Source organism: Micromonospora sp. DT53 (assembly GCF_049841535.1).
GTDB lineage: Bacteria > Actinomycetota > Actinomycetes > Mycobacteriales > Micromonosporaceae > Micromonospora.
Genome location: NZ_JBNCKM010000001.1, coordinates 1 through 194292, shown reverse-complemented (window position 1 = coordinate 194292; position 194292 = coordinate 1). Strand labels below are relative to the sequence as shown.

Annotated in this window: 195 protein-coding genes, 2 tRNA genes, 1 pseudogene and 1 riboswitch; of the genes and pseudogenes, 70 read left to right on the top strand and 128 right to left on the bottom strand. The window is 71.1% G+C overall.

The window, feature by feature from the left end; all coding sequences use genetic code 11:
• Window positions 1-110: 110 nt before the first annotated feature.
• Together ACLQ3B_RS00990 and ACLQ3B_RS00985 are read right to left on the bottom strand one after the other, a co-directional pair.
• Window positions 111-1382 carry an FAD-binding protein gene (locus ACLQ3B_RS00990; RefSeq protein WP_425776513.1) on the bottom strand — a complete coding sequence of 424 codons (1272 nt, stop codon included), beginning with the start codon at window positions 1380-1382 and terminating at the stop codon, window positions 111-113.
• Window positions 1379-2131, bottom strand: a complete 753-nt coding sequence (locus ACLQ3B_RS00985; protein WP_425776511.1) for a hypothetical protein — start codon at window positions 2129-2131, stop codon at window positions 1379-1381. The genes ACLQ3B_RS00990 and ACLQ3B_RS00985 overlap by 4 nt, the downstream gene beginning before the upstream one ends.
• A gap of 120 nt (window positions 2132-2251) precedes the next feature.
• On the opposite strand from ACLQ3B_RS00985, the gene ACLQ3B_RS00980 reads away from it, so the two are divergent.
• Window positions 2252-2674, top strand: coding sequence for a hypothetical protein (locus ACLQ3B_RS00980; protein ID WP_425776509.1), 423 nt, complete (start codon window positions 2252-2254; stop codon window positions 2672-2674).
• Window positions 2675-2691: 17 nt separating this feature from the next.
• Here the strand turns inward: ACLQ3B_RS00980 and ACLQ3B_RS00975 are convergent, their stop codons facing one another.
• Window positions 2692-3621 carry an LLM class F420-dependent oxidoreductase gene (locus ACLQ3B_RS00975; protein ID WP_425776507.1) on the bottom strand — a complete coding sequence of 310 codons (930 nt, stop codon included), beginning with the start codon at window positions 3619-3621 and terminating at the stop codon, window positions 2692-2694.
• Between the two features lie 98 nt (window positions 3622-3719).
• Between ACLQ3B_RS00975 and ACLQ3B_RS00970 the strand changes: the two genes are divergently transcribed.
• A complete protein-coding gene (locus ACLQ3B_RS00970) occupies window positions 3720-4031 on the top strand; it encodes an ArsR/SmtB family transcription factor (protein WP_425776505.1) in 312 nt (103 codons plus the stop codon).
• A complete protein-coding gene (locus ACLQ3B_RS00965) occupies window positions 4032-4562 on the top strand; it encodes an SRPBCC family protein (RefSeq protein ID WP_425776504.1) in 531 nt (176 codons plus the stop codon).
• A gap of 47 nt (window positions 4563-4609) precedes the next feature.
• Here the strand turns inward: ACLQ3B_RS00965 and ACLQ3B_RS00960 are convergent, their stop codons facing one another.
• From ACLQ3B_RS00960 to ACLQ3B_RS00945, 4 genes are all read right to left on the bottom strand, one after another.
• A complete protein-coding gene (locus tag ACLQ3B_RS00960; protein WP_425776502.1) occupies window positions 4610-5647 on the bottom strand; it encodes a hypothetical protein in 1038 nt (345 codons plus the stop codon).
• Window positions 5647-5916, bottom strand: coding sequence for a hypothetical protein (locus ACLQ3B_RS00955; protein WP_425776500.1), 270 nt, complete (start codon window positions 5914-5916; stop codon window positions 5647-5649). Before ACLQ3B_RS00955 ends, ACLQ3B_RS00960 begins: the two co-directional genes overlap by 1 nt.
• A gap of 440 nt (window positions 5917-6356) precedes the next feature.
• Window positions 6357-7151, bottom strand: a complete 795-nt coding sequence (locus ACLQ3B_RS00950; protein ID WP_425776498.1) for a class I SAM-dependent methyltransferase — start codon at window positions 7149-7151, stop codon at window positions 6357-6359.
• A gap of 115 nt (window positions 7152-7266) precedes the next feature.
• Window positions 7267-8286: an aldo/keto reductase gene (locus ACLQ3B_RS00945; protein WP_425776496.1), complete on the bottom strand. Its 1020-nt coding sequence runs from the start codon at window positions 8284-8286 to the stop codon at window positions 7267-7269.
• A gap of 138 nt (window positions 8287-8424) precedes the next feature.
• Between ACLQ3B_RS00945 and ACLQ3B_RS00940 the strand changes: the two genes are divergently transcribed.
• The gene (locus tag ACLQ3B_RS00940) at window positions 8425-9027 is read left to right on the top strand and encodes a TetR/AcrR family transcriptional regulator (protein ID WP_425776494.1); all 603 of its coding nucleotides are present in this window, start codon (window positions 8425-8427) and stop codon (window positions 9025-9027) included.
• Window positions 9028-9037: 10 nt separating this feature from the next.
• A complete protein-coding gene (locus ACLQ3B_RS00935; protein ID WP_425776492.1) occupies window positions 9038-9511 on the top strand; it encodes a GNAT family N-acetyltransferase in 474 nt (157 codons plus the stop codon).
• Window positions 9512-9557: 46 nt separating this feature from the next.
• On the opposite strand, the gene ACLQ3B_RS00930 is transcribed toward ACLQ3B_RS00935, so the two are convergent.
• Complete coding sequence (locus ACLQ3B_RS00930; RefSeq protein ID WP_425776490.1) at window positions 9558-10169, bottom strand: HD domain-containing protein; 612 nt, start codon at window positions 10167-10169, stop codon at window positions 9558-9560.
• Between the two features lie 40 nt (window positions 10170-10209).
• Entirely contained in the window at window positions 10210-11361 is a 1152-nt protein-coding gene (locus ACLQ3B_RS00925; RefSeq protein WP_425776488.1) for an epoxide hydrolase family protein, read from the bottom strand.
• Window positions 11362-11529: 168 nt separating this feature from the next.
• On the opposite strand from ACLQ3B_RS00925, the gene ACLQ3B_RS00920 reads away from it, so the two are divergent.
• The 3 genes from ACLQ3B_RS00920 (at window position 11530) to ACLQ3B_RS00910 (ending at window position 14137) form a co-directional block, all read left to right on the top strand.
• A complete protein-coding gene (locus ACLQ3B_RS00920; protein WP_425776486.1) occupies window positions 11530-11895 on the top strand; it encodes a hypothetical protein in 366 nt (121 codons plus the stop codon).
• 26 nt (window positions 11896-11921) lie between these two features.
• Complete coding sequence (locus tag ACLQ3B_RS00915) at window positions 11922-12866, top strand: RNA polymerase sigma-70 factor (RefSeq protein ID WP_425776484.1); 945 nt, start codon at window positions 11922-11924, stop codon at window positions 12864-12866.
• Window positions 12867-12949: 83 nt separating this feature from the next.
• Window positions 12950-14137: an NAD(P)/FAD-dependent oxidoreductase gene (locus tag ACLQ3B_RS00910; RefSeq protein ID WP_425776482.1), complete on the top strand. Its 1188-nt coding sequence runs from the start codon at window positions 12950-12952 to the stop codon at window positions 14135-14137.
• A gap of 46 nt (window positions 14138-14183) precedes the next feature.
• Here ACLQ3B_RS00910 and ACLQ3B_RS00905 read toward each other — a convergent pair whose 3' ends face one another.
• From ACLQ3B_RS00905 to ACLQ3B_RS00875, 7 genes are all read right to left on the bottom strand, one after another.
• On the bottom strand, window positions 14184-14441 hold the full coding sequence (locus ACLQ3B_RS00905; RefSeq protein ID WP_425776480.1) for a Txe/YoeB family addiction module toxin: 258 nt from the start codon (window positions 14439-14441) through the stop codon (window positions 14184-14186).
• Window positions 14438-14713 (bottom strand): type II toxin-antitoxin system Phd/YefM family antitoxin, encoded by a 276-nt coding sequence (locus tag ACLQ3B_RS00900; RefSeq protein WP_396791590.1) that lies wholly within the window; start codon window positions 14711-14713, stop codon window positions 14438-14440. Before ACLQ3B_RS00900 ends, ACLQ3B_RS00905 begins: the two co-directional genes overlap by 4 nt.
• Before the next feature lie 494 nt (window positions 14714-15207).
• Window positions 15208-16542, bottom strand: coding sequence for an Imm21 family immunity protein (locus ACLQ3B_RS00895; protein WP_425776478.1), 1335 nt, complete (start codon window positions 16540-16542; stop codon window positions 15208-15210).
• Window positions 16543-16545: 3 nt separating this feature from the next.
• Window positions 16546-17556 (bottom strand): AraC family transcriptional regulator, encoded by a 1011-nt coding sequence (locus ACLQ3B_RS00890; protein WP_425776476.1) that lies wholly within the window; start codon window positions 17554-17556, stop codon window positions 16546-16548.
• 479 nt (window positions 17557-18035) lie between these two features.
• Window positions 18036-18434, bottom strand: coding sequence for a lasso peptide biosynthesis protein (locus ACLQ3B_RS00885; RefSeq protein ID WP_425776474.1), 399 nt, complete (start codon window positions 18432-18434; stop codon window positions 18036-18038).
• Entirely contained in the window at window positions 18434-19354 is a 921-nt protein-coding gene (locus ACLQ3B_RS00880) for a nucleotidyltransferase family protein (RefSeq protein ID WP_425776472.1), read from the bottom strand. The genes ACLQ3B_RS00885 and ACLQ3B_RS00880 overlap by 1 nt, the downstream gene beginning before the upstream one ends.
• The gene (locus tag ACLQ3B_RS00875) at window positions 19351-19503 is read right to left on the bottom strand and encodes a hypothetical protein (RefSeq protein ID WP_425776470.1); all 153 of its coding nucleotides are present in this window, start codon (window positions 19501-19503) and stop codon (window positions 19351-19353) included. Before ACLQ3B_RS00875 ends, ACLQ3B_RS00880 begins: the two co-directional genes overlap by 4 nt.
• 482 nt (window positions 19504-19985) lie before the next feature.
• Between ACLQ3B_RS00875 and ACLQ3B_RS00870 the strand changes: the two genes are divergently transcribed.
• Window positions 19986-20969, top strand: a complete 984-nt coding sequence (locus ACLQ3B_RS00870) for an AraC family transcriptional regulator (RefSeq protein WP_425776469.1) — start codon at window positions 19986-19988, stop codon at window positions 20967-20969.
• An 85-nt stretch (window positions 20970-21054) separates the two neighbouring features.
• Here the strand turns inward: ACLQ3B_RS00870 and ACLQ3B_RS00865 are convergent, their stop codons facing one another.
• From ACLQ3B_RS00865 to ACLQ3B_RS00850, 4 genes are all read right to left on the bottom strand, one after another.
• On the bottom strand, window positions 21055-22485 hold the full coding sequence (locus tag ACLQ3B_RS00865) for a hypothetical protein (RefSeq protein WP_425776467.1): 1431 nt from the start codon (window positions 22483-22485) through the stop codon (window positions 21055-21057).
• The gene (locus tag ACLQ3B_RS00860; protein ID WP_425776466.1) at window positions 22482-23012 is read right to left on the bottom strand and encodes a SigE family RNA polymerase sigma factor; all 531 of its coding nucleotides are present in this window, start codon (window positions 23010-23012) and stop codon (window positions 22482-22484) included. Before ACLQ3B_RS00860 ends, ACLQ3B_RS00865 begins: the two co-directional genes overlap by 4 nt.
• Before the next feature lie 113 nt (window positions 23013-23125).
• On the bottom strand, window positions 23126-23434 hold the full coding sequence (locus ACLQ3B_RS00855) for a hypothetical protein (protein WP_425776465.1): 309 nt from the start codon (window positions 23432-23434) through the stop codon (window positions 23126-23128).
• A 178-nt stretch (window positions 23435-23612) separates the two neighbouring features.
• Window positions 23613-24407, bottom strand: a complete 795-nt coding sequence (locus ACLQ3B_RS00850; protein WP_425776463.1) for a hypothetical protein — start codon at window positions 24405-24407, stop codon at window positions 23613-23615.
• Window positions 24408-24620: 213 nt separating this feature from the next.
• Between ACLQ3B_RS00850 and ACLQ3B_RS00845 the strand changes: the two genes are divergently transcribed.
• The 3 genes from ACLQ3B_RS00845 to ACLQ3B_RS00835 are packed head-to-tail and all read left to right on the top strand — an operon-like array spanning window position 24621 to window position 28814.
• On the top strand, window positions 24621-27680 hold the full coding sequence (locus ACLQ3B_RS00845; protein WP_425776461.1) for a BTAD domain-containing putative transcriptional regulator: 3060 nt from the start codon (window positions 24621-24623) through the stop codon (window positions 27678-27680).
• Between the two features lie 44 nt (window positions 27681-27724).
• Window positions 27725-28345 carry a dihydrofolate reductase family protein gene (locus ACLQ3B_RS00840; RefSeq protein WP_425776459.1) on the top strand — a complete coding sequence of 207 codons (621 nt, stop codon included), beginning with the start codon at window positions 27725-27727 and terminating at the stop codon, window positions 28343-28345.
• A 16-nt stretch (window positions 28346-28361) separates the two neighbouring features.
• A complete protein-coding gene (locus tag ACLQ3B_RS00835) occupies window positions 28362-28814 on the top strand; it encodes a hypothetical protein (protein ID WP_425776458.1) in 453 nt (150 codons plus the stop codon).
• 20 nt (window positions 28815-28834) lie between these two features.
• Here the strand turns inward: ACLQ3B_RS00835 and ACLQ3B_RS00830 are convergent, their stop codons facing one another.
• Window positions 28835-29383: a hypothetical protein gene (locus ACLQ3B_RS00830; protein WP_425776456.1), complete on the bottom strand. Its 549-nt coding sequence runs from the start codon at window positions 29381-29383 to the stop codon at window positions 28835-28837.
• A 215-nt stretch (window positions 29384-29598) separates the two neighbouring features.
• Between ACLQ3B_RS00830 and ACLQ3B_RS00825 the strand changes: the two genes are divergently transcribed.
• From ACLQ3B_RS00825 to ACLQ3B_RS00815, 3 genes are read left to right on the top strand one after another with little or no spacing between them, the layout of a single operon-like run.
• Entirely contained in the window at window positions 29599-30303 is a 705-nt protein-coding gene (locus ACLQ3B_RS00825; protein ID WP_425776454.1) for a TMEM175 family protein, read from the top strand.
• A 42-nt stretch (window positions 30304-30345) separates the two neighbouring features.
• A complete protein-coding gene (locus ACLQ3B_RS00820) occupies window positions 30346-30798 on the top strand; it encodes a hypothetical protein (protein ID WP_425776452.1) in 453 nt (150 codons plus the stop codon).
• Window positions 30799-30854: 56 nt separating this feature from the next.
• Window positions 30855-31271, top strand: coding sequence for a hypothetical protein (locus ACLQ3B_RS00815; RefSeq protein ID WP_425776451.1), 417 nt, complete (start codon window positions 30855-30857; stop codon window positions 31269-31271).
• A gap of 6 nt (window positions 31272-31277) precedes the next feature.
• Here ACLQ3B_RS00815 and ACLQ3B_RS00810 read toward each other — a convergent pair whose 3' ends face one another.
• Window positions 31278-31988 carry a uridylate kinase gene (locus ACLQ3B_RS00810; protein WP_425776449.1) on the bottom strand — a complete coding sequence of 237 codons (711 nt, stop codon included), beginning with the start codon at window positions 31986-31988 and terminating at the stop codon, window positions 31278-31280.
• Between the two features lie 30 nt (window positions 31989-32018).
• On the bottom strand, window positions 32019-32486 hold the full coding sequence (locus tag ACLQ3B_RS00805; RefSeq protein WP_425776447.1) for a MarR family winged helix-turn-helix transcriptional regulator: 468 nt from the start codon (window positions 32484-32486) through the stop codon (window positions 32019-32021).
• A 75-nt stretch (window positions 32487-32561) separates the two neighbouring features.
• On the opposite strand from ACLQ3B_RS00805, the gene ACLQ3B_RS00800 reads away from it, so the two are divergent.
• The 9 genes from ACLQ3B_RS00800 to ACLQ3B_RS00760 all read left to right on the top strand — a co-directional run bounded on the left by ACLQ3B_RS00800 (window position 32562) and on the right by ACLQ3B_RS00760 (window position 38561).
• On the top strand, window positions 32562-33503 hold the full coding sequence (locus tag ACLQ3B_RS00800; protein ID WP_425776445.1) for a quinone oxidoreductase family protein: 942 nt from the start codon (window positions 32562-32564) through the stop codon (window positions 33501-33503).
• Window positions 33504-33581: 78 nt separating this feature from the next.
• Window positions 33582-34223: a hypothetical protein gene (locus tag ACLQ3B_RS00795; RefSeq protein ID WP_425776443.1), complete on the top strand. Its 642-nt coding sequence runs from the start codon at window positions 33582-33584 to the stop codon at window positions 34221-34223.
• 42 nt (window positions 34224-34265) lie between these two features.
• Window positions 34266-34493: a hypothetical protein gene (locus tag ACLQ3B_RS00790; RefSeq protein WP_425776442.1), complete on the top strand. Its 228-nt coding sequence runs from the start codon at window positions 34266-34268 to the stop codon at window positions 34491-34493.
• Between the two features lie 390 nt (window positions 34494-34883).
• Window positions 34884-35204 carry a hypothetical protein gene (locus ACLQ3B_RS00785; RefSeq protein ID WP_425776440.1) on the top strand — a complete coding sequence of 107 codons (321 nt, stop codon included), beginning with the start codon at window positions 34884-34886 and terminating at the stop codon, window positions 35202-35204.
• Between the two features lie 90 nt (window positions 35205-35294).
• Window positions 35295-35585, top strand: coding sequence for a hypothetical protein (locus tag ACLQ3B_RS00780; protein WP_425776438.1), 291 nt, complete (start codon window positions 35295-35297; stop codon window positions 35583-35585).
• On the top strand, window positions 35582-35935 hold the full coding sequence (locus tag ACLQ3B_RS00775; protein ID WP_425776437.1) for a hypothetical protein: 354 nt from the start codon (window positions 35582-35584) through the stop codon (window positions 35933-35935). The genes ACLQ3B_RS00780 and ACLQ3B_RS00775 overlap by 4 nt, the downstream gene beginning before the upstream one ends.
• A gap of 79 nt (window positions 35936-36014) precedes the next feature.
• Window positions 36015-36614, top strand: a complete 600-nt coding sequence (locus tag ACLQ3B_RS00770) for a GrpB family protein (RefSeq protein ID WP_425776435.1) — start codon at window positions 36015-36017, stop codon at window positions 36612-36614.
• Window positions 36615-36706: 92 nt separating this feature from the next.
• A complete protein-coding gene (locus ACLQ3B_RS00765; protein ID WP_425776433.1) occupies window positions 36707-37567 on the top strand; it encodes an alpha/beta fold hydrolase in 861 nt (286 codons plus the stop codon).
• A 433-nt stretch (window positions 37568-38000) separates the two neighbouring features.
• On the top strand, window positions 38001-38561 hold the full coding sequence (locus tag ACLQ3B_RS00760; protein WP_425776431.1) for an ATP-binding protein: 561 nt from the start codon (window positions 38001-38003) through the stop codon (window positions 38559-38561).
• A gap of 461 nt (window positions 38562-39022) precedes the next feature.
• Here the strand turns inward: ACLQ3B_RS00760 and ACLQ3B_RS00755 are convergent, their stop codons facing one another.
• The 5 genes from ACLQ3B_RS00755 to ACLQ3B_RS00735 form a co-directional block, all read right to left on the bottom strand.
• Window positions 39023-39508, bottom strand: coding sequence for an HIT family protein (locus ACLQ3B_RS00755; protein WP_425776429.1), 486 nt, complete (start codon window positions 39506-39508; stop codon window positions 39023-39025).
• Between the two features lie 181 nt (window positions 39509-39689).
• Window positions 39690-39766 (bottom strand) — tRNA-Ile (locus ACLQ3B_RS00750).
• A gap of 121 nt (window positions 39767-39887) precedes the next feature.
• Window positions 39888-41126, bottom strand: coding sequence for an FAD-dependent oxidoreductase (locus tag ACLQ3B_RS00745; protein WP_425776427.1), 1239 nt, complete (start codon window positions 41124-41126; stop codon window positions 39888-39890).
• Window positions 41116-43233 carry an MMPL family transporter gene (locus tag ACLQ3B_RS00740; protein WP_425776425.1) on the bottom strand — a complete coding sequence of 706 codons (2118 nt, stop codon included), beginning with the start codon at window positions 43231-43233 and terminating at the stop codon, window positions 41116-41118. Before ACLQ3B_RS00740 ends, ACLQ3B_RS00745 begins: the two co-directional genes overlap by 11 nt.
• Before the next feature lie 109 nt (window positions 43234-43342).
• Window positions 43343-43415: transfer RNA gene (locus tag ACLQ3B_RS00735), tRNA-Asn, on the bottom strand.
• Window positions 43416-43676: 261 nt separating this feature from the next.
• Here ACLQ3B_RS00735 and ACLQ3B_RS00730 point away from each other — a divergent pair.
• Window positions 43677-44081, top strand: a complete 405-nt coding sequence (locus ACLQ3B_RS00730) for a hypothetical protein (RefSeq protein WP_425776423.1) — start codon at window positions 43677-43679, stop codon at window positions 44079-44081.
• A gap of 64 nt (window positions 44082-44145) precedes the next feature.
• Here the strand turns inward: ACLQ3B_RS00730 and ACLQ3B_RS00725 are convergent, their stop codons facing one another.
• From ACLQ3B_RS00725 to ACLQ3B_RS00620, 22 genes are all read right to left on the bottom strand, one after another.
• Window positions 44146-45153: a sugar phosphate isomerase/epimerase family protein gene (locus ACLQ3B_RS00725; protein WP_425776421.1), complete on the bottom strand. Its 1008-nt coding sequence runs from the start codon at window positions 45151-45153 to the stop codon at window positions 44146-44148.
• Window positions 45154-45368: 215 nt separating this feature from the next.
• On the bottom strand, window positions 45369-45869 hold the full coding sequence (locus ACLQ3B_RS00720; RefSeq protein ID WP_425776419.1) for a sensor histidine kinase: 501 nt from the start codon (window positions 45867-45869) through the stop codon (window positions 45369-45371).
• A 478-nt stretch (window positions 45870-46347) separates the two neighbouring features.
• Entirely contained in the window at window positions 46348-48450 is a 2103-nt protein-coding gene (locus tag ACLQ3B_RS00715; RefSeq protein WP_425776417.1) for a ThuA domain-containing protein, read from the bottom strand.
• A gap of 75 nt (window positions 48451-48525) precedes the next feature.
• The gene (locus tag ACLQ3B_RS00710) at window positions 48526-51381 is read right to left on the bottom strand and encodes a PQQ-dependent sugar dehydrogenase (protein WP_425776415.1); all 2856 of its coding nucleotides are present in this window, start codon (window positions 51379-51381) and stop codon (window positions 48526-48528) included.
• A 217-nt stretch (window positions 51382-51598) separates the two neighbouring features.
• Window positions 51599-52666 carry a polyprenyl synthetase family protein gene (locus tag ACLQ3B_RS00705; protein ID WP_425776413.1) on the bottom strand — a complete coding sequence of 356 codons (1068 nt, stop codon included), beginning with the start codon at window positions 52664-52666 and terminating at the stop codon, window positions 51599-51601.
• Entirely contained in the window at window positions 52663-54078 is a 1416-nt protein-coding gene (locus tag ACLQ3B_RS00700) for an alkaline phosphatase family protein (protein ID WP_425776411.1), read from the bottom strand. The genes ACLQ3B_RS00705 and ACLQ3B_RS00700 overlap by 4 nt, the downstream gene beginning before the upstream one ends.
• Window positions 54075-55274 carry a metabolite traffic protein EboE gene (gene eboE, locus ACLQ3B_RS00695; protein WP_425776409.1) on the bottom strand — a complete coding sequence of 400 codons (1200 nt, stop codon included), beginning with the start codon at window positions 55272-55274 and terminating at the stop codon, window positions 54075-54077. The genes ACLQ3B_RS00700 and eboE overlap by 4 nt, the downstream gene beginning before the upstream one ends.
• Complete coding sequence (locus ACLQ3B_RS00690; RefSeq protein WP_425776407.1) at window positions 55274-56131, bottom strand: TatD family hydrolase; 858 nt, start codon at window positions 56129-56131, stop codon at window positions 55274-55276. Before ACLQ3B_RS00690 ends, eboE begins: the two co-directional genes overlap by 1 nt.
• Window positions 56132-56740, bottom strand: coding sequence for an EboA domain-containing protein (locus ACLQ3B_RS00685; protein ID WP_425776405.1), 609 nt, complete (start codon window positions 56738-56740; stop codon window positions 56132-56134).
• A 72-nt stretch (window positions 56741-56812) separates the two neighbouring features.
• The gene (locus ACLQ3B_RS00680; RefSeq protein ID WP_425776403.1) at window positions 56813-57808 is read right to left on the bottom strand and encodes a sugar phosphate isomerase/epimerase family protein; all 996 of its coding nucleotides are present in this window, start codon (window positions 57806-57808) and stop codon (window positions 56813-56815) included.
• Entirely contained in the window at window positions 57805-58746 is a 942-nt protein-coding gene (locus ACLQ3B_RS00675; protein WP_425776401.1) for an SCO3242 family prenyltransferase, read from the bottom strand. The genes ACLQ3B_RS00680 and ACLQ3B_RS00675 overlap by 4 nt, the downstream gene beginning before the upstream one ends.
• A complete protein-coding gene (locus tag ACLQ3B_RS00670; RefSeq protein ID WP_425776399.1) occupies window positions 58730-59896 on the bottom strand; it encodes an inositol-3-phosphate synthase in 1167 nt (388 codons plus the stop codon). Before ACLQ3B_RS00670 ends, ACLQ3B_RS00675 begins: the two co-directional genes overlap by 17 nt.
• Before the next feature lie 544 nt (window positions 59897-60440).
• On the bottom strand, window positions 60441-61616 hold the full coding sequence (locus ACLQ3B_RS00665; protein ID WP_372432751.1) for a Gfo/Idh/MocA family protein: 1176 nt from the start codon (window positions 61614-61616) through the stop codon (window positions 60441-60443).
• 54 nt (window positions 61617-61670) lie between these two features.
• Entirely contained in the window at window positions 61671-62723 is a 1053-nt protein-coding gene (locus ACLQ3B_RS00660; RefSeq protein ID WP_425776397.1) for a substrate-binding domain-containing protein, read from the bottom strand.
• 98 nt (window positions 62724-62821) lie between these two features.
• Window positions 62822-63949 carry an ABC transporter permease gene (locus tag ACLQ3B_RS00655; protein WP_238661840.1) on the bottom strand — a complete coding sequence of 376 codons (1128 nt, stop codon included), beginning with the start codon at window positions 63947-63949 and terminating at the stop codon, window positions 62822-62824.
• Window positions 63946-65454, bottom strand: a complete 1509-nt coding sequence (locus ACLQ3B_RS00650; RefSeq protein ID WP_425777988.1) for a sugar ABC transporter ATP-binding protein — start codon at window positions 65452-65454, stop codon at window positions 63946-63948. Before ACLQ3B_RS00650 ends, ACLQ3B_RS00655 begins: the two co-directional genes overlap by 4 nt.
• A gap of 193 nt (window positions 65455-65647) precedes the next feature.
• A complete protein-coding gene (locus tag ACLQ3B_RS00645) occupies window positions 65648-66826 on the bottom strand; it encodes an ROK family protein (protein ID WP_425776394.1) in 1179 nt (392 codons plus the stop codon).
• Window positions 66827-67086: 260 nt separating this feature from the next.
• Window positions 67087-68106: a YihY/virulence factor BrkB family protein gene (locus ACLQ3B_RS00640; protein ID WP_425776392.1), complete on the bottom strand. Its 1020-nt coding sequence runs from the start codon at window positions 68104-68106 to the stop codon at window positions 67087-67089.
• A 64-nt stretch (window positions 68107-68170) separates the two neighbouring features.
• Window positions 68171-68980, bottom strand: coding sequence for an ABC transporter permease (locus ACLQ3B_RS00635; RefSeq protein ID WP_425776390.1), 810 nt, complete (start codon window positions 68978-68980; stop codon window positions 68171-68173).
• Between the two features lie 9 nt (window positions 68981-68989).
• Window positions 68990-69778: an ABC transporter permease gene (locus tag ACLQ3B_RS00630; RefSeq protein WP_425776388.1), complete on the bottom strand. Its 789-nt coding sequence runs from the start codon at window positions 69776-69778 to the stop codon at window positions 68990-68992.
• 240 nt (window positions 69779-70018) lie between these two features.
• Entirely contained in the window at window positions 70019-70210 is a 192-nt protein-coding gene (locus tag ACLQ3B_RS00625; RefSeq protein WP_425776386.1) for a DUF397 domain-containing protein, read from the bottom strand.
• A complete protein-coding gene (locus ACLQ3B_RS00620) occupies window positions 70201-71004 on the bottom strand; it encodes a helix-turn-helix domain-containing protein (RefSeq protein WP_425776384.1) in 804 nt (267 codons plus the stop codon). The genes ACLQ3B_RS00625 and ACLQ3B_RS00620 overlap by 10 nt, the downstream gene beginning before the upstream one ends.
• Window positions 71005-71278: 274 nt before the next feature.
• On the opposite strand from ACLQ3B_RS00620, the gene ACLQ3B_RS00615 reads away from it, so the two are divergent.
• A complete protein-coding gene (locus tag ACLQ3B_RS00615; RefSeq protein ID WP_425776383.1) occupies window positions 71279-71485 on the top strand; it encodes a flavin reductase in 207 nt (68 codons plus the stop codon).
• Between the two features lie 21 nt (window positions 71486-71506).
• On the opposite strand, the gene ACLQ3B_RS00610 is transcribed toward ACLQ3B_RS00615, so the two are convergent.
• From ACLQ3B_RS00610 to dnaG, 4 genes and pseudogenes are all read right to left on the bottom strand, one after another.
• Entirely contained in the window at window positions 71507-72046 is a 540-nt protein-coding gene (locus ACLQ3B_RS00610; RefSeq protein ID WP_425776381.1) for a hypothetical protein, read from the bottom strand.
• Window positions 72047-72316: 270 nt separating this feature from the next.
• On the bottom strand, window positions 72317-73249 hold the full coding sequence (locus ACLQ3B_RS00605; protein WP_425776379.1) for an ABC transporter ATP-binding protein: 933 nt from the start codon (window positions 73247-73249) through the stop codon (window positions 72317-72319).
• Window positions 73250-73375: 126 nt separating this feature from the next.
• Window positions 73376-73912 carry a hypothetical protein gene (locus ACLQ3B_RS00600; RefSeq protein WP_425776377.1) on the bottom strand — a complete coding sequence of 179 codons (537 nt, stop codon included), beginning with the start codon at window positions 73910-73912 and terminating at the stop codon, window positions 73376-73378.
• Window positions 73913-75824: pseudogene (gene dnaG / locus ACLQ3B_RS00595) on the bottom strand (DNA primase).
• Between the two features lie 113 nt (window positions 75825-75937).
• Between dnaG and ACLQ3B_RS00590 the strand changes: the two are divergent.
• Entirely contained in the window at window positions 75938-77143 is a 1206-nt protein-coding gene (locus ACLQ3B_RS00590) for a low temperature requirement protein A (RefSeq protein WP_425776375.1), read from the top strand.
• 7 nt (window positions 77144-77150) lie between these two features.
• On the opposite strand, the gene ACLQ3B_RS00585 is transcribed toward ACLQ3B_RS00590, so the two are convergent.
• Genes ACLQ3B_RS00585 through ACLQ3B_RS00575 form a run of 3 tightly spaced genes read right to left on the bottom strand, consistent with a single transcriptional unit; the run spans window position 77151 to window position 79670 of the window.
• Entirely contained in the window at window positions 77151-77987 is an 837-nt protein-coding gene (locus tag ACLQ3B_RS00585) for a siderophore-interacting protein (RefSeq protein ID WP_425776373.1), read from the bottom strand.
• 15 nt (window positions 77988-78002) lie between these two features.
• A complete protein-coding gene (locus tag ACLQ3B_RS00580) occupies window positions 78003-79274 on the bottom strand; it encodes a deoxyguanosinetriphosphate triphosphohydrolase (protein ID WP_425776371.1) in 1272 nt (423 codons plus the stop codon).
• A 42-nt stretch (window positions 79275-79316) separates the two neighbouring features.
• Window positions 79317-79670 carry a VOC family protein gene (locus ACLQ3B_RS00575; protein WP_425776369.1) on the bottom strand — a complete coding sequence of 118 codons (354 nt, stop codon included), beginning with the start codon at window positions 79668-79670 and terminating at the stop codon, window positions 79317-79319.
• Between the two features lie 249 nt (window positions 79671-79919).
• Between ACLQ3B_RS00575 and ACLQ3B_RS00570 the strand changes: the two genes are divergently transcribed.
• Window positions 79920-80420 (top strand): roadblock/LC7 domain-containing protein, encoded by a 501-nt coding sequence (locus ACLQ3B_RS00570; protein ID WP_425776367.1) that lies wholly within the window; start codon window positions 79920-79922, stop codon window positions 80418-80420.
• 42 nt (window positions 80421-80462) lie between these two features.
• Here the strand turns inward: ACLQ3B_RS00570 and ppdK are convergent, their stop codons facing one another.
• Window positions 80463-83171 (bottom strand): pyruvate, phosphate dikinase, encoded by a 2709-nt coding sequence (ppdK, locus tag ACLQ3B_RS00565; RefSeq protein WP_425776365.1) that lies wholly within the window; start codon window positions 83169-83171, stop codon window positions 80463-80465.
• Window positions 83172-83396: 225 nt separating this feature from the next.
• Between ppdK and ACLQ3B_RS00560 the strand changes: the two genes are divergently transcribed.
• Together ACLQ3B_RS00560 and ACLQ3B_RS00555 are read left to right on the top strand one after the other, a co-directional pair.
• Window positions 83397-85157, top strand: a complete 1761-nt coding sequence (locus tag ACLQ3B_RS00560) for a family 20 glycosylhydrolase (RefSeq protein WP_425777987.1) — start codon at window positions 83397-83399, stop codon at window positions 85155-85157.
• A gap of 923 nt (window positions 85158-86080) precedes the next feature.
• The gene (locus ACLQ3B_RS00555; RefSeq protein ID WP_425776363.1) at window positions 86081-86743 is read left to right on the top strand and encodes a C39 family peptidase; all 663 of its coding nucleotides are present in this window, start codon (window positions 86081-86083) and stop codon (window positions 86741-86743) included.
• 121 nt (window positions 86744-86864) lie between these two features.
• Here the strand turns inward: ACLQ3B_RS00555 and dusB are convergent, their stop codons facing one another.
• From dusB to ACLQ3B_RS00535, 4 genes are all read right to left on the bottom strand, one after another.
• Window positions 86865-88037, bottom strand: coding sequence for a tRNA dihydrouridine synthase DusB (gene dusB, locus ACLQ3B_RS00550; protein ID WP_425776361.1), 1173 nt, complete (start codon window positions 88035-88037; stop codon window positions 86865-86867).
• Between the two features lie 64 nt (window positions 88038-88101).
• On the bottom strand, window positions 88102-89481 hold the full coding sequence (locus ACLQ3B_RS00545) for a glycine--tRNA ligase (protein WP_196919249.1): 1380 nt from the start codon (window positions 89479-89481) through the stop codon (window positions 88102-88104).
• Window positions 89482-89596: 115 nt separating this feature from the next.
• Window positions 89597-90076 carry a hypothetical protein gene (locus ACLQ3B_RS00540; protein ID WP_425776358.1) on the bottom strand — a complete coding sequence of 160 codons (480 nt, stop codon included), beginning with the start codon at window positions 90074-90076 and terminating at the stop codon, window positions 89597-89599.
• Between the two features lie 24 nt (window positions 90077-90100).
• Entirely contained in the window at window positions 90101-90442 is a 342-nt protein-coding gene (locus ACLQ3B_RS00535) for an antibiotic biosynthesis monooxygenase family protein (RefSeq protein WP_196929963.1), read from the bottom strand.
• A gap of 29 nt (window positions 90443-90471) precedes the next feature.
• On the opposite strand from ACLQ3B_RS00535, the gene ACLQ3B_RS00530 reads away from it, so the two are divergent.
• The 9 genes from ACLQ3B_RS00530 to ACLQ3B_RS00490 all read left to right on the top strand — a co-directional run bounded on the left by ACLQ3B_RS00530 (window position 90472) and on the right by ACLQ3B_RS00490 (window position 96035).
• Window positions 90472-90729, top strand: a complete 258-nt coding sequence (locus tag ACLQ3B_RS00530) for a hypothetical protein (protein WP_425776356.1) — start codon at window positions 90472-90474, stop codon at window positions 90727-90729.
• A gap of 54 nt (window positions 90730-90783) precedes the next feature.
• Window positions 90784-91725, top strand: a complete 942-nt coding sequence (locus ACLQ3B_RS00525; protein ID WP_425776353.1) for a metal ABC transporter substrate-binding protein — start codon at window positions 90784-90786, stop codon at window positions 91723-91725.
• Window positions 91722-92483: a metal ABC transporter ATP-binding protein gene (locus ACLQ3B_RS00520; protein ID WP_425776351.1), complete on the top strand. Its 762-nt coding sequence runs from the start codon at window positions 91722-91724 to the stop codon at window positions 92481-92483. Before ACLQ3B_RS00525 ends, ACLQ3B_RS00520 begins: the two co-directional genes overlap by 4 nt.
• Window positions 92484-92486: 3 nt before the next feature.
• Window positions 92487-93353, top strand: coding sequence for a metal ABC transporter permease (locus tag ACLQ3B_RS00515; protein ID WP_425776349.1), 867 nt, complete (start codon window positions 92487-92489; stop codon window positions 93351-93353).
• Between the two features lie 43 nt (window positions 93354-93396).
• On the top strand, window positions 93397-93696 hold the full coding sequence (locus ACLQ3B_RS00510) for an ArsR/SmtB family transcription factor (RefSeq protein WP_030491812.1): 300 nt from the start codon (window positions 93397-93399) through the stop codon (window positions 93694-93696).
• Complete coding sequence (locus ACLQ3B_RS00505) at window positions 93693-94091, top strand: Fur family transcriptional regulator (protein ID WP_145792480.1); 399 nt, start codon at window positions 93693-93695, stop codon at window positions 94089-94091. The genes ACLQ3B_RS00510 and ACLQ3B_RS00505 overlap by 4 nt, the downstream gene beginning before the upstream one ends.
• 38 nt (window positions 94092-94129) lie before the next feature.
• Window positions 94130-94933 carry a class I SAM-dependent methyltransferase gene (locus ACLQ3B_RS00500; protein WP_425776346.1) on the top strand — a complete coding sequence of 268 codons (804 nt, stop codon included), beginning with the start codon at window positions 94130-94132 and terminating at the stop codon, window positions 94931-94933.
• A gap of 149 nt (window positions 94934-95082) precedes the next feature.
• A complete protein-coding gene (locus tag ACLQ3B_RS00495; protein ID WP_425776344.1) occupies window positions 95083-95691 on the top strand; it encodes a hypothetical protein in 609 nt (202 codons plus the stop codon).
• Window positions 95692-95867: 176 nt separating this feature from the next.
• A complete protein-coding gene (locus tag ACLQ3B_RS00490; RefSeq protein WP_167337361.1) occupies window positions 95868-96035 on the top strand; it encodes a hypothetical protein in 168 nt (55 codons plus the stop codon).
• An 8-nt stretch (window positions 96036-96043) separates the two neighbouring features.
• Here the strand turns inward: ACLQ3B_RS00490 and ACLQ3B_RS00485 are convergent, their stop codons facing one another.
• The 5 genes from ACLQ3B_RS00485 to ACLQ3B_RS00465 form a co-directional block, all read right to left on the bottom strand.
• Complete coding sequence (locus ACLQ3B_RS00485; protein ID WP_425776341.1) at window positions 96044-98041, bottom strand: acyl-CoA dehydrogenase family protein; 1998 nt, start codon at window positions 98039-98041, stop codon at window positions 96044-96046.
• Between the two features lie 104 nt (window positions 98042-98145).
• Entirely contained in the window at window positions 98146-98649 is a 504-nt protein-coding gene (locus ACLQ3B_RS00480) for a DUF6328 family protein (RefSeq protein ID WP_425776339.1), read from the bottom strand.
• A gap of 139 nt (window positions 98650-98788) precedes the next feature.
• Window positions 98789-99538: a sugar isomerase domain-containing protein gene (locus ACLQ3B_RS00475; protein ID WP_425776337.1), complete on the bottom strand. Its 750-nt coding sequence runs from the start codon at window positions 99536-99538 to the stop codon at window positions 98789-98791.
• Window positions 99535-100344, bottom strand: a complete 810-nt coding sequence (locus ACLQ3B_RS00470) for an aminoglycoside N(3)-acetyltransferase (RefSeq protein WP_425776334.1) — start codon at window positions 100342-100344, stop codon at window positions 99535-99537. The genes ACLQ3B_RS00475 and ACLQ3B_RS00470 overlap by 4 nt, the downstream gene beginning before the upstream one ends.
• A 26-nt stretch (window positions 100345-100370) precedes the next feature.
• A complete protein-coding gene (locus ACLQ3B_RS00465; RefSeq protein ID WP_425776332.1) occupies window positions 100371-101201 on the bottom strand; it encodes an alpha/beta fold hydrolase in 831 nt (276 codons plus the stop codon).
• A 107-nt stretch (window positions 101202-101308) separates the two neighbouring features.
• Window positions 101309-101413: riboswitch (TPP riboswitch) on the top strand.
• A 75-nt stretch (window positions 101414-101488) separates the two neighbouring features.
• Between ACLQ3B_RS00465 and ACLQ3B_RS00460 the strand changes: the two genes are divergently transcribed.
• The 3 genes from ACLQ3B_RS00460 (at window position 101489) to ACLQ3B_RS00450 (ending at window position 104412) form a co-directional block, all read left to right on the top strand.
• On the top strand, window positions 101489-102076 hold the full coding sequence (locus tag ACLQ3B_RS00460; RefSeq protein WP_425776330.1) for an ECF transporter S component: 588 nt from the start codon (window positions 101489-101491) through the stop codon (window positions 102074-102076).
• Between the two features lie 108 nt (window positions 102077-102184).
• Entirely contained in the window at window positions 102185-103615 is a 1431-nt protein-coding gene (locus ACLQ3B_RS00455; RefSeq protein ID WP_425776328.1) for an ABC transporter ATP-binding protein, read from the top strand.
• Window positions 103612-104412 (top strand): energy-coupling factor transporter transmembrane component T family protein, encoded by an 801-nt coding sequence (locus tag ACLQ3B_RS00450; RefSeq protein ID WP_425776326.1) that lies wholly within the window; start codon window positions 103612-103614, stop codon window positions 104410-104412. The genes ACLQ3B_RS00455 and ACLQ3B_RS00450 overlap by 4 nt, the downstream gene beginning before the upstream one ends.
• Before the next feature lie 617 nt (window positions 104413-105029).
• Here ACLQ3B_RS00450 and ACLQ3B_RS00445 read toward each other — a convergent pair.
• Window positions 105030-105506 (bottom strand): hypothetical protein, encoded by a 477-nt coding sequence (locus ACLQ3B_RS00445; RefSeq protein ID WP_425776324.1) that lies wholly within the window; start codon window positions 105504-105506, stop codon window positions 105030-105032.
• A 290-nt stretch (window positions 105507-105796) separates the two neighbouring features.
• Here ACLQ3B_RS00445 and ACLQ3B_RS00440 point away from each other — a divergent pair, with 290 nt between their 5' ends.
• Both ACLQ3B_RS00440 and gndA read left to right on the top strand, forming a co-directional pair.
• Complete coding sequence (locus tag ACLQ3B_RS00440; RefSeq protein WP_196929949.1) at window positions 105797-106093, top strand: thiamine-binding protein; 297 nt, start codon at window positions 105797-105799, stop codon at window positions 106091-106093.
• A 189-nt stretch (window positions 106094-106282) separates the two neighbouring features.
• Entirely contained in the window at window positions 106283-107725 is a 1443-nt protein-coding gene (gndA, locus tag ACLQ3B_RS00435; protein WP_354948593.1) for an NADP-dependent phosphogluconate dehydrogenase, read from the top strand.
• 123 nt (window positions 107726-107848) lie between these two features.
• Here the strand turns inward: gndA and ACLQ3B_RS00430 are convergent, their stop codons facing one another.
• The 5 genes from ACLQ3B_RS00430 to recO all read right to left on the bottom strand — a co-directional run bounded on the left by ACLQ3B_RS00430 (window position 107849) and on the right by recO (window position 111243).
• The gene (locus tag ACLQ3B_RS00430; RefSeq protein WP_425776321.1) at window positions 107849-108610 is read right to left on the bottom strand and encodes a pirin family protein; all 762 of its coding nucleotides are present in this window, start codon (window positions 108608-108610) and stop codon (window positions 107849-107851) included.
• Entirely contained in the window at window positions 108607-108834 is a 228-nt protein-coding gene (locus tag ACLQ3B_RS00425; protein WP_091409742.1) for a thioredoxin reductase, read from the bottom strand. Before ACLQ3B_RS00425 ends, ACLQ3B_RS00430 begins: the two co-directional genes overlap by 4 nt.
• A 468-nt stretch (window positions 108835-109302) precedes the next feature.
• Entirely contained in the window at window positions 109303-109488 is a 186-nt protein-coding gene (locus ACLQ3B_RS00420; RefSeq protein ID WP_124820420.1) for a hypothetical protein, read from the bottom strand.
• A gap of 71 nt (window positions 109489-109559) precedes the next feature.
• Window positions 109560-110372, bottom strand: coding sequence for an isoprenyl transferase (locus ACLQ3B_RS00415; protein WP_091409745.1), 813 nt, complete (start codon window positions 110370-110372; stop codon window positions 109560-109562).
• Between the two features lie 4 nt (window positions 110373-110376).
• Window positions 110377-111243, bottom strand: coding sequence for a DNA repair protein RecO (recO, locus tag ACLQ3B_RS00410; protein ID WP_425776318.1), 867 nt, complete (start codon window positions 111241-111243; stop codon window positions 110377-110379).
• Between the two features lie 102 nt (window positions 111244-111345).
• On the opposite strand from recO, the gene ACLQ3B_RS00405 reads away from it, so the two are divergent.
• On the top strand, window positions 111346-112155 hold the full coding sequence (locus ACLQ3B_RS00405) for a DUF4097 family beta strand repeat-containing protein (protein ID WP_425776316.1): 810 nt from the start codon (window positions 111346-111348) through the stop codon (window positions 112153-112155).
• A gap of 80 nt (window positions 112156-112235) precedes the next feature.
• On the opposite strand, the gene era is transcribed toward ACLQ3B_RS00405, so the two are convergent.
• The 7 genes from era to ACLQ3B_RS00370 form a co-directional block, all read right to left on the bottom strand.
• Window positions 112236-113132 (bottom strand): GTPase Era, encoded by an 897-nt coding sequence (era, locus tag ACLQ3B_RS00400; protein ID WP_372492821.1) that lies wholly within the window; start codon window positions 113130-113132, stop codon window positions 112236-112238.
• 5 nt (window positions 113133-113137) lie between these two features.
• Window positions 113138-113524: a cytidine deaminase gene (locus ACLQ3B_RS00395; protein ID WP_112619633.1), complete on the bottom strand. Its 387-nt coding sequence runs from the start codon at window positions 113522-113524 to the stop codon at window positions 113138-113140.
• Window positions 113517-114941, bottom strand: coding sequence for a hemolysin family protein (locus tag ACLQ3B_RS00390; protein WP_425777986.1), 1425 nt, complete (start codon window positions 114939-114941; stop codon window positions 113517-113519). Before ACLQ3B_RS00390 ends, ACLQ3B_RS00395 begins: the two co-directional genes overlap by 8 nt.
• Window positions 114917-115390 carry an rRNA maturation RNase YbeY gene (gene ybeY / locus ACLQ3B_RS00385; protein WP_030491788.1) on the bottom strand — a complete coding sequence of 158 codons (474 nt, stop codon included), beginning with the start codon at window positions 115388-115390 and terminating at the stop codon, window positions 114917-114919. Before ybeY ends, ACLQ3B_RS00390 begins: the two co-directional genes overlap by 25 nt.
• Window positions 115391-115405: 15 nt before the next feature.
• A complete protein-coding gene (locus ACLQ3B_RS00380) occupies window positions 115406-116464 on the bottom strand; it encodes a PhoH family protein (RefSeq protein WP_238670385.1) in 1059 nt (352 codons plus the stop codon).
• 131 nt (window positions 116465-116595) lie between these two features.
• Window positions 116596-117993 carry a serine hydrolase domain-containing protein gene (locus tag ACLQ3B_RS00375; RefSeq protein ID WP_425776314.1) on the bottom strand — a complete coding sequence of 466 codons (1398 nt, stop codon included), beginning with the start codon at window positions 117991-117993 and terminating at the stop codon, window positions 116596-116598.
• Window positions 117990-118349, bottom strand: a complete 360-nt coding sequence (locus ACLQ3B_RS00370; protein ID WP_425776312.1) for a histidine triad nucleotide-binding protein — start codon at window positions 118347-118349, stop codon at window positions 117990-117992. The genes ACLQ3B_RS00375 and ACLQ3B_RS00370 overlap by 4 nt, the downstream gene beginning before the upstream one ends.
• A 97-nt stretch (window positions 118350-118446) precedes the next feature.
• Here ACLQ3B_RS00370 and ACLQ3B_RS00365 point away from each other — a divergent pair, with 97 nt between their 5' ends.
• Complete coding sequence (locus ACLQ3B_RS00365; RefSeq protein ID WP_425776310.1) at window positions 118447-119208, top strand: SDR family NAD(P)-dependent oxidoreductase; 762 nt, start codon at window positions 118447-118449, stop codon at window positions 119206-119208.
• 239 nt (window positions 119209-119447) lie between these two features.
• On the opposite strand, the gene ACLQ3B_RS00360 is transcribed toward ACLQ3B_RS00365, so the two are convergent.
• The 3 genes from ACLQ3B_RS00360 to hrcA all read right to left on the bottom strand — a co-directional run bounded on the left by ACLQ3B_RS00360 (window position 119448) and on the right by hrcA (window position 122427).
• Window positions 119448-120182 carry a 16S rRNA (uracil(1498)-N(3))-methyltransferase gene (locus ACLQ3B_RS00360; protein WP_425776308.1) on the bottom strand — a complete coding sequence of 245 codons (735 nt, stop codon included), beginning with the start codon at window positions 120180-120182 and terminating at the stop codon, window positions 119448-119450.
• A gap of 1 nt (window position 120183) precedes the next feature.
• Window positions 120184-121329 carry a molecular chaperone DnaJ gene (gene dnaJ / locus ACLQ3B_RS00355; protein WP_425777985.1) on the bottom strand — a complete coding sequence of 382 codons (1146 nt, stop codon included), beginning with the start codon at window positions 121327-121329 and terminating at the stop codon, window positions 120184-120186.
• Window positions 121330-121404: 75 nt separating this feature from the next.
• Window positions 121405-122427, bottom strand: a complete 1023-nt coding sequence (gene hrcA, locus ACLQ3B_RS00350; protein ID WP_091409786.1) for a heat-inducible transcriptional repressor HrcA — start codon at window positions 122425-122427, stop codon at window positions 121405-121407.
• A gap of 224 nt (window positions 122428-122651) precedes the next feature.
• Here hrcA and ACLQ3B_RS00345 point away from each other — a divergent pair, with 224 nt between their 5' ends.
• Window positions 122652-123293, top strand: a complete 642-nt coding sequence (locus ACLQ3B_RS00345) for a DUF4870 domain-containing protein (RefSeq protein ID WP_425776307.1) — start codon at window positions 122652-122654, stop codon at window positions 123291-123293.
• A 66-nt stretch (window positions 123294-123359) separates the two neighbouring features.
• Here ACLQ3B_RS00345 and hemW read toward each other — a convergent pair whose 3' ends face one another.
• Window positions 123360-124583 (bottom strand): radical SAM family heme chaperone HemW, encoded by a 1224-nt coding sequence (hemW, locus tag ACLQ3B_RS00340; RefSeq protein ID WP_425777984.1) that lies wholly within the window; start codon window positions 124581-124583, stop codon window positions 123360-123362.
• 19 nt (window positions 124584-124602) lie between these two features.
• Between hemW and ACLQ3B_RS00335 the strand changes: the two genes are divergently transcribed.
• Window positions 124603-125391: an enoyl-CoA hydratase-related protein gene (locus ACLQ3B_RS00335; RefSeq protein ID WP_425776305.1), complete on the top strand. Its 789-nt coding sequence runs from the start codon at window positions 124603-124605 to the stop codon at window positions 125389-125391.
• Between the two features lie 196 nt (window positions 125392-125587).
• Here the strand turns inward: ACLQ3B_RS00335 and ACLQ3B_RS00330 are convergent, their stop codons facing one another.
• Entirely contained in the window at window positions 125588-126352 is a 765-nt protein-coding gene (locus tag ACLQ3B_RS00330; RefSeq protein ID WP_425776304.1) for an SDR family NAD(P)-dependent oxidoreductase, read from the bottom strand.
• A gap of 320 nt (window positions 126353-126672) precedes the next feature.
• Here ACLQ3B_RS00330 and ACLQ3B_RS00325 point away from each other — a divergent pair, with 320 nt between their 5' ends.
• The 3 genes from ACLQ3B_RS00325 (at window position 126673) to ACLQ3B_RS00315 (ending at window position 130024) form a co-directional block, all read left to right on the top strand.
• On the top strand, window positions 126673-127533 hold the full coding sequence (locus ACLQ3B_RS00325; protein ID WP_425776302.1) for a hypothetical protein: 861 nt from the start codon (window positions 126673-126675) through the stop codon (window positions 127531-127533).
• A gap of 221 nt (window positions 127534-127754) precedes the next feature.
• The gene (locus ACLQ3B_RS00320; RefSeq protein ID WP_091409805.1) at window positions 127755-128657 is read left to right on the top strand and encodes a phytanoyl-CoA dioxygenase family protein; all 903 of its coding nucleotides are present in this window, start codon (window positions 127755-127757) and stop codon (window positions 128655-128657) included.
• Between the two features lie 182 nt (window positions 128658-128839).
• A complete protein-coding gene (locus ACLQ3B_RS00315; RefSeq protein WP_425776300.1) occupies window positions 128840-130024 on the top strand; it encodes a low temperature requirement protein A in 1185 nt (394 codons plus the stop codon).
• Between the two features lie 2 nt (window positions 130025-130026).
• Here ACLQ3B_RS00315 and ACLQ3B_RS00310 read toward each other — a convergent pair whose 3' ends face one another.
• Window positions 130027-131220 (bottom strand): low temperature requirement protein A, encoded by a 1194-nt coding sequence (locus ACLQ3B_RS00310; RefSeq protein ID WP_425776298.1) that lies wholly within the window; start codon window positions 131218-131220, stop codon window positions 130027-130029.
• A 161-nt stretch (window positions 131221-131381) separates the two neighbouring features.
• Window positions 131382-132023 carry an MOSC domain-containing protein gene (locus ACLQ3B_RS00305; protein ID WP_425776296.1) on the bottom strand — a complete coding sequence of 214 codons (642 nt, stop codon included), beginning with the start codon at window positions 132021-132023 and terminating at the stop codon, window positions 131382-131384.
• 135 nt (window positions 132024-132158) lie between these two features.
• On the opposite strand from ACLQ3B_RS00305, the gene ACLQ3B_RS00300 reads away from it, so the two are divergent.
• The gene (locus tag ACLQ3B_RS00300; protein ID WP_425776294.1) at window positions 132159-132638 is read left to right on the top strand and encodes a hypothetical protein; all 480 of its coding nucleotides are present in this window, start codon (window positions 132159-132161) and stop codon (window positions 132636-132638) included.
• A complete protein-coding gene (locus ACLQ3B_RS00295; protein WP_328652539.1) occupies window positions 132635-132949 on the top strand; it encodes a transcriptional regulator in 315 nt (104 codons plus the stop codon). The genes ACLQ3B_RS00300 and ACLQ3B_RS00295 overlap by 4 nt, the downstream gene beginning before the upstream one ends.
• 24 nt (window positions 132950-132973) lie before the next feature.
• Here the strand turns inward: ACLQ3B_RS00295 and ACLQ3B_RS00290 are convergent, their stop codons facing one another.
• The 7 genes from ACLQ3B_RS00290 to ACLQ3B_RS00260 form a co-directional block, all read right to left on the bottom strand.
• A complete protein-coding gene (locus ACLQ3B_RS00290) occupies window positions 132974-133804 on the bottom strand; it encodes a carbohydrate ABC transporter permease (protein ID WP_124820447.1) in 831 nt (276 codons plus the stop codon).
• On the bottom strand, window positions 133801-134787 hold the full coding sequence (locus ACLQ3B_RS00285) for a carbohydrate ABC transporter permease (RefSeq protein ID WP_425776292.1): 987 nt from the start codon (window positions 134785-134787) through the stop codon (window positions 133801-133803). The genes ACLQ3B_RS00290 and ACLQ3B_RS00285 overlap by 4 nt, the downstream gene beginning before the upstream one ends.
• Window positions 134784-136070 carry a sugar ABC transporter substrate-binding protein gene (locus ACLQ3B_RS00280; protein WP_425776290.1) on the bottom strand — a complete coding sequence of 429 codons (1287 nt, stop codon included), beginning with the start codon at window positions 136068-136070 and terminating at the stop codon, window positions 134784-134786. The genes ACLQ3B_RS00285 and ACLQ3B_RS00280 overlap by 4 nt, the downstream gene beginning before the upstream one ends.
• Before the next feature lie 251 nt (window positions 136071-136321).
• On the bottom strand, window positions 136322-136606 hold the full coding sequence (locus ACLQ3B_RS00275) for a GlsB/YeaQ/YmgE family stress response membrane protein (protein ID WP_179780541.1): 285 nt from the start codon (window positions 136604-136606) through the stop codon (window positions 136322-136324).
• 665 nt (window positions 136607-137271) lie between these two features.
• On the bottom strand, window positions 137272-137556 hold the full coding sequence (locus ACLQ3B_RS00270) for a GlsB/YeaQ/YmgE family stress response membrane protein (protein ID WP_124820451.1): 285 nt from the start codon (window positions 137554-137556) through the stop codon (window positions 137272-137274).
• Window positions 137557-137942: 386 nt separating this feature from the next.
• Window positions 137943-139820 carry a translation elongation factor 4 gene (lepA, locus tag ACLQ3B_RS00265; protein WP_179780542.1) on the bottom strand — a complete coding sequence of 626 codons (1878 nt, stop codon included), beginning with the start codon at window positions 139818-139820 and terminating at the stop codon, window positions 137943-137945.
• 116 nt (window positions 139821-139936) lie between these two features.
• Window positions 139937-140473: a DUF4240 domain-containing protein gene (locus tag ACLQ3B_RS00260; RefSeq protein ID WP_112588292.1), complete on the bottom strand. Its 537-nt coding sequence runs from the start codon at window positions 140471-140473 to the stop codon at window positions 139937-139939.
• 61 nt (window positions 140474-140534) lie between these two features.
• Here ACLQ3B_RS00260 and ACLQ3B_RS00255 point away from each other — a divergent pair, with 61 nt between their 5' ends.
• Both ACLQ3B_RS00255 and rpsT read left to right on the top strand, forming a co-directional pair.
• Entirely contained in the window at window positions 140535-141521 is a 987-nt protein-coding gene (locus ACLQ3B_RS00255) for a phosphotransferase (RefSeq protein WP_425776287.1), read from the top strand.
• Window positions 141522-141816: 295 nt separating this feature from the next.
• Window positions 141817-142083 carry a 30S ribosomal protein S20 gene (rpsT, locus tag ACLQ3B_RS00250; protein WP_030491765.1) on the top strand — a complete coding sequence of 89 codons (267 nt, stop codon included), beginning with the start codon at window positions 141817-141819 and terminating at the stop codon, window positions 142081-142083.
• A 199-nt stretch (window positions 142084-142282) separates the two neighbouring features.
• Here the strand turns inward: rpsT and ACLQ3B_RS00245 are convergent, their stop codons facing one another.
• The 4 genes from ACLQ3B_RS00245 to ACLQ3B_RS00230 form a co-directional block, all read right to left on the bottom strand.
• Entirely contained in the window at window positions 142283-142705 is a 423-nt protein-coding gene (locus ACLQ3B_RS00245) for a hypothetical protein (RefSeq protein WP_425776285.1), read from the bottom strand.
• Window positions 142702-143682, bottom strand: a complete 981-nt coding sequence (holA, locus tag ACLQ3B_RS00240; protein ID WP_425776284.1) for a DNA polymerase III subunit delta — start codon at window positions 143680-143682, stop codon at window positions 142702-142704. The genes ACLQ3B_RS00245 and holA overlap by 4 nt, the downstream gene beginning before the upstream one ends.
• Window positions 143683-144217: 535 nt before the next feature.
• Window positions 144218-146632, bottom strand: coding sequence for a ComEC/Rec2 family competence protein (locus ACLQ3B_RS00235; protein WP_425776282.1), 2415 nt, complete (start codon window positions 146630-146632; stop codon window positions 144218-144220).
• 125 nt (window positions 146633-146757) lie between these two features.
• Window positions 146758-147594: a helix-hairpin-helix domain-containing protein gene (locus ACLQ3B_RS00230; RefSeq protein ID WP_425776280.1), complete on the bottom strand. Its 837-nt coding sequence runs from the start codon at window positions 147592-147594 to the stop codon at window positions 146758-146760.
• A 71-nt stretch (window positions 147595-147665) separates the two neighbouring features.
• Between ACLQ3B_RS00230 and ACLQ3B_RS00225 the strand changes: the two genes are divergently transcribed.
• A complete protein-coding gene (locus ACLQ3B_RS00225) occupies window positions 147666-148100 on the top strand; it encodes an integrase (RefSeq protein WP_425776278.1) in 435 nt (144 codons plus the stop codon).
• Window positions 148101-148141: 41 nt separating this feature from the next.
• On the opposite strand, the gene ACLQ3B_RS00220 is transcribed toward ACLQ3B_RS00225, so the two are convergent.
• Both ACLQ3B_RS00220 and ACLQ3B_RS00215 read right to left on the bottom strand, forming a co-directional pair.
• A complete protein-coding gene (locus ACLQ3B_RS00220; RefSeq protein ID WP_425776276.1) occupies window positions 148142-148516 on the bottom strand; it encodes a VOC family protein in 375 nt (124 codons plus the stop codon).
• Between the two features lie 229 nt (window positions 148517-148745).
• Window positions 148746-148949: a hypothetical protein gene (locus ACLQ3B_RS00215; protein ID WP_141710518.1), complete on the bottom strand. Its 204-nt coding sequence runs from the start codon at window positions 148947-148949 to the stop codon at window positions 148746-148748.
• Between the two features lie 250 nt (window positions 148950-149199).
• Between ACLQ3B_RS00215 and ACLQ3B_RS00210 the strand changes: the two genes are divergently transcribed.
• Complete coding sequence (locus ACLQ3B_RS00210) at window positions 149200-149421, top strand: GntR family transcriptional regulator (protein WP_425776274.1); 222 nt, start codon at window positions 149200-149202, stop codon at window positions 149419-149421.
• A 20-nt stretch (window positions 149422-149441) separates the two neighbouring features.
• Here ACLQ3B_RS00210 and ACLQ3B_RS00205 read toward each other — a convergent pair whose 3' ends face one another.
• The 5 genes from ACLQ3B_RS00205 to nadD form a co-directional block, all read right to left on the bottom strand.
• The gene (locus tag ACLQ3B_RS00205) at window positions 149442-150215 is read right to left on the bottom strand and encodes an SDR family NAD(P)-dependent oxidoreductase (RefSeq protein ID WP_425776272.1); all 774 of its coding nucleotides are present in this window, start codon (window positions 150213-150215) and stop codon (window positions 149442-149444) included.
• Window positions 150216-150218: 3 nt separating this feature from the next.
• Window positions 150219-151073, bottom strand: a complete 855-nt coding sequence (locus tag ACLQ3B_RS00200) for a DegV family protein (protein WP_425776271.1) — start codon at window positions 151071-151073, stop codon at window positions 150219-150221.
• A gap of 48 nt (window positions 151074-151121) precedes the next feature.
• On the bottom strand, window positions 151122-151781 hold the full coding sequence (locus ACLQ3B_RS00195) for a histidine phosphatase family protein (RefSeq protein ID WP_425776269.1): 660 nt from the start codon (window positions 151779-151781) through the stop codon (window positions 151122-151124).
• On the bottom strand, window positions 151778-152188 hold the full coding sequence (gene rsfS, locus ACLQ3B_RS00190) for a ribosome silencing factor (RefSeq protein WP_425776267.1): 411 nt from the start codon (window positions 152186-152188) through the stop codon (window positions 151778-151780). Before rsfS ends, ACLQ3B_RS00195 begins: the two co-directional genes overlap by 4 nt.
• 110 nt (window positions 152189-152298) lie before the next feature.
• Window positions 152299-152895: a nicotinate-nucleotide adenylyltransferase gene (gene nadD / locus ACLQ3B_RS00185; protein ID WP_425776265.1), complete on the bottom strand. Its 597-nt coding sequence runs from the start codon at window positions 152893-152895 to the stop codon at window positions 152299-152301.
• A 314-nt stretch (window positions 152896-153209) separates the two neighbouring features.
• Here nadD and ACLQ3B_RS00180 point away from each other — a divergent pair, with 314 nt between their 5' ends.
• Entirely contained in the window at window positions 153210-153932 is a 723-nt protein-coding gene (locus tag ACLQ3B_RS00180; RefSeq protein WP_425776264.1) for a PadR family transcriptional regulator, read from the top strand.
• Window positions 153933-154186: 254 nt separating this feature from the next.
• Complete coding sequence (locus ACLQ3B_RS00175; RefSeq protein ID WP_425776263.1) at window positions 154187-155392, top strand: FAD-dependent monooxygenase; 1206 nt, start codon at window positions 154187-154189, stop codon at window positions 155390-155392.
• A 130-nt stretch (window positions 155393-155522) separates the two neighbouring features.
• Here ACLQ3B_RS00175 and pepN read toward each other — a convergent pair whose 3' ends face one another.
• The gene (gene pepN / locus ACLQ3B_RS00170; protein WP_425776262.1) at window positions 155523-158039 is read right to left on the bottom strand and encodes an aminopeptidase N; all 2517 of its coding nucleotides are present in this window, start codon (window positions 158037-158039) and stop codon (window positions 155523-155525) included.
• A 69-nt stretch (window positions 158040-158108) separates the two neighbouring features.
• On the opposite strand from pepN, the gene ACLQ3B_RS00165 reads away from it, so the two are divergent.
• Window positions 158109-158327, top strand: coding sequence for a DUF397 domain-containing protein (locus ACLQ3B_RS00165; RefSeq protein ID WP_425776261.1), 219 nt, complete (start codon window positions 158109-158111; stop codon window positions 158325-158327).
• A 120-nt stretch (window positions 158328-158447) separates the two neighbouring features.
• On the opposite strand, the gene ACLQ3B_RS00160 is transcribed toward ACLQ3B_RS00165, so the two are convergent.
• A complete protein-coding gene (locus ACLQ3B_RS00160; protein WP_425776259.1) occupies window positions 158448-158849 on the bottom strand; it encodes a hypothetical protein in 402 nt (133 codons plus the stop codon).
• 144 nt (window positions 158850-158993) lie between these two features.
• Here ACLQ3B_RS00160 and ACLQ3B_RS00155 point away from each other — a divergent pair, with 144 nt between their 5' ends.
• Both ACLQ3B_RS00155 and ACLQ3B_RS00150 read left to right on the top strand, forming a co-directional pair.
• A complete protein-coding gene (locus ACLQ3B_RS00155; protein ID WP_425776257.1) occupies window positions 158994-160241 on the top strand; it encodes a cytochrome P450 in 1248 nt (415 codons plus the stop codon).
• A 74-nt stretch (window positions 160242-160315) separates the two neighbouring features.
• Window positions 160316-161311 carry a glycosyltransferase gene (locus ACLQ3B_RS00150; RefSeq protein WP_425776255.1) on the top strand — a complete coding sequence of 332 codons (996 nt, stop codon included), beginning with the start codon at window positions 160316-160318 and terminating at the stop codon, window positions 161309-161311.
• A gap of 85 nt (window positions 161312-161396) precedes the next feature.
• On the opposite strand, the gene ACLQ3B_RS00145 is transcribed toward ACLQ3B_RS00150, so the two are convergent.
• The 3 genes from ACLQ3B_RS00145 to ACLQ3B_RS00135 are packed head-to-tail and all read right to left on the bottom strand — an operon-like array spanning window position 161397 to window position 163379.
• Complete coding sequence (locus ACLQ3B_RS00145) at window positions 161397-162014, bottom strand: DUF3618 domain-containing protein (protein ID WP_425776254.1); 618 nt, start codon at window positions 162012-162014, stop codon at window positions 161397-161399.
• Window positions 162011-162478: a phage holin family protein gene (locus ACLQ3B_RS00140; protein ID WP_196919305.1), complete on the bottom strand. Its 468-nt coding sequence runs from the start codon at window positions 162476-162478 to the stop codon at window positions 162011-162013. The genes ACLQ3B_RS00145 and ACLQ3B_RS00140 overlap by 4 nt, the downstream gene beginning before the upstream one ends.
• 31 nt (window positions 162479-162509) lie before the next feature.
• On the bottom strand, window positions 162510-163379 hold the full coding sequence (locus ACLQ3B_RS00135; protein WP_425776252.1) for a hypothetical protein: 870 nt from the start codon (window positions 163377-163379) through the stop codon (window positions 162510-162512).
• A gap of 229 nt (window positions 163380-163608) precedes the next feature.
• Between ACLQ3B_RS00135 and ACLQ3B_RS00130 the strand changes: the two genes are divergently transcribed.
• Window positions 163609-164100 carry a DUF4383 domain-containing protein gene (locus ACLQ3B_RS00130; protein WP_425776250.1) on the top strand — a complete coding sequence of 164 codons (492 nt, stop codon included), beginning with the start codon at window positions 163609-163611 and terminating at the stop codon, window positions 164098-164100.
• A gap of 65 nt (window positions 164101-164165) precedes the next feature.
• Window positions 164166-164825: a DUF6766 family protein gene (locus tag ACLQ3B_RS00125; protein WP_425776248.1), complete on the top strand. Its 660-nt coding sequence runs from the start codon at window positions 164166-164168 to the stop codon at window positions 164823-164825.
• Between the two features lie 29 nt (window positions 164826-164854).
• Here the strand turns inward: ACLQ3B_RS00125 and ACLQ3B_RS00120 are convergent, their stop codons facing one another.
• The 11 genes from ACLQ3B_RS00120 to ACLQ3B_RS00070 form a co-directional block, all read right to left on the bottom strand.
• A complete protein-coding gene (locus ACLQ3B_RS00120) occupies window positions 164855-165304 on the bottom strand; it encodes a GNAT family N-acetyltransferase (protein WP_425776246.1) in 450 nt (149 codons plus the stop codon).
• A 70-nt stretch (window positions 165305-165374) separates the two neighbouring features.
• Window positions 165375-166850, bottom strand: coding sequence for a GTPase ObgE (obgE, locus tag ACLQ3B_RS00115; RefSeq protein WP_425776244.1), 1476 nt, complete (start codon window positions 166848-166850; stop codon window positions 165375-165377).
• Window positions 166851-166945: 95 nt separating this feature from the next.
• On the bottom strand, window positions 166946-167200 hold the full coding sequence (gene rpmA / locus ACLQ3B_RS00110) for a 50S ribosomal protein L27 (protein ID WP_007464062.1): 255 nt from the start codon (window positions 167198-167200) through the stop codon (window positions 166946-166948).
• 11 nt (window positions 167201-167211) lie between these two features.
• Window positions 167212-167526, bottom strand: coding sequence for a 50S ribosomal protein L21 (gene rplU / locus ACLQ3B_RS00105; RefSeq protein WP_007464063.1), 315 nt, complete (start codon window positions 167524-167526; stop codon window positions 167212-167214).
• Between the two features lie 166 nt (window positions 167527-167692).
• Complete coding sequence (locus tag ACLQ3B_RS00100; RefSeq protein WP_425776243.1) at window positions 167693-168178, bottom strand: hypothetical protein; 486 nt, start codon at window positions 168176-168178, stop codon at window positions 167693-167695.
• 116 nt (window positions 168179-168294) lie between these two features.
• Window positions 168295-171396, bottom strand: a complete 3102-nt coding sequence (locus ACLQ3B_RS00095; protein WP_425776242.1) for an Rne/Rng family ribonuclease — start codon at window positions 171394-171396, stop codon at window positions 168295-168297.
• Window positions 171397-171527: 131 nt separating this feature from the next.
• Window positions 171528-172340, bottom strand: a complete 813-nt coding sequence (locus ACLQ3B_RS00090; protein ID WP_425776240.1) for a TIGR03936 family radical SAM-associated protein — start codon at window positions 172338-172340, stop codon at window positions 171528-171530.
• A 149-nt stretch (window positions 172341-172489) separates the two neighbouring features.
• A complete protein-coding gene (mycP, locus tag ACLQ3B_RS00085; protein ID WP_425776238.1) occupies window positions 172490-173914 on the bottom strand; it encodes a type VII secretion-associated serine protease mycosin in 1425 nt (474 codons plus the stop codon).
• A gap of 10 nt (window positions 173915-173924) precedes the next feature.
• Window positions 173925-175415, bottom strand: a complete 1491-nt coding sequence (locus tag ACLQ3B_RS00080; protein WP_425776236.1) for a WXG100 family type VII secretion target — start codon at window positions 175413-175415, stop codon at window positions 173925-173927.
• A gap of 10 nt (window positions 175416-175425) precedes the next feature.
• Window positions 175426-175866, bottom strand: coding sequence for a hypothetical protein (locus ACLQ3B_RS00075; protein WP_327034337.1), 441 nt, complete (start codon window positions 175864-175866; stop codon window positions 175426-175428).
• A gap of 241 nt (window positions 175867-176107) precedes the next feature.
• Window positions 176108-178102, bottom strand: coding sequence for a TIGR03960 family B12-binding radical SAM protein (locus ACLQ3B_RS00070; RefSeq protein WP_425776234.1), 1995 nt, complete (start codon window positions 178100-178102; stop codon window positions 176108-176110).
• Between the two features lie 107 nt (window positions 178103-178209).
• Here ACLQ3B_RS00070 and ACLQ3B_RS00065 point away from each other — a divergent pair, with 107 nt between their 5' ends.
• Entirely contained in the window at window positions 178210-179421 is a 1212-nt protein-coding gene (locus ACLQ3B_RS00065; RefSeq protein ID WP_425776232.1) for a hypothetical protein, read from the top strand.
• 56 nt (window positions 179422-179477) lie between these two features.
• On the opposite strand, the gene ACLQ3B_RS00060 is transcribed toward ACLQ3B_RS00065, so the two are convergent.
• On the bottom strand, window positions 179478-180167 hold the full coding sequence (locus ACLQ3B_RS00060) for a lysophospholipid acyltransferase family protein (RefSeq protein ID WP_425776230.1): 690 nt from the start codon (window positions 180165-180167) through the stop codon (window positions 179478-179480).
• Window positions 180168-180272: 105 nt separating this feature from the next.
• Window positions 180273-183590, bottom strand: a complete 3318-nt coding sequence (gene ileS / locus ACLQ3B_RS00055) for an isoleucine--tRNA ligase (protein WP_425776228.1) — start codon at window positions 183588-183590, stop codon at window positions 180273-180275.
• A gap of 347 nt (window positions 183591-183937) precedes the next feature.
• On the opposite strand from ileS, the gene ACLQ3B_RS00050 reads away from it, so the two are divergent.
• Window positions 183938-185152: an acyltransferase family protein gene (locus ACLQ3B_RS00050; RefSeq protein WP_425776226.1), complete on the top strand. Its 1215-nt coding sequence runs from the start codon at window positions 183938-183940 to the stop codon at window positions 185150-185152.
• A gap of 44 nt (window positions 185153-185196) precedes the next feature.
• Here the strand turns inward: ACLQ3B_RS00050 and ACLQ3B_RS00045 are convergent, their stop codons facing one another.
• Window positions 185197-185334: a hypothetical protein gene (locus ACLQ3B_RS00045; RefSeq protein WP_425776224.1), complete on the bottom strand. Its 138-nt coding sequence runs from the start codon at window positions 185332-185334 to the stop codon at window positions 185197-185199.
• Window positions 185335-185533: 199 nt separating this feature from the next.
• Here ACLQ3B_RS00045 and ACLQ3B_RS00040 point away from each other — a divergent pair, with 199 nt between their 5' ends.
• Together ACLQ3B_RS00040 and sigJ are read left to right on the top strand one after the other, a co-directional pair.
• Window positions 185534-185977: a carboxymuconolactone decarboxylase family protein gene (locus tag ACLQ3B_RS00040; protein WP_425776222.1), complete on the top strand. Its 444-nt coding sequence runs from the start codon at window positions 185534-185536 to the stop codon at window positions 185975-185977.
• Window positions 185974-186852 carry an RNA polymerase sigma factor SigJ gene (gene sigJ, locus ACLQ3B_RS00035; RefSeq protein WP_425776220.1) on the top strand — a complete coding sequence of 293 codons (879 nt, stop codon included), beginning with the start codon at window positions 185974-185976 and terminating at the stop codon, window positions 186850-186852. Before ACLQ3B_RS00040 ends, sigJ begins: the two co-directional genes overlap by 4 nt.
• A 77-nt stretch (window positions 186853-186929) precedes the next feature.
• Here sigJ and ndk read toward each other — a convergent pair whose 3' ends face one another.
• The gene (gene ndk / locus ACLQ3B_RS00030; protein ID WP_088949743.1) at window positions 186930-187355 is read right to left on the bottom strand and encodes a nucleoside-diphosphate kinase; all 426 of its coding nucleotides are present in this window, start codon (window positions 187353-187355) and stop codon (window positions 186930-186932) included.
• A gap of 142 nt (window positions 187356-187497) precedes the next feature.
• Between ndk and ACLQ3B_RS00025 the strand changes: the two genes are divergently transcribed.
• Complete coding sequence (locus ACLQ3B_RS00025) at window positions 187498-188985, top strand: VOC family protein (RefSeq protein WP_425776218.1); 1488 nt, start codon at window positions 187498-187500, stop codon at window positions 188983-188985.
• 45 nt (window positions 188986-189030) lie between these two features.
• Here the strand turns inward: ACLQ3B_RS00025 and ACLQ3B_RS00020 are convergent, their stop codons facing one another.
• Genes ACLQ3B_RS00020 through ACLQ3B_RS00010 form a run of 3 tightly spaced genes read right to left on the bottom strand, consistent with a single transcriptional unit; the run spans window position 189031 to window position 193411 of the window.
• Window positions 189031-189465, bottom strand: a complete 435-nt coding sequence (locus tag ACLQ3B_RS00020) for a DUF4233 domain-containing protein (RefSeq protein ID WP_425776216.1) — start codon at window positions 189463-189465, stop codon at window positions 189031-189033.
• Window positions 189462-190796 (bottom strand): bifunctional folylpolyglutamate synthase/dihydrofolate synthase, encoded by a 1335-nt coding sequence (locus tag ACLQ3B_RS00015; protein ID WP_425776214.1) that lies wholly within the window; start codon window positions 190794-190796, stop codon window positions 189462-189464. Before ACLQ3B_RS00015 ends, ACLQ3B_RS00020 begins: the two co-directional genes overlap by 4 nt.
• Window positions 190793-193411 carry a valine--tRNA ligase gene (locus ACLQ3B_RS00010; protein WP_425776212.1) on the bottom strand — a complete coding sequence of 873 codons (2619 nt, stop codon included), beginning with the start codon at window positions 193409-193411 and terminating at the stop codon, window positions 190793-190795. The genes ACLQ3B_RS00015 and ACLQ3B_RS00010 overlap by 4 nt, the downstream gene beginning before the upstream one ends.
• A gap of 69 nt (window positions 193412-193480) precedes the next feature.
• Here ACLQ3B_RS00010 and ACLQ3B_RS00005 point away from each other — a divergent pair, with 69 nt between their 5' ends.
• The gene (locus ACLQ3B_RS00005) at window positions 193481-194167 is read left to right on the top strand and encodes a hypothetical protein (protein ID WP_425776210.1); all 687 of its coding nucleotides are present in this window, start codon (window positions 193481-193483) and stop codon (window positions 194165-194167) included.
• The last annotated feature ends 125 nt before the right edge of the window (window positions 194168-194292 follow it).

Sequence of the window (194292 nt, the reverse complement as noted above, 5' to 3'; positions counted from 1 at the left end):
CACCCCCCTCGTTTTTTATCTTTTTTTATCCCCCCCCCCCTTAGTTTTTTTTTATATAATTTATCCTTCCCCCCGGGGGGAGAGGGGGGGAGGGGTGGGAGAGGCGGGGGTCAGCGGGGGAAGTAGCGGTCTAGCAGGTCTGTGCGGAACGTGCCCTTGGGGTCCAGGTCCGTTAGGAGGGCGGCGAAGTCGGCGTGCCTCGGGTAGCGGGTGGACAGCTCGGCCGGGTCGGTGACGAAGACCTTGCCCCAGTGTGGGCGGGGCGCGAAGGGCGCCAGGCGCTCCTCCACCGCGGCCACCACGGGCAGCACCGCGGCGGTGTCGTCGACCCAGGTGAAGTGCAGCACGAAGCTGTCCCGCCGGTAGTTCGGGCTGAGCCACAGCTCGTCGGCCGCCACGGTGCGCAGCTCGGACACCAGCAGCACCGGGGCGATCAGGTCCGCCACGTCGTCCAGCGCGGCGAGCGCGTCGGCCGCCGACGTACGCGCGACGTGGTACTCGGACTGCAGTTCGTCGCCGCTGCTCGGGGTGAAGCCGAGCTTGAAGTGCGGCAGCCGCTCGTGCCACGGGCCCGGCTCGCCGAGCTGCGGGGTGCAGTTCTCTGCCGGCATCCCGAGCACCGGGTGCCGGGGCTGGTCGGCGGCGGTGGTGCCCAGCCAGTCCGCCGGGGGCGGCGGCTGATCCGCCAACTGTTTGCGCCACACCTCACGCAGTCGGGGCGTACGGAAGTCGGTGAAGACACTCACGCTGTACGCCGAGCCGAGCGCCTCGTCCAGCGCCGCCCGGTCAAGGTCGAGGCGGACGTACTGGCGCAGCGCGAAGGTCGGCACGACGTCCAGGGTGACGCGGGTGACCACGCCGAGCGCGCCGAGCCCCACCACCATGCCGGCGAACCCGTCGGTGTCGCGGTCGACGCGGAGCAGATCGCCGTCGGCGGTGACCAGCTCCAGGCCGGCGACCGCGCTGGCCAGGTTGCCGTGGGTCTGGCCGGAGCCGTGGGTGGCGGTGGCCACCGCGCCGGCCACCGAGATGTGCGGCAACGAGGCGAGGTTGGCCAGCGCGTACCCCTGGGTGTGCAGCTGTCGGGCCACGTCGCCGTAGCGCAGCGCGCCGCTCACGGTGACCTGCCCCCGCTCGGGGTCCACCTCGACGACCGGGGGCAGCCCGGCGAGGCTGACCAGGTCGCCGTCGGTGTCACCGAGACGGTTGAAGGAGTGCCCGCTGCCCACTGCCCGGATCCGGCTGCTGCCGGCGACGAGCCGGCGCAGCTCGTCGACGGAGGTGGGCCGGTGGAACGCCTTCGCGGCGTACCGCACGTTGCCGGCCCAGTTGCGGCGCGGGACGTCAGTGGTCGGCGCGGCGTGCGATCCCTGCGCGGTCATGTGGCGGTCTCCCGATCGGTGCTCTGGTGGTCGGCCAACGCGGTGACGAGGGCGTCCAGAACCGTATCCGTCTGGAACGTGCCGTAGCCACGTTGGGCGATCGGCAGACCGGCGGTGGTGGCGCGTTCGATCTCTCCGCGGGCCGCCTGTCGTGCCGACGCGTCCCCGGACATCAGCGCGTCCTGGCCGCGTCGGATCAGCCGGTCGACCCGGTCCATCTGGTAGCCGCGCAGGCCGACCGGGAGGTCCGGGGCGGCGAAGGCGGCGCGTCGCAACGTGAGCAGGTCGACGAACCGGTCTCCGGCGTGGCGGGCGAGCGCGGCGGACACCTGCTCGGGCTGCTCGCGGACCTGGTCGAGGACGAGCAGCTCGATGGCGGGGCGGCCGTCGAGCGGGTGGCGGCCGGTCGCCAGCTCACCCGGCACACCCTGCACCGGCACCAGCAACAGTCGCGGCGGTGTCGCGTGACCGTCGCGTCGTGGCGGCTCGTCGAGGACCAGCGTGGCGACCTCGGCCCACCGGATCTCCCGGCGCAGGCCAGGCCGCCGGATGCTGAGCCCGTCCGCGTGGATCCCGAACCGGAACGGCCGCATCGCGCTGACCAGCGCCAACGCGCCGAGCGCGATCGCCCCTACCGCGATGATCGTTCGTAGCAGGGCGCCGTCGCTGGGATAGACCAACAAGAGCACCCCACCGAGTACGCACACCAGGGCGAGCGCACGGGCCCCCCGATTCCGGCGCAGTTCCACGCTCGGACCCCCGTTTCATGACCGTGGCGTCGGTCCCGACATCTTCCGCCAGACCGGGCACCGAGGACACCGGTCGATCGGGCACGGTTGTTCTCGTCGTCGCCGGGGAACCCTACGCCCATGAGCAGCTACCGCGATCCGGCCGCACGAGGTGACGTCTTCCCCTCCGAGGAGGAGCTGGACCCCACCGGCACCGAGGTCGAGCAGGCCAGCGCGCCGCCGGCCGGTGGGTTTCCGAGCCACCCGTCGCCCACTCCCGGTCCTCGACCGACACCGGCGCCCGCGCCCGCCCCGACGCCGGTGCCGGCACCCGGCCCGCCACCGCGCGTTCCCGGCGCACAGTCGATCGTGACCCGCCACCTGGACGGCTCGGTGGAGGTGGTCACCGACCTCGACGGTGACGGCGTCGCCGACGTCGTCCAGATCGATGTGGACGGCGACGGCATCCCGGACATCACCTACGTGGACACTGATCATGACGGGCGTCTGGACACCGTGCTGGGCGACCCGACCGCGCTCGGGACGGGCGCCCACCGTGCCTGACCGGAGGCGCGGTCGACTCAGAGCTTCGTCATCACCTCGCTGGCGACCAGTTCCAGGTGCTCCAGGTCGCTGAGGTCCAGCACCTGGAGGTAGAGCCGCTCGCTGCCGATCTCGGCGTACCGGCCGATGGTGTCCAGCACCTCGGCGGGCGTCCCGGCCAGACCGTTGGCCCGCAGCTCGTCCGGCTCACGGCCGATGGCGGCGGCCCGGCGGGCCACCTCGGCGTCGTCGCGCCCGCAGCAGAGCACCAGGGCGTTGGACCACACCATCTCGGCCGGGTTCCGGCCGATCTCGGCGCAGGCCGCGCGGACCCGGTCGAACTGCGCCGCCGTGTCTGGCACCGAGGCGAACGGCAGGTTGAACTCGTCGGCGTAGCGGGCGGCCAGCCGCGGGGTGCGCTTCGGGCCCGTCCCGCCGAGCAGGATCGGTGGACGCGGCTGCTGCACGGGCTTGGGCAGGGCCGGCGAGTCACGGACCGGGTAGTACCTGCCGTCGTGGTCGAACCGCTCCCCCGCCGGCGTGGACCAGAGGCCGGTGATGACGGCGAGCTGCTCCTCCAGTCGGTCGAACCGCTCGGCCAGCGGCGGGAACGGGATGCCGTACGCGCTGTGCTCCTCGGCGTACCAGCCGGTGCCGATGCCCAGCTCCACCCGGCCGCCGCTCATCTGGTCGACCTGCGCGACGGTGATCGCCAGCGGGCCGGGCAGTCGGAAGGTGGCGGCGGTCATCAGGGTGCCGAGCCGGATCCGGCTGGTCTCCCGGGCCAGGCCGGCGAGTGTGGCCCACGCGTCGGTGGGGCCGGGTTCGCCGCTCACGTCACCCATCATGAGGTAGTGGTCGGACCGGAAGAACGCGCCGTAGCCCGCGTCCTCGGCGCAACGGGCGACGGCGAGCAACTGGTCGTAGCTGGCGCCCTGCTGGGGCTCGGTGAAGATCCGAAGTTCCATGATCCGAGCATAGGGAGCCGGTCGGCGGTGCCGCGCCGGGACGCCGCCGATAGTCGTATGCTTTGACAGTCATATGAACGAGGAGGCATATTGGGGAGGTGTCCACCGACGCCTTCACCGTCCTGGCCGAGCCCACCCGACGCAGGATTCTCGACCAGCTCCGCGACGCCGAACGCAGCGTCGGCGAACTGGTCGACGGGCTCGGGGTCAGCCAGCCAGCCGTCTCCAAACACCTGCGGGTGCTTCGCGACGCCGGCTTCGTCACCTGCCGGACGGCCGCCCGACAGCGGATCTACCGCCTCGACCCCGGCCCACTGCGGGAGATCGACGGCTGGCTCGACCCGTACCGGCGGCTCTGGACCCGACACCTGGACGCCCTGGAACGGCACCTCGACAGTCAGGAGCAGTGAATGGACCGCGAAGCGTTCCACCCGAGCCCACCCGCCGACGTGCGCGCCGAGCCCCACGACGGCGGCGCGACTCTCGTCTTCGTCCGCGACCTGCGGCATCCGCCAGCCACCGTCTGGGCGGCACTGACCGACCCGGCCCAGCTCGCGCAGTGGGCGCCGTTCCTCGCCGACCGCGATCTCGGCAGTGCCGGCGCCGCCGTGCTCACTCTCGTCGACGGCGAGACCACCCAGCAGGACCCGGCGACGGTACGCCGGGCCGAGCCGCCGCACCTGCTGGAGTACACCTGGGGCGACGACCTGCTGCGCTGGGAGCTGAGCCCGCAGGGCAGCGGCACCCGGCTCACCCTGCGGCACACCCTCGCCGACCGGGGCATGCTGCCGATGGTCGCGGCCGGCTGGCACCTCTGCCTCGACGTGGCCGACCGGTTGCTCGACGGCGACCCGGTCGGCCCGATCCGCGGCGCGGAGGCCAAGGACTTCGGCTGGCCCGAACTGCGCGACGCGTACGCCGAACGGCTCGGCGAGGGCTGACCGGCGCGGTCCCGGCGGCCCCGGAGACCGGAGCCGCCGGAAACCGGTCAGACGTACGGCCGCCTGGCGTACGCCTCGCGGAGCGCGGCCAACCCGGTCGCCTTCGGCGTCAGGGTGCCCCACCCGGAGTTGAAGTAGTTGGTGCGCACGATCCGTGGCCCACGCTCGGCGTTGAGCTGGGCGATCGCCGCGGGCACTGTGGCGATCCAGGCCGCCTGGTTCGGGATCTCGGCCGACCTGACCCCCCACTCTGCGATGATCACGGGCCGGGACAGCGCCACCGGGCCGAGATCCGCCACCGCCCAGTCCTTCGTGCGGCGGAAGCGGGCCAGCGCGGTGTGGCTGGCGTTGGTGGCGTACGCGTTCCACTGGAGATAGTCGAGGCGGGACATCAGCGACTCCGGGTGGGTGCGCTGGAAGCAGGCTCGGTCGAAGCCGCCCAGCCCCACCGAGAAGGTCGTCCCGGCGGGCAGCGTCCGCGTCTTGAACCAGGTCAGGATGTAGTTCACGGCCTGCACCGCCCGAGCGTCCGACTGGGCCCAGGTGTACGCCGTGCCGGCCTCGGTGGTGCCGAACTCGTGGTCGGTGTCCAGCTCGGAGGCGAGCTGGATGTTCACTCCGAAGCCGAGCGTCCGGTACTGCGACAGGGCGCGGGCGAACAACCCGTCGCACTGGCCGCTGGTCACCTGGTTGTAGCCGTATGCCCTCGGCCAGGTCGTGCCGGGTCGCTGTTGGATGGTCATCGACGGCGCCGGCACTGTGTAGGTGGTGCCGTCCACGGTGAAGGTCTGCGGCCCGGTGTTCGGGGCGCCGTAGTGCTTCAACTCCAGGACCATGTTCATCTGTATCCCCGCCTGGCCCAGCGTGATCAGCCAGGGTCGGTTGTAACCGGGGAAGATGTAGCCGTCGGCAAAGCTGCGGTACTGGGTGAGCGACCGGAAGTTGCCGCCGGCCATGTCGGCGGTCGGATCGGCGCCACCGGACAGGTAGTAGCCGCCGAGCACGGGTTGGACCAGGCTGTAGTCGGCGGTGGCCGTCGCGGTGTTGCCGGCGGCGTCGCGGACCTGGACGGTTACCCGGGGCATCACGCCACCGACCGATGGACGGCCACGGAGCCGTTGTCGGAAGCCCGGGTCCAGACACGCCCGGAGTTGTCGGTGACGGTCACGGTGAGCGGGTCGATGACCGCCGTGACCTTGACCGGCGCGCTGCTGTTGCCCTGCGCGTCGGTGACCACGATGGTGACGGTCAGCGGTTTGGTGTCGGCGTCGGAGTAGGTGACGGTCAGCAGCATCTGGTCACCCGGCGCGAAGACGGATGCGTTCAAGGCTGCGGTCACGGTGGGAGCGGCCATGTCGGGCCCTCTCTTGCTCGGTCGCCAGGGCTCCGGCGCGCGGTTGAGCGACGTCGGACCCGGCGGGGTCCACAGTGCGAAAGGCCGGTGGGGCACGGGAACGGATGGCACGACCGGTGGGCGGCGTCGCCTGACTGCCGGCGGTGCTGACGTCCTTGTCCCGGTGGGCGGAGGCACCGCTGCGGGCGCCCGCAGGGGTGTCGGTGACAGCCACGGCCTGTCGTACGCGCGATCGGTGGCAGCTGTGCCGCGACCGCCGCGGCTTCGAGGCCGGGCTGGGTGAGGGCGGCACCGGTGGGAACGATGTTGTCCCCGCCGGGCCGGAGGATCGGGATGTGGCCCGCCACCCGTCTACCTCCACCTGCCCCAAGGGTGCTCTACCAGGGGCTTTACCGTCTTGTCCGGTTTACGACAACGCCCGGCGGGGCGCGGCGCGACGGTTACTCGGGCGTCGCGCCCCGCACGGCCCAGGCCCGCGCGGTGAGCCGGATCGACAGGTCCGGCTCCACTGGCAGCCGGGTCGCCAGCAACTCCCGTAACGCGGCTCGTTCGGTCTCGGCCAACGTCGCGACGTACGCGGGCGCCGACCCTTGGCCGCCGAGGAACGGCGTCCAGTAGTCGGCGAAGTCGGTGAAGGTCGTCGGCACGTCGACCGGCCAGACCGACACGTTCCGCAACCCGGCCCGCTCCCACAGCGCGCGGAGCGCGTCGGGCTGGCACACGGTGGTGCGTCTGCCCTCGTCCCGCTCCACCGAGACCGGGTCGAGCTGTTCGGCGGCGGCCCAGAAGTGCCGCATCATGGCCATCCCCTCGGCGTAGTCCCAGACGTAGGCGGCCACCACCCCCGCCGGCCGGACCACCCGGGCCCACTCCGCCACCGCCCGCGCGGGCTCCGGCACGAAGTTGAGCGTCAATCCGCTGACCAGCACGTCCGCGACACGATCGGGCAGCGGCAGCGCCCGGGCGTCACCGACCTGGAAGGCCGCCCGGGGGTCGGTGACCCGGGTACGCGCGACCGCGACGAACCCCTCCGACGGGTCGATGCCGGTCACCCGGACGGGATCCGTGCGGGTAAGGATCGTCGAGGTCAGCGCCCCGGTGCCGCTGCCCACGTCGAGCCAGTGCCGCCCCGGCGGCACGGCCAACCCGCGCAGGAAGTCCACTGCGACCAGGCGGCTCCACCGACCCACGTACGCCTCGTACGCGTCACCGTTCGCCCACACCGGCTGCGCCATGCCGGAACGATACGACAGGTCAGGGCTGTCGATGCTGGCGTTCAGTCGAGGTGGTCGGTGGGGGCGGTCTGGAGCAGCCAGGCCAGCGGCGGCGCCGACCACCGCACCCGAAGGCTCAGCGACGCCGTCGCGCCGGGTCGAGGAGGGCGGGCGGGGTGTCGAACTTCTCGTGTGCGGCAAGGTCGACCCCCGGCGCGACGATGGCGTCGATCGCGTCGAGCACGTCGTCGGGGAGCACGGTGTCCGCGGCGGCGAGCTGGGCGTGCAGGTGGTCCATGGTGCGGGGGCCGATGATCGCGCTGGTCACGGCCGGATGGGCGGTAACGAACCCGAGGGCGAGCTGGATCATGCTGAGCCCCGCCTCGTCGGCGACGGTGGCCAGCCGCTCGACGGCGTCGAGCCGAGCCTGGTTGGCCGGGACGCTGAGGTCGAAGCGGGCGGGCAGGAGCACCGAGCGGCTGGTGGTGATCTCCCGGCCGGCACGGATCGCGCCGGACAGCCAGCCCGAGGCGAGCGGGCTCCAGGCGAGCACTCCGAGCCCGTACTGCTCGGTCACGGGCAGGACGTGCGCCTCGATCCCTCGTTGCAGGATCGAGTAGCTGGGCTGCTCCGTCACGTAGCGGCTCAGGTGGTGCTCCCGTGCGGCCCACTCGGCCTGCACGATGCGGTACGCGGGGAAGGTCGAGGAGCCGAAGTAGCGGATCTTTCCGGCCCGTTGCAGGTCGGTCAGCGCCGACAGGGTCTCCTCGTCGCTGGTGGTCGGATCCCACCTGTGGATCTGGTAGAGGTCGACGTGGTCGACGCCGAGACGGCGCAGGCTGTTGTCCAACTCGGTGACCAGCCAGCGGCGCGAGCTGCCCCGCTGATTGCGCTCGTCGCCCATCGGCATGCCGGCCTTCGTGGCCAGCACGATGTCGTCGCGGCGGCCGGCGATGGCCTTGCCGACCAGCTCCTCCGACTCGCCCTGGCTGTACATGTCTGCGGTGTCGATCAGGTTGATTCCGGCCTCCAGGGCGGCGTCGACGATCGCCGTCGCCTCGTCCTGGGTGGTTTGCCCGAGTTTGCCGAAGTTCATCGCGCCGAGCGCGAGGGTGCTGACCTGGACGCCGGTGCGCCCCAGTGTGCGGTACTGCATGGCTGTTCCTCCACGGAAGGGTGAGGTGGCACTGGGCCCACCCGCTCTGGCATCCTGAGCAAGTGGAACCTTGTTCCGCTAAGAACAATACGGAACACAGTTCCGTTTGCCAAGCCGAGTGATGGGGGTAACGGCACGGTGGCCGACATCGACAGCGGATCAGGACGGTCGACCCCGCGGAAGCGGGCCGACGCCCGGCGCAATGAGGCGACACTGCTGGAGGCCGCCGCCTCGACCTTCGTCACCTCGGGCGTGGACGCGCCGGTACGCGACATCGCCGCCCGGGCCGGCGTCGGTGTGGGCACGATCTACCGCCACTTCCCGACCCGGGCCGACCTCATCGTGGCCGTCTACCGGCACCAGGTCGAGGCCTGCGCGGAGGCCGGCCCGGCGCTGCTGGCCGCCAGCGGCACACCGCACGCCGCCCTCGCCCAATGGATCGACCTCTTCGTCGACTTCCTGGTCACGAAGCACGGCCTCGCGGAGGCGCTCCAGTCCGACAACGCCGCCTTCGAGACGCTGCACGCCTACTTTCTGGACCGCCTCGTGCCGGTGTGCGCCCAACTGCTCGACGCCGCCATCGCAGCCGGTGAGATCCGGCCCGACGTGACCGCCTTCGAGTTGCTGCGCGGTGTCGGCAATCTCTGCATCGGCGCCGGCGAACCCCGCTACGACGCGCGTCGCATGGTCGAACTCCTCGTCGCGGGGCTGCGCCAACGCCAGGGCGCCGGGCCGCGATAACTTATCGATCATGGTGGACTGGGAGCTTCGGCCGGCCTCGGTGGCGGACGTCGAGGCGGTGGCGGAGTTGCGGGCGGTCGTGCTGCGGGCCGATCTGGAACGGCTCGGGCGGTACGACGAACGGCGGGTGCGGCAGCGCCTGCGGGACGGTTTCGCACCGGCGTACACCTGGGTCGTCGAGGTGGACGGCGCGTTCGCCGGCTGTGTGGCGCTGCGGCCCGACGCGGACGCCCACTGGTTGGAGCACTTCTACCTGGCCCCGCGACTACAGGGCAGTGGTATCGGCACGGCCGTGCTGCGCGACCTGCTGGACCGCTGCGACCGCGCCGGCACCCTGGTCCGGCTGAACGTGCTGCGGGGCAGCCCGGCCCGGAGGCTGTACGAGCGGCACGGATTCACAGTCGACGCCGAGGACCCGGTGGACGTTTTCATGGTCCGCGCGCCGAGGACGATCACCGCCGAATCTCGGGCAGTGTCAATGTAGCGTTGACAGATGGCGTCGGAGCTGGCTCGGTTGGCGGAGGTCCGCGCTACCCGCGCTCGCCACGACACCCGCGTACCGGATGGGTTGCCTGGAAGGCCAGCCGGCGGTCCGCGTCGGCGGCGATGTGGTCGAGGATGTCGTCGAGGTCCAGGAACACCGACCACCGCTCGCGGCCGGTGGCGTCGGCCAGCCGGTCCACGAGCAGCTCTTCCAGGTCGGTGACCCGCTTTCCCTTCCACACCTTGTCGGCCACGCTGACCAGCAGGTCGTCAACGCCGATGCCGTCCTGCTGCCAGGACGCGTGGTCACGCGCGAACCGGGCGAGCGCCTCGGAGACACCATGCCCCAGCAGCAGCTCGTAGCCGGCGGGCTCGTGGGCGGATCCGGGCCCGGACAACTCCTCCGGGTGCCGGACCTTGCCGATGTCGTGGGTGGCGGCCCCGAAGAGCACCGCCTCACGGTCGAACGGAAGCTGCGGGAACCTTTCCGCCATCGCGTCGGTCAGCTGCGCGGCGACGTCGTGCACCGCCCGCAGGTGCGCGGCGAGACGCGGCGGCGCGTGCAGCGCCTCCAGCAGGGCCACGACCCGGTCGGGCAGGGGCCGGAGCGGCGGGTCCGCGGGTGTGGTGAGAGCGCGGAGCAGGGGGTCGGCGGTCACCGCGCCAAGGGTACGGCCACCGCCGGTGGTCCCCCTGGGCTCAGCGCACCAGTCGGAAGAAGGCGCGCAGGTCGGCGACCAGCAGTTCCGGCACCTCGAGCGCGGGAAAGTGCCCGCCACGGTCGTGCTCCTTCCAGTACCGAAGGTCCGGGTAGCGACGGGTCGTCCACCGTCGGGACGGTCGGGGCACTTCGGCGGGAAAGATCGAGGCACCGACGGGTACGCGAACCTGCGCGGCGTTCTCACAGCTGATCCAGCCGGACACCCGGTCGATGCTCTCCGTGTACAGGCGTGCCGACGATGCCGCAGACCGGGTCAACCAGTACAGCGTGACCTGGTCAAGGATCTGGTCACGGGTGAGGCCGTGGCCGTTGGGGTCGGTCCAGCTGAGCAACTTCTCGCCCATCCACGCGCACAGGCCGGCCGGAGAATCCAGCAGGGCGTACCCGACGGTCTGCGGCGCGGTGCGGTGGGCTTCGGAGTACGCCGACCTGGATCTGCCGCGTTCGTGCAGCTGAGCCAACGCTTCGCGTTCGGCATCGGTGAGGTCGTCGGGGGCGGTCGGATCCGGGCCGACCAGCGGTGGTACCAGATGGATGCCCGCCACGTGCTCGCCGTCCAGGGCACCGATGGTGCTGGAGATGCTGGTGCCCCAGTCGCTGCCAGCGGCTCCGTAACGGGTGTAGCCCAGTGCCGCCATGATCTCCGCCCACGTGGCGGCTATCCGTTCGATGCCCCACCCAGGGTGGACGGGTTTGGCGCTGAAGCCGTATCCGGGCAGCGACGGGATCACCACGTCGAAGGCGTCCTCGGCGGTGCCGCCACAGCTCAGCGGGTCGGTGAGCGGCATGATCAGGTCGACCAGTTCCAGCACCGAGCCGGGCCAGCCGTGGGTGAGTACCAGCGGCATCGCACCCGGATGCGGCGACCGGGCGTGCAGCACGTGGATCGTCAACCCGTTCACGGTGACGAGGTACTGCGGGACCGCGTTGAGCCGCGCCTCGACGGCTCGCCAGTCGTACGCCTCGGCCCAGTAGCCGCAGAGGCTCTGCACCTCGTGCAGGGGTATGCCGTGCGCCCAGCCGGGTGCGGTCGCCGCCTCCGGCCAACGGGTACGCGCCAACCGGTCGCGCAGATCAGCCAGCTCGGAATCCGGCACGTGCACCCGGTAGGGCTGAACCTCGACAGGCATGCGGCTCCTCAGCTGCCAGACGCCACCGCGGTGAGAGCGCGGCGCAGGGGGTCGGCGGTCACGGCGGCAAGGGTACGACCACCTGGCGCGCCCGGGACCGTTCGCGGGGCAGCCGGAACCGGTGCGGCTTGGCTACGCTCCCCCGCACCCAGGGAAGGGGTTCCATCGGTGAGACATCGGCTGCGGCAGGTCGCGTTGGTTCTGCTCGGCGCGGCGCTGTTCGGCACGGTCGGTCTGAGCCTCGGCTCGTGGTACGCCGGACGCGGCACCACGCCAGTCAGGTTCGACCAGGCACGGCGCATGGCGGCGGAACTGCTTCCCGGCAGCGAACCAGTCGCGACAGGGGAGGGCGTGGTCCCCACCTGGCAGGGCCTGCTGGCGCATGGATTGACGGAGCCGGCGTGGACGATCTGGCCGGCTCTCGCTCCCGTGCTGGTGCCGGTGGCGCTCGTGCTGTTGTGGGCCGGGGTGATCTTCTACCCGGGTCGACGGGAACCGAGCCGAGCTTCCACCCCGAGCGCGAGCCAGCCCTGAGCCGTCCGGCTGGATACTGTCTAGCCATGCCGCTCAGTCCGGACGAGGTCGAGGTGTTCGAGCACTCCAGGGCCCGCCTGGAGGCGATCGCCTATCGCCTGCTGGGCTCGGCCAGCGACGCCGAGGACGCCGTCCAGGACACCTTCCTGCGTTGGCAGGGCGCCGACCGGGAACACGTCGAGACGCCCGAGGCGTGGCTGACGAAGGTCCTCACCAACGTGTGCCTGAACCAGCTGACGTCGGCGCGGGCCCGGCGGGAGACCTATGTGGGCACCTGGCTGCCCGAGCCGGTCCTCCCCGGGGATCGGATGCTCGGTCCGCTCGACACCGCCGAGCAGCGCGAGTCGGTCTCGATGGCGGTGCTCACCCTGCTGGAGCGGCTGTCGCCCAACGAGCGCGCGGTGTACGTGCTGCGGGAGGCCTTCGGCTACTCGCACGGTGAGATCGCCGAGATCCTCGGCATCACCGAGTCGAACTGCCAGCAGACCTACCGGCGTGCCAAGCAGCACGTCACCGCCGAACGGGCCCGCGCCCAGGTCGACCAGGCCACCGCCCGGAAGATCGTCGCGGAGTTCCTCACGGCGGCCAACAACGGCGAGATCCAGCGGCTGGTGGAGTTGCTGACCGACGACGCGACGAGCACCGCCGACGGCGGCGGCAAGATCCCGGCCCGGGCCGCGCCGATCGTCGGCGCACTGGCGGTGGCGAAGTTCCTGCGTGGCCTGTTCAAGCCGGCCGACGTCAAACGGGACCTGGTCGGGGGCAGCCCCGCCCTGCACGTCACCACCGCCAACGGCGCCCCGGCTGTGGTGGTCGTGATCGACGACCGGGTCATCGGCGTGATGTCGCTGGAGGTGACGCCCGAGGGCGTCACGGCCATCCACAACCAGGTCAACCCCGACAAGCTCGCCCGCGCCACCCGGCAGTGGTCCGCCTCCGAGCACGAGGAACCCACCCTCCACGTCTGGTGACCCAGGTCATAGCCACAGCCTGTCAGGAATCGCGTCGGTGTCCGGTTCAGGAAGCGACCACCAACCGAGACAGGAGTGCCACCATGAAGCACCGCATCGTCGTCCTCGGAGCGGGGTACGCCGGAGCCATGGCCGCCGGGCGCCTCGCCAAGCGCCTGCACCCGAACGACACCGAGATCACCGTCGTCAACGCCGAGGCCGACTTTGTCGAGCGGGTCCGCATGCACCAACTCGCCGCCGGGCAGGACCTCACACCACGTCCGCTGAGCGAGATCTATGCCGGCACCGGCGTCACGCCTCGGCTGGCGCGGGTCACCGCCGTCGACGCCGACCGCAGGACCGTCGCGCTCGCCGACGACCACGGCACCGACGAGATCACCTACGACACGCTCGTCTACGCCCTCGGCAGCGCCACCGCCGACCACGGCGTCCCCGGGGTCGCCGAGCACGCGTACGACATCGCCGGCCGGCCCTCGGCGCTGCGGTTGCGCGACCGCCTCGCCCACCTCCCGGCCGGCGGGACGGTGCTCGTCGGCGGCGGCGGCCTCACCGGCCTCGAAGCGGTCACCGAGATCGCGGAGGCCCGGCCGGACCTCGATGTCGCGCTCGCCGCCCGCGGCGGTCTCGGCGACTGGCTCAGCGCCAAGGCGCAGCAGCACCTGCGCGGCGTCTGCGACCGGCTCGGCATCACCGTCCACGAGCACACCGACATCGCGCGGGTCGAGGCGGCCGGTGCGGTCACCCGCGACGGTCGGCAGATCCCGGCCCAGGTGACCGTGTGGACGACCGGCTTCGCCGTCCACCCCATCGCCGCGGCCACGACCCTGGCGGTCGCGGAGACCGGGCAGATCATCGTCGACGCGTCGATGCGGTCGGTCTCACACCCCGAGGTGTACGCGGTGGGCGACGCCGCGATCGCCGAAGGACCGGGCGGTGCGCCACTGCGGATGTCCTGCGCGTCGGGCATCCCGATGGCCTGGCAGGCCGCCGACGCCATCGCCGCCCGCCTGACCGGTCGGGCGAAGTTCGCCAAGGCCCCGCTGCGCTACTTCAACCAGTGCATCAGCCTCGGCCGGCGCGACGGCATCATCCAGTACGTGACCGCCGACGACCGGGCCAAGCCGTCCCTCCTCACCGGGAAGCTCGCGGCCCGCTACAAGGAGTTCGTCTGCACGGGCGCGGCCTGGAGCATCGCGCACCCGGTGCTCTACCCGGTCCGCCGCCACCGGATCGTCCCGACCCGAACGGAGGTCCGCACAGCCGCGTTCTGACCGTCCCTGCGCCAGCCCGTAGCTGTCGCAATGGCGGCGGAGCATGTCAGCTGTCACCGTAGTGGTATCGGCAGGCGATGATCTCGACGTCACCCTTGGTGATTCGATACACCAGCCGGTGTTCACGATCGATCCGGCGGGACCAGAATCCGGACAGCTCTCCCCGAAGGGGCTCCGGTTTTCCAATGCCTTCGTACCCGTTGCGGATTATGTCAGCAATGAGGTCATTGATGCGCTTTATCAGCTTCCGGTCGGTATGACTGAGGTACTGCCTCCACGCAGTCGTGGTGAAGACCAATCTCATGCGACGTCTCGCACAGTTGCCGGGTCGATCAGGTCGCGCTCGGCCACATCATCGCCCTCCAGCTCTGCCATCGATCGACGCAGGGCGGCAGCGTTGCTCGGGCTCCGCAGGAGGTATTCGGTTTCCTTCATCGACTCGTACTCGGCGAGCGGCACGATCACCACTGGCTCGTGACCTGACCGGGTCACCACCACTTCCTCCGCGTCGTTGATGACGCTGTCGAGTTCGGCGGCCAGGTTTTGCCGAAGCTGGGTGAAGTTCACGGTTCGCATGACCACCTCCGGGTGAGTACAGAAAACTGTACCTCAACCTGACGGTTCTCTGGTGGCTGCGGGCCGAACTCGATGTCGACGACCAGGCACAGTGCGGCGGTCGGGCGGGCCGGATTCCCGTTGGGAGCGGCCCGCCCGCACTCGCCCCGGAGCCGGCTATCCGGCGTGGCCCCAACCGGCCTGAGCCGGCGCGGCCATCCAGGTGGCGGCCAGGATGGCGCCGACGGTCGCTGCGTAGATGAAACGACGAATTCGCATGAGTCTCCCTCTCAAGGGTGCGTGCTGCCGTTTGAATAGGCGACAGCGTTGACGGATGGTTGGAGGCCCCCACATGTCGCAAAACTCGTCACCCAATGTCGTTCGCCGGCGTCCTGGATGATTGGACGTCAGCGTATTGACGCCAGTTGGGATTTCGCTACGGTCGATGCCTGTTCCGAACGGCCGCGCGCCCGTCCGGGCTGCTCACGGGCCTGTTCGAACCTGTTCGGGGGCACTCACGCCGACGACGTCTGCTCCACCAGTTGCACCAGCACCAGCGCCGTCCTCTTGTCGGGTTGCACGGAAGCGGTGCGAATCAGGTAGGTGCCAGCAGCCACGTCCACCGTGAGGTGGGTGGTGTGCTCCAGCCCGTCGCCGGTGTAGCCGGAGTCGAACAACTCGGCCGGCCCACTTGTCGTCCATGTGCCCGCGTCTTTCCAGTCGGCGATCTTGAGCGCCCGGGGAACGAGGCGGACGACCTCCGCCTCGGAGACAGCGTAGATCCACCGCACGAAGATCCGCCGGTCCGGGAGGTACGTGGTGGAAGCCGGTTCGTCGGCCAGCACAAGCGCCTGGGTGGCGCCGACATCCAGCACTCCGACGTAACCGTCGACCTGGCAGGCCCGGCCGTAGTCACCCCAGGAGTCATCGTCGTCCACCGACGCGCCCGCCCACTCGCCGAGCGCCGACGTCGGCACGACGATGAGCGGCCCGCCGCCCGAATCGACCCACGGCAGCTGACTGACCGGCCTGCGCGTACGAGCGAGGACGCCGGCCAGGTCGGTCATGTCGGTCACGATCGCGTCGGCACCGGCGGCGGCGAGGCGTTCGGCCTTGCCGGGCTTGTCGGCGTACCCGACACAGGCGACACCGGCTGCTCGGGCGGCGGCGACGTCGGTGGTTGAATCACCGACCAGAACAGCGGCATCGGGTGCGACCTTCAACGCCTGCAGGGCCTGCACAACCGGCACCGGGTTGGGCTTCAGCAGATCGGGATGCGCGCCTCGCCCGATGACGGCACCGAAGTAGCGGGCCCGGTCGCGGCGTCCGAGGTAGGTGCCGATGGCGGCGGCGGAGTTGTTGCTGACGATGGCGAGGGGCCGCCCGGTCGCCAGGCACGCCGCGACCACGTCGAAGGCTCCGATCGTCGTCTCCGCGGACGCCGCGGCCTCGACCTCCGCCGCCTCCAGGGCCGCACCGACGACGCCGACCAACTCGGGCGCGAGCACGGCGGTCGCGCGGAACAGCTCCAGCGGGTCGTCCCCGTCGCGCAGCTCATCGGGCAGGACGACACCCCGGCTGAGGATCAGCTGACGCAGGTCGGCGGCGATGCGCGGCGCGGCCCTGCTGCCGAACAGGCGGCAGATCGGACCGTCGAAGTCGACGAGTACGACTTCGGCCCGCTCGACGACGTCGGCGAGCGGATCGTGTCGCCGTTCTGCCTCGGTTGTCACCATGTGCTCCCGCAGGCCGTCTTCGCCGTCAAGGCTGCCGATCCTAGACACCGCCGGCGGTGCTCGCCGCTCGACCGCCGCACATCTCAATTCGACGAGCCATCCAGCTGACGTCATTCGTCAACGGCCCTGCTCCGCCGGTGCCGACACTCCCGACGACCGCAGGGTGTCATAGGGCTGACAGCCGTACGTCTCGCGGTACGCCTGGGCGAACCGCCCGGGATGGGTCCAACCCCAGCGTCGGGCCGTCTCCGCCACGGTCTGCCCCGGCTTGGCGTGTTGCAGATCCCAGTGGGCCTGGCGTAATCGGACGGCACGCAGGAACGCCATCGGACTCTGGCCGTGGTGACGCTGGAACGCGACCTGTAACGCGCGCTGGCTGACCTCGCAGGCTTCGGCTATCCGACCCACGGTCAACGGGACCGCGGCATGCGCCTCGATGAACTCGGCGGCCCGGCGCACGATCGCGCGGCCCACGCCAGCCTGTCCGGGCAGATAGTTGATGGTCATTGTGGTGTTCGGGAACACCGCGATGGCGGTGGTCGCCACCAGGTCCACCAGGCCGGCTCGGGCCAGCGGACTGGCAACCACCGCGTCGACTGCGAGTTGTCGCCGGACGAACGCCGTCATCGACTGCCAGAGCAGGGCCATCGGCGGGGAGAGCGGCGTCATCGTGGTGAAGTGGAAATTCGCGGCGGGCAGCCCGGTTCGAGCGGAGGCGGTCGCCGCGACCCGCTGCATCGGCAGCCGAACGAAGACGGATGCCAGGTCGTCGATGAGGTGAATTGCGCCCACATCCGGGTAGCGGCCGGTCGTGCCGGGGCCGAGGCGCAGTTCCTCGTCGTTGGTGCGCACCGCGTACCGGCCGTGCGTCACGGTCGTTACGGCCAGATCGGCATAGGGCAGCGATTCGCTGCGGCTGCGCATGGTGTAGCGAATATCACCGATCTCCAGCTCGTCGGCCCGCACGATGGCTTGCCGATAGCGGAATCGGGCAGGCGGCCCGGAGATCCGAACTCGGTGTTCTCCGAACCTTTCCGCGATCAGATGGTGCGCTCGTTCTGGGTCGTCGGTCTCGACGACATCCAGGGTCACAGGCTCCTGCCCGTCAGGGTTCCCCGTCCACGGCATGGGCCGTCACCTCCGTCGGGCCGCTAATCCGGGCCCGAACTGATTGAACGTGATACCCAGCGGTACGCAACGGCCTGTCGATGACTTCCGGAAGACGGCAGCAACGTCCGCTGTCGACACGACACGCCGATGTCGTGATCCGATCCGCTTCCCGTACAGGGCTGGCCGTTTCGCGAATGACGGGTCGCGCGATGGTTCTCTACCAGGCCACAATCGAGGCGGTTCACGTCGCGCGCCCAGGCTGCACCGCTGCGGCCTTCCGGGTGAGTGAAATGACTGTGGCTTTGTGGTTACACGTTTCCTGTGCCGAAATTGTCGGGTTCTTGACTCTTCAGCAGACGCAGCCTCTCCCGCTCACCAGCCCTAACCTCAGCGTGTCCGAGCCACTCACCCTGGCCCGGCCCATTCGGCCGGCCGATCGGGGTCCGCGACGTTGCGACCCCGGTCGGCCGGTCCCGCATCTGTCCCCGCCGGCCTGGTCAGCGCAGCCAGGCCGGCGGGACCGGGTGCCGCAGGATCTCGGCCAGCTCGTGCTTGTGCGGGTCCGGGTCGCCGTCGAGCCAGGCGTGGGCGTGGAAGCCGGCGGAAGGCGCGCTGACCCCGATCACCACGGTCCGCGGCACCCCCCGCTCGGCGAACCAACGCTGCCGTACCAGCGCGCTCTCCAAGCAGTTGCCGCCGCTGCGGCCCAGCGCCCGCCGGACCAGCAGGTCGGTGCCACCGGGTGGGGGCGCGGCGAGGCGGACCGCCCCCAGCCCGCCCCTGGCGAGTTGGCGGCGCACTCGCCGGCTGGCCAGCATCGTCCACGCCACCAAGGCCACCCCCAGCGGCCCGTGCCAGCGGATCAGCCGGGCCACGGCGCGCAGACGGGCAGCCATCACGACCGCCGCCGCGCTGTCCGCAGATCCCGCAGCGCCCCGGGCAGCCGCAGGACGTGCCAGCCGATCCGCCGGGCGTACGCCCACAGCAAGCCCCACCGGCCGCGACGCGCCCCCGCGTCGATCTGCAGCAGGTGGACAGGTGGCGGCAGCACCCCCCGGGCGAGTGACCGCAGGACATGCCGCGGCCCGGACAGCTCCGTCAGGCGTGCCAGGGCGACGGAGGTGGGGCTGGCCAGGCGTGCGGCGAGCCACGCCGACGACGGTACGGACGTGGACGACAGCCCGAGGCGAGCCGCGACCACCGTGCCGGCCGGCAACACCCGCAGCCCGACGGCGAACGCCAGCGTGGCGTCGCAATCGGCGGCGAGTCGACCGGCCGCCTCCCAGGTGGACGGGGGCAGGACGGCGAGCGCGCGGACCAGGTCCCGGGCGGGTTTGGCGAACCCGCCCGGGCTGGCGGCGTGCAGCGCGGCCAGCAGGGCGGTGCCGACGTCGTCGGGGATGAGGACGGTCCCGCCGGCCAGGTCGAGGGGTTCCGCCTGGGCGCGCAGCAGGTGCCACAACGCGTCGTGGTCGCCAACCCCGGCGAAACCTCGGTGCAGGTCGACGGTCAGCGGCAACGGGCCGGGGGCGGACCAGGGCTGCTCGTGCCAGTCGCCAGCGGCGTCGTACAGGTCGGCGGGCAGCTTCATCCGGTAGCCGGCGTCCTGCAGGATGTCGCGCACGGCGGAGATGGTGGCCGGTGCGACGAGCAGGTCCACGTCGGCGTAGGTCCGGTCGGCGTCGAGCCGGCGGGCCAGGCCGGCGCCCTTGAGCAGCACGCTGTCCACGCCGTTCTGGCACAGCACCTCGCTGGTGGACACGGCCAGGGCGTCGAGGGTGAGACAGCGCAGGGCGAGGCCGGAGGTGGTGTTCACGACAGCGCCCGGGCCGGGACGAGCATGGTGTCGAGGAGTCGGTGCGTGGCGTCGAGGGCCGCCCAGTCGCGGGTGCGTTTCAGGTCGTAGCCGGGCCGGCCGGCCAGCGTGAGCAGCGCGTGCAGCCCGTACGCGGATTTGATTGGCATGTCGTCTCTCCTGCGGACACAGAATGTGCGGCGGGGCGTGCGCGATCGGCGCCGGGTGGGTGGGGGCACGGCGCGAGGCGAATGGCGGCAGGCACGTGGACGCGCCGCAGTACCCGGGCCTTGAGTGAGGACGCATCCGAAGTGGAATTGTGCGTACAGGAATCTAGCATCTTGAGGTACCACGTTTTGCCTGTTCAGGACCGTTTCGCTGGTCCCGCTCGGCGGGTTGTGGCCGGTCCTGTGCGGAACGTGGCCGGGTCGCGCCTGGCTTCGGCGTTGCTCTCACCTCACCGAGGACCGCACGCATTACGACCGCGTACTGGCCACGCCGGCACGAGACGCAGAAGGCTGATCACGTCGGCCGAGGCTTCCCATCGTTGATATGAGGGGCAGCGTCTTCATTTTTATTCGCTCGGCGACCTGCGGTCGCCGAGCGGACGCATCCGGCGGGCGCCGCTCGGTTTGGCACTGAGGGAGACAGAATGCGACGGGACGTCGAAAGCGGGGCTCCGACAGTTCGGCACAGGTTCGTCACCCACGATGTCTCCCAGGCCCACGACCTGATCCGGCAGAGATGCGCAGGGCTGGAGCTTTCGCCGCAGGGCGTCGCCGACCAGTTCACGTACCGAGAGGACGGGGTCGACGTCGGTTCGATCCTGGCGACGCGGGTGCAGTGCAGCGTGGACGTCGAGATTCGTCTTGAGCCACTGGCGGACCTGCTGATCGTTGCGATGGTGAGCGGGCGGGCCGAGGTACGCGATGGCCGGGACGAGGTGCGGACCAGCCCCGGTCAGGTGCTTCTGCAACAGCCCGGCCGCCCTCTCGTCAACACTGGCCACAGTTTCGATCTCTACAGCATCAGCCTGAACCTGGCCATGGTGATCGAGGCGGCCACCGAGCGGACCGGAATCGACCCCGGCGACTTCCGGTTCGGTGCGATGACACCCGTGTCGGACGAGATGGGCCAGTTCTGGTACCACACCGCGGCTCATCTCTATCGCCTCTTCACCGGCCCTGCGGAGCCGCTGCAAAGCCCGCTGGTGATCCGTGCCGCCACCGACCTGGCCGCCACTGCCGCGCTCGCCGCCTTTCCGAACTCCGCGATGACAATGTCCTACCGGCTGGACGCCAGCCCGTTACCAACCGGCCCGGTACGCCGCGCGGTGTCGTTCATCGAGACACATGCCGGCGAAGCGGTCACCGCCACCCAGATCGCCGACGCCGCCCGCGTCACGCCTCGCACCCTGGGGACGGCGTTCCGCCGCCATCTGGGCACCACTCCGATGGCGTACCTTCGCCGGACCCGGCTGGACCGGTCCCACCAGGACCTGCTCGACGCCGATCCGACCACGGGGGACACGGTGGCCGCGATCGCGCACCGCTGGGGCTACGTGCACCCGGGCCGGTTCGCGGCCGACTATCGGGCGGTGTACGGCCGCTCTCCCACCGACACCCTGCACTCCTGACCCGGCCCGGGCCTGGCCCACCTGGCCACCACGTGCTCCGCGCGGCCGAGCCGTCCTCGGACGGCTCGGCCCGCCTCTCGGAGCGTCAGGGAGTCACCCGGGTAGCCGGGCCGTCGCCTGGCAGACCTCCCGCGTCGCTGTCCGATTCCACCGACGGCAGCGGGGTGGTCCCGAGGACGCCGCCGTCCCTGGAGTACGCGGTGAGAGTGGCCGGCTGGTCCGGCGGCACCCGGGTGGTGCCGGCGTTCGTCGCGTCGACGGCGACCGTGGCCGGGGGTGCGCCGCCGACCGTCACCGTGACGCGGGCCGCGTCCGGCGGGGCGATCACCCGCACCTCGCCCGTGGGGGGCCGGGCGCCATCCTCGGTCCGGACCCGCCAGCCGATCGGTCGCTGATCGGCGCCGTCGGCCGGCAACAGCAGCCGCAGGTCGGTCGACCAGCCGGTCCGGTCGTCGCCGTGCATGGCGTACGCGATCACTCCCCCGCCGGCCGGCTGCACGGTGAGCAGCGCGGCGGCCCGGCCGTGCTCGCTGCCCGACCACCGCACCCGTACCGTCGTGCCGGCCGCCGGGAGGTGGCTGTCCTGGAGTGCCGTATGGACGAAGTTGCGGAGGTTGGCGTCGTCGAGCGGCGTACCTCGGGCGGGTCGCCGAGCGGCGGTGACCAGGGCGTCCATCTCCGGCCCGGTCCGATCGAGCCCGGCGTACGGGCCGCCGCCCAGACCGCCCTGGAAGAACACCTGGTCGCCGCGGCTGACCCGGACAACAGGTTCGAGCGGAAGCGGTTCGGGAGGCAGGACGGCGAACCCGACCCCACTTCCGTCCGCCCTGGCGATGTCCTGGTACTCCACAGTCCCCCTCGACGTGTATCGAGGGTCGCCACTGATCGACACGGTGGATTCGGCCGGACCGACGACGACCGCGAATCCGGCCTGGCCGGGGAATGCCTGCATCAGCGTCATCACCGGGTCGTCGTCGCCCTCGCTGTGGCCGCCGTACCGCATCTGCTGGGCGTCGGCCCCGGCCGGACCCACGTACCAGACAAGTGCCTCCCTGGTGAGCAGGCCGAACCGCAGCGGCACCGCGACCAGCGCGACCCGGTGGCCCGGCTGGTCACTGCCGTAGATCAGACGGATCCGGCCGCGATCGCCGACCTTCCAGGCACCCAACGGGGCGTCGATTCGCACAGCCGAATCGGTGCTGATCCGCGCCCGGAGCGTGTCCAGCCAGGCCCGATCCCCGGCCAACGCGCCCCGTGGGGGCGCGTCGAGCAGCGCCGTCGGAGTGGCGGCGACCGCGATGCCCGGTGCCCATCCGGGAAGGGGAACCACGTTGGTCTGGACCCCGACGAGCGCGACCCCGACCGCGGCGGCCAAGGCCGTCCGGATCAGCCGCGTCAGCTGGTGGTGTCGCTCGCGGCGCGCGAACGCAGGCCATGGATCCTCGGGTACGCCGACCCCGTGCGCGGCCGCCCGTAGCGCGGGACTGAGCGTCGAACGAGCGAAGCTTCGGGTCATGCCAATTCCTCCTCGAGCCGTGCCGGGGACTGTGCGGTGGGTGAGGCGAAGTCGCTGCGCAGTCGGGCCAACCCGCGCGACGCCTGGCTTTTCACCGCGCCGACGGAGCAGCCGAGAACCTTTGCGGTGTCCGCCTCACTGAGGTCCTCGAAGTAGCGCAGCACCAGCACCGCCTGCGTCCTGGGCGGTAACCGCCGTAATGCGGCGAGGAGCAGTTGCCGCTGTTCCACCTGCACGTACGCGTCATGCGTCGGCTGACTGTCGGAGGTCAGCAGCGGCACCTCCAACGGTCGCCGTCGACGCCGCCAGGAGATCGCCGTGTTGACCATCGCCCGGCGTACGTAGACCTCGGGCGCGTCCCTGCGCAGCACCCGCCCCCAGCGCCGGTGGGTCTTCTCCAACGCCGACTGGGTCAGGTCCTCGGCTGTCCCCCGGTCGCCGGTCAGCAGGTAGGCCGTCCGGAGCAGCGATCCCCACTGTCGTTGGACGAACAGCCGGAACTCTTCGTCGTCCTCGTGCCGACTCACTCCACCTCCAGGTCGCGTCCACCTCGCGTCTGAGTGCGGACACAGAGTGAGACGCCACCTGCGGCGTCCGGGGTTGAGTGGAAGGTCGCACGCCCGGGGCTCACGCCGACGGCTCAGTCCTGTCGTTGTTGACCCCTGGACGGCCCATCGGATTCGGCCCGGCGCTCGGCAAGCCAGATGGCGTGTCCTTTGAGCAGGTATCCGATCCAGTAGATCGCGAAGAGGATCAGGAAGCACGCAAAGAACAGTCCCGAGATGATGCTCGCCAGAACGAGCGCTCCCTCGCCGTCGCTCAGCCCGTAGATCGTGAAGCCGAAGAGGCCCAGAAGGAAGAACAAGACCATGTAGAGCTGCAGTGTCGAACTATCCGCCGGGTGGGACGCGCGAGGCGGCCGAGGAACGCCAGGGTCGTTGCTGATCATGTTGTGAGTATCAGCGCAATGCATCGAGCAAGAAAGGCCGCGCCGATCTTGCAGTTTCGGATGTCGGGATGAGGTGGGATGCCCCATGTGTCGGGACAGAAAGTGCAAGATCGCGGAGCGGGGACAGTTCGGCCCCGCTCCGCGCGCTCGGCGATGTCGGCCACCGCCACCGACGCCGCTAGCCGGTGTACTTGCCGTTGCGGGTGTCCCCCGACGTGCCGTCGTAGGACACCTTGCGGTAGCGGTGCACCGAACCCTTCTTGACCGCCTGCCAGTGGTCCGCCGCCACCTCGTAGTCGTGGTGCTTGTAGTAGTCACCGGCCGACTTGTAGTAGATCCGGTGCCGGGCGTACCCGCCGCAGTTGGCGAGGTAGCTGTAGGAGTACATCTTCATCCCGCCGAAGTCGGACGAGTAGTACGTCTTCGGCTGGTGCCACAACGAGCCCGGGTTCGGGTAGCCGGGCAGCTCGGCCCAGTTGTACGAGTTCCAGTACAGGTCCCAGCAGGTCATCACCGCCGCCGTGGCCATGCCACCGGACGTCGGAGCGGCGAGATCGTCGGCGACGACAACTGACGCGGCGATGGTCCGGTAGGCCAGCTCCGGTGGGGTCGGCGTGCCGGCCGGCGGCTCCGACAGCAGCTCCCGCGGCACCGGCACGGACCGGGGCGTGATGGTCAGGTACGTCTTCAGAATGCCCTGCTTGTCGTCGTACGCGAGGGGGGCGTTGCGGCCCATCTCCCCGTCCTGACGAATGCCCCAGTCGCCGGACTCCGCGTCCCGGGAGAACACCACCCGCACACCGTTCTGGTAGCCCAACCGCGCCAGCTCGATCTCGCGGTCCACGTGCTCGTCGTCGTACACCGCTGAACCCGGCCCCCCGGCGGCGCTGGCCGGCGCGGCGTTCCACGCGGCCACCGTCGGCAGGACGACCAGCACCGCGAGCAGTGCCCGTCCCGACAGCATTCTTGCCATCACAACTCCTCATCCGTTCGATACCGAGACGCGGACCCGGACGGTTCGCGTCTCTGTGTGCCGTCGCCATCCTTCGAGGCGAGGTTCAGAGCGCCGTCAAGGTGGCATCAATTGCGCCCCGGTTTCGGTGTCGTAACGGCGACGTTCGAGTGCGCGGGCCCGCCGGGGCAGCGCCAAATGAGACGTGCAGCAGCTTCGACTGGAAGGCGGCCGATGAGCGCGACAGCGGATCACGTGTTGAGCCGGCGGTGCACGCTCGTGGTGGCCGCGGCCGGGTACGGCAAGACGTTCGCCGTACGAGGCTGGCTGGGCGACCGCCCGGCACACTGGTGCGATGCGGCCGACGTCGCAGCCCTGGCGACAGCCGGGCCGGAGCGCCTTGTCTCGCTGAGCGCCCGGTCCGCGCTGGACCTGCCCGTCGACGAGCCGAGCTGGCTCGTCCTCGACGACGTGCCGCGACTGCCCCGCCGCCGGCTACAGGCGCTGCTGGACAGCCTCGAACACCTTCCGCCGCAGCTCAGGGTGGTTCTGGTGACCCGTCACCCGCCAACACTCTCCCGCCGGCAGTCGGGGCTGCTCGCCGAGCACGGCCCGTCGGACCTCCGGCTCTCCCTCGACCAGGTGGCGTCCCTCCTCGCCGACCACGGTCTCACCGACCCGACACTCGCGGCCCGGATCCACGCCGCGACCAGCGGTTGGCCGGCCCTGGTCACCCTGGCCGCGCGGACGGCCGCCGCCGGCACGGACTGGGACGACCTGACCGAATCGGGTACGCCGCTGGAGTCCTTACTGGTACGCGACGTGCTCGCGGAGTTGGCGCCCGAGGTCCACCGGCTGCTGCGGGACGCGGCGCACCTCGACCCGTTCCACCCGGACCTGGCCCGCGTGCTCGGGCACCGACACGGAGCTCACTGGCTGGACCAGCTGACCCGCGCCGGCATCCTCCTCCCCGCGACGACCGACGGGCACGGGTACCGGATGGTGCCGGTCGTCGCCAGCGTCGCCCGCCGCCGATTCCCGCTGAACGCGGCGGGGAGGCAACGCCTGCACGCGGGAGTGGCGCCGTGGTACGCCGAGCACGGGTTCCTCATCGCGGCCCTGCGGTCGTACCAAGAATCGGGGGGCACCGAGGCGGCGGCGCGGATCCTCGCCGACCACGGCGCGGCGCTGCTCGCCGCGGGCGGCGCCGAGGCCGTCGTCGACGCCTTCCAGTCCCTGCCCGAGCACGTCCGGTCCGACGACCTGCGGCTGCTCTACGGGGAGGCGCAGCAGATGCGCGGCGACTTCGAGCCCGCGCTCGCCGCGTACGCCGTGCTGGCCGACCGCAAGGAATCCCTCGCTGCCGGGCTGGCCTGGCGGTACGGCCTCGTGCACTACCTGCGCGGCGAACCGCACTCCGCCCTGGAGGTCTTCCAACGCGGTGTGCTCGACAGGCACCCGTCCACCGACAACGCCCGACTACTCGCCTGGACGGCTGCGGCGCAGTGGACCAGCGGAAACGCGGCGGCGTGCCAGGACAACGCCGAACGGGCCCTCGCGGCGGCGACAGCGATCGGGGGCGACGCCGCGCTCGCCGCCGCGCACACCGCGCTCGCCCTGGACGCCAAGCTTCGTGGTGACCGACCGGCAGCCGACGAGCATCACGAGAAGGCGCTGCACGCTGCCGAGGCGGCACGCGACACCGTCCAGGTGACCCGCATCCGCGCCAACCGCGCGTCCGCCCTGGTCGGCGAGGGCCGATACCTCGAAGCGCTGGCGGAGGTGCGGCCCGCGGTGGAGTTGGCCCAGACCAACGGGTACGCCGCGATGCTCGCGCTGGCGCTCTGCAACGAGGGCTCGGCGCACTTCCACCTCGGTCAGCTCGCCGAGGCAACCGCGTGTTACGAACGTGCCGTACCGCTGCTGCAGCGGATGGGATCCCGCAAGGTGGCGTACCCGTTGGTGGGTATCGGCGACATCCACGCCCTGCGCGGCCGCACCAACCTGGCCCGCGCGGCGTACGAGGAGGCGTTGCGCGCCAGCGAACCCGTAAACGATCTCCAGATCCAGGTGCCGGCGCTCGCCGGGCTGGCCCGCGTGCTGGCCATCGAGGACGGCGTCGCGGCATTCGCCCTGGCCCAACGCGCCGTCGAACTGGAACGCGGCCCGGACTCGGCGACCGCCCGACTCGCGCTCGGCTGGGTGGCGCTGGAGATCGGTGACCGCACACGGGCCGCGGAGGTGGCGCTGACGGCGTCCGCCGCCGCCCGGCGCCATCGTGACCGTGCGGCGCTCGCCGAGGCGCTGGAGCTTCGCGGGGCCGCCGCCACCGACACCGACGACACCCGGCGCGCCTGGCGGGAGGCGGCGGCGACCCTGCGCGACATCACGTCGGTCGTGGCCGCGGACCGACTCACGGTGCTGCTCAGCCGGCTGCCCGGGGCGGATCCCCAGGAGCGCGTCGACGCCCGGTTGGCCACCGAGCGGCTGGCCTGCGTCGGGGTGCCGCCGCCGACGCTCAGCCGGCAGGGCCCGCGCCGCGCCGCGCAGGTCACCGTCCGCACCCTCGGACGCTTCGAGGTGTACGTGGACGGCACGCAGGTGGTGGCAGCGGCCTGGCAGTCACGTAAGGCGCGGGACCTCCTCCGCATCCTCGCCACCAGGCGTGGTCGCGCGGTACCCCGGGAGCAACTCGGCGAGATGCTGTGGCCCGCCCAGGATCCGGCCCGGGTCAGTCACCGGCTGTCCGTGGCGCTGTCCACCCTCCGTAGCGTGCTCGATCCGCAACGCCGCAGCCCGACGGACCACTTCGTCATCGCCGCGCACCCGAGCCTCGCCCTCGACGTCGGTCACCTCGAACTCGACGTCGAGGAGTTCCTCACCGAATCGACACACGGCCTCCGGCTGGCCGAGCAGGGCGAGACCGAAGACGCCCGCGCCGCGCTGCTCCTCGCCGAGCAGCGCTACCGGGGAGACTTCCTGGAGGACGAGCCGTACGACGACTGGTCCCGACCGACCCGCGAGGAGGCACGTCGGGTCTACCTGCGCGTGGTACGCAAGCTGGCCGCGCTCGCTTGCGGCGCCGGCGACATCGACGAGACCGTCCGCCACCTCGGCCGCGCCCTCGAACTGGAACCTCACGACGAGGGTGTGCACGGCGATTTCATCCGGACGTTGGCCGCTGCGGGCCGGCACGGCGAGGCCGCACAGGCGTACCGACGCTACGGGGAGGCGATGTCCGCCATCGGCGTACCGGCTCGGGCGCGAGGCAAGCTGTGCGGCGCACAGGGATAGCCGTAGGCTGATCCATCGTCCACAAGTCCTCAATGGGGAGCGCTGTGACCACACGTATCGGCACGGTGATCGTCGACCAGACCATCTCTGTCGACGGGTACTCGGCCGGGCTCAACCAGACCGAGGAACGCCCGTTCGGCGACGACGGCGGTGACGGCTGGGGCCGAGGGCTGCACGCCTGGATGTTCGACGCCGCCGACGAGAACCAGACCGAGCTCGACCTGACCAAAGCCGCCTCGGCGGTCATCATGGGTCGCAACATGTTCGGCCCCGTGCGTGGCCCGTGGGATCGGCAGTGGAACGGCTGGTGGGGTGAGGACCCACCGTTCCACAAGCCGGTGTTCGTGCTCACCCATCACGCACGCGAGCCGCAGCCGATGGAGGGCGGCACCACCTTCCACTTCGTCACCGACGGAATCGAGGCAGCGCTCGCACAGGCGCGCACGGCGGCCGGTGACGGCGACATCCTCATCCACGGCGGCGCAACCACCATCAACCAGTACCTCGCCGCCGGCCTGGTCGACGAGCTGCGGCTGCACATCGTGCCCCTCACCCTCGGCTCCGGCGTGCGGCTGTTCGACGGCGTCCCGCCGCAGAAACTCGAACAGGTGACGTCGCGGAGGGCAAGCTCGGTCCTGCACGTCACCTACCGCGTGCTCTCCTGAACCGACGGAGGATGCGTTGTCTGCGATCGCGTCACTGACCCTGGTCCCCAGGGACAGCATCACCGAACTGGCCCGCCTGGCCCGCACCTCACCGTCGTCGTTCCACGCGTACCTGGCGGAACACGGGGGCAGGGCGCGGCAGGAGTACGACTGGTCCGGCTACTGCATGCTGTACGTCCTGACCTACCTGGAGGAACGCGGCATCGACCTGGAGCAGCCGGAGTTCAATGCCGAGTCGGAGGCCATCAACAGCGCGTACGGCCTGACCACGCTCATCGCTCCCGCCCGGCGGTTGGTGGACCAGCTCGATCCCGGCGCGCACCGCGAAGAGGAGTTGGTCGCCCACTTCGAGGAGATGGGGATGGACGTCGAGGAGAGCGGCGCGGCCGGTCTGGACACGCTGCGGCTGTTACGTGACACCATCTCCGAACTCCGCGACGACCAGGTCCTGCTGATCAACATCGGCTGAGGCCGACTGGGCTCATGCCGTCAGTCGAGGCAGCGCACATGGACGACGATGTGCTGTGGCTGACCGCCCGTGTCACGGTGCAGGACCTCAAGCTCGACGCGGTGTCGGTCCGTTGAGACGGGATCGCCCTTCTCGCCGGCCAGGCAGGTCGGGTACGTACTGCCGTGATGCAGTGTCCCGCCCACGTCCTGCCAGCTCTCGGCGATAACCGAGTAGATCGTGTCGCCGTCGAGCGGGCGGCGAGCGGTCTCGTCTTCCTCGAAGGCGACCAACCTGGTCTGCTCGTTCGACCAGGTGACCACCCCGACGAGCAGTTCCGGCCTGGCGGTGTGCGGGTCGTCGGCAAGCTTGGCCGCTCCGAAGCCGCCGGCCAGCCCTACGGCGACAAGCGCCAGGGTGAAGGCGATCGTTGCGGGGCGACGACGCGGCGCGAGAACGCCCGTGCGTTCTAGCACATCAGCGGGTGCCACTGGCATGCCTGCAAGGTACGCGATCGGCGCCCACCGGGCTGGCCCGGACGGTCGATGGGTTGGCAGGTCGTGGCGATCGTCAGGCTCGAAGGCAGCCATCCGGGCTTGGTTCCGGTAGCGACCGCGCTGGACGGCTACCGTCGCGACATTCGACGCTCGGCCCAGCCCCATTACCTGATCGTCACAGGCAGGCTCCCTAACCGGTTTGGCTCATGCGTCGGCGGGAACCCGCGGCCTCGGAAGGCTCTTGGATGACCACCGTGGGCAGCCCTGCCTGCGGTGCGACAGGGTGCTCTCACCCTTGGGGGAGGCTCATGCGCTGGTTCCGCGCGGCTCGCGGCGCCTCCAGGAAGGGCGCAACCAGATCCAGCAGCCCGATCGGTGCGGAACGAGATCCGAAGCGGCTGATCACCTTCAGCGACGCGGTCATCGCCATCGCCGTTACCCTGCTCGTCCTGGAGATCCAGCCACCGGAGGACACCGAGCACCTGCTCCGTGGCCTCATCGACCTGTGGCCCTCGTATGTGGCGTACGCCATCACCTTCCTGCTGATCGGGCAGATGTGGGTGAATCACCACGTCATGTTCGACCACATCCGCTCCGCCGACCGCCTACTGATCCTGCTCAACACCCTGTTGCTGATGGTGATCGCGTTCCTGCCGTTCGCCTCGTCCCTCCTGGCGCACGCGTTCGAGTCCGGCCACGGCAAGCGCACCGCGCTGATCTTCTACGGGGCCACCTACGAGGTGGCCGCCATCCTTTTCAACGTGATCTGGGAGTACGCCAGGCACGGCCGCCGCCTGCTGACTTCCACCACCGACAACGACACCGCCCGGGCGATCAGCAGACGCTTCCGCCCCGCGCCGTTCTGGATCGTCGTCGGGACCGCACTGGGCGCCCTTCATCCGGTCGTGGGCCTCGTGGTGGTCATCGCGTTCATCCCCTTCTACTGGCTGCCGATCAAAGGCGAGGTCGGCAGCATCAAGCGCACCCGCGAGCAGAGCCACGGTGACCCATAGCCCGACCTTTTCTTGCCCGGCCGGCTCGGGCAGCGTATGGGCGTGAGTGAGTACACCGCAGCGAACATCACGGTCCTGGATTTCGACGAGTCGGTCCGCCGCCGGCCGGGCATGTACTTCGGGGCCGATGCGCACCTGGCAACCAGCGTCCTGACCGCGGTCGTCATAGCGTCCCTCCACCCGGGCCCGAAAGTCGCGCCCAGCGGCCCACCCGAGGTCACCGTGGAGATCCTCGACGACCTCGCGTTCTCGATAAGCGACAACTGGCCGACCGGCCCGAACGGCTCGACAGCCGGCTACTACGGCCGCCCCACCGGCTCAACCCACGGTCTCGACGCACCGGTCGGCACCGGCACCACGTTGACCTACCACCTCGACCCGTCCTACTTCACGCCGTCCACCCTCAAAGCCCCCACCCTCGACCTCCACGCCGAAGGCTGCTGCGACCTCCCGGGCCAGTTCCGTCTCCGCGACAGCCGCCCCACCACATCCTGAAGGGCGGCCAGCCACACATACGCATGCTGGGCATCGACCGTTGTAGGGTGCGCACCGTGGGATACACGGTGAGTCCTTCAGGCCGCCTGAACCTCCCGGAGTCGGAGGACGCCGCTGCGGTCGCCGCCATCCGAGCCGCCCTGGCTGGACGAGGTGAGTGGTACGAGCCGGATGCGTTTCCGTCGAACCGCACGCTTGCCGACCTGGCGGAGGCGGCCAGGGCCTCAATCGTCCGCGACGGAGACTGGATCGAGTTCGGGTACGACGATGAGGGTGACCCCAAGTGGTCAGATCGGGCGACGGCCTTCTACGTCGCGATCGCGCCGTTCGTTCGCTCCGGAACCGTCCAGATCGAGGGCGAGGACGGCGCCCACTGGGCATACACCTACGCGAACGGGCAGCTCACCCAACAGGGTTGGAACGGCTGGGATGGGTCCGTCGAGCCGTTCGGCGAGTATGTGGACCGCCCGTAAGCGCGGTCACTCATCGGCCGCCAGGGCCTCGGAGAGCGGATCTTCTCGCCGGGCAACCTCCCAGACCGGCCGCTGGGGCTCGTCGTTGTGCACGACGACATCGGCGTACCGGGTCGGGCGGGCCGTCGCGAAGTAGAGCCGCTGCGAGGGAATGTAACGCTGGCGCCAGCGTCGTTCGATGTCGGCCCGAGTGGACACCCGGCGCTCTCGGATCACGGCGCGATCCACTGTCCTCTCCAGTGCCGTCGACACGAAGATGCGTAGGTCCCACCCAGCAAGCAGTTCCGGGCGCAGGAGGAAGACGCCGTCGAACACCAGCACAGCGTTGGCCGGGGCGGTGGTGACCGGTGGGGACAGCACGGCATCCGCGGTGTGGTCGTAGACGGCGGGTTGGAAGCGTCGATCTCCACCCGGGCCGAGCGGATCGAGCAGCACCCGCTTCAGCGCGTCGTGGTCGTGGGTGTCGTAGTAGCAGCCTTCGGCCGAGTACTCGCCGCGCGGATAGCGCTGCGTCCGAGGAAAGAGGAAATCGTCGATCGTGGCGCGGACGACGTCGCGCCCCCGTTCGCGCAGGACGACGGCCAGTTCGTCGGCGAGGGTGGTCTTGCCGGCGGCGGGTGGCCCGTCGATGGCAACACGCGTCGGGTGGGCGACCGTGACGGACCCGACTGCGTCAGCCAAGTGCCCGAGCAGCTCGTCGCGCGTGCCTCGAACCATGTCACCGCCCTACGGGTCGGGTCGGCGTACTCATAATGCGTCTTCTGCGGTCGGGGGTCGTTTTGGCGCGACCATGCGCGCCAAGAGGGCGACGAGTTGTTCGCGCTCCGCCGGTGTGAGGGCCGCGGTCAGCTCGTCGTTTGCCTCATCGCCCAGTCGCTCGGTGCGGCGCAGGCGTCGCCGCCCGGCGGCGGACATGGAGATCGCGTTCTTACGCCGATCTTCTGGGTCCGGTGTACGGATGACCAGGTCTTCGACGAGTAGGTCGCGAACGAGCGCGGCCATGTCTTTGGGGTCGACGTTGAGAGTTCGGCCAAGATCCGCCTGGGACACCGGCCCCAGTTCGGCGACTGTCGACAGGACCGCGTGATGCATCATCCGCATGCCCTCCCGGGCCAGGGACTCTGCGACAAGCCGGTGTCCGCGAGCCGCGGCGCGGCCGAGAAGCCAACTCGGCAAGGCGCGGATCCGGGCGGGCGCGTACGGGACGTCGACCATCCGCGCAGCGTACCAAAGTCGTTGGGGTGTCCCCACGAATCTGCGTTATGGTGGGGATGTCCCAACGATACGGAGGTGCCCGTGCGCCGCATCCGCTATTACGAGTACGGCAGCCCGGCGGTGCTTCGCCTCGAAGAGGCCGCGACCCCAGAGCCCGGGCCAGGCGAGCTGCTGGTGCGCACCGAAGCGATCGGCGTGACCCTGCCGTCCGTGCGGAAGGTTCGGGGCGAGGGCGGCCGGCCACCGCTACCCGGAGTCCTCGGCGGGGAGATCGCCGGTGAGGTGGTCGCCACCGGTCCAGGAGTGTCCTCGTTCGCGGTAGGAGACCGCGTCACCTCCCTGACCTTCACCGGTTCGTACGCGGACCTGGTCCTCGCGCCCGACTTCATGGCTAGCCGGATACCCGACGGTGCCAGCTGCACACAGGCCGTCGTGCTGGTCCGCAGCGGGCATGTCGCTCTTGCCGCCCTCGCCACCGCCCGGCCGACCACACGGGAGTCCATGCTGATCACGGGCGCGGCGAGCGGCGTCGGACATCTCGCGGTCCAACTGGCGAAAATCCACGGCGTCGAACGGGTCGTGGCGGCCGTCAGCTCGTCCGACAAGGCGGACTTCCTGCGCGGGCTCGGGGCCGACGAGGTCGTCACCTACGACAGCCAACACTGGGGGGAACCGGTCGATGTGGTGCTCGACGGGGTCGGCGGCAACCTGCTGCCGCGCGCGATGGCAGCGCTGCGCCCGGGCGGACGGTTGATCTTTTTCAGCTCGGGCGGCGGCACGGTGCCCGCCTTCGACCTGCTGGCTGGCTCGAAGACCATCACCGGCCTCGCGATGGCCCGATTCGCCACCACCGAGCCGAAGCTCTACGAGCAGCATCACCAGGAACTGTGGCAACTCAGCCAGTCCGGCCGGTTGCGGCTCGCGGTACACGCCGAGATCCCGTTGACCGATGCCGCGTCGGCGCACGACATCATCGAAGCCCGGGCCAATCTCGGCAAGGTCGTCCTACGACCATGAGCACCCGGCCCGTCGACCTTGATGCCGTACGCGACCAGCAACCCCATCAAGGTCGGCCACATCACATAGGATCTGTCGATGGCCGCACGGTTGCTGGTGCACCTCCGAGCGGCGCTTGTCGTCTGCGGGCACCTGGTTGCCCTGGTGTTGCTCGTCCTGGACGCGCGCCGCGAATGGAGTGCGTCAGGGCTTGTCATGCTGCTCCTGTTGCTTGGTGCGCTTGCCGCGATACCAGCGGCGTTGGTCGACTCGCCAGGGTTCCGGCTGATCAGCCTGGTCGCACAGACCGTCGGAGCCGGCGTTGTCGCGTTGGCTCTCCATGACTCGGCCGACAAGCGGGCTCTCTGGGTGTACGCGCTGTCCGCCCTGGTAGCGGTGATCTCACCGACCAGCCGGCCAGGGCTTGGCCGGACGACCGTGATCGGCGTGGGGACGGCAGTAGTGCTCACCATCGGCGTGTCGGCTCCCGCACTCGCTTGGGATGGTGGTCAGCCCGAGGCTGTGGTTTGCGTGCGGCAGGGCGAGTCCGCTGAGGAGCTGGCGCGCGAGAGCCACCGCTTCGACACGAATCACGTGGTTGCCGGCTTCGGGTCAGAAGGGCCGCAAGCGCCATGCCTGGAGGTGCTGTTCGATCCCGGTGCCACCCCTGCTGACGCCGACGACGTCGTCCGCCGCTACTCCGCAGACCCGAGGGTCTCGTCGGTCAGCCGGACGCGCTGACACTCAGCGCACAGGTACGCCAGGTCGTGGGTGCCATGAACCGTGTCACCGATCCTGCCGGGTCAGCGGCGGCAGGTGTTCGTCTTGATCGTTTCGACGAACGCGCCCCAGGCGACGGGCGCGAAGCGCAGCACCTGGATCGTCGCGTTCGGCAGCCGACTCAGCGTCGTGGCCGTTGCCGGCGGATCGCGGTCAATCGGCCCGGGACGCGGCGTCTGGCACGGCTCTATCCTGAATCGCGCGCTGCCGTCGCCGCAGCAACACGGCTGACACCAGGTAGCCCACACCGCCGACCGCCCACAGTGCGGCAAATACCCAACGCAACGGCTTGGGATCGCCGACGGCCAGGGCCGCCCACCCGACGCCCACGAGAAGCCAGACACCTGCCCTGATGAAACCCTGCTTCGGCGTCTTTGCTGTCTGCCACCACGGGTTCTTGGCTGGCTTCATACAGGAGATCTTCGCATTCATCACGGGACCACGCTGCCCTGACCAGCCTCGGGTCAGAGGATCGTGGATGACTGGTCGGGTAGCTGTTTCCCTGGTCAGCCGGCCTGCCGGCGCCGGTTGGCATCGGCGTCAGCGGATGGTCTTGGCTGTGGGTCCAAGGCGAAGCCGACGAATATCGTTCCGGCTAAGAACGAGCCAGCGGAGGTGCGGATGCCCGTGCGCGTCCGCTCGTGGCTTGGGGTCGCGGCGGCCACCGTCATAGCGGCGGCTGCCACGGCGGGCTTCTGGTGGTTGGCCGTGCCGCGCTTTGACGTCTGCGCGGCCGTCCTGCCCGCGCCTGCCGGCTGCCGGATCGCCGCTCGGGTGTCCACCGCGACACTCTGGACGGCTGTCGTCGTGGTGTTGTGTGTGACGACCGTCGTCGTCGCCCTCGTCCGCCCGCATGGTCGCTGGTGGCCGTTGGCGGTGGGGTTCGCGGTGCTGATCGTCGCGGCGTTCCGGGGCTACCGGGCGGTCCTGTACCAAACCTGACCGGCGGGCGGGGGTGCCGCCGCGTGCCGCGCCCCCGCTGAGCAAGCAAAGGTCAGCATCAACTACCCCTGTGGTCCTCCGCACCAGGAGATGGCCGTCCTCGACCCAGATGGTTTCACCGGCATGAACGAGTACCGGTTGGTCCAGGACGAAGTGACGCCATCGGTCGACAAGTGTGAGGCGATCAGCTTGCTCACGGTGGACTGGCTGACGCTTCTTGACTGCACCCACGGCAACAGCATCGGCTCGATGCCGGCAAGCAACAAGCCCCGGCTCTCGAACCATCACTACCGGTCTGCGGCGCTTCGCTCCCGACAGGTGCTGAACAACGACAGCACGGCCAGCAGGAAGGAGATCCGCTCTGTAGCGTTCGGCAAGTGAAACGGCTGGTGGACCGGCACCGTGATCTCGCCGGGTGGTTGGTGACGCCGCTGTTCACCCTGGTAGCGGCTCCGGTGTTGGCCTGCTTCGTCGGGGTGTTGGGAAGCCTCGTCGACCACAACGGCCCGCCGGCGCTGTGCGAGGAGGCCATGGCGGACAACATGTGCGAGGAGACCAGCCTCCGGGTGGTCGGCGTACATGTGGTCATCTCAGGTGCCATGTGGATGCTGCTCTGGGCTATTCCGTGGTGGCGAGGTCTTCGCACGGTGCGCGTTCTGCTGGCCGTCGCCGCGACCGTCGTTCTCGTACTCCTGCCAGTGCGAATGTTCAACTGGTTCTCGCAGACCTGACAATCGTGCCCGCTGCCGGTCGAACCGGCCATCTGCGCGTGGTCCCGTGGTCCCAGACCGCTGCGTTACCTTGCTACACGTGGTCGTCCCAGATTCTTTCGCCTCCACGTTCATCGCCGCGTCCGATCCGGCTTGGCAGCAACAGGGAGCGGCGCTCGTCCACGAGTTGCAGACGGTATTGGCACCGGTGGCGCGGCGGGTGGATCACATCGGCAGCACCTCGATCCCCGGCATGGCAGCCAAGCCGGTGTTCGACCTGCAGGTCAGCGTCGCTGACCTCGACGCCGCCGTAGCCGCATTCGATGAACCACTGGCCGCCCTCGGATTCAGCCGACGACCATACGAGCGAGACCACGTACCGGCCGGTCGTGACGACCCACCACATAGGTGGGCCAAGCGGTACTGGAACAAGCGAAGCGCCGGTGAGCGGCATGTCAACCTGCATTGTCGGCTCGTAGGCTCACCGAACGAGCGGCTCGCTTTGCTGTTCCGGGACTGGTTCAGGGCGCACCCGCCGGCAGTGCCGGCGTACGCACGGTTCAAGGGCGCTCTGGCCGCCGCCGTCGGCGACCTGGACGTCTACACGGACGTCAAAGACCCGGTGGTCGACCTCGTCGTGACGGTCGCGGAGGAATGGGCTGCCGCCACCGGCTGGTCCCCGGGCGGCGTCGGCAGTTGAGGGCTGGCTGCCCGTTAGCCAACTGGCCCCGGGCCGTCCGGACGTGCCGGTGAGCGGCGGTTGCAGGCAGCACGTTGGGGTACTCCTCGCGCATGTTCGAAGGTTTCACAGACGAGCGGATCGACGTCGGAGAAGTGGAGCTGCGAGTCCGGTACGCCGGACAGGGTCCGCCGGTCCTGCTCGTCCACGGGCATCCGCGTACCGGATCGACGTGGCACCGGGTCGCGCCGCGACTTGTGGATCTCGGCTTCACGGTGGTCTGCCCGGACATGCGCGGCTACGGACAGTCCGGGAAGGCGCGGATCCTCCCCGACCACTCCCAGCAGTCCAAGCGGGCGGTGGCCGGGGACATGCTCCGGCTGATGAACGCGCTCGGCCATCCGACGTTCGCCGCGGTCGGGCACGACCGCGGTTGCTATGTGGCGTTACGCCTGGCGCTCGATCACCCCGACGCGGTCAGCCGGCTGGTGGTCATGGACGGCGTACCCATCAGCGAGGCCCTCGCCCGATGCGACGCGAGGTTCGCGCGAGACTGGTACCACTGGTTCTTCTTCGCCCAACCAGACAAGCCGGAGCGTGCCATCATGGCCGACCCCGACGCCTGGTACGACAGTGCGGACCCCGAGCGCATGGGGGCCGAGAACTATCGGGAGCTGCGGGAGGCGATCCACGATCAAGCGACCGTGCGGGCGATGGTGGAGGACTACCGCGCCGGCCTTGGTGTGGACCGGGAGCATGAGGAGGCCGACCGGCGTGCCGGCCGCACCGTCAGCTGTCCGACGTTGTTCCTGTGGTCGACCCATGACGACATGGAAGATCTTTACGGTAACCCACTCGCCGTCTGGCGGTCGTGGGTCGAGGACTTACGCGGCGAACCGATCCTGTCCGGACACCATGTCGCCGAGGAAAACCCCGACGACCTGACAAACGTTCTGCACCGCTTCCTCGCATGACCGATGCGGCCCGACCCGCATCCGGGTCTGCCGCCGGCCGCGCGGCCAGCAGGTGGGCGGATCTGCCGAGTTGAGGATGCGCGTCAGCCACAGCCAGGTCGCGTATCGCCTGCCTGTCGGACGGAGCCAGTTCGGCTCCGCGGGTCATGCGGCAGCGTCGCCGGTGTTTCGGGAACGGACGGGGACGAGGTGGCCGCTGGTGTGAAGCTGCCGAGCTACTTCGGTGATGGCCTGCTGGAACCCCTTGCGGGTTTTCGGTGCGAAGCCAATGAAGAATCGATTGGCCAGCGGCACGAACTGGCTTACAACATGCAACGTGGCCAGCGGCGACCTGCCGTGCGACGGACACGCGATGCAACCCCGACGGCGATCGTCCCGCCTCGGGATGCCGTCCATAACACCGCCCGGTTGATCACCCGCGTTAATGTGCCCTGTGATCGTATGCCTCAACGGCACCCACGGCGCGGGCAAGACGACGACCAGCGCGCTCGTGCAACAACTGATCCCGGATTCACGGGTATTCGACGCCGAGAAGGTCGGCGAGACACTCATGGACATCACGCCGGGGCTGCCCGAGACGGACAACTTCCAGCACTGGCCGCCGTGGCGGCCGCTCGTCGTCGAGACCGCCCGCCGTGTGCTCGACTACACCGGCGGCACTCTGGTAATGCCCATGACCGTCCTGGTGGAGCAGTACTGGCGCGAAATCAGCGGGGGCCTCGCCCAACACGCCATACCAGTAAGGCACTTCGTCCTCCACGCTGACCAAGACACCCTCCGCGGGCGTATCGAGGGGGAACACCCGGTCCCCTCCCCGTTCCGCCTCAAGTACCTTGAGCCCTACGCGGAGGCGGCCCGCACGTGGCTGCATGCCGAGGCCGAGGTCGTCGACACCACGCACCTCACGCCCGCCCAAGCAGCCCAGCAGGTCGTCCTCCGAGCTACCGGGGGTAGCTCAGGCACCGTCCTGGCGAGACCTGAACGCTGCTACTGACGGTCGTTGCTGCGGCCACAGCCCATCGACCTCGCATCACACGCATACGCAAGGCTGCCAGTCAGCGTGGCCGGCCGGCCCGGCCGATGCCGGCCGGAGGTCGCCAGCAGGCGCCGGATCACAGCGCCGCCACCGGTTCGTGTCAGAGCTTCGGCACATGGGACAGAGCTCACTGCTTGCGTACATGACGCCGTCTTCGAACAGGTGCCGCCAAAGGGTGCTACCAGTGTGGCGCAGGGCCATGACCTGGGGGTTTCCTTGGTGGGGCGGGCGGGACTCGAACCCGCGCCCGAGGGATTATGAGATCAAGTTACGCGCGCCGCCGACCTGGGCACCTGAGGGTCTACCAGCGGAAACGCCTCTCGACATCTCACACCACCCCCCTGCCGTCCGCCGACCTCTTGCGGACTAGATGCGGACCGCTCGCCTGGCTGCCCGCGCGTGACCGCTGAGCCTCGTGGCTACTGGCCCAGGGCTGACCCGGCCGCCACACGAGCGGCAGAGGTTATCCCCTCGCGAACGGCAGCTGCTGCCGCGTCCAGCTCAACGCGCTCCCTGCGCCGCCAGTCCGCGTCGATACGGAAGGTGTCACCGGCGAAGCGCGGGAACACGTGCAGGTGCACATGGAAGATCTCCTGGAACGCAGCTTCTCCGTCGGCGAGGAACATGTTGACCCCCTCGCACCGCAGCGTGGAACGGCGAAGCGCTCCGGCGAGCCGGTGAGCCTGCGTCCACATCCGTCCACCGACATCCTCGGGCAAGTCTTCCAAGCCAACGGCGTGCAGGCGTGGCACGACGAGCAGATGCCCCGGAGTCACCGGGTGCAAGTCCATGAATGCCACGATCTCGTCATCCTGATGGACCAGGCTTGCTTCCACTTCACCTCGCACGATGGCGCAGAAGATGCAGCCCTCTGCCGGGGCGAGCCCGTTTCCAGTCAAGGTCATGCACGAAACGTAGCCGTCGGCCTCTTTGTCGCAACTAGATTTCCGAGCGATGCTGATGCAGCCAGCCGCCGCTTGCCTGCCATCCCGTCCGCCGTCGACCCACACGCCGTGGAGCGGGCCAGCCCCAGGGTGCCAAGGTTCGCCCGGGTCGTCGGCAGCCTGGCTGACCAGGGAAAACGGCTGGTGGGGCGGGCGGGACTCGAACCCGCGACCGAGGGATTATGAGTCCCCTGCTCTAACCGGCTGAGCTACCGCCCCGAACACCGCGCCGGATCTTATCCCGCTCGGCGGTCAGCAGCCAGCACCGAGCCGGCCGGTGCCCACGCCTGCGCCAGCACGATGGGCTACAGGAATATAACAGCGTGCTCGGGTACGCCCGTCAGCCGGCGCGCAGCTCGTCCAGTACGGCGTCGGCGGCGCGCCAGCCGCTGGTGAGAGCGCCCTGGATCGATGGGCTGTCCCGGTGGTCGCCGGCCACGAACAGTCCCTCCCCCAACGACACCGGCTTGCGCAGCCGTCCCTGTGGCGGCGGTGCGGCGGGTAGCGCCTGCGGAACGGCCACGGTGGTGAGGTGGGTCCAGTCGGCGGTGGAGCGGCCGTACAGCCGGGTCAACTCGGCCCGGATGGTTGGCTCGGGTGGGGCCGTCGGGCCGACCACCGAGGTGGCGATCAGGTGCCGTCCGGTGGGCGCGTACGTCGGGGCGGCGTTGCTGAGCACCACCGTGTTGGCGACGAGTTCGCGGCGGTCGCCGTCGACGAGCAGGATCGGTTCGGTGAGCGGCGGCTCGGGCGCGCTGTGGTAGTAGGTGGTGTAGCTGTGCATGCGTACCGTCGCCAGGGCTGGCAGCAGCGCGGCCGCGGCGGGCGGGTCGACGGCGACCACGACGGCCCGGCAGCGGATGTCGCCGGCCTGGGTGCGGACCCGGCCCGGGGTGACCTCGGCGACCGGGGTGTTCAGGTCGAGCAGGTCGGCGGGCAGCGGCGCGGCGATGACCCGGGGTAGCGCGGCCATCCCTTCGGCGGGCAGGCCGATGCGGCCGCGGGCGAAGGAGCGCAGCACCATCGCCAGCACGTGACTGGAGGTGGAGAGTTCCCGTTCGATGAACACACCTGACAGGAACGGTCGCAGCAGCTCCTCGATGATCGCGTCGGAGAGGCCGGCGCGGCGCAACGCGGTCTCGGTGCTGGTTTCCGGCGCGGCGAGCAACCGGGACGCGGGGAGGGTGGCGCAGCCGGTGGCGAGGGCGGCGAAGCGGAGCCGGTCGAGCAGGGAGCCGACTCCGGCGAGCGCGGTGCCAGGCCCGCCTGTCGGTTCGCGCAGCGGGTTGACCAGCCGCAGCAGCTTGTCGCCCTTGCGGACCAGCACGCCTGAGGTGAAGTAGCCGAGGTTGAGCTGGTCGGTGTCGAGCAGTGTGCCGAGCCGGGGGTAGGCGGTGTTGAGCACCTGGAAGCCCCGGTCGATGAGGTGCCCGTCGACCACGTCGGTGGCGACCCGGCCGCCGAGCCGGCCGTCAGCCTCCACCAGCCGCCACGGCACGCCGGCGCGGTGCAGCCGGCGGGCGGCGGCGAGGCCGGCCAGGCCGCCGCCGACGATGACCACATCGGTTTCAGCCAGCACCGCGCGCCTCCCGCTCACCGTTCGCCCGGGACAACCGGCCCGGCCACCAGATCTTCGGCCCGATGTCGTACGCGAGTGCGGGCACCAGCAGCGACCGGACGATGATGGTGTCGATCAGTACCCCGATCGCGACAGCCGTACCCAACTCGACGAGCACCACGAGTGGCAGGACGGCGAGGGCGGAGAACGTCGCGGCGAGCACGATGCCGGCAGAGGTGATCACCCCGCCGGTGACGGCGAGGCCGGCGAGCACGCCGGCGCGGGTGCCGCGCTTGACCGATTCCTCGCGGACCCGGCTCATCAGGAAGATGTTGTAGTCGATGCCGAGCGCGACCAGGAAGACGAACGCGAACAGTGGGAACGCCGAGTCCACGCCGGGAAAGTCGAAGACGTGGCGGAACAGCAGCGCGCAGAGGCCGAGGGTCGCGGCGAAGCTGAGCAGCACGGTGGCGATCAGCAGCAGCGGGGCGAGCAGCGCACGCAGCAGCAGGGCCAGGATGACCGCGATGACCACAAGCACCACCGGGATGATGACGTTCTGGTCGCGCTTCGCGGCGTCCGAGGTGTCCACGTTGATCGCGGTGAAGCCACCGACGACGGCGTCCGCGCCGGGCACCTGGTGTACGGCCACCCGCAGCTCGCGGATGGTCCGCTCGGCGCCGTCACTGTCGGGTGGGTCGGTCAGGGTCGCCTCCAGCTGCACCCGCCCGTCGACGACCTTCGGGGCGGCGTTCGGATCGGGTGGGCCGGTCTGCGGGCCGGCCGTGAGGGGGCGGACGTCGGCGACGCCTGGCACGCCCTTCGCGACCTGGGCGACCTGCCGGGCGGTCTGTTCCGTGGTGAAGATGGTGGCCGGGCTGCCGGTGCCGGCCGGGTAGTGCCGGGAGATCACCTCCTGGCCGTCGACCGAGTCGGTGCGCTGGGTGAACAGGTCGGACTGCCCCAGGGTGGTCGCGCCGAGCTGGGTGAGGCCGAGCGTCAGGAGGGCCAGCACGACGGCGGTGCTCAGCCAGATCGGGCGGGCGTGCCGGGCGACGAAGCCGGCGACGCGGCTCCAGATGCCGTGTTCGGCCCGCGGGTCGGCCTGGTCGGCTCGGGGCCGTCGGGGCCAGAACGCCCACCGTCCGCCGAGCACCAGCAGCGCGGGTAGGAAGGTGAGCATCACCAGCAGGGTGGCGGCGATGCCGATGGCGGCGACCGGGCCGAGCGCCCGGTTGGAGTTGAGGCTGGACAGCAGCAGGCAGAGCAGGCTGACGATGACCGTGCCGCCGGACGCGATGATGGCCGGCGCGGCGCCCTTCCAGGCGGTCTTCATGGCGTCCCACGGGCGGTCGTGCCGGTGCAACTCCTCCCGGTAGCGGGCGATCATCAGCAGCGCGTAGTCGGTGCCGGCGCCGAAGACCAGCACGGTGAGGATGCCCTGGGCCTGGCCGTTGAGCTTGACCACGTCCGCGTCGGCGAGCAGGTAGACGAAGACCGAGGCGAGGGCGTACGACATCCCGGCGGCGAGCAGCGGGAAGATCCAGAGGACCGGGCTGCGGTAGACGATCAGCAGGATGACCAGCACCACGACCAGGGTGACCAGCAGCAGTGGCCCGTCGATGGCGGAGAAGACCTCGATCAGGTCGGCGAGCAGGCCGGCCGGGCCGGAGACGTCCACGGTGAGGCCGTCCCGGTCGCCGCCGGTGATGTCGCGGAGTTGCTCGACGACCGTGCCGATCTCCTCGCCCTCGGCGTCGTCCACAGGTACGACGACCTGGAGTGCCTGGCCGTCGTCGCTCGGGATGGGCGGGGGCAGCGGGGTGACCACGCCGGGGATCTGGGCGAAGCGGGCGGCGTCGGCGCGCACCCGTTGCCGGTCCGCGTCGGTGATTCCGGAGGGCCGCTCGTAGACGACCAGAGCCGGGATGGTCTGCCGGTCGACGAACTCGCCGGCGAGGTCCTGGGCGCGGGTCGCCTCGGCGTCGGTGGGCAGGAAGGCCGCGTTGTCGTTGGTGGCGACCTCGCTGAGGCGTCCCGCGTACGGGCCGGCCACCCCGCCGATCACCAACCAGGCCAGCACGACCGCCACCGCGATCAGCGTGGCCCTGCCGCCTCGTCCGGACATTCGCACTCACGCCATCCTGCCGGGCAAGCAGGTCGAGGGTGGGTGAAACCGGGTCACACGCACACGAAAACGCCCGCCAGCCGGTGGCTGACGGGCGTACGTGGGAAAGCTCCCCCGATTGGACTCGAACCAATAACCTGCCGGTTAACAGCCGGCTGCTCTGCCAATTGAGCTACAGGGGATCGTGCTCCGCTCGGCTTCGGATCTCCCCGACGCCGTGCGACGGGACAAGAGTACAGGACATCCCCCGGTGGTGGTCCAGTGGGTTCCCGCCCCGCCGTCGCATTGACAAAAGGGGTAAATCGCCATCCGGGCACAAGCATGCTTGAGCGGAGAGCAGGATGGGTAGTTAGCTGCGGACAGAGGACGCAGGCGCGAACAGGTCGCCTTCCGACGGGGCAACTCGCCGAGGTGACGGCGCGTCAGGTACGGAAGGAGCCGCCATGCGCGGAAAGATCATGTTTCTTGGCGGGCTGGCTGCGGGATTCGTCCTGGGCGCCCGTGCCGGCCGGGAAAAGTACGAAGAGCTCGTGGTCCGGGGCCGCAAGGTGCTCGACCACCCGACCGTCCAGGAGGCGGCCGGGGTCGCGCAGGCCCAGGCCAACAAGCTCTACAGCGAGGGCAAGGACAAGCTCGGCCAGACCAAACTGGGCGAGAAGCTGGGCACCGGCAACGGCAGCACCAGCACGCAGGAGCTGACCGCCGCCGACGACGCGTTCGCCGGCACGCCCGCCACCGTGGGCGCCAAGGCGGGCACCAGCACGGTCGGCACGACCTCCGGGTCGCCGTCGTCCACCAACCCCCGCACCAAGCCGTCCGGCTCGGGCACGAACGCCAGCACGCTCTGACCAACCGCACGTAGACGGGCCGGTCGCCGCAGGGCGACCGGCCCGTGGTCTGTCCGAGGTGCGGTCAGTCCTTGCTGCTGAACGCCGCGTCGAAGGCGGCGCTCGGTGCGTCGAAGGCGAGCCGGCGGACGAACTGCAACGCCTCCGGGGCGCCGAGCAGCCGGTCCATCCCGGCGTCCTCCCACTCGACCGAGATCGGGCCGGTGTAGCCGATCGCGTTCAACGCGCGGAAGCAGTCCTCCCAGGGCACGTCGCCGTGGCCGGTGGAGACGAAGTCCCACCCGCGTCGCAGGTCCGCCCAGGGCAGGTGCGAGGCGAGCCGGCCCCGCCGGCCATCCCCGGTACGCACCTTCGCGTCCTTGCAGTCCACGTGGTAGATCCGGTCGGCGAAGTCGAAGATGAAGTTCACCGGGTCCAGCTCCTGCCACACGAAGTGCGACGGGTCCCAGTTCAGCCCGAACGCGGGCCGGTTGTCGATCGCCTCCAGCGTCCGCTTCGTCGTCCAGTAGTCGTACGCGATCTCACTCGGGTGCACCTCGTGCGCGAACCGCACACCCACCTCGTCGAACACGTCGAGGATGGGGTTCCACCGGTCGGCGAAGTCCTGGTAGCCGCGCTCGATCATCGACGGCGGCACCGGCGGGAACATCGCGAGGGTGTGCCAGATCGACGAACCGGTGAAGCCGACGACGGTCTTCACCCCGAGCTTCGCCGCCGCCCGCGCGGTGTCCTTGATCTCCTCGGCGGCCCGCTGACGAACCCCCTCCGGCTCCCCGTCACCCCAGATGCGGCCGGGCAGGATGTCCTGGTGCCGCTCGTCGATCGGGTGGTCGCAGACCGCCTGACCAACGAGGTGGTTGGAGATCGTGAAGACCTCAAGGTTGTGCTTCGCGAGGGTCTCGCGCTTGCGCTCGACGTACGAGTCGTCGGCGAGCGCCTTGTCGACCTCGAAGTGGTCGCCCCAGCAGGCGATCTCCAGACCGTCGTAGCCCCACTCGGAGGCGAGCCGGCAGACCTCCTCGAACGGAAGGTCGGCCCACTGGCCGGTGAAGAGCGTGATGGGTCGCGCCATTGTCCTTCTCCCCTTTGTGATGGGGATTCCATGTGCGGACCGGGGCGAGGGTGACCGGACGTACGTGGCACCCGGGGCGGTCACCGGTGGGTGCGGAACACACCTGAGCCCGACGGGTTGCGCCTCCCACCGGGTCACCGGCCACCAGCACGGTCGCCGCCCCCCACCCTATTTCCGCGCCACCCCATCGGGGAAGCCCTGGGATCGGCCGATCATCAGACCATTTCCTCGGGCGCGGGCAGGACAGCCCGTACGGTGAAGCCGCCACCGGCGCGCGGGCCGGCCGAGAACGTGCCGCCGAGCCGCTCGGCGCGCCTGCGTACCCCGAGCAGGCCCCGACCGGCGGTCTGGGTGCCGCCGCCTGACGGAGCGGGACCGGCGCCCTCGTCGCGGACCTCGATGATGATGCCCGCGGTGTCGTAGCGCAGGCGGACCCCGACCGGAGCGCCCGGCGCGTGCCGGCAGGCGTTTGTCAGCGCTTCCTCGATGATCCGGTACGCCACCACGTCGACCGGGTCGGGCAGCGGCCGGGGTTGCCCGGCCACGGTCCACCGCACCGGTTGGCCGGCGGTGAAGCCCTCCACCAAGGCGTCCAGACGGTTCAGGCTGGGCGTCGGCTGGGACGGGTCCTCGGGCTCCTCAGCCCGGCCCAGCACGCCGAGTAGCTGATGACCTCGCGCCAGCACCGTCCCGCGCCACTGCGCGAACAACCCCATGCAGGTCAAGGTACGGCAGCCCGCTGTGAGCCGGTCGGCGGCGTCCACGCGCAGCGGCAGGCCACCGCCGCCGACGAGCGGGCGCGATGTGCCTGCACCCGAATGCCCTGGCAGCGGCGCGGGAGCCAGCCCTACGCTGAGGCCCCGCCTCCCCGACAACCCGCACTTCCGCACGCGGCGCCCGGCGGGACGGCGACCCGGCGAACGACGGCGACCCGGCGGACGACGGCGACCCGGCGGACGACGGCGACCCGGCGGACGAAGCGGTGCGAGCGTGATGCCTCTGAGTCATCAAGATGGCTCAGAGGCATCACGCTCGTTGGAGACACCGCTCGTCGCGCTTCGACGATGCGACCGGTCGGCGGGGGCACGTCGGCCGGGCACGTCGGCCGGGCACGTCGGCCGGGCACGTCGGCGGTCAGGCCGGCTGGGCCGGAGGGGCCGACGACGTGAGCGGCGGCCCCTCCGGGTCAGTCGGTCAGGGCAGGGTCCACTTCTGGTTGGCCGCGTTGAGGCAGGTCCAGAGGTGCACGACGGTGCTGTCGGCGGAGTTGTTGCCGGAGACGTCCAGGCACTTGCCCGACGACGGGTTGCGCAGGGTGCCGTCGGACGCCGCCGCCCAGCCCTGCGCGCCGCTGCTGTTGCACGTCCAGAGCTGGATCTTGGTGCCGTTGGCGGTGCCACCACCGGAGACGTCCAGGCACTTGCCCAGCGCCTTGATGGTCGAGCCGGACACGGTCCAGGTTTGCGCCGCGCCGCCGTTGCAGGTGTAGAGCTGGATCTGGGTGCCGTCGGCGGTGCCGCCGCCGCGCACGTCCAGGCACTTGCCCGCCAGACCCTTGATAGGGCCGACCCCGGACGTGCCGCCACCCTTGACCAGCGTGAAATCGTCCAGGTCGAAGAGCCCCGTGCCGCTACCGGTGAAGGTGAGGTAGATGTTCTGGGTGCTGGACGGGACGTTGGACAGCGCCGTGGTGACGTTGGCGTAGGTCGTCCAACTGCCGGTGTTGGGCACCGTGACCGAGCCGAGCACCGGGCCGGTGGCCGAGCCGGTGCGCACCTGGATGGTGCCACCCGCCCCGCCGGAGACGACCCGGGCCGTGAACGAGGTGACCCCGGTCAGGTTGACCCCGTTGTACGCGGCCCAGTCACCCGGGTCGATGTAGCCGAGGGTCTGCCCACCGTTGGCGCCGTCCTTGGTGAACGCGGAGACGCCGTTGGCCGAGCTGAAGGTCTCGGCCTGGATCGTGCCGGTGGGCGGCGGGGTGGTGCCCAGTTCCTTGATCCGGATGTTGCGGAAGAAGGTGTCGTCACCGGTGCCGTGGTTCTGGATGCCGATGTGGCCGGCGAGCGAGCGGACCGGGTCGGTGTTGGTGAAGTCGTTGATCTTCACTCCGTTGAGGAAGACCTGTAGCCGCTCGCCCTCGACCAGCAGCTCGTAGGTGTTCCACTCCCCCGGCGCGTTGAGCGCCGCGTCGCGGGCGGCGATGTCGGCGGCCTTGTAGGTGTAGATCGCGCCGGTGGTGCGGTCGACCGCGTCGGTGGCGTCGATCTGGACCTCGTAGCCGTTGTTGATCGCCGACTGCGGGTCGTTCGACGGCGGGAAGCCGATGAAGATGCCGGAGTTGTCGTCCCCGGCCAGCTTCCAGTCCAGCTTCAGCGAGTAGTTGGTGAACTGCTTGGCGTTGTACCAGAACAAACCCATGCCGCCGACCGAGGTCAGGGTGGCGTCGGAGTTGGTGAAGCTGCCCGGGCCGGCCTGCGACCAGCCGGTCGTCGAGCCGTTGTAGAGCGGGGTGTAGCCGGTCTCGGGCCGGCAGTCGGCCTTGCTGCGACCGGAGGCGTACCGGATGCCGCCGAGCAGGTGGTTCCGGAACGCCGAATCGGCGTACGACGCCTGGGTGTGCCCGGCCCCGGTGTAGAAGGACCGGCCGCCGCTGTAGCTCTTGCACCAGCTCAGCGGGTGGTCGGCGCCCATCCCGCCGCCGGAGTACGACGACTCGTCAAGCGTGGCCAGCACGTGGGCGGTCGAACGGGGGTTGGTGCGGTAGTTGTACCACTCGTCGGTGCGGGTCCAGGTCTGCGGCAGGTGCCCGGTGGCCGCGTGACCCCGGTCCTCCACCTTCATGTTGGCCTGCTGGATCGCTGGGTGCGAGGAGAACCACGCCCCCACGAGGTTGCCGTAGAACGGCCAGTCGTACTCGGTGTCGGCGGCGGCGTGCACACCCACGTACCCGCGGCCGGATCCGATGTACGACTCGAAGGCGGTCTGCTGGCTGGCGTTGAGCACGTCGCCCGTGGTGTTGAGGAAGACGACCGCCTCGTACTGGTTGAGGTTGCTCGTGGTGAACGCGGCGGCGTCCTCGGTCGCGGTGACCGTGAAGTTGTTCGCCGCGCCCAGGTCGCGGATGGTCTGGATGCCGACCGGGATCGCGTCGTGCCGGAAACCGGCGGTTTTGGAGAAGACCAGCACGTCGTACGGGGCGTCGGCGGCGCTGGCCGGGGTGGCCGGGGTGGTGCAGGCGATGACGGCTAGTGCGGCCATGGCCGCACCGAGGACGGGTCGCAGGCGTCTGCGCATATCGCTCTCCTAATTGTGGTTAGGAGGGGCCCCTCGCACCACACTAGGCGCTGTCGAAGGGCCCCTCCCGCCAGCTCAGGGCAGGGTCCACTTTTGGTTGGCGGCGGCGGTGCAGGTCCACAGGTGGACCGGCGTGCTGTCAGCGGAGGTGTTGCTGGAGACGTCGAGGCACTTGCCCGACGACGTGTTGCGGAGCGTGCCGTCGGCCTGGGCGGCCCAGTTCTGGGCGGCGGTGCCGTTGCAGGTCCAGAGCTGGATCTTGGTGCCGTCGGCGGTGGCGCCACCCGAGACGTCCAGGCACTTGCCCAACGACTTGATCGTCGAGTTCGGCGTCACGGCCCAGGTCTGCGCCGCACTGCCGTTGCAGGTGTAGACCTGGATCTGCGTGCCGTCGGCGGTGGCGGCGCCCCGCACGTCCAGGCACTTGCCACCGAGGCCCTTGATCGCCCCGGCCCCACCGGACGGGGGCGTCCCGGTGACGAGGGAGAAGGCGTCCAGGTCGTAGAGCGCGCCGGTGCCCGACCCGGCGAAGGTCAGGTAGAGCGTGGTCGTGCCGGTCGGCGGGTTGGTGATCGTCCCGGTGACCGTGGTGAAGGTTTCCCAGCCGCCGGTCACCGGGACCGTGGCCGAGCCGAGCACCGTGCCGGTGGCCGAGCCGGCCCGGACCTGGAGGGTGCCACCGGCGCCGGCCGAGGAGACCCGGGCGTTGAACGAGGTCACGTTGCCCAGCTGGTACGGCTGGAACGCGATCCAGTCGCCGTTGTTGATGTCACCGACGGTCTTGCCGCCCTCGGCCGGGGTCTTGCTGAACACGCTGATCCCCGACGAGGTGCCGTAGAACTCGGCCTGGCGGTGGCGCGGCGGCAGCGTGTGCTGGGTGTGCGTGGTCAGCCCACCGGCGTCGGTGTACTCGGCGTCGAAGATCGCGAAGATGTTCGCCGCGTCGTCGTGCTCACCGTCGACCGGGATGGTGATCGAGCCTGAGCAGCCGGTCTTCGAGGTGATCTGGTGGCCGTGCTGGTCGTGCCCGAGCACGTAGGTCATCTTGACCTTCGTGCAGTCGATGGTGCCGTCCTCCGGGTCGGTCACCGTGATGCTGTACGGCACGGTGTCGCCGAAGCTGAACAGCTGACCGTTGCCCGGGTTGTTGATCGTGACCGTGGGCGCGGTGTTGCCGACGCTGATCTGCACGCTGCTGCTGCCGGTGGCGCCCTGCGGGTCCCGCACCGTCAGCGTGGCGGTGTAGGTGCCGTTGGCGCTGTAGGTCTTCGTCGGGTTGGCGGCGGTCGAGGTGGTCCCGTCACCGAACGCCCACGAGTAGGTCAACGTGCCGCCCTCGGGGTCGGACGAGCCGGCCGAGGAGAAGGTCACCGCGAGCGGGGCCGCACCGGAGGTGCGGTTGGCGCTGGCCTTCGCGGTGGGTGCCCGGTTGCCGCCGCCGACGTAGTCGAAGCGGTAGAGCGCCGAGTTGACGTCACCGTTGAAGTACCCGGTGCCGTAGTCGAGCACGTAGTACGCGCCGTCCGGGCCGAACGCCGAGTCCATCACCTGCTTGCCGACCCAGGGGAAGGTGTCGATGGCGCCGCGGGAGCCGTCGGAGTTGACGTGGATCGGCTTGATCCAGCCGCGGCCGAACTCGGTGGCGAAGAACTGCCCGTCGAAGGACTGCGGGAACTTGGTGGTGGAGGTCGACGAGGCGTTGTACCGGTAGACCGGGCCGCCCATCGGCGACTCGGAGCCGCCGCCGAACTCGGTCGGGGTGCCGGCGTCGCCGGCGTACCGGATCCAGGCCGGCTGGGCGGGCGGCAGGGTGGTCAGGCCGGTGTTGCGGAACGAGTTGTTGGTCGGCCCGCCGGTGCAGTTGTACTTCGCGCCGCTGGCGCTTGTCGCGAAGTCGAACTCGTTGTACGTCTCGGTGCTGGTGTTGGTGCCGGTGCAGTACGGCCAGCCGTAGTTGCCAGGTGCGGCGACCCGGTTGAACTCCACCTGGCCGGACGGCCCGCGGGTGGAGCTGGTGGAGCCGGCGTCCGGCCCGTAGTCACCGACGTAGACCACGCCGGTGGCCTTGTCCACGCTGATCCGGAACGGGTTGCGGAACCCCATCGCGTAGATCTCCGGCCGGGTCTTGGCCGTGCCGGGGGCGAACAGGTTGCCCGACGGGACGGAGTACGTGCCGTTGGCGTTCACCTTGATCCGCAGGATCTTGCCGCGCAGGTCGTTGGTGTTGCCGGCGCTGCGCTGCGCGTCGTAGGCGGGGTTGCGGTTGGTCCGCTCGTCCAGCGGTGAGTAGCCGGCCGACTCGAACGGGTTGGTGTCGTCGCCGGTGGACAGGTAGAGGTTGCCGGCGGCGTCGAAGTCGATGTCCCCACCGACGTGGCAGCACACGCCCCGGCTGGCCGGGACGTCGAGCACGTCGACCTTGCTCGACTGGTTGAGCGTGAAGTCGGAGTTCAGGGTGAACCGGGAGAGGCGGTTGACCCCGTCAAAGGCCGAGAAGTCGGTGCCGGTGGCCGGCGCGTCGCCGCCGGGGGTGGAGAGCGGCGGGGCGTAGTAGAGGTAGATGTACCGGTTGGAGGCGAAGCCCGGGTCGACCCCGACGCCCTGCAACCCCTCCTCGTCGTGCTGGTAGACCGACAGGGTGCCGATCGCGGTGGTGGTGCCGTTGGCGTCGGTGCGGCGCAGGGTGCCGTTGCGGGCGGTGTGCAGGACCGAGCGGTCCGGCAGCACCGCCAGGGACATCGGCTCACCCATGTCGGTCACGCCGCGGGCCAGCTCGACCTGCTGGAAGTCGCTGGCGACGATCGTGTGCGCCTGTGCGGGGGCCGAGCCGGCGGCGAGGGTGACCGTGCCGGCGGCGACCGCCAGCAGCAGCGCTGATCCGGCGGAGAACCATCGTCGGGACCGTTGTTGCGGTGCGTCCTTCATGGACATCTGTGCTGTCCCTTCCTGACGTGTGACTGCCAGGCCGGGCGCGCGCCGTCGCGCCGGATGCCGTAGCGGTGAGGGGGGTCGATGGGTTACCGCGCCGCCGGTTCACCTCGACGAAACATTGTCGTGTTGGTCACGACACTAAGTCGCACGTGTCGATGTGTCCATACCTTCCGGCGGTTCAGCATCAACTTTTGTCGATTTGATCGAAAGTCGCCGGTCAGGCGCGTCGGTCGATCGCCTGCCCGGCCAGCGCGACCAGGGCCGCGCGGGCCTCGTCGGCCACCATGGCGCTCTGCAGGGCGGAGAGCGCGGCCTCGGTCCGGACCCGGATCATCTGCTCGATCCGCTTCCGGGCACCTGTCGCGTCGATGATGTCGCGCAGCTCCGCCGCGCCCTCGGCGTCCAACGCCGGGTTGCCGAACAGCTCCCGCAGCCGGATGGTCTGCGGCCGGTCGGCGGCGCTGCGGGCCAGCGCCATCATGACCGTGGGCTTGCCCTCACGCAGGTCGTCCAGGACCGATTTTCCGGTCACCGCCGGGTCGCCGAACACACCGAGGACGTCGTCGCGGAGCTGGAACGCGTCGCCGAGCGGGTCACCGAACTCGCCAAGCGCGGCGATCAGCTCCGGCTCCGCGCCGGCCAGGGCCGCGCCGATCTGCAACGGGCGGGTGACCGTGTACCGGGCGGCCTTCATCCGGATCACGGTGAGCGCGCTGGCCACCGAGCCGTCGCCCACGCCGGAGACCAGGTCCAGGTACTCCCCCGCGATCACCTCGGTCCGCATCAGCGCGAACACGCTGTACCCCCGGTGCACCTGCTCGGTGCTCAGCCCGCACTCGTGGAACATCTGATCCGACCAGGCCGCGCAGAGGTCCCCACAGAGCAGCGCGGTGTTGCGGCCGTACGCCTCGGGGTCACCGCGCCACGACGAGCGGGCGTGCAGGTCGGCGAAGAGCCTGTGCACCGACGGCTCACCCCGACGACGGTCGCTGCCGTCCAGGATGTCGTCGTGGATCAGCGCGAACGCGTGGAACAGCTCCAGGGCCGCCGCGGCCACCACGATCGGGGTGCTGTCGGCGGCCCCCGCGCCGCGCCAGCCCCAGTAGCAGAAGAGCGGTCGCAACCGCTTGCCACCGGCCAGCACGAACCGCTGGAGCGCGGTGAACACGCCACGCGGCGCCCCGTCCGGCCAGTCCGGGCCCTGTCGGCTGAGAAACCCGGCCAGCTCCGCGTCGAAGCGCGCCCGCAGCTCGCTGGCGTCGGTGGGCGCGACGGTGACCGTCATGCCCCCTCCCCCGACCCGCCCGCGACGCCGGGGCTCAGCCCGGCCAGCTCCAGCAGCAGTGCCTTGACCTCGGTGGCCGCGATCTTGTCCCGGGCGGCGGTCGGGTCGGAGCAGAGCAGCACCGGGGCGTCCGCCGGGTCGTCCGGCAGTCGCCCGTGCGAGCCCCGCACCGCCCGCGCCCCGGCGTCCAGGCCGACCGCGCTCATCAGGTAGCGCATGCCGAGCTTCTTGCGGGCCAGGGCCACCCCGGCGCGGGCTTTGGCGGCACCGGGGTTGGCCGGGTCGAAGAACAGCTCCGCCGGGTCGTACCCCGGCTTGCGGTGGATTTCCACCAGCCGGGCGAAGTCCGGCGCCTGGGCGTCGTCCAGCCAGTAGTAGTACGTGAACCAGGCGTCCGGTTCGGCCACCAGCACCAGCTCGCCGGCGCGCGGATGGTCCAGCCCGTGTGCGGCCTTGCCGTCGGCGTCGAGCACCTCGGCCACCCCGGGCAGGCCGGCGCAGAGCTTCGCCACCGCCGGCACGTCGGCCGGGTCCTTGACGTAGACGTGCGCGATCTGGTGGTCGGCGACCGCGAACGCCTTCGACGTCCACGGGTCGAGGTACTCCATGCCCGCCTGGGTGTGCACCCGCAACAGGCCCTCGGCGCGCAGCAGCCTGTTGACGTCCACCGGCCGGGACACGTCGGTGATGCCGTACTCCGACAGCACCACCACTGTGGCGTCCCGGGCCCGGGCGGCGTCCAGGAGAGGGCCGAGCACCGCGTCCAGCTCCGCCGCCGCCGCGGCGGCCTGGGCCGACGAGGGACCGAAACGTTGCAGGTCGTAGTCCAGGTGCGGAACATAGACAAGCGTCAGGTCGGGTGACACGTCGGCGAGGATCTGCTCGGCCGCCTGGCAGATCCACCGCGACGACGGCAGCCCGGCCGTCGGTCCCCAGTAGGTGAAGAGCGGGAACGTGCCCAACCGCCCGGTGAGCGCGTCGTGCAGCTCCGGCGGGTCGGTGTAGCAGTCCGGCTCCTTGCGCCCGTCGGCGTAGTAGACCGGGCGGGGCGTCACCGTCCAGTTGACGTCGGCGCCCATGGCGTACCACCAGCAGACGTTGGCGACTGTGTAGCCGGGCTCGGCCCGACGGGCGGCCTGCCACAGCTTGTCCCCGCCGACAAGCGCGTTGTGCTGCCGCCACAGCAACACCTCGCCCAGCTCCCGGAAATACCACCCGTTGCCGACGATGCCGTGCCCGCTGGGCGGCTCGCCGGTGAGGAATGTGGACTGCACCGAGCAGGTCACTGCGGGCAGCACTGTGCCCAGCTCGGCCCGGAAGCCGCCGTCGGCGACACCCCGCAGTCGAGGCATGTGCGCCAGTAGTCGGGGTGTCAACCCCACCACGTCGAGGACCACCAGTCGCCGGCTCATCGCGTCACCCCCATGCTCACGGTTCGCTCTGTGGTCAGGCCGAGGCCGACCAGTTCGTCTCGGGCGAAGGCCAGTTCCGCGGCGATGCCGGCGGCCAGCTCCGCGTCGGTGCCGGGCCGTCGTGCGGCCGGCAGCACCCCCCAGGTGTACGTCTCGACGTCGAGGTGGTCGCAGCCCGCGGTCGGCCCGTCGAAGAGCGCTCTCAGGGCCGCGCGGAGGACCGGCAGGGTCGAGCCGAGCGGTTCCTCGGGTGGGGCGTGCAACGGCACGTGGTAGTGCACCCGCCACGGGCCGGGTAGCGCCTTGTCCAGTGCCTCGTCCAGGTCGTCGGCCGCGTACGCCGGGTCGGCCGGGTCGGCCAGGCCGGCGCAACCGGCGCCCCGGGTCTGGTGCAGGAAGCGGGGCTCCACCCAGCGGCGCAACGCCTCGGCCCCACCCTCCGGGTCGGCGGCCTCGACGGCGGCGGAGACCTGCACCTTCACCACGGGCAGTCCGGCCGCCCGCAGTCGGTGCAGCGCCTCCGCGGGCTCTTCCCAGGCGCAGGCCAGGTGGGCCAGGTCGAGACAGACCCCCAGCCGTTCGGTGTCCATCCCGGACAGCAGCGCGGCCGCCTGACCGGTGCTCTCCATGACACAGCCGGGCTCCGGCTCGAAGGCGACGCGCACCTCGCGGCCGGTGTCCCGCTGCACCGCGGCCAGGCCGGCGGCCAGCTGGTCCAGCCGGTGTCGCGCCGCGTCGGCCCGACCGGTGTCCCACGGTTGACGCCAGGCCAGCGGCAGGGTGGAGATCGAACCCCGGGCGGCGTCGTCGGGCAGCAGGTCGGCGAGCACCCGGGCCAGATTCAGGGTGTACGTCAGACGCTGCTCGGTGGTCCAGTCCGGGTGGTACACGTCCTGCTTGACCACGGGCGCCTGGAAGGCCGCGTACGGGAAGCCGTTGAGGGTGACCACCTCCAGCCCGCGCGCGTCCAGCTCGGTGCGCAACCGGCGGCGGAGCGTCGGGTCGGCTGCCAGCTCGGCGGCGACCGGGGCGGCGAGCCACAGGCCGAGCCCGAGCAGGTCGCTGCCGAGCGCCGCACGGACCGGCACCGCGTACGTGTCCAGTTGACCGAGGATGCCGGCGAGGTCCTCGGCGGGGTGCACGTTCGTGCAGTAGCCGAGGTGCACGGTCTCGCCGCCGGCATGTCGCAGCCGCATCAGCTGCCGCCGCGCAGGATCGAGTTGCCGGTCTGCGGGTCCACGGCGGCGGCGGCGTCCAGGTCGCTGAGGTCGAGCCGCCCCGACTGCCCGTAGAACTCCACCGGGTTTCGCCACAACACCTTGTCGACGTCGTCGTCGCTGAAGCCGGCCAGCAGCATCGCCTCGCCGGTGGCCCGGGTCAGCAGCGGGTCGGAGCGTCCCCAGTCGGCTGCCGAGTTGACGAGCATCCGATCCGTGCCGTACTCCCGCAGCAGCTCGACCATCCGCTGCGGGGTCATCTTGGTGTCCGGGTAGATGGAGAAGCCCAGCCAGCAGCCGCTGTCGCGGACCAGCTTGACGGTCACCTCGTTGAGGTGGTCGACCACCACCCGGCCCGCGTCGATGCCCGATTCGGCGACCACGGCGAGGGTCCGTTCACAGCCGCGTGCCTTGTCCCGGTGCGGGGTGTGCACAAGCGCCGGCAGGTCGTAGGCCACCGCCAGGGCGAGCTGCGCCGCGAACGCCTCGTCCTCCTCGGGCGTCATCGAGTCGTACCCGATCTCGCCGACCGCCACCACCGCGTCCTTGTCCAGGTAGCGGGGCAGCAGGTCGAGGACCGGACGGCAGCGCGGGTCGTTCGCCTCCTTGGGGTTCAGCGCGATGGTGGCGAAGTGGCGCACCCCGAACTGCCCCGCCCGGAACGGCTCCCAGCCGATCAGCGAGTCGAAGTAGTCGGTGAACGAGGCGGCGCTGGTACGTGGCTGACCCAGCCAGAACGCCGGCTCCACCACCGCGCGTACTCCGGCGGCGGCCATCCGTTCGTAGTCGTCGGTGGTGCGCGAGGTCATGTGGATGTGGGGGTCGAAGATGCGCATTCACGCCTCCCGGGGCAGTGCGGCGGTGAGCCGGTCGAGCAGGTCGGTGGCGTCGGCGGGCAACTCCCGGCCGGCGGCGTGCCGTTCGGCGGCCAGCGCGGCCAGCATCGCGGCCAGTTCCCCGTCGGCCCGGGTGTCCAGGTCGGCCACGGCGGCCAGGGGGACGCCGCTGAACACGCACTTGAGCACCGCCTGACGCCAGGCGGCCGGGTCGAGGTGGCGCGCGTACGGGCCGAGCGCGGCACCGACCAGCCGGGTGTCGTTGGTCCGGATCGCGTCGTGCAGCAACGGAACCCCGGCGGCGCCGATCGGCAGCAGCGGCAGGGCCCGCAGCACTGCTCGTCGCTCGGCCGCGTCACCGTGCTCGTAGAGGCGCTCGGCGTACGCCGCGTGGTCGCCGGGCAGGCTGGTGAGCAGCAGCACCCGGGCCGCGTCGTCGGCGGTCCAGCCGGGGGCGTCGGGCAGCGCGGCCCGACCGCAGCGGCGGCCGACGGTGGGGAAGAGCCGGGTGATCGCGGTGGGCTCGCTTGCGACCCGGCGCAGGGCCGTGTCCAGCCAGTCGGGATCGGGTACGCCTCCCAGCGCGGCCCGTAGTGAATCCGGTGTCATCCCGTCTCCTCCCTCGTGCTGCTGTGCTGCTGTGCGGCTCCGCAGGTGCCTAGGCGCGTCCTTTGCTCTGCTTCACTCCACGCGACGGTCGGTGTCCGGATACCGGACGGCCGCCGTTGCGTCCGTTGAAGCAGAGCAAAGGGCGTCGGCGGGTACCTCGGGTCGGCGGCGACCATCGGCCGTCGAGGTGGCCGCCGCGGCGCGCAGGAACTCGATCGACCGGGCGGCCACGGCGGGCGCGGCGTGCGAGTCCCTGGGCAGTTCGACGGCGACCAGGCCGCGATAGCCGGCGTCGCGCAGCGCGGCCAGCACCGGCGGGAAGTCGATCTCGCCGACACCGAACTCCAGGTGCTCGTGCACGCCCCGGCGCATGTCGTCGATCTGCACGTTGACCAGGTGGTCGGCCACCTCGGCGACGCACTGCGGCACCGGCCAGGGCTCCAGGCACCGGCAGTGACCGATGTCGAGGGTGATGCCGAAGCGGGCCGGGTTGTCGAGCGCGGCGTGCAGCCGACGCCAGTCGGCGATGTCCTGCACCAACATGCCCGGCTCCGGTTCGAAGCCAAGGGTGACGCCTGCGGTGTCGGCCGCGTCGACCACTGTGGCGCAGCCGGCCACCAGCCGGTCCCACGCGCACTGCGGTGACACCGCCTCGGGTCGGACACCGGCCCAGAACGACACCGCCTCCGCGCCCAGGTCGGCGCCGATCCGCACGGCCCGGCGCAGGAACTCGATCCGCCGGGTCGGGTCGTCGTGCAGCAACGTCGGGGCGTGCTTCTGCCACGGGTCGAGCAGGTACCGGGCCCCGGTCTCGATGACCACCGCCAGGCCCAGCGCCTCCAACCGTTGACCGACCGCGGCGACCCGGCGGGTGAGCCCGGGCGCGAACGGGTCCAGGTGGTCGTGGTCCAGGGTGAGCGCCACTCCGTCGTAGCCGAGATCGGCGATGACGGCGAGCGCGTCGTTGAGCCGGTGGTTGGCGAAGCCGTTCGTGCCGTAGCCGAGGCGCAGCGTCGTGGCGTCGGCGTCGACGGCAGGCGCTCCGGACCGGGGCTCGGGGACGCTCATGTCGGGGAGACCTTCCGGGCCAGCCGTCGACCCAGCGGCGCGGCCGCCGCGACGGCCACCCCGAGCAGACCTGCTCCACCCCGCGCGGTCAGGGCCCCCTGGAGGGCCGGCAACCCGGTGATCCCGGCGCCGACTGCCGCGCGGACCCGTCCGGCCGACGGGTCGCGGACCACCTCGGCCTGGGCGGCGCCGTACCGGGCGGCGTACCAGCCGGCCAGCACGGCGGGCAGCGCCGCCGCGATTCCGGCCGACCGGGTGCGACCCGTGCGCACATCCACCTCGTCGACGGTCCCGGCCCGGTCCGCCGTTCGGGCGGCTGCGCGTCGGGTGCCCGGCACGGCGACGGCTGCGCTGGCGGCGACCAACGCGGTGCCCGCGAGGGTACGCATCGGCAGGGTGGCGTCGGCGCCGGTGACCTCCCGGCGGGACAGCGCGGTGACCGTCCAGGTGTGCGCGGCGACTGTCGCCGCCGCCGGCAACGCCCGGGTCATCCGGCCGCCGGACGCGCCGAGCAGCACGTCCAGCCCCCGGCAGGCGGCCATCACGGCCGGGCCGGCAGCGGTGTTCTTGGCCAGCAGGTCGTACCCCCAGATGGTGGCGGCCAGCGGCACGGCGAGCGCGGCGGCGCGGCGACCGCCCACGGCGGCGGCCAGGCCCACGCCGGCGGCCGTGAGGCCCGCCGCGAGACCGACCGCCGCGGCCGGGGAGACCCGACCACTCGGGATCGGCCGCTCGGGCCGTTCCTCGGCGTCCAGGCCCCGGTCGGCCCAGTCGTTGGCGGCCATGCCGGCCCAGTAGAGCAGCACCGACGCGCCGGCCAGGGCAGGGGTACGCGGGCTCAACGCGCCGGCCGCCGCGGCTCCGGCGATCACGTCACCGGGCACCGAGAGCGCGGCCGGCGCCCGGACCAGCTCGGCAAGATCAGCCAACGTTGTCATGGACACCGTCCCCGCCGTCGTGCAACTGCCGGGTGAAGGCGGTCAGCCGGGCCCACTGCTCGCCCAGCGAGTGGGTGGGTGAGCCCAGCGGGTCCTTGAAGAAGAAGCCCAGGTCGGCCAGCGGCCCCACCTGCCCGGCGGCGTGCGCGGCGGCGGTGAGTCGGGCCAGGTCCAGCACCAGCGGCGCGGCCAGCGCGGAGTCGCAGCCGTGCCAGGTGAACTCCATCCGCATGCCGGTGCCGAGGAAACCGCTGAAGGTGATCAGATCCCAGGCGGTCTTGAAGTCCCCCAGGTCCTCGACGTACTCGATGCGGGTGCCGCCCTGCGGGACGTAACCCAACGTCTCGCCGAGCACCCGCTGCTTGCTCTGCACCTTCGCCGCGTTCGCGGCCGGGTCGGCGAGGGTGGCGCCGTCGCCACCGCCGAGCAGGTTGACCCCGGACCAGGAGCGCACGTCCAGGTTGCGCATCGCGAACATCGGCGCGAGCACCGACTTGACCAGGGTCTCCCCGGTCTTGCCGTCGTGCCCGGCGTACGGCAGTCGGGCCTCCTCGGCCAGCGCGGCCAGCGCGGGCAGCCGCAGCCCGGTGGACGGGGTGAAGTCGACGTACGGGCAGCCGGCCAGCACCGCCGCGTACGCGTAGAGGGAGCTGACCGGAAGCACCTCGTCCGGCCCTTCGAGGGCGGCGCGCAGCGCGGCCGGGTCGGCGTGCCCGGGGTGCGGTAGGGGGGCCGGCTCGGTGGCGGAGACATTGACCACCACCACCCGGTCCAGCTCGTGCCGCTCGCGGAAGCTGGTCAGGTCGCGGACCACGGCGGCGGCCCGATCCGCCTGGGTCTCGCCGACCGGCGCGGGGCGCAGCTCCTGCTCGACCACGCCCAGCTCGTCGCGGAGCGCGGCGACCAGCCGCCAGGGGATGACACCGGCGTCGGCCAGCGCCTCGGCGCGCTTGCACAGCGGGGTGGTGGCCAGGTCGTGCCCGCCGAAGACCAGATCGGCGAAGGCCGGCAGGGCCGGGCCGCGCAGCTCGGGAAGCTCGGTGACGCAGCCGGTGGGCCCGGCCAGGCCGGCCCGCAGCGCGAGCCCCCCGACGATGCTGGTGGTCGCGACGGACCCGCGCGCTCCTACCAGCCAGACACCTGTTCGCATGGTGCTCCTTCCCCAATTCACGAGGAACCGTCGGTACCGCTAAATATAGGAATATCAGAATATGTTTCGGAAAGATACGGCCCGGTTTCGGGAAAGTTTCGGGCCGGGTGGATGGGCCCCGCCCGCCCGCCCCCACCGGGACAGCACCGGCTTCCGACGTCGGCGTCGGCGGCGACGACACCGGACCGGATCCCGGCAGGTGCGAGCAGACGGGGCTGGTAGGCAGGGTCGGGTCGGCGTCTCGACCCTGCCTCCCCCGCATCCGACCGGTCGGGGCGTTGGCACGTCCCGGCCGGGCGTCTCAGACCGCCGGATCACCGGCGGCGGCGGTCCTCCGGTGCGGCCGGGGAATCCCGGTCCGGTCGCACCGGACGACCGTCCTGCTCGTGCGCCACCGGGCCGTACGGCCCGGCTGCACGCTCTCCGATTCCGACCTCTGTCCCGGCCACGGGGCGCAATCCGTGGCCGGTCCCTCGCCGGTCGGCTTCGGAAAGCCGGTCGGGCGATGGCGGCGCGAACACCGCCATCGCGGATGGTCAGATGGTCAGACAGCCGCCGCGGTCAGCGTCGGTTCCACCTCGGCCCACGAGGAGCCGAGCTCCGCCGAGCGGGCCACCGCGTCCAGCACAAGCTGGACCTGCAACGCGTCGGCGAAGGAGGGGGTCGGGTCCACGCCGGTGGCGACCGCCTCGATGAAGTCGCGCATCTCGTGCGTGAACGAGTGCTCGTAGCCGATGATGTGGCCCGGGGGCCACCACGCCGACATGTACGGGTGCTCGCCCTCGGTCACCAGGATGCGGGTGAAGCCCTGCTCCACGGCCGGGCGGGTCGCGTCGTAGAACTCCAGCTCGTTGAGGCGTTCCAGGTCGAAGACCACACTGCCCAACGAGCCGTTGATCTCGACACGCAGCGCGTTCTTACGGCCGGTCGCGAACCGGCTCGCCTCGTACGTGGCCAGGGCGCCGCCATCGAGCCGGGCCACGAAGACCGCGGCGTCGTCGACGGTGACCGGTCCGGTGGGCGCCGTGTGGCCGTCCACCGAGGCCGCCAGGCCGCTCGACTCGGCCGGCAACGGCCGCTCCTTGACGAAGGTCTCGGTGACCGCGCTGACGCCGCTGATCCGCTGACCCGTGACGAACTGGGTCAGGTCGATGATGTGCGCACCGATGTCACCGAGCGCGCCGGAGCCCGCCCTGTCCTTCTGCAACCGCCAGACCAGCGGGAACTGCGGGTCCACGATCCAGTCCTGCAGGTACGTCGCACGGACGTGTCGAATCACCCCGAGCCGTCCGTCGGCGACCAACTGGCGCATCATCGTGACCGCGGGGACCCGGCGGTAGTTGAACCCGCACATCGACCGCACTCCGGCGGCCCGGGCGACATCCGCCGCGGCGGTCATCGCCCGTGCCTCCTCCACCGAGTTGGCCAACGGCTTCTCGCACAGAACGTGCTTGCCCGCTGCCAACGCGGCGAGAGCGATCTCGGCGTGACTGTCGCCCGGTGTGCAGATGTCGACGACGTCGATGTCGTCCCGGTTGATCAGGTCACGCCAGTCGGTGGTGTATGCGTCCCAGCCGAGTGTGTCGGCGGCGTCTGCCACCTTCGCTGTGTCTCGGCCGCAGATCAACGCCATCCGGGCCCGCGCCGGCAGGTCGAAGACGCGGTTCACGGTGCGCCACGCCTGTGAGTGCGCGGCGCCCATGAACGCGTAGCCGACCATGCCGACCCGCAGTTCTTTGTCTGTCGTGGACAAGGTGGGTCTCCCCCCGGTATGTCAGAACCCGAGCTTGTCGTAGCTGCTCGCGTTCTCCTTGGTGATCGTCTCCGAGGCCAGGGTCACTTCCTTGGGCACCTGCAGCTCCGTCAGGTCGCCCAGGCCCCGCCCCTGCGCGACGAGCCGCGCGAGCGAGATCGCCGAGGAGGCCATCGACGGGTTGTAGGTGACCGTGGCCTTCAGCACGGTGTTGTCGGCCTTGATCGCGTCGATCGCGAGCTTGGAGCCCGCGCCGCCGACCATGAAGAACTCCGACCGGTTGGCCTGCTTGACGGCCGCGAGCACACCGATGCCCTGGTCGTCGTCGTGGTTCCAGATGGCGTCGATCTTCGGCAGCGCCTGGAGCAGCTGGGACGCCTCGCGCTGGCCGCTGTCCGAGGTGAACTCCGCCGAGCGGCGGTTCTTCACCGTGAACCCGTACGTCGCCAGGGCGGCCTTGAAGCCGTTGCTGCGCTCGACGGTCAGCGGGATCTCCAGACCGGCGATCTCACCGATGACCGGGTTGGCGACGCCCTTGTCCTTGAGCATCTTGCCGATGAAGTGCCCGGCCGAGACGCCCATGCCGTAGTTGTCGCCCTTGATGACCAGCCGCGAGGCCAGCGCGTCGGGGAACGCCCGGTCGAGGTTCACGATCGGGATGCCCGCCTGCATGGCCTGGAGGGCAACGGCGTTGACCTCCTTGCCGTCGTGCGGCAGCACGACGATGATGTCCGGCTTCTGAGCGATCAGCGTGCCGAGCGTGGAGCGCTGGGCCTCGGAGTTCGAGCCACCGTCGACCTCCTTGAACTCCACGTCCGAGTAGGCCGCGGCCTGGGCCTTGGCGTTCGCGTGGATCGCGCCCATCCAGCCGTGGTCGGCGGCCGGGGCGGAGAAGCCGATGACGACCTTCTTGCCCGGGGCGTTGTTGCCTTCGCTGTTTCCGGCGGCCTTGGTCTGGGTGCTGGCGGCCGGAGTGTCGTTGCTGGTGCAGGCGGTGAGGAGGGTGGCGGCGCCTACCGCGGCTCCACCGAAGAGCAACCGGCGGCGCGACAGGTCGCGACTGTGCTGGGTCATTAATGACCTCCTGGGAGCGGGATTTGACTTATTGAGGGTGTGCGAGGCCCGGCCAGCGTCGAAACGTCTCGACGTCGCCAGGACAACGGTGCGGTGCGTCAGGTTGCGGTGGTGACCCTGTTCCGCGCGAGGAGCCGAGTGACTGACTTGAACTGGAACTGCTGGACCAGGACGGCGGCGACGATGATGCCGCCCTTGACCATGTTCTGCGCCTCGATGGAGAGGCCGTTGATGGCGAAGAGGTTCGTGATGGTGGCGAAGATGATGACGCCGAGCAGCGAGCCGACGATCGTGCCCCGCCCACCGCTGAGCAACGTCCCACCGATGATCGCCGCGGCGATCGCGTCCAACTCGTACAGGTTGGCCATCGCCGCCTGCGCCGAGGTGGCCTGCGAGGTGAGCATGATGGCGGCGATGCCGCAGCACAGACCGGAGAGCGCGTAGAGCAGCATGGTGTGCCGCCGGACGTTGATGCCGGCCAGCCGGGCCGCCTCCGGGTTACCACCGACGGCGATGGTGCGCCGGCCAAAGGTCGTGCGGTTGAGCACGACCCAACCGGCCAGCACGACCGCGCCGAGGATGTAGACCAGGATCGGAATCCCGATCACCTTGCGCGCCGCGATGTCGTTGATGAACGTGCTGCTCGACACCTGGGTCTGCTTGTTGGAGATCGACGCCGCGAGCCCACGCGCGGCCACCAGCATCGCGAGCGTCGCGATGAAGGGGACCAGCCGCCCGTACGAGATGAGCACACCGTTGACGAGGCCGACGCAGATGCCGACCGCGAGGGCGGTGAAGATCATGCCGCCGGCGCCGTAGCTCTGGGTGGCCACCGTGGTGCACCAGACCCCGGCCAGCGCGACGATCGCGCCGACCGACAGGTCGATGCCACCACCGATGATCACGAAGGTCATCCCGACCGTGACCACGCCGACGACCGAGGCCAACTGGAGGATGGCCAGGACGTTGTTCCAGACCCAGTTCGGGTCGCCGTACAGGTCGGGCTTGGTGACCGCGCCGACCACGATGAGCGCGGCCAGCACCCCGATCAGGCCGAGGTTGCGCTTGGCACCGTCGCCACCGTCACCCCGCCACCAGGAGAGCTTGCCCCCGGAACCTGCCTTGTTGCTGGCCACCGCCGTCTCCGCCGGGTCCACCGGCGGCGACTGCGCCGGAAGCTGCGGGCGCTCCGGTGTCGCGGTGGGAGTGGGAGTCGCGTCGCTCATGCCGGTGCGCCTTCCATCAAGGACCCCGCCATAACGAGGTCAAGCACAGTGTTCTCGTCGAGTTCGCCGGCCGCGGCTTCGCGGACGACACGTCCTTCCCGCATGACCAGCACCCGGTCGGCCAGACCCAGCACCTCGGGCACCTCGCTGGAGACCAGCAGCACCCCCACGCCCTGAGCGGCCAATGCCCGGATGACCTGGTAGAGCTCAGCCCGGGCGCCCACGTCCACGCCCCGGGTCGGCTCGTCGAGAAGCAGCAACTTGGTGCCGCCGAGCAGCCAACGCCCGACCACCACCTTCTGCTGGTTGCCGCCGGACAGCGTGCGTACCGGCCGGTCGACGTCCCGGGGCCGCAGCTCCAGGGTCTCCGCGATCCGGTCCGCCTCGGCGCGTTCCTTGGCGGCGTTGGTGAAGCCGAGTCGCGCGTACCGGCCGAAGGTGGCCAGCGTGACGTTGCGGTAGATCGGCTCGCCGAGCAGCAGCGCCTGGCTCTTGCGTTCCTCCGGGGCCATCCCCATGCCGGCCCGAACGGCCGCGCCGACGCCCGGCCGCAGGACCTTTCCGTCCATCCGCACCGTGCCGGCCTCCGGGAGGCGGGCGCCGTAGATCGTCTCCAGCAGTTCGGAACGACCGGAGCCGACCAGCCCCGCGATGCCCACGATCTCTCCGGCGCGCACGCTCAGCGAGACGTCGGCGAACTCGCCGGTGCGGGTCAACCCCTCCACCTGGAGCAGGTCGGCGCCGGCGGGGTCGTCGGTCGGCCGGTCCGGGAAGACATACTCGATGGTGCGGCCGGTCATCCGGCTCACCAGGTCGCGGGTCGGGGTGTCGCGCGCCGGCAGGTTCGCCGCCGTGGTCCGGCCGTCCTTGAGTACGGTGACCCGGTCGCCGATCTCGCGGATCTCCTCCAACCGGTGGGAGATGTAGATGACGGCGATGCCCTGCGCGGTCAGCTCACGGATGATCCGGAACAGGTTGCCGACCTCGTCGTGGGCCAGCACCGCGCTCGGCTCGTCCATGATGATCAGTCGGGCCTCGTGCGACAGCGCCCGCGCCATGCTGACGATCTGCTTGCCCGCCGCCGGCAGTGACCGGACCATCCGCCCCGGCGGAATCTCACCGTGGCCGAGCCGGCCGAGGATCTGCCGGGTGTGCCGGGCCATCCGGCCGCGCCTGACGAACCCGAAGTTGCGGTACTCGTGCCCGAGGAACGCGTTCTCCGCCACCGACAGATCCTCGACGAGGTCGAGCTCCTGGTAGATCGTGGCGATGCCGGCCTTCATGGCGGCCTGCGGGTTCGTGAACGTGGCCGGCTCACCGCGCCACTCCACCTGCCCGGAATCCGGTTGGTGCACTCCGGCGAGCACCTTGATGAGGGTGGACTTGCCGGCGCCGTTCTGCCCGAGCAGGCAGTGCACCTCGCCGGCACGCACCTCCAGCTGCACGCCGTCGAGCGCGCGTACGCCGGGGAAGGTCTTCACCACATCGGTGAGGCGCAGGACCACCTCGCCCGCGACGGTGTCGGCGGGAGCCTCGACCAGCGGCGCCTCGGCGACGGCCTCGGCCGACGCGGTGGCGGGGTCATCCTCGGGCAGAGCCACAGTCTCCTCCTCGCTCACGACGGAATCTCGAACAGCTTCACGGTGCCGGCCTTTGTTCGCGACTGCGGGGCTCGCGAACCCGGCTCACTCCTCGCGCTCACGATGCTTCCCCGAAGGCGACGTCGCTCGCGAGCACCGCCGCGCCTGTGACACCGGCACGGCCGCCCAGCTCGGACAGGACGACGGGAAGGTTGCCGGTGGCCAGTGGCAGCGACCGGCGGTAGACCACACTGCGGATCTCGGCGAGCAGGATGTGGCCCAGTTGGGCCAACCCGCCGCCGATCACGATCATGGACGGGTTGGTGAAGCTGACCAGGCCGGCGAGCACTCCGCCGACCCGTCGTCCGCCGTCCCGGATCAACTGGATGCAGGTCACGTCGCCCTCGACGGCGCCCTCGGCGACGTCCAGCGCGGTCACCACACCGCGCAGGGCCAACCGCTCGGCCAGCGCCGGCGACGTCCCACTGCGGGCGGCGGCGGCCGCGTCCTTGGCCAGTGCGGCACCGCTGAACAGCGCCTCCAGGCAGCCGACGTTTCCGCAGGAGCACATCGGACCGTGCGAGTCGACCTGGATGTGGCCGATGTCGCCGGCGCAGCCGTCGGTGCCCCGGTAGACCTCGCCGGTGAGGTAGATGCCGCACCCGATGCCGGTGCCGATCTTCACGAAGAGGAAGTCGTCCACCGAGTGGGCGACCCCGCCGTGCCGCTCACCGATGGCCATGATGTTGACGTCGTTGTCGACCACCGCGGGGCAGCCGTGCTCCCGGCTGAGCAGCTCACGCACCGGGAACCGGTCCCAGCCCGGCATGATCGGTGGTGAGACCGGCACGCCGTCGCGGAAGCTGACCGGGCCGGGTACGCCGATGCCGACCGCGTCCAGGCGCTCGTACGCGCCGTCGACCCGGGCCTTGTGCAGCAGCTCGTTGACCCGTTGCAGGGTCACCTTCGGGCCGTTGCGGATGTCGGCCGCCTCGGCGTAGTGGGCCACCGGTTCGAGGCGGCCGTTTACCACCTCGACGTCCATCGAACTGGCGCCGAGGTCGACGGCGGCGAGGCGCAGCTTCGGGTTCAACTCGACGAGTGTCGAGCGACGCCCGCCTCGGGATGCGGCGAGGCCGGCCTCGGCGACGTAACCCAGTGCCACCAGGCGATCCAGCTCGGCCAGCATGCGTGGGCGCGGCATCTGGAGGCGGTCGCCCAGCTCGGCGCGGGACACTGCGCCCTCGTCGCGGAGCAACCGCAACAGGCGCACGTGTAGGGGGTCGACGGTCCGCACCGGGAGCCCCCTCTTCATTGGCAGCGTTCACATCGACGCAATGCCGATGTGTTGTGTCCGACACAGTAAGAGCGTTCCACGCCGCCTGTAAAGAGCTTCAACCGTTTCGCGAGCAACTTTTGTCCGAAAGAACAAAAGCTACTAGTCGATCATGGAAAGAGTCACGGACAGCCCGTGGACCCTCGCCCGCAGTTCCATCGACGGACACGCAGACGCCCCGCCAGCCGATCCTCGGTGGCGGGGCGTTTCGAGCGGGACCGTCAGCGGCGACCCGCGGCGTTGCGCTTCTTGCGGAGCTTGCGATCGTCGCGCAACTCGACGTACGGCTCGTCGTCCACCGCGTGCCCGGCCGCGATCGCGCGGCCACGCTCCAACTCCGCGTCGAACTCAGCCCCGAGCAGGATCGCGATGTTGCTCAGCCACAGCCAGACCAGGAAGATGATCACCCCGGCCAGCGTCCCGTACGTCTTGTCGTACGAACCGAAGTTGCTCACGTAGAAGGCGAACAGGCCGGAGATCACCAGCCAGATCACCACGGCCAGCACGCCGCCCGGGCTGACCCAGCGGAAGCCGCCGTGCCGCGCGTTCGGCGAGGCCCAGTAGAGGATCGCGAACATCAGGCTGACCAGGATCAGCAGCACCGGCCACTTCGCCACGTCCCACACCGCGACCGCCGTCGAGCCGACCCCGATCACGTCACCCACCGACTCGGCGAGACGGCCGGTGAAGACCACGATCACCGCGCACACCAGCAGCAGCACGCCGATCACCGCGGTCACCCCGGCCCGGATCGGCAGTGTCTTCCAGATCGGCCGGCCTTCCGGCACGTCGTAGATGGTGTTGGACGCGCGCATGAACGCACCGACGTAGCCGGACGCGGACCAGAACGCGGCCAACAGACCGATGATCGCCGCGATGCTGGCCAGGCCGCCGTTCTGCTGGGCGGTGTTGATAGCGCCCTCGATGATCTTCTGGATGCTGTCGTTCGGCACCGCCTGGTTGACGGTGTCCTTGACGCCCTCGGTGGCGCTCTCGCCGAGCAGGCCGAGCAGGGAGATCAGCACCAGCAGGCCGGGGAAGATGGACAGCACCCCGTAGTAGGTCAGCGCGGCGGCCCAGTCGGTCAGGCTGTCGTCCTGGAATTCGGTGATCGTCCGGCGCATCGCCGCCTTCCAGCCACTGCCGGGCAGGTCGGTGGGGCTGTCCGGCCCCGCGTCGGGCCCGACCGGCGCGGTGGCCGGATCACGCTCACGCTGGGCGGAAGACTCGTCCGAGGTCATCGCCCCTCCTCCTGGTCGGCAGTGTCACCTCCGGACATGCCCCGTGGACGGGCGCGGATAACCCCTACTTGTAGAGCAACCTCGCCATTCGGCGAGAAGCCACCAGCAGACCGAGGGCCATCATCGCCAGCAGGTAGAGCACGTCGAGCAACCAGAGCCAGCCACCATCGCCCAGCGCGAGCCCGCGGACCAGGTGCACCGACCGGTACAGCGGGGTGATCTCGACGAGCCAGTGCAGCACTGTCGGGTAGGCCTGCGCCGGCACGAAGGTGCCGGAGAAGAGGAAGAGCGTGAACTGCGCGGAGGCGATCAGGTCGAAATCCTGCCAACTGCGCATGAGGGTGGAGATCGCCATGCCGAGCGCCCCGAACGCGAACCCGACAAGCACCGCGGCCGGGAGGGTGGTCAGCGCGCGGGAGACGCTTGTCAACTCCAGCGCGACCATCACAGCGAGAAACGCCGCCGAGTAGGCGCTCCCCCGCAGCATCGCCCAACCCAACTCGCCGAGGGCGATCTCGAACGGCCGTACCGGGGTGGCGATCACCCCGTCGTACAGCTTCATGTACTTCATCTTGCCGAAGAAGTTGAAAGTGGTTTCCGAGAGCGCCCCGGTCATCGCCGAGGAGGCGAGCATCGCCGGGGCCACGAACTCGGCGTACGAGACCAGCCGCCCGCCCGGCAACGGCAGGTCACCGACCAGCGCGCCGACGCCCACCCCGATGGACAGCAGGTAGAGCAACGGCTCCACGAAGCCGGAGAGCAGCAGCAGCCAGTAGACCGGCCTCAGCGCCGCGACGTTGCGTTCGAGCACCGACGCCGACCGCCGGGACGCGGCGGAGACGTCGACCAGCCGGGGCAGGATCAGCGTGACCACGAACTCTCCCTAGACGACGAGCTTGCGACGGAACGCGCGCACCGCCAGCAACCAGCCGGCGACCGCCCAGGCGGCCAGGTAGAGCAGGTGCCCGACGACCGACCACTGTGGGGCGGTGCCCAGCGTGACCGCGCGGCACAGGTCCACGGCGTGCCACAACGGCGTCACGTACGCCAGCCACCGCAGCGCGTCGGGCAACGACTCGACCGGAAAGAACACCCCGGCGAAGAGCGTCATCGGAATGACCGCGAACCGGAACAGCATCGCGAGCCAACTGTCGCTCGACACCGACGCGGCGTACGCGAAGGTCGGCGCGGCGACGGCCAGCCCGAGCAACGCCACCACCGGCAGGGTGACCACCGCCCATGGCGACCGCAACGCCCCGAACAACCCGGTGACCAGCAGGAACGCCGCGATCGTGGTGAGCACCCGAAACAGCACGAAGGCCAGGTGCCCGGCCACGATGTCAGCGACCCGCAGCGGCGACGCGCCCTGCGCGAAGTAGGTCTTGACCCACCGGAAGTTGCTGAACACCGGCCAGGTCGAGTCGCCGACTGTCACCTGGAGCGCGGTCGAGGCGATCAGCCCGGGGACCAGCCAGTCGAGGTAACGCACCCCGCCGACGCCCTGGTCGATGTAGGCGCCGACGCCGAACCCGAAGCCGAGGACCGTCAGCACCGGCAGCAGGAACGAGGAGAACACCCCGGCCCGCCAGGTGCGCCGCAGACCCACCAGGTAGTGCTCGAACACCGCGTACGCCGGCACCCGTGGGAACCGCACCGACCCCGCCGCACTCACCCGATCACCCCGCCCACCGCGCCGACCACCAGGACCTGTCTACCCCCGGGGTACGACAGACCGCCGGTCACCCTACGACGCCCCCGCCCGACGTGTCGCCGGGGTTTCACGTCGTCGCCCGGTCGCCCGGTCGCCCCGTTGCTCTTGATCGACTCGGCTTCCTGAAAGTCGGGGTGTCAGAGCGACCCCGATGCCCCGACTTCCTGAAAGCCGAGTGGATCTAGACGGCGGGGCCGCCAGTTATCGGCGGACCGGGTCGGAGTCGACGAACGCGCGCCACGCGTCGGGCGGGAAGACGAGCACCGGGCCGGTCGGGTCCTTGGAGTCGCGCACGGCCACCAGCCCGGGCAGGTTGGCGGCAACCTCCACACAGGCACCGCCGCTGCCGTTGCTGCGGGTGCTCTTGCGCCACCGGGCGCCGGTCAGCTCCATGTCTCCGCCACTTCCGCGATCAGGTCGAGGGACTGCTGCTGCGATAGTGCCTCACCCCGGATCGACTCCCACACCTCGACCATCTGCCGTACATACTCGACACGGTCGATCACCTGCCCGTGGCGCTGCCCGTCCAGGTAGACGACATCCTCACCGGTGGCGGCGGTGGCGATCACGAAGGGACCATCGAGCCCAGCGTACGCACCGGCGGACAGCGGCACGACCTGGATTCGCACCCGGGGCAGGGCCGAGCCGAGCTTCACCAGGTGACGCAACTGCTCGCGCATCACCTCCGGCCCGCCGATGCGTCGGCGCAGCGCGTACTCGTCGACGACCACGCTGAGCAACGGTGGCCGGTCCCGGGTGAGCACGCCCTGCCGGTCGAGCCGGGCGGTCACCTGCTGCTCGACCTCGTCCGCCGCGAAGAGCCCGGCCCCCGCCAGGATGGCGCGGGCGTAATCCTCGGTCTGCACCAGGCCCGGCACGTAGAGCGGCTCGAACCACCGCAGCGCGGTGGTCTCCTGCTCGACCCCGGCCCAGTCGCGGAACCACGGCACCACGGCCTCCCGGCTGATCCGCCGCTGGATGCGCTCGAAGCGACCGTCGGCCCCGAACACGGCGTCACACCGGCGGGCGAAGTCCAGGCTCGGCCGGCGCTCGGATGTCTCCACCTTGGCGACCAAAGCCCCGGAATAGCTCAACGCCTCGGCCAGCGCCGTCTGCGACATCCCACCGACGGCCCGAGCCAGCCGTAGCTCCTCCGCGAAGTGCTCCAGCATGGACGAACTCTCCACGGACAACCTCCGTACATTCCCGTACCGTGCCGAGCCGTTCGCCGTACGCGCTGGTCGTCGGCGTGCGGAACCTCCCACCGTAGTCGGATCCTCACCAGACTGTCACGCAGCGGAACCGCTCACGGGATCGGACGGCGGGCGGAACCAGGCCGGGAGCGCCCCGTGACCCCCCGGTCCGGGGCGCTCCCCACCCACCCGATGGAGGTTCCTTCGTGCGGCTCACCCGGTCGGCTCATGATGGTGGCGGGCGCTGATGCCCCGGTACCGTCCACACGTGGCGGCACGCCCGTCCTGGCGCTGCCGGGTCTGCGGCGCGGCATGGCCCTGCTCACCGGCCCGCTTGGCGCTGCTCGGCGAGTACCGCGAGGACCGGATCGGCCTGCTCGTCTACCTCGCCACGTTGCTCTATGAGGCGGCCGGGGACCTCGCCGGCCACGACCGACTGACCGACCGCTTCCTCACCTGGGCCAGAGCCCGTTGAACGGTGATCGTTGGCCGCTGGTCAGGCCGGTCGGTACGCGCGGACCAGCGCCTGCACGGCGTAACCGAGCAGCAGCACTCCCGCGCCGACGCCGACCACCAGACCGGCGGAGACCGCCGAGGCGAGGCCGGTGACGAGGCCCGCCGCCGCCACCAGGCACAGCGCGCCACCGAGCGGACGAAGCAGCGGGTCCCGCAGGAGTGGGGCGAGCGGGAAGAAGTGCAGACCTACCACCAGGCAGACCAGCACCGGAACGTACTCGGACCAGTCGGCGGCGACCAGCACGGCGGCACCCAGCCCGGCGGCGGCGAACTCGGCGACGACGATGAGCAGGTACGGGCGGTCGGCCGCCCGGTCCCGAGGGCTGCCGACCCGCCGCAGTCGGGCGGACAGCACGCCACCCAGCACGGCGGTGAGCAGCGCGACGATGCTGCCCACCACGAGCAGGGCGCGCAGCGGTTGCTCCGCCGCCGGCACACTGAACCAGACCATCGCGAAAATGCCCAGGTAGAGGGCGGTGAGCCCGGCCTGACGTCGGTTGGCGGTCACCAGATCAGACATGAAACTCCCCCGGGGTACGACAAGCCGCCGGTCACCCTACGGCGACCCAGTCGATCTTGTCGCCTGGGTTTCGCCGCGCCCTCGTCTTCGCCGCCAGTCCAGGCCCCGCCGAACGTCCGGTCCCCTTGATCCACTCGGATTTCAGGAAGTCGGGGTGTCCGCCTCGCCGTAACACCCCGACTTCCTGAAAACGGAGTGGATCTTCGGCGGGTCCGGGGCGATATGACGGAAATGTCGCGGGGCTGAGCCGCCAACTGTCCGCTTGGCCCGTCAGTCGACCAGGGTGCGGCCGGTCAGGTGCAGGAAGACGTCCTCCAGGCCGCTGCGCCGCACCAGCACGTTCGCCGGTTGGAGCCCCGACGCGGTGACCTCGGCAACCGCCGCGTCGCCGTCGGGCACGTAGAGCAGGACCCGGTCAGGCAACACCTCGACCCGCTCCCCCAGCCCGTCGAGCTTGCGGGCGTTCGGCTCCTGCGACTCGGCGGCGAAGCGCAGCTCGACAACCTCGCGGGTCGAGTGCTGCTCGATCAACGCCCGGGGCGAGCCCTCCGCGACGATCCGGCCGCCGTCCATCACCACCAGGCGGTCACAGAGCTGCTCGGCCTCGTCCATGTAGTGCGTGGTGAGCACCAGCGTGACGCCCTGCTGCTTGAGCCGGAACAGCCGCTCCCACACCAGGTGCCGGGCCTGCGGGTCGAGCCCGGTGGTCGGCTCGTCGAGCAACACGATCTCCGGATCGTTGACAAGCGCGCGGGCGATGGTCAGCCGACGCTTCATCCCACCCGACAACGGCTCGACCCTACTGTCGGCCCGCTCGGTGAGCTGGACGAAGTCGAGCAACTCGTCGGCCCGCTCCCGGGCCGCCCGGCGGGAGATGCCGAAGTAGCGGGCGTAGACGGTCAGGTTTTCCCGGACGGTCAGCTCCGGATCGAGATTGTCCAGCTGCGGGCAGACACCGAGGCGCGCCCGGATCGCCGGCCCGTCAGCCACCGGATCCAGGTCGAGGATGCGCAGCTCACCCCCGCTGGGCGGGGAGGTGCAGCCGACCATCCGCATGGTGGACGACTTGCCCGCGCCGTTGGGCCCGAGGAAGCCGAACGCCTCACCCGGGCGCACCTCGACATCGATGCCGTCCACGGCGGTGAAGTCGCCGAACCGCTTCACCAGCCCGCGAGCCTGAATCAGTGGTCGCCCCGAAGTCACCGACCGACCCTAGCGGCCACGTCCGACACCCCACCACATCGATCTTGCAGTTCCGGTCGCTGAAATGCGGGGAAACGCTCCCAATGTCGGGGCAGAAAGTGCAAGATCGCCGCAGCGGGGCACGGGTCAGACGTCGGCCGGTGCGGTGGCGGCGCGGGCCACGCCGACCAGCCGATCGGTTTCGGCGAGCAGGGCCTCGTCGTCCGCCGGAGTGCCGGGGTCGAGTCGGACCGTCCAGGTCAGACCGTCGACCCCGGCCACGCGCCGGGCCGCGACCCGCGCGGCGCCGCCGGGCACCGGCTGGTGCTCGGTGTACGCGACCGAGTGCGTCACCCGGGCCCGTACCTGGTGGGGCAGTTCACCCGGGTCGAGCAGCAGGTACGTCTCGGCCGGACCGTCGACGACCACCGTGTAGCCGTCCCGCTCGGCGACGGGCTCGGCGAGTGTGACGGTCAGCTCCCGTCCGGACCAGACCGCCTTGAGGATGGTGTGCCAGCCGAGCCGCTGCCCTCGACCGGGCAGCCACAACCCGAGGTTGGTGGCGACCACCACCCCGTCGCCCTCGCCGTTGCCGGCGGCGGCCCACGCCAGCACCCGCTCGTCGGCGGTCAGCGGCGGCCGGTCGGCCGGCGGAAGCTTCGGCTTGCGGCTGAACAGTCCCATCTAGAGGCCTCCCGCAGCCTGCTCGCGCAACGCCCGGGCGTGCTGCTCCAGGGACAGCAGCTCACCGAAGGCGGCGAAGTACTCGTCCTTGTTGTTCACCGGGTTGATCCGCTGGATGCGTGACTTGAGGTCCCGGACCCGGGCGGTCACCGACCCGAACTGCACCCGAGCCATGGTGATCGACACGTAGCGCGGGTCCGGTTCGCCGTCGATCCGCAGTGGTTCGACGGCCAACTCACCGACAAGCGCCGCGGACGCCAGGTCGTCGCAGGCGTCCCGGACCGACTCGATCCAGACCGCGCCGCCGGTCGCCGACGCGGCGCCACCGGCCGCCGCGATGGCCGTACGCACCGCGACGTGCACCGGGTGGCGGTATTCGGTGGCCTCGACCGCGTCGAACATCGGCCCGGCCAGGACCGGCTGCTGGAGGGCGAGTTTGAGCGCCTCCCGTTCGACCATCGACTGCGGGCTGTCCAGTGCCGGCTCGGGGCGGGCCGAGGCCGGCCGGGCGGCGGGGGCCGTGTCGCGGGCGTCGCGGGTGCCGGGCGGCGGGGTGTTGCCGGCGGCGAGCACCGCCCGCTGCACCGGCTCGATCTCCATGCCGAGGTCCATGGCGAGCTTGCGGACGTACTCTGGGCGCTTCTCCCGGTCTTTCAGTCGCGCGACCAGCGGCGCGGCGTGGCGCATGGCCTCGACCCGGCCGTCGACGGTGTCCAGGTCGAAGCGGCTGATCACGTGTCGCAGCGCGAAGTCGACAAGCGGCTCACGGCGGGCGACCAGATCACGCACCGCCAGGTCGCCCTTGGCCAGCCGCAGGTCACACGGGTCCATGTTGTCCGGGCTGACCGCGATGAACGTGCGCCCGACGAAGCGCTGATCGTCTTCGAAGGCGCGCAACGCGGCCTTCTGCCCGGCGGCGTCGCCGTCAAAGGTGAAGATGATCTCGCCGGCCACCTCGTCGCTGTCGAACAGGAGCCGACGCAGGACCGAGATGTGGTCCGCGGCGAAGGCCGTGCCGCAGGTCGCCACCGCCGTGGTCACCCCGGCGAGGTGGCAGGCCATCACGTCGGTGTAACCCTCGACGATCACCGCTCGGCCCTGCTTGGCGATCTCCCGTTTGGCCTGGTCGATGCCGTAGAGCACGTGCGACTTCTTGTAGATCGGCGTCTCGGGGGTGTTCAGGTACTTCGGGCCGTCGTCGTCATCGAAGAGCTTGCGCGCGCCGAAGCCGATCACGTCACCGGCGAGGTCGCGGATCGGCCAGAGCAGCCGTCGGCGGAACCTGTCGATCAGGGTGCCGGAGCGGGACTCCCGGGACAGCCCGGCGGTGACCAGCTCCTGGTGGGTGAAGCCCTGCTGGCGCAGGTGCTTGGTGAGCAGGTCCCAACCGTCCGGCGCGAAGCCACAGCCGTAACGCTCGGCGGCGGCCCGGTCGAAGCCCCGTCGCGCCAGGAACTCCCGTGCCGGCCGCGCGCCGGCGGTACTCAGTTGCGCGCGGTAGAACTCGACGGCGGCGGCGTGCGCGGCGACCAGGCGCTGCCGCTGACCCTGCTGCGGGCGGGGACGCGGGGTGCCCTTGTCGTCCTCGATGTAGCGCAGCTGGATGCCGACGCGGCCGGCCAGCCGCTCGACGGACTCCACGAAGCTGAGGTGGTCGGCGTCCATCAGGAACTTGATCGCGTCGCCGCCGGCCCCGCAGCCGAAGCAGTACCAGACGTTGCGGGCCGGAGACACGTTGAACGACGGACTCTTCTCGTCGTGGAACGGGCACAGGCCCTTGAGGTTGCCGCCGCCGGCGGACTTCAGGGTGACCGTCTCGGAGATCACATCCCCGATCGAGGTGCGTTCCCGGACCAGTGCGATGTCCTCGTCCCGGATCCGCCCAGCCATGCGCCACCCCCTCGCCGTACATCCTGCCCTGCCGGACCGACGACACGCCGGCCGGGGGACGCCGGTGTGGCGGCGACCGCTGCCGGCTGCGCGATTCCGGCCCGGGGGCCGGGCCCGCGCGGGGACCATGACCAGATGCGCAGGGTACGGACCGCCGGCCCCCACGTGCCGCGATGGTTCGGCGCGTGGTTGGGGCTACGCGGCCAGGCCCCGCAGACGGACGAGGCCGGCCACCGGCACGCCACCTGGCTGGAGCTCTTCCTCGACCTCATCTTCGTGTACGCGCTGGCGGCGGTGGTCGCCCGGCTGGGCAGCGACCCGACCCCGTCGCCGACGGCCGTGCTGGCGGTGATCGGGCTCTTCGTGGTGGTCCAGTGGGCCTGGGTGGGGCAGGTCTTCTACGACACCCGGTTCGACCCGGACGACGCGCTGCACCGGCTGCTGGTGCTGATCGCGTTGGTCGGCGCGGGCGCGATGACGCTCGGCGTGGACGAGGTGCCGGAGAGCGTGCTCCTGCCGGTCGGGTACCTGATCGTGCGGGGCGTGCTGCTCCTGCTGTACCTGCGCGCCCGGCCGACCAGCCCGATGGCCCGCCTGGTGACGACCATCTACCTGATCGGCTTCGGTTCGGGCTGGCTGATCTGGCTGGTGTCGCTGACCCTCCCCGCCGGCCGGCGCCCGACGCTGTGGGTGATCGCGATGGTCATCGAACTGGCCACGCCCTGGGTCGGCGCGCGCTGGCTCAACCGCTGGCCGGTGGACAACCGGCACCTGCCGGAACGGATCGGGCAGTTCACCATCATCGTGCTGGGTAGCGCGCTGGCCAGCCTGCTCTTCGCCGTGCCGGACCACCCCCCGCCACACATGATCCTCACCGCCGCGATGGCGTTCCTGATCCCGGCCGCCGTCTGGTGGGTCTACACCACATTCGTCACCACCCGACTCCTCCAGAGCCGCCTGCGGGGCGGGCAGGCATACAGCTATCTGCACATCCCGCTCGGCGGCGCACTGCTGCTGCTCGGCTGGGCGCTCGGGCAGGTGGTCCGGCTGGTCGACGACAACGCGAACCGACTGCCGCTGGAGTTGCGGCTGCTGCTGGGCGCCTCGATGGTGGTCTGGACGGCCTGCGGGCTCGCCCTGTACTGGCTGTGGACCCGACCGAGCGCCGCCCGGTTGGCGATCGCCGCCTACGGGGTGGTCTCGGTCAGCCTGATCACCGGGACGGTGCACCAGCCGAAGCTGATGCTGTCGCTGCTCGCCCTGGCGGTCGTCGGGTACGCCGTCCTGCTCAGCCGACGGCTGTCCCGGGCCGGCAAGGAGACGAGCACGCCCGAGGGATGACCGGCGCTCAGGCCGCCGCGACAGCTACCTCCTCGGCCGCCACCTGCTGGTTCCAGTCGGCCTTGGTGGAGCGCCAACCCTCGTCGTCCATGCCGCGCCGCCAGTAGCCGGAGATGGAGAGCCGGTCGAGGGGTATGCCCCGCTCGCCGCGCAGCAGCCGGCGCAGCTCCCGGACGAAGGCGGCCTCGCCGTGCACGAACGCGTGCACCTGGCCAGCCGGGAACTCCAACGCCCGCACCGCCGCGACCAGCGCCTCGCCCACCGGACGGTCGCCGCGATGCAGCCAGGTCAGCTCGACCGCACCGGGGCTGAGCAGCTTCTGCTCGTCCGCCGGGTCGGCGATCTCCACGAAGACGTGGGCTCGGGCGCCCAGCGGCAGGCGCTCCAACGCGGCGGCGATCGCCGGCAGGGCACTCTCGTCACCGACCAGCAGATGCCAGTCCGCGTCCGGGCTCGGGGCGTACGCGCCGCCAGGGCCGACGAAGTGCACCGGATCACCGGGGCGCAGCGCGGCGGCCCACGGGCCGGCCAACCCCTCGTCGCCGTGGTACACCACGTCGACGGTCAGCTCCCCGGCCAGCGGATCCCAGCGCCGCACGGTGTACGCGCGCAGCCGGGGCCACTGCTCCCTGGGCAGGTCGCGGCGGATCGCGGCGAGGTCCAGCGGCTGCGGGTACGCGACACCCGGCTGCGGGAACACCACCTTGATGTAGTGGTCGGTGAACTCGCCCACCGGCAGGCCGACCAGGTCGTCCCCACCGAGGACGAGCCGGATCAGGTGCGGGGTGGGCCGCTCGGTGCGCAGCACCCGGGCCGAGGTGACGTTCCTGGGGCGTTCCGTCATGTCGCTTAGGTTAGCCTAAGCTGGCTCGTGATCAGTCAGGGGTGTCCGCTTGCCGACCAGTCGGGTGTGCCAGGTCACCGCCGCCGGGTCGGTGAGCGAGGCCACCTGGTCGATCACCACCCGCAGTCGGGCCTTGTCGTCCGGTGCGGCCCGCCACAGCGGGGCGAAGATCGGATCGAGCCCCTCCGGGGCGCTCCGGACCAGCGCGGCGACCACCTCGGCCAGCATCGTGCGCTGCCGCTCGTAGCGACCCCGGAAACCACTGCGACGCATCACGTATCGCAACGCGATGCCCTTGAGCAGGGCGCACTGCGCCCGGACCAGTCGGGGCACCACCAGGTCGGCGCCGTAGCGCCGGTGCGGGCCCGGACCGAAGCGCTCCTCCGTGGCAGCCACCGCCGCCGACACGAACAACCCGGTCACCCCACTGGTGGTGGCCTTCAGCGCGACCTGAGCGCGATGACTGCCGTCGTACCCGGCGAACGGGGCGAGCAGCGGACCCGTCAGCAGATCGACGAGCACCTCGGCCAGGTCCGACGCGGACTCCCCGGAGTAGGCGGCGGCCACGTCGGCGCACAGCGCGGCCCGCTCGTCGGCGTCGGTGAGCAGCGGACGCAACGTGACGTAGCCACCGTGGATGCCGTCCTCCACGTCGTGCACCGAGTACGCGACGTCGTCCGCCCAGTCCATCACCTGGGCCTCCAGGCAGCGCCGGTCGCCGGGCGCACCGGCCCGGATCCAGTCGAAGACGGCCGCGTCGTCGGCGTACACCCCGAACTTGCGCTCCCCGGGCCGCCGCCGCCAGGGGTACTTGCCGATCGCGTCGAGCGACGCCCGGGTCAGGTTCAACCCCGCGGACGAGCCGTCCGGGGCCAGCACCTTCGCCTCCAGGCGGGTCAACACCCGCAGGGTCTGCGCGTTGCCCTCGAAACCACCGCACGGCGTGGCGAGCAGGTCCAGGGCAGCCTCACCGTTGTGCCCGAACGGCGGGTGCCCCAGGTCGTGCGCGAGCCCCGCGACGTCCACCACATCCGGGTCGCAGCCCAGCCGGGCACCCATCTCCCGCGCGATCTGAGCCACCTCCAGCGAATGGGTCAGCCGCGTACGCAGGAAGTCGTCAGTGCCGGCGGTGTGCACCTGGGTCTTGGTGGCCAGCCGGCGAAACGCCGCCGAGTGCAGCACCCGGGCCCGGTCGCGCTCGTACGGCGACCGGCGATGCCCGGTGTCCTTGGGCGGCTCCTCGACCAACCGCGCGTCCGCCGCCCACGGCTCACTCCTCGCGCTCACGCAGCCACCGCTGTTCGCGACTGCGGGGCTCGCAAGACCGGCTCACTCCTCGCGCTCACGCAACACGCAGAACTCGTTGCCTTCGGGATCACTCAGCACCGTCCAGTCGACCTCACCCTGACCGATGTCGACGTGCCGCGCGCCCATGTCGACCAGGCGCTCGACCTCGGCCTCCTGGTTGGCGGGGCGCAGGTCGAGGTGCAGTCGGTTCTTGCGCTCCTTGCCGTCGGCCACCGGGCCGAAGAACAATGCGGGCGACTGGTCCGGGGACTGGCGGATCTCCACGCCGCTCGGAGTCTCGGTGACGACCTGATAGCCGAGCGCCTCGGCCCACCAACGGGCCAGTCGGGCCGGATCGCGGGCGTCGACAGTCAGGCTCTCCCAGACACTTGTCATGCAGTCACCTCTTCCCGTTCGACGCGGCGCCCAATCGGCCGTGTACGAGCGAGCCAAGATTACGCCCGCCCCCGACGCCCGACGCGCTCACGACGCATCGACGAATGGCACAACCACCGATTGGCCCGCAGTTGCCAACCGATTGCCGAGGGTTACGGGCTCGCGGTCGGAAGTGGCCAGCGGTAGCGTTCCCAGCGCGGAACGTGACCAGCCGACTGACACGCCGAGCAGACCGGAGGGGCAACGCTCGTGGACGCAGACACGGTGATGGGAACGGAGCTACGCGGGCTGCGCCAACGCCGACCCGACATCGCCGGGACGGTGCTGGCGGGCACCGACGGGCTGCTCATCTCCAGCGACCTGCCCAACACCGACGCCACCCACCTCGCCGCGCTCGCCGCCGCGAGTTTCGGGCTCGGTCACCGGGTGGCCGACACCGTCCGGCAGGGTGAGTTCCGGGAGTCCGTCGTGTGCACCACCGCCGGCTGCGTGGTGACCTACCCGGCCGGGCGCAGCGCTCTGCTGACCCTCGTCACCGTGTCGGCGGCGGGGGATCTGGAGGCGCTGCACGAGGAGGCGCGGGCGGTGGCCCGCCGAGCGGGCTCGTTGCTGGACGTTCGCGGCGGGGGCATCGGCGCGACAGCCGTGCCGGACGCGCACGCCCCGCTGGCCACGCGTACCCCGATGGCGACCCTGCCGGCGCAGTTGCGCCGCTCGTCCCGACCCACCTGGCGTCGTCCGCCGATCTGAGCGTCGGCGGCGGCCGGGTGACCGGGCCGCCGCCGACGTGCGTCAGCGACTGTCCGACCCGCCGCTCTCCGCGACCGCCCGACCGGCCTCCAGCCGCGCCACCGGCACCCGGAACGGCGAACAGGACACGTAGTCCAGGCCGACCTCGTGGAAGAAGTGCACCGAGTCCGGGTCGCCACCGTGCTCACCGCAGATGCCGAGCTTCAGCCCGGGCCGGGCGGCCCGGCCCTCCTCGGCGGCGATCCGCACGAGCCGACCGACGCCGTCGCGGTCGATCGACTCGAACGGCGAGATGCCAAAGATGCCCAGCTCCAGGTAACGCCAGAAGAACGCGCCCTCGACGTCGTCGCGGGAGAAGCCCCAACCCATCTGGGTCAGGTCGTTCGTGCCGAAGGAGAAGAACTCGGCGGCCTCGGCGATCTGCCCGGCGGTCAGCGCCGCCCGGGGCACCTCGATCATGGTGCCGATCAGCACCTCGACACCGCTGTCCCCGACCACCTCGGCGATGATCTTCTCGGCCTCGGCGCGTACCGTCTCCAGCTCCTGCACCGCCCCGACCAGCGGCACCATGATCTCCGGCTTGGCCACGCCACCGTTACGGGCGCAACTGACCGCCGCCTCGGCGATGGCCCGGACCTGCATGGCGAACAGGCCGGGGATGACCAGGCCGAGGCGGACGCCCCGCAGCCCGAGCATCGGGTTCTCCTCGTGCATCCGCCGAACGGCGGCGAGCAGCGCCTCCTCCTTGGCCACGTCCTCGCCGCGTTCCTGGGCGACCGCCACGTTGACGGCGAGCTGCTCCAGCGGCGGCAGGAACTCGTGCAACGGCGGGTCGATCAGCCGGACGGTGACCGGCAGCCCGTCCATCTCGCGGAAGATCTCCTCGAAGTCGGCCCGCTGCAACGGCAGCAGTGCCTCCAGCGCCGCCTCCCGCTCGTCCGCGGCGCGCGCCAGGATCAGCCGCTCGACCAGCTCCCGCCGGTCGCCGAGGAACATGTGCTCGGTGCGGCACAGCCCGATGCCCTCGGCACCGAAGCGCCGGGCACGGGCGGCGTCCGCGCCGGTGTCGGCGTTCGTCCGGACCGCCAGCCGCCGCTTCCCGTCGGCGTGCGTCATGATCCGGTGTACGGCCCGGACCAGCGCGTTGTCGATGTGCTCGGGGTCGAGGCTGCCCTCGAAGTACTGCACGACCTCGGAGGGCATCACCGGCACCTCGCCCAGGTAGACCTTGCCGGTGGTGCCGTCGATGGAGACGACATCGCCCTCGTTGACGGTCTGCCCGGCCACGGTGAACCGTTTCGCCGGCACGTTCACCTCGATCGCGTCGGCGCCGGAGACGCAGGTCTTGCCCATGCCCCGGGCCACCACCGCGGCGTGGCTGGTCTTGCCGCCGCGCGAGGTGAGGATGCCCTTCGCGGCGATCATGCCGTTCAGGTCGTCCGGGTTGGTCTCCCGGCGCACCAGGATCACCGACTTCCCCTCGGCGGCCAGCTCGACGGCCCGGGCGGAGGTGAAGACCACGGTGCCGGACGCCGCGCCGGGCGATGCGCCGATGCCCTTGGCGACCGGCTGGAACTCGTGGTCGAGTTGGAAGCGCGGGAACATCAGCTGGGCCAGTTGCGCGCCGTTGACCCGGTGCAGCGCCTCGTCCAGGTCGATAAGGCCCTCGTCGACGAGTTGCCCGGCGATGACGAACGCGGCGGCGGCGGTGCGCTTGCCGACCCGGGTCTGCAACATCCACAGCTTGCCGCGTTCGATGGTGAACTCGATGTCGCACAGGTCTTTGTAGTGCTCCTCCAGCCGGGCCATGATGCCGAGCAGCTCGTCGTAGGAGGACTTGTCGAGCTGCTCCAACTCCTGCAACGGCACGGTGTTGCGGATGCCGGCGACAACGTCCTCACCCTGGGCGTTGGCCAGGTAGTCGCCGTAGATGCCCTGCGCGCCGCTGGCCGGGTCGCGGGTGAACGCGACGCCGGTGCCGGAGTCGGGCCCCAGGTTGCCGAAGACCATCGTCACCACGTTTACCGCGGTGCCGAGGTCGGCCGGGATGCGCTCCTGGCGGCGGTAGAGCACCGCGCGCTCGGCGTTCCACGACTCGAAGACCGCCCGGATGGCCAGGTCGAGCTGTTCGCGTGGCTGCTGCGGGAACTCCCGACCGGTGTGCTTCAAGAAGATCTTCTTGTACGCGTCGACAAGCCCACGCAGGTCGTCGGCGTCCAGATCCAGGTCGTTGTGGGTGCCCTTGGCGTTCTTGGCCTCGTCCAGCGCGTGCTCGAACTCCTCGCCCGGCACCTCGCAGACGGTCTTGCCGAACATCTGGATGAGCCGCCGGTAGGAGTCCCAGGCGAACCTGTCGTTCCCTCCGGCCTGTGCGGAGAGCCCGACCACGCTCTGGTCGTTGAGACCGACGTTGAGGACGGTCTCCATCATGCCGGGCATGGAGAACTTGGCACCGGAGCGGACGGAGACCAGCAGTGGGTCCCGCGGGTCGCCGAGGCGCTTGCCCATCTCGCGCTCCAGCGCTTCCAGGTGCGCCTCGATCTGGCCGGCGAGCCCATCCGGCTCCCGTCCCGTCGCGAGGTACGCCTGGCACGCCTCGGTGGTGATGGTGAAGCCGGGCGGGACGGGCAGGCCCAGGTTGGTCATCTCGGCGAGGTTCGCTCCCTTGCCGCCGAGCAACTCCTTGAGTTCCTTGTTGCCTTCGGAGAAGTCGTAGACGTACTTGTGATCGACGGTCTCTTGCGCTGCCACCAGAGCCTCCACACAACACACGCGCCGGATTGACACTTAACGAAGGTTCAGTTTTCTTCTTCCCCGGGACGGACCGCCGGTAATCCCGGGGTCGACGTCGATCGGTGCGCGAAGGTTAAGCGAACATCGAGTGACCTGGGACCGTTCGGTGACAATTGGCACAGCCGTCACGACTATCCGTGTTCGTACCGGTTTTTGGGAACGCTTCCATGCGCACCATCACGCATCCCGGCCGAGCGTCGTACGCTTGACCGCACGCCAGCCGGTGAACCTCACTTTTGCCATAACCGACGCGAATACACCCCCGGAGTCGCCGCCGTGTCGACCATCCCCTCCCCCGGCCCCACCGCCGTCCCCACGCCGCTGTCGGTGGGGGAACCGGACGCGGCCACACTGGCCCAGGCGGCCGAACGGGCGGCGGGCGAGTTGCTCGCCCCGTCGGCCCCGCACCGGCTGGCCGACGTCGTCCCCGCCCCGCAGCAGGTCCAACCGGACCCGACCGCCGACTGGGTGCTGCCGGCCGAAGCGATCATCGTGGCCACCGCCGACCCCGGCGCGCTGGCGGTCGCCGAGCAGCTCGCCCAGCTCCTGCGCCCGGCCACCGGCTACCCGCTGCCGGTCACCGACACCAGCACGCCGGAGCCCGACGGTGGCATCGCGCTGGTGCTCGACGACAGCACAGACCTCGGCGCGGAGGGCTACCGGCTCGACATCACCACCGACGGGGTACGCGTCACCGCCGCCACCGCCGCCGGCCTCTTCCACGGCGCACAGACGCTGCGCCAGCTACTGCCAGCGGCGATCGAGAGCCCCACCCCGGTCACCGGCCGCTGGGCGCTGCCCGGCGGGACGATCACCGACGCACCCCGGTTCCCCTACCGGGGCGCGATGCTCGACGTCGCGCGGCACTTCTTCGCCGTCGAGGACGTACTGCGGGTGGTCGACCACCTGGCCCGCTACAAGCTCAACCACCTGCACCTGCACCTCACCGACGACCAGGGTTGGCGGATCGCCGTCGACTCCTGGCCGAAGCTGACCACCGTCGGCGCAACGACCGAGGTCGGCGGCGGCCCCGGCGGGCACTACACGAAGGCCGACTACACCCGGATCGTCTCCTACGCGGCCGCCCGCCACATCACCGTCGTCCCGGAGATCGACCTCCCGGGGCACACCAACTCGGCGCTTGTCGCGTACCCGGAGCTGGCACCCGACAAGATCGCACCACCGCCGTACACCGGCACCGAGGTCGGCTTCAGCTACGTCGACCCGGCCGACGAGCGGACGTACGACTTCGTCGCCGACGTGTTGGGCGAGGTGGCCGCGCTCACCCCCGGCCCCTGGCTGCACATCGGCGGCGACGAGGCGTTCAAGGTCAAGGGCGAGGTCTACACCGGTTTCGTCGAGCGGGTCCAGCGCATCGTGGCCGACCTCGGCAAGACCGTCGTCGGCTGGCACCAACTCGCGCCCGCCGCCCACCTCGACGGGCGGGTCCTGCAGTGGTGGGGCACGAACGACGAAGACCCCACCACCGTCGACGCCGTACGCCGCGGGGCCCGGCTGATCGTCTCCCCCGGCAACCACGCCTACCTGGACATGAAGTACGCCCCGGACACCCCGATCGGGCACGACTGGGCCGGCCTCATCGACGTACGCAAGGCGTACGACTGGGATCCGGGCACGCACGTCTCCGGCGTACCCGCCGAGGCCGTGCTCGGTGTGGAGGCCCCGCTCTGGACCGAATCGGTCACCTCGCTGGCCGACATCGAACTCCTGCTCCTGCCCCGCCTGCCGGCCATCGCCGAACTGGGCTGGTCACCCCGGGCAAGCCACGACTGGGCCACCTTCCGCGACCGCCTGGCCGGTCAGGGCCCCCGCTGGACGACGGCCGGAATCACCTTCCACCGCGCGCCCGAGATCCCCTGGTCGATCACACCGACAGTCCCGGCCCAGCGCAACCTGCCCCAAACCGACATCGCCACGCCCTGATCCCCCTCGGCTCGGCCCGTGATGGTGACGAGTGCGGCGGCCGGGCCGGACGGTGACCGGGCCGCTGGTCCACCCCGGCGCGCGCTCCCTACCGGGCGGTCGCGCCCATGATCGTGCTCGATCGTGGATGTAGTGGCCTCGTGGCGCTGGGGAGGGGCCTGTTTCCTGGATCAAGCACGATCGTGCGGGCCGCGAGGTTCCGTTACCGCGGGCTCCCGCCTGGCCAGCCCACCCCCGCACGTGTGCCCCGCCCCGAACGGGCCCACTCCGCCACCGAAACGGCACAGACCGGAATGATCCACTCGGCTTTCATGAAGTCGGGGTATCCCCGACCGCGGGACACCACGACTTTCAGGAACCCGAGTGGATCAGGCTGCCGTGGCCGCCGTGTCGGGTTCGGCAGGCCGGCGGGCTGGGCGGGTTGTCCGGTTTGCAGGGTGGTGTCGGGTGGCCGGGGCCACCCCGGCGGCGGAATCGGCGGCCGGGCGGGGTCGTTATACCTGGCAGGCCACCGCAGTCGTCGAAATGGCAAGCCACCGCGACCCGTCGAGTCGCCGGGCGCGGCAGCCGCCGGGAACACTCGCCAGGCCGCCCCGGTTACATCCCCCGCACGGCCGCAACCTGGCCGCCCAGGGAACACCCGGCAGGCCACCCCGGTTACATCCCCCGCACGGCCCAGCATCACAACCCGGCCGCCCAGGGAACACCCGGCAGGCCACCCCGGTTACATCCCCCGCACGGCCGAGCACCATAACCGGCCGCTCACGGGTAGGCGGAATGACCCGCCACCGCGAACACCCTGCTCCCGACGCCGACCCCCTTCGCGGGTCACCGGGCAGAACCCCCTCGAACTTTCCCCGGCACCACCACCACACCCCCGAGGTGGTGCGGGCACACCCCCGAATGCAGAGGAGCACGCCATCATGCGTACCGATCTGATCCGTAAGACCGCCCTGACCGCCGCTGGCCTCGCCTTCACCGGCGGCGCGATCGCCGGCCCCGTCACCACCGCCTTCGCCGCACCGAGCACCGGCAAGCCGACCACGCAAACCCAGACCGACCGCAAGGGCCACGGCGAGCGCGAACTGGGTGTGCGCTACGAAGCCCAGCCGAACTTCTACTACTGCGGCCCCGCCGCCACCCGCAACGCCCTGTCCGTGCAGGGCAAGAACATCAACGTCGACGACATGGCCAAGGAAATGGGCACCACCGAAGCCGGCACCAACTCCATCAACGACATCACCCCCGTCCTCAACAAGGAAACCGGCAAGGCCAACGCCTACCGGTCGGTCGAGATCAGCAACCCCGACGCCGACGCCACGCAGACCGACACCCTGCGCACCGACATCGTCAAGACCGTCGACGACGGCCGCGCCGTCGTCGCGAACATCGCCGGGACCAGCACCGACACCGACGGCGTCACCCACTCCTACGAAGGCGGGCACTACATCAGCGTCGTCGGCTACCACGACAACGGCAACACCGTCACCATCGCCGACTCCGCCGACCCCAACACCGCCGCCTACCAGATCACCGTCGAGCACCTCGCCGACTGGATCGCCACCCGCGGCTACGCCACCAGCTGACACCCACACCGCACGAAGCGAAGGGCCGGACCCCCACCACGGGGCCCGGCCCTTCGGCATGACCGGGTCACTGGCCACGCGCCCTGTACCGAGCGCCCACCGAAGGCCCACCACCGAGGGCTCAGCCGCCGGAGTCGTCCATCTCGGCACCCTCGGGGACCGTGTCGTCGTCTCGGCTGGCCAGCCAGCCCTCCGGCAGGAAGACCTTGCCCGGTGAGTTGGTACGCCCGCGCGGCTGCCCGAGGGCGGCCAGCGGGAACGGCTCCGCCGGGTCGAGCTTGCCGAGCAGGTCGTCGAGCTGGGCGAGGCTTTCGATCATCGCCAGCGAGCGACGCAGCTCGCCGCCGACCGGGAAGCCCTTGAGGTACCAGGCGACGTGCTTGCGGAAGTCGGTGCAGCCGTCCCGTTCGCCTCGGGCCGGGTTGCGGGCGCCGGCCGTGAACTGGTCGACCAGCAGCTCGGCGTGCCGGCGCATGGTCACCGCCACCTCGCCGAGGGTGGGCAGCCGCCGCTCCGGCCGGCCGTTGAAGGCGGCCTCCAGGTCGGCGAAGAGCCACGGTCGGCCCAGGCAACCTCGCCCGACGACCACGCCGTCGACGCCGGTGTGCGCGACCATCCGCAACGCGTCGTCGGCCTCCCAGATGTCGCCGTTGCCGAGCACCGGCACGTCCAGGGCCTGCTTCAGCGTGGCGATCGCGTCCCAGTCGGCGGTGCCCGAGTAGCGCTGCGACGCCGTCCGCCCGTGCAGGGCCACCGCGGCCACGCCGGCGTCCTGGGCGGCGAGCCCAGCTTCGACGTACGTCAGGTGGTCTTCGTCGATGCCCTTGCGCATCTTGACCGTGACCGGCACGCCGGACGGTGCCGCGGCGGCCACCGCGGCCCGCACCAGTCGCGCGAAGAGCCGGCGCCGCCACGGCAGCGCCGCGCCGCCACCACGCCGGGTGACCTTGGGTACGGGGCAGCCGAAGTTGAGGTCGATGTGGTCGGCCAGGTTGCGCTCGACGACGATCCGCACGGCGGCGGCGGTGATCTCCGGATCGGTGCCGTAGAGCTGGAGGCTGCGGGGCTTCTCGTCGTCGCCGAACGCGATCATGCGCAGCGTCTTCGGGTTGCGCTCGACAAGCGCCCGGGTGGTGATCATCTCGCAGACGTAGATGCCGCCGCCCTGCTCGCGACAGAGCCGACGGAACCCGATGTTGGTGATCCCGGCCATCGGCGCGAGCACGACCGGCGGCCACACCTGGTGCGGCCCGAGGGTCAGTGGGCGCAGCGCGGGCACGGTCGAGGCAGTCACCGGACAAGTGTACGGGGCCCCGACCGGCGCTTTTCGCGTCGGCCGAGGCCCCGTGCACGGAGTCTCAGCAGCCGGGGAGACGCTCGATCAGATAGCGCTCGACCTGGTCCAGGGAGACGCGCTCCTGGGCCATGGTGTCCCGGTTGCGCACCGTCACCGCGTTGTCGTCCAGGGTGTCGAAGTCGACGGTCACGCAGAACGGGGTGCCGATCTCGTCCTGCCGGCGGTAGCGGCGCCCGATCGCCTGCGAGTCGTCGAACTCCACCACCCAGCGCTTGCGCAGCAGCGTCGCGAGGTCCTTGGCCTTGGGCGACAGCGCCTCGTTGCGGGACAGCGGCAGCACCGCCACCTTGACCGGGGCGAGCCGCGGGTCGAACCGCATCACGGTGCGCTTGTCCACGCCGCCCTTGGTGTTCGGCGCCTCGTCCTCGTCGTACGCCTCCAGCAGGAAGGCGAGCACCGCGCGGGTCAGACCCGCGGCCGGCTCGATGACGTACGGCATCCAGCGCTCACTCTTGCTCTGGTCGAAGTACGACAGGTCGACGCCGGAGTGCTTGCTGTGCGTGGAGAGGTCGAAGTCGGTGCGGTTGGCGACACCCTCCAGCTCGGCGAACTCGGTGCCACCGAACTGGAAGCGGTACTCGATGTCCACAGTCCGCTTCGAGTAGTGCGACAGCTTCTCCTTGGGGTGCTCGAACAGACGCAGATTGTCCGCCGAGAGGCCGAGGTCGAGGTACCAGTTCCAGCGCTCCTGGAGCCAGTACTCGTGCCACTGCTCGTCGGTGCCCGGCTCGACGAAGAACTCCATCTCCATCTGCTCGAACTCGCGGGTCCGGAAGATGAAGTTGCCCGGGGTGATCTCGTTGCGGAACGACTTGCCGGTCTGCGCGATGCCGAACGGCGGCTTCTTGCGGGCGACCGTCTCGACGTTCTTGTAGTTGACGAAGATGCCCTGGGCGGTCTCCGGGCGCAGGTAGTGCAGCCCCTCGTCGCTCTCCACCGGGCCCAGGTAGGTCTTCATCAGGCCGTTGAACATCTTCGGCTCGGTGAAGGTGCCCTTGTTGCCGCAGTTGGGGCAGTTCAGCTCGGCCAGTGAGGTCAGCGGCTTGCCGTGCTTCTCGGCGTACGCCTCTTCCAGGTGGTCGGCGCGGAACCGCTTGTGGCAGAACTGGCACTCGGTGAGCGGGTCGACGAACTCGGCGATGTGGCCGGACGCCTCCCACACCTTGCGGGCCAAGATCACCGCGGAGTCCAGGCCGACGACGTCGTCGCGCTGCTGGACCATGTTCTTCCACCACTGCCGGCGGACGTTCTCCTTGAGTTCCACGCCGAGCGGGCCGTAGTCCCACGCCGATCGGGTGCCTCCATAGATCTCACTGGAGGGGAAGACGAAGCCTCGGCGCTTGGCGAGGCTGACGACGGCGTCGATACGGTCGGCTGGCATGTTTCCTCCTACGCCGGCTGGCGGTCGGCGGGGGCGAGATGTGGATGGAACGGTCGGTTCGGGGACAACGGTACGACGACCGTCCCCCCGAGCCCAGCAGAATACCGGGGGCGGGTCAGCTGACCTCGCAGACCTCCACGCCGCCGCCCTGCCCGTCCTGGCCGAGGCTGACCTGTTGGCGCTCCCGGTCGCCGCCGTCGAGGGTCACGTCGACCGGCACGGTCAGGTATGTGGTGTCCACCTCACCCACCCGGAACGCGGTCACCTGCGGTTCGGCGGCGGCGCGCCGCTCGAACTCCGGCCGGGACTCACGCCGCTGCGCGTCGTCGCAGAGCTGGTCGTACGCCCGCCCGTAGTTCCGCTCGACAAGCGCCTGGTAGTAGTCGCCGGTCACGGTGCGGGCCTGTTCCCGGATCGCCTGGACTCCACTGACGGCCAGGCCGACGACGGCGGTGCCACCCCCGCCGCAGCAGAGCACCACGGCGAGCGCGCCGACGCCGAGGCCGATCCAGAGCCGGGTCCGGCGGCCCTCGGTGGGCGGCGCGGCGAACGGCGGAGCCACGCCGGGACCGGGTGGCGGGGCGGGTGCGGTCATAGGAGCAGCGTAGTGTCCGGCGGCTCAGCGGTAAGGACCCGCAGCCCGATCACTCTCGGCGACGACCACGGCCCCGCCGGGTGCGGCGGTGGCGAGCGCCTCGTAGGCGGAGGGCTCGTCGACGGACTCGGCGAGCAGCGGCACGGCGCTGACCTTGACCTCGAAGGCGCCGAGCGCCCGTCGGTACGTGCCGACCGACTCCCATTCGGTGACCAGTGACCAGTGCCGGGGGTCGTCCAGCGCCCGGACCAGTTGGCCACGCAGGTAGCCGGGCCGGCCGGCCAGCGCGGTGAGGGCGGCGTGCGCCCGTTCGGTGAAGCCGTCGGCGGTATCGACGTCGACCACGAACCGGTTGGTCACCAGCACCGGGGGTTCCTCCTCGTAGAGTCTGTGGGATGCAGCGTACGCAGCGCCCTCTGCTCGCCCGGTTGGCCGGGGCGAACCCGACGTCGGTGTTCCTGCTCACCCTGGTGGTGGTGCTGGTGGCGTTCTTCACGCCCGGGGTGGTCGGCGGGCTGCTGACGCTCGCGCTCGCCGGGGTCCTGATCGCCCTGTTGGCGACGACCTGGGCGATTCAGGCGCCGCAGACCCGGCTGATCCGGCTGGTGATGCTGACCCTGCTGGTGGCGGTGGGCCTCGCGAAGCTCCTCTGACATGCAATCATGCGTTTTTGACAATCATTATCGTTGCCACGGACAGTTGACGACATGAGCAACCGCACCACCTTCCGTGTCCTGGCCGCCACGGCCGCCCTGCTCGCCCTGGGCGCCGGGGCCGGCTGCTCCACGAGCGCCGGCGGCGCCGACCCCAAACGGGTCGACGTGGTGGCCGCGTTCTACCCCCTCCAGTTCCTGGCCGAGCGGATCGGCGGCGACGCGGTCCGGGTGACCAACCTGGCCAAGCCCGGCGCCGAGCCGCACGACCTGGAGCTCAACCCGAGCCAGGTCGGCGAGGTCAGCGACGCCGAGCTGATCGTCTACCTCAAGGGGTTCCAGCCGGCGGTGGACGACGCCGTCGCCCAGAACGGCGGCGACCGGGCGTTCGACGTGACAAGCGTGCAGCCGTTGTTGGACGCGTCCGCTGGCGGGCACGACCACGAGGGCGAGGAGGGGCACACCGAGGAGAGCGGCGGGAAGGACCCGCACGTCTGGCTCGACCCGACCCGGCTGGCCGGCATCGGCGACCAACTCGCCCAGCGGCTCGGCAAAGCCGACCCGGGCCACGCCGCCGACTACACCGCCCGCGCCGCAGCCCTACGTGCCGACCTGACGACCCTGGACGGTGAGTTCAAGCACGGTCTGGCGACCTGCCAGCGGCGGGAGATCGTGACCAGCCACGCCGCGTTCGGCTACCTCGCCGACCGGTACCAGCTCGACCAGGTCGGCATCACCGGGCTGAGCCCGGACGTCGAGCCCTCGCCGCAGCGCCTCGCGCACGTGATCGAGGAGGCGAAGGAGCACCAGGCCACCACGATCTTCTTCGAGACCCTGGTCAGCCCGAAGGTGGCCGAGACCATCGCCGGTCAGGTCGGCGCGAAGACCGCCGTGCTGGACCCGATCGAAGGGCTCGCCGCAGACAGCAACGGGGACTACCTTTCGGTGATGCGTACCAACCTGCAGACCCTGCAGACGGCCTTGAGCTGCTCGTGACCTCACCTGTCATCACCGTCGAGCACGGGGTGGTCGGCTACGACGGCCGCCCCGTGCTCCGGGACATCTCGCTCACCGTGACCGCCGGCGAGGTGGTCGCGATCCTCGGCGCCAACGGCTCCGGCAAGTCCACCCTGATCCGCGCCGTGCTCGGGCTGGTGCCGATCAGCGCCGGCTCGGTCACCCTCTTCGACAGGCCGTTGCGCCGGTTCCGGCAGTGGGCGCGCATCGGGTACGTCCCGCAGCGCCTGGGCGCCGGCGGCGGCGTGCCGGCCACCGTCCGCGAGGTGGTGGCCTCCGGCCGGCTGGCCCGCCGGGGGATCCTCCGCCCGCCGGGTCGCGCCGACCGGGCCGCCGTCGACGCCGCACTGCTCGCCGTCGGGCTCGCCGACCGGGCCGGTGACCCGGTGTCCACGCTCTCCGGCGGCCAGCAGCAACGCACCCTGATCGCCCGTGCCCTGGCCGGCCAGCCAGAGCTGCTGGTTCTCGACGAGCCCACCGCCGGGGTGGACGCGGCCAGCCAGGAGGCGTTCGCCGGCGCGCTGCGCGACTTCGTCGCCGACGGCGGGACGGTGCTGCTCGTCGCCCACGAGTTGGGCCCGCTGCGACCGGTGATCAGCCGGGCTGTCGTCGTCCACGAGGGTCGCATCGCCCACGACGGCGCGGTGCCGGACCCGGCCGGCCATCACGCGGAGCCCGACCACGACCACGTGCACCCGCACTGCTACGACGAGCCCGCCGGGCTGTGGAGCAACTGACCCATGGAACTCTTCCAGTACCCCTACATGCAGCGTGCCCTGATCGCCGCGCTGGTGATCGGCCTGGCCGCGCCGGCGCTCGGCATCTACCTGGTGCAGCGCCGGCTGACGTTGATCGGCGACGGCATCGGGCACGTGGCGTTGACCGGCGTCGGGGCGGGGCTGCTGCTCAACCGCTCACCGGTGCTGGTCGCGGTGATCGCCGCCACCATCGGCGCGGTCGCCATCGAGATCGTCCGGGCTCGCGGGCGTACCTCGGGTGACCTGGCCCTGGCCCTGCTCTTCTACGGCGGCATCGCGGGCGGCGTGCTGCTGGTTGGTCTCTCCGACGCGACAAGCGCCAACCTCAACGAGTACCTGTTCGGGTCGCTGCTCACCACCTCCCTCGCCGACGTGATCACCGTCGTGGTGCTCGGCGCGGCGATCCTGGTCACGATGATCGCGTTGCGGCCGGCGCTCTTCGCGGTCAGCCACGACGAGGAGTACGCCCGGGTCTCCGGCCTGCCGGTCCGCACGCTGAACCTGCTGATCGCGGTCGCCACGGCGGTCACCGTCACCATCGCCATGCGGGCCGTCGGAGTGCTGCTGATCAGCGCGTTGATGGTGGTGCCGGTCGCCACCGCCCAGCAGGTCACCCGGGGCTTCCGCAGCACGATGGCCGCCGCGATGGCGCTCGGGTTGTTCGCCGCCGGCTCGGGTGTCTGGGTGGCGGCGACGGCCGACACCGCGCCGGGCGCCTCGGTGGTGCTGGTGGCGATCGCCTCGTTCCTGGTGGTGGCCGTGGCCGGCGCCGTCTGGCGGGTGGTGCGCCGCCGGACGACACCGACCGCCGTGTCGGCGCCGGAACCCCACGAGGTCGTGCTGAGCTGAGCCTGATCAGCGAGACGTCGTTGGTATTGGTTACCGTTGCAGGATGACCAGCGCGACGGGCTACGACGGGTTCGACGGGGCCAGCGAGTTGCTCCGCGCCCTGTCCGCGCCCATTCGGCTGGCCATCGTCAGTGAGCTGGCCGGCGGCGAGCGGTGTGTGCACGAGCTGGTGGAGAAGCTCGGCGCGGCGCAACCACTGGTCTCCCAGCACCTGCGGGTGTTACGCGGCGCGGGCGTGGTGCGCGGCTCGCGCCGGGGCCGGGAGATCGCCTACAGCCTGGTCGACGAGCACGTCGCGCACATCGTGTCGGACGCGGTCAGCCACGCCGGGGAGGGATCATGAGCGAGAGCAGCGCCGCGGTGCGTAACACCCGGCAGCGTTCGGCGGTGAGCGCGCTGCTGGGCGAGATGGAGGGCTTCCACAGCGCTCAGGACCTGCACGCGATGCTGCGGCAGCGCGGCGAGCGGGTCGGCCTGACCACCGTCTACCGCACCCTCCAGGGGCTCGCCGACGCCGGTGAGATCGACGTGATGCGTCCCCCGGGCGGCGAGCACCTCTACCGCCGGTGCAGCGAGGGGCACCACCACCACCTGGTCTGCCGGGTGTGCGGGCGTACGGTCGAGGTGGCCGGCCCCGCCGTGGAGAGCTGGGCCGACCGGGTCGCCGCCCAACACGGCTACGCCGACGTCAGCCACACCCTGGAGATCTTCGGCACCTGCCCGACCTGCGTCCGCTGAGTGCCTGCCGTAGGAGTGGCCACTCGTACTCTCTCTGGGTGAGCGAGAGCAACGACTACGTGAGGCTACGAGAAACCTTCAACGAGGACGCTGAACGGTATGACCGTGCGCGGCCCCGGTACCCGGCACAGATGTTCGATGATCTCGCCGCGGCCGGCGTAGCGCCCGATGCAAGGGTGTTGGAGATCGGCTGCGGCACCGGGCAGGCGACCGTGCCGCTGGCGGAACGGGGCTACCGGATCGTGGCCGTCGAGTTGGGCGCAGACATGGCTGCCGTGGCTCGGCGAAACCTTGCCGGCTCCGACTCGGTGGAGGTGGTGACGGCAGCGTTCGAGGAGTGGCCCTTGCCTGCGGAACCGTTCGACGTGGTCCTCTCCGCGACGGCGTTTCACTGGATCGATCCGGCCGTGCGGGTGTCGAAGTCCGCTGACGCCTTGCGTCTCGGTGGTCTGCTGGCCACCGTGGGAACCCACCACATCGCCGGTGGCACCTGGACCGAGGGGTTCTTCGTCGAGATTCAGAAGCTTTACGAGCGCTTCGATCCGTCGACCCCACCGGGCCTGCGTCTTGAAGGTGCTCCAGACATTCCGGAGGACGATCGGGAGCTGACCTCGTCGGACCGGTTCGGGCCTGCGAGCTTCTACCGATACGAGTGGGAATTGCCGTACTCGACAGCGGACTACCTGGATCTGCTGCTGACCTACTCCGGCCACCGTGCCTTGCCGGCCGCGCAGCAGAGCGCATTACTGAACTCCATCGCGCGGCTCATCGACGTCAACTACGGGGGTCAAGTCGTCAAGCGCTACCTGACTGAGCTGAGGCTCGCCGAACGTGTCCGGTGAATCGGTTGAACGGCCTGAGCATCTCCCGGACTGTGGCTGAGGAGGCTTTCGGCGACGAGGTGCCAGAGCAGGTGGTGAAGGTGGTGGACCAATCTGTCGGCTGATCCGACGGGTGCCCCACCGCGTCCGTTCGTGGCACGCTGGCCGACGTGAAAATCTATGCTGATCGGTTCCCGACCGCCGCCCGTCAGTTGCTCACCGATCTACTCGTCGTCGCCTGGGTGTACGTGGCGATCCGCGGCGCGCTGTGGCTGCACGACCTGGTGCAGAAGCTCGCCGTACCGGGGCAGAAGTTGGAGGGCGCCGGCACCGGGCTCGCCGACAACCTGGCCGACGCCGGCGGCAAGGTCGGCCGGGTGCCGCTGGTCGGTGACGAGCTGACCGCACCGTTCCAGCGGGCTGCCGATGCCGCCCGATCACTCGCCGACGCCGGCCGCGACCAGCAGCACCTGGTCGACCAGTTGGCCCTCGCCCTCGCCATCGCGGTGCTGATCTTCCCGCTCGGCATCGTGCTGTTCGGCTGGCTGCCGCTGCGGGTCCGCTGGATGCGCCGGGCCGGATCGGCGACGAAGCTGGCTGCCGGGCCAGCCGGCCGGGACCTCCTCGCCCTGCGCGCGCTGGCCACCCAGCCACTGGGCAAACTGACCCGGATCGGTCCGGACGTCGCCGAGGCGTGGCGGCGCGGGGACGACGCGACAGTTGACGCCCTGGCCGCCTTGGAGCTGCGCCAACTCGGCCTACGCGGCCGGGGTCGCTAAGGTCGTTCGCCGGCACGCACCCCGTCGATCAAGGAGTTGTGGTGCCTGGTTTGGATGTTTTCCGGGTGCTTTGTAACCCACCACAACTCCATGATCGACCAGGCAGGGTGGGTTGACGAACTGTCGTTCCGCCGGGCGCAGGCCCAGCCCGACGAGGGTGTCGTTAAAGTCGTCGGGTGTTCTACTTCCTCGTCGTCATCGCCGTCCTGCTGCTCGGCTACGCCGCCGTCCTGGTCTCCTTCGTACGCCGGGGCAAGAAGATCCCACCCGCGGCGTACCTGGCGCTGGCCGGGCTCAACGGCCTGATCCTGGCGGGAGTCCTGGCCTGGGCGGTCTCCCGCTGACCGCCGGTCTACGGCTTCGGGGGGATGCGACGGCGGACGTCCTCCGCGGTGGACGGGCCGGCCGACCAGCGGGCCACCCAGGGCAGCTCGTCGGACGGGGTGAGCACGCCCGCCTCCAGACCCGCGTAGCGGCCGGCGAGGATGCGCTTCGCGGCGGCGGTGTCGACCGAGTCGGTGTTGTCCCAGAGTGCGGCGAACAGGGCGTCCACCCGCACCCGCGCCTGCCGGCAGAACAGGTCGGCCAGCTCGACGTTCTCCGGGCGGCTGTCCCGTTCGGCGGTGGCCCGGACGCAGACCGCGGACATCGCGAACAACTCCGCGCCGATGTCCACGATCCGGCCGAGGAACGCCTGCTTACGCTCCATCTTTCCCTGCCAGCGGGACATCGCGTAGAACGTCGACCGGGCCAGCTTGCGGGACGAACGTTCCACCTGCCGCAGGTGCGCGGCGAGCGGGCCGAACTCGGCGTACGCCGATGGGCTCTGCCCCCGGCCCACGGCCAGGGTCGGCAGCCACTTCGCGTAGAAGGCGCCCGCTCGCGCGCCGGCTCGGGCCTTGCGGCCCAGCCCCGCGTCCGGGTCGATGATGTCGCCGGCCACCGACAGGTGGGCGTCGACCGCCTCCCGCGCGATCAGCAGATGCATGATCTCGGTGGCGCCCTCGAAGATCCGGTTGATCCGCAGGTCGCGCAGCATCTGCTCGACGGCGGCCGGGCGTTCGCCGCGGGCGGCCAGTGAGTCGGCCGTCTCGTAGCCTCGTCCGCCCCGGATCTGGATCAACTCGTCGGCGATCTTCCAGGCCATCTCGCTGGCGTACAGCTTGACCAGCGCCGCCTCGATCCGGATGTCGTTGCGGTCGTCGTCGGCGAGCAGGCAGCAGAGGTCGAGCATGGTTTCCATGCCGTACGTGGTGGCGGCGATGAAGGAGAGCTTCTGCGCGACCGCCTCGTGCTCGCCCACCGGCCGTCCCCACTGGACCCGGTCGGCGGCCCACCCCCGGGCCACGTTCAACGCCCACTTGCCGGCGCCCACGCACATGGCGGGCAGCGAGAGCCGGCCGGTGTTCAGAGTGGTCAGGGCGATCTTCAGCCCCTTGCCCTCGCCGCCGATGACGTTCTCGGCGGGGACGATCACGTCGTGGAACCGGGTCAGGCTGTTCTCCAGCCCGCGCAGGCCGATGAACTCGTTGCGCCGTTCGACGGTGATGCCGGGGCTGTCGCCGTCCACCACGAACGCGGTGATCCCGCCGCGACGTCCCTCGGTGGCCGGCACCCGGGCCATCACCACCAGCAGGGTGGCCACGGTGCCGTTGGTGGCCCAGAGCTTCACCCCGTTGAGCCGGTAACCTGTGCCGTCCTCGGTCGGCTCGGCGATGGTGGCCAGCCGGGCCGGGTCGGAGCCGACGTCGGGCTCGGTGAGCAGGAACGCGGACACCTCGCCGGCGGCGAGCCGGGGCAGGAAGCGTTGCTTCTGCTCGGCGGTGCCGAACATCTTCAGTGGCTGCGGCACACCTATCGACTGGTGCGCCGAGAGCAGCGCGCCGATGGCCGGGCTCACCGAACCGGCCAGCATGAGCGCCCGGCAATAGTGCAGGTTGCTCAGCCCGAGCCCGCCGTACTTCCGGTCGATCTTCATGCCGAACGCGCCGAGGTCGGCCAGGCCGTGGAACACCGAGTCGGGTATGGAGGCGTCCCGTTCGATGGCCGCGCCGTCCACCTCGGAGGTCAGGAAGGCGCGGAACCGACCGAGGAACTCCTCCGCCCGAGCCACGTCGTCCGGGTCGGATCGAGGCCAGGGGTCGATCAGGTCGAGCCGGAACCGGCCGAGGAACAGCTCCTTGCCGAAGCTGGGCCGGTCCCAGGTGGACTCGCGGGCGGCCTCGGCGACCTGCCGGGCCTCCTTCTCGGAGACCTGCCCGGCTTCCGCGGGCAGTGGCGCCGCGGCATTGGCTGTGGTTTCGGAGTCGGGGCCGTCCGGTGCCGGTCGGCCGTTCTGCGTCGTGGTCACGGCTGCCCCCTCGAAGCTCGGTGCGGCTGCGTCGACGTGCGCGACTACTGCCACGCTACCCCCGGTTGTTACCCAGCGGTAGCGCTGCGTGGAGATCGGCGCGGTCAGCGGCCGCTGGTCAGGTCCGGGTCGTCGTCATCGTCGTCGATGTCGTCCTCCCCCCAGTTGCGGCGGGCGAACGGCAGGGCCACCCAGAACGTGAGGAACCAGATGCCGGCCAAGGCGCTGAGCAGGAAGGCGATCGGCCGGTCCAGCACGAAGTCGGTGATCAGCAGCACCGCGCTGACCATCGCGATCAGCATGAAGGCGAGGCCGCCGGTGGCCATCCGGTGCGCGAAGCGGACCAGCTCCGGTTTGCGGCCCTGCCGGAACAGCGCCCGGTGGAACGCCACCGGCGAGATGATCAGTGCGGTGGCGGCGGCCGCCGCGAGCAACGCCACGATGTAGACGTCGCGCTGGAACTCCGTCGTCTCGGTGAACCCGTTACTGAACGGCAGGGTGAGCAGGAAGGCGAAGAGGATCTGCACGCCGGTCTGCGCGACCCGCAACTCCTGCAGCAGGTCGGCGAAGTTGCGCTGCCAGCGCTGCTTCTCGGTCTCCTTGGACACGCGCTACCTCCGGTGAGACGCTACTGCCGGCGGTCCCGGCCGCCGGCAGCAACGCCAATGCCCCACCCGGCCGAGCGCGAAACAGGTTCACGACATCTGCCGTTCATCTCAAGGACGCAAGTCGACCACCAGCACCGGGTCAGGACCCGCGTCGGATGCGGCCCGCGTACCGCGCTTCCAACTCGTTGTTGTGCGCGTCCCCGTCCGGGATGTTCGCCGACAGGTAGACCGGAGGCCGCTCCCCCGCCGCCAGCAACCGCGCCACCACCTCCACGGTCACCTGCTGGGCCAGCAGCGCCGCGGTGATCGAGGAGACCGCGCCGACCGCGCCGCCGCCGGGCAGGGGCAGCGTCGCGTCGCCGTACGGCGCACCGTTGTCGAGCACCACGTCGGCGAGGTCGCCCAGCTTGCGCCCGGACGGGTGGCGGGAGGTCATCCGGCCGGAGTGTTGCGCCGAGGTGATCGCCACCAGCCCGTGACCGCGTTCCTTCACGAGCGTGGCGAACTCCACCATCGCGCCGTTGACCCCGGAGTTCGACGCGAGCACGAACACGTCGGTGGGGCGCACCGGGGCCAGCTCGTACAGGCGGTGCGCGACGGCCGGGTCGCGTTCCAGCAGCGGACCGAGCCGGTCGGCCGGTTCGCCGCCGAGCAGCACCAGGTCGCGTAGCGCGATCCGGTTGGTCGGCACCAGACCGCCCGCCCGTCCGGCGATCTCCATCGCGAGGGCCTCCGAGTGCCCGGTGCCGAACGCGTGCACCACGCCGTCGGCGCGAACGGCCTCGGCGATCAGGTCGGCCGCTCGCCCCACCGCCTCCCGCTGACTGGCGGCCACCCGGCCGATCGTCTCGGTCACCACGGCCAGGTAGTCCTCGGCACTCACCGTCATACGTCCTCCGTCGTTCGATTGCGGGCCAGCCAGCGAACCGCGAAGTCGACAGCCGCCCGCTGGCGCATCAACCTGCCGGTCCCGGTGCCGACCGGTCCGGTGCGTACCGCCCCGGTGGCCTCCAGGTCTTCGCCCAACGCGGCGAAGTCGTCCGCGTCGAGCCGTACGTCCTGCCACCACGCCCACTCCCGGCCACCGTCGCCGGTACGCACGGCGGCACCGAGCCGCTCCCGGGGCGAGCCGGGGCAGCGATACTCGGCCAGGTGCAGCGAGGTGCTCACCGAGTGGTCCACGCCGAGCAGCAACACGTCGGCGTCCAGGTCGTAGAGCCGGGCCAGCGGGGAGCCCTCGCCGAGCATGTCCGCCAGGGTGTGCCCGGCGACCACCTGCTCGGCGGCCGGGCCGAGCGCGGCGAACGACACGTGCGGGTGGGAGCTGCGCAGCGCACCGGGCCAGCCGCGGACCGTCTCGGCGAGCGCACCCATGAACCGGCTCGGTGTGACCGCCGGGTCGAAGCCCGGCATCTCCGAGCGGATCAGCGGCCACCAGTCCGCCGGCACCGGCGGCCGGCGCCACTGCGCGGGGTCGCTGTTGTCGGGCGTGTGGGTGGGCACGACGATCGTGCCGTCCGGGCCGAGGGCGTCGCGCAGGGCGAGGACCACCGCGTGCGGGCCGCCACTGACGAAGCCCAGCGGGCGCAGCGCGGCGTGTACCAGCAGCGTCGCGCCGGGGCGTACGCCCAGCACGCGCAGCTGCGCGGCAATCGAGCGACGGCTGCCCGGCCCGCTGACGTCGGTCGTCACCACGGCTTCCCCTCGTTGACCCGCACGGCTCAGGCCGTCCCGCCGACTCGGGCCAGGATCGCCTCGGCGAGCGGGGCCGGCGCGGCGTCCGGGATCCAGTGACTCACCCCGGGCAGCCGCACGAAGCGGTAGTCCCCTGTGACGTTCGCCGCGCACGCCTCGGCGGCGGTCCGGCCGATGGCGATGTCCCGGTCACTCCAGACGTATGTGGTGGGCACCGCGACCGGGCCGACGCCGGCCAGGTCGGCGCGGGACATCGCGCGGTACCAGTTCAGCGCGGCCGTGAGCGCCGCCGGCTCGCGCATCGGGTCGGCGTACCTGTTCACCCGGGACGTGTCGCCCGCCCCGCCGAGCAGCATCCGTAGCGCGGTGGCGTGCCACGCCAGCAGCACCTTCTCCGCCTTGCCCGGCTTGCGGAACAGCGCAATGTACGACGAGCGGAGCTTCTGTCGGCCGTCGTTGGCCAGGGCGTGCGCCATTGCCGACGGATGCGGCACGGACACCGCGGTCAGCGTGCGGACCCGCTCGGGGTGCCGGGCGGCGACCGCCCAGGCCACTATCGCGCCCCAGTCGTGCCCGACCAGGTGGACGGCGTCCAGCCCGAGCGCGTCGAGCACGGCCACCACGTCGCTGACGAGTTCGGGGACCCGGTAGTCGGCCACCGCAGTGGGCCGGGCGCCGGGCGAGTAACCGCGCTGGTCCAGCGCGTACGTGCGTAGCCCACCCGTGTGCAGCATCGACGCCACGTCGTCCCACTCGCCGCTGTGCTGGGGGAAACCGTGCAGCAGCAGGACGGGTGCGCCGCCCGGTGGACCGCCGACGGTCACCTCGAACGTGAGGCCTCGCGCGTCAACCCGCATGATCGGAAGCGTACCCAGAGGGCGGCGGCCCGGTCGCTCCCGCAGGTCAGGAGGATGCCCTGCTGGGCCCGCGACAGTGGTCGGTGTTAGCGTCAGCGAGACAACTTCATATCCGACAGGGGAGCGCACAGCGCTGAGAGTGCGGGCACGCCCGCAGACCCTCGAACCTGATCTGGGTAATGCCAGCGCAGGGAGTTCGGTCGACCTCCAGCCGCGCCGCAGTCCGGTGCCACCGGACGCGGCGTGCGTCTTCTCCTGGTTCTCTTCACTTGAACTGGGAGCAAACCATGGACAACACCACCAACCGTTGGCGCACCATCGACATCGTGGTCGCCTCGGTGATCGCGGTCGCCTTCGGCGTCATCTTCTGGGCCTGGGGCCTGGTGTGGAGCGCCACCGAGGGTGCGTTCGCCTTCTTCCCGCCGGCGCAGACGCTGCTCTACGGCGTCTGGCTGATGCCGGCGGTGATCGGTGGGCTGGTCATCCGCAAGCCCGGCGCCGCGCTCTACTGCGAGACCGTGGCCGCAGTCCTGTCAGCGCTGCTGGGCAGCCAGTGGGCCGGCACGGTGATCCCGCAGGGCATCGTGCAGGGCATCGGCGCCGAGTTGGCCTTCGCCGCCTTCCAGTACCGGTCGTTCCGGCTGCCGACCGCGGTGTTCGCCGGCGCGCTGACCGGCCTCAGCGCCGCGCTGTTCGACTTCTTCGTCTGGAACGTCGACTACGAGCTGACCGACTACCGCATCCCGTACGCGCTGCTCACCATCGTCAGCGCCACCGTGATCGCCGGCCTGGGCGGCTGGTTGCTGACGAAGGCCCTGGCCAACACCGGCGTCCTGGATCGCTTCCCCGCAGGCCGAAACCGAGCCCTGATCTGACCCCTCCTCGATCACGTTGATCAAGAGGTTTGCGTCAACGGAAGCCGATTTTCTGACGCAAACCTCTTGATCAACAAGGTGGAGCGGGAGCCTGGGAGGGGTGGGTTGGTGGGCGGGGTACTGCTGCGGGGATTTGGGTGGCGGCATGCTGGGCGGCGCGCCTGGGCCGTGCGCGGGGTTGATCTGCGGGTTGAGGCTGGGGAGCGGGTTTTGCTTCTCGGGCCCTCGGGGGCTGGGAAGAGCACCCTGCTCAGCGCGCTGGCCGGGCTGCTCCCCGAGGACTCCGGCGAGCAGGAGGGCACCGTCGAGATCGACGGGCTCGACCCGCGCAAGGGGCGGGAACGGGTCGGCATCGTCTTCCAGGACCCGGAGACCCAACTGGTGATGGCGCGCTGCGGCGACGACGTCGCGTTCGGGCTGGAGAACCGGGGAGTACCGGCCGACGAGATCTGGCCCCGAGTGGACGAGGCGCTGCACCGGGTCGGCTTCCCGTACCCCCGGGACCGCCACACCGCGGCGCTCTCCGGCGGTGAACAGCAACGCCTCGCCCTGGCCGGCGCGCTGGCCCTGCGCCCCGCCCTGCTGCTGCTCGACGAGCCGACCGCCAACCTCGACCCGGCCGGGGCCGACCTGGTCCGGCACGCGGTGGCCGGCGCGCTGGACGCCGACACCACCCTGATCCTGGTCGAACACCGGGTCGCCGAAGCACTGCCGCTGGTCGACCGGGTGGTAGTCCTGGAACCGGGTGGCGGCGTCCGCGCGGACGGCACACCCGAGGCGGTCTTCGCCGCCCACGGTGCCGCCCTGGCCGCCGAGGGGGTCTGGGTGCCCGGTCACCCCATCGCGCCCCGGGCGGCCACCGCCGGGCCCGGGCAGCTGTTGCTCACCGCCGACCGGCTCGGCCTGCCGCCCCGCCTGGGCTCCACCGACCTGGCGGTACGCGCCGGTGAAGCACTCGCCGTACGCGGACCGAACGGCGCCGGCAAGTCCACCCTGGCGTTGCTGCTCGGCGGTCTGCTCCGGCCGGGCAGCGGACGGGTCACCGCGTCCACCGAGTTGGCCGGCGCGGACAGGCGCACTCCCCCGCACCGGTGGCGGGCGCCCGCGCTGGCCCGACGGATCGGATCGGTCTTCCAGGACCCGGAGCACCAGTTCGTCACCAGCACCGTCTTCGACGAGCTGGCGCTCGGCCCGCGCCGCACCGGTCAACCCGAGGCGGCCGTCAAGGAGACAGTGGCCGGGCTACTGGACCGGCTGCGGCTGACCCGGCTCGCCGCCGCCAACCCGTACACCCTCTCCGGTGGTGAGGCGCGGCGACTGAGCGTCGCGACCGCCCTGGCCACCGCGCCACGTCTGCTGATCTGCGACGAACCCACCTTCGGCCAGGACCGGCGGACCTGGCGGGAGCTGGTCGACCTCTTCGCCGACCTGCGCGACGCCGGGCACGGCGTGGTCACGGTCACCCACGACGCGGACTTCGTCGCCGCGCTCGCCGACCGCACCGTGACCCTCCGACGCGCCTCGGACGACGACCGATGATCAGCATCGAGCCGGTCGCCGCGCCGGACGCGCCGTTGGCCCGCCGCAACCCGGTGGCGAAGGTCGCCGCCGCACTGGTCTTCTCGTTCACCCTGCTGGCGACCCTGGACCCGGTGGCCCCGGCGATCGCCATCGCCCTCGAACTGGCCGTCCTGCCGCTGTTCGGCATCCGCTACCGGGTGCTGGCCCGAAGGGCCTGGCCACTGCTGCTCAGTGCCGCCGGCATCCTGGTCACCCTCGTGCTGTTCGCCGCCGACCGGTCCGGCCGGGTCCTGCTGGACGCCGGGCCGGTGCTGGTGAGCACCGGCGTACTGCTCACCGCGCTCGGCCTGGTGCTGCGGGTGTTCGCGGTGGCGCTGCCCGGTGTGATCGTCTTCGCGACCACCGACCCCACCGACCTGGCTGACGCGTTGATCCAGAACGCGAAGGCGCCGGCCCGGTTCGCCATCGGAGCGCTGGCCGCGTTCCGGCTGGTGCCACTCCTCGGTCAGGAATGGCAGATGATCAGCATGGCTCGACGCGCGCGGGGCGTCGACGCGGGACGCAACCCGGTGGCGAAGCTGCGGCTGTTCGCCTCCACCGCGTTCGCGCTGCTGGTGGGGGCGATCCGTCGAGGCACCCGACTGGCGGTGGCGATGGACGCGCGGGGCTTCGACGCCGGCACACCCCGTACCATCGCCCGCCGGCAGCACTTCACCCACGCCGACGCCCTCCTCATCGCCGGGGCGCTCGTGCTGGCCGGAGCCGCCCTGACCACGAGCATCCTCCTGGGCGCCTTCCGCCCCCTGATCAGCTAACCCGCCGCGCGCCGCCCGCCCGCCGCGCGCCGCCCGCCCGCCGCGCGCCGCCCGCCCGCCGCTCGCCGCCCGACCGCCGACCGCCGCCCGCCGCCCGACCGCCGCCCGCCGCCCGACCGCCGCCCGCCGCTCGCCCGCCCGACCGCCGACCGCCGCCCGCCGCCCGACCGCCGCCCGCCGCCCGACCGCCGCCCGCCGCTCGCCCGCCGGCCGCCGCCCGACCGCCGCCCGCCCGCAAGATCCGCACAACATCAGGGATGTAGTGGCCTCCACGTCCAGTGAGGCCACTACATCCCTGATATTGCTGGCACACCCAGCACCTCGCCCCCGCCGGCCCTCCGCCTCGTCCGTGCCCCCGCCTCGTCCGTCCCCCCGCCTCGTCCGTGCCCCCGCCTCGTCCGTGCCCCCGCCTCGTCCGTGCCCCCGCCCGCGCCCGCGCCCGCGCCCGCGCCGATCTTGCGGTTTCTGTCGTTGATTCGTCTTATATGTCGGCGATGCGGGGACAGAAAGTGCAAGATCGCGGGGCGGGGCGGGGCGGGGGGCGGGGCGGGGCTGGGCGGCCCGGGGCGGGGTGGGTGGGGCGCGGTGGAGCCGGGCGGGGTTGGGCGACGGCTTGATCAGCTGCGGCGGAAGGCGTAGCGGCGGGCCTGTCCGGTCTGCTGGCTGCGCCCGCCGCCGGAACGGACACCACCCTGCGGTGGGCCGGCCGTTGGCGCCTTCGGTCGACCGGCCGTCTTCGGCAGATCTCCCATCGCCGGCGCGTCGACAACCGCCGGCACTTCGACAACCGCTGGCACGTCGACCGCTGCCGGCACAACGACCGGCGGCGCCACCTCATCCAGGACAGCTGCCGGCAGCACCGGCTCTACCAGCGCCGCCGGCAGGGCCGGTTCGGCCAACGCCGCCGGCAGCACCGGCTCGACCAGCGCCGCCGGCAGCACCGGCTCGACCAGCGCCGCCGGCAGCACCGGCTCGACCGCGAGGTCGAGGTCGGGGCGGGTGGGTGAGAGCGGGCCGGGGCCGGCCGCCGGGTCCACGCCGAGGGGCGTCACTCTCGGGGTACGGGTCTTCTTCGGGTTACGCCTGGCAGGCATCCGGGCCTCCTTCAGTGCCGACCGGCACGGCCGGTCCCGCGCTGCGGCGGTCGGTCGGATCGGCTGGTGACCGCCGTTGCGCGGCGGCCGAGTGGGGAAGGGACTGCTCACCGGTGTCGGGCAGGGCCATCGCCGCCGAACGGCGGGGAGGGGATGCGGGACGCCCGGGAGCGCACGGACCGCGGCGCGGGACGGCGGGCCGGCTCGGAAGTGGGGCGTCAGTTACGCATGTCCGTACGGTAGCCACCGCCCCACCCACGCGCATCCGTTTTTCCTGGCACGATCGGCACATGCTGATCGCGTTCTCGATCACCCCGCTCGGCGGTGACGACTCCGTGGGTGACCTGGTCGCCGAGGCGGTGCGGGTGGTCCGTGCGTCCGGCCTGCCCAACCGGACCGATGCCATGTTCACCACGGTCGAGGGCGAGTGGGACGAGGTGATGGCGGTGGTGAAGCGGGCTGTCGACGTGGTCGCCGCGCAGGCGCCCCGGGTGAGTGTGGTGCTCAAGGCCGATGTCCGGCCCGGAGTCACCGACGCGCTGACCGGGAAGATCGCCCGAATCGAAGCCCGTCTCGCCGAAGGCTGACGCGCACGGCGCGGGATGACGACATGTTTCCCTGCGCGGGGTTCCCTGACCACTGTTGAGAGCCCGGTCCGCCATCGGCAAGGCGCACATCACGTGCAGTAACGGGACGACGGTCACTGGTCCGTATCGGCCCACATCACGGTAAGTTTCCAAACGCTGATAGTGGTGTGACGAGAGGTGGCGGCACGAATGGCTGATCAGGCGAGGGCACAAATCGGTGTGACCGGGCTGGCGGTGATGGGTCGAAATGTGGCCCGCAACCTGGCCCGCAACGGCTTCACGGTGGCAGTGCACAACCGCTCGCCGGAGCGCACCCGCAGCCTGGTCGCCGAGCACGGCGACGAGGGCACGTTCGTGCCGGGCGAGACGATGGCCGATTTCGTGGCGTCACTGGAACGACCCCGCGCGGTCATCGTGATGGTGAAGGCCGGCGCGCCCACCGACGCGGTGATCGACGAGTTGGTGCCGCTGCTCGACGAGGGCGACATCATCGTCGACTGCGGCAACGCACACTTCGCCGACACCCGCCGCCGCGAGGAGGCGCTGCGGGCTCAGGGGCTGCACTTCAGCGGCACCGGTGTCTCCGGCGGCGAGGAGGGCGCGCTGCGCGGGCCGAGCATCATGCCGGGTGGTTCCGCCGAGTCGTACGCGAAGCTCGGGCCGATGTTCGAGAAGATCGCCGCCCAGGTGGACGGCGTGCCGTGCTGCACGCACGTCGGGCCGGACGGCGCCGGGCACTTTGTCAAGATGGTGCACAACGGCATCGAGTACGCCGACATGCAGCTCATCGCCGAGGCGTACGACCTGCTCCGGGCCGGCCTGGACGCGACGCCGGCCGAGATCGCGGAGATCTTCCGCGAGTGGAACAACGGCGAGCTGGAGTCGTTCCTCATCGAGATCACCGCCGACGTGCTCGCGCACACCGACGCGGCGACCGGCAGGTCCTTCGTGGACATCGTGCAGGACCGGGCCGAGCAGAAGGGCACCGGCCGGTGGACCGTGCAGAGCGCCCTGGACCTGGGCATCCCGATCACCGGGATCGCCGAGGCGACCTTCGCCCGCTCGCTCTCCGGGCACGTCGACCAGCGTGAGGCGGCCCGCCGGGCGTTCCCCGACGCGGGCGAGAAGTGGCAGGTCACCGACCGGGAGACCTTCGTCGAGGACGTCCGCCGGGCGCTGCTCGCTTCCAAGATCGTCGCGTACGCGCAGGGCTTCGACCACATCCGCGCGGGCAGCCAGGAATACAACTGGGACATCGACCTCGGCGGCACCGCGACGATCTGGCGGGGCGGCTGCATCATCCGGGCCCGCTTCCTCAACCGGATCCGCGAGGCGTACGACGAGCAGCCTGACCTGCCGACGCTGCTGGTGGCGCCGTACTTCGCCGAGGCGGTCAGCGCTGGCGTGCCGAGCTGGCGGCGGGTGGTGGCCGACGCGACCCGGGCCGGTGTGCCGACGCCCGCGTTCTCGTCGTCGCTGGCGTACTTCGACGCGCTGCGCGCGGAGCGGTTGCCCGCCGCGCTGATCCAGGGTCTGCGGGACAACTTCGGCGCGCACACCTACCAGCGGGTGGACCGCGAAGGTTCGTTCCACACCACCTGGGCGGCCGACCGCACCGAGTCCCCGGCGTAGCCGGGGCGGCGCCCCGCGCCGCCGTGATCGTGCCCGATGCTGGATGTAGTGGTCTCCCCCGGCGGGGAGGCCACTACATCCGTGTTCGGGGCAGGGCGCCGGCGCCTCCCGGGCGGGTGCCGGTCAGGCGACCGTGGCGTGCATCTCCCAGACGAGGATCTCGGCAGGCTCGTCGGCGGTGACCCGCCGGCCACCGGTCAAGGTGAGCCGGGCGGCGTCGCCACTGCCGAGCGGGCCGCTGCCCTCCAGGTTCACCGTGCCGTTGGGCACGTAGACGTGCACGTAGGGCGCGTCGGGGATGGTGACCTCGTCGCCGGGGGTGAGACGGGCGGCATGCAGGGTCGCGTACCGGTTGCGGATCCGGATCGCGGACGCGCCGTCGTAGCGGTCCATCCCGGAGGCGATCGGCACCAGGCCCCCGCGGAGCAGCTCGTCCTCGATCTCCAGCTGCTCGTAGCCGGGGTCGACGCCCTCCTCGTCGGGGAGCACCCACATCTGTACGAAGTGCACGGGGTCGCTGTGCGGCTCCTGGTTGTCGAGCCGCCAGGCGTCGTTCTTCTCCGAGTGCAGGATGCCCGTGCCGGCGCTCATCCGCTGGGCCAGACCCGGGTAGATCACCCCGGAGTGCCCGGTGGAGTCCTGGTGCACCAGCGAACCGCGCAACACCCAGGTCACGATCTCCATGTCCTCGTGCGGGTGGGTCTCGAAGCCGGCCCCCGGTCGGACCACGTCGTCGTTGTTGACCAGCAGCAGCCCGTGGTGCGTGTTGGCCGGGTCGTAGTGCCGGGAGAACGAGAAGGAGTGCTTGGAGTCCAGCCACGAGATCCGGGTGGCGAAGCGATCATCGGCACGACGGATGTCTACCGCGGGTGCGGGTGCGGTCACCAGGCACGCTGCCCGGCGTCGGGGGTCGATGGCGCCCAGGTCAGGGCCGGTTCCCCGGTGGCCAGTTCGGCGATCTCACCGGTCCGCAGCTGCGGCGTGTGGCCGAACTCCGCGCAGTGCTGCTCGGCGATCTCGGCACAGATCTCGGCCACCTGCTCGCAGATCGGGTCGCCCAGATCGGCGGCATTCAACGCCATGATCATCTTGAATCGGAGATCTCGCATTTCCACCCCAACCGCCGTCGTGCCACCATCTCCGGACCCTACCCGCCACCCTTCCGCAGGACCCCGAAACGACCGCACCCACCCCCACCTCGGCACCACCCGCGCCAACCCAACCCCACCCACGCGCCCCTACCCCGGCCCTGCACTCCCCCAGCCCCGGCCGCGCTCCCCACCCGGCCACGCTCCCCACCCGGCCGCGCTCCCCACCCGCTCACGCTCCCCACCCGCTCACGCTCCCGACCTCCGACCCGCCCACCACCCCGGCCGCATCGATCATGGAGTTGTGGTGGTGAACAAAAGTCGCAAAGGCGCCTGATTCGGCCACCATAACTCCATGATCGACCGGGGCGGGCAGGGGCGGGAGCCGGACGGGGCGGGGCGGGAGCCGGACGGGGTGGGGGAGGGGGCGGGGATGCGACGGCGCCGCCTGCACGGGGTGCGGGCGGCGCCGGGGACGGGTGGGTTCGGTCAGAAGAAGCGGCGGCGCTTGGCCTTCTGCGGACGCATCAGGTCCGCGCCCTTGGTCAGCAACCGGGTCGCCCCGGAGGGACCACGCCGGGCCTCCAGGGTGTGGCTGAGCCGGCGGGCGCCGGCTGCGGCCAGTGGCACCGCGACAGCCATCACCGCCCACTGGGCAATGCGCTTCTGGATCATGTGGGTTCACCTCCGTCAGTGGCTTCTGACGTCTCTGATACCCAGAGTGACGTGCGGGTAAGCGCGTCGGCTCAGATAACCGGCGCGACCGGGTTGGGCAGCGCGCCGCCGAAGCGTCGGTCCCGTTGTGCGTACAGCTCGCACGCGTACCAGAGGTGGCGGCGGTCGAAGTCGGGCCAGAGCGTGTCCAGGAAGACCAACTCGGCGTACGCGGTCTGCCAGAGCAGGAAGTTGGAGATCCGTTCCTCGCCGGAGGGCCGCAGGAACAGGTCCACCTCCGGGATCTCCGGGTGGTAGAGGTACTTCGCCACGGTCTTCTCGGTGACCTTCGCCGGGTCCAGTCGGCCGGCCGCCACGTCCCGTGCGATCGCGGCGGCGGCGTCACCGATCTCGGCCTGCCCGCCGTAGTTGACGCAGAACTGCAGGGTCAACGTCGAGTTGTCCCGGGACATCTCCTCGGCGGTCTGCAACTCGGAGATGACGCTCTTCCACAGCCGGCCGGGCCGACCCGACCACACGACCCGTACGCCGAGGTCGACAAGCTGGTCACGGCGGCGACGGATCACGTCCCGGTTGAACCCCATCAGGAACCGGACCTCGTCGGGTGAGCGCCGCCAGTTCTCGGTGGAGAAGGCGTACGCCGACAGGTACGGGATGCCCATCTCGATGGCGCCCTCGATGGTGTCGAAGAGGCTGTGCTCCCCCGCCTCGTGCCCCTTGGTGCGGGGCAGCCCGCGGTCCTTGGCCCAGCGGCCGTTGCCGTCCATCACCACCGCCACGTGCTTCGGCACGGCCTCGGTGGGCAGCGCAGGGGGGCGGGCCCCGGACGGGTGTGGCACCGGCGGCGTCGGCTCGCGCCGGCCGGCCTTCTTCGATCGGATCACTCGGTCACTCCCTGTTCGCGCCGTCCGCCCCGGCCTCGACGTCGCCACGTGGCCGGAGCACCACGGCCCCGGCGCCTTGCGGCGGCGGGGCCGCGCCGGCCGCCGAGGGACCCCGGTCGACCAGCGGCAGCGAGCGTAGCGCGCGCTCCAGGTGCCACTGCAGGTGAGCCGCGACCAGCCCACTGCACTCCCGACGTACGGCGGCGTCGGTGGCGTCGGCGATCACCCAGTCGCCATTGGTCAGCGCGGACATCAGATCGATGGTGGCCGGCGCGGGATGAGCCGCCCCGGGTGGCCGACAATCCAGGCAGACCGCACCGCCGGCCGGCACGGAGAACGCCCGGTGCCGCCCGGGCGTGCCGCAGACCGCGCAGGCGACCAGCGCCGGCGCCCAGCCGGCCAGGGACATCCCCCGCAGCAGGTACGCGTCGAGCACAAGGGTGGTGGCGTGCTCGCCTCGGGACAGCGCCTTCAGCGCGCCGATGGTGAGCTGGAACAGCCGCAGCGACGGCTCCCGCTCCACCGGGGTCAGCCGCTCGGCGGTCTCGGCGATCGCGCTGGCCGCCGTGTAGCGCGGATAGTCGCCCAGGAACCGTTTGCCGTACAGGTCGATGCCCTCGACCTGGCTGACGGTGTGGAGTGAGCTGCCGTGGTTGCCCTTCGGGTCACCGGCGAGTTGGAGGTCGACGTGGCCGAACGGCTCCAGCCGGGCGCCGAACTTGCTGGTGGTGCGGCGGATCCCGCGCGCCACCGCGCGCAGCCGGCCGTGGCGGCGGGTGAGCAGGGTGATGATCCGGTCGGACTCGCCGAGTTTCTGCACACGCAACACCACCGCGTCGTCGCGGTAGAGCTGTCGGCGATACCCGGCCATCGGGCCATTCTCCCTCGGGGTGTGAAATCAGGGTTGGATCGGGGTGGAAGCGCGGTTCAACCCCGATGCGGCTGACTCGTGCTCGGCCGTAGCGTGCTGGTCATGGCACTGCACCTGACCACCACCCCGCGCCGCCGTCGCGTCGTCGCTCCCGTCGCGCTAGGGCTCACCACCACCCTCATCGTGCTCGCCGGGTGCGACAACCTGTCGTTCCGTCGGCTCGACTACGACAACACCGAGGCGGTCCGGATCACCACGGTCCGGGTTTCCGGGGGCTCCGGCGACCTGGTCGTCCGTGGCACCGGCCCGGCGTCCGAGGTACGGATCAAGCGGGTGGTGCGCTACCAGGGCGGCGAACCGGACAACACCCGCTACGAGATCAAGGGCAGCGAGCTGGTGCTGGACACCGACTGTGGCTCGCGGTGCAGCATCTCCTACGAGGTGACGGTGCCGGAGGGTGTGGCGGTGCAGGGCGAGACCAGCTCCGGCAACGTCGAGCTGAGCCGGGTCGGCACGGTGGAGCTGCAGGTGAGTTCGGGTGACGTGCGGATCTCTGGTGCGTCGGGCGCGGTCGGGGTGGAGGCTCGCTCCGGCAACATCGAGGTGAGCGAGGCCGCCGCGGCGGTACGGCTGCGCGCCTCGTCCGGAGACATCTCCGCACGCCGGCTGGGCGGCACGGTCGACGCCGAGGCCAGTTCGGGCAATGTCAACGTGGAGTTGGACAAGCCCGCCTCGGCCCGGGTCCACGCCTCCAGCGGCGACGTGACGCTTGTGGTGCCGGCGGGCAGCTACCGGGTCCGGTCCAGCGCCGACTCGGGTGACAAGACCGTCAGCGTCGCCGACAACCCGGCGGCGTCCCTGGTGCTCGATGGTTCGGCCGACAGCGGCAACCTCACGATCAGCGAGCGTTGATCTCGACGCTTGCTGGTCATCCACCGCTGCCTGACCGAGGGCGATCGTGCCGCCGGTCGGGCAGCGGTGGATGAGGTGGGTCAGAAGCCCAGCTTGCGCAGTTGCCTCGGGTCGCGCTGCCAATCCTTCGCGACCCGAACGTGCAGGTCGAGGTAGACCCGGCCGCCGAGCAGTTCCTCGATCTGCTTGCGGGCCTGGGTGCCGACCTCCTTGAGCCGACTTGCCTTGTGCCCGAGCACGATCGCTTTCTGGCTGGGCCGCTCCACGTACAGGTCGGCGTAGATCTTCATGACCTGACCCTCGGGGATCATCTCCTCGACCACCACGGCGATGGAGTGCGGCAGCTCGTCGCGAACCCCCTCCAGGGCGGCCTCCCGGATCAGCTCGGCGACCAGCACCTGCTCGGGGTCGTCGGTGAGCATGTCGTCCGGGTAGAGCTGCGGCGACGGCGGCAGGTACTTGGTCATCACGTCGACGAGCGTGTCCACCTGGTGCCCGGACACGGCGCTCACCGGCACGATCTCGGCGAACTCCCCCATCTTGCTGACCGCGAGCAGTTGCTCCGCCAGGCGGCGCTTGTCGACCAGGTCGGTCTTGGTGACCACCGCCAGCACTGTCGCCTTCAACTCGGCCAGCTCGCCGGTGATGAACCGGTCACCGCGCCCCACCGGCTCGTCGGCCGGGATGCACAACCCGATCACGTCGACCTCGGTCCAGGTGGACCGGACCAGGTCGTTGAGACGTTCGCCGAGCAGCGTACGGGGGCGGTGCAGGCCCGGCGTGTCGACGAGGACCAGCTGCGACTCCGGTCGGTGCAGCACCGCCCGGATGACGTGCCGGGTGGTCTGCGGCTTGTTCGAGGTGATCGCGATCTTGGTGCCGACGATGGCGTTGGTAAGCGTCGACTTGCCGGCGTTGGGACGACCGACGAAGCAGCCGAACCCGGCCCGGTACGGTCGTGCCTCCGGATCCTGCACCGGGCTCACTGGGTCACCGTGCCGAGGACCGTGCCGTCGGGGGCGGCCACGTGGACCGGCGCGTCCGCCGCGAGGTCCCGTACCGCCGCGTGCCCGGCACCGTCCAGCGTCGACGCCTCGGTCACCACCACCGCGGCCTCCAGCCGACTCGCGCCGGCCGCCACGGCCGAAGCGACCGCCAACTGCAACGCGGTGAGCGTCAGCGACGGCAGCGCGACACTGGCCGCCGCGTACGTCCGGCCGTCCTGGTCACGGACCGCGGCGCCCTCCACGGCGCCGACCCGCGCGCGGGCTCCCCGGGCCAGGACGACGAGCTTGCCGTCCTCGGCGCTCAGCGCGCCCGACGCGGTGGGGGTGGGCCGGGCGGCAGGCGCGGCGGGTGTGTCAGGCATCGGCGGGTTGCCTCTCGTCGTCTCGATAGTTGTCCGTGTCGTCCCCGGGGCCGGCGTGGTCGCCGCGCCCCGCGGTGTCCTGCTCACGGCCCGGCTCCACCCGGCTGACCAGGACGGTGTCGATCCGGTTGCGCCGGCCGGTGGTGCCCTCGGCGACCAGGCGGAGACCGGCGACCTCGGCCTCGGCGCCCGGGATCGGCACCCGCCCCAGCGACTGGGCGAGCAGGCCGCCGACCGTCTCCACCTCGTCGGCGGGCAGGTCGGTGTCGAACATCTCGCCCAGATTCTCCACCGGCAGGCGAGCGGTCACCCGCACCGAGGAGTCCGCCAGACGTTCGACCGGCGGGCGCTCGACATCGTACTCGTCGGTGATCTCGCCGACGATCTCCTCCAGGATGTCCTCGATGGTGACCAGACCGCCGGTGCCGCCGTACTCGTCGACCACGATGACCAGGTGGTTGCGGGCCGCCTGCATCTCGGACAGCAGGTCGTCGACCGGCTTGGACTCCGGTACGAAGGTCGCCGGGCGCATCAGCTCGGCCACCGGCAACTGCTCGGCCCTCGGGTCCCCGCCACGGGAGCGCCGGATCAGGTCCTTGAGGTAGAGCACCCCCAGCACGTCGTCGACGCTCTCGCCGATCACCGGGATGCGGGAGAAACCGGACCGGAGGAAGAGCGCCAACGCCTGCGCGAGCGTCTTGCCCTCCTCGATCCACACCATCTCCGTACGCGGCACCATCACCTCACGGGCGATGGTGTCGCCCAGCGCGAAGACAGAGTGGATCATCTGGCGTTCGCCGTGCTCGACCACGCCGCGCTGCTCGGCCAGGTCGACCAGCTCCCGTAGCTCGACCTGGGTGGCGAACGGGCCTTCCCGGAAGCCGCGCCCCGGGGTGACCGCGTTGCCGATCAAGATCAGCAACGACGCGAGCGGGTTGAGCGCCCGGCCCAGCCAGCGGACCAGCGGCGCCACCGCACGACCCACGGCGTAGGCGTGCTGCCGGCCGATGGTGCGCGGGGCGACGCCCACCACCACGAAGCTGACCACTGTCATCGCGCCGGCGGTCACCAGCGCGGCCCGCCAGCCGGCGCCGAAGCTGTCCACCGCCACGAGCGCCACAAGCGTGGTGGCGGTCAGCTCGGCGAGCAGCCGCAACAGCAGGAGGAGGTTGAGGTGCCGGACGACGTCACCGGCGACGACCTGGAGGGTGCGGGCGCCGCGCACGCCGTCGCGGGCGAGCTCGGCGGCCCGGGCCGGTGAGACCGCGGCGAGGGCCGCCTCGGTCATCGCGATCAGGCCGGCCAGCACCACCAGACCGGCCGCGAAGACGATCAGCTGGAAGTCGGGAAGGCCGGCGGTGGCGCCGGCCGCGAGTAACGGAGGTGTGGACATCACTGGGTGCGGGTCGACCGCCAGCTCGCCAGGAGACGGGCCTGGAGTGCGAACATCTCCCGCTCCTCCTCCGGCTCGGCGTGGTCGTAACCGAGCAGGTGCAACACCCCGTGCACGGTGAGCAGGTGCAGCTCGTCGGCCGGCGCGTGCCCGGCGGTCGCCGCCTGCTTGGCCGCCACCTCCGGGCAGAGCACGATGTCGCCGAGCAGGGCGGGCTCGCCGCCGGCCGGTGCGGACTCACCCGGGCCGTGGTCGACGCTGCCCTCGTCCATGGGGAAGGCGAGCACGTCGGTCGGGCCGTCGCCACCCATCCAGCGGTGGTTCAGCTCGGTCATGTAGTCGATGTCGACCAGCAACACGGACAGCTCGGCGAGGGGGTTGACCCCCATCTCGTCGAGGGCGTGCCGGGCGACGGCGAGCACGGCGTCGGTGTCGACGTCGACACCGGACTCGTTGGCGATCTCGATGGACAACTGCTTTCCTCTGCTTTAGCGGCGGCGGCCGGCCCGGCCGCCCTGGGCGGGTCGCCCAGGCACGGCGTGAACGCCCTGCGCCTGCTGGTTCTCCCGCTCGGCGTCCCAGCGGGCGTACGCGTCGACGATCTCCCCGACCAGCTGGTGGCGGACCACGTCGGAGCTGGACAACTGGGAGAAGTGCACGTCGTCGACGTTTTCCAGGATCTCCCGAACCACCCGCAGGCCGCTGCTCGTCCCGCCGGGAAGGTCCACCTGGGTGATGTCACCGGTCACGACGATCTTGGAGTTGAAGCCGAGTCGGGTGAGGAACATCTTCATCTGCTCGGGCGTCGTGTTCTGCGCCTCGTCCAGGATGATGAACGCGTCGTTGAGCGTCCGACCCCGCATGTAGGCGAGGGGGGCGACCTCGATAGTGCCGGCGGCCATCAGCTTCGGGATGGTCTCCGGGTCGAGCATGTCGTGCAGCGCGTCGTAGAGCGGGCGCAGGTACGGGTCGATCTTCTCGTTGAGCGTGCCGGGCAGGAAGCCCAGGCGCTCGCCCGCCTCGACCGCCGGCCGGGTGAGGATGATCCGGTTGACCTGCTTGGCCTGCAACGCCTGGACGGCCTTCGCCATGGCCAGGTAGGTCTTTCCGGTGCCGGCCGGGCCGATGCCGAAGACGATGGTGTGGGTGTCGATCGCGTCGACGTACTTCTTCTGCCCGAGCGTCTTGGGGCGGATGGTGCGCCCACGCCGGGAGAGGATGTTGAGTGTCAGGACCTCGGCGGGCCGCTCGGCGCTGCCCTGCTCGAGCATGCCGACGGTACGCCGGACGGCGTCAGTGGTCAGGGTCTCGCCTTTCTCGATGAGTTCGAGGAGTTCGCTGAAGACCCGCTCGGCGAGGGCGTTGTCCGCGGGGTCACCGGTGATGGTGATCTCATTGCCGCGAACGTGCACGTCACTGGTGACCGAGCGTTCGACGAGTCGGAGTATCTCGTCGCCTGCGCCGAGCAGATTGACCATGATCTTCGGGTCGGGCACGGTGATCCTGGTCTGCACCCGGGGCGGGCCGGGAGGTGGGGTGCCGGTCATAGGTTGGGCCGAAGGGCCCTGCGCCACCTACTCTCGATCTCGGCGCCGGCCTGGTGGCCTGGCGTGCGGACGTTACACCCATCGTATCGGTTCAACGCCTGCCGCATCGCGCCCATTTCCGCTGGCCGCGATCAACTCCCGGCCCTGAAGTCGTACCTGTCGAAGGTCTCCTGGTGGCGGGTGAACCGGTACGTCGCCCAGTGCATCCGGACCACCACGCCGGCCTCGTCCCGGGTCAGCCGCAGCAGCTCACCGACCTCCCGACCGGAGACCACCCGGAACACGTCCGGCCGGTCCGGCAGCGGGGTGAAGATCGCCGGCGGACGTCCGGCCGGGTCACCGACCCCGCGCGCCCGCAGGGCGCCGTCGTGCCAGGAGAAGACGTACTCGGAGCCCTCGCCCCACCAGCGGCCGAGCGCACCCCGCAGGGCCGCCGGCGCGGGTGCGCCGGGTCGCCAGGGCTCGATCTCGGCCGGATCGTGCTCGACCGCCGCGGCGAGCAGCCGGTGCGGTAGATCGAACAGTTCGGTCGCCGTGCCGGACGAGCCGAGAACCGCCGCGCCCATCGCGCCGGCCGTGCCGTCACCGCCGCGGCGGCCGTACACCCCGGCGAGGAACCCGGGCATCGCGCCGTCGTGCCCCACGTGCATCACCCGCTCCCCCTGCGGGACGAGGATCAGCCCGAGCCCGAAGCCCGCGCCCCAGAGCGTCTCGTCGGTGGTGGTCAGCGGCCAGCGCATCTCGTCCAGGGTGGCCGGGGCGAGGACCGCGCCGGCCGGGTCCAGCGCCGCCGGGTCGGCCAGGAACGCCGCCCAGCGGGCCATGTCGGTCGCGGTGCTCCAGAGCTGGGCGGCCGGCCCGACCGCGCCGAAGTCGGTCGGCGGTTCCGGGTGCGCCTCGTCGGAGTACGCGTCGACCAGGAAGCCGGTGGCCGCCGTCGGCCGTGGGGTCACTGTCGTGTCGGTCAGGCCCAGCGGCGTCAGGATCCGCTCGGTGAGCGCCTGCGCCCAGCTCCCGCCCCGGAGCCGGGCGACGAGTTGGCCGAGCACGGCCAGGCCCAGGTTGGAGTAGTGGAACCGACGGCCGGTCGGCAGCACCCGCTCGGCCCGGTCCAGCTCGGCGATCAGTTGGTCGTCGTCCGGCGCGCGCAGGCTGTCCCAGACGTCGCCGAACGGCTCGCGTTGCAGGCCACCGGTGTGCGACAACAACCGGCGTACGGTCAGCTCGCCGTGCGCCGGGAGGTCCAGGTGCCGGCCCACCGGGTCGTCCAGGTCCAGCAGCCCGTCGTCGCGGCACTGCAGGGCCAGCACCGCGGTGAACGTCTTGGTGACCGAACCGATCCGGAACTGGGTGCCGGCCCCCAGTGGGCTGTCGGTGCCGGTCGCACCGACGACGCAGCTCCAGAGCGGTCGGTCGGCCCGGTGCAGCGCCACCGACACCGCCGGCACCCGGGCTTCGGCCTGCACCCGCCGGACCAACCGGCCCAGCTGCTCATCCGCCCGAGCGCCGGGCGCCGCGCCTGGGGTCACGCGAGGTTCCGGGCGAGCATCGGGCCGAGCGGCGCACCACCGAGCAGGTGCGCGTGCACGTGGAAGACCTCCTGCCCGCCGTACACGCCGGTGTTGAACATCAGCCGGAAACCGTCGCCGAGCAGGCCCTCGTCCTCGGCCGCGGCGGCGGACGTCGCCAGCACGTCGGCGGCCAGCGCCGGGTCACCCTGGGCGAGCGTCGCGACGTCGGCGTAGTGCTCCTTCGGAATGACCAGGACGTGCACCGGCGCCTTCGGGTCGATGTCGCGGAAGGCGAGCGTGGTGTCGGTCTCCCGGACCACGGTGGCCGGGATCTCCCCGGCGACGATGCGGCAGAACAGGCAGTCGGATCCCATCGGGGCAGTGTAAGGACTAACGGCCCGGGGGCGCTTCGGCGCCGCATGCGCCACCGGCCCGTTCGCAGCGAAGGTGGGCTGAGGCAGGATGGCCGGCATGACGGATCGGGCGGTACTCGTGACCGGGGCCTCGCGGGGAATCGGCCGCGCGGTGGTGAAGGCGTTCGCGGCCGGCGGTGACCGGGTGGCGATCCACCACCGCGACTCCGCCGACGCGGCCGAGGAACTGCGCGCGCAGCTGCCCGGCGCCGGACACGTGGTGGTCCGCGCCGACCTCACCGATCCGGACGCGGTCCGGGTGATGGTCGACCGGGCGGCCGAGCTGCTCGGCGGGCTGGACGTGCTTGTCAACAACGCCGGGACGTACGGCGACCGCGACGACCCGCACCCGATCTTCGGCACCTCCTACGAGCAGTGGCAGCAACGCTGGCGGCAGGTGCTGGAGACCAACCTGACCGGCGCCGGCAACGTCACCTGGTGCGCCGCCCAACACATGCGTGAGCGCGGCGGGCGGATCGTCAACGTCTCGTCCCGTGGCGCGTTCCGCGGTGAGCCGGACCAGCCGGCGTACGGCGCCAGCAAGGCGGGGCTGAACGCGCTGGGCCAGTCCCTCGCCGTGGCGCTCGCGCCGTACGGCATCACGGTCGCCACCGTCGCGCCGGGCTTCGTGGCGACCGACATGACCACCGAGCACCTGCGCGGGGAGCGGGGCGCGGCCATCCGGGCGCAGAGCCCGTTCGACCGGGTGGGCCGACCGGAGGAGATCGCCGCCGCCGTGCACTGGCTGGCCTCACCACAGGCCGAGTGGGCCTCCGGCACGATCGTCGACCTGAACGGCGCCTCCTACCTGCGCAGCTGACCACCCACCCGGCCGCCACCGGGCCCACCAAGCCACGCTTCACGTCCTTTGCTCTGCTTCAACGCACGCAACACCTACGGCCTACAAGCGTTGCGCCGGTTGAAGCAGAGCAAAGGACGCGCACAAGGCGCTCGGGCCGGGCACGGCCGTGGCGTAAGGCGGTCGGAGGACCGGGCACGGCCGTCGCGCACGGCCCTCGACGGGCCGGGCACGGCCGTCGACGGCAAGCGCTCAGCGGGCTACCAGCGGCCGAGGCGGGTGGCGAGCACACTGAGGGCCGCCACCCCGGCGGTGGAGGTGCGCAGCACGGCCGGCCCGAGGCGTACGGGTCGCCCGCCGGCCTCGGCGAAGGCGGTCAGTTCGGCCGGGGCGATGCCACCCTCCGGGCCGACCACCAGGACGATCTCACCTGTGGAGGGCAGCTCGGCGGTGGTGAGCCGTTCCTCGGCCTCCTCGTGCAGCACGAAGCTGGCGGCGGCACCGGCGATCCGGCGGGCCACCGTGGCGGTTGACTCGTCCGGCGCACCGGCCACCACCGGCAGCCACGGCCGGCGGGCCTGCTTGGCCGCCTCCCGGGCGGTGGCCACCCACTTCTCCCGGGCGCGTACGCCCCGGTCGCCGCGCCACTGGGCCACCGAGCGCGAGGCCGCCCAGGGCACGATCTCGTCCACCCCGACCTCGGTCATGGCCTGCACGGCCAGCTCACCCCGGTCGCCCTTGGCGATGCCCTGCACCACCGCGATCCGGGGGACCGGCGCGTCCGCGTACCCCCGGGAGGTGATGGTGACCTCCAGGCTGCCTCGGCCGACGGCAGTGACCACGGCGGCGGCCGTGCCGCCCCGCCCGTCGGCGAGCAGCAGCTCCTCGCCGACGCGCAGCCGCTGGACGGTGGCGGCGTGGTGCCCCTCCGGGCCGTCCAGGGTCAGCGTGTCGCCGGTGGGCAGCGCCTCGACCAGGAACAGCGGTGCGGACACCTCAGGGGTGCCCGTTGAACGCGTCGCGCATCCGGGAGAAGAAGCCGCCCTGCTTGGACAACTCGGCGACCTCCTCACCACGGGTCTTGGCGAAGTCGCGCAGCATCTTTTCCTGGTCCGGGTCGAGCTTGGTCGGCGTCCGCACGTCCAGGTGCACGTAGAGGTCGCCTCGGCCGGTGCCGCGCAGGTGCGGCACGCCCCGGGCGCGCAGTCGCAGCGTGCTGGCCGGCTGGGTGCCGGCCTTGACGTCGACGGTCTCCTCGCTGTCCAGCGTCTTGATGGTCAGCCGGGTGCCCAGCGCCGCCGCCGTCATCGGCACGGTGACCCGGCAGTGCAGGTCGTCGCCCTTGCGGGAGTACACATCGTGCGGGCGCTCGTGGATCTCCACGTAGAGGTCACCGGCGGTGCCGCCACCGGGGCCCACCTCGCCCTGCTGGGCAAGCCGGATCCGCATGCCGTCCTCGACGCCGGCCGGGATCTTGACGGTCAGCGAGCGGCGGGTACGCACGCGACCGTCGCCGGCGCAGGTGGGGCAGGGGTGCGGGATGGTGGTGCCGTAGCCCTGGCACACGGTGCACGGCCGGGCGGAGACCACCTGGCCGAGGAAGGTGCGCTGCACCGACTGCACCTCGCCCCGACCGCCGCACGCCTCGCAGGTCGCCAGGTGCGTGCCGGCAGCCGTGCCGGCGCCCGAGCAGGTGGTGCAGAGCACCGCGGTGTCCACGGTGATCGGGGCCTCGACGCCGAACGCAGTTTCGTGCAGGTCGAGTTCGAGTCGCAGGATCGCGTCGGCGCCCGGGCGGGTACGCGGCCGTGGGCCACGGGCGCCACCTCCCGCGCCGCCGAAGAACGCGTCCATGATGTCCTGGAAACCGACGAACGGGCCGGCGCCTCCGGGACCGCCCGGACCTCCGGCGCCGCCGCCACCGGGGGCTAGCGGGTCGCCACCCAGGTCGACGATCTGCCGCTTCCGGTCGTCCGAGAGGACCTCGTACGCGGCGTTGATGTCCTTGAACTTCTCCTGAGCCTCCGGGTCCGGATTGACGTCCGGGTGGAACTGGCGCGCCAGCTTGCGGTAGGCGCGCTTGATCTCGTCATCGGAGGCTTCCCGGCTCACACCGAGAATGCCGTAGTAGTCCCTGGCCACTGCGTTCCGTGTCCTCATGTTCGTCTCGCGTTGCGCCGGTCGGCGGCCGCAGCCGGCCGCATCGGCCCTGACCAATCAGTTCTGGGCCAGCAACTCGCCCACGTAGCGTGCCACGGCGCGCACCGTGGCGATGTTGCCGGGGTAGTCCATCCGGGTGGGCCCCAGCACCCCCAGGCCGCCAACGATCGTGGTGCCCGGGCCGTACCCGGTGCTGACCACCGAGGCGGCGCGCAGGTTGTCGAACTCGTTCTCGTCGCCGATCAACACCCGGGTCGTGCTCGGCTCGGTCTCACCGATGAGCTTGAGCAGCACGACCTCCTCCTCCAGGGCCTCCAGGATCGGCCGCAGGGAACCCTGGAAGTCGAGCAGGCCACCCCGGGTGAGGTTGGCGGTGCCGGCGAGCGCGATCCGTTCCTCGTGCCGCTCGACAAGTGTCTCCAGCAGGACGGTGGCGAGCGTGGTCATGGTCGGGCGCAGCCCGGTCGGGGCTTCCTCGACAAGCGCCTGCACCAGGGGTGGCGTCTCGGACAGCCGGGCGTTGGCGAGCTTCTCGTTGATCAGTCGGCGCAGGTCGGTGACGTCGTCCGCGGGCACCGGCCCGGGCAGCTCCACGAGCCGCTGTTCCACCCGCCCGGTGTCCGCGATCATGACGAGCATCAGCCGGGTGGTGGAGATCGGCACCAGCTCCAGGTGACGCACCGAGGAGCGGGCCAGGCTCGGGTACTGCACGACGGCGACCTGCCGGGTCAGCTGGGCGAGCAGCCGCACCGTGCGGTGCACCACGTCGTCGAGGTCGACCGCGCCGACCAGGAAGCGTTCGATGGCCCGGCGCTCGGCCGGGCTGAGCGGCTTGACCCGGGACAACCTGTCGACGAAGAGGCGGTAGCCGCGGTCGGTGGGCACCCGGCCGGCACTTGTGTGCGGCTGCCGGATGTAGCCCTCCTCCTCCAGCACGGCCATGTCGTTGCGGACCGTGGCCGGGGAGACCCCGAGCTGGTGCCGCTCGACAAGCGCCTTGCTGCCGACCGGCTCCTGGGTGGAGACGTAGTCTTCGACGATGGCGCGGAGCACGGCGAGTTTCCGGTCGTCGAGACCCATCCTCCGCACCTCCTGTCGCACGTCTGCCGCCAGCGTTGTGGGCCGCCGGGCTGCCCTGGCACTCGACTGTAACGAGTGCCAGTCTACGTCGGCAGGCCCGCCGACGCGATGATCAACGGCCACCCGTCGGTGCGGCCCACGCCACCCCGTCGGGCCGATCGGCCGGTACGGCGGGGCGGTGTCGCTCTGGTGCGGCGTTGCCATCGGCCCTTACCGTGACATCCATGACTGAACCTCCTCGCCCTCCCGGGTCGGGCGACCCCGGCAACTACCCGCCGGAGCCAACCTCCCCAGGCCCGTCCCCGTCGGCCGAGCCGCCCACCGCACCACTGTCCGGGGCACCCGGTCCGGCCGGCTATCCCCCGGCCGGTGGCTATCCGCCGCCCCCCGGTGACCAACCGCCGTCAGGCGGCTACCCTCCGGCAGGCGGCTACCCCCCGGCCGGCGGCTACCCTCCGCCCGGCGGCTACCCCCCAGGCGGCTACCCGGCCGGTGGGGCCTACGGCGGCCCCGGTGGTGGCTACGCCAACAACGAGGACAAGACCTGGGCGCTTGTCGCGCACTTCGGCGGCGCCCTCGGCGCGCTTGTCAGCTTTGGTCCGCTGGGCTTCGTCGCCCCGCTCATCGCCTACCTGGCCCGCGGCCAGCAGTCGCCGACCGTCCGGGCGCACGCCCTCGCCGCCCTGAACTTCCAGATCCTCTGGTCGATCATCGCGTTCGTGCTGCTCTTCGTGAGCTGGTGCCTGCTCTTCCTGCCCAGCATCGCCGTCCTGGTGATCCAGATCCTGTTCGGGATCATCGCCGGCATCAAGGCCAACGAGGGCACCCCGTACCGCTACCCGATGACTGCCAACTTCATCAAGTGAACCGGGCCGGCCGCTCCCCCGGCCGGTCTGGAACACCGCTGCCCCGCTCCCGAAGCGGCGGGCCACTCAGGGCAGCAGGTCGCGGACGACCGCGTCGGCGAGCAACCGCCCACGCAGGGTGAGCACCGCCCGACCGGCGGCGTACTCGTCGGCGGCCAGCAGCCCGCCGGCCAACGCCCGTTCGGCGCCGGCCCGGCCGGTGGCGTCGAGCACCGCCAGTGGGAGGCCACTGGCCAGCCGCAGCCGGAGCATCACGTCCTCCATGTGCGCCTCGTCGACCGTGAGCACCTCCCGGGCCAGGCCGGGAGACGCGCCGGCGGCCAACCGCTGGGCGTACGCCGAGGGGTGTTTCACGTTCCACCAGCGCACCCCGCCGACGTGGCTGTGCGCCCCCGGCCCCAGCCCCCACCAGTCCGCGCCGGTCCAGTAGAGCAGGTTGTGCCGGCAGCGGGCCTCCTCGGTACTGGCCCAGTTGGAGACCTCGTACCAGGAGAGCCCGGCCGCGTCGAGCGCGGCCTCCGCGGCCAGGTAGCGGTCCGCGGCCACGTCGTCACTGGGGTACGCCAGCTCGCCGCGCCGCATCCGGGCCGCGAGCCGGGTGCCGTCCTCGACGATCAGGGCGTACGCGCTGACGTGGTCCACCCCGGCGGCGACGACCTGCTCCAGCGAGGCGGCGAAGTCCTCGGCCCGCTCCCCCGGCGTGCCGTAGATCAGGTCCAGGTTGACGTGCTCGAACCCGGCGTCGCGTGCCTCCAGGGCGGCGGCGGTGGCCCGGCCGGCGCTGTGTTTGCGATCCAGGATCGCCAGCACCCCCGGGGAGGCGGACTGCATGCCCAGCGAGATCCGGGTGTAGCCGGCGGCCCGCAGCAGCTTCAACGATTCCGGGGTGACCGACTCGGGGTTGGCCTCGGTGGTCACCTCGGCGTCGGCGGCCAGCCCCCAGGTGCGGTCGATGCCGTCGAGGATGCGGGCCAGGTCGTCGGCGGGGAGCAGGGTGGGCGTGCCGCCGCCGACGAAGACGGTGTCGACCCGGGGTGGCGGGTTGTCGCCGAGCACCCGGGCGGCGAGCGCCAGCTCGGCCAGGACGCTGTCGGCGTACGCCTCGCGGCTCGCGCCGCCGCCCAGCTCGGCGGCAGTGTAGGTGTTGAAGTCGCAGTAGCCGCAGCGGCTGGCGCAGAACGGAACGTGCACGTACACGCCGAAGCCGCGCGCGCCGACCGCCGAGGTGGCGGTGGCGGGCAACGATCCGTCGACGGGGACGGTCTCACCATCTGGAAGGACGCCGGGCATGGCCACTAGTGTGCCCGGCATGACCTCTCCCGACGTCCTCGTGCGGGTCGCCACGGCCCGTGGGGTGACCACCCTCACCCTGGACAGCCCGCACAACCGCAACGCGCTCTCCACCGGCCTGATGACCCAGCTGCTGGCCGGGCTGGCGGACGCGGTCGCCGACGAGGCGGTCCGCGTGATCGTGCTCGACCACACCGGCCCGGTCTTCTGCTCGGGCGCGGACCTGAAGGAGACCGCGGCGGCGTACGCCACCGGGAGGGTGCCGGCCGGCGTGCTGGGCGACGTGCTCGCGGCGCTCTGGGAGTGCCCGAAGCCGGTGCTGGCCCGGGTCGGCGGGCCGGCGCGGGCCGGTGGGCTGGGCCTGATCGCGGCCGCTGACCTGGCGGTCTGTGCCGACGAGGCGACGTTCGCGTTCACCGAGGTACGCATCGGGGTGATCCCGGCGGTGATCTCGGCGACCGTGCTTCCCCGGTTGCACCCCCGCGCCGCCGCCGAGCTGTATCTGACCGGGGACACCTTCGACGGCCGCCGGGCCGCGGAGATCGGCCTGGTCACGGCCTCGGTCCCGGCGGACGGGCTGGACGAGGCGGTACGGGGCTACTGCGACTCGTTGGTGCGCGGCGCGCCCGGGGCGCTGGCCGGCGCGAAGGAGCTGCTGCGCCGACCGGGCGCCGCCGAGCTGCGCGGTGATCTGGTCCGGCTGTCCGCCGTCTCGACCGGTTACTTCCTGTCCGACGAGGGGCGCGAGGGGGTCAGCGCGTTCCGGGAGAAGCGACTGACTCGATGGGTGGCCGCTCTCGACGTCTGAGCATCCGGGTGGGGCCTACCCTTCGCCGGTCCTTTGCTCTGCTTCAACCGGCGCAACGACCACTGTCCGGATATCGGACACCCGCTGTTGCGTCCGGTGAAGCAGAGCAAAGGACGCAGACGAGGGGGTCGCCCCCGGCCAGTCCGGGCGGGCTGGGCGCCGCCGTCGTTCGGCGGCGCCCCGGTGTCCTGCCGGGTCACCAGGCGGTCGCGCCACCGTCGACCGGGTAGTTCGCCCCGGTGATGTACGACGCCCGGTCGGACGCGAGGAAGACCACCAGCTCGACGACCTCCTCGGGGCGCGCGAAGCGCTTGAGGAGCGTCTTGGCGGTGATGGCGTCCCGCGCCTCCTGGTTGTCACCGAGGTCGCGTTCGCTGGCCGGGGTGAGGGTGGGCCCGGGGCTGACCGCCACCGCGCGGATCCCGTGGGGCGCGCCTTCGAGCGCGAGCTGTCGCGTCATGCCGATGATGCCGGCGTTCGCGGCGGTGTGACCGACCATCGGCGGGACGTGGCCGCCGATCATCCCGGCCATGGAGGCGGCGCTGATGATGACACCGCCACCGCGCCGGACCAGGTGCGGCCAGGCGAACTTCGACACGAAGTACGGAATGTCGAGTTCGCCGGTGATGGTGTAGCGCCAGTCCTGCACGGAGAAGTCGGGCATCGGGCCGAAGCGGAGCGCGGCCGCGTTGTTGTAGACCACGTCGAGCCCGTCGTAGGCGGCGGCAGCGTCGTCGACGAGCTTGTGCACCTGCTCGGGGTCGGTGAGGTCGACCGGCGCGATGCCGGTCATCTCCCCGCCGGCGCGGCGGACGAGTTCGACGGTCTCGTCGTTACCGGCGACCTGGAGGTCGGCCCCGACGACCTTCGCGCCCTCGCGTGCGAAGGTCAGCGCCGCGACGCGGCCCAGGCCACCGCCGGTGCCGGTGATCAGCACGACCTTGCCTTCGAGCGTTCCCATGGAACTCCTCCTTGTTCGGTGACCAACCCGCCCGACTGTGGGTGGCAGGTCGGATTGACATGTCAACAGGGTTAAGTCCTTGACCGGTCAATCGCTTCCCGTTGCCGGTTACCCGGTGACGCTCACGACAGGCCTGCCCCGGCCGGGAGACAGGAAGCGGCGGCAGGTGAGATCACGACCGGAGCGGGAACGTCGCCAACCGGTACGCGGCAGCGGAGCCGACCCGAACCGGTCGGAGTCGGCCAGGGTGGTCCCGAACCGCTCGGACGACCCGGAGACGCCCTGCGGGGACGTACGCTTGGCAGACTGTCGATCTGGGGGTGTGGGTGCGAACTCGGGCAACCGTGGCGGGTGGAGTGGTGCTCATCCTCGTCGCCGTGATCGCTATCTGGCTCGTCGTACGGCAGGTCGGCGACAACCTCACGTTGCCGCTTGTGGCACGGAAGTGCACCGTGCAGGCCGACGGGCGGGTCGCGCTGGACGCCGACCAGATGGCCAACGCGGCGACCATCGCGGCGATCGGCGCGAAGCGCGGCATGCCCGAGCGGGCCGTCGTGGTCGCGCTCTCCACCGCGTACCAGGAGTCCGGGCTGCGCAATCTCGCCGACGGCGACCGCGACTCGGTCGGCCTGTTCCAGCAGCGACCGAGCCAGGGCTGGGGCACCCCGGCGCAGATCCGCGACCCGCGCTACGCGGCCAACCGGTTCTACGCGGCCCTCAAGAAGGTGCGCGGCTGGGAGAAGATGCGCGTCACCGATGCCGCCCAGCGCGTGCAGCGCTCGGCGTTCCCCGAGGCGTACCAGAAGTGGGCCGACGACTCCGAGGTGCTCAGCCGGGCCCTGCTGGGCGACGCCAGCGGCGCGGTCGCCTGCACGGTGGGGCGTACCCCGGCGATGCACGGCGCGGCGGCGGCCGCGCAGCTGACCCGCAACCTGGTGCTGGACTGGGGGTTGAAGGGCACCGACCCGACCGACCAGACCGGGTTGGCGGTGACTCCGGGCGACCAACGCGACGGCTGGCGCTACGCGCACTGGCTGGTGTCGCACGCCCAGGACCACGGCGTGAAGCGGGTCCGCTTCGGGGACCTGGAGTGGACCGCCCGCGACGGCTCATGGGGGCGGGTGGATGGCCAGCAGAGCCCCGCCGGCCAGGTCGTGGCCGAGGTGTTCAACGAGGGTTGACCGACCCGGATCTCTTTACCGGCAGTCACCGCACAATCGGTCAACGCACCCCAAAGCGCGCTATTGATCGCCCGGATCTCACTCTGTGCGTTTCTCTCGCTGCACGGGGTCCCACTGCGGCCAAATCCCGCACCGCACCCTCCCCGAGGCATGGACGACCGCGTTACGATCGGCGGCCTGTGCCAGAAAAGGTTTCACCTCATGGGGAGGGGTACGACGCGGTGTTCGATTACGGCGACCGGACCGGTTACGAACCGATCAGCGACACTGACCGCAAGGAGTTCCACGAGCAGGGCTTCCTCCTGCTGCGCAACGTCCTGACGGAGGACCACCGGGCGGCGCTGGAGGCGGCGGTCGACCGCGTCTACGCGGAGGAGCAGGCCAAGGGCACCACCAAGAAGGACGGCACCCTGCACCTGCTGGGCTTCCTGGAGCGCGACGAGCTCTTCGGTGAGCTGCTGACCCACCCGATCGCCTTCCCGTACATGTGGGGACTGGCCGGCTGGAACATCTACACCCACCACAACCACCTGGACGTCACCCCGCCGGCCGCCGAGCCGGAGAAGCCGTACTGGGGTTGGCACCAGGACGGGTACCGGCAGAACTCCGACCCGGAGACGATGGACCCGAACCTGCCCCGGCCGATGTTCTCGCTGAAGGTCGCCTACGTGCTGTCGGACCTCTCCGAGACGGGGCGCGGCGCCACCAAGGTCATCCCGGGCAGCCACCTGAAGAACTCGCTGCCCCGGCCGGCGGACCTCACCGTGCAGAACCCCGACCCGGAGGGCACGGTGGAGATCACCGCGAACCCGGGCGACGCCTTCATCTTCGACCGTCGGCAGTGGCACTCCCGGTCGACGAACCTGTCGACCATCACCCGCAAGATGCTCTTCGTCGGCTACACCTACCGGTGGATCCGTCCGCTGGACGAGCTGCACCCCGACGTGAACGGCGAGTGGTACCGCAACCGCACCCCCGTCCAGCGCCAGCTGATCGGTGAGGGCACCCACACCGCCAACTACTGGGGCATCAACTGGGACGGGTACGTCGACGACGAGATCCCGCTGCGCAAGGAGCTCAAGGAGCGCGGTCTGCTCGACCGCAACATCCCCTGGCTCCGCTGATCCCCTGCTCGTAGAACGGCCCCCTGCCACCGCTGGGCGATGGCAGGGGGCCGTTTCACGTCCGCTCCCTGGCGAGCGCGTTCCGGGCCACCGGCCGCCGCACGGTCGGTAGCGTGGCGGGTGTGCGGGGTCGGGGCGCAGCGCCCCAGCCAGGGCGCGGGGTGGCACAGGAGGCAGCCGCAGTGACGTCCGCTCCGCTTCCCCGGATCCTCCGCCGCCGCGGCGAACCGGAGTACCCGACCTTCCTGGAACTCTTCTTCGACCTGGTCTACATCTTCATGTTCTCCCGGCTCGCTGCCAGCCTGGCCGAGAACCTCACCGTCCGGGGCGCCGCGCAGACCGCCGTCCTGCTGCTGGCCGCCTGGTGGGTCTGGGTGCTGACCGCGTGGCTCACCGACCTGTTCAACCCCCGACTGCCGATCATCCAGGCGACCGTCCTGCTGGTCATGCTCGGCACCCTGCTGATGGCGATCGCGACGCCGTACGCCTTCGGCCGTTACGGCTGGCTCTTCGTCGCGGCGTACTTCGGCATCCACCTGGCCCGGGACGCCGTCCTGATCCCCGGCACGCGAGTGAACCGGCCGATCCAGGCCAGGAGCATCCGGGTGTTCTTCTGGTTCGGCGTCACCGTGACACCCTGGGTGGCCGGTGTGTTCGTGGACGAGACCGCTCGACTGGTGCTCTGGTCGCTCGCGGTGGCGGTCGACCTCGGCTCGGCCCGGATCGGCTGGCCGACGCCGGGGTTGGGGCGTACCGAGCTCACCAGCCAGATCTTCACCGGGGTGCACCTCTCCGAGCGGCACCGGGCGATCTTCATCGTCGCGCTCGGCGAGTTGATCCTGAGCACCGGCACGGGGCTGGCCGGCAGCGGATTCACCGCCGGCGCGGTGGCCACCGGCGCGGTCGCGTTCGTCAGCGCGGTCCTGCTGTTCCAGCTCTACTTCCAGCGGGTCCAGCGGATCCTGGCGCCACCGACCGTCGCAACTGTGGAACGGGTCCGCTCCGGCACCTCCACCTCGTACAGCCATCTGGTCATGGTCGCCGGGGTGGTGTTGGTTTCGGCCAGCACCTCGACGGTCATCGACCGGCCATCCGGCCACGCCCCGGTCGGGCTGATGGTCGCCACCCTCGGCGGACCGATCCTCTTCCTGCTCGGCAGCATCCTGTTCGATGCCGTGGTGACCGGTCGGATCCTCTGGTCCCGGGTGCTGGCGATCGTGGTGTTGTGTGCCCTGATGGCACCCGCCACACTCCTGCTCTCGCCCCTGACCGCACTGGTGTTGGCGAACCTGGTCCTGCTGATCACCCTGGTCGGGGAAGGGCTGGCCGCGCGCAGCCGCCGGGTCGGGGCCGCCGCGCCAGCATGATGTCAGCGCAGCATCGGCGGTGCCGGTGTACGCGCGTGCTGCCGGGTGCTCACCAGGTTCGCCGCGGCGATCAGCGCCAGCACGGTCATGGCGAGCAGCGCGACCAGCACCGGCGGCAGCAGGGGCGTGGCCGGCGCCACGCACGCCAACAGCACCAGCCCGGCCGACCGGGACCGCGAGATCCGCCCGAACACCGTGAAGTCGAGTACGCCCCGTCCGACCAGGTACAACGCGGGGCCACCGAGGATGACCGCGGCCCACGACGGCGGGGTCTCGCCCGACGGGCGACCCACCACCAGGTGACTGGTGACCGCCGCGCCGACGATTCCGGCCACCATGATCAGATGGGTGACCGCCGCGGACTGGGTGAGCAGCGCCGGGTTGGACGACCTGGCGATCGCCTCGGTCAGCAGCTCACCGGCCCGGTAGATGTAGATCCGCCACATCAGCACCACCGTGCCGAACACCACCGCCAGCGCCCAGGCCCGTTCCATCGTGTACTCGCTCATGCTGAAGGTCGTTCCGGTCACGAAGAGCGAGACACCGAGCGCGACGATGACGAACTGCCGGTAACGCTCGGCCACCCGCCCGCCGGCCAGCCGCCAGTCGCGTGGCCGTGAGCGGCCGATCCCGGGCACCGGCCAGCCCAACGCCGCTGCGACATACTCGACGGCGACAGCGAGCGCCCAGATCGCCAACTGCCCCGAACCGCCGACGAGCGCGCCACCGATCCAGCCGATGCCGGCGACGGCCTCCCAGGTCAGGATCCGGAGGCTGCGACGCGGCGGCCTCCTGAGCGAGACGACCAGGACGGAGTAGAACGCGGTAACGAGGTGGATGACCACGTACGTGGCGGCGAAGAACAGCCGGCGATCGCCGTACGCATCGGCCGCTAGCGCGGCCAACAGCAGGCTGGCCGCCGCCACCCAGATGAACTGCACCTGCCCGGCCGGGCGGGTCAGGTCGACGCTGTCCGCCGCCCACACGGTCAAGGCCCAGATCATCGTGAACGCGAGCAGCAGCACCAGGGTCCCGGCGGCGCCGGTCCAGCTCAGCTCGTCGGCCAGCACCGTCGCCAAGGTAACCAGCGCGAAGACGTAGACGAGGTCGAAGAAGAGTTCCAGGAACGCCGGACGCTTGAAGTCCGGATCGGTGGGTGCAGTCGGCGCGGCACCACCGTCCGTTGCCATCGACATCGCGCTCCACCCGGTCCCCGCCGCACGCCCTCCGTGGGACAATACGGGCAAGTCGGCCGTCGGGCTCGTCATCGGGGTTCTTCCGGGCCGAATCCCCCAGTGTGCCGGTCGGTGCTCCCCGGACGCCGTGGCGGGATCGCGGCGGACGCCGTCGCGGCCGGTCAGCCCCGGGAGGCGAGGCGTCGGCGGACCTTCTCCCGGATCTGCTCCGGCAGGCCCTCCGCGTCGAGCAGCCGAGGCAACAACTCCGGCTCCAGGCTGGTCGCCCGGAACACCTCGCCGATGGTCACACCGTGCGCGGGCCGGTCCACCACCTCGACCGGGTCGCCCGCGCCGATCTCCCCCTCGCGCAGCACCCGCAGGTAGGCCCCGGGCGACGCCCGGACGGTGAACCGCTTGATCAGATCCGGTACGCCCCAGAACCCGGCGAAGGTTGTGCAGGGGGTGCGCGGCTTGGTGACCTGGAGCAGGGCGGACCCGACCTGCCACTGCTCGCCGATCACCGCGCCCGTCACGTCGACCGCGTAGGTGGTCAGGTTCTCGCCGAAGCTGCCGGGCGGGATGGCGCGGCCCATTTCGGCCGCCCACCAGGCGGCGTCCTCCTCGGCGTAGGCGTAGACCGCCTGGTCAGGACCACCGTGATGGGCCCGCTCGCCGATGAAATCGCCAGCCAGACCGCCGGTGAGCAGCGACACCGGGCCGTCGACCGACCGCTTGTCGATGCCGCTGCGGCCGCTCGCGTCGCCCGCCCACCCAGCCTCGGTCACGATGCCGAGGTTCACCGCTGCCACCCTGCCCGTCATGACCGTCAGCTTAACGGCGCTTCGCTGTCCGGAGGGGCCACCGCGCACCCGAAGAGGAAAGTACTTTCCAACTAGGAAACTACATGCTCTACTTGCCTAGCAGGAAAGCACTCGCCTAACCCTCAAGGAGCAGCCATGACCGAGCCTGGCATCACTCCCGCGTCAGCCGCCGACGCGCTCGCCGAAATCCACGCCCGCCGCGACCAGGTCGTCACCGCCACGCTCATTCCCCACTGGTATTGGCCTGCGCTGGGAGGGCTCATCGTCGCCTTCACCGCCGCCGTGGAGACCCACCGGCCGTGGCTGGTCGCGGTCGGTTCGGTGGCGTACGCGATCGGTCTGGCCGCCGTCGTGGGTCGAGTCGTGGTGCGGCACCGGGCCCAGGTCCGCACCAGCCTCATCGGCGTACACGGCGCGATCACCATCGCCGGTTACGTGCTAGTCCTGGTCGCACTCAGCCTCGGCACCGGCTTCGCCGCCGAGGCCGCCGGCCTGGCCTGGCCCGCGACGATCGGCGCGATCACCACCGCCGGCGCGATGACCGCCACCGGGCTGCCGCTGATGCGCTACCTTCGCCGGGTGATGATCACTCGACCGCTGGGCGGCGGCAGGTGAGCACTTCCCGATTCGACGAGCTGATCCACGCGCCGACCCGACTGTCCCTGGTGAGCCTGCTCGCGGCCACCGAGTGGGCGGAGTTCCGCTACCTGCGCGAGCAGCTCGGGCTCTCCGACTCGGCGCTGTCCAAGCAGCTCACCACATTGGAGCAGGTCGGGTACGTGGAGATTCGCAAGAGCTTCGTGGGCAAGCGCCCGCGTACCTCGGTGACCCTGAGCAGCGCCGGTCGGGCGGCGTTCGACGGGCACGTGGCGGCGTTGCAGGAGATCGTCGCCCGGTCGGGGTTCACCGTCCTGCCCGGCGGTTGACCACCGGCCCCGGTGATCGGCGGGTCAGCCCTTGACTGCGCCGGCCACCAGACCGGAGACCATTCGACGCTGCACCAGCAGGAAGAAGATGATGACCGGCAGGGTGAACAGAGTGGACGCGGCCATCACCGGCCCCCAGTTGGTGTCGTCCCGACCGAAGAAGAAGGTCATCGCCACCGGCAGGGTGTAGCTGCCCTGATCGTTGATGAACGTCAACGCGAAGATCAGCTCGTTCCACGCCGTGATGAAGGAGAAGATGCTGGTGGCCACCAGGCCGGGCGCGACCAGCGGGAAGAGCACCCGGCGGAAGGTCTGGGCCCGGCTGGCTCCGTCGATCGCCGCAGCCTCCTCCAGTTCCTTCGGCACCGCGGCGACGAAGCCGCGCAGCATCCAGACCGCGAACGGCAGCGAGAACCCGAGGTACGTGAGGATCAGGCTGGGCAGGGTGTTGTAGAGCCCCAGCCGCTGGATCATCAGGAACAGCGGGATGACCAACGCCTCCAGCGGGATCATCTGCACGACCAGCAGCATGATCAGGAAGCTGGTCCGCAGCCGGAACCGGAATCGGGCCACCGCTGTCGCGGCGAGCAACGCCACCAGACCGCTGAGCACCACAGTGGAGACGGCGACCAGCGCGCTGTTGAGGAAGAAGTCGAGGAAGCTGACGCCGGGGATGAGGTTGCCGGTCAGGATCTCCCGGTAGTGCGCCAACGTCGGATGGGTGGGCACCGGCTGCGGGGTGGCCGAGAAGATCTCGTTGCTCGGCTTCAGCGAGGTGGAGATCATCCAGTAGACCGGAAACGCCGCGAAGAGCGCGACCAACAGCCCGGCGCCGTTGAGGGCGACCTTCTTCACGACTCGTCCTCCTGCCTAAGCACCATCCGTACGTAGAAGCCGGTGACCACGAGCAGGATCAGCGTGAGGATCACCGCGATGGCCGCGCCGAGCCCGTACTTCGGCGGCGGAGAGAAGGCTTCGGCGTACGAGTAGATGGCGAGCATGAACGTCGGCCGGTCCTGGGTGCCGCCGGCAAGTACGAACTGCTGGGTGAAGACCTTGAAGTCCCAGATCGTGGAGAGCACGATCAGGATCCCGAAGACCGGGCGCAGCAACGGGAAGGTGATCTTCCAGAAGACCCGCCACGGACTGGCGCCATCTACCCGGGCCGCCTCGTGCAGCTCACTCGGCACGCTCTTGAGGCCGGCCAGCACACTCACCGCGATGAACGGGAACGAGTGCCAGACCACCACCAGGGTGAGGATGGCGAAGAAGAGCAGAGGCGAGTTGAACCAGCCGTAGCCGGTCCAGTCGCTGCGCCCGAACAGGCCGTTCGAGAGCCCGTCCGGCAACGCGTTGAACAGCCACGTGACCAGGCCGCTCGTGTCGTCGAAGATCCACTTCCAGACGATCGTGCCGGTCAGCGCGGGCGTGGCCCAGGCGAGCATCACGCAGCTGGCCACGAACGTCGCCATCTTGCGACCGAGCCGGTTGAGCAGTAGCCCCACCAGGGTGCCGAGCACCATCGTGAGCAGCACGTTCGCCGCGGCGAACAGCACCGTGTTGCGCAACACGGTCAGGAAGAACGGGTCGGAGAGGATGTCGGTGTAGTTGCCGAGCCCCACCCACGGCCACTCGCGATCGCCGCGCAGTTGCCGGACGCTGTTCAGCCGGTAGAAGGACATCACCACTACCTGGCCGAGCGGCCAGAGCAGCAGCACCCCGATGATCAGCAGGGCGGGCAGGAGCAGCAGGTAGGGCAGGCGGTCCACCCGGCGACGCCGCCGCGCGGGGGTCTCCCGCGCGGCGGCCGCCTCCGGCACCTCGGTCAGCGTGGTCACTTGGCGTTGAGGATGCTTTCCATCTCACCGGCCGCGTCGGCGGTAGCCTTCTCGACCGTCTTCTGACCCTTCATGACCGAGCTGTTCATCGCCTGGGTCACCGTCTTCGTCCGGCTGACCTCCACCCACTTCGGGGTGAGCGGCGTGAGCTTGGTGTTCTGCATGGTGGTGGCGAACGCCGCCATCACCTTGTCCTTCGCGTACGCGTCACCGGAGACCAGATCCTGGTAGACGGGGAAGAAGCCGAGGCTGCTCGCGAAGCTCTGCGCGTTCTTCTTGTTCAGCAGCACGGTCAGGTAGTCCCAGGCCAGGTCCTGCCGCTCGCTGTCCTTCCAGATCGCCACGTCCGAGCCGCCCGCGAAACCGGGCGCCGCCTTGCCGTCCGGGCCGGGGATCGGGAACGTACCCCAGACCTTCTCGATCTCGGGGTTGTCCTTCTTGATGGCGCCCTGCTGCCAGCTACCGGCGAAGGCCATCGCCGCCTTGCCGGTGGCGAACTGGGTACGCGCGTCGATCTCGTTCCAACCCGCCGCCGCCGGCGGTGCGACCTTGTGCACGGTCACCAGGTCGGTCCAGAACTTGACGGCCCGCTGCGCCTCTGGCGTGGTGTAGCCGGACTTCCAGGTGCCGCCCTGGTTGCTGGCGATCTCGCCGCCCGCGCCCCAGAGGAAGGAGTAGAAGGGCAGCTCGGAGTTGCCGGGCAGTGCGATGCCGTAGGTGCCCTTCTTCTTCGCCTGCACGGCCTTGGCCACCGTGACCAGGTCGTCCCAGGTCTTCGGGGGCTGCACGCCGGCCTCGGCGAACCAGTCGGTGCGGTAGTAGATCGCGCGCACACCCGCGTACCAGGGCACGCCGTACTGCTTGCCGTCGAGCTGCGCGTTACGCACCAGGTCGGGCAGCAGATCCTTACCGTCGGCCCAGCCGCCCATCCGTCCACTCACGTCGGCGAGCGCCTCCTGGGCGGCCCAACCCTGGGTCTCGGTGTTGCCCAGCTCGGTGATGTCCGGACCCTCACCGCCGGCGAGCGCGGCCTGGAACTTCTTGGGCGCCTCCAGCCAGGGGATGTACTGCACGACCACGTCGGTGTCGGGGTGCTTCTGGCGGAACTCGGCCTCGACTCCGTCGAGGAAGGAGTTCTGCGCGTCCCCGCCCTCGCCCATCATCCACACCGTGAGCTTGCTGTCGTCGGCCGCGTCGTCGCCGGAGCCTCCACAACCGGTCAGCACCATCGCGGCCGAGGCCACCATGGCGGTGACCGGGGCCAGCCGCTTCCACCTGTTCACGCCACTTCTCCCCTCGCGCCGCCTGGTACTAACCTTCTCCGCCGCACCCTAGTACGGAGAATTCTTTTACGACAGTGGGCGGGACTGGCCGAAGCGTGGCGACCGTACCGCAGGGCCCCGACGATCGACGCGCCGACATCGGGCCAAAGCCGGGCACTTCAGCACGAAAGAGCGCCCGGCTCTTGGCCGGGCGCTCTTTCCAGTCGTGCTGTCCTAGCAGTGGTGCGGTGTCGCCAGATGATGCCGGGTCGTTATCGGGTGACGCGGCGGCGGCCACCCACACCGGCCACCAGCGCGACCGCGATCGCGGCAACCACGACCTGCACCAGCAGCTCGCCCCAGTCGACACCGTTCGTCTCGGTGGCGATGCCGATGGCCCGCGCCAGGACGGTGCCCAGCAGCGCGGCGCCGACACCGATCAGCAGGTGCAGCCAGATCGGCATGTTCTGCCGGCCCGGGACGACCAAGCGGCCGAGCGCGCCGACGATGAGACCAACAACGATCGCAGTGATGATGCCCCACACGGTGAGCTCCACGGCCACCCTCCTTCAAGAATGTCTGACACACGGTGCGTGTGCTTCCTGTCGTGACCGTTAATTGCCCGACCCACCCAAAATTCAAACCGACTTCGCTCACCAAACGATCACGACTTGGCCGACAAGAACACGTTCCACCGCAGGCCACCAGCGCACCAACCACCGGGCCGGCGAGACCGCGAGCCGCGAGCCGCGCGAGCCGCGAGCCGCGCGAGCCGCGAGCCGCGCGAGCCGCGAGCCGCGAGCCGCGCGAGCCGCGAGCCGCGAGCCGCGCGAGCCGCGAGCCGCGCGAGCCGCGCGAGCCGCGCGGCATGATCAACACGGGTTCATTGAAACCGCGGCATCCGACCCAACGGGACCCCCCGACTTCACCAAAACCGAGTCGATCAAAGCGATCCAGCCCGCCGGAGACGCCAGCCAGGGCGCCGAGGCGCTCGGCGGACGCCGACAAGACGCTCGGCGGACGCCGAGACGCCGGGAAGACGCCGAGACGCCGAGACGCCGGGCGGACGCCGGGAAGACGCCGGGAAGACGCCGAGACGCCGGGAAGACGCCGAGCGGGACCGCGGCGATGGCCGTCGTGGCGGGCGGAACGCCGATGGGCGCCCGACCTGTCGGTCGGGCGCCCATCGGAGGTGTTGCGGTGGTACGAGTTGATGCTGGTGTTATCGGGTGACTCGGCGGCGGCCACCCACACCGGCCACCAGCGCGACCGCGATCGCGGCCACCACGACCTGCACCAGCAGCTCGCCCCAGTCGACGCCGTTCGTCTCGGTGGCGATGCCGATGGCGCGCGCCAGGACGGTGCCCAGCAGGGCCGCGCCAATACCGATCAGCATGTGCAGCCAGATCGGCATGTTCTGCCGGCCCGGGACGACCAGGCGGCCGAGCGCGCCGACGATGAGACCAACAACGATCGCAGTGATGATGCCCCACACGGTGAACTCCACGGTCGCCCTCCTTCAAAAGAATGTCTGACACACGATGTGTGCTTCCTGTCGTGACCGTTAATTGCCCGACCCACCGATAGCCCAAACCGACTCACGGCAGAAGACAACGTCAGTAGTCGATGTTTTCGGGGTGCGTCGGTTCGTGCGTGGGTGCGTCCACACAGGTAGGAGCCCCTGCCGTCGGCCGACCGCCCCCACGACGGCCGCAGAAAAAACTTCCGCACCCGGCGGTCACACTCGCCGCGCCCCAGCGCCCGGCCGGCAATCACGGCGGGCTCGACCGATCCGACGGGGGCAGGGTGAACGAGCACGAGAGACAGGCGAGCACCCGGAAACGCGACGCGCCCGGGTGCGTGTGGCACCCGGGCGCGTACGGCGTCGCGGACCTACTTCTTGCCGGCGGCCTTGCCGTCGCCGGAGTCGGAGGAGAGGGCGGCGATGAAGGCCTCCTGCGGCACCTCGACCCGGCCGACCATCTTCATCCGCTTCTTGCCTTCCTTCTGCTTCTCCAGCAGCTTGCGCTTACGGCTGATGTCGCCGCCGTAGCACTTGGCGAGAACGTCCTTGCGGATCGCCCGGATGGTTTCCCGGGCGATGACCCGGCTGCCGATGGCCGCCTGGATCGGCACCTCGAACTGCTGGCGCGGGATCAGGGTGCGCAGCTTGGCGGCGATGGTGACGCCGTAGTTGTACGCCTTGTCCTTGTGCACGATGGCGCTGAACGCGTCGACCGGCTCGCCGTGCAGGAGGATGTCCACCTTCACCAGGTCGGACGCCTGCTCGCCGGAGGGCTCGTAGTCGAGCGAGGCGTAGCCCTTGGTGCGGCTCTTCAGCTGGTCGAAGAAGTCGTAGATGATCTCGGCGAGAGGCAGTGTGTAGCGCAACTCCACCCGGTCGGCAGAGAGGTAGTCCATGCCGAGCAGGGTGCCGCGCCGGCCCTGGCAGAGCTCCATCACCGCGCCCACGTAGTCGTTGGGCGTCAACACGGTGGCCCGGACCACCGGCTCGTACACCTCGGCGATCTTGCCGGTCGGGTACTCGCTCGGGTTGGTCACGACGATCTCCTCGCCGTCGTCCGTGATCGCCCGGTAGACGACGTTGGGCGCGGTGGAGATCAGGTCGAGGTTGTACTCACGCTCCAGCCGCTCCCGGATGATCTCCAGGTGGAGCAGGCCGAGGAAGCCGCAGCGGAAGCCGAAGCCGAGCGCGCCGGAGGTCTCCGGCTCGTAGTCCAGGGCGGCGTCGTTGAGCTTGAGCTTGTCCAACGCCTCGCGCAGGTTCGGGTAGTCGGACCCGTCGATCGGGTAGAGGCCGGAGTAGACCATCGGCTTCGGGTCCTTGTAGCCGCCCAACGCCTCGGCGGCCGGCCGGCTGTTGATGGTGACCGTGTCACCGACCCGGGACTGCCGGACGTCCTTCACACCGGTGATCAGGTAACCGACCTCGCCGACGCCGAGGGCCTCGGCCTTGACCATCTCGGGCGAGATGACGCCGATCTCCAGCAGCTCGTGCACCGCCCCGGTGGACATCATCTTGATCCGGTCACGGGCGCTGATCCGGCCGTCGATGACCCGGACGTACGTGACGACACCACGGTAGACGTCGTACACCGAATCGAAGATCATCGCCCGGGCGGGCGCCGCCGCGTCGCCGACCGGCGGGATGAACTGCCGGACGATCTCGTCGAGCAGGTACGGCACGCCCTCGCCGGTCTTGCCGGAGACGCGGATGCAGTCGGCGGGGTCGCCGCCGATGAGGTGGGCCAGCTCCTCGGCGTACTTCTCCGGCTGGGCGGCCGGCAGGTCGATCTTGTTGAGCACCGGGATGATGCGCAGGTCGTTTTCCAGGGCCAGGTAGAGGTTGGCCAGGGTCTGCGCCTCGATGCCCTGCGCGGCGTCGACCAGCAGCACGGCGCCCTCGCAGGCGGCCAGCGACCGGGACACCTCGTAGGTGAAGTCCACGTGCCCCGGGGTGTCGATCATGTTGAGCACCGCGTGCTCACCGGCCCGCTCACCCTCGCGGATGGTCCACGGCATGCGAACGGCCTGGCTCTTGATGGTGATGCCGCGCTCGCGCTCGATGTCCATCCGGTCCAGGTACTGCGCGCGCATCTGCCGGGGGTCGACCACGCCGGTGAGCTGCAACATCCGGTCGGCCAGGGTCGACTTCCCGTGGTCGATGTGGGCGATGATGCCGAAGTTCCGGATGCGACCGGGGTCGGTGGCACCAGGGGCGTTCGCGCCGGGATCGAGCTTCGGTGGCACAGCGGTCCGTTCTGGTCGGCTGACGTGAACAGGCCGGCGCGCCGCCGACCCCCTCTATGTTCCCACGCCGCCGGGGTGCGCCCGCTGCGCGGGCGATGGATCGGCGTGAGGACCCCTCACTCCATCGGTGGTTCGACGAAGAGCGCGGCCAGCCGGGGCAGCCGCCGACGCGCCTCGTCCTCGTCGTCGAAGTCCCAGAAGTCGTTGAGGTCCGGCGTCCGCACCGGGTCGCGGTCCGCCGGGAGTTCGGTCGCGGTGGCCTTGCGGTACGCGTCCCAGGGCACCGAGAGCATCTGCTCGGCGGAGAACTCCTCGCCGCTGAGCGAGGCCGCGCGCACCTGGGGCAGTTCGGCCAGCGAGTCCGGTTCGGCGACCGCGCGGGCGAAGACGGCACGACCCTGGGTCATCAGCCAGCCCCGGAAGTGTTCGAAGCCGTCGGCCGAGGCACCACCGTTGATCAGGTACGCCGCACCCCACAGATCCGCCTTGTGCGAGGCGGCCAGCACCCGCGTCTGGTGCCGCGCGTACCCGATGATGTCCTCCGGGTCGCGCTCGGCGAGCAGCGCGACGGCCCGCGCGGCGACCGGGCCGGGCTCACCGCCGCCGCCGGCCCGCGCCTCGTCGATCAACTGCCAGAAGTCCTCGGTCCTCATGGCTTGGCAGTCTGGCAGTGTCGCCGTGCGTCACGCACGTACCCCGGGGCAGCATGGTGGGATGTCGCCTCCCCTGCTGCCGTCGGTGCCGTACCACGCGAGCGCCCTGCGCCCGTCGTGGCCGGCGTTACCGGCGGCGCTGCGGGCCGCGGTCGCGGACCGGCTCGGCGCGCCGGTGGTCACCGCCCGGGTCGCGGCCGCAGGCTTCACCCGGGGGTTCGCCGCCGTACTCGACACCGCCGACGGTGGTCGGGCCTTCGTCAAGGCCGCACCCGCCGCCGAGCAACCACATCTGGTCGACTGGTACGCCCGAGAGGCCGCGATCCTCGACCGGCTGCCGGCGGACCTGCCGGCGCCCCGCCCCCGGTGGACCCTCTCCGCGGCCGGCTGGTTCGTGCTGTGCACCGACGCCGTCGACGGGCACACCCCGCGTCTGCCCTGGGCGCCCGCCGAGTTGGACGCCACCCTCGCCGGGTACGCGCAGGTCGCCGCCGCCCTGGCCGACCCGCCGGCCGAGCTGGCCGCGCTCGGCCTGCCGCACCTGGCCGACCTGGCCCGGTCGGACATCCTCTGGTGGGAGGAGGTCGCCGCCGGTCGCGAGCCGACCCCAGCACTGCCCGCGCCGCTCCTGGGCCGGCTACCCGAGCTGGTGGAGTTGGAGTCCCTCCTCCCCCGGTACGCCGACGGGGCGACCGGCGTGATCCACGGCGACCTGCGTGTCGACAACGTGCTGATCGGCGCGGACGGCCGAGCCTGGTTCTGCGACTGGACCTGGGTCTGCTCCGGGCCAGCCTGGTTCGACCTGGCCGGCCTGCTGCTCACCGCGTACGCCAGTGGGCTGGACGCGGACCGCCTCTTCGCCACGCACCCGGCCACCGCCGGGGCGCCCCCGGACGCCCTGGACGCGACCCTGGCCGCGCTGGCCGGCTACTACCTCACCGGCGCCGCGGCGGCACCGCCGACGGCCTCGCCGCACCTGCCTGCCCACCAGCGATGGAGCGGCGAGCAGTCACTCGACTGGCTGGCCCGTCGCCAGGGCTGGCGGTGACGCGGGCTGGCCTGGCGGGGCGGCGGGCTGGGCTGGCGGGGCCGCGGACTGCCAGCCGCCCGGGCTGGACTGGCGGGACGCGGACTGGACTGCCGCCTGGGCTGGCGGGTGCGCCGCCGCCCTGGACGAGGGCGTAACCTGGTCCCCGACGGGCCGGGTCCGTCCGCGCGAAGGCCGAGCCGTTTTGGCTCGCCCCGGGCGACCTGGTAACCTGGCTCTTCGCGCAGCGATGACGCATGTTCGTCATCACGCGCAATAAGCTGACCAACCCGAGCTATCAAGACGAGGCTGTCGCGTGGCGAACATCAAGTCCCAGATCAAGCGCAACCGGCAGAACGAGAAGGCCCGGCTGCGCAACAAGTCGGTCAAGTCGTCGCTGAAGACCGCCGTCCGGAAGTTCCACGAGGCTGCCGAGGCCGGTGACGTCGAGAAGGCGACCGCGCTCATGCTGGACGCCTCGCGCAAGCTGGACAAGGCCGTCAGCAAGGGCGTGATCCACTCCAACCAGGCCGCGAACCGCAAGTCCGCGATCGCAAAGCGCGTGGTGTCGCTCTCCGCCTGACGACTTCACCGTCAGACTGATTCGGAAAGCCCCGGGCCCAGGCCCGGGGCTTCCGTGTGCCCAGAGGCCGGCCGTCTTTACTTCGGCCGGCCGTTCTGCGCGTTACGCCGGCCGTGTTTCTCCGGGCCAGCCGGCCGGCCGGCTCCGGCGCGGCGACCGGGTGGAACTCTCGTGTGCCCTGCGCCGACGCGGTCGGCGCTCAGTCCGACGGGTTGGCCCGCCGGGGTGGCGGCACCGGGTCGGCGGTGATCACCACGCCGGGAACGCTGTGCGACACCCACTCGACCCGGGCTCGGCCGACCACCGGTTCCATCTGCCGGCGAAACCGGTCCCGTTCCTGCTCGGGCACGAGCGCGGCGGAGCGGACCACGACCGCGGCCACCATGTCGTTGAGCTTGACCATGGCCGCCACCACGACCGGCAGCACCAGCACCGCCCACCAGCTGACCAACTCGGCGAGGGCGAGCAGCACCGCCAGGGCGATGGCGCCCTCGAAGAAGAGGAAGCACAGCACCCCGCCGGGGTTGACGAACCGCAGGCCGAGAAGCCGGGCGTAGAGCGGCCGGTACCGCTCCTCGTCCACTCCGATGGTTGCCCACGCTGGGCGGTTCGTCCCCGTCACCTGGTGCTGCCCTGCCGGGCCGCCGCGACGGAGAAGACCGCACGTTCCAGGGCGTACGCCCGGTCGTCGGAGCCGCCCTTGACGGCCGCGTTGCACTCGGCGGCGACCTGCATGGCCCGGACCAGGCCCTCCGGCGTCCAGCCCCGCCCCTGCCGTTGTGCCCGTTCGATCTTCCAGGCGGGCATTCCGAGACTGCTCGCGAGCTGGTACGCGTTGCCCCGCCCGGCCGACGCCACCCGGGCCACCGTGCGGACCCCGTCGGCCAGGGCGTCGGCGATGGGCACCGGGTCGACCCCGACGTGCAGGGCCCAGCGAAGCGCCTCAAGCGCTGCCGGCACGTCGCCGACCATTGTGGCGTCGGCCACCGTGAAGCCGGTCACCTCGACCCGGCCCCGGTAGTAACGGGCGACCGTCTCGGCGCTGATCCGCCCATCGGTGTCGGCGACCAGTTGGGAGCAGGCGGCGGCCAGCTCGCGCAGGTCGTTGCCGACCGCAGCGATGAGCGCCTCGGCGGCGTCGTCGGTGCACTTTCCGCCGGCCCGGCGGATCTCGTCGCGGACGAAGGCCACCCGGTCGCGGTGCCCCTTGAGCTTCGCGGCCGGGACCACCGTGGCGCCGGCCGCCCGCAGACCGTCGGCGAACGCCTTGCCCTTCGCGCCGCCCAGGTGCAGCACCAGCAGTTGGACCTCCGGGTCGGGATTCTTCGCGTACGCCAACAGCGCGGCGACCAGATCCTTGCGGGCGTCCTGGCCGGAACGCAGGATCAGCAACCGCCGCCCGCCGAACAGCGAGGGGCTGAGCATCTCGGCGATCTCGCCGACGGTGAGCGCGCTGGCCTGGTATTCGCGGACGTCCACCTCGGGATCGACGCCGCGAACCTTCGCGACAGCTTCGGTGACCGCGCGCGTGGCGAGCAGTTCCTCGTCACCGAGGACGAGCAGAATGGGGGCGAGGCTGGCGGGGGTCACGTCGCCCATATTCGCACGGCCTGCGGCGGGATCGTGCCTGCTCATTCGCTGCTTGATCGGCGCAGCCCGCACACAGCGCAAATCCAGACATCCAGCGCAATTCCCCATTTAATCCGCAAGTCACCCCCTCCCCTCGATCCACGCCGCGCCGTCCGCGATCTCCCCGATCTTGCACTTTCGGTCGCCCATACACCGGAACGCCCCCCATGCCGGGACAGCAACTGCAAGATCGCGAGCGAGTGTGGGGGTTGCCCCGTCGATCATGGAGTTGTGGTGCCTGTTTCGCGACTTAAGGGGAGTTTGTCACCCACCACAAGTCCATGATCGACGGGGCAGTCGACATTGACGAACAGCAGTCCGTCTTACGCAAACGTGTGCCTACTTGCTACATCAGCCATCAGGAGACCGCAGTGTCGGACCACGGTGATACGCCGGGTTCAGCGGAACCGAGTCGATCAGTGACCGAGAACAGCCAGCGCGGCTCCGGGGTCGTCCGCTTGCGGGTCAAGTCCCTCCGCACAGGTCAGGGCCGTCCGCCCGCCGGTCAGGGCTGTCGGCCTGCGGGCACACCTCGCCGGGCCACCGCCAGACCGTCGCCCGTTCGGATCGCCGCCACATCGCCGTCCGTGTCGGTACGCAGCACCCGCACGCCGCCTCTGCTCAGTCGGGCGAGCAGCACCGGACTCGGGTGCCCGTAGGTGTTGCCCGTGCCCACCGGCACGAGCGCCACTGCCGGCCGCACCGCGTCGAGGAAGTCCGGGTCCTGGTACGCCGACCCGTGGTGCGCGATTTTCAACACGTCCGCCCGCAGTTGGCCGGGTGCCGCCCGCGTCACCATCGCGTGCTGCTCCTCGGTCTCCGCGTCGCCGGCCAGCAGGATCCGCACCCCGGCCACCGTGGCGCGCAACACCAGCGAGTTGTTGTTGGGGTCGGACCTGGTCCCGCCCAGCGGGTACGGCGGGCCGAGCACCAGCAGGTCCACCCCACCCACGGGATGGTGAGCGCCGGCCACCGTGGTCAGCAGCGCGGCCCGCCCACCGGTGGCCGCCGCCCGGACCAGGTCCCGTCCGCTCTCCGGGTCGGTCGACGACGGCGTCAGCACGGCACCCACCCGCCGCCCCCGGAACACCCCGGCCACCCCGCCCACGTGGTCCGCGTGGAAGTGGCTGATCACCAGCAGGGGCACCTCCCGTATGCCGAGCCGACGCAGGCAGCCGTCCACCGCACCCGGTTCTGGCCCGGCGTCCACCACCACGGCCCGGCCGGGGTCGACCGGGAGCACCAGCGCGTCGCCTTGGCCCACCGCGCAGGCCACCACCACCCAGCCGGCGGGCGGCCAACCGGCGGCCACCAGCCGGACCGGCAGGGCACCGAGCACGGCGGCGACCCCGACCACCGCCACCAGCCGGCGTACGAGTGGCCGGCGCACCGCGATCAGCAACCCAACGGTCAGCCCGGTCAGCAGCAGGGCACCGGGCACCCCGCCCGGCCACGGCAGGGTGCCGCCCGGCAGTCGCGCGCCCTGTCGGGCGATGACCACCAACCACCAGGCCGGCCAGCTCGCCAGCCAGGCGACGAACTCGGCGCCGGCCGGCCAGATCGACGACATCATGGCCGCCAGCACGCCCAGCACGGTCGCCGGGGCGATGGCCGGCACCGCCAGCAGGTTGGCCGGCACCGCCACCAGGCTCACCGTGCCGGAGATCCCGGCGACGACCGGGCCGCAGGCAAGTTGGGCGGCCGCCGGCACGGCCAACGCCTCGGCCAGCCCCGGCGGAACGCCTCGCCGTCGCAACCCGTCCCGCCAGCGCGGCGCCAGCAGCAGCAGGCCACCGGTGGCCAGTACGGAGAGCGCGAACCCGGGGTCCCCGGCCAACTCCGGGTCGACGAGCACCAGCACGGTCACGGCGGCGGCCAACGCGGGCAACGCGGCGCGAGGACGACCGGCGGCGAGCGCGGCCAGCCCGATCGCTCCCATCGTGGCGGCCCGCACGACGCTCGGCGACGGGCGGACCAGGATGACGAAACCCACCAGCGCCACCCCGCACAGCCCGGCGGCGAGCCACGGACCGGCACGCGACCAACGGGCGAGCAACAACACCGCACCCACCACGATCGCCACGTTGGAGCCGGAGACCGCGTTGAGATGGGTCATACCGGTGGCCTGGAAGTCCGCCTCGACGGCGGGTGGCAGTCGGCTGGTGTCGCCCACCACCAGACCGGGCAGCAGCCCACCGGGGTCGTCGGGCAGCGGCGCGCAGGCGTGTTGCAGGCCGGCACGTAGCGTCCCGGCGGCGCGCTGCGCCCAGGACGGCGCGCCGTGCCGCTGCGGTGGGCCGTTGGTGCTGAGCACCGCCGCGGTGAGGTCACCACCGCGTGGAACGCCGAGCCGGCCGTCGGCGGTGAGGCGCTGGCCGGGCAACAGGCCCCGCCACGCCGGGTCGGTCGCCAGGACGAGCAGCCGCACCGACGCGTGGATCCGGCGACCATCCGGGCCGGTGAGCCGAACCAGCTCGCTCGACACCAGCACCATGCCCGGTCGCCCGGCGCTCCGGATCGGGCGCGGATCGTCCCGGACAACCAGGTCGGCGGTGACCGGAGCACGCTGCTCGGCCAGGGCACGGATCGGCGGCGCGTCGCGAACGGCGAGCCGGGCGGCGGTCGCCGCACCACCGCAGACCACGCCGAGGCCGACCGCCACGGCGACCCACCCGTAGCGCCGCAGCACGGCCCGGGGACGGCCGAGGCGGCCAAGCAGGTGCACAGCGCCTATCGCCGTCAGCCCGGCCGCCGCGCCGGCCACCAGCAGGAGGGTGCGGCTGCCGAGGTGCAGGCCGGCGAGCGCGGTGAGCCAGGCCGCCACGGCGAGACCAGCCAGTCGCAGATCCGGCGGCTCAGCCCGGGCCTGGCCGGCCGGTGGCGCGGCCTGAGCCGGCCCGGACCGGGGCCGGTCAGTCATTGGGGCGGGCTGAGCCCGCCCGGACCGAGGCCGGTCAGTCAACGGCGCTGGCTGGGCCGGCCGGGACGGCGACTCGGGCTGAGCCACGCCGACCGCCGGTGGGTCAGCGGCTCCGGCGAACCCGCTCACACCGTCACCAGGTCCTTGAGCTGCTCGTAGCGGGCATCGCCGATCCCGTCGACCTGGCGTAGGTCGCCAACGGACTTGAACCCGCCGTGCTGGTCTCGATGGGTGAGGATTCGTTGGGCGAGCACCGGGCCGACCCCGGGCAGCGCGTCGAGCTGCGCCAGTGTCGCGGTGTTGAGGTTCAGCGGCCCGGCGGCGGGAGCCGCACCGCCCGCCGCTGGCCCGGCCGCACCGCCCGGCACCGGCGGCGGCGTCACCCCGACCACGATCAGCTCGCCGTCGGTGACCTTGCGGGCGGGATTGAGCAGCGCCACGTCGACCCCCGGGAGCGCGCCGCCGGCCGCCTGCACCGCGTCGGCGAGACGGGACCCGGCCGGCAGGCGTACCAAACCGGGTTTTCGGACCTTGCCGGCGACCGCCACCACCAACTCGCCGGAGCCGGACGCGCTGGGGTCACCCGCCGGTGCGGCCGACGCGGCGTCGCTGACCAGCGGGGCGACCGGCTCCGACTGCGGCCGGGCCTGCCAGGCCCAACCTGCCGCACCCACGACCACCACCACGGCGACCACCGCCAACGCCCGCACACCGCGCCGCCCAGGGTCGAACGGCCCCGGGCCGGGCAACCGCGACTCGGGCCGGGCCGCGAGGCCGGCCGACGCCAGTTCCGCGACAGGCGCGGTGGGCCGGAAGGACGGCACGTCCGCAGGCGGCGCGCCGGCCAGGGACGACGGGGGTACGCCCGCGAGCGGCGCCTCCGGCCGGGGCGGCGGCGCGATGGCCGTCTCCGTCAGCCGGCGCAGGCGCTGACGTACCTCTGTCTCCTCGTCGTGCGACACAGCGCGACGCTATGGCGGTGGCGGGGGGGCGAAGGGTCACCCGCGTGGTCCTGTGGACAACCACCGCCACTGTGGACAACGCCCTGATCATGCCCAGATCTGCTACGGAGGTGGCTCAGATGCGGGCTCGACTACGGCGGATACACACCGACGGGCAGACCTTCACGTGGCGCGCGGCGCTGCACAGCGTGCGGATAAACGGTTTCCACCGCCGGGCCGTCTACGTTCGTGCCTGGGGATCCGGCGGCAAGAACGGCCAGAGACTCGAAGCGGATCTGTTGTCGGCCCCTGGGCCGTACGTTGTCGACAACGGCTATCCCACACCCGCCGACGTGCGGGCGGTGATCACCTGCGGCCTGAAGAGTGGCTGGCAGCCAGAGCAGCGGGGCGGCACGTTCGTGCTGTCCGATCGCGAGCATGGGGCCAACTTCGCGGCGACGGGGTTCCAGTTGACCGATCCCGTGCGCCCAAGCGAGAGCGCGGACCCCGCTCAGCAGCGAGGCTGACGGCCGGTGGGCCAACCGCGCCCGACCGGCCGACGGGCCTGCTACAGGTACGGCCGGGTGATGATCTCGATGGCGTGGCCGGCCGGGTCGAAGAAGTAGAAGCCCCGGCCACCGTGCTCGGTGTTGGTCTCCCCCTCCCGCTTCAGCTGCGGGTCGGCCCAGTAGGTGATGCCACGCCCCTGGACGAACGCGAGGCAGCGCACGAACAACTCGTCGTCGACGAGGAACGCGTAGTGCTGCATCTGGATGTCCACAGGCGGCTCGGCGAACTGGAGCAGCACACCCTCGTCCAACTGGACGTTGGCGAACGGCCCCCACGATGGCGCCTCCGGCAGCTCGAACAGCTCCCGGTAGAACGCGGCCGAGGCGCTCTTGTCCTTGCTGGCGATGATCGTGTGGTTGAACGTGACTGTCATCCGTACCGTCTTCTTTCCGGTCGATCCGAAGACCCGGACCGGAGGCCCACAGCGTTCAGCCAGCCACGCAGATGACGAAGCCCCGAGGGCACCGACGCCCCGGATCCCGCACGAGAGACGCGTACATCGCGTCGATCTCGGCGTGGTGGCTGAAGTAGCCAAAACCTCCGGGGGGTAGGCCCATCTGGGGCGCGCACCGAGGCTAACACAGCGACGCGGGCAGGATCATTCACCGTTTTTGGAGCATGACCGAGGCGACTTCTGCCATGACCGCCAACGCCCAGTCGAGTTGTCGGCACTCGCTGCGTCCTCGGCACTCCAGGCACCCGCCTGCCCGCCACGGCCGGTCGAGCGCCCGGGTCCAGTGAGCATCCAGCACCCGCTTGGCCATGAACAGTTCGGTCGCGGTGGACACCGGTTCATCGATTGGCATGTTCGGCGCCTCCGCGCGATCCGAAGTAGCCCGCCCTGGGGGCCGAAGCCTTGCGATGAACTCCCTCAGGGCGGGCAGACCGGATACCTCAGGAGTGCTGAAGTCCAGGAGCACCCGGTCACTGTCTCGCTGTATCTACTGTCTCAGTGTAGTCAAGTTCTCACTATCTCCACTTTGCTGCGTTGCCGCCTTGTCTCGATCACGCCCGAGCTGGAAACATGATCTCCGCTGAAGTCCGGGAGAGCCGCTCATGCCGACGAGACCACCGCACTACCTCCGCGTAGCGGATGACATCGAGCAAAAGATCCGCTCGGGCGAATACTCGCCTGGCCAACAACTGCCCTCGGTGTCCGAGATCGGCGAGCTGTACAACGTGGCACGCTCCACGGCCTATCGAGCCGTCAAGGAGCTGCACGACCGGAACCTGATCTACGGCCAGCAGGGCCAGGGCGTCTTCGTCGCCGACAGCTAGAAGCCGAGCGGTCTAGGCGGTCAGCGGGCCTCTGGGTCGAGGCCGAGCACGGCCCGTCCGCCGTCCACCGGCAGCGTCACCCCGTTGACGAAGCTCGCCGCGGGCGACAGCAGGTACGCGACCGCCTCGGCCACCTCCTCGGCCCGCCCGATGCGGCCCACCGGGTGCAGCCGGGTCAGCTCCGCGTCGATCCACTCGGCCTGGGTGGGCTCCTGGGTGGCCAGGAATTCGACGTGCCGTTCGGTGGCGATCGAGCCGAGCGCGACCGCGTTGGCGCGGATGCCGTGCCGCCCGTACTCGACGGCCAGCGCCCGGGTCAGCCCCTCCACGGCGGCCTTCGCCGTCGCGTACGGCAGGGCACCGGACACCGGTCGACGGGCCTGGTGGGACGACACGTTGACGATCGCGCCACCGGCGGCGCGGGCCAGGAAGCGGCGGACGGCGACCGCGGCGCCCACCACGGCCGGGCGCAGGTTCACGTTGATCAGGTCCAGCACCGTGTCGGCCGACGCGGAGTGCAGCGTGGCATCGCGGAACACCGCCGCGTTGTTCACCCAGCCGGTCAGCGGTGCGGCGCGGTCCGCCAGTTCAGCGGCGCGCTCCGCCACCTGCTCGTCGGCGGCGTCGCCGACCACCGCGACGAGCCGATCGGCAGCCGGATGGCCGGCCAACCAGTCGACCGCGTCAGCGTCGCGTTCCAGGACGACGATCGTGGCGCCGGTCGCCACCAGCCGTTCCACCACGGCCCGGCCGACACCGCGACCGCCTCCGGTCACCACGCACGACGTGGACACGGCTCAGCCCTCCGGCCGGCGGTGGACGACCACGCAGGCCAGGCCCGGCCCGGCGTGCGCGGCGACGACGGCACCCGCCTCGGAGACGTACGTGTCGTGCAGCCGGTCACCGAACCGCTCGGTCAGCGCGGTGCGCAACGCCTCGGCCCGTTGCGGCGCGGCCAGGTGGTGCACTCCGAGATCCACATCGTCACCGTCGGCCGCCTCGACGGCCAGGTCCACGAGACGGGCTACTCCCCGGCTGGCGGTGCGGACCTTCTCGCGCAACACGATCGCCCCGTCCGGCATGTGCATGATCGGCTTGACGGACAGCGCGGTGCCGACCAACGCCTCGGCCGCGTTGATCCGGCCGCCCCGGCGGAGGAACTCCAGCGTGTCGACGTAGAACCAGACGGTGGTGCGGGCGATGGCGGTGAGCGCGGCGTCGCGTACACCGGCAAGGTCGGCGCCGGTCTCGGCGGCGGTGGCGGCGGCGATGGCCGGAAAGCCCAACCCCATGCCCGCCGACCGGCTGTCCACGACCTCGACCCGTCCGTCCAGGTCGGCGGCGGCCAGCCGGGCGGCCTCCACCGTGCCGGACAGCGCGGCGGAGAGGTGCACCGAGACGATCCCGTCAGCGCCGGCGTCGAGCAGTCGGCGGTACGTGCGGGCGAACTGCTCGGGTGCCGGGCGGGAGGTGGTCGCCGTGACCCGGCGGGCGCTCAGTGCCAGGGTCGCGTCGGCCGGTTGGGTCTCCACCCCCTCCAGCCCTTCCGCGCCGTTGAGTACGACGGTCAACGGGACGACGGTCAGCCGGTGCGCCTGCACCAGCTCGGGCGGAAGGTAGGCGGTGGAGTCGATGACAACCGCGACGGGCATGCCCGGCACGCTAGCCGATCGAGGCCGCGAACGCCGAGGCGCGAGTGCTCAGATCGCGTCGACCGCGACCGGGGCGGTGATCAGGCCGACGTTGTGCGCCCGCAACTGCCAGCCACTGACGTCCTGCGGACGCCCGATGGCCGGCGCGCGGTCGTCGTGCCGCAGCTCACTCCAGTGGCAGTTGGCCAACGAGCCGACGGAGCGCAGCACGCCGGTGTCCCAGCCGAGCAGATGACCCATCCCCTGCCGGGAACCGCCACCGTGGGTGGCGATCACCACCGTGCCGCCGGGTGCCGCCTCGGCCGCCTCCCGCAGCGCGAGGCCGACCCGCTCGCCGAGGTCGTGCAGAGGCTCCACGTCCGCGCCCGGGTCCGGGTCGCCGGCCCGCCAGCGCGCGTACTCCTCGGGGAAGCGCTCGGCGACCTCGGTGAGGTGCAGACCCTGCCACTGGCCGAAGTGCCGCTCGCGCAGCCGGGCGTCGGTGCGTACCGGAAGCCCGGTCAGCGCGGCGAGCGCCGCGGCGGTCTCCGCGGCGCGGCTCAGGTCGCTGGACACGATGGCGTCGGGTCGCAGCGCCGCGAGCAGCGGCGCGGCGGCGCGGGCCTGGTCGCGACCCAGCTCGTTGAGGGGTACGTCGGTCTGCCCCTGGACGCGGTTGGCGGCGTTCCAGTCGGTGTTGCCGTGCCGCCAGACGATCAGTCGGGTCATTCGGCGGCGGCGGACGACCCGCTGGCGTCGGCCTCGACCAGGTCGCGGTCGACGAACGGGATGGTGGGGCAGTCCTTCCAGAGGCGGTCGAGCCCGTAGAACTCGCGCTCCTCGGTGTGCTGGACGTGCACCACGATGTCGACGTAGTCGAGCAGCACCCAGCGGCCACCACGCTCGCCCTCGCGCCGCACCGGCTTGGCCTTGTCTGGCAGCTCCAGCAGGCTCTCCTCGATGGCGTCGACGATGGCCAGCACCTGACGCTCGTTGGGGGCAGCGGCGAGCACGAACGCGTCGGTGATGGCGAGCTGGTCGCCGACGTCAATGATCGTGATGTCCTGCGCCTTCTTGTCGGCGGCGGCCTGGGCGGCCGCGATAGCCAGCTCGTGAGCGCGTTCGGAAATCGTCACCGTTCTCCTTCGATCAAGCGTGCGATCCTCCAAGCGTCTCATACCCGCCGGCACACCGATCGTCCAGTTCTGGTCGGTTAGCGCCACGAACCTGGGCATAACGGGTGCGCTCAGCGCTGATAGAGGCTCCGCTTGGCGATGTACTGCACCACACCGTCGGGGACCAGGTACCAAACCGGCTCACCTCGGGCGACCCGAGCGCGACAGTCGGTCGACGAGATGGACATCGCGGGCACCTGGATCAGGCTGACGGTGTCCGCCGGAAGGTGCTTGTCGGTCAGCGGGAAACCGGGCCGGGTCACGCCGACGAAGTGGGCCAGCTCGAAGATCTCGTCCAGGTCCTTCCAGGACAGGATGCGTTGCAGGGCGTCCGCGCCGGTGATGAAGAACAACTGCACCTTCGGGCCGTACTCGGTCTGAAGGTCACGCAGCGTGTCGACCGTGTAGGTGGGCCCACTGCGGTCGATGTCGACCCGGCTGACCTGGAAGCGAGGGTTGGAGGCGGTAGCGATCACGGTCATCAGGTACCGGTCCTCGGCCGGGCTGACCGGCTCGTCGGCCTTCTGCCACGGCTGCCCGGTCGGGACGAAGACCACCTCGTCCAGGCCGAACCGATCCGCCACCTCACTGGCCGCGACGAGGTGCCCGTGGTGGATCGGGTCGAAGGTGCCACCCATGATCCCGATCCGCCGGATATCTTCCTCCACCCAGTGATCGTAGGCCGACCGTCGTGGGCGACAGTCCCGGCCCGGCACCGCCGTCCGTCACCCCCTCCGGGCCGACCCGCGCAGCGATCACCCCGATGCCCCGCGATGATCCACTCGGCTTCCTGAAAACCGGCCCTTCGCGGAGACCCGGACACCGCGAGTTCATGAAACCCGAGTCGATCACGCAAGCGAAGCGCGCCGCACGGGGGTCGCGGTCGATCACGCAAGCGGGCACGCCGCACGGGGTCGCGCCAACTCCGGCCGTCGGCGTATATTCGTGTACGAGTAATCGTCTACGAGCGAAGGGAACCGTCGTGCCGAAGCGGCGCAAGGTCGGCAACCTGCTGGCGCTGGCTGTGCTGTCCGCCCTGGTCCAGCGGCCGATGCACCCGTACGAGATCGCCACCGCACTGCGCGCCTGGGGCAAGGACCAGGACATGGAGTTCAAGTGGGGGTCCTTCTACACGGTGATCGGCAACCTGGACAAACACCACCTGATCGAGGCGGTGGAGAGTGTGCGCGAGGGCCGACGCCCGGAACGCACCGTCTACCGGATCACCGACGCGGGGCGGGCGGAGCTTGTCGACTGGGCTCGCGAGCTGGTCTCCACCCCGATGGCGGAGCATCCCCGTTTCCGGGCCGGGTTGTCCGTGCTCGCCGCGCTGCATCCCGACGAGGCCACCGACCTGCTGCGGCGACGGCTCGACCTGCTGGAGGGCGCGATCCGCGAGGACCGCGACGCTCTCGACGCGCACCTGCGGGAGATCCCGCGACTGTTCCTGGTCGAATCGGAGTACGACCTCGCCATGCGGAACGCGGAGGCGGCCTGGCTGCGGGCGCTGCTCGCGGAGCTGACCTCGGGGAGCTACCCCGGGTTGGACACCTGGCGGGTCTTCCACGAGACCGGCGAGATGCCTGCCGAACTGACCGAGTTGGCCGAGAGAGCCAGCACCCCGAAGGCCAGCCCCGACACCTCAACCACCGACACCCCGGAGGCCAGCCCCGAAAGCGCCGACAGCACCGACACCACCGGCTGAAGAACGAACGGCCCCGGCGAGGTGCGCCAACACCTCACCGGGGCCCTGACCCCGAACCGACGCCTGGGAAGGCACCCGGCCCGAAGCGGCAACCACGAGGATAACCGGGCTCCCTCCCAGGTCCGCGCGCCCGCGCACCGACCACACGAGGTCCGTGCGCCCGCGCCAACGACCACACCAGGTCGCGCGCCCGCGCCAACGACCACACCAGGTCCGTGCGCCGGCGCGCCAACGACCACACCCAGGGAGAGAACATGACCACGGTACGAACCGCGATCGTCGTCGGCGGTGGCATCGCCGGGCCGGTGACAGCGCTCGCGCTGCGCCGCGCCGGCATCACCGCAACCGTCTACGAGGCGTACCCGACCACGGCCAGCGGCATCGGCGGCACCCTCGCCCTCGCGCCCAACGGCGTGGCGGCTCTGCGTACGGTCGGCGTCCGCGAGGCGGTGACGGCGATCGCCACACCGATCGCACGCAGCGCTCTGGCCATCGGCCGCCGCCGCATCGACATGCCCACGCTGACCGGGGTACCGCCGCTGCACGTGGTGCATCGGGCCGAGCTGTACCAGATGCTGCACGACCAGGCGACCGCCGAGGGCGTGCCGTTCGCGTACGGCAAGCGGCTGGTCGACGCCGAGCAGACCGGTGACGGTGTGCTCGCACGATTCGAGGACGGCACCACCGCGACCGCCGACATCCTCGTGGGCGCGGACGGGATCCGTTCCACGGTCCGGGAGCTCATCGACCCGGCCGCGCCCGGCCCCCGGTTCACCGGACTGCTCGGCTTCGAGGCGGTCGCCCGACACGAGGTGGACGCCGAGCCGGGCACGATGACGTTCGCGTTCGGGCGACGCGGCTACTACCTGTACTGGCCGGAGCCCGGCGGTGGCACCCGGTGGGGCGCCAACCTGCCGCAGCAGCGGCCGATGAGCCTCGTCGAAGCTCGGGCGGTGCCGCCGGAGCAGTGGCTGGACACGCTGCGCGCCACCTACGGCGACGACGACCCGGGCCGGGAGTTGATCGCGACCAGCAACGCCGACGACCTCCAGGTGGTCGGGTCGTTGCAGATCATGCCGCCCGTGCCGCACTGGCACCGGGGCCGGATGGTGCTGGTCGGCGACGCGGCGCACGCGCCGTCGAACAGTTCGGGGCAGGGCGCGTCGTTGGCCATCGAGAGCGCGGTGCAGCTCGCCCGCTGCCTGCGCGACCTACCGGACGTCCAGGCGGCGTTCGCCGCGTACGTGCGGCTGCGTCGTACCCGGGTGGAGAAGGTCGCCGCCCGCGCGGCCCGGATCAACCATGCGAAGGCTCCCGGTGCGGTCGCGCGGACGCTGATGCCGTTGCTGATGCCGCTGATGGTGCGCACGGTGCTGGACCCGGAGAAGACCGTCGCCGACGAGCAGCGCTACGTGATCGACTGGGACGCGCCGGTCACGGCAGAGCCCGCCCTGCGCTGAGCTGTGGCCGCGCGGGGTGGCCGGCCAGCCACCCCGCGCCGGCCACCCGGCCCGTCCCGCACCGGCCACCGCACGGCGGCCCGTCCCGCGGCGATCAGGCCACGCTTTCCAGCCCGCGCTCGTCGGCGTTTCAGGCCGAGGCGGCGGCCGTTGCCGTCCGGGCGACCAGCGCGCGGCGCAGGTCGTCGTCGGCGTCGGTCACCACCCGGCGCAGGCCGGGAGTCAGGTCGTCGCGGGCCAGCAGCGCCGCGGCCGCCTCCCGGGTGGGCTGCGCCACGGCGTAGCGGGGGAACGCCAGGGCCGCCACCCGGTCAGCCGTCCAGGGGGTACGCCGGTGCGCGGCGGCCGGCATCTCGGCGAAGTACCTATCGACGTACGCGGCGGTCAGCTCGGCCTGTTCGGGTTGCCAGAACCCCTCGGCGATCGCCTCGAGCAGTCGACTGGACAGCCCGGTGTCCCGCAGGATGATCTCCCAGGTCGCCTGCTTCGCTGCCGGGTCGGGCAGGGCCGCCCGGCAGTGGGCGGCCCGTTCCGCGCCCGTGGAGCTGTTGTCGGCGGCGACCTCGATGGCGATCTCCGCCTCGCCGGCGGCGCCCAGCACCACCAGTCGGCGCAGCACCGACCAGCGCAGCTCCGCGTCGACCTGCAGACCGGTCGGCACGTCCCGGCCGGCGAGCCAACCGACGAGCAGATCCGCGTCGGTGGTCGCGGCGATCCAACCCCGCGCGGCGGCGAGCTGCAGCGACTCCCCGGCCGGTGCGCCGTCGAGCAGCCGCTGGCAGGCCCCCGCGACCCGGGCCAGCGCCGTGGAGCGGGTCAGCGGGTCGAGGTAGCGGTCGACCAGGGACCGGCTGAGCGTCAGCACGTCCTCCGCGATGATCACCTCGGTCTCGGCGGGCAGCGCGGCTACCACCAGGTCGACCAGGCCGGTGACCGGGCGCTCGCCGTCGGTCGCCGCGTCCAGCGCCTCGCGCCAGAGCACCGCCCTCGCCAGCGGGTCGGTCAGCGCGGGCAGCACCTGCGGGACGGCGGCTGCCGACGCCGGGTCGAGGCGTACCTTCGCGAAGGTGAGGTCGCCGTCGTTGAGCAGCAGCAGCCGGGCCGCCGGCTCGCCGGTCAGCGCGCCGAGCACCGTCCGGCCTCCGTCGGCGCTCGGGTCGATGTCGACCTCGTCGCGCCGCCCGGTGCCGTCCGTCGCGTAGCGGCCCACGCCGATCCGGTGTGGGCGCAGCACCGGGTACGACTCGGGCGCCGTCTGCACCACGGCCACCTCGGTGTAGCGGCCCTCGGCGTCCACGGCGACCTCGGCACGCAGGGTGTTGACCTGCGGTCGGCGCAACCACAGCTCGGCCCAGTCGGACAGGTCCCGTCCGCTGCTGGTGGAGAGGCTGGCCAGCAGGTCGGCGAGGGTGGCGTTGCCGAAGCGGTGTGCGGCGAAGTGCGCGTTCAGACCGGCGAGGAATGCCTCGTCGCCGAGCCTCGCGACCAACTGCCGCAGGACGCTGGCCCCCTTGGCGTACGAGATGCCGTCGAAGTTGAGCAGGCCCTCCTCGGCGTCGGCCACCTCCCGTGGGGCGATCGGGTGGGTGGAGGGCCGCTGGTCGGCGGCGTACCCCCAGGCCTTGCGACGCATGGCGAAGGTGGTCCAGGCCTGACCGAATCGGGTCGCCTCGGCGGTGACCCGGGTGCCGAGGTACTCCGCGAAGGACTCGTTCAACCACAGGTCGTCCCACCAGCGCATGGTGACCAGGTCACCGAACCACATGTGGGCCATCTCGTGGGCGATGGTGCCGGCCCGCTGCTCGCGCTGGGTGTCGGTGACCACCGAACGGAACACGTAGTCGTCGCGGAAGGTGACCAGGCCCGGGTTCTCCATCGCCCCGCCGTTGAACTCGGGCACGAACGCCTGGTCGTACTTGCCGAACGGGTAGCGCTCGGTGAAGAGCTGGTGGAACCGGTCCAGGCACTGCCGGGTGATGGTGAAGATCTCCTCGGCGTCGGCGTCCAGGTGCTCGGCGAGCGACCGGCGGCAGTAGATGCCCAGCGGTATGCCGTCGTGCTCGGCCCGCCGGACGTGGTACGGCCCGGCGATCAGCGAGAAGAAGTATGTGGCCAGGGGCGCGCTCGGGGCGAACTCCCAGCGCCCGGGCACCGGGTTGGCGGCCAGCTCGGCGTTGCCGGCGACGATCCACTGCGGCGGGGCGGTGACCGAGAGGGTGACCGGGGCCTTGAGGTCGGGCTGGTCGAAGGCGGCGAAGATGCTCGGCGCGTTGTCGAGGAAGGACTCGGCGTAGAGGTAGGTCTCGCCGTCGGCCGGGTCGACGAAGCGGTGCATCCCCTCCCCCGTCCTGGAATAGGCCATCTCGGCTTCGACGATGAGCGTGTTCGCCGCGGCCAGGTCGTCGAGCGGCAGCCGGTTGTCGGTGAGCAGGTCGGGATCGAGGTCGCGGTCGTTGAGGCGTACGCCGAGCAGTTTGGCGGGCTTGACCTCGGCGAAGGTCGCGGCGCCGACGGCGGCCTGGAACCGGATCTCGACGCGGGAGCGGAACAGATCGCCGCCGCCGGTCAGGTCGAGGTCCACCTGATAGGAATCGACAGTAATCGCCGCGCCACGCGCGGTCGCCTCTACACGGGTCAGGCTCGGCATCCGCTTATCCTGCCCGATGGGGATCGGCACCCGGTCACCACACGACCCTCGGCACTGGAGGAAAGAACAATGGCGCAGCACCCCAAGGGCGACTTCGACCTCTCACGGGCGGTCTGGCAGCGGGCCGAGGGGGACACCTCCGACAGCGCCGTTGAGGTCGCCTTCGTCGACGACCTGATCGGGATGCGTAACTCGGCCGAGCCGGACGGGCCGGTGCTGGTCTTCAACCAGGCCGAGTGGGACGCCTTCGTGGCCGGAGCGCAGGACGGCGAGTTCGACCTGGACTGATCGTGCGCGCCGACCCGTCGGCGTTGGATCGCCGTGCCGGTGCCCGTGGTCGGGACACCGGCACGGCCACGCGGACGGGCTGGTCGACGCGCTGCCGGATCGACCGCCCGGGACCTGTGGTCACCCATCGCCGGGGCCGTCGCCGTCGCCCCAGCCCAGGCCACCGGGGCCCGGGGCGTGGTGGAAGCCCGGATGGTCGGCCACGTCGACGCAGCGCTCCCCGTCCGGGCCGACCGCGCCGCAGAACAGCCGCTCGGCCCGCTGCCAGGCGTCCGCCGGTGACAGGGCCGCCGCCCCGAGTGCCACCTCCGAGCGGAGCAGGCTCAGCGCCTCGGCGTACGCCACGGCCAGCTCGCGCGCCTCGGCCGGGCCGGGCGCGGTGAAGCCCAGGTGCACGGTGAAGAACCGGTGCGGCCGGGTGGGCCGCCGCGGTGGCCCGATGAGTGACCGCCCGTCGCGGCCTCCGCCTAGTGCTCCGGCCACTCGCCTCTGCCGCCAGTGCGGCGATCTGTTGTCGCGCATCCGCCCTCCCCGTGGTTGTCCCACCAGCAGCAAACCAGGTTCCGCCGCCCCCGGGAGGGGCCAGCCGCGCGGGGTTCAGCAGCGTCGACGGGGGTAAGCGCGGAGCAAACGTCGACCAGCCGCACCCGCGCGTGAGGAGACCCGATGGCGACCATGCCGGCCGATCGCAGCCCGGACAGCACCCTCGCGCTGCTCCGCTCCGGTTACCGGTTCATCGGCGAGCGCTGCGAGCGGTACGGCAGCGACGTCTTCCGGACCCGGATCCTGCTCGCCCCGACCATCTGCCTGCGCGGTCGGCCGGCGGCGGAGCTGTTCTACGACAACTACCGCTTCCAACGCGCCACCGCGATGCCGCTGCGCGTGCAGCGGACCCTGACCGGTCGGGGTGGGGTGCAGGGGCTGGACGGGCCGGAGCACTCCGACCGCAAGGCCATGTTCATGTCGATCATGACGCCGGCCGCGATCCAGCGGCTCGGCCAGCTCTTCGACGACGAGTGGCAGACCCGGATCACCCCCTGGGAGGACGCCGGTCCGGTGTCGCTCTACGACGAGCTGGGTCGGATGCTGACCCGGGTGGTGTGCGCCTGGGCGGGGGTACCGCTGCCCACGTCGCAGGTCGAGCGCCGCGCGGTCGAGCTGCACGCCATGATCGAGGCTCCGGCGGTGATCGGCCCCCGGCACTGGTGGGGACGGCTCGCCCGGTACCGCGCCGAACACTGGCTCGCCGACCTCGTCGAACGGACCCGGGTCGGTCTCGCTCCGGCGCCGGACGGCAGCGCCCTGGCCGTGATCGCCGAACACCGGGACGGGCGCGGCAACCTCCTCCCCCGACGGATCGCGGCGGTGGAGCTGCTCAACGTGCTGCGCCCGGTGGTCGCCGTCGACCAGTACATGACCTTCGCCGCGCTCGCCCTGCACGACCATCCGGCCTGGCGGGAAAGGGTCCGGGACGACGACGAGGCCACCGAGCACTTCGTTCAGGAAGTACGCCGCTACTACCCGTTCTTTCCGATGGCAGCGGCCCGGGTCCGGCGGTCCTTCGACTGGCAGGGCCACCACTTTCCGAAGGGCCGGCGGGTGCTGCTCGACCTCTACGGCACCAACCACCACCCGTCGATCTGGCCGCAACCGGAGCTGTTTCGCCCGGAGCGGTTCGCCGGCCGCCGGGTGGACCCGTTCGAGCTGATCCCGCAGGGCGGCGGCGACCACTGGGCCGGGCACCGCTGCGCCGGCGAGTGGATCACCATCGACCTGATGAAGCGGGCGGTCACCAACCTGGCCACCACCATGCGCTACGAGGTGCCCGTCCAGGACCTGGCCCTGGACCTGCACCGGATGCCCGCGCTGCCGCCCCTCGGGCTGACCCTGACAAACGTCCGCCGCGCCGTCTGAGGGGGGCGACGATCGTGCGTGGCCGAGGTGACGAAGCGGCACGGCGGACCAACGCCCCACCGACCCTCCTACCGATGACGTACGTGCTGCCGCTGCGCTGGCACACCGACAGCGGCCGGACCGAGCTGACCGACTACCTGCGCTGGCTGGGTGACCGGGTCGAGGTGCTCGTGGTCGACGGCTCGCCTCCGGAGCTCTTCGCGCGGCACGCCGCGGCGTGGCGAGGGCTGGTCCGGCACCTCCCACCGGACCCGAGCGAGCGCGGGCTCAACGGCAAGGTGCTCGGCGTACGCACCGGTGTCCGTGCGGCCGGCCACGAGCACGTGGTGATCGCCGACGACGACATCCGGTACGACGAGGCCGCGCTGACCGCCGTACACCGGCTGCTGGGCCGGGCCGACCTGGTACGACCGCAGAACTACTTCGACCCGTTGCCCTGGCACGCGTGGTGGGACACCGGTCGCACGCTGCTCAACCGGGCGCTCGGAGCGGACTACCCGGGGACCCTCGCCGTGCGGCGCAGCACCTTCCTCGCCATGGGCGGGTACGACCCGGACGTGCTCTTCGAGAACCTGGAGCTGATCCGCACGGTGCGCGGGTACGGCGGCACCGAGGCCACCCCGGCCTGGCTGTACGTCCGCCGGCTGCCTCCGGACGCCGCGCACTTCCGCGGTCAACGGGTCCGTCAGGCGTACGACGATCTGGCTCAGCCGGCTCGCCTGCTGACCGCGCTCGCGGTGCTGCCGGCGCTGACGGCGGCGGTCGCGGCGCGCCGGCCGAGGCTGCTGCTCGGCGCGCTGCTCGGGGTCGTCGCCCTGGCCGAGACGGGTCGCCGCCGCGCCGGTGGCGGCCGGGTGTTCCCGTCGACCACCGCGCTGGCGGCCCCGCTCTGGCTGCTGGAGCGCGGTGTGTGCGGCTGGCTGGCGGTAGCCCAACGCGTCCTACGAGGTGGTGTCCGCTACGGCGACACCCGAATCCGCCGAGCCGCCAACCCCGCCCCGCAAACCCGCGCGATCTTGCAGTTTCTGTCGCGACGAAACACCCCAGAGACGACAAAGGCCCAACCGTAAGTGCACGATCGCGAGGGAAAGGTCGGGGGGTGGGGCGCGACAGCTCGCGGGCACCCTGGGGTGGCCGCGAGCTGCCGCGTCGGGGCTAGCGGGTGGCGTGGTCCTTGACGTCGTGGGCGGCGGACTTCGTGTCGTCCTTGACCGCGTACACGGCGTCCTGAGCGGCGGACTTCACCGAATCGGCGGCGTGCTGGGCCGGCTCGCGCAGCTCGCTCGCCACCTCGCCCAGCTTCTCCTTCACCGCCCCGCTGTGCTCGCCGACCTTGGCCTTCACCTGGGTGGCGGCCTCCTGCTCACGACGGGAGGCCGGGATCAGCGACGAGGCCAGCCAGCCGACCCCGAACGCGATCAAACCGGCGGCGAGAGGGTTGCCCTGGGACTTCTGCCGGATCACCCGCGGCGCGCTGTGCGCGGCGTCGCTGACAGTGGAGGCCGCCGACTGCGCGGCGTCGCTGACGCTTGAGGCCGCCGACGAGGCGCGGTCACCCACCGAGTGGGCGGCCTGGCCGGTGCCGTGGCCGAGGTCCGACGCGGTTCCCATGACCTTGTCCCTCACATTCTGCAGAGCGGAACGCGCCCGCTGCTTGCGGTCGTCGACGATGCGGCTGGGGCTGACCTTGTACGCCAGCGCATCCACATCGGAGCTGAGGCTGTTACGTGTGGCTTCGATCTCCCGGCGGATCTGATCGGGATCGGTGCTCATCGGGTGACTCCCTCCGGGTGGGGCTTGAGCGCGTCGGGGATCCGCTGCACGCTGTCGTTGGTCTGCTTGAGCCCGCGTACGTGCTGGGCGTTCTTCTTGGCCATCGAGTAGAGGACCGCGGCGACCACGGCCCAGATCACGGCCACGATCAGCGCGGCCAGACCGGAGTCCATGACGTTGTCCAGGAACTGCCACACGGCGATGGACACGAAGAGGGCCACCATGTAGCCGCCGAAGCCGGCACCACCGAAGAGGCCCGCGGCCTTGCCGGCCTTCTTGCCCTCCTGGCGGATCTCGGCCTTGGCCAGCTCCACCTCCTGACGCATCAGCGTCGACAGGTCGGTGGTGACCTGACGCATCAGGTCACCCAGCGAACTGCCCTTCACCTCCGACGCGGTGTGCGGGGCACCCGCGTCAGGGTGGTAACCGGAGTCCAGTCCGGACCCCTGCGTCGGCATGCTCATGCCGTCGCCTCCCTTCGGATGACTCGGCGGCTCACGGGCGGGGGCTGCCGCTGGACGGCACGCCGGGCAGCGGGTCGGTCTGGGTCACCGGCGGCAACGGCTGACCGGTGCCGGAGTGCTCCGGGTAGTCGTCCCGCCCGGGCTCGGCGTAGCCGCCGGGCGCCGGGTCGGCGTAGTTACCGGGCGCCGGGTCGGCGTAGGTGCCGGGCGTCTGGTCGGCGTAGCCACCGGACGTCGGCGGGGTGTGCGTGCCGGGGGTGGGGTCGAGGTAGCCGCCCGGCGGGACGGCGTCCGGCACCTCGCGGGACGCCGGCGGCTGCGTCGGGATCACGGCGGTCTGCTCCGGGTCGTACGCCCCGGCGCCCCGATAGGTCGAGGAACCGTTGCCGGAGTCGTCGCCACCGGCGGAGATGCCACGGGTCAACCGGCCGGCCAGCACGCCGAGAACTGCCGCGCCGACCAGGAAGGTCCCCGGGTTACGCCGCGCGTAGTCGCGTACCTCGGTGATCAGGTCGCCGGGCTCGCGCTGCTCAAGCCAACCGGCGACGCCGTGCACCCGATCGGCGGCCTGACGGGCCAGCTCGGTCACCGGGCCGGCCTGACCACCCTGCTCGGCCATCGAGCGCATCTCGTCGGCCAGGGAACGCAGCCCACCGGCGGCTCGGCGCTGCTGCTCACCGGTCTGGCTGGCGAGCTGGCTGCGGGCCTCGCCGTACAGGTTGCGGGCCTGCCGGGCCGCCTCACGGCCGACCTCGGTGCCCTGCTCCTTGGCGGTCTGGGCGACCGCGCCACCAGCCTGCGCGGCCTCCGACCCGACCTGGCGCGCCTGGTCGCGGACGCCACCGCCGTTGGTCGACTGCTGCCCGTAGGTGGAGGACGTAGATGAAAGATCGTAAGTCATGATTTCCCTTCCGCTCAGAAAGTCGTCGCGGTTGTGCTGGGGGGATGCGGCGCGTTGCCACCGCCGCTGACCATTCACCTACCCTGCGTTCTCCCTTCCATACCTCTTCGTGCATTTCTCTGCGCGGCCCACCGGATGGACTTCAAAATGGAGGATCGTCGGGCTGCGTCACGTCGCCGCTGCGGACAGTGAGGTTCGCGAGGCCGGCAGATCCACGGAGGGGGCAGCGATGGCACGAGACGCGCGGGGCGGCCGAGGGGCCCGCCCCCGACCCCGGGTACAGCTGGCCGCGCTGGTCGTGGCCGGGGTCTTCCTGCTGATCGGCGTCCTCGGCTTCATCCCCGGCGTCACCACCGACTACGGCGAGCTGAGGTTCGCCGGGCACCACTCGGACGCCCACCTGCTCGGGCTGTTCCAGGTGTCGATCCTGCACAACGCGGTGCACCTGATCTTCGGGCTGGCCGGCCTGGTGCTGGCCCGCAGCGTCGCCGGCGCCCGGGTGTTCCTGGCCGCCGGCGGCGCGATCTACCTCGCTCTCTGGCTGTACGGCCTGGCGATCGAGGCGGTCAACCCGGAGGGCGGGGCGAACATCCTGCCGGTCAACGACGACGACAACTGGCTGCACCTCGCGCTCGGCTTCGGGATGCTCGCGCTGGGGCTGCTGCTGTCGAACCAGGCGGGCACCGGTGGACGCCTGGACAGCCCCGCCGACCGGCACTGAACTGGACTTTTGTGGTTTCGCGGTCACGCCCACAGGGGTAATCGGCAGGCGAAGGAGGTGCGCTCATGCCTCGTTGGCTGCGTGACAACGCCCTGGCCGTCGCCATGCTGGGGGCGTTCCTGGTCTTTCTGGTGTTGCAGAGCGTCTTCGGGTGGCAGACCCACAATGAGGAGCTGACCGAGTTCGGGGCCGCGCCGCTGAGCTGGCCGGCGTACCTGACCAGTGGGCACTTCGCCGAGTCGGTCTTCGAGAACTGGGAGTCGGAGTTCCTCCAGATGGGCGGGTACGTGCTGCTCACCGCGTACCTGGTGCAGCGGGGCTCGGCCGAGTCCAAGCCGATGGACCAGACCGACCGACCGGAAGACGACGAGCGCCGGGCGACCCCGCAGTCACCCTGGCCGGTACGCGTCGGCGGCCTGCCGCTGGTGATCTACCGGAACAGCCTCTCCCTCGCGCTGCTGCTGATCTTCGCTGGTTCGTTCGTCGGCCACCTGCTCGGTGGCACCGCCGCGTACAACCAGGAGCAGGCGCTGCAGAGCGGGGCGCCGCCGATCGGGGTGTGGGAGTTCCTCGGCACCAGTGACTTCTGGTTCCAGTCCATGCAGAACTGGCAGAGCGAGTTCCTCGCGGTCGGCGCGCTGATCCTGCTGAGCATCGTCCTGCGCCAGCACGCCTCGCCGGAGTCGAAGCCGGTGACCGTCGCGCACGCCAGCACCGGCGCCTGAGACGGCGGTCGCGGCCACGACGACGACCGTCAGGCCGCGACCGGCAACCGCTTGGCGAAACACACGCTGTACGGGTTGCCCACGTACTCGCCGTAGACCGGGATCCGCTGGTAGCCACACGACGTGTACAACGCGATGGCGGCCGGCAGGTAGGTGCCCGTCTCCAGGCAGACCACCGAGTGCCCCTGCCGGAACGCGCACTCCTCCAGCGCGGCGAGCAACTGACGGCCGATCCCCCGCCCCCGGTACGCGGGCCGGACGTACATCCGCTTGACCTCGCCGGTCTCGGCATCGAGCGCCTGGAGCCCACCGCAGGCGACCGCCCGGCCGTTCACCACCACCGCCAGGTAGCGGACGTCGTCGTGGGGGACGAAGACCTGCCCGTCCAACCCACCATCGGCCTCGCGCAGCTCACGCTGCTGTGCGGTGACCATGGCGGCGATCTCCGGATCGATGGCAGGCCGGGACTCGATCAGCATCACCCCACGCTAGGACGCGTGGATTTCGGGGAGGTTTCCGGAAATCAACCCCGCCACGGAGCGCAACGAACTACTCGGCGTCGTCCTCGTCGTCGAGGTCGGCGTCGAGGTCGTCGGACGCGTCCGCGCCCACCTCGTCGGCCGACCGTACCCGGCGGGCCTTCCTGGCGGCGAGCCGATCCGCGGCGGAGGCCCGGTTCGACTTCTCCTCCAGGCGGACGTCGGTGCCCCGGTTGCCGGGTACGAAGTCCACACCGGCGAAGAGCGTCGGCTGCCAGTCGAACTCGCGTGCACCGATCCGGACCAGGTCACCGGGCTGCGCGCCGGCCTTGGCCAGCTTGTCCTCCACCCCGAGCCGGGCCAGCCGGTCCGCCAGGTAGCCGACCGCCTCGTCGTTGTCGAAGTTGGTCTGCTTGATCCAGCGTTCCGGCCGTACGCCGCGGACGGTGAACGAACCGTCCGTCTCGGCCGTGATGGTGAAACCGTCGTCGTCCACGGCCATCGGGCGGATCACGATCCGGGTCGGCTCGGCGGGCGGAGCGGCCTTACGCTCCGCATCGACCAGCTCCGCCATCGCGTAGGTCAGCTCCTTGAGCCCTTCCCGGGTGGCCGCGGAGACCTCGAACACGCGGTAACCGCGCTCCTCCAGGTCGGGGCGCACGATCTCGGCGAGATCGCGGCCGTCCGGTACGTCGACCTTGTTCACGGCGACCAGCCGGGGGCGTTCGGCCAGGCCGCCGTACTGGCTCAGCTCGGCCTCGATGGCGTCGATGTCGGCCACCGGGTCACGGCCAGGCTCCAGCGTCGCCGAGTCGATGACGTGCACCAACACCGCACAACGCTCAATGTGCCGCAGGAACTCCAGGCCCAGCCCCTTGCCGGTGGCCGCGCCGGGGATCAGGCCCGGCACGTCCGCGACGGTGAAGGTGTGGTTGTCCATCCGGACCACACCGAGGTTGGGCACCAGGGTGGTGAACGGGTAGTCGGCGATCTTCGGCTTGGCAGCGGAGATCACCGAGATCAGCGACGACTTGCCGGCGGACGGAAAGCCCACCAGGCCCACATCGGCGACGCTCTTCAGCTCCAGCACGATGTCCAGTTGGTCGCCGGGCTCCCCCAGCTCGGCGAAGCCGGGTGCCTTGCGCTTGGCGTTGGCCAGCGAGGCGTTGCCCCGCCCGCCGCGCCCGCCCCGGGCGACCTCGAAGGTGGTGCCGGCGCCGACCATGTCGGCCAGCACGGTGCCATCGGAGGTCTGCACCACTGTGCCGTTGGGCACCTTGAGCACCAGGTTGCGACCGTTGGCCCCGTCCCGGTTCGAGCCGGCGCCGCCCTTGCCGCTGTCGGCCTTGACGTGCGGGTGGAAGTGGAAGTCGAGCAGCGTGGTCACCTGCGGGTCGACCACCAGGGACACGCTGCCCCCGTGCCCACCGTTGCCGCCGTCCGGTCCACCGAACGGCTTGAACTTCTCGCGGTGGATCGAGGCACAACCGTGCCCGCCATCGCCGGACTGCAGGTGCAGTACGACCCGGTCAACGAACGTTGCCACGGCGTCAATCCTTCCAGCGAGGCTCGACCTCGCACTTCGTGAAAAAAGCTAAGCGGGCCGGGACCCGGAGGTCCGCGGCCCGCTTAGCCCCAGAACTACTGCTGCGGAACGATGCTGACGGTCTTGCGACCGCGCTTGGTGCCGAACAGGACCGCACCGGCGGACAGCGCGAACAGCGTGTCGTCGCCGCCACGGCCGACCAGGTCACCGGGGTGGAACTTGGTGCCACGCTGCCGGATGATGATCTCACCGGCGCTGACGACCTGACCACCGAAGCGCTTCACGCCGAGTCGCTGGGCCGCGGAATCACGACCGTTACGCGAGCTGGACGCACCCTTTTTGTGAGCCATTGGAGGACGACCTACTTCCCGCTGGAGATGCCGGTCACCTTGACCTGGGTCAACGGCTGGCGGTGACCCTGGCGCTTGTGGTAGCCGGTCTTGTTCTTGAACTTGTGGATCCGGATCTTCGGGCCCTTGGTGTGCGCGGCAATTTCGCCGGACACCGCGACCTCGGCAAGCTTCGCCGCGTCGGTCACCAGGTCGTCACCGTCGACGAGGAGCACCGCGGTGAGCTTCACCGCGTCACCGGGGGCACCGGTGAGCTTCTCGACCTCGATCACGTCGCCCTCGGCGACCTTGTACTGCTTGCCGCCGGTCTTGACGATCGCGTACATCGGAGGCGGACTCCCTGTCGTTGAGGCTGCTGGCGGTCGTCCCCGCGGCGGCTCGCCGGGTAGCAGTGCACGGCGGCGCGGGCACACGGGAACTCGGCACACCAAAGGTGGGCCGCAGGCAAGAGTACGCCATCGCTGGCCCGGACCCCAAACCGGCCCGCCCTGGTCAGCGCGCGCAGAGCTGATCGAGGCGCTGCTGGAGCCTGTCGAGTTCGGTCTCGTCGATCGACTCGACGTCGGCGCCGAGCGCGGAGACTTCGGTCCCGAGGTCGGTGAGCAGAGTCTTGAGCTGCGGATCGTTGGTCCGCGCCGACTGCTCCCGCAGCGCGGCCCGCCAGTCGACGAGCGCCGCCTCGGCCCGTCCCCGGGCGGCCTCGGCCGTGCGGCTGTCCCCGGCGCCCACCGCCGCGAGCATCTGGCCCAACTGCGCCACGTACGTCTGGACGGCAGTGGTGCTGGCCTCCCGCGCTGCGGTGCAGACCTGGTTGGCGTCGCCACCCGCCACGCCACCGCTGGCCGGCATGCCGGTCGGGCCGGGAGCGGTGCCAGCGGCCGCCGAGCCGGCGCCGCCCTGGGCGGTCGGGTCGGTGGAGCAGCCGGTCGCGCCGGTGAGCATGGTGAGCAGCGCGGTGACGGCGAGCAGACGGCGCATGTTCTTCTCCTGACCTGGGACGGCCGATCGAGGACCGGGTGGCCGCAACGACGAGGTCCCTCCCCCGTCACTTTGCCGGGAGAGGGACCTCGTCAAACACGTGGCCGGTCAGGCGCTCAGGGGCGGGTCCGCCGACGGGTGCCACCCCGACGCGACCGGCGACGGCCGCCACCGCCCTCGGTGGTGTCCTCGTCGCCCTCACCGTCAGCGAGCGCGTCCGGGTCGTCCGCCGCGGCCAGCCGAGCCGACTCACCCTGCTGAGCGTCGGAAATCGCCGGAGCGGCGGCGGTTTCCGACTCGTAGCGGGACAGGTCGTAGCCCATGGTGTCCTGGTAGTCGGCGTCCGGTTCGGCCGTGGTGTCGGTGTCGACGACCTCGACCACGGTCCGCTCGGCCGGGGCGTTCTTGCGGGCCCGGCGGCGGGACGACGTGGCTGTGGCACCCGGCTCGACCGCCGGAGCGGGAGCCACCGACGCGGCGACCGCCTTGACCTTCTCCCCCGCACCAGCGGCACGCGGCTTCTCCGGCACCGGCTCGGTGTGGATGACGACGCCTCGGCCCTTGCAGCACTCGCAGGTCTCGCTGAACGCCTCCAGCAGGCCCGCGCCGATCCGCTTACGGGTCATCTGCACCAGGCCGAGCGAAGTGATCTCGGTGACCTGGTGCTTGGTGCGGTCCCGGCCCAGGCACTCGGTGAGCCGGCGCAGCACCAGCTCCCGGTTCGACTCCAGCACCATGTCGATGAAGTCGATCACCACGATGCCGCCGATGTCACGCAGCCGGAGCTGACGGACGATCTCCTCCGCCGCCTCCAGGTTGTTACGGGTGACGGTCTCCTCCAGGTTGCCCCCGGAGCCGGTGTACTTGCCGGTGTTGACGTCGACGACAGTCATCGCCTCGGTGCGGTCGATCACCAGCGAGCCGCCGGAGGGCAGGAAGACCTTGCGGTCCAGACCCTTGATGATCTGCTCGTCGATCCGGTACTCGGCGAAGACGTCGCTCGTGCCGACGTGCCGGCGCACCCGGTCCACCAGGTCCGGGGAAACGTGCGACAGGTACGACTCGACGATGTCGTACGACTGCTCGCCCTCGATCACCAGCTCGCGGAAGTCTTCGTTGAACAGGTCCCGGACCACCCGGATGACCAGGTCGGGCTCCCCGTAGAGCAGCGCCGGGGCGCCACCCTCGGCGGCCTTGGCCTGGATGTCCTCCCACTGCGCCTGGAGCCGCTTGACGTCGCGGGCCAACTCGTCCTCGGTGGCACCCTCGGCGGCCGTCCGGACGATCACGCCCGCGCCGTCCGGGACCAGCTTCTTGAGCACGTCCCGCAGCCGCTTGCGCTCGTTGTCCGGCAGCTTGCGGCTGATCCCGGAGGCGTTGCCGTTGGGCACGTAGACCAGGTGCCGGCCGGAGAGCGCGATGTGGCTGGTCAGCCGTGCGCCCTTGTGCCCGATCGGGTCCTTGGTGACCTGGACCAGCACCGAGTCCCCGGAGCGCAGCGCCTGCTCGATCGAGCGAGCGCGCCCCTCCAGCCCGGAGGTGTCCCAGTTGACCTCACCGGCGTACAGCACCGCGTTGCGGCCCCGGCCGACGTCGACGAACGCGGCCTCCATGCTCGGCAGCACGTTCTGCACCTTGCCCAGGTACACGTTGCCGGCCATCGTCCCGGAGGAGTTGCGGGTGACGTAGTGCTCGACCAGGACGCCGTCCTCCAGAACGGCGATCTGGGTGCGGTCACCGCGCTGGCGGACCGCCATCACCCGGTCGACGGCCTCCCGGCGCGCCAGGAACTCCGACTCGCTCAGGATCGGCGGGCGGGTACGGCGCTGCTCACGACCGTCGCGGCGGCGCTGGCGCTTGGCCTCCAGCCGGGTCGAGCCGGACACACCCTGCACCTCGTCGACGGTCCGGCGCGGCTCGCGGATCTTCACCACGGTCGGCACGCCGTCGTCCGCCGCGCCCTCGGTGTCACCGGCGCCACGACGGCGGCGACGGCGGCGACGACGGGTCAGGCCGTCCCCGCCCTCGGACTCCTCGTCCTCGTCGCCCTCAGGCTCGACCTCGGCGGTCTCTTCCTCATCGGCCTGCGCCGCCTCCTCGGACTCCTCGTCCTCGGCGTCGTCGGCCCCGCCCTTGCCCCGGCCCCGGCCGCGGCGACCACGCCGGCGGCGGCGGCGCGCGGCGGCGCTGTCCTCGTCGTCCTCATCCGCCTCGGTGGCCTCGTCGGCCTCCTCGGTCGGCTCCTCCTCGGCCTCGATCGCCTCGATCGGCTCCACCGGCTCGACCTCGCGGCGACCACGCCGACGGCGGCGGGACGGCTCGGCGGCTTCCTCGACGGCCGGCTCCTCGGTCGCCGCGACGGGCTCCACCGGTCGGGTCACCGGCACGGCGTCCGGCTGGGGCGCCATGAACAGCACGGTGGGCGCGGAGAGCGCGGCCCGCCGACGACGGGTACGTGGCTGCTCCGGCTCGACCTCGGCCGGCTCGTTCGGCTCATCCGCCACACCGGGGACTGCCACACCCGGCGGCACCTCGCCGGAGCGGTCCTGCGCGCCACTGCTCCAGGGGAGCTCGGCGGCGGACGTGCTCGGGAGGGTTTCGGAGTCGTTCAACTCGGCCTCGGCCTCGCGCAGGTCGGACTCGGCCGGCTCCGCGTCGATGACCGGCTCCTCGACGGCGGGCACCTCGTCGGCGGCGACCGGTGGCTGCTCGGTGGCGGGCGGCTCCTCGACGGCGGCCGGGGTGGCCTTCTTGCGCCGGGTACGGGTCACCTTGACCGGCGGAACCACCTCGGCCGAGGCCGCCTCCGCGGAGGCGGCGACAAGCGGCTCCTCGGCGGTCGTCTCGACGGCGGTGGCCTTGCGGCGGCGCCGGGGGGTCTTCGGGGCGACATCCAGGTCACCGGAGATCGGCGCGAAGACCTCCGCCTGCGGCGACTCGGCGCTGCCGGCCCCACCGGTGGACGCCTCGACCGGGGCATCGGTCTGCTCCGGCTGGTTGAGCGGGGCGGCCCGACGACGGGTCGCCCGGGTGCGCCGCACCGGTGCGGCGGGCTCGCTCTCCGCGCCGGCCGGTGCCACCGAGGCCGAACCGACGGCCGTGGTGGAGGTCTCGACGGCGGCGCCGTCGGCCGTGGTGCTCTGGTCGGTCTGGTCGGCGGTGTCTCCGGCCGGCTGTGAACCGGTCCGTTCGCCGCCCTCGGGCTCGTTCTCGAGCATGGACGTTCTCCAGTTCTGGCTAGCCCGGGCGCGGGTGAGCGCTGCCACGCAGGGTCGCCGCAAAAGTGTTTCCGCCGGGCGCGCGTGGTGCGCGACCGCCGAAGTCTGCCTGCCAGAACACCGACCGTCGGTCAGTGCCCAACGATGGCTGCCCCGTCGCGGTCCGCATCCAACGGATCCACGATCGCACCCTGCGCGGTCAACGTGCCCTGAGCCAGCCGGGTCACCCTCGGCGAAACCGGCGGCTCCAGGTCGGCCACCACGCGGAGGCCGGAAAGGACGTCATCGGGCCGTACGGACGGGGTGACCTGCCGCACGACCAGTTCGAGTATCGCACACGGGACGGCCGGTGCCCCGGAAGGCGTCGGCGTAGGAGGTTTGACATCGATAGACATCACGGCGGCGCGGGCGTCGAAAGTGCGTCGGCCCTGCTTGGTCATCCGCTCGACCAGCACCTCCTCGGCCGCGACGAAGGCGTCCACCGCGGCGCGCAGCACCGCGGTGTCGACCTCGGGCAACTCGATGTACCAGTGCGACGCCTCGATCCGGTCCGGCAGGTTGCCCCCCTCGGCGATCACGGCGTCCAGGACGTCCAGCCCCGGCGAGAGCGCGGCGTCCAACGCGGCACGCAGCGCCTCCGGGTCGACCTCGGCCTGAAGGGCGATTTCCAGGTACTCCGCCTCGCTCGCCACCCCGGTGGGCGCGGCGCTGGCGTAGGAGATCTTCGGGTGCGGGTGGAAACCCTGGGAGAAGGCGACAGGTACGGCGGCCCGGCGCAGCGCACGCTCGAACGCCCGGGCGAAGTCCCGGTGCGAGGTGAACCGCAGCGGCCCGCGCTTGGCGTACCGGATGCGGACGCGCTGGACGACCGGTGCCTGGCCGCCCTCGGGTTGAGGCTTTCTGGCGATCGTGGGCTCCTCGGGTGTACCTGCGTGTCCGTCCATCCTGGCGCAGGGCTCGTGACGGTACGCAGCCGGGGCGGTCGAACCGCCCCGCAGATGGGTGCGAACCGGTCAACAGGGTCGCGACCACCAGCTCCGAAAGGCCGATGGCCGGCCGGTGCCGCGAAGGTCACCAGCCGGCCAGCACGGTTTTACCCCTCCTTCGGCGGGGCGGGCGGCGCCCCACCGGGCGGCGGGCCGTAGCCGGAGGGCGGGCCGTAGCCGGAGGGCGGGCCGTAGCCCGAAGGAGGCGCGTAACCGGAAGGCGGGGCATACCCGGAAGGAGGGGCGTAGCCGGGTGGGGGCGGATAGCCCGGCGGTGGGGCGTAACCCGCGTCCGGCGGCGGGTACGCGCCGCCCTGGGCCGCCCGGTCGAGCACCTCGTCCGGGATGTCGGCGGCGCGGGCCGCCTCCCGCCGGTACCGACGGCGGTTCAGGATGAGGAAGACCACCAGACCCAGCAGCAACACCAGCACCACGGCGATGCCGATGCCGATCACCATGACCTGCTGGTCGGTCGGACCACCGCGATCGCCGTGCTGGGTGACGTCGAACTCCTCGTCCGCACCCCCGGTGCGGGCCGGGCCCGGGTCGGTGGCAGCGGCCGGGTCGAGCAGCGGGTTGGCGGTGACCGGCGGCACGTTAGCGGTCAACGCCTTGATCGGGTCGACCACCCCGAAGCCGTACTGCGGATCTCGCCCGGACGGGCCGGCGTCCCGCGCGGTCCGAATGATCCGGTTGATCACGCTCGGCGCGTTGAGGTCCGGGTATTTCGATCGGATCAGCGCGGCCAGAGCGGAGACGATCGCAGCGGAGTCGGAGGTGCCGTCACCCCAGCCGTAGCCCGCCTCGTTGGCGACGTTGTAGATGCCGTCGCCGGGAGCGGCGACCACCGCCTCCGGCCCCTGGACCGAGCCGGGCCAGAACGCGCCACCCCTGGTCGTCCCGGTCACCGCGATCACACCCGGGGTGTTGGCGGGGGTGCCCACGGTGGTGCGGCCCTGGGCGGTGTTACCCGCGGAGGCGACCACGACGACGTCATGGTCCAACGCGTACTTGATCGCGCTCTCTTCCACGGCGTTGGCGAAGCCAGCGCCACCGATGGATATGTTGATCACCTTGGCGCCACCGTCGACCGCCATCCGGATGCCCCGAACAATCCCGGCGCCCTTGTAGACCCCATCCTCCTTGCGCAGCTTGATGGGAAGGATCTTCACACCGGGGGCGATGCCAGTCACACCGTCGCTGCTGGCCTTGGCCGCGATGATGCCGGCCATGTGCGTGCCATGCCCATCCTCGTCAGCCCGACCATCTCCGGAGGAACCGTAGCTGCGACCACCGGCAAGCACCTGACCGCGCAGGTCCGGATGGCTGGCCTCGACACCACTGTCGACCACGGCCACGACCACGCCCCGCCCGGTCGAGATCTTGTGCACCTGATCGATCCGGAGCTCGTCCAGATACCACTGCTCGGCCCGCCGGGGCGCGGCGGCCGCCGGTTGAGCGGCCCCCACCACCAGGAACCCCGCCAGCAGACAGGCGACTACCGGCCGGAGGCTTCCGAGGTTCACCTTCATCCGTCCATCCTCATCGAAGGACACCCGGGGACGCGCTGTCACCAGGGCCCCACGGATCGTCGTCCTCAGTCAACCACGACGAGTGCTCGGAGCCGCTGCCACCGCCGCCGTGTCCGGCGCCGCCCGCGCCGCCCATCATGCCGCCGCCCGCCATTCCGGCGCCGCCGACACCGGCACCACGCGCGCCGCCCGCCATCCCGGCGCCAGCACCGCCGGCGGCGGTGCGCAATGCGTTCGCCGCGCTCGTCATCGGCGGCAGTTTTCCGTTGCCGCCACCCACCATGCCGGGGATGCCGCCCACGCCGATCCCGGCACCGCCGCCCAGGCCACCGCCCGCGCCGCCGCCGATCCCGCCGGCCGAGCCGACGCCGGCGCCGCCTCCGAAACCACCACCGGCGCCACCGAGACCGGCGCTGCCGACCCCGCCGCCACCGATGCCGCCGCCCAGGCCACCAACCCCGCCCGGGGTGGCGCCAGCCAGGCCGCTGGTGTAGTCATCGTCGCCGTAGCCGGGATAACCGGACCCGGTCGGTGGGGCCGTCAGCTGACCGGTGCCGCCGCCGGTGGTGGGCGGGCCATCGCCGATCCCACCGGGCTTGTTCGGGGAGAACGGGTCGACGGTGGACGTCGGACCGCCCGTGTCGCCGACGGTCGGTGGCTTGCTGTCGATCCCGGGGCCGACACCACCGATGTCGGGCTTCCCGCCGATTTCGCCACTACTGATGTCGGGCCGTCCCGACGGCGGGATCCGGGGGTCGCGACGGATTTCGTCCTCTCCGCCTCTCGCGTCCGGCCTGTTCACGGTGAGCTTCGGACGCTCGGTGTAGACCGCCTGGGGCAGCGGGGCCATCGCGGTGTTCGCCGCGTTCTGATTGTCCCGGTACCAGTTGTCCAGGTGAGCCCCGGTGTCCCACCAGCCGCCCCGCTTCTGGTCACCGGCCTGGCCGTCGACCTTCATGGTCGCCTCCAGGTCGTCGGCCTTGTCACGGAACGCGCCGTCGGCGTACGAGCCGGGGTTGCTCTGGTAGTCCTTGCGCAGGGCGGCGAGGAAACCCGACGAACTCTCGCCGTCGCGGGCGTCGTCGAGCTCGGTGCCGTTGGGCAGGCTCCACTCGTTGAAGCCGAAGTCGTCCATCAGCGGGATCGGGATCGTGGAGACGGACTTGCGGATGTCGCCCTCGATCCGCGTCAACGCGCCACTGACGTTCGTCGCGTCGGTGATCAGATCCTCGATCTGCTTGCCGATCTTGCCCAGGTGCTCGCGGTACGCGTCGCCACCGCTGCCCTTCCAGCCGGCCAGCATCCCGGGCAGGCCACCGACGTGCGGGCGCTCCTGGCCCGTCGCGATCGGGCCGACGAACGACCGACCGACGAGCGCGTCCCGCAGTTGTTGCAGGCCGCTGGAGAGGTTGCTCCAGCCCGCTCCGACCGATCCGACGGTTTCCGGGTCCGCGGAGAGCGTCACTTCGCGGACGCACCGCTCCCAGGTTCCTCCAGCCATGACGTCCCCCTCAGGCCGTGTACGGGTAGGTGGGTGCGCCGCTGGCCGTGGGCGGCGGCGCCGCCGACTCCAGCAGCCGCTCGATCTCCTTGCCATTGGCGCCGTTGCGCGCCTCGGTGTCGCGGAACGCCTTGGCGATCTCCTCGGTGCCCTCCTTGAGCGCGGCGAGCTTCTGGGAGAGCGTCGTGAGATGGGCCTCCATGTTGCCCGTGGACGTCGTCAGGGCCGCCCACTGCATGCGCGCGTCCTCGTACGCGCCGAAGGGGGTGCCGTTCGGAACGGTCTGGGCGTTGTTGCTGTCGCCCTTCATCCGCTCCTTGATGCGTTCCATCTCGTAGCTGATCGTGTCGTCGATGTACTGCTTCAGCCGGTCGACGTACGCCGCCGCGGCATCCAGGTCCTCGACGCTGACGTGCAGATCGCCGGTGTTCGGCGGCGGGATGCTACCCATGCGCTTCCTCCCCCGTTCCCGACCCGCCGGGTCGGTCCATGTCAGACGCAGCGTATCGAGTCTGACCTAGTCGAGGCAGCCCCAGCCACCACCACGTGGTACAGATGACCGCCGATCTCGGGGAAGGTCTGGCGCGGCGAGGCCCACAAAGCGCCAACGGGCCCGCGAGACGCGGACCCGTTGGGCGACATGTCGGATGTGGAGGGTGGTGGACAGCGCACCGCCAGCGGTGCCAGCCCGGTCAGTGGTGCGAGTGACCCGACGCGACCTTCATGCCGTTGCCGCCCAGCGGGGTGAGCGGCAGAAGCTTCTTGCCGGTGGGGCCGATCTGGATCTCGGTGTCCATCGATGGGCAGACGCCGCAGTCGAAGCAGGGCGTCCACCGGCAGTCGTCCTGCTCGAACCCGCTGACCGAGTCCTGCCAGTCCTGCCAGAGCCAGTCCTTGTCCAGGCCCGAGTCGAGGTGGTCCCAGGGCAGGACCTCCAGCTCGTCGCGCTGACGGGTGGTGAACCAGTCGAGGTCCACCCCGAACGCGGGCAGCGTCTCGGCCGCCGCGTCCACCCAGCGCTGGTACGAGAAGTGCTCGCTCCACCCGTCGAACCGGCCGCCGTTCTCCCAGACCTTGCGGATCACCGAGCCGACCCGCCGGTCACCCCTGGAGAGCAGTCCTTCGATGAGCGACGGCTCGCCGTCGTGATAGCGGTAGCCGATGGCCCGGCCCAGCGAGCGGTCCGCGTTGATGGCCTGCTTGAGGATCTTGAGCCGGTGGTCGATGACCTCCGGACGGTCCATCGAGGCCCACTGGAACGGGGTGTGCGGCTTCGGCACGAACCCACCGATGGACACCGTGCAGCGGATGTCCTTGGAGCCGGTCGCGGCCCGGCCGGCCCTGATCACCTCGTGGGCCATCTCCGCGATCTCGAGGACGTCCTCGTCGGTCTCGGTGGGCAGGCCGCACATGAAGTAGAGCTTCACCTGCCGCCAGCCGTTGGTGTACGCGGTGACGACCGTACGGATCAGGTCTTCCTTCGACACCATCTTGTTGATGACCTTGCGGATCCGCTCCGACCCGCCCTCCGGGGCGAAGGTCAGGCCGGTGCGCCGCCCGTTGCGGGACAGCTCCTGCGCGAGGTCGATGTTGAAGGCGTCCACCCGGGTCGACGGCAGCGACAGCGAGACGTTCGTGCCCGCGTACTGCTCGGCGAGGCCCGAGCACATGTCGCCGATCTCGGAGTGGTCCGCCGAGGAGAGCGACAGCAGGCCGACCTCGTTGAAGCCGGAGAACTCCAGGCCGTCGCGGACCATCTGACCGACAGTGGTGATCGACCGCTCCCGCACCGGCCGGGTGATCATCCCGGCCTGGCAGAACCGGCAACCCCGGGTGCAGCCCCGGAAGATCTCCACCGCGTACCGCTCGTGCACCGTCTCGGCCAGCGGGACGAGGGGCTTCTTCGGGTACGGCCAGGCGTCCAGGTCCATCGTCGTGCGCTTGTGCACCCGGAACGGCACGTCCGCCCGGTTCGGCACGACCCGCTGGATCCGGCCGTCCGGCAGGTAGTCGACGTCGTAGAAGCGCGGCACGTAGACGCTCTCGGTGCGGGCGAGCCGCAGCAGCAGCTCGTCGCGGCCGCCCGGCGAGCCCTCGGCCTTCCACTCCCGGACGATCGTGGTGATCTCCAGGACCGCCTCCTCGCCGTCGCCGAGCACCGCGGCGTCGATGAAGTCGGCGATCGGCTCCGGGTTGAACGCGGCGTGCCCGCCGGCCACGATCACCGGGTCGGCGTCGGTGCGGTCGGCGGCCAGCATCGGAATGCCGGCCAGGTCGATCGCGGTGAGCATGTTGGTGTAGCCCAGCTCGGTGGAGAAGGAGATGCCGAACACGTCGAACCCGCGCACCGCCCGGTGCGCGTCGACGGTGAACTGCGGCACGCCGTGCGTGCGCATCAGCGTCTCCAGGTCCGGCCAGACCGCGTACGTCCGCTCGGCGAGGGTGTCGGGCAGCTCGTTGAGCACCTCGTAGAGGATCTGCACGCCCTGGTTGGGCAGGCCCACCTCGTACGCGTCGGGATACATCAGCGCCCAGCGCACGGTAGTCGCGTCCCAGTCCTTCGTCACCGCGCCCAACTCGCCCCCGACGTACTGGATGGGCTTGGAGACCTGGGGCAGCAGCGGCTCGAGCTGGGACCACACGGAATTGGTCGCGGCCGCGCGCGGCGTCGTGGACGGGGCACTCATGTTGCCCAAGGGTACGCGTTCGCCCGGCGGCAATCGCGCGCACGCCCGATCGGCGGTGGTGGCGGCGCGGTACTAACCTCGGATCGGCGCGAGAGGAGATTGCCGCGATGCCGGATCCCCAGCCGGAAGCACAGCCGGCCGACGGGAGCACCCCGGGCACCGAGCCGGAGCAGGACCCGGCGGTCGCCGACGAGCCGACCTCCGCACCCGTACCCCCGGACCAGCCGGAACCCTCGGACCAGCCGGGCCCCCCGGACGAGCCGGAACCCACCGCCACCGCGGAGGTCCCGGCGCCCAGGTGGAGCGGCTCGGCACCGGTGCCGCCGCCCCTGCCACGCCGGTCCGCGTGGGGCGAGTCGGCCGAGCCGACCCCTCCCCCGCCGGTCTCGGTCGGGCCGCCGGAGCACCAGACGCCTGTCGACCCGTGGGCCGGCGTGGACACCGGCGGCTGGGACCTGCCCTCCGCCGAACTGCCCCCGCTGCCGCCGACGATGCCGTACCCGACGCCGCCGGCGACCCGGCAGTGGTCCGGGCCGCCCGCTGCCCCGGCCGGGGCGCACCCGGTGCCGCGCCCGGCGCCACCGCCGGCTGCCCCGAGCGCACCGCGGGCCGTCGGCCCCCTGGTCCCGGCCCGACCGGTGTCGCCACCCGCGCCGCCGAAGCTGCCGAAGCAGCGCCGGGGCCAACGATCGACCGCGCCACCCCCGATGCCACCCCCGATGCCACCGCCCGGTCGGCAGGGCCCCCAGGGGCACGTGCCGGTCCGCAGGCGACGCCGCTGGCCGTGGCTGCTGCTCCTCACGCTTGCCTGCTGCTGTGGCTGCCCCGCCTACTACGGGTTCCCGATCTCGGCCCAGTACCCGGCGCGCGCGGCACTGCCCGCCCAGGTGGACGACCTCAGCCTGCGGCAGGACGACGGCAGCACGAAGACCGCCCGGACGTTGGAGAACGAGGTACGCAAGGAGCACTGGCTGGCCGAGGACACGTTCGCCGGCGTCTACTCCACGACGAGCGGCAAACTGGTGACCGTCTTCGGGGGCACCGGCTTCCGTCCGACTCCGGAGTCGGACGCGGAAGGCGAGATCAGCCGGCTCACCAAGCGGTACGCGCTGGACGCCCCGGAGACCGTGGACACCGGTGTGCGGGGCAGGCACGAACGATGCGCGGTGGGTAGCGCCGACGGCAGTGCCGTGGTGGTCTGCACGTCGGTCGACCACGGCAGCATCGCCACCGGGGTGTTCACCCGGCTCTCCGTGGCCGACAGCGCCGACCTGCTGGCCACCCTGCGCGCCCAGATCGTCCAGCCCGAGCGGGGCTGAGCCGCACCTCCGGCGCTCGGCCCACGCGGCACGTGCGTTGTCGGCAGCAGCCGCGGTCAGGCGTCGCCGGTCGAGTCCGAGTGGGCGCGCGGCGGGGCGTAGCGGGGCACGTACTCCTGGCCGGTGAGCTTCTGGATCTCGCTCATCACCTCGTCGGTCATCTGCCGCAGCGAGGTGCGGTCGTCCGGTCGGCCGGTGAAGTCCAGCGGCTTGCCGAATCGAACCGTGATCTTGGCAGTGCCCGGCCGGGGCACCCGGGCACCGATCGGCTGCGCCTTGTCCGTACCGATCGTGCCGACCGGAATGATCGGCACACCTGCCGAGATGGCCAGCCGGGCCGCGCCGGTCCGCCCCCGGTAGAGCTTGCCGTCCGGAGAGCGGGTGCCCTCCGGGTAGACCACCACCAGGTCACCGCCCTTGAGCGCCGGGATCGCCGCGTCGAACGCGGACAGCGCCGCGCGGCCACCGGCCCGCTCGACCGGGATCGCGCCCAGGCCGGTGAGGACGAACTTGGAGAACGCGCCCTTCGCACCGGCGCCAGTGAAGTACTCCGACTTGGCCCAGAACGCCAGGTGCCGGGGCACGACCGTGCCGAGGAACAGCTCGTCGGCCACCGAGAGGTGGTTACCGGCGAAGATCGCGCCACCGGTCTCCGGCACGTGTTCCAGCCCCTCCACGGTCGGGCGGAACGCCAACCGCAGCGTGGGCGCCACGGTCAGCTTGCCGATGGTGTAGAGCAGGGGCACTGGTCCTCCGGCAGATCAGGTGCGAACAGGCGGTGTCACGGTAGCGGACGCCTCCACACCTCCCAGACGGAGGTGGTGAGGCGCCCGCACCCGGACGATGGTCCGTTATACCCGGCGGACGACCACCGTTACCCGCTCACCATCGCCGACCTCGCCAGCGAAGCCCTCCAGGCCTTCAACGGCGGAGCCGCCCGAGCCCTCGACGGCAGAGCCGTCCGAGCCCTCGACGGCAGAGCCGTCCGAGCCCTCGACGGCGGGGCCGTCCGGGCTTTCGGTGAAGTCCACCGAGTCGGCCAACACCTCCGCGGAGACGAAGTCCACGTACGCGGCCACCGCCGCGTGTACCTCGTCGGACGCCGACACCGACACCACGATCCGGTCCGAGACGTCCAGGTCGGCGGCCCGGCGGGCCTGCTGCACCACCCGCACCACGTCGCGGGCCAGCCCCTCGGCGGCCAACTCCGCTGTGACGTCGGTGTCCAGCACCACCACGCCCTCGCCGCCGGGCAGCGGCGCGGAGTGCTCGGCGTCGGCGGCGACCAGGCGCAGCTCGTACTCGCCCTCGGCGAGAGTGACGCCGGCGGCCACCGGGGCGCCGTCGACCAGCTCCCACTCGCCCGCCTTGACCGCCTTGATCACCTGCTGCACCTGCTTGCCGACCCGCGGGCCGAGCGCCCGGGGCACCACCGTCAACACCTGCTCGCAGTACGCGGACAGCTCCGCGCTGAACTCCACAGTCTTCACGTTGACCTCGTCGGCGACCAGGTCGGCGAACGGCCGCAGCTGCTCCGCGACCGGCGAGGCCACTGTCAACTTCGACAGCGGCAGTCGCACCCGCAGCCCCTTGGCCTTGCGCAGCGACAGCGCCGCCGAGGCGACCGCCCGGACGTTGTCCATCGCGGCGACCAGGTCGTGGTCGGCCGGGAACTCGCTCGCCTCCGGCCAGTCGGTCAGGTGCACCGAACGCTCCCCGGTCAGGCCACGCCAGATCTCCTCGGCGGTCAGCGGCGCGAGCGGCGCCATCACCCGGCAGAGCGTCTCCAGCACCGTCGACAGCGTGTCGAAGGCGTCGGCGTCGCCGGACCAGAACCGGTCCCGGGACCGGCGCACGTACCAGTTGGTCAACGCGTCGAGGTAGGACCGGACGGTGCCGCAGGCGCCGGAGATGTCGTACGCGTCCATCTGCGCGCCTACCGTCGCCACCAGCTCGTTCGTCTTCGCCAGCACGTACCTGTCGAGCAGGGTGCCGGCGGCAGCCTCGCCGTCGCCCACCGGCTCCGCGTCGGTCTTCCGCTTTGCCCGGTACCCGTCGGCGTTGGCGTAGAGCGTGAAGAAGTACCAGACGTTCCACAGCGGCAGCAGCACCTGCCGAACGGCGTCGCGGATGCCCGCCTCGGTGACCGCCATGTCCCCACCGCGCAGCACCGGCGAGGACATCAGCATCCAGCGCATCGCGTCCGAGCCGTACGCGTCGAAGACGTGGTAGACGTCCGGGTAGTTGCGCAGGCTCTTGGACATCTTTCGCCCGTCCGAGCCGAGCAGGATGCCGTGGCTCAGGCAGTTGCGGAACGCCGGCCTGTCGAACAGCGCGGTGGCCAGCACGTGGATCGTGTAGAACCAGCCGCGGGTCTGGCCGATGTACTCGACGATGAAGTCGCCCGGGTAGTGGTGCTCGAACCAGTCCGCGTTCTCGAACGGGTAGTGCACCTGGGCGAACGGCATCGACCCGGACTCGAACCAGCAGTCCAGCACCTCCGGCACCCGACGCATCATCGACACACCCGTAGGGTCGTCCGGGTTGGGGCGGACCAGGTCGTCCACCGCCGGCCGGTGCAGGTCGGTCAGGCGTACGCCGAAGTCCCGCTCGATGTCGGCCAGCGAGCCGTAGACGTCCAGGCGGGGGTAGTTCGGGTCGTCGGACTTCCACACCGGGATGGGCGAGCCCCAGAAGCGGTTCCGGCTGATCGACCAGTCCCGGGCGTTCGCCAGCCACTTGCCGAACGAGCCGTCCTTGATGTGGCTGGGCGTCCAGTTGATCTCCTGGTTCAGCTCGACCATCCGGTCCCGGAACTGGGTCACCGCGACGAACCACGAGGACACCGCCTTGTAGACCAGCGGGGTGTCGCAGCGCCAGCAGTGCGGGTACGAGTGGGTGTAGGTGTCCTGCTTGAGCACCACCCCCCGGTCCTTCAGCTCCCGGATCACCGGCTTGTTGACGTCGAAGACCTGCTCACCCTGGTACGGCGGAACCAGCGCGGTGAACCGGGTGTGGTCGTCCACCGTGACGATGGTGGGGATGCCGGCGGCGTTGCAGACGTTCTGGTCGTCCTCACCGAAGGCCGGGGAGAGGTGGACGATCCCGGTGCCGTCCTCGGTGGTGACGAACTCCGCGCCGAGCACCTGGTAGGCGTTCTCGCCGGCCCGCTCGACGAGGAAGTCGAACAGCGGCGTGTAGCGGCGCCCGACCAGGTCCCGGCCGTACACCGTGCCGACCTGCTCGTAGCCGTCCAGCTCCTTGGCGTACGCGGCCAGCCGCGCCGCGCCGACGAGGTGACGCTGACCCTCGCGCTCCAGCACCGCGTACTCGATGTCGGGGCCGACGGCGAGCGCCAGGTTCGACGGCAGGGTCCACGGCGTGGTGGTCCAGACGCCCAGCTTGACCGGCCCGCGCACCAGCTCCGGCGCGGACTCGTCGGCGGTCAGCTCGAACCACACCGACAGGGTGGGGTCGTGCCGGTCCCGGTAGACGTCGTCCATCCGGGTCTCGGTGTTCGACAGCGGGGTCTCGCAGCGCCAGCAGTACGCGAGCACCCGGAAGCCCTCGTAGATCAGACCCTTGTCGTGCAGGGTCTTGAAGGCCCACATGACGCTTTCCATGTAGTCCAGGTCGAGGGTCTTGAAGTCGTTGGCGAAGTCGACCCAGCGGGCCTGCCGGTCGATGTACCGCTCCCAGTCCTGGGTGAACTCCAGCACCGAGCTACGGCAGGCCTCGTTGAACCGGGCCACGCCCAGGTCGATGATCTCCGCCTTGCTGGTGATGCCGAGCTGCTTCTCGGCCACCACCTCGGCGGGCAGGCCGTGGCAGTCCCAGCCGAAGCGCCGCTCGACGTGCCGGCCGCGCATGGTCTGGTAGCGCGGCACCACGTCCTTGACGTACCCGGTGAAGAGGTGACCGTAGTGCGGCAGGCCGTTGGCGAAGGGCGGGCCGTCGTAGAAGACGTACTCGTTTCCGGCGTCGCCTGCGACACCCCCGTCGGCGGCGTCCGTCCGTTCCGGTTGCCGACTGGAGGTCGGCCTTGCCTCGACGCTGGCCTGGAAGGTCTTGTCTGCCGTCCAGTGCTCCAGCACCCGGCGCTCGACCGCGGGCAGGTCCGGGGTCGCCGGTACGCCTGCGGCGGTCGGGTCGTGCAACGGGTAGACCATCGGGGGTCGCTCTCCTCATGCAGCTCACTCAACGTGGGTCTGCGAGGACGAGCTTTCCGGGGTACGCCTGGAACGGCGCTCCCGGGTGGCCCGCGGTACCACCCCGCTTGGCGGTCAGATCGACCGCCCGCTCATTGCCGGCTGTGACGGGCCCCACCCGTCCGGTTCTACTGGGCCGGTTGCCCGGCTGTTCTTCCGGAGGCTCGCCGGTGATGGCCGGGTCATCGCCTTACGTTGCCCAACGATACTCGACGCGCCCACCGCCGCGCCGCCAAGTGACGGCTAACCTGACCAGCGGCGGGAGCGCCACCTTGACGCGTTGTGTGCCGCTCCCCAGAATTCAGCGGGTGGCCACGATAAGTTACGCCGAATACCGTGCGATGCGCCGGTTCCCCGCCCTCGACGGGCTCCGCGCGATCGCCGCGGTGATCGTCGTGGCCTTCCACTTCGGGGGGCCCCGATGGACCTGGCTGTCCGGTTGGGTGGGCGTCCAACTGTTCTTCGTGCTGTCCGGCTTCCTGATCACCACGCTGATGCTGCGCGAGGAGGAGTCGCGGGGACGGGTGTCGTTGCGGTCGTTCTACATCCGCCGCGTCTTCCGGATCCTGCCGGTCTACCTGGTGGTGCTCGCCGCGACGTACGCCCTCGCGCATCTCAACGGCGCCAGCGCGAGGCTGCGCGAATCGATGCCGTACTACCTGCTCATGGTCAACGAGTTCGCGCCGAACCAGGCGTTCCCGCACTCCTGGACGATCGCGATCGAGTGGAAGTTCTACCTGGTGTGGCCGCTGCTCGCCTTCGTGCTCGTGAGCGCCGCGTTTCTGCGCCGGATGGCGGTGACGGTGCTGGCCATCGCCGCTCTCGTCGCGATGATCCCGTTCGAGAAGGACTGGCCCTACTGGCCGATCCACTACGTGTCGATCCTGGTGGGCTGCCTGCTGGCGGTCGTCATGCACCACCCCCGGGGGTACGCGCTGTTCCGGCCGTTGACCCGTCCCGTGGTGTCCCTCGCCGTACTCGTCGGGTTCGTCGCCGTGCACCTGTCGCTGCCGTACTGGCCGCCCGCCGAGGACGGCCACGCGGAGTCGATGATCGGCGTGTACGCGGTGGCGGTGGCGCTACTGCTCCCCGCCATGCTGGCCCCTGGCCTGCCGACGAAACTGCTCTCCTGGCGGCCCCTGGTGTTCGTGGGCGAACGCTCCTACTCGCTCTACCTGGTGCAGTACCTCGCCATGACGACGGTGATCGCGCTGGTGCCGTCGTACAGCGGGCACAGCACCCGGTTGTTCGTGGCCACCACCGTGGTCGGCCTGCTCGCCGCCGACCTGCTCTACCGCTGGGTGGAGCAGCCGATGATCGCGGTGGGACGCCGGTTCTCCGGGCGGGGGAAGGTGGTCCCCCCGCTGCCGGCCGCCGAGCCGCCGCCGAACGCCTCCACCGAGCCGGCCGCGTCCTCCGCGCGGACGGTGCCGGGCATGCCAGCGCCCACGAACCGCCCGGAGCCATCCCCGCCGCTCAGTGACGACACCGTGGTCCTGACCAGCATCGCCGACCGCCGCTGATCATGAGGTTGGCGGACGGCGGAACGCTGGTCCGCCCGCCAACCTCATGATCGACGAGCTGCGGTCAGGGGGCCGGGAGGGTGGTGCTCCACAGCGAGGCGCCGTAGTAGGGCGCCGCCGGCGGCTCCGGCGCCGACCACCAGGCCGGTCCGCAGCAGGGTACGTCGATCAAGCTCGGTCATGTTTCCTCCCGATCAGGGGTTGACCCCGTGGGTCCATCGGGTGGAGGTGACCGCGACCGGCGGCCCGGGTGACCGGGGGCGGACGGGGGTTGTCCGGATGACACACCCCAACGATCGTGACCGGGGTCACCGTCGCGGTTGTCACGGCAGGCCCCACACGGACCGTCGTAGCGGTGTCGGATCGAACAGGAGGTTGGACATGCAACGAATGAGGCTTTTCGAGGTCGCGCCGCAGGGATACCAGGCCGTGTCGGGCCTGGAGAAGTACGTCCAGGCGAACGTCGACCACACCGTGCTGGAGCTGGTCAAGCTGCGGGCGTCGATCCTGAACGGCTGCGCGTTCTGCGTGGACATGCACAGCCGGGACGCCCTCGCCGCCGGCGAGTCGAGCCGGCGGCTCTTCGCGGTGACCGCCTGGCGGGAGGCGCTGTCGTTCTTCGACGAGCGGGAGCGGGCCGCGCTGGCGCTCACCGACGCGGTGACCCGGCTCGGCGAGCACGGAGTGTCTGACGAGGTGTGGGACAGCGCCGCGAAGGTCTGGTCGGAGAAGGAACTGGCCGACCTGGTCCTCGCGATTGCCACAATCAACGTGTGGAATCGGATCGCCGTGACGACGCACACGGAGCCCCCGGCGCAGGTGTGACGACCGAGGCGGCAGATGCGGCCGGTGCGCTCCAGGCGCACCGGCCGATGCTGCTCGGGCTCGCGTACCGCCTGCTCGGCAGTCGGCACGACGCGGAGGACGTGCTCCAGGAGGCGTACCTGCGCTGGCTCGGCGTGGACAGGTCGGTGGTGGAGGAACCGCGCCGCTACCTGTCCCGGGTGGTCACCCGGCTGGCCCTGGACCGGTTGCGGGCCCGGCAGGCGGCCCGCGAGACGTACGTCGGCACCTGGCTGCCCGAACCGGTCCCGACCGCGTCCTCGCCGTTCGGACCGTTGGACCGCGCGGAGTTGCGCGACTCGCTCTCCACCGCGTTGTTGCACGTCCTGGAGCGGCTCACCCCGCCAGAGCGGGCGGTGTACGTCCTGCACACCGCCTTCGACCTGCCGTACACCGAGATCGCCGAGATCCTGGACCGGACGCCGGAGGACTGTCGCCAGCTCCACCACCGGGCGACCAGCCGGATCCATCAGGAGCAGCGTCGCTTCACCGCCAGCCGGGCCGAACGAGAACGGTTGCTGAACGCGTTCCTCGCCGCCGCCCGCGACGGTGACCTGGCAACGCTCACCGGCCTGGTCGCGGCGGACGCCACGGCCTGGAACGACGGCGGTGGTCGGGTCCGGGCAGCCCGCAACCCGGTCACCGGCGCGGACCGCATCGCCCGGTTCTACGCCGGGATCTACGGCCCCGGCCGCCGCCCCATGACCGCGCATCCGGTCGAACTCAACGGGGAACCCGCGGTGTTGATCACCCGCGCGGACGGCAGTCGGTACACGCTGACCATCGCCGCGGCCGACGGGCGGATCACCGGGATCTACATGGTCGGCAACCCGGCGAAGGTGCCGGCCGTCGGCTGACCCCGGGCTTCGTCGGACGGCCCCGGGCTTCGTCGGACGGCCCCGGGCTTCGTCGGACGGCCCCGGGCTGGTGGGCGTCAGCCCAGCTCGGGGAACCAGAGCGCGATCTCGCGCTTGGCGCTGTCCGTCGAGTCGGAGGCGTGCACCAGGTTCTCCCGGTTGGACAGCGACAGGTCACCCCGGATGGTGCCGGCGGCGGCCTTGCGCCCGTCGGTGGCGCCGACCAACCCGCGAACCACGTCGATGACCTGGTCGCCGGAGAGCACCAGGGCGACCAGCGGGCCGCCGGTCATGAAGTCCTTCAGCGGCGGGTAGAACGCCTTGTCGACGTGCTCGGCGTAGTGCTCGTCGGCGAGCGCCGCGTCCATCGTCCGGTGCGCCATCGCGTCGATCCGCAGCCCCTTGCGCTCGAAGCGGGAGAGGACCTCGCCGACCAGGCCGCGGCGGACCGCGTCGGGCTTGATCAGAACGAGGCTGCGCTCATCCGGGCTGTTGCTGGACACGCTGGGTTCCTCCTGTACGCGCTGAACGCTTGGGATCGGTACGGTCAGCCTAGCGACCCGGTCCCGGCGCCGGCGCGGCGGCCGGTCTTTCCCCCGGTGGCCGATCCGGCCTAGCCTGGCCCTGACCCTCGGGAGGTCCACTGTGGCGAATGGCGGGAACCGACCCATCGCGCCGGTACGCAAGCTGATCGGCACGGTGCTGGGCACCGTGGCCACGTTCATCGTCCTGTTCGGGCTCGGCATGACCAGTTGGGCCATCGTGGCTCTCGGGGTCGCCCTGCTGGTGCTGGCGATCGCGCTGGCGACCGTACGCGGCGGCGGTCGCACGTGGGTCGTCGGTGTCGGGCACGTGCACAGCGCCTCCGAACCACCCACCCAGTACGCGTTCGGCCGGTGCGAGCTGCAACTGGTGATCGACGCCCCTGGTCTGCCGCCGCGGTCCAAGAAGATCATCGAGCCGAGGGTGCCGGTCTCCAAGTGGCCGTCGCTGGGCCAGACGCTGCCGATCCGGGTCGCGTTGGACGACCAGCGGCACGTCAAGGTCCTCTGGGACGAGGTGCCGACCCACGCCGAGACCGCGGCTGCCGTCGCCGATCTTCCGCCGGAGTTCGCCGACGCGGAGGCGATGGACGAGCTGCTGATCCAGCAGGACGCGCCACCGTGGGCCGACCGCGCGCCGGACGACGACTTCCGCGACGACTTCCGCGACGACTTCCGCGACCCGGTCGGCGACCCGTTCCGGGACCCGCTCGGCGACCCTCTGCGCACCGACCCTTCGCGCACGGATCCCCGGCGTGACGACCTCCGGCGTGACGACCCGGTCGTCGTGCCCGAGGAGCGCGAGCCCGTGGTGATGCACCAGAGCCCGGGTGGCCCGGTGGTGTTGGAGGGCGTCGTCGTCGAGCCACAGGCCGGTGGGCTGCCCCGGCGGGCGACACCGGCACCGCGCGCGCCCGCCGAGGAGCGCTTCGACGAGCCCGCCGCCGACCGGTCCGACGCTCCGGAGGCGGACGGCCCGACCACCCCGCCCTCCGACGACTCCGCCGACCAGCCCAGCGCGCAGCGCTTCGAGCAGCCCAGCGCGCAGCGCTTCGAGCCGCCGCCCGCGCAGCGGTCCGGCCCGGGCGCGGCCGACCCGCTCGACCCACTCGACCTCCCGCTGGACGATCCCGCAACGGCCGGGGCGGCTCGCGCGACCGCGACCGACGAGGAACTGGACCGGGCCATCTTCGGGTTCGACGGCGGCTCGGCCGCACCGATCAGCGGGGTGGGTCTCACCCTGCTGGTCACCGACCTGCCCCGGTCTCTCGGCTTCTACCGCGACGTGCTCGGCTTCAGCGAGGTCGACCAGGGCGCCCACAACGCCGTCCTCGCCTCCGGGACGACCCGGGTCGTCCTGCGCGAGGTGAGCGGGGCCGCGCCCATCAGCCGCCGGCTGGTGCACGTCAACCTCGAGGTGGACGACATCGAGGCGGCGTACGAGCGGCTGCGCGAGTCGGGTGTCCGCTTCACGTACGCGCCCCGCGTGGTCAATCGGGGCACCAAGCTGGAGGGGTGGGCGGCGGCCTTCCGCGACCCGGACGGCCACGGCGTCGCGCTCACCCAGTGGCGCGAACGCGCCGAAGCCTGACCCGGCCCGCTCCCGCCTTCGCGGCGCCGCCGGCCGGGTCCACGGTCAGCCGAGGATGACGCGGCGAACGTGCAACGCGTACGCCCAGACCAGGGCGAAGATGATGCCCAGCGCGAGCAGCGACCAGTGCAGCAGACCGCCAAGCAACAGCAGGCCCTGGAGCACGGTGCCGGCGTTCCAGGCCCAGGGGCGGCGCATCATGCCGGCGAGCACCACGGCGGCCACCGCCAGTGCCACCACCGCGCCGATCGCGGCGCCGCCGAGGTCGCCGCCCACCACCCGGATCGGCTGGATCGCCAGCAGGAGCACCAGCGCCTCCAGGCTGAGCGTGCCAGCACCGAGACCGCGTACCGCCCGCTCCGGGTTGCGCAACCCGGAGCGCCGCGGCTGCCCGGTCGTGGGCTCCTCCCCCACCGGTTGCCCGACCGGCGGACCGGTCGGGTCGTCGGTGGTGTGCGGGTCCCGCTCCGGGCTGGTCATCGCTTCAGCAGCCGGCGCGCGTCGGCGACCGTCACCACGGAACCCGTGACCAGCACCCCGACGCCGCTCAGCTCACCCGGGACGTCCTCCTCGGCCATCGCCACCGCCAACTCGATGGCGTCCGGCATGTCCTCCGCCGAGGCCACCCGCTCCTCGCCGAAGATCTCGGCGGCCAGCCCGGCGAGCTCCTCCGTCGGCATCGCCCGTGGCGAGCTGTTGCGGGTGACCACCACCTGGTCGACCACCGGCTCCAGCAGCTCCAGCAGCGCCTCCGCGTCCTTGTCGGCGAGGACGCCGATCACGGCCACCAGCTTGCTGAACGCGAACTCCTCCTGGAGCGCGGTGACGGTGGCCTTCATGCCGTGCGGGTTGTGCGCGCCGTCCAGCAGGATGGTCGGGGCGTTCCGGACCCGCTCCAGTCGACCCGGGGAGCTGGTCGAGGCGAAGCCCTCCCGGACCGCCTCGAGGTCCAGCTGACGTCGAGCCCCGGCACCCAGGAACGCCTCCACGGCGGCGAGCGCCATCGCCGCGTTCTGCGCCTGATGGGCGCCGTGCAGTGGGATGAACACGTCGTCGTACACGCCACCCAGGCCCTGGAGGGTGAGCACCTGCCCGCCGACCGCGACCGCCCGACCCAGCACGCCGAACTCGCCGCCCTCCCGGGCGATGGTGGCCCCGACCTCGGCGCAGCGTTCGAGCAGAGGGCCCGCCGCCTCCTCCTCCTGCGCTGCCGAGATCACGGTGGCGCCCGGGTGGATGATGCCGGCCTTGGCCAGCGCGATGTCCTGAAGCGTGTCGCCGAGCCATTCGGTGTGGTCCAGCCCGATCGGGGTGATCACACAGACCCCGGCCTGGAGGACGTTCGTGGCGTCCTCGGCACCGCCGAGGCCCACCTCGACCACCGCGATGTCGACAGGCGCGTCGGCGAACGTGGCGAACGCCAGCGCGGTGGTCATGTCGAAGTACGTCAGCGGCTCGTCCGACCGCGCGTCGACCAGGTCGGCCAACGGCTGGATCTCCCGGTACACCGCAGTGAACCGCTCCTCGCTGACCGGCTCCCCGTCCAGGCTGATCCGTTCCCGGACGGTCTCCAGGTGCGGGCTGGTGTACCGGCCGGTGTGCAGCCCGTGCGCCCGCAGCAGCGAGTCGATCATCCGCGCGGTGGAGGTCTTGCCGTTGGTGCCGGTCAGGTGGATCGCGGGGTACGCCCGCTGGGGGCTGCCCAGCAGGTCGAGCAGCGACTCGATCCGGTCCAGTTCGAAGACCATGCGGGTGAAGCCGCGGGCGTTCAGCTCGGCTTCGACGGCGGCGAAATCGGTACGGTCGGTCACGAGGGCAGTGTCTCCAGAGCAGCGTTGATCCGGACCAGGTCGGCCTCGGCGGTGGCGAGCCGGTCGCGGATCTTCGCGACCACCGGCTCGGGGGCCTTGCCGATGAAGGCAGGGTTGTCGAGTTTCGCCCGGGCCTGCGCGACCTCCTTCTCGGCTGCCGCGCGATCCTTCGTCAGCCGGGCCCGCTCGGCGGCCACGTCGATCGACCCCCGGGTGTCCAACGCCACACCGATCGCGCCGGGCATGGCCAGCGTGGCGCTGGCCTGGAAGTCGTCCCCGGCCGGATCCAACCGGACCAGCGAACGGATCAGCGGTTCGTGGGCCGCGATACCCGCCCCGGACAGCCCGTCCAGGCGGGCAGCCACCCGCTGCGTCGGGCGCAGCCCCTGGTCGGAACGGAACCGGCGGATCTCGGTGACCACCCGCTGCACACCGACCAGCTCGGCCTCGGCGGCGTCGTCGACGAGCGACCGGTCGGCCACCGGCCAGGCGGCGGACTGCACCGTCTCGCCGCCGGTCAGCGCGAGCCACAATTCCTCGGTGACGAACGGGATGACCGGGTGCAGCAGCCGCAGCAACTGGTCGAGCACGTGCCCGAGCACCCTGCGGCTGGCCTCCGCGCGCTCACCGCCCTCGGCGAGCACCGGCTTGCTCAGCTCCACGTACCAGTCGCAGACGTCGTCCCAGGCGAAGTGGTACAGCAGGTCACACACCTTGGCGAACTCGTACGCCTCGAACTGCTCGTCGACCTCGGCGGTGACGTGCGCCAACCGGGACAGGATCCACCGGTCGACGGTGGAGAGCTGCTCGGTGGGGGGCAGGTCGCCAGTGGTGTGCGCGCCGTTCATCAGGGCGAACCGGGTGGCGTTCCAGAGCTTGTTGCAGAAGTTGCGCGAGCCCTGGCACCACTCCTCGCTGACCGGGACGTCCTGGCCGGGGTTCGCGCCCCGCGCCAGGGTGAACCGGGTGGCGTCGGCGCCGTACCTGTCGATCCAGTCCAGCGGGTCGACCACGTTGCCGAACGACTTCGACATCTTCTTGCCGAACTGGTCGCGCACCATGCCGTGCAGCGCGACGACGTCGAAGGGCGGCACGCCGTCCATCGCGTAGAGGCCGAACATCATCATCCGGGCGACCCAGAAGAACAGGATGTCGTAACCGGTGACCAGCACGCTGGTCGGGTAGAACTTCGCCAGGTCCGGGGTCTGCTCGGGCCAGCCCAGCGTGGAGAACGGCCACAGACCGCTGGAGAACCAGGTGTCCAGGACGTCCTCGTCCTGGTGCCAGCCCTCGCCGGTCGGCGGCGCCTCGTCGGGGCCGACGCAGACGATCTCACCCGCCGGGCCGTACCAGACCGGGATGCGGTGCCCCCACCACAGTTGGCGGGAGATGCACCAGTCGTGCATGTTGTCGACCCAGGCGAAGTAGCGCTTGGCCAGCTCGGCCGGCTCGATGCGCACCCGACCGTCGCGCACCGCGTCACCCGCGGCCTGGGCCAGCGGGGCGGTGTTGACGAACCACTGCAGCGACAGCCGCGGCTCGACAGTGGTCTTGCAGCGCGAGCAGTGCCCGACCGCGTGCACGTACGGGCGCTTCTCGGCGACGATCCGGCCCTGTTCCCGCAGCGCCGCGACGATCGCGGGCCGTGCCTCGAACCGGTCCAACCCCTCGAACGGGCCGGGCACGGTGATCACACCACGCTCGTCCATCACGGTGAGCGCGGGCAGGTCGTGCCGCTGGCCGATCTCGAAGTCGTTCGGGTCGTGGGCGGGCGTCACCTTGACCATGCCGGTGCCGAAGGACGGGTCGACGTGCGCGTCGGCGACGATCGGGATCCGGCGGCCGGTCAGCGGCAGCTCCACCTCCGTGCCGATCAGGTGCTGGTAGCGCTCGTCGTCGGGGTGCACCGCCACCGCGGTGTCGCCGAGCATCGTCTCGGCCCGGGTGGTGGCCACCACGACCTCGTCGCTGTAGCGGATGGAGATCAGCTCGCCGTCGTCGTCGGTGTGCTCGACCTCAATGTCGGAGAGCGCCGTGAGGCAGCGCGGACACCAGTTGATGATCCGGTTGGCCCGGTAGATCAGGCCGTCGTCGAAGAGCTTCTTGAAGATCGTCTGGACGGCGCGAGTCAACCCCGCGTCCATGGTGAAGCGCTCCCGGTCCCAGTCGACGGAGTCGCCGAGACGGCGCATCTGGCCGAGGATGGCGCCACCGGACTCGGCCTTCCACTGCCAGACCCGCTCGACGAACTTCTCCCGGCCAAGATCGTGCCGGGAAAGACCCTCGGTGGCGAGCTGGCGCTCGACCAGGTTCTGGGTGGCGATGCCGGCGTGGTCCATGCCCGGCAGCCACAGCGCCTCGAAGCCCTGCATCCGCTTACGTCGGGTCAACGCGTCCATCAGCGTGTGCTCGAACGCGTGGCCCATGTGCAGGGAGCCGGTGACGTTCGGCGGCGGGATGACGATGGTGAAGGGGGGCTTGTCGCTGTCGGCGGAGGCCCGGAAGTGCCCGCCGGCTACCCACTGCTCGTACCGTCGCTGCTCTACCTCACCGGGCTGATACTGGCCGGCAAGGGTCGGGGCGTCGGGGCGTCGGGCATCCAGTCTCTCGGTCACCGGACAAGTCTACGGAGGGCTTCCGCAGACCTGACGTGCGCCACCTGCCGTTCGCGTACGGTGTCGGCTATGTCCGACGCACATCTCACCGAGCGGTCCCGCGACGGCGGCCGCGAGCCGGTGGAGCTCACCGAAGAGCCGATCCAGCTGAGCACCCGGGACTCCGGAGGCGACCCCGACCAGCGGTCCGCCGGCTGGTCACGCCGCCGCAAGATCGGTTGGACGGCCGCACTGGCGGTCGGCCTCGCCGGCGCCGCGGTGCTCGGTGTGGGTGGGTGGCGGGTGGCGCAACAGAAGGACACCCAACTGACCTCACCCGATCGGGTGGCGGGTCTGACCCGCGACGACAGTGAGCGGGCGAAGAGCACAGCCGACTACCTGCGCAGCGGTCTGGCGGCGAACATCGAACTGGACCGCAGTTTCGGCACGGTCTACCGCGACCCGGGCGACGAGAAGCGCTCGGTGCTCATCTTCGGGGGCACCACACTGCTCTGGCAGCCGGAACGAGACCTGGACAGCCTCTTTCGCCTGATGTCGGATGAGACAGGTGCCGTGAACGGCCTGCGCGAGCTGCCCGCGGGCGGCCTCGGCGGGGTGCTGAAGTGTGGCAGCACCAGCGGCGAGGGCGGGGACTTCGCGGTGTGCGGCTGGGCCGACCACGGCAGCGTGGTCATGGCGATGTTCCCGGGTCGGTCGGTCAGCGACGCCGGGGGCCTGCTGCGCAACCTCCGCGACGGCATGCAGACCCGAGACTGAACCCGCTCCGGATGGTTGATCGACTTGGTGAACCCGAGCCGATCAATCATCCGGTAAACGCAGAATAGGCCACCCCCGAAGGGGTGGCCTATTCTGAAAGATTGTCCGGCGGCGTCCTACTCTCC

Excerpts from the sequence above, each read along its gene's own strand:
- ACLQ3B_RS00990 (WP_425776513.1), bottom strand. The coding sequence starts at position 1,382 with ATGACCGCGCAGGGATCGCACGCCGCGCCGACCACTGACGTCCCGCGC.
- ACLQ3B_RS00980 (WP_425776509.1), top strand. The coding sequence starts at position 2,252 with ATGAGCAGCTACCGCGATCCGGCCGCACGAGGTGACGTCTTCCCCTCC.
- ACLQ3B_RS00975 (WP_425776507.1), bottom strand. The coding sequence starts at position 3,621 with ATGGAACTTCGGATCTTCACCGAGCCCCAGCAGGGCGCCAGCTACGAC.
- ACLQ3B_RS00965 (WP_425776504.1), top strand. The coding sequence starts at position 4,032 with ATGGACCGCGAAGCGTTCCACCCGAGCCCACCCGCCGACGTGCGCGCC.
- ACLQ3B_RS00960 (WP_425776502.1), bottom strand. The coding sequence starts at position 5,647 with ATGCCCCGGGTAACCGTCCAGGTCCGCGACGCCGCCGGCAACACCGCG.
- ACLQ3B_RS00955 (WP_425776500.1), bottom strand. The coding sequence starts at position 5,916 with ATGGCCGCTCCCACCGTGACCGCAGCCTTGAACGCATCCGTCTTCGCG.
- ACLQ3B_RS00950 (WP_425776498.1), bottom strand. The coding sequence starts at position 7,151 with ATGGCGCAGCCGGTGTGGGCGAACGGTGACGCGTACGAGGCGTACGTG.
- ACLQ3B_RS00945 (WP_425776496.1), bottom strand. The coding sequence starts at position 8,286 with ATGCAGTACCGCACACTGGGGCGCACCGGCGTCCAGGTCAGCACCCTC.
- ACLQ3B_RS00935 (WP_425776492.1), top strand. The coding sequence starts at position 9,038 with ATGGTGGACTGGGAGCTTCGGCCGGCCTCGGTGGCGGACGTCGAGGCG.
- ACLQ3B_RS00925 (WP_425776488.1), bottom strand. The coding sequence starts at position 11,361 with ATGCCTGTCGAGGTTCAGCCCTACCGGGTGCACGTGCCGGATTCCGAG.
- ACLQ3B_RS00915 (WP_425776484.1), top strand. The coding sequence starts at position 11,922 with ATGCCGCTCAGTCCGGACGAGGTCGAGGTGTTCGAGCACTCCAGGGCC.
- ACLQ3B_RS00910 (WP_425776482.1), top strand. The coding sequence starts at position 12,950 with ATGAAGCACCGCATCGTCGTCCTCGGAGCGGGGTACGCCGGAGCCATG.
- ACLQ3B_RS00905 (WP_425776480.1), bottom strand. The coding sequence starts at position 14,441 with ATGAGATTGGTCTTCACCACGACTGCGTGGAGGCAGTACCTCAGTCAT.
- ACLQ3B_RS00900 (WP_396791590.1), bottom strand. The coding sequence starts at position 14,713 with ATGCGAACCGTGAACTTCACCCAGCTTCGGCAAAACCTGGCCGCCGAA.
- ACLQ3B_RS00895 (WP_425776478.1), bottom strand. The coding sequence starts at position 16,542 with ATGACGTCAGCTGGATGGCTCGTCGAATTGAGATGTGCGGCGGTCGAG.
- ACLQ3B_RS00890 (WP_425776476.1), bottom strand. The coding sequence starts at position 17,556 with ATGCCGTGGACGGGGAACCCTGACGGGCAGGAGCCTGTGACCCTGGAT.
- ACLQ3B_RS00885 (WP_425776474.1), bottom strand. The coding sequence starts at position 18,434 with ATGGCTGCCCGTCTGCGCGCCGTGGCCCGGCTGATCCGCTGGCACGGG.
- ACLQ3B_RS00875 (WP_425776470.1), bottom strand. The coding sequence starts at position 19,503 with ATGCCAATCAAATCCGCGTACGGGCTGCACGCGCTGCTCACGCTGGCC.
- ACLQ3B_RS00870 (WP_425776469.1), top strand. The coding sequence starts at position 19,986 with ATGCGACGGGACGTCGAAAGCGGGGCTCCGACAGTTCGGCACAGGTTC.
- ACLQ3B_RS00865 (WP_425776467.1), bottom strand. The coding sequence starts at position 22,485 with ATGACCCGAAGCTTCGCTCGTTCGACGCTCAGTCCCGCGCTACGGGCG.
- ACLQ3B_RS00855 (WP_425776465.1), bottom strand. The coding sequence starts at position 23,434 with ATGATCAGCAACGACCCTGGCGTTCCTCGGCCGCCTCGCGCGTCCCAC.
- ACLQ3B_RS00850 (WP_425776463.1), bottom strand. The coding sequence starts at position 24,407 with ATGGCAAGAATGCTGTCGGGACGGGCACTGCTCGCGGTGCTGGTCGTC.
- ACLQ3B_RS00845 (WP_425776461.1), top strand. The coding sequence starts at position 24,621 with ATGAGCGCGACAGCGGATCACGTGTTGAGCCGGCGGTGCACGCTCGTG.
- ACLQ3B_RS00830 (WP_425776456.1), bottom strand. The coding sequence starts at position 29,383 with ATGGCTGCCTTCGAGCCTGACGATCGCCACGACCTGCCAACCCATCGA.
- ACLQ3B_RS00825 (WP_425776454.1), top strand. The coding sequence starts at position 29,599 with ATGCGCTGGTTCCGCGCGGCTCGCGGCGCCTCCAGGAAGGGCGCAACC.
- ACLQ3B_RS00810 (WP_425776449.1), bottom strand. The coding sequence starts at position 31,988 with ATGGTTCGAGGCACGCGCGACGAGCTGCTCGGGCACTTGGCTGACGCA.
- ACLQ3B_RS00805 (WP_425776447.1), bottom strand. The coding sequence starts at position 32,486 with ATGGTCGACGTCCCGTACGCGCCCGCCCGGATCCGCGCCTTGCCGAGT.
- ACLQ3B_RS00795 (WP_425776443.1), top strand. The coding sequence starts at position 33,582 with ATGGCCGCACGGTTGCTGGTGCACCTCCGAGCGGCGCTTGTCGTCTGC.
- ACLQ3B_RS00785 (WP_425776440.1), top strand. The coding sequence starts at position 34,884 with ATGCCCGTGCGCGTCCGCTCGTGGCTTGGGGTCGCGGCGGCCACCGTC.
- ACLQ3B_RS00780 (WP_425776438.1), top strand. The coding sequence starts at position 35,295 with ATGGCCGTCCTCGACCCAGATGGTTTCACCGGCATGAACGAGTACCGG.
- ACLQ3B_RS00765 (WP_425776433.1), top strand. The coding sequence starts at position 36,707 with ATGTTCGAAGGTTTCACAGACGAGCGGATCGACGTCGGAGAAGTGGAG.
- ACLQ3B_RS00755 (WP_425776429.1), bottom strand. The coding sequence starts at position 39,508 with ATGACCTTGACTGGAAACGGGCTCGCCCCGGCAGAGGGCTGCATCTTC.
- ACLQ3B_RS00740 (WP_425776425.1), bottom strand. The coding sequence starts at position 43,233 with ATGTCCGGACGAGGCGGCAGGGCCACGCTGATCGCGGTGGCGGTCGTG.
- ACLQ3B_RS00730 (WP_425776423.1), top strand. The coding sequence starts at position 43,677 with ATGCGCGGAAAGATCATGTTTCTTGGCGGGCTGGCTGCGGGATTCGTC.
- ACLQ3B_RS00725 (WP_425776421.1), bottom strand. The coding sequence starts at position 45,153 with ATGGCGCGACCCATCACGCTCTTCACCGGCCAGTGGGCCGACCTTCCG.
- ACLQ3B_RS00720 (WP_425776419.1), bottom strand. The coding sequence starts at position 45,869 with ATGGGGTTGTTCGCGCAGTGGCGCGGGACGGTGCTGGCGCGAGGTCAT.
- ACLQ3B_RS00715 (WP_425776417.1), bottom strand. The coding sequence starts at position 48,450 with ATGCGCAGACGCCTGCGACCCGTCCTCGGTGCGGCCATGGCCGCACTA.
- ACLQ3B_RS00710 (WP_425776415.1), bottom strand. The coding sequence starts at position 51,381 with ATGTCCATGAAGGACGCACCGCAACAACGGTCCCGACGATGGTTCTCC.
- ACLQ3B_RS00705 (WP_425776413.1), bottom strand. The coding sequence starts at position 52,666 with ATGACGGTCACCGTCGCGCCCACCGACGCCAGCGAGCTGCGGGCGCGC.
- ACLQ3B_RS00700 (WP_425776411.1), bottom strand. The coding sequence starts at position 54,078 with ATGAGCCGGCGACTGGTGGTCCTCGACGTGGTGGGGTTGACACCCCGA.
- eboE (WP_425776409.1), bottom strand. The coding sequence starts at position 55,274 with ATGCGGCTGCGACATGCCGGCGGCGAGACCGTGCACCTCGGCTACTGC.
- ACLQ3B_RS00690 (WP_425776407.1), bottom strand. The coding sequence starts at position 56,131 with ATGCGCATCTTCGACCCCCACATCCACATGACCTCGCGCACCACCGAC.
- ACLQ3B_RS00685 (WP_425776405.1), bottom strand. The coding sequence starts at position 56,740 with ATGACACCGGATTCACTACGGGCCGCGCTGGGAGGCGTACCCGATCCC.
- ACLQ3B_RS00680 (WP_425776403.1), bottom strand. The coding sequence starts at position 57,808 with ATGAGCGTCCCCGAGCCCCGGTCCGGAGCGCCTGCCGTCGACGCCGAC.
- ACLQ3B_RS00675 (WP_425776401.1), bottom strand. The coding sequence starts at position 58,746 with ATGACAACGTTGGCTGATCTTGCCGAGCTGGTCCGGGCGCCGGCCGCG.
- ACLQ3B_RS00670 (WP_425776399.1), bottom strand. The coding sequence starts at position 59,896 with ATGCGAACAGGTGTCTGGCTGGTAGGAGCGCGCGGGTCCGTCGCGACC.
- ACLQ3B_RS00665 (WP_372432751.1), bottom strand. The coding sequence starts at position 61,616 with ATGGTCGGCTACGCGTTCATGGGCGCCGCGCACTCACAGGCGTGGCGC.
- ACLQ3B_RS00660 (WP_425776397.1), bottom strand. The coding sequence starts at position 62,723 with ATGACCCAGCACAGTCGCGACCTGTCGCGCCGCCGGTTGCTCTTCGGT.
- ACLQ3B_RS00655 (WP_238661840.1), bottom strand. The coding sequence starts at position 63,949 with ATGAGCGACGCGACTCCCACTCCCACCGCGACACCGGAGCGCCCGCAG.
- ACLQ3B_RS00640 (WP_425776392.1), bottom strand. The coding sequence starts at position 68,106 with ATGACCTCGGACGAGTCTTCCGCCCAGCGTGAGCGTGATCCGGCCACC.
- ACLQ3B_RS00625 (WP_425776386.1), bottom strand. The coding sequence starts at position 70,210 with ATGGAGCTGACCGGCGCCCGGTGGCGCAAGAGCACCCGCAGCAACGGC.
- ACLQ3B_RS00610 (WP_425776381.1), bottom strand. The coding sequence starts at position 72,046 with ATGTCTGATCTGGTGACCGCCAACCGACGTCAGGCCGGGCTCACCGCC.
- ACLQ3B_RS00600 (WP_425776377.1), bottom strand. The coding sequence starts at position 73,912 with ATGGGACTGTTCAGCCGCAAGCCGAAGCTTCCGCCGGCCGACCGGCCG.
- ACLQ3B_RS00590 (WP_425776375.1), top strand. The coding sequence starts at position 75,938 with ATGCGCAGGGTACGGACCGCCGGCCCCCACGTGCCGCGATGGTTCGGC.
- ACLQ3B_RS00585 (WP_425776373.1), bottom strand. The coding sequence starts at position 77,987 with ATGACGGAACGCCCCAGGAACGTCACCTCGGCCCGGGTGCTGCGCACC.
- ACLQ3B_RS00575 (WP_425776369.1), bottom strand. The coding sequence starts at position 79,670 with ATGACAAGTGTCTGGGAGAGCCTGACTGTCGACGCCCGCGATCCGGCC.
- ACLQ3B_RS00555 (WP_425776363.1), top strand. The coding sequence starts at position 86,081 with ATGCGTACCGATCTGATCCGTAAGACCGCCCTGACCGCCGCTGGCCTC.
- ACLQ3B_RS00545 (WP_196919249.1), bottom strand. The coding sequence starts at position 89,481 with ATGCCAGCCGACCGTATCGACGCCGTCGTCAGCCTCGCCAAGCGCCGA.
- ACLQ3B_RS00540 (WP_425776358.1), bottom strand. The coding sequence starts at position 90,076 with ATGACCGCACCCGCCCCGCCACCCGGTCCCGGCGTGGCTCCGCCGTTC.
- ACLQ3B_RS00530 (WP_425776356.1), top strand. The coding sequence starts at position 90,472 with ATGCAGCGTACGCAGCGCCCTCTGCTCGCCCGGTTGGCCGGGGCGAAC.
- ACLQ3B_RS00525 (WP_425776353.1), top strand. The coding sequence starts at position 90,784 with ATGAGCAACCGCACCACCTTCCGTGTCCTGGCCGCCACGGCCGCCCTG.
- ACLQ3B_RS00515 (WP_425776349.1), top strand. The coding sequence starts at position 92,487 with ATGGAACTCTTCCAGTACCCCTACATGCAGCGTGCCCTGATCGCCGCG.
- ACLQ3B_RS00510 (WP_030491812.1), top strand. The coding sequence starts at position 93,397 with ATGACCAGCGCGACGGGCTACGACGGGTTCGACGGGGCCAGCGAGTTG.
- ACLQ3B_RS00505 (WP_145792480.1), top strand. The coding sequence starts at position 93,693 with ATGAGCGAGAGCAGCGCCGCGGTGCGTAACACCCGGCAGCGTTCGGCG.
- ACLQ3B_RS00475 (WP_425776337.1), bottom strand. The coding sequence starts at position 99,538 with ATGACGGTGAGTGCCGAGGACTACCTGGCCGTGGTGACCGAGACGATC.
- ACLQ3B_RS00465 (WP_425776332.1), bottom strand. The coding sequence starts at position 101,201 with ATGCGGGTTGACGCGCGAGGCCTCACGTTCGAGGTGACCGTCGGCGGT.
- ACLQ3B_RS00460 (WP_425776330.1), top strand. The coding sequence starts at position 101,489 with ATGGACAACACCACCAACCGTTGGCGCACCATCGACATCGTGGTCGCC.
- ACLQ3B_RS00450 (WP_425776326.1), top strand. The coding sequence starts at position 103,612 with ATGATCAGCATCGAGCCGGTCGCCGCGCCGGACGCGCCGTTGGCCCGC.
- ACLQ3B_RS00445 (WP_425776324.1), bottom strand. The coding sequence starts at position 105,506 with ATGCCTGCCAGGCGTAACCCGAAGAAGACCCGTACCCCGAGAGTGACG.
- ACLQ3B_RS00440 (WP_196929949.1), top strand. The coding sequence starts at position 105,797 with ATGCTGATCGCGTTCTCGATCACCCCGCTCGGCGGTGACGACTCCGTG.
- gndA (WP_354948593.1), top strand. The coding sequence starts at position 106,283 with ATGGCTGATCAGGCGAGGGCACAAATCGGTGTGACCGGGCTGGCGGTG.
- ACLQ3B_RS00425 (WP_091409742.1), bottom strand. The coding sequence starts at position 108,834 with ATGCGAGATCTCCGATTCAAGATGATCATGGCGTTGAATGCCGCCGAT.
- ACLQ3B_RS00420 (WP_124820420.1), bottom strand. The coding sequence starts at position 109,488 with ATGATCCAGAAGCGCATTGCCCAGTGGGCGGTGATGGCTGTCGCGGTG.
- recO (WP_425776318.1), bottom strand. The coding sequence starts at position 111,243 with ATGGCCGGGTATCGCCGACAGCTCTACCGCGACGACGCGGTGGTGTTG.
- ACLQ3B_RS00405 (WP_425776316.1), top strand. The coding sequence starts at position 111,346 with ATGGCACTGCACCTGACCACCACCCCGCGCCGCCGTCGCGTCGTCGCT.
- ACLQ3B_RS00395 (WP_112619633.1), bottom strand. The coding sequence starts at position 113,524 with ATGCCTGACACACCCGCCGCGCCTGCCGCCCGGCCCACCCCCACCGCG.
- ACLQ3B_RS00380 (WP_238670385.1), bottom strand. The coding sequence starts at position 116,464 with ATGACCGGCACCCCACCTCCCGGCCCGCCCCGGGTGCAGACCAGGATC.
- ACLQ3B_RS00370 (WP_425776312.1), bottom strand. The coding sequence starts at position 118,349 with ATGGGATCCGACTGCCTGTTCTGCCGCATCGTCGCCGGGGAGATCCCG.
- ACLQ3B_RS00365 (WP_425776310.1), top strand. The coding sequence starts at position 118,447 with ATGACGGATCGGGCGGTACTCGTGACCGGGGCCTCGCGGGGAATCGGC.
- hrcA (WP_091409786.1), bottom strand. The coding sequence starts at position 122,427 with ATGGGTCTCGACGACCGGAAACTCGCCGTGCTCCGCGCCATCGTCGAA.
- ACLQ3B_RS00345 (WP_425776307.1), top strand. The coding sequence starts at position 122,652 with ATGACTGAACCTCCTCGCCCTCCCGGGTCGGGCGACCCCGGCAACTAC.
- hemW (WP_425777984.1), bottom strand. The coding sequence starts at position 124,583 with ATGCCCGGCGTCCTTCCAGATGGTGAGACCGTCCCCGTCGACGGATCG.
- ACLQ3B_RS00335 (WP_425776305.1), top strand. The coding sequence starts at position 124,603 with ATGACCTCTCCCGACGTCCTCGTGCGGGTCGCCACGGCCCGTGGGGTG.
- ACLQ3B_RS00330 (WP_425776304.1), bottom strand. The coding sequence starts at position 126,352 with ATGGGAACGCTCGAAGGCAAGGTCGTGCTGATCACCGGCACCGGCGGT.
- ACLQ3B_RS00310 (WP_425776298.1), bottom strand. The coding sequence starts at position 131,220 with ATGTCGATGGCAACGGACGGTGGTGCCGCGCCGACTGCACCCACCGAT.
- ACLQ3B_RS00305 (WP_425776296.1), bottom strand. The coding sequence starts at position 132,023 with ATGACGGGCAGGGTGGCAGCGGTGAACCTCGGCATCGTGACCGAGGCT.
- ACLQ3B_RS00300 (WP_425776294.1), top strand. The coding sequence starts at position 132,159 with ATGACCGAGCCTGGCATCACTCCCGCGTCAGCCGCCGACGCGCTCGCC.
- ACLQ3B_RS00260 (WP_112588292.1), bottom strand. The coding sequence starts at position 140,473 with ATGAGGACCGAGGACTTCTGGCAGTTGATCGACGAGGCGCGGGCCGGC.
- ACLQ3B_RS00255 (WP_425776287.1), top strand. The coding sequence starts at position 140,535 with ATGTCGCCTCCCCTGCTGCCGTCGGTGCCGTACCACGCGAGCGCCCTG.
- holA (WP_425776284.1), bottom strand. The coding sequence starts at position 143,682 with ATGGGCGACGTGACCCCCGCCAGCCTCGCCCCCATTCTGCTCGTCCTC.
- ACLQ3B_RS00235 (WP_425776282.1), bottom strand. The coding sequence starts at position 146,632 with ATGACTGACCGGCCCCGGTCCGGGCCGGCTCAGGCCGCGCCACCGGCC.
- ACLQ3B_RS00220 (WP_425776276.1), bottom strand. The coding sequence starts at position 148,516 with ATGACAGTCACGTTCAACCACACGATCATCGCCAGCAAGGACAAGAGC.
- ACLQ3B_RS00215 (WP_141710518.1), bottom strand. The coding sequence starts at position 148,949 with ATGCCAATCGATGAACCGGTGTCCACCGCGACCGAACTGTTCATGGCC.
- ACLQ3B_RS00210 (WP_425776274.1), top strand. The coding sequence starts at position 149,200 with ATGCCGACGAGACCACCGCACTACCTCCGCGTAGCGGATGACATCGAG.
- ACLQ3B_RS00200 (WP_425776271.1), bottom strand. The coding sequence starts at position 151,073 with ATGCCCGTCGCGGTTGTCATCGACTCCACCGCCTACCTTCCGCCCGAG.
- ACLQ3B_RS00195 (WP_425776269.1), bottom strand. The coding sequence starts at position 151,781 with ATGACCCGACTGATCGTCTGGCGGCACGGCAACACCGACTGGAACGCC.
- ACLQ3B_RS00175 (WP_425776263.1), top strand. The coding sequence starts at position 154,187 with ATGACCACGGTACGAACCGCGATCGTCGTCGGCGGTGGCATCGCCGGG.
- pepN (WP_425776262.1), bottom strand. The coding sequence starts at position 158,039 with ATGCCGAGCCTGACCCGTGTAGAGGCGACCGCGCGTGGCGCGGCGATT.
- ACLQ3B_RS00165 (WP_425776261.1), top strand. The coding sequence starts at position 158,109 with ATGGCGCAGCACCCCAAGGGCGACTTCGACCTCTCACGGGCGGTCTGG.
- ACLQ3B_RS00160 (WP_425776259.1), bottom strand. The coding sequence starts at position 158,849 with ATGCGCGACAACAGATCGCCGCACTGGCGGCAGAGGCGAGTGGCCGGA.
- ACLQ3B_RS00155 (WP_425776257.1), top strand. The coding sequence starts at position 158,994 with ATGGCGACCATGCCGGCCGATCGCAGCCCGGACAGCACCCTCGCGCTG.
- ACLQ3B_RS00150 (WP_425776255.1), top strand. The coding sequence starts at position 160,316 with ATGACGTACGTGCTGCCGCTGCGCTGGCACACCGACAGCGGCCGGACC.
- ACLQ3B_RS00145 (WP_425776254.1), bottom strand. The coding sequence starts at position 162,014 with ATGAGCACCGATCCCGATCAGATCCGCCGGGAGATCGAAGCCACACGT.
- ACLQ3B_RS00140 (WP_196919305.1), bottom strand. The coding sequence starts at position 162,478 with ATGAGCATGCCGACGCAGGGGTCCGGACTGGACTCCGGTTACCACCCT.
- ACLQ3B_RS00135 (WP_425776252.1), bottom strand. The coding sequence starts at position 163,379 with ATGACTTACGATCTTTCATCTACGTCCTCCACCTACGGGCAGCAGTCG.
- ACLQ3B_RS00130 (WP_425776250.1), top strand. The coding sequence starts at position 163,609 with ATGGCACGAGACGCGCGGGGCGGCCGAGGGGCCCGCCCCCGACCCCGG.
- ACLQ3B_RS00125 (WP_425776248.1), top strand. The coding sequence starts at position 164,166 with ATGCCTCGTTGGCTGCGTGACAACGCCCTGGCCGTCGCCATGCTGGGG.
- ACLQ3B_RS00120 (WP_425776246.1), bottom strand. The coding sequence starts at position 165,304 with ATGCTGATCGAGTCCCGGCCTGCCATCGATCCGGAGATCGCCGCCATG.
- rpmA (WP_007464062.1), bottom strand. The coding sequence starts at position 167,200 with ATGGCTCACAAAAAGGGTGCGTCCAGCTCGCGTAACGGTCGTGATTCC.
- rplU (WP_007464063.1), bottom strand. The coding sequence starts at position 167,526 with ATGTACGCGATCGTCAAGACCGGCGGCAAGCAGTACAAGGTCGCCGAG.
- ACLQ3B_RS00100 (WP_425776243.1), bottom strand. The coding sequence starts at position 168,178 with ATGCGCCGTCTGCTCGCCGTCACCGCGCTGCTCACCATGCTCACCGGC.
- ACLQ3B_RS00095 (WP_425776242.1), bottom strand. The coding sequence starts at position 171,396 with ATGCTCGAGAACGAGCCCGAGGGCGGCGAACGGACCGGTTCACAGCCG.
- ACLQ3B_RS00090 (WP_425776240.1), bottom strand. The coding sequence starts at position 172,340 with ATGGACGGACACGCAGGTACACCCGAGGAGCCCACGATCGCCAGAAAG.
- mycP (WP_425776238.1), bottom strand. The coding sequence starts at position 173,914 with ATGAAGGTGAACCTCGGAAGCCTCCGGCCGGTAGTCGCCTGTCTGCTG.
- ACLQ3B_RS00080 (WP_425776236.1), bottom strand. The coding sequence starts at position 175,415 with ATGGCTGGAGGAACCTGGGAGCGGTGCGTCCGCGAAGTGACGCTCTCC.
- ACLQ3B_RS00075 (WP_327034337.1), bottom strand. The coding sequence starts at position 175,866 with ATGGGTAGCATCCCGCCGCCGAACACCGGCGATCTGCACGTCAGCGTC.
- ACLQ3B_RS00070 (WP_425776234.1), bottom strand. The coding sequence starts at position 178,102 with ATGAGTGCCCCGTCCACGACGCCGCGCGCGGCCGCGACCAATTCCGTG.
- ACLQ3B_RS00065 (WP_425776232.1), top strand. The coding sequence starts at position 178,210 with ATGCCGGATCCCCAGCCGGAAGCACAGCCGGCCGACGGGAGCACCCCG.
- ileS (WP_425776228.1), bottom strand. The coding sequence starts at position 183,590 with ATGGTCTACCCGTTGCACGACCCGACCGCCGCAGGCGTACCGGCGACC.
- ACLQ3B_RS00045 (WP_425776224.1), bottom strand. The coding sequence starts at position 185,334 with ATGACCGAGCTTGATCGACGTACCCTGCTGCGGACCGGCCTGGTGGTC.
- ACLQ3B_RS00040 (WP_425776222.1), top strand. The coding sequence starts at position 185,534 with ATGCAACGAATGAGGCTTTTCGAGGTCGCGCCGCAGGGATACCAGGCC.
- ACLQ3B_RS00020 (WP_425776216.1), bottom strand. The coding sequence starts at position 189,465 with ATGACCAGCCCGGAGCGGGACCCGCACACCACCGACGACCCGACCGGT.
- ACLQ3B_RS00005 (WP_425776210.1), top strand. The coding sequence starts at position 193,481 with ATGTCCGACGCACATCTCACCGAGCGGTCCCGCGACGGCGGCCGCGAG.